Genomic DNA, 192,254 nt, shown 5'->3' with positions numbered 1-192,254 from the left:
GCTCCTTAGCGCCGATGGTAGTCGGACTTACGTTCCGAAAGAGTAGGACGTTGCCAGTCAAATATAAACGGAGGATTAGCTCAGCTGGGAGAGCATCTGCCTTACAAGCAGAGGGTCGGCGGTTCGAACCCGTCATCCTCCACCATTTTAATTTGCCGGCCTAGCTCAACTGGTAGAGCAACTGACTTGTAATCAGTAGGTTGGGGGTTCAAGTCCTCTGGCCGGCACCATCTTTAGAGCCATTAGCTCAGTTGGTAGAGCATCTGACTTTTAATCAGAGGGTCAGAGGTTCGAATCCTCTATGGCTCACCATTAATCAAATAACGCGGGTGTGGCGGAATTGGCAGACGCACTAGACTTAGGATCTAGCGCCTTACGGCGTGGGGGTTCGACTCCCTTCACCCGCATTTGCAGAAGTAGTTCAGCGGTAGAATACGACCTTGCCAAGGTCGGGGTCGCGGGTTCGAATCCCGTCTTCTGCTCCATTATTTTGCCGGGGTGGCGGAACTGGCAGACGCACAGGACTTAAAATCCTGCGATGAGAGATCATCGTACCGGTTCGATTCCGGTCCTCGGCACCATCTTTGAATTAAGCGCCCGTAGCTCAACTGGATAGAGTGCTTGACTACGGATCAAGAGGTTATGGGTTCGACTCCTATCGGGCGCGTAATTTAGATTGCTTCATCCTATGAAAAACGGGAAGTAGCTCAGCTTGGTAGAGCACTTGGTTTGGGACCAAGGGGTCGTAGGTTCGAATCCTGTCTTCCCGATATCTACTAAAATTCATTTAACTAAATGGGGGCTTAGCTCAGCTGGGAGAGCGCCTGCTTTGCACGCAGGAGGTCAGCGGTTCGATCCCGCTAGTCTCCACCATATTTATTGATACAAACTAAATTACAACGGCGGTGTAGCTCAGCTGGCTAGAGCGTACGGTTCATACCCGTGAGGTCGTGGGTTCGATTCCCTCCACCGCCACTATTGTTAGTTGTAAATTATACTCTGGACCTTTAGCTCAGTTGGTCAGAGCTAACGGCTCATAACCGTTCGGTCGCAGGTTCGAATCCTGCAAGGTCCATATAATTTTGGAGGAATACCCAAGTCCGGCTGAAGGGATCGGTCTTGAAAACCGACAGGGGCTTAACGGCCCGCGGGGGTTCGAATCCCTCTTCCTCCGCCATTTTAAAACAATTTAATAGTATAATTATCGCATATTTTTGGAGGAATACCCAAGTCTGGCTGAAGGGATCGGTCTTGAAAACCGACAGGAGCTTAACGGCTCGCGGGGGTTCGAATCCCTCTTCCTCCGCCATTAATATCATTATCGCGGGATGGAGCAGTTCGGTAGCTCGTCGGGCTCATAACCCGAAGGTCGGTGGTTCGAATCCGCCTCCCGCAATTACATAATTTGGTCTCGTAGTGTAGCGGTTAACACGCCTGCCTGTCACGCAGGAGATCGCGGGTTCGATTCCCGTCGAGACCGCCATTATTTTTAACATTATGGTTCAATAGCTCAGTTGGTAGAGCAATGGATTGAAGCTCCATGTGTCGGCAGTTCGACTCTGTCTTGAACCATTTTATACAAGCCGGCCTAGCTCAACTGGTAGAGCAACTGACTTGTAATCAGTAGGTTGGGGGTTCAAGTCCTCTGGCCGGCACCATTTTCATGGAGGGGTAGCGAAGTGGCTAAACGCGGCGGACTGTAAATCCGCTCCTTCGGGTTCGGCAGTTCGAATCTGCCCCCCTCCACCATTCAATTTAATAGGGGCATAGTTCAACGGTAGAATAAAGGTCTCCAAAACCTTCGATGTGGGTTCGATTCCTACTGCCCCTGCCATGGCGGTTGTGGCGAAGTGGTTAACGCATCGGATTGTGGTTCCGACACGCGTGGGTTCGATTCCCATCAACCGCCCTTATTGATTAATGGGCTATAGCCAAGCGGTAAGGCAACGGACTTTGACTCCGTCACGCGCTGGTTCGAATCCAGCTAGCCCAGTTTTATTGGCGGCATAGCCAAGTGGTAAGGCAGAGGTCTGCAAAACCTTTATCACCGGTTCAAATCCGGTTGCCGCCTCCATGAATTATGCGGGAGTAGTTCAATTTCTAGAACACGTTCCTTCCCGGAATGAGATATAGGTGCAAGTCCTATCTTCCGCTCCATTTAATTTAATATTATGCGGGAGTAGTTTAACTCTTAGAACACATTCCTTCCCGGAATGAGATATAGGTGTAAGTCCTATCTTCCGCTCCATTTAATTTATATTATGCGGGAGTAGTTTAACTCTTAGAACACATTCCTTCCCGGAATGAGATATAGGTGTAAGTCCTATCTTCCGCTCCATTATCACTTCCTGGTTGGAAGTTTTTTGTTTATAATATTGAGCCAGCGTGGCGGAATTGGCAGACGCGCGGGACTCAAAATCCCGTTCCTTTTTGGAGTGTCGGTTCGATCCCGACCGCTGGTATAATTAGTGTTTAAATAGAGAGAAAATATCTCAGAAATCCCATATTTATGGGGTTTCTTTTTTTTATGATTTAAAATGTATATGATTTATTTTGAATTCTGGTAGCTAGGTGTATATGCAGAAATTTAATGATTATATCTTAGTTTATAACTTTAAACTTAATATTGTACTTTAGTCGAAAATATAATATTATTAGTCTAATGTTATATTTGGAGGATACAAGAATGGTAAAATCAGGCACAGCTAAAATTACAGGGAAATCATTTTTTGGTAATATTTTACAAGCTGTTGGAGCAGGTGTAGTCATTGCATTAATACCTAATGCATTATTAGGTGAATTATTAAAATTTTTTAAAGAAGGTAACCAATTATTAGAGACTGTTTATCAGTTAGTAGTTTTAATCCAATCATTTATGGCATTTATTATTGGTGTTTTAGCAGCACATCAGTTTAAATTTAATGGGGCTGGTGCCACTATGATAGGTGTTTCCGCTATGATAGGTAGTGGTGCTGTTAAGATGACTGAAGGTGGATTTTTACTCAATGGTACTGGTGATATCATAAATACTATTTTAGTTGTAGTGATAGCTTGTACTTTGTATTTGTTATTACAAAATAAGTTAGGATCACTGGAAATGATTCTATTACCTGTTATTATTCCAGTTTTAAGTGGCGTTATAGGCTTGTTTACATTAGGTTATGTGACAAATGTCACTAAAGGAATCGGTCATATAGTAAACGCCTTTACAGAATTAAATCCATTAATGATGTCAATATTGATTTGTGTTACATATGCGTTGTTAATGGTTACACCAATATCTGTAGTTGCTATAGCAACGGCAATCAGTTTATCAGGTTTAGGTAGTGGTGCAGCTAATATGGGTATTGTAGCAGCTTGTGTGACATTTTTATTTGGTTCAATTAGAGTTAATGGGGCCGGAGTCAATTTAGTATTGATAATTGGTGCTGCTAAGATGATGATACCTGTTTATTTTAAGCATTTAATTATTGCAATACCGTTAATAATTAATGGAGTGATTGGCGGTTTAATCGCTTACTTTATTGGCATTAAAGGTACACCAATGTCTGCTGGTTTTGGTTATACAGGATTAGTTGGGCCGATTAATGCATTTAATCGAATGGATGGAGATCCTAACATGAATATTATTTTATTAGTATTTGGATATTTTATAATACCATTTGTTTCTGCATTCTTTGTGCATGAAATTTGTAAAAAAATGATGCGTAAATATACAGATGATATTTATAAGTTTGAGATCCCTAAACAATAATGAAATAACAAAATTTAATAGATCATAAGTTTTTGGATTTATTTGTTTTTTAGTATCATTATGTATGATTACAACAGGTATTTAACTTTAAACTGATATAAATAGTTGAAATCAAGACAATACTCAAGCACCTTCATTTTAAATGGAGGTGTTTTTTTAATATGCAGTGAATATTACTGTCATCGCACCATATCCCAAATACCATTTTATGTAATCACATTAACTAGAATTTTTAAAATTAAGAAAAATGACACATATCTCACATTGAATATTTTTGCGTTATTATGTATAATAATAAATATTATGGAAAGGGGCTAAATAGATGAAACAAATATTGAAAATAATTACCGTTTTTTCACTCCTTATAAGTACTTTAATTATTTACATAAATCCAGAAGTAAATGCTAATGAAAAAGACCAATGGCAAAAAATTAAAGAACGTGGTGAATTGCGTGTTGGTTTATCAGCTGATTATGCACCTTATGAGTTTGAACATAATGTTAATGGTAAATCAAAGTATGCAGGTATTGATATTGATATCGCAAAAAAGATTGCGAAAGATAATCATTTAAAACTGAAAATTGTAAATATGCAATTTGATAGTTTATTAGGAGCGATTCAAACTGGTAAGATTGATATCATTATCTCAGGAATGACACCGACACCTGAACGTTTAAAAGAAGTAGATTTTTCAAAACCTTATATGACAGTCGACCAAAAAATGATTATTAAAAAGTCAGAAACTGATCGTTTTAAAACAATAGAAGATTTTGCGAATAAAAAAATCGGTGTACAAAAACAAACACAGCAAGAAAAAATAGCACAAACTGAAATAGATAATGCACAAATTCAATCTTTAACGCGTGTACCTGAAGTTATAATGTCGTTAAAAAGCGGAAAAGTTAATGGAATGGTGATTGAAGGTCCTGTTGCAGAAGCATATTTAAAACAAAATAAAGATTTAACTTTTGCTAATGATGTTAAATTCAATGAAGGTAGAAAGGAAACGGCAATTGCCTTACCTAAAAATTCTCCAATACTCATGGAGAAATTAAATACTTCAATCAAAGATGTTAAAAATAAAAATTTGCTAGAAGATTATAAAGCGTCAGCTGCTGATGCAATGCAAAAAGATGACGGTAATTTCTTTACAAAATATGGTAATTTTTTCCTAAAAGGAATTAAAAACACAATTTTAATTTCTATAGTTGGTGTTGTTTTAGGAGCTGTATTTGGTGCATTGATTGCATTATTAAAACTAAGTCAAATTAAAATATTGAGATGGATTTCTTCAGCTTATATCGAATTTTTAAGAGGCACTCCTTTATTAGTACAGGTTTTCTTAGTTTATTTTGGTACTACAGCAGTATTAGGTCTAGATATCTCAGCTTTAATATGTGGTATGATAGCACTTGTTATAAATTGTTCAGCATATATTGCTGAAATAATAAGAGCTGGTATAAATGCAGTTGATAAAGGGCAAACTGAAGCCGCAAGAAGTTTAGGTCTTACTTATGGTCAGACAATGAAATCGGTTATTTTGCCACAAGCTATAAAAAACATATTACCGGCTTTAGGTAATGAATTTGTCACTGTGATAAAAGAATCGTCAATTGTATCTGTCATAGGCGTTAGTGAAATAATGTTTAATGCACAAGTTGTACAGGGAGCATCATTTGATCCATTCACGCCGCTTATTGTAGCAGCAATTTTATACTTTATACTTACATTTACTTTATCGAGAGTGATGTATTTCTTCGAAGGGAGATTGAAAGTTAGTGATTAATATTAAAAATTTATATAAATCGTTTGGAAAAAATGAAGTTTTAAAGGGAATTAATCTAACTGTGGATAAAGGTGATGTTGTTGCTATAATAGGTCCTTCAGGTAGTGGTAAAAGTACGCTTTTACGCTGTATGAACCTGCTCGAAATACCTACAAGTGGGGAAGTAGTATTTAAAGAGCATAGTTTAACAAATGAAAAAACTAAATTAGAAGCATTAAGACAACAGATGGGTATGGTTTTCCAAAATTTTAATTTGTTTCCACATAAAAAAGTTATAGATAATATTATATTGGCGCCGAGTTTATTAAAAAAGGGAAGTCAAAATGAATTGAAAAAAGAAGCAATGGATTTGTTGAAAAAGGTTGGATTGGAAGATAAAGCTAATGCATATCCATCTCAATTATCCGGGGGACAAAAACAAAGAGTTGCGATTGCTAGGGCTTTAGCAATGAATCCAGAAGTACTTCTATTTGATGAACCTACTTCAGCATTAGATCCTGAAGTGGTTGGAGATGTTTTAGAAGTAATGAAAGCTTTAGCAAAAGAGGGTATGACTATGGCAGTTGTAACACACGAAATGAATTTCGCTAAAGATGTGAGTGATAAGGTTGTGTTTATGGCAGATGGTGTTATTGTAGAATCAGGGACACCACAAAATATTTTTGAACAGCCGCAACATGATAGAACTAAAAACTTTTTAGCACGTGTTTTATAGTTACAAAATGGACCAAGATGTTATGAAAATGGATTATAGTTATTCATTCATAGCATCTTGGTTTTTTTATATAAAAATTTGAATTCTCGAATTCTCTTATTAATAATGAATGTGTTAAACTAAAGAATGTATGTTTTTAAGGTGGGGTGTAAAAAATGAATATAAATCAATTGAAACAAGATGTTATAGACTATGCACATTCAATTGGTATTGATAGTATTGGTTTTACTACTGCTGACCCATTTGATGAATTAAAACAAAAATTAGTTGATTATCATGAAAAGGGCTATGCTTCAGGATTTGAAGAACCAGACATTGGATTACGTACTGAACCCAAATTAACATTACCTACTGCAAGATCTATCATTGCCATTGCTGTTGGTTATCCTAATAAATTGAAGGGTGCACCTAGAAGTGTGCGTGGAGATAGAAGAGGTATGTTTGCTAGGGCATCTTGGGGTCAAGATTATCATTCAATCATGAGAAAACGTTTAGATAAATTAGCTGAGTATTTAGAGACTAGAGTACCAGATGTAGAAATTAAATCAATGGTTGATACAGGTGTGTTGTCAGACCGAGCTGTAGCAGAACGTGCAGGATTAGGTTATGTAGGTAGAAATGGATTTGTTATAAATCCAGATCTCGGAACATGGACTTATCTAGGTGAAATGTTAGTAAGTGTTCCTTTTCCTCCTGATGACCCAATCATTGATAGTTGTGGAGATTGTACAATATGTGTTGATCGATGTCCAACAGGGGCCCTAGTAGGAGATGGCCAACTAAATAGTCAAAAATGTATTAGCTTTTTAACACAAACAAAAGGTTATCTACAAGATGAATATCGATATAAAATAGGTAATCGTCTCTATGGCTGTGATACATGTCAACAAGTCTGCCCAAGAAATCGTGGTATCAATACACAGCATGATGATATTGTATTAGAGCCAGAAATATTAAAACCAAGGTTAGTACCACTATTACAAATGAGCAATAAGGAATTTAAAAATACTTATGGTCATTTAGCGGGCGCATGGAGAGGTAAAAAACCAATTCAAAGAAACGCAATTCTAGCATTAGCACATTTTAAAGAAGAAACTGCGATACCTGAATTACAAGAAGTCGCATTGAATGATCCAAGACCGATGATTAGAGCTACTGCTTTTTGGGCAATTGGACAAATTCAAGGAGAGCAAGCAAGATCATTTATTGAATCACACTACGAGAGTGAATTAGAGGAAGTCCAACATGAGATGATAAAAGGACTAAATATGAGGAGAGAATAAAAAGCATGACCAACCACATTGTATTATTTCAACCACAGATACCTGGAAATACTGGCAGTATCGCTAGAACTTGTGCTGGCACTTACACACATTTACATCTTATAAAACCATTAGGATTTAGTACAGATGACAAAATGCTGAAAAGAGCAGGATTAGATTATTGGGATGCAGTAAATATCAATTATTATGAAAATATAGAATCGTTTTTTGAAACTACGGAAGGTAAATATTATTTATTAACTAAGTTTGGAGAAAAAACTTATTCTGATTTTGATTTTACTAATGAAGATGAAAATCATTATTTTATTTTTGGTAGAGAAACGACGGGCTTACCTGATTGGGTAAAGGACAAATATAAAGATACAACTTTAAGAATTCCCATGAATGATAATATAAGATCATTAAATTTATCCAATACTGCTTCTTTACTTATTTATGAAGCATTGAGACAACAAAATTTCCCAAATTTACATTAAAATCTATATTAATCAATGAAAAACGACTTTGACATTTGTATAATATAGTTAAAGCTAAAAGTGAGTATTTGAAAATTTAGTTGATTATTAAAATTAAGTAGTTTATGAAGATAGCTTCAAGGGTATTATTATAAATAATGCTAGAACGCGTCTTAAAAGATTAAGAGGAGTGTAATAACTATGGCAATGAACTTTAAAGTTTTAGAAAACGAAAAAAGTGTAGCAGAATATGCTGCAGATATTTTAAGAAAACAGTTTAACAATAATCCAACTACGATAGCAGGTATCCATTTATCTAATGATAATGCACCAGTATTAGATGAATTAAAGAAAAATGTAGATGATCATGCAGTAGATTTCAGTCAAATTAATATATTAGATTATGATAGCAATAAATCATATTATGAAGCGTTAGGCGTACCAGAAGGCCAAATATATGGTGTTTCATATGGTCAAGATACGGAGTCATTTATAAGTGATAAAATCAAAACTAAAGAAAATAAAGGTAAATTGATTACACAAATACTTTCAATTGATACAAATGGTAGACTTAATGTAAGTATTAATCATGGTCTATTTTCTGCAAGAGAAGTAATTTTAGTGATTACTGGTAGTGAGAAAAAAGATGTTGTGCATAAATTATATGAAGAAAATGGTAAAACTTCTTTTGAACCATCTGATTTAAAAGCACATCGCATGGTGAATGTTATTTTAGATGAGGCTGCTGCTGAGGGTCTTCCTGAAGATGTTCGTCACTATTTCACTGCACGTTTCGCATAAAATTCAAAATGTGAGGTGTAACCAATGGCTAATGACAATGTAAATAAAAAGTCTACCAACCATGATGCAGAACCGCAAAATGAAATGGTTGATGATTTTGAAGATATTGTAGAATTGGGCAAAGAAATGGAACAAATTTCAGAAGAAAATGATGAAGATAAATTAGATAAATCACATGATTCTAACGTACGTTCAGATTTAGATAATTAAGTTAGTGAGTTTATTTAGTAAATGAAAAAATTGAAATAAAGTTTAAATTGTTCGTCAATACGTGTGATTTACAATAAAAATTATTAATTCGTTTATAAATACATGGAAGCGTGTAAGTGATGATCAAATATTAAAATTTGATGTCCTACTCGCTTCTATTTTTTTTAAAATGTAATCATTTTGCCACGTTATTAGCATGTGGTTATATGAATATTAAAAAAACAATGCCAACATAAATTTGATTATGTTATTATTAAGTCATTATTTGAATTTAAGGAGTTATCATTAATATGTTAAGTAACTATTGGAAATATCTCATGATATGTGCGGTAATTGTAAATTTAATTTCTATAAAAGGATTTCCTATGGCCATTGGTGCAATATATTTACCAATCTTGTTTAAAATTATTCAATTACAAATCAACTTGTCACATGGTCTCGTAGATAAAGTCAATGCTTCTACATTTGTAAAAAGTAATCAAACTGGAATCATTATTAGTGTATTGTGTTGTATTGTTATAACAGTATTATTATTTAAACCGCTTGGTGATTTTTATAATAGTTTAACTGGGTTTTTAGGACTTCTTATCACAGTTAGTCCTGTAACAATGATTATTGGTGCAATACTTTTAATTTTAACTGCAATAGGTATAATACAAGCAGCAAAGATGAAATTTAATGATGTAACAATTACAAAATAATAATGAATGATGTTTAAAACCAGAGACTAAAATTAGTTTCTGGTTTTATTAATAGTTAGTAATTAATTGTTTGAATGTACAAATCAAAGTAAATAATCAGATATTTTTCAATGTAATGAAAACGCTATATTAAAGAGATTGCCCAGTTAAATTAATTAATGCTATACTAAAGTTAAATACATATTGAAGGGGAGATTTTTAAATGTCAGTTAGAATTGAACATGATACATTTGGTGAAATTGAAGTACCTGCAGATAAATACTGGGGTGCACAAACAGAAAGAAGTAAACGAAACTTTCCAGTTGGCAAAGAACAAATGCCAATTGAAGTTGTTTATGGATTTGCTCAATTAAAAAGAGGGGCAGCATTAGCCAATCATGAATTAGGAAAACTAAGTGACGCAAAAAAAGATGCTATTGTGCATGCATGTGATCGTATCTTAAACAAAGAATTAGATGAACACTTCCCATTAGTCGTTTGGCAAACTGGAAGCGGTACACAAAGTAATATGAACGTCAATGAAGTAGTGAGTTATGTAGCGAACATGTATCTCAAAGAGCAAGGTAGCGATGAATCAATACATCCAAATGATGATGTGAATAAATCTCAAAGTTCAAATGATACTTTCCCAACTGCGATGCATGTTGCACTATATAATGAAATTGAGGTAAAACTTGAACCGGCATTAAAATCATTACGTGATACTTTTAAAGAAAAAGAAGAAAAGTTTAATGAAATTATTAAAATAGGGCGTACTCATTTACAGGATGCTACACCTATTCGTTTAGGCCAAGAAATAAGTGGATGGCGTTATATGTTAGATAAATGTGAAACATTACTTAGTGAATCAAAAGCCCATATTTTAAATTTAGCAATCGGTGGTACTGCAGTAGGTACCGGTATCAATGCGCACCCAGAATTTGGTGATAAAGTTGCTAAATTTATTTCAAAAAATACAGGGTATCCATTTGTATCATCTGAAAATAAATTTCATGCATTAACTGCACATGATGAAGTCGTTCAATTACATGGTTCACTCAAAGCATTAGCTACTGACTTAATGAAAATTGCAAATGATGTGAGATGGTTAGCGTCTGGACCACGTGCTGGGCTTGCTGAAATTTCTATACCAGAAAACGAACCTGGTTCATCTATCATGCCTGGTAAAGTCAACCCAACACAATGTGAAATGTTGACGATGGTTGCAGTTCAAGTTATGGGAAATGACACAGTGGTTGGCATAGGTAGTTCACAAGGGAATTTTGAATTAAATGTCTATAAACCTGTTATCTTGCATAATACATTGCAGTCTATTTACTTATTGGCAGATGGCATGCAAACATTTAATGATAATTGTGCAGTAGGCATAGAACCAATTGAAGAAAACATTGATAATTATTTAAATCAATCACTAATGTTAGTAACAGCATTAAATCCTCATATTGGTTATGAAAAAGCTGCTAGCATAGCTAAAAAAGCCCACCGTGAAAGTTTAACATTAAAAGAGTCGGCTGTTCAATCTGGATATTTAACTGAGGAACAGTTTAATGAGTGGATTAAACCTGAAGATATGGTTGAACCTAAGTAATTTTAAAAAATAAAGGAATATCAATATCTTTGATTAGCGAAGAAACGTCAATTTCTATTGAAATTGACGTTTCTTCATTTATAAAAGTTTTCAATTACGCTAAACTATTTTTTATATTTATTAGCACCATTATAGAATTACATTTTTTGTTTACTTCTAGGTTAGAGTTAATAATATTAGGGTTTAAGTTATCATTTCCTAAATATAATCAAAAACTGATTAATAGTTTAAAGTTTACCAATTCTGTTTAAGTCTTCAGCTAATATGATATCGGTCTTCTTATTGAAAGAATGCGTAAGTGTCTACATTTATTGTGACTTTTATTAACAACAATGGTGTGTGTACGATAAAATCTATAAAAAGAATTAGAAATGTAACTTTACATATTTAGATTTCATCATCTAAACTAACTGAAATTTTTTCTTGTGTTAAAGGATGAATAAATTCTATTTTGTAACTATTTAATTGAAGTTGTCTTAACGTCGAATCACCATATAATGGGTCACCGATAACTGGATGTCCAATTTCTGCTAAATGTACACGTATTTGGTGTGTTCTACCCGTATCTAATTTCAAATCGACTTCACATACATTTTCTTTAACCATGCGAGAAGTTAAAATATGTGTAATGGCAGATTGACCTGTAGTAGACACTCGGCGCTTATTCGAGTGAAATTTATCTTTACCTATAGGTGCATCGATGGTTTGTGGTTTTATTGGTAATAAGCTATGTACGTTTGCCTTATAGATACGATCAATTTTATTTTCCTCTAACATACGGTCGAGGATTTTTTTCATTAAAGGATTTTTGGCAACTATTAAAAGACCAACTGTCTCTTGATCTAAGCGATGTATTGGTTCTACATAATCGCTTTTAATGGTATATATCACATGATTCATTAATGTATTACTTTCTTTTAAATCATTGGGATGCGTTTTAACCCCTTTAGGCTTCATAACGATGGCTAGATCATTGTCTTCATAATAAATTTGTGCAAATCGATAGCTTGGTAAATAATTACTCTTTTCATCTGGTGTAGGAATATAAACATGGTCGCCGGCATGTACTTGTGACGTAAGTTTTGCATTTTTATCATTGACTTTAATCTCTTTTGACATATTTAAATTGTGTAAATCTTTTTTTGGCAATTGTAATTGCTGGAAAATTTCTCTTAGTGTTAATGCATTATAATTTTCTGGGATTTGAAATTTCATAATATCCTCCTCTTTGACCAATTATTATCATACCATAAACACGCTGTTAAAAATATTAGACCTTGCGATTGATTTAATAATTTTTCATATTATTTAAGTCCATTTAAAAAGGAATTATTTATCTATTTTTAAATGCTTAACAAACTTGTATAATGTATGTAAATAGTGTTGTTAAAGAATGGACTGGTTAAATGGAAAAACCGACTAGATTAGCATTATTAAAAGAAATTGCTGAATTTTTAAATGAAGAAACAGAAACATATAGTATGCTACAAGGCGCATTGAAATCATTAATTGATGGAAGTGAATTTACAACGGGATGGATTTTTTTCATTGATGATGTGGGGCAGCATGAACTCGTATCATATAATGGTTTGCCAGGCGCATTGGAAAATAACCATTGTCAGTATATGCGAAAAGGAACGTGTTGGTGTGTTCAAGCATATCAAAATAAGAAATTAACGAAGGCTTCAAATATTATAAATTGTTCGAGAATTAATTTAGCGAATCGAGCTTATCATGAAGAAACTGATGGTATTACACACCATGCTACAGTTCCATTAAGATCTGGTGAAGAGCAATTTGGATTACTCAATGTTGCAACGCCTTATACGAGGAGATATAGCGCAGAAAACTTAGAGTTGTTAGAATCTGTTGCATTACAAATTGGATCAGCGATTAAAAGGATTTTGTTAACAGATCAAGAAAAAGAAGCTGCGCGTATTAGTGAACGCAATAGATTAGCAAGAGATTTACATGATTCTGTAAACCAAATGCTTTTTTCTGTTAAGTTGACAGCACATGCAGCATTAGGGATGACACAAGAAAATGTTTCTCGTAAAGCGTTTCAAGTGATTGAAGATACGAGTCAACAAGCAGTTAATGAAATGAGAGCTTTGATATGGCAATTAAAACCCGTTGGATTAGAGCAAGGATTGGTTAATGCGTTAAAACAGTATAGTAAGTTACTACAGTTAGAGTTAGTCGTTAAAGTAGATGGTTTGATTAAACTACCAAGTCAAATCGAGGAAAATGTTTATAGAATTGTTCAAGAAGCGATGAATAACACAAAAAAGCATAGTGAAACCACTCAAGTTCGATTAGATTTAGTTCAAGATGATAATTATTTATTAGTTACGATTGCTGATTTTGGAAAAGGTTTTGATAAACATAAATCAAACCTTTATCACTCACATGGTTTAAATAATATGAAACAACGGACTAAACAGATAAGTGGTAATTTGACAATTGAAGGTGAACCAAACAAAGGTACAAAAATTCATATCTCAATACCGTTATAAAGTGTCGAAAGGAAGGTCAAGATGAATCAAATCATTTTGGTAGATGATCACCATATCGTTAGGCAAGGTTTAGAATTTCTATTATCAACAGTTGATGATATAGAGGTTGTTAAAGGTTTTTCAGATGGCAAATCATTTTTAAAATATTTAGAAGCGCATGAATTACCTGATATCGTATTATTAGATTTAGTGATGCCCAATATGAATGGAATAGAAATCACTGAAATTATGAAGCAAAAATATCCAGAAGTTAAAATATTAGTGCTAACCAGTTATGTAGACGATGAACATGTGATTTCGGCAATTGATAAAGGCGCCGATGGTTATGAAATGAAAGATGTTGAACCTGAGAAGTTGATTAAAACAATTAAAAACGTGCTGTCAGGTGAAAAAGTTATCCATCCACAAGCTCAAAGCGTTATGGAGTCAGTAAGTAGTAAACCGCACTATACAAATAAACTATCTAAACGTGAATCTGAAGTCTTGACAGAAATGGCAAAGGGTAAAACAAATAAAGAAATTGCGGAAACTTTATTTGTCTCAGAAAAAACTGTTAAAACCCATGTCAGTCACATATTCGCTAAATTGCAAGTATCTGATCGCACACAAGCGGCGATTTATGCTATGCAGAATAATCTTATATAAATTATTAGATGTTATGTAAATATTATTTTACATAGCATTTTTTTGTCGTGTATATACTTTTGTTTCAAAATGTATAATATTACTATATAATGTAGCTAATAAACATAAAGGGGGATGTTGTTATGAAGACTAAAAATCTTTCATTGAAAATTGTTATAGCGTTAATACTCGGTATAGCAATAGGGTCTATATTTAACATGTTTGCTCAATCAAGTTTTGTGATCAACGTTGATAAATATGTCTTTAACGTGATTGGGCAAATTTTTCTGAATTTAATTTTCATGTTAGTAGTGCCTGTTGTGTTTGTTTCAATTGTATTAGGTGTAGTAGGGGTAGGTGATCCTAAATTATTAGGTGGTATTGGGTTAAAAACGATTAGTTTCTTTTTAACTACTACTGCAATAGCAATTATAATTGGGATTACTTTAGCTTTAGTTTTACAGCCGGGTGAGGGGAAATCAGATTTATTAAAAAGTGAGGATGTATCAAGTTATCAAAAAACATTAGATAAAGAGGATAATTCACAAAGTTCTGCAGCCAATCAATCATTTGATCAAACATTGATTAATCTATTTCCTAAAAACCCGTTACAAGCTATGAGTGAAGAAAATATGTTGCAAATTATTACATTTGCTATTTTCATTGGGATAGGTTTGATTATGGTTGGTTCGAAGGCTGAAGGGGTATACCGGTTATTTGAGCAAACCAATGAAGTTTTAATGTATATTGTAACGATGATCATGAGCGTGTTTGCACCTATTGGTACTTTTGGTCTTGTTGCACATGCGTTTACAGGAGCAGGGTTTGGAGCTATCCAACAACTTGGTATGTATTTCTTTATAGTGTTGCTTGCGCTATTTATCCATTTCTTTGTTATATATGGTTCAGCAGTGAAGTTTATAGCTAAATCAAGTCCACTGAAATTCTTTAAAGATTTTCTTCCGGCAATTACACTTGGTTTCAGTGCTTCGAGTTCTACAGCCACTTTACCAGTGTCGCTTAAATGTACTAAGAATATGGGTGTTAGACCAGAAGTAGCATCTTTTGTACAACCTCTTGGCGCTACAATCAACATGGATGGTACGGCAATCATGCAAGGTGTTGCAACGATATTTATTGCACAAATATCTGGGGTAGAGCTTTCATTTATGCAAATTATAACTGTTGTAGTCATCGCTGTAATAGCATCCATTGGTACTGCAGGTGTCCCTGGGGTTGGACTGATAATGTTAGCGATGGTTTTAAATGCCGTTGGATTGAATCCAGCAGCAATTGGTATTATCTTAGGTATTGATAGATTGTTGGATATGACGAGAACATCTGTCAATATTACAGGTGATGCTGCATGTGCACTAATCATTTCAAAAGCTGAAGATAAAAAATTAGCTGCTAAAAATGAAAGTTAATTAAATAAGAGATATAAATTAAAGATATTTAAAATTTGAGAGTGGCCCTAACATTGAAATATGCTGGCCACTCTTTTTTGTGATACGTGAGAAGTGTGGCAAATGAGTTGTTGATTTATAAAAATTTTTTTCTTAAAAAATAAACCATCACTATGATAGTTTAGTATTAGATTAACCTGATAGATGACTTATTAAGAATGAAGTACATTGTACAATTCTACAAATTTTTTACCATCTTTTCTAGGAACCTGATCAAATAGCCAAGGCTCTCCATCAGACTCCATAATCGTTATTCTAAAAGGAGTTAAAGATAGACCAAATTTAACACTTTGAAGTTCATTAAAAGGGAATAAACTTTTGATTTCATGATTTTCAATTATTCCTTTTGCTTTAAACGTAATTTTATCATTATATAACGTCAATATGCCTGGAATCATTTGCGCATTAATAAATTTCATAGAAGCACTGATAGAAATTAGTTTTGTTAAAGAATGATTATTCAAAGAAACATCCCCTTAAAATTTGTTTTAGTTAATATATCATTTTGCATAGTGTTATTCAAATTCGTGTTCATTAACAAAAAAGAAAAGTAGTGAATGATATCTATATTTCAACTGATATCAATTCACTACTTATTTGATGAACTACATTTTAATAAGCGCGATTATTTTAACGTGTCGTAATAAAGTTAAATAGGGGTGTAACCTTTAAAATTTACATATTGATAGGCCTGTTTTACTTCAGCCTCGGTAGGTGCTGTTATTTGATCTAAAGCATAAGTTAAACCTAGTGATTGCCATTTATGCACACCTAATTGGTGATATGGCAGTATTTCAAAGCGCTCAACGTTGTCGAGTGAATTTATAAATTCGCCTAACCGTATCAAATCTTTTTTATCATCTGTGAGACCTGGCACTAGTACATGTCTTATCCAAACGGGTTGATTTTTAAGAGAAAGTGTTTTAGCAAAGTTTAATATATGTGTATTAGGTTGGCCAGTTAATTTGTTATGTTTCATATTATCAATATGTTTAATGTCTAATAATATTAAGTCTGTAAACTTTAGCAAAGCATCTAATTGTTTTTCAAAAGTATGTGTATTTTTCGCTGTACCAGCTGAAGTGTCAATGCAGGTGTGAATATCATGTGCTTTTAATGATTGAAATAAGGCGGTTAAAAATTTGATTTGTAATAATGGTTCACCGCCACTGACTGTTACGCCCCCACCTGATGCATCGAAATATGGTTTGAAAGGAGTTATTTCATTTACCATTTCCTCAACTGTGACTGCGCGTGTATAATCATTTATTTTCCAAGTATCGGGATTATGACAGTATAAACATCTTAATAAACACCCTTGAGTAAATAATATATATCGTAGTCCTGGACCATCAACGGTACCCAAACTTTCAACAGAATGCAAATGTCCTTTTAGCATATAGCGGCCACCTTAAATTCAAATTACATTTTTTCATGGAAAGTACGTGAAATAACATCTAATTGTTGTTCGCGTGTTAATTTAATAAAGTTAACCGCATAACCAGATACGCGAATCGTTAATTGTGGATATGCTTCAGGATGTTCCATTGCATCTAGTAACGTTTCCCTATTAAACACATTAATGTTTAAGTGGTGTCCGTGTTGCATAGCATAGCCATCCAACATACTTGTGAGATTTTTACATTGATCATTACTTTCCTTACCTAGTGATTTTGGAACGATACTAAATGTATTGGATATGCCGTCTTTACAACAATCATAAGGTATTTTTGCAACTGTACTTAATGATGAAAGTGCACCTTTTTGGTCGCGTCCATGCATTGGGTTTGCACCTGGTGCAAAGGGTTCTCCGGCTTTACGTCCATCTGGTGTATTTCCTGTCTTTTTACCATATACTACATTTGATGTTATCGTTAACACACTCATCGTATGTTCTGAATTACGATAAGTTTTATGACTACGTAATTTTGTCATAAAGCGCTCTACAAGGTCGATTGCTAAATCATCAACACGTGCGTCATTATTACCATATTTTGGGAAATCACCTTCGATTTCAAAATCTGTTACAACGCCATTTTCATCACGAATAGGTTTTACTTTTGCATATTTGATTGCAGATAATGAATCTGCAGCAACAGAAAGGCCAGCTATACCTGTAGCCATTGTTCTAATGATATTTGTATCATGCAGTGCCATCTCAATACGTTCATAACTATATTTATCATGCATATAATGGATGACATTAAGTGAATTAATATATACTCCAGCTAACCAATCCATCATTTTATCAAATTTTTCAAATACCTCATCGAAGTCGAGTACTTCTGATTTTATACTTTCATATGATGGTCCGACTTGTTGACCTGATTTTTCATCTATGCCACCATTGATCGCATATAATAATGTTTTTGCTAAATTAGCACGAGCACCAAAAAATTGCATTTGTTTTCCAATCGTCATAGCAGATACACAGCATGCAATACCATAATCATCACCATAAGATTCTCTCATTAAGTCATCATTTTCATATTGAATTGCGCTTGTTTTTATACTCATTTTTGCACAATATGTTTTAAAATTGTCAGGTAGGCGAACTGACCATAATACTGTGAGGTTTGGTTCAGGTGCTGGACCTAAATTATCTAGTGAATGTAAGAAACGGAACGAGTTTTTAGTTACTAATGCACGTCCATCAATACCTACACCTCCAATTGATTCTGTTACCCAAGTAGGGTCACCAGAAAATAATTCGTTATAATCAGGTGTTCGAGCAAATTTAACGATACGTAATTTCATAATAAAATGGTCAATGATTTCTTGTACTTCACGTTCTGTAATCAATCCATTGTTTAAATCTCTTTCAGCATAGATATCTAAAAATGTTGAAGTACGACCTAAGCTCATAGCTGCACCGTTTTGTTCTTTAATTGCGGCTAAATATGCTAAGTACAACCATTGTACTGCTTCTTTAAAGTTATAGGCTGGGCGACTTAAATCAAATCCATAAATATTACCTAATGTTTTTAATTCATTTAATGCTCGGTATTGTTCAGACAATTCTTCGCGTAATCGGATGACATCTTCTGACATTTCTTTAGACATATTGTTGAAATCTTCCATTTTTTTCTGCATTAGGAAGTCTACACCATATAAAGCGACTCTGCGATAATCTCCAATAATACGTCCACGACCGTAGGCATCTGGAAGTCCTGTAATAATTCCAGCTTTTCTACAATTTAGCATTTCTTTTGAGTATGCATCGAATACACCTTGATTATGTGTTTTACGATAATCAGTAAATATTTTTTCAGTTTCACTATCTAGGTCATAACCATACGCTTCGCAAGCTGCTTTTGCCATACGAATGCCACCAAAAGGTTGCATCGAACGTTTGAATGGTTTATCGGTTTGGACCCCAACAATGCTTTCTAATTCTTTATTTAGATAACCTGCCTCGTGAGAAGTGATGGTAGAAGGAACTTTTGTGTCCATGTCCCACATTCCACCGCGATCACGCTCTTCTTTAGACAATTGCATGACTTGATCCCAAAGCTGAGTTGTTGCCTCTGTAGGACTTGCTAAAAATTGATCATCACCTTCGTACAATGTGTAATTGAGTTGAATAAATTCTCTTACATCTACATGATGTTGCCAGCGACCTTTTTTAAAATCATTCCATGCTGTGGATTGCATATTATTTTCTTTTAACATATCATTACCTCCAAAAGTATGTTATTTTTTTCACAATAATTATATCATTTGTTTTGTTAAAAAAATCACAAAGTTTTTGAATAATTTTAATCTAAAATGTGAAAGCTTTTGGAATCTGTATTAAAAAGTAATACACTTAATATCAATTGTAGTTCTGTTATAGAACAGTTTTTAATGTGTATATAATGATATGTCATATACAAAACAATATATAAAGTAGATTGGCAAAAGTGTTTAGTAAAAAGTGAAAACAACCATAAATTAAAGTTAAGTAGTGTTGATAGGTTGAGGAATTATAATTATTTAATAGCACAACTTAACGAAGACGCGTTGATATACTATTAATTTTTTAAGAAGGGATATTGTAAAAGTTAAAATTAAAGAAAGTAAGTAAGATGCTTAAAAATATCAAAGTTTCTTTTTAAAGTTGTTGAGATTGCGTTACACTTCGAATAAAAAGACCTGAGGCAGATATCGGTCTCAGGTCTTTTAAAGTTTTTAATTAAAAACAATAGTCTTACTACTCGCAGTGACAATTACCTTATGGAGCACATGATATTCGACAGCTTGAGCTAACACACTTGATTCAACATGCCGACCAATTTTACGTAAATCTTGTACATTGTACCGATGATTAATTCTTATAACGTCTTGATCTATGATAGGGCCCTCATCTAAATCAGAAGTAACATAATGACTTGTTGCTCCGACCAATTTGACACCGCGTTCCCATGCTTGTTTATAAGGGTTAGCACCTATAAATGATGGTAGGAATGAGTGATGAATATTGATGATTTGGTTTGGATAGTGACTGACAAAATGGTCGGATAGTATTTGCATGTATTTTGCTAAAACAATGAGTTCAACTTGATGCTCAGAACAAACATCTAGTATTTTTCTTTCCACAATCGCTTTATCTTCGTTGCTCGGTATGTAATAAAAAGGGATATGAAGCGTTTCTGCGAATTGTCTATTGTTTTCGTGATTGCTAACGATACACACAATTTCAGCAGGCAATTCATTTCTATTAACACGTAATAAAATTTCATTGAAAGCATGGTCTTCCTTGGAAACAAAAAGTGCTAATTTTGTATGTTGCTGATCGTCAAATAATTTAAAATCTATTTGATGTGTTTGTAACGTCGCTTCCAAATCCTCTTTCAATGAAGGCACATTTTCAAATTCCAATCGTAAATATAATTGACCTGTATCATTTGATGAATGGTCATATTCTGTAAAATGGTCTAAGTGAAGAATATTAGATTGATATTGAGCGATTTTTTTAGTAATTAATGAAGTAATACCGACTTTATCTGTACAAGTTGCAAGTAATATATATTTCTCTGTCATTTTTTTACACCTCAATTATTAAAGTAACCCTGATTATAATGAAAATTCTGAAAAATGTAAATAAATGATTAATTTCTATTATTTAAGGCAAATGGTATGCCAAAAAGTAAAATTTAAGATATAATAATAAATGGTGTTTTTATATCAAAAGAGTAATAAGTGAAAAATATAATCACATTTCATACTTGTTATACGCTTACAATAAAAGTACTAAAAATGTTTAAGTTAATTATAAGATATAAGATTGATTATTTAGATAATTTCGCAAATAACAAAAAACAACGAAAATATCATTTCGCTCTTTTATTTTATCGCAAATTGTATTAAGATGTAATTTGTGTTTCAAGAAACGTGTATTATTGCAATTTCTTGTGTCCGGATAAAATATTCTTTTATGAAAGGTAGATTAAAGTAATGGATAGACAGAGTTTTACAGATTTAATTCAAACAAAATTTAAAATGGTGCGCATCGAAGCGGGTTATACGCAAGATACGATGGCACAAACAATTGGTCTTTCAAAAAAGACACTAGTACAAATTGAAAAAGAGAGAGTATTGCCAAACTGGACAACATGTGTGTCAATTTGTGCATTATTTAGAGATTCTGATGTTCTAAATAGTACTTTCGGATGCGACCCATTAGAAATGGTACAAACAATTTCACGTAACCATTGTGCGTATCCAAATCATTCGACAACAAGTGATATATATTGGAACACAGTTGATACGCGTAACGGCTATATTTTACAAAGCAACAAAGTAAGTGATATCTACCGTGTACTAAATCAGGAAACACAACCTATTTTTGGTACTTCTAAATTAAGAGAAGCTGAAACATATTTTGGTAGAGTTTCTAAAGAAGAATTAATGCACGTATAAATAAATGTACTGTGTGATAGAAGAATCATTATTTATAACATTAACTAAAAAAGTTATGGCGTATATATTGAATGGTTTAGTCACTATAGTTAATTGAAATCGGTCATGAACTAATGAACTGAACTTAATAAGTAAGTTGATATAGTTTTTGACCCATGATAAAAAGAATACATCATTTTAAGAGCGAACACGGGAAATCAAATGTTGATTGATTTCTAAATCGCTCTTTTTTTAATTCTGTATTTTTACTAATACAAATTGAATGTACTCATAATGATTGCTACCAGCAATTTTATTTTGAAAAATAACAAATAGTATGCACATTTTTATGTTATATGTTATACAATGTAAAAATGACTGATATGATTGTACCTTCAGTTTATAACAAATTTTATTTGAAGGAGAATTAACTATGCACGCTTTTTTAATAATTATAGCGATGATGATTATTGGAGCAATAATAGGTGGCGTCACAAATGTAATTGCTGTAAGAATGTTATTTCATCCGTTTAAAACTTATTATATTTTTAATAGACGAATTCCTTTTACACCCGGGTTAATACCAAAAAGAAGAACAGAAATTGCAGATAAAATTGGACAAGTTATTGAAGAACACTTATTAACTGAAACGTTAATTAAGTCAAAATTAAATGCACCTAAATCAAGAGAAGCAATCGAATCACTAATCTTAAAACAGATCCAAAAATTAAAAGCAGATCATACGACAATTCAATCGTTGACGAAAAGTTTCGATGTTGATGTTGTACAGGTTACTAATGATAAAATGTATTCAGTTATCAATAATAAATTAGAACAATATTATGCTGAACATAAAGAAACCACTATAAAACAAATAATTCCTTCAGATATTGAAGAAAATATTGATGCAAAGGTAGATGGGGTGCCTGAGTTATTATTTGAACGCGCACGTGTTTATCTTAAATCGGAAAAAGGTGCTGCTGATATAGCATCTATGTTAGATACTTTCTTTAATGAGAAAGGTAAAATCGTAGGTTTGCTACAGATGTTTATGACAAGAGAAAGTATTGCAGATCGAATACAACATGAATTGATTAGATTAACAAATCACCCCAAAGCTAAAGCAATTGCAAAACAGATTATTGAAAATGAATACGCTACATTTAAATCAAAAGCGTTAGTAGATGTCATCAATGAAGATCAATTCGACTCGCTTAAGGTAACGGTTACCGAATTACTAATAAACTATGCAAACATAGATAGTATATCGAATCGACCATTGAAAGAATTAATGCCAGAATTTATAACATTCTTAGAAACAAAAATTTCAAAACAACTTACGGAATTAATTATTGATAAAGGATCTAAGCATATTTCTCCAATCATGAAAAAAGTTAACCTAAGACAAATGGTTGAAGAACAAATAAATTCATTTGATTTAGCATATATTGAACGTTTAATCATAGATATCGCAAATAAAGAATTGAAATTAATTATGCTTTTAGGCTTTCTATTAGGTGGCATCATAGGTTTATTACAAGGCATAATTGCAATTTTTGTATAACATATTAAATTATGTTATTGTAATATCGATGTGGTTATAACACATATACAAATAAAGGAGTGAAGCACAGTGGCAGTAAATTTATACGATCATGCAAATCAATTAGAACAAGCTTTAAGAGAAAGTGATGAATATCAAGCAATACAAAAAGCTTATGCTAAAGTAAAAGAAAATGATGAATCAAAAGCACTTTTTGATGAATTCCGCGAAACACAATTAAACTTCCAACAAAAACAAATGCAAGGTGAAGAAATTGGTGAAGAGGAATTACAAAAAGCTCAAGAACAAGCACAAAAAATCGAAAATGATTCTAACATTTCAGAATTAATGGCTGCTGAGCAAAACATGAGCCAAGTATTCCAAGAAATTAATCAAATCATTGTTAAACCTTTAGATGAAATTTATGCTGACTAATTAATTAATCAGAATGATTATTTTAAAAGTAATCTAAAGTTCTTATAAAAATTTAAAAATATTTAATGTGTTGCCATATAATGATTTTCAAAATTAATATATGGCAACAACCATAGTTTGAAGGAATATATGTACTTTTATTCAAGCATATGTATAATAAACTCAATATATTGAGAAATGATATACAAAAGAATTGATGCCAATAAATGAATTCTTTAATTGCTGGATAATTGTTCATGTTTTATTCAATGAACCATGGTTAATATTGAATTTAAAGCTGAGACATTTATTTATGTTTCAGCTTTTTTGTTTTATCGACTGTACAATAGTCGGTGTGGTAAAATAAAGAGATACAAGGTATTAGCATGTACATAGGTACTAGTATAGTTTTATAAGTCTCAAAATAAATGCCTTTTTTTCATGCTTTTTATAAAAACCTTTAAATAAAGGAGAACTATAAATATATGGTTAAATTTATTCATTGTGCAGATTTACATTTAGACAGTCCATTTAAGTCTAGAAGCTACTTAAGTCAATCGATATTTGAAGATATGCAAAAAAGCGCATATGAAAGTTTCAAAAAAATCGTGGATTTAGCGTTAAATGAAGAAGTAGATTTTATGATTATAGCAGGGGATTTATTTGATAGTCATAACAGAACCCTCCGTGCTGAAGTGTTCTTAAAAGAGCAATTTGAAAGACTGGCAAAAGAACAAATATTTGTTTATCTTTGTCATGGTAATCATGATCCATTATCTTCATCTATAGGAACTGAGTGGCCAGATAACGTTTCGGTTTTTTCTGAAAATGTAGAAACATATCAAACAATTACTAAAAACGGTGAAGAAATATATTTACATGGTTTCAGTTATCAAAATGAAGCGAGCTATGAAAATAAACTTGATGCCTATCCGTCAAGTCAAGGTCAAAAAGGTATTCACATAGGTATTTTGCATGGTACATATAGCAAAACGAACACAAAAGACCGATATACTGAATTTAGATTAGAAGATTTAAACAATAAACTTTATCATTATTGGGCACTTGGTCATATACACGAGCGACAACAACTAAGCGATATGCCTCAAATTCATTATCCAGGTAATATTCAAGGTCGTCATTTCAAAGAAACTGGAGAAAAAGGTTGCCTATTAATAGAGGGCGATGATTTACATCTAAATGCTAAATTTGTGCCAACACAGTTTATTCGTTTTGAAAAGGCTGAAATAGATACAAACATGACTTCAAAACAAGGTTTGTTTGACGCAATACAAGATTTTAAATCACAAGTTAGAGCTGAAGGTAAAGCAATTTATCAATTAGTAGTAAATGTCAATTCAGATGAAATTATTTCTGATCAAGATTTAATGCAAGTGCATGAAATGATTAGTGAATATGAAGAAAATGAGCATAATTTTGTGTTTATAGAAGATCTGAATATAAAGAATAAAGATGATGAAAAAACGACCCTTGTCAAAGAATTTTCAGCAGATTTGATAGAAGATAATTCAGTTTATGAGTTAGCTATGAATGATTTATATCTTAATCCAAAAGCTTCCAAATACCTAGAAAATTATGATGATTTTGATCGTCGAGAATTAATTAAACGCGCTGAATTATTATTAAAGTCAGATATGAGGGGGGAGTAAAATGAAGATTAAATCATTAGATATATATGGTTATGGTAGATTCATTCAAAGATCCATTCAGTTTGATGAAAATTTTACAGAAATTTATGGGGAAAATGAGTCAGGTAAGTCTACGATACAGGCATTTATACATTCCATTCTTTTTGGGTTTCCAACTAAGAAAGAAAATGAACCACGACTAGAGCCACGTTTAGGCAATCAATACGGTGGAAAACTTACATTGATTCAAGATGATGGTTCTTTGATAGAAATTGAACGTATCAAAGGTGCAGCAACTGGAGACGTTAAAGTTTATCTACCGAATGGTGCCATTAAAGATGAAAGCTGGTTAAAGAAAGAACTTAATTTTATCTCAAAACGTACATATCAAGGTATATTTTCATTTGATGTCTTAGGCCTACAAAATATTCATAAAAATATGGATGAAAAACAATTACAAAACTATTTACTCCAGGCTGGTGCATTAGGATCAACAGAATTTACTAGCATGCGTGAGATTTTGAATGATAAAAAAGAAGCGCTATATAAGAAAAATGGCAGAAATCCAATTATTAACCAACAGCTTGAAGAGTTGAAGTCATTAGAGCGACAAATTCGAGAAGAAGAAGAAAAATTGTCATCTTACAAACGTTTAGTAGACGATAAAGATAAAGCAGATCGACGTTTAGAAAATTTGAAACAGAATTTAAACCAATTGTCTAAAATGCATGATCGTAAACAAAAGGAATTAGCTTTACATGAGCAAACACAAGAATGGAAAACATTGGAAACCCAATTAAATATAGAACCTGTCACATTTCCTGAACAAGGCATCGATCGCTATGAATCTGCAAAAATTCAAACACAAAATTTAAAAAGAGATATTGGCTTAAGAGAAGAACGATTAACGCATTTAAAAAGTGAAAATGAAAAAATCAATGTACCTAAGCAATCTGATATTGATGCTTTTAACCATATACAACAACAAGAAAATGAAATTAAACAAAAAGAATACGAATTAAAATCAGTTAAAAAAGAAATTCAAGATAAAGAACGTGAAAAATCAGGCTTGAAGTCTAATATCGGATGGCAAGATGTATACCATGAAGCCGACAGTTCAGAGGCAATGAAGAGTCATGTAAGCGATCAAATTAAAAATAAGCAAGAACAGACTGCTTTTATTCAACAATTAGAACGCAATATTGAAGAAAATAAAATTGATAAAGAAACAAATCAAACTGAGATGGATGCATTAGAAAAAGATATTGTGTCTGATGAAAACTATGAAAAGAAAAAACAATATAACAATCGTGTATTCGAACTACAAGAGAAAAATAATTTATATCAAAAAATGAAAGAAGCTTTTGATAAAGAACAACAAGAAAATGAACGTAAACAAAATATTTTTCGATTTGCATTCGTTATATTAGCAGTTGTTGGTGTTGGATTAACTATCTTTTCATTTATTTCAGCTAATTTGGTCTTCGGTATTGTATTTGCATTACTATCTCTTGTATTTATCGTGGGTATCTTCTTAGTTAAATCGAAAGAGATAGGACATAGTGAAACATTTTCTAATGAAATTGAAGATTTGCAACACCAAATTAATGATTTAGAAGCCAATTATAATTTGGACTTTGATTTAGATGATCAAAATAGAATTCGCGAGCAATTCCATAATGCTATTAAAACGAAAGAGGCATTAGATAAAAAAGCAAATTATTTATCTTCCAATTTAGAATCTGCACAACAACAATACTCAAAGTCAGAGAATGAGATCAACCAAATTAAAGATGAATTACATTTATCTGATAAAATTTCAGACGAACTCATTATTGATAGTATTGCGACGATGAATAAAATTAAGGATTATGACAATCATACTGTTGAATTGAACGAGCAAAAAATTGAGTTACAACAGGCATTAGATACATTTTATGAACATGCAAAAGCAGTAACCCAAAATCAATTTACTTCTTTCAACACATTATCTTTATTTCATGACGTAAATCAATGGTTAAAAGAAGAAACAACTAATTTAGATAAATGGAATAGGAATCAAGAACAAATCACATTAATAGAAAGTGAATTATCACAGCTTAAACATCGCTTACATGAGAATAATAATGTGATATCACAGTTATTTAACTTTGTAAGTGCAAATGATGAAGAATCGTATTATCATCAGCATGCTCAATATCAGGCTTATCATCAACAATTAAACCGCTTTAATGATTTAACGAAATATCTAGAAAACCAAAATTATAATTACGAAGCTAGTTCTTTGCTGAGTCAAAAAACATATGCTCAACTATCTGAAGAAGATGAAGTGTTAGAAAGACAAGTTGATCATTATAATGATCAATATTTAGAAATGCAGTCAGAAGTCAGTGATTTAAAAGCTAAAATCACGGATATGGAAACAGACAAAACGTTAGCGGATTTACGTCATAAGTTCCATATTTTGAAAAATAGAGTGAATGATGAAGCAAAAGATTGGGCAAGTCTTAGTTACTTACAATCTTTAGTGGAAGGACATATTAAACAAATTAAAGATAAGCGTTTACCACAAGTGATAAATGAAGCAACAGAAATCTTTGCACATTTAACAAATGGAAATTATGTACAAGTAACTTATGCGAATGAAGATTTAATGGTAAAACAAGTGAATGGTCAAATGTACGAACCAATTGAATTAAGCCAGTCTACTAAAGAAATACTATATATCGCATTGCGTTTAAGTTTAATTAAAACATTAAAACCTTACTATCCATTCCCTGTAATTATTGATGATGCATTTGTACATTTTGATAAACATAGAAAAGAAACGATGATGAATTATCTAAGACAAATGCCCAATGATTATCAAATTTTATACTTTACATGTGTCAAAGATACAAGTGTGCCTTCAAAACAAATTATTACTTTGAATAAACCTGAGGAAGGCGGTAAATAATGAGAAATGTAGAAAAATTAAATCCTGGAGATTCAGTTGATCACTATTTCTTGATTCATAAAGCGACACAAGGCGTAACTGCTCAAGGAAAAGACTATATGACGATATATCTTCAAGATAAAAGTGGGGACATCGAAGCTAAATTATGGACTGCTACTAAGGAAGATATGCGTGTTTTAGAACCAGAAAAAATCGTACACGTTATTGGTGATGTTATTAATTATCGTGGTCGTAAACAGATGAAAATTAATAAAATTAAATTAGCTTCAGATGAAGCAGATTTAAACATACATGATTTCGTAGACGGCGCGCCACTCACACCAGAAGAAATCAAAGAAGAAGTCTCTCATTATATGTTAGAGATTGAAAATGCAAATTTACAACGCATTACAAGACATTTATTGCGTAAATATCAAACAGAATTTTTTACATTTCCTGCAGCAAGTACACATCATCATAATTTTTCAAGTGGGTTAAGTTATCATGTATTAACAATGTTACGGGTCGCAAAATCTATTTGTGATATATATCCACTTTTAAACCGCAGTTTATTATATAGTTCTATTATTTTACATGACCTAGGTAAAGTTAAAGAATTAAGTGGTCCTGTTGCAACAACATATACGGTTGAAGGTAATTTGCTGGGCCACATCTCTATTGCCAGTGATGAAGTAGCAGATGCTGCACGAGAATTAAATATAGAAGGTGAAGAGGTATTATTACTGCGTCACATGATTTTAGCACATCATGGAAAAATGGAATTTGGCTCTCCGAAACTACCACATATGAAAGAGGCAGAAATTTTGTTTTTCATCGATAACATTGATGCAAAAATGAATATGTTTGAAAAAGCATATAAGAAAACGCCAAAAGGTCAATTTACTGAACGTATTTTTGGGCTTGAGGGTAGACAATTTTACAATCCAACATCTTTAGATTAAGCGATACGGAAAATATACGCTTAAAAAAATAAAATTGAAACATTTTGAAAGTAAAGGACTAATCCAAATTTTGATATGCTCCCTTCAAAGTTTACATTTTTAAGTGTCTACTTTGAAGGGAGCAGTTCATTAGCGTGGATTAGTCTTTTTTATATGTAAAATCATTCGTTTCTGACCGTGATTATTTACAATTAATATGTCGTATTAGAAGGTAAGAATTAGGGGGTGAGATAATCGTTTTCTATTCATGAGCATCGTATGATTTGATATAAGTAGATTGAATATGTGTTTATCCTGTGTTATATATCAGCGCAAGAGATAAAATACAATCGTCTCGAAAAATATGTGTACAAGCATAATTAATAAGTAAATATAAGTTAGTTTCATTAATAAAAAACAAGGCAAATGCCCTAGAAATTAGCATTTGCCTTGTTTACTTGTGAATTATGATTCTATTGTCCAGAGGTCATACCAGCTCCACCTTGTTGCATCGCTTGCTGTTGTTGCTGTTGTTGTTGTTGCTGTTTAATTTTATCTGGGTCTAGAATAGAATCTTCAATAGCTTTTTTAATATCTCTATCTTTATAATCTACTTTGTATTCATCTAACAGTTCTTTATAAGCGTCTGTTAGTAATTTAGGACTTTTTTGTACTTTTTGTTGGATTAATTGCGATTTTAGCTTACCTTTTTCTTTATCAAAGTCATTTTCTTTATCTGCTTTAATAATATGGTAACCATAATCTGTTTTAACTACTTTTGAAACGTCGCCTTCTTTAAGTTTGAAGAGCGCCTTTTCAAAATCTTTTTCCATTTGTCCTTTGATAACATATCCTAAGCTACCATCTTTTTTAGCCGAAGATTTATCCATTGATTCTTTTTTGGCAATTTCTCCAAATTTGTCAGGATTTTCTGATACTTGTTTTTGGATTTTTTCTGCTTTTGCTTTTGCATCTTTATCTGATAAACCTTCTTTGTCATCTTTATTCTCTTTAACTTTAATTAAAATATGCGAACCTTTTTTAGTAGATTCTTTAATTTCTTTATCAGAAATATTCACTTTATCGTTCAGTAGAGCCTTTTGATATGATTGTAATTTTTTTTGCTCTTTATAGTCACTAAGTGACATTTTTTGTTGTTTTAACATACTTTCAAATTGATCTTTGCCACCGTATTGTTTTTGTTCTTTTTCAACTTCTTTATCAATATCTTTCGTGTCTATTTTATCTTTATACTTATCTGCTAACAATTTATTTAATAATATAGAAAAAGATGTGTTTGCAACTTGCTCATCACCCATTTTATCCATTACATCTTCAACTTTAACATCGCCAGCTTTTGATGAAATAATTGTATCTTCTTTAGAATCTGTAGCGCTATTACCACAAGCACCTAATAATAATGCACTAGCAGTAACAGGAATTATAACTTTTTTAAATGTTTTCATGATTGGGAACTCCTTTTGTAAGAATAACAACGTAAATATAACATATAAAGTCGTTTTCACCAATTAGAAACCTAATATATACGACTATAGTTGTAACCATTTTATATAAAAAAGAGCGAATAAAAAAAGCAAACATTGCTGTTTGCTTAATCAAGTTCATGATTCGTATAAGGTGATACTTTGTTTAAAATATTAATACCAGTTTGATGTTCTTCAACATAAGTACCTTCATTTGAAAATAATATGATCTTTAAATAAAGAAAATCCATAACCGAATAACCTAAATTCAAAGCAATTAAAAACATTAAATAATGACCATATTGAGGGATGATAGTACTTATAAATGTGCAAACAATCGTTATAAATAAAGCTGGTGTGATTAAATCAAAACAAAAATAATATTTATTAACAGGTGTATTTACATACACATTATAAAAAGGCACAGACTTATGTTTTACTAATTTATATTTTTTAAATGACTTACGATAGGGATAGAAAAACAATAAGTGGATTAATTTATGTAAAGGGTACAAAAGCACTACTAAAATTAAAAATATTAAAAAGTGGTCGTCTGTTAATTTGGTATTTGAAAAGAAGTATAAAAGTTCGTATGCAATTAAAAATGTGATAATTGTAGTAACAAAACTAAGGAAAGCAATTCTAGGTATGCCAAAACGAGCGTTAATATCTATTTGACGTGTACATAAATACATTACGCAATCATACTCCTTTTTAAAATTTATTGAATATACTTTCGTATTATCTAACGTATTCTTACAGTCGTCAAGTTTAACTTTAAGTTAATTTTAGAGTTTGAAAAGTTCTCAAAACACTATAATGTAAGGATATTATAGTTTTTAATCAAAGAAAGATGAGTGTACTATATATTTTTTAATTCAGCATCATTTTAAAGACATAGATGTTTTTATTGTAATAAAGAAAAGAGTTATAACTCAGGTTTTCAAGTGAGTTATAACTCTTAGTTAATTGAGTTAATTATTTGTCTTTTTCAAATGCTTTTGAAATTTCTTCGCCACGATTTTGTAAATTTTCAATATGGGATTGCAAATTTTCAATATTAGGATCGATATCAGATTTAAAATCACCAATCATCGTTTTCACTTCATCACCAATAGTACTGCCAATTTCAGTACTTTCTGATTTGATTTGTGAAATGTAATTTACAATATCATTGACGCTTTGCTTTATAGTGTTGATTTCTTTATCAAATTCAGATTCAGCACCCGTAGGTCTGCGCGCTTCTGTCTCAAATTGGTTTGAATTTTTCTTATCACGATTCATTAATGCAACACCAATTCCAGTTGCAACACCAGCACCAAGACCTAGTAATAATTGAGCTGTTTTCATAAAAATTCTCCTCATTTCTAAAATTTCTGAGTCATTAATATTTTTAATATACCCTTTATCATATCAGGTAAGCATAATTAATTAAATTGTGCTGCAATTTCTTGTGCAATTTTTTTCTTTTGTTCATCACCTATGCTTTCTTCATGTGTTTCCCATTTATAACCAAAACCATCTACTTCATTTTCATATCTTGGTAACAGATGAAAATGTAAATGGAAGACAGATTGATCGGCAAATTCACCATTATTTTGTATAATATTTAGACCATCAGGGTTAAATGCTTTTTTGATTGCGTTTGCTACTTTAGGTAAAGCAACGCCTATATGTTTCATTGTTTCACTATCCGTTTCAAAGATATTTGCAGAAACTTTTTTAGGAACTAATAAAGTATGACCTTTGGTCACTTGAGAGATGTCTAAAAATGCATAAACATATTCATCTTCATATACTTTATAACTAGGAATTTCACCATTAATTATTTTACTAAAGATTGTTTCAGACATAAATTTTCACTCCTTGTCAGATGTTTAGTAACTATTATAGCATTACTGATTAATTTCCGTCATTTTTTGAAGTAACTTTATGAACAATGTTTGATTTTTGATACAATACTATTTGTGGAGGTGCCTTATGACAGTAAAAGTAGAGCATTTAACAGGCGGTTATGGCAAAAGACCTGTGATAAAAGATATAAATTTTGAATTAAAAAAAGGTGAAATTGTTGGACTGATAGGTTTGAATGGTGCTGGGAAGAGTACCACAATTAAACATATGTTAGGCTTATTAACGCCGATGGAAGGGCAGTTAACAATTTCAGATATTGATATCAAACAAGATGTAGAAGCTTATAGACGTAAGTTATCATATATTCCGGAAGCACCAGTCATATATGATGAATTAACGTTACAAGAACATATTAACATGACTGCAATGGCGTATAATATTGATAAAGAAGAAGCTATGAAAAGAGCAAATCCATTATTAAAAACATTTAGGTTAGAAAATGAATTAGATATATTTCCGAGTCATTTTTCTAAAGGTATGAAACAAAAAGTGATGATTATTTGTGCATTCATTGTAGATCCAGAATTATATATCATTGACGAGCCATTTTTAGGATTAGATCCTTTAGGTATACAATCTATGCTTGATTTAATGGTCGAGAAAAAAGAAGAGAACAGAACTGTATTGATGAGTACACATATTTTGGCAACGGCCGAAAAATACTGTGACAGATTTTTAATAATGGACAAAGGTCAAATCGTAGCATTTGGCAATATAGATGAATTGAGGGAACAAACAGGTTTAAGTGGTAAAACCTTAGATGAAATATATATACACGTTACTCAAGGTGGCCAAAATTCATGAAACAAGAAGCTAAACAATTATTTAACCTAAGGAAACAAGCAATCAAAAAAGAGAAAAGTTATTATAATAAGTTTATATTTAATGGTCATTTTTCTGTATTTCTTGTGATTTTATTAGGTGCATTTATTTTAGGTTATGGAGATTGGTTGAAATCAATGCCTAAACATATTAATTATTCGTTAATTGCTAGTATAATCACAGCCATTACTTCCATGTTCCCAATTAGGACTTTATTGAAAGATGCAGATAAATTATTTCTCTTGCCATTTGAAAAACATATGTTTGAATATATGAAAAAAAGTTTGATGTATAGTTATGTTACTAGATTACCTATACAAATATTATTGATTATTATATTTTTTCCATTATTTTATGTGGTTAATAACAAAACGTTTGGATTTTATATTATCTTTGCTGTACTAGCAATTATATTTCCGCTCTTAGGTTTATTATTAAAATGGCAGTGGTATAAATTTCGTCTTGAACGTTGGTCTTTATTTAGCATTTTGTTTGTGATATTTACATCTGGTTATTATGTAGCCTTAGATCCTAAAAATATCTCAAGTATTTTTTCAGTTATTATACTTGTTGCTCTGACTCTGTTAATAAGATATTTAAACAAAGACTATTTGTTCCCATGGGAGCATATGATTAATACAGAACAACAACATCATATGAATTATTATAAATTTGTAAATATGTTTACGGATGTAAAACAATTAGAAGAGAAAGCAGTAAGGAGAAGTTATTTAGATCCGTTATTGTGGAAACCGAAACCTAAAAAATTTAATGAAAACTATATGTATCTTTATTTATTTATTAGAAGTTTTGCTAGAGGTAAAGACGCATTTAATATTATATTACGCTTGATTATTATAGCTTTAGTTATGATGATATGGTTACATCAAGTCATCGTAGTTTTATTAATTGGTAGTCTATTTATGTATATTATATTGTTACAAATGGCTCAATTTTATACACAACAAGCATATGGTCTATGGCCTCAAGTTTGGCCTGTATCTGATAGTAAGGTCATTAAAGGATATGAACAATTTTTAAATAGATTAATGTGTATTATAGGCGTGATTTTTATCGTTACTTTTGCTATTGTTTTTCCACAATATAGTTTCTTTGGATTGATATTCTTTCTTGTAGGATGGTTGACGATTAGAAATATAACTAAAAAATTGAAATATCAAGAAAGTTTGCTAACAGATTAAAAAATCGCTACTCAGGTTTTAGCTTAGAGCTAAATTTGAGTAGCGATTTTTAATTAGTAATCGTCAATTGGGAATAAATATCTTTCGAAGTAACTTGAATGTTGACCACTAGAACCAAAGAATTGACTTAGTGCTAGTTTATCAAAGTTTTCTTGGAAAACGGCAGACGCTTTGAAATCTTCGTAATCTGTACGACTATTAAAGCCAAAATAAATTTTATATGTTAACCCTTGATTTGGTTTTAAAAAGCGATAACTTCTATAACCTGCAAATTGTTTGAAATCAGTTGTGACATTTTCTAATTTCTTTTCTAATTGATATGCATGATCCTCTGATGTTGGTATAAAAATAACAGAATAGAAGTAATTTTCATCTAAATTCCCTTCAGACTTAATGATGTCATAAGCCAGCGGGTGTTTTAAAACCGTTTCACCTTCTGTTTCTTCTATAATAACTGAAGAATCGGAAGCTGAAAATTGTAGTAGATGATGTGTCGGATTATTTAGTCTAATTTGATTTAAATAACCAAATGTACCGTAAGATGCGTAAATTTTCATAAGTTTTCCCCCTTGAATTGTTTAAGAAACATTGCATAACTATTATAATTTACTATATATACTTCTAATATTTCAAATAAATGTAAAATAGACTTTAACAGTATTATAATTGATTTCTGTTAGAAAACAATAGTCAAATAATTAAGAATAACAAAGTGACACACTTTGTCTTTTTTATGACATTTCTATTGATTGAATACGGGAAATTAGTGGATATGGTAATATTAATAAGAATGATTATAATGTAGGAGGATTACAAGGTGCATAATAAAAATAATACAATCCTAGATATGATTAAGGGCAAAGAAGTTAAACACACACCTGTGTGGTTTATGCGTCAAGCTGGTAGATCACAGCCTGAATATAGAAAATTGAAAGAGCAATACTCTTTATTTGAAATAACACACCAGCCAGAATTATGTGCATACGTAACACATTTACCAGTAGATAATTATAATACGGACGCTGCGGTTTTATATAAAGATATCATGACCCCATTGCAACCGATAGGGGTGGACGTAGAAATTAAGTCCGGGATAGGACCAGTAATTCATAATACGATTAAAAATATACAAGATGTTGAAAAATTAGGGAATATTGATCCGAAACGAGATGTTCCATATGTATTAGACACGATTAAATTATTAACTGAAGAAAAATTGAAGGTGCCATTGATTGGTTTTACTGGCGCTCCTTTTACCTTAGCAAGCTATATGATTGAAGGTGGGCCTTCTAAGAATTATAATTTTACAAAGGCAATGATGTATAGTGACGAAGCAACTTGGTTTGCGCTTATGGATCATTTAGTCGATATGTCTATTACTTATACGACAGCTCAAATAGAAGCTGGTGCAGAAATCATACAAGTATTTGATTCTTGGGTTGGTGCATTAAACGTTCAAGATTACAGATATTATATAAAACCAGCAATGAAAAAGTTAATTAATGGAATTAAGGCGAAATACGATGTACCCGTGATTTTATTTGGTGTGGGTGCAAGTCATTTAGTACATGAATGGAATGATTTACCAATAGATGTATTAGGTCTAGATTGGAGACTGTCTATTAAAGAAGCTAATGATTTAAATATTACTAAAACATTACAAGGGAATTTAGATCCATCTTTACTATTAGCACCTTGGGAAGTTATAGAAGCGCGATTAAAACCTATTTTAGATGAGGGCTTAGCACATGGTAAACATATATTTAATTTAGGACATGGTGTTTTTCCACAAGTTAAACCCGAAACTTTAAAAAGAATTACTACGTTTGTTCACGAATATACTCAAAGATAGTTAGACATACAAAAGGTGAACAAGATTTACATTTAATTATGTCATCTACATCTTAAAAATTTAAATAAAAGGATGATTTTAAAATGGCAAAAACAGTAGGCTTACTAGTAATGGCTTATGGTACACCTTATAAAGAAAGTGACATAGAAGCTTATTACACAGATATTAGACATGGGAAAAAACCTACAGAAGCAGAATTGCAAGACTTAAAAGATAGATATAAATTTATTGGCGGTTTATCACCACTTGCGGGAACTACGAATCGACAAGCTGAGGCATTATGTTCAGAGTTGAATAATCAATATACTGATGTTGAGTTCAAGTTGTACATTGGTTTGAAACACATCCATCCGTTTATTGAAGATGCTGTAAAGGCAATGAATAAAGAAGGCATAGATGAAGCTGTTACTGTGGTACTAGCACCACATTATTCAAGCTTTTCAGTGGGTTCCTATAATAAGCGTGCACAAGAAGAAGCGGATAAATATGGTATTACGTTAAACCATGTTGAACATTATTACCAACAACCAAAATTCATCCAATACTGGACTGAAAAGGTAAATGAAACTTTAGAGCAAATACCAAAAGAAGAACATGATGAAACAGTCTTAGTAGTATCAGCACACAGTTTACCTAAAGGACTTATAGAAAAAAATAATGACCCATATCCGAATGAATTGCATGATACTGCTGAATTATTAAAAGCTAAATCAAACATTACTCACGTTGCTGAAGGGTGGCAATCAGAAGGTAATACTGGGACACCTTGGTTAGGCCCTGACGTTCAAGATTTAACTAGAAATTTATTCGAAAAATATAATTATAAAAACTTTATTTATACGCCTGTAGGCTTTGTATGTGAACATTTGGAAGTATTATATGATAATGATTATGAATGCAAAATAATTTGTGATGAGTTAGGCGTTAATTACTTCCGTCCAGCAATGCCTAATACAGATTCACTATTTATTGGTGCAATCGTAGATGAAATTAAAAATGTTTATTAAAGGAAGCGTGAATCACATTGACTAAGAGTATCGCAATTATTGGGGCAGGCATCACAGGCTTATCCAGTGCATATTTTATAAAATCAAAAAGACCTGACATCGATGTCACAATTTATGAATCTTCTAATAGAGCAGGCGGGAAAATACAAACATATCGTAATGAAGGCTATACCATTGAATTAGGTCCAGAATCTTATTTAGGACGAAAACAAATTATGACAGATATAGCCAAAGATATAGGGCTTGAAGATCAACTCATTACTAATAAAACTGGGCAATCGTATATATATGCTAAAAATAAACTCTATCCGATTCCAGGCGGTTCTATTTTAGGAATACCGACCGACATCAAACCATTTCTCAAAACCAAATTAATTTCTCCATTGGGTAAGTTAAGAGCTGGAATGGATTTGTTTAAAAAAACTATAGATATGGATAACGATATGTCGGTTGGTGAATTTTTTAGAACGCGGTTAGGTGACGAAGTGCTAGAAAATCTAATAGAACCATTAATGGGTGGTATTTATGGCACAAATATTGACGAGCTTAGTTTAATGAGTACTTTCCCTGAGTTTAAAGAAAGAGAAGAACAATTTGGTAGCCTTATTAAAGGAATGCGATATGAGAAGGCGCAAAGAATAAAACAACGTGAACTTTATCCAGGTGCACCTAAGGGACAATTTAAACAGTTTAGACATGGATTGAGTTCGTTTATAGAATGTTTAAGAGACGATTTGGTAGCAAAAGGTGTTAATATTAAATATGAAACGGCTGTTAAAGATATTACAGCGTCACAGAAAAAATATGAAATTAAAACAGTCAATGAAAAGCGCATCTATGATAGTGTCTTAGTTACAACGCCACATCAAAATTTCTTACAATGGTTTGGTAATGATCCTGCTTTTGATTATTTTAAAAACATGGATTCTACAACAGTAGCAACAGTCGTACTTGCATTTGACGAGGCAAATATCATCAACAATTATGATGGCACAGGATTCGTTATTGCTCGTACAAGCGATACGAATATCACGGCTTGTACTTGGACAAGTAAGAAATGGCCATTTACAACACCTGAAGGTAAAGTGTTAATTAGAGCTTATGTTGGTAAACCTGGTGATACGGTAGTTGACGATCATACAGATGAAGAACTCGTGAAAATCGTGAAAAATGATTTGAGTAAAATGATGACCTTTAAAGGTTCGCCTGATTTTAGTATTGTAAATCGTTTACCTAAAAGTATGCCTCAATATCAAGTAGGACATATTGAACAAATTAAATTGATACAATCGCATATAAGACATAATTATCCTAGACTACGTATTACTGGTGCGTCATTTGAGGCTGTTGGGTTACCTGATTGCATAAAGCAAGGAAAAGAAGCGGTTGAAGAGATTTTAGATGAAATCTAAATAAATAATAAAAAAGTCATTTTCTACTTTGTTAATTTTTAATTATTGTAGAATTGGCTTTTTTTTACTAAGTTGAATCTTACAATACTGGTGAAATATATGAGATACTTTAAAAGTAATATTTGTAAATGGGGGATTGATTTATGACAGATATAGTAATAGTACATTCAAAATTAGGTGATTCAAAGAATCATTGGTATGAATGGTTAGCAAATAATCTTACATTAGAAGGTTACGTAGTTACACTTTTTAACATTCCGAAAGAACAAAATAGTGATATACGTAAATGGCTCAATGTTATGAATGAACAGATCCATATACGTAAACAGGATACCTATTTTGTAACTCATGGTTTTGGTACAATTGCTTCACTTGAATTTATTCAAAATAAAAACATAAACAATATTGAAGGTTTATTCAGTATCTCAGGTTTCAAAGAGGATGCACAAGAGATTGATGAGTCGTTGAAATTAGATGATAAAATCATTAACTATGATAAAGTTAAAGAAAAAGTGAATAAATTTTATGGTTTGTGTGCAAAAGACGATAAACATGTTTCTTACAAAGAAACAAAGCGTTTAATGGATGAATTGAATGGCAAATGTAAAATTACTGATTTTGGAGGACACTTCATGGAAGATGATGGTTTCACGACATTTACAAATTTACAAAGTAAAATGATGGGTATCATGAGTAAATAGATTGAATAAACCTACGACGGTCTATAATTATACAGCACAATACGGGGAAATAAGTTTTATATTTCAATTATAAAATGAATAGTCTTTATAGCTTGCTTATATTTTAAGTAAATAAATATAAGCAAGCTATAAAAATAAACAAATATGTGTCATTTCTTAACTAAAATTATAATATTATAGTTATATTCCTTTTTTACACAAAATACTTTAATGAAAGCATTGACGAAAGCTACAAAAGTTAATATACTAAATAAGTATTCAGAAATGAGGGGAGCTTAACCACTCATTATGACATTTAATTTTTAATTATAAATTAATTATTTGTAAATTAATTTTAAAATAATGTTGATTTTGTAATGACATTATGGTATATTTAATAGGTAGGCGTCATTAATAATATTAACGCGGGATGGAGCAGTTCGGTAGCTCGTCGGGCTCATAACCCGAAGGTCGGTGGTTCGAATCCGCCTCCCGCAATTACATAGTTTGGTCTCGTAGTGTAGCGGTTAACACGCCTGCCTGTCACGCAGGAGATCGCGGGTTCGATTCCCGTCGAGACCGCCATTATTGATTTACCATTAAGGTTCAGTAGCTCAGTTGGTAGAGCAATGGATTGAAGCTCCATGTGTCGGCAGTTCGACTCTGTCCTGAACCATTTTATTTTTGGCGGTTGTGGCGAAGTGGTTAACGCATCGGATTGTGGTTCCGACATTCGTGGGTTCGATTCCCATCAACCGCCCCATAATCGTTATCAAGCGGGTGTAGTTTAATGGCAAAACCTCAGCCTTCCAAGCTGATGTTGTGGGTTCGATTCCCATCACCCGCTCCATTCAAATTAATCCACAGTAGCTCAGTGGTAGAGCTATCGGCTGTTAACCGATCGGTCGTAGGTTCGAGTCCTACCTGTGGAGCCATGGCCCCGTGGTCAAGCGGTTAAGACACCGCCCTTTCACGGCGGTAACACGGGTTCGAGTCCCGTCGGGGTCATACAAACAGAAGTGAAATATCGCTTCTGTTTTTTTAATTCTATATTGGAGAGTTGTCCGAGTTGGCCGAAGGAGCACGCCTGGAAAGTGTGTAGGCGCCACAAGCGTCTCGAGGGTTCGAATCCCTCACTCTCCGTTAATTCTATAAAACCCGTTATACATCGTTATTTAAAACGTTGATATAACGGGTTTTATATTTATCGATAACTTTGTTGGATACTATAGATGAATTTTGATGTTTTCTAAGTTATTGTAATACAATAACTTAGGGAACAAACTGCGTCTTAATTTCTAATATTTGGTATTGTGATTAAGGGATTATGAGCCATCTTAGGACATCGTTCTATTTATTATAAGTGTAACGATCTTTCGTTATTTGATGATTGCGTTAAACAAATATTATTGTTTGTCAATTTTAATTGCAATATCTTCTAATTTATCTCTTATTTCTTTTAGAGTATGGCTTTCTGAAAAAGTGAAATGGAACGGAGTATTTTTGTTAGTTTTTGCATATATCGTTATGAGGTCGTAGTACAAGCCTTGCTCAATTTCGTATTTAATAAATTTCATTTTATTGTGATCTCCTTCATCATATATATAAACGTTTATCTTTCTTCTTATCTAATATGGTGTAAGTAAACGGAGAGTGAGGGATTCGAACCTCTGATGCCTTAATAATCTATTATGATAATGAAGAGTCCTTCTACAGATCATGTTTTTTTATGTGTTTATAATTAGTTGAAACGAAGTCATTTTTATTATCATATCACCAAAATTCATCGCATACAACTTAAATTTTGACTATTTTACAAAAGAAATGTAAACAAATAGTATAAATATGAATTTATGGTAATAGTAACTAATAAAATGCACCAACACTGTTAAATCAAAGTAAAAACGTTATAATAGTCTTTGAGATGGAGGAATGACAGATTGGAATTTTGGTTGAAAACGCAAGCAAAACAAAATGGAAATAAAGTATTTATTGATGATGGTCTTAATAAAATCACGTTTGCTTCAATGTATTACGAAGCAAGCCGTTTAGCTTATCAAATAAAACAGTTGAAGAAAAAGCGTATAGGAATATATATAGAAAATCATATTGAATCTATTACTTTGATTAATGCGTTGTGGCTAGCAGGTGTTGAAATCGTGATGTTAAACACGCGTTTAACCAAAGAAGAAATACAAAACCAGTTACATTCTATTGAAACTGATACAGTAATTACTACTACCAATTTAACGTTACAAGATATAGTCATAATTGATTTTGATGTATTGAAACGTGAAGTTTCTAATAATACTTATGAAGCTATATTCAATATGGATCAAATTGCTTCTATTATGTTTACTTCTGGAACAACAGGACCACAAAAAGCTGTTCCTCAAACATTTGGCAACCATTATGCAAGTGCACTGGGTTGTAAACAAAGTCTAGGGTTTAATCAAGACACAAAATGGTTATCTGTATTGCCTATTTATCATATTTCTGGATTAAGTGTCATAATAAGAGCGCTGATTCAAGGTTTTACAGTACGTATTGCAGCGAAGTTTAATTCACATAGGATGCTTGAAATAATAGAAAAAGAATTACCAACGCATGTATCATTGGTTCCTCAAACTTTAAAATGGTTAATGGATGAAGGGTTGACTCAACCGTATAATATTCAAAAGATATTATTAGGCGGGGCTAAGCTTTCTAGTACATTGATTGAAAAAGCTTTGAAATTAGGATTGCCGATTTACAATTCATTCGGAATGACTGAAACATGTTCCCAATTTTTAACAGCATCGCCAAGTATGTTAGCTGAGCGCTATGATACCGTCGGAAAACCAAGTGAAAATGTTTTTGTGAAAATAAAAGAACCGAATAACCTAGGACATGGAGAACTACTTATCAAAGGTGACAATGTTATGAATGGATACCTATATCCTGAAGATTTAATAGATACGTTTGAAAATGGTTATTTTAAAACGGGAGATATTGCTGAAATAGATGACGATGGATATGTAATGATTTATGACAGACGTAAAGATTTGATCATTAGCGGTGGCGAAAATATATATCCATATCAATTAGAATCTGTAGCAAAACTACACGAATCAATTACTGATGCAATGTGTATCGGAGAGCATGACAGCACGTGGGGGGAAGTACCTTATTTATATTATGTTTCAAAAACAAAATTATCCAATGAAACATTAATCGAACATTTTAAATCACATATAGCGAAATATAAAATCCCAAAATATTTTAAACAAGTAACAGAATTACCTTATACATCAACTGGTAAACTACAACGAAAACATTTAAAAAATTAGGCGTGAAAATTTATGAAATTGAGCGAAATGAAACTTTATATTTGTAATAATGATTTTAAACATTCAATTATTACTCCTAAGGTAAAATTGGACAAGCGTAAAGCACTTATTATTGAATTTATTACGGATAAGCAGAAACATTATTTTGGAGAGTGTAACGCTTTTGAAACAGACTGGTATGATGATGAAACGATAGAAGTAGTTTATGACCAAACAATAAAGTGGTTTGAATCTTTTAAAAATATTGAGTTTGAATCCTTTTCGGAAGTTCAAAACGCACTTCAATGTTTGGAAAAATATCCAGCTACACGAAGTATGATTGTGATGGCCTGTTATCAAATTTTTTTCCAATTAGAGACGTTTAATGTGCCTTATGGTGCCACGGTTAGCGGCCTAACGGATAAACAAATTAAGGACTTAAAAGTCACACAACCACAACGCATAAAAATAAAATGGTCGGAAACGATTTTAGAAGATGTTAAGCGATTGCAGAGATTGCTATTTAAGCCTCAAATTGTCATTGATGCCAATGAATCTGTTAGAGATAACGAAGTTGAGAAAATCATGTTACTTTCAAGCAGTGAAATTCTTTATTTAGAAGAGCCTTTTAAAGATATAGAAAAAGTAAATCATTTTAAAGATACGGAATTACCACCTATAGCTATTGATGAGAAAGCAGTATCTTTGAAAACAATTTTATATTATATTGAAAATTATAAAATCGATGTTGTCATATTAAAACCATTTAGACTCGGTGGTATTGATAAAGTCATGGAAATCATTGAAATATTAGAACAAAAAGATGTGAAATTTGTCATTGGGGGTATGTATGAATATGGTTTAAGTCGTTATTTTACTGCTTTATTAGCAAGATATACAACTTATCCAAGTGATATTACACCACAAGGTTATTATTTTGAAAATGATATTGTAGCACATTCAGGCATATTAAAAAGAGGTTCAATTTATTTTGAACCTCCTTTAGTAAACAAAGATAATTTAATGCAGATTGATTAATGTTTATGCTTTTTATCTTTTTTTAAAGGTACTGGATCAAATCCACCTTTGTGGAGTGGATGACATTTTGAAATACGTTTAACACCTAACCAAGTACCTTTAAAGGGGCCAAAAACTTCTATTGCTTCTCTAGTATATTCAGAACAAGTTGGGTAAAAGCGACATGTAGCTGGTGTCATAGGAGAAATGAAATGTTGATATATATAGATAAGTCCTAGAAAGATTTTTTTCATAAAATTTTGCCTCCAACAATTTACATCGCATTGATAGTTTAACATATATAAAGGGAGATTGATGTTTGTGAAGTTTAAAGATAAAGAAAATGATGATGTTTTTTTATCGTTTAAAGATGAAAATGATATACCAGATGCAGACCATGTCTTAGTTATTCCAATATATCAAGGACAATTGCTTTTTACCAAACATAAAATAAGAGGTATAGAATTTCCTGGTGGAAAAAGAGAAGCAGGGGAATCAAGTGTACAAGCGTGTGATAGGGAATTGTTTGAAGAAACAGGAGCGCTTATTAATTTTAAAGATAGACATTATATTGCTCAATATTGTGTTAATCGTCAAAATGGCACACCTTTTACAAAAGATGTTTTCATGGTTAAAGTAGATCGATTACAAACGAAAAATGATTATTTAGAAACTGATGGGCCATTAATTTTCAATAGTATCTCAGATATTTCAGAAGCATATAAAAGTTATTTATTGAAAGATGCTGCAATTTTAAAATGTTTAGAGAGAGTGATCGAGCTTGGATTTTATTCACAGAAAAAGAATGCCGATAGAAGTACCTGACCATATTTTTGATGAAGTCACTTATGAAGTGGATGAGATTAATGTTAGAGGTTTATTAATGCAACCACATAAAAGTGTAAAAAGAATAGTTATATATTTGAGAGGTGGTAAAGGACAAGTTGGTAAAGTAAGAGCAGGACGTTTAATGCAATTTTCAGATGCTCAAACACTTGTATTTGGACCTTATTATAGAGGTAACAATGGTAGTGAAGGTAAAGATGAATTTTATGGTAGGGATTTAAATGATGTAACCGTGGCTGTTCGAATATTAAATGCAATGTACCCTGATGCATATATTCATATGATAGGATTTTCCAGAGGTGGATTACAAGGTCTGCTTACATTTCAAGATTTACCAGTTACAAGTTTTATTATTTGGGGTGGTGTGTCTGATATTCACCTCATGTATGAAGAAAGAATAGATTTAAGAGGTATGTTGAGAAGGATGATCGGACATCCAAAGAAACAAGCAACAGCATATAAGCAAAGGGATGCGATTGCTAATATACACGCCGACAGTCCACCTATACTTATTGTACATGGTGGTAAAGATAAACAAGTTGGGATCCACCAAGCCTATTATTTGGAAACACAATTGAAACATATTGGCTCGACTTATCAAACATTTTATCAAATGGATGAAGATCATGTACCAAGGCCATTTGCAATGAAAACAGCGTTATATACAGTTAAACAATGGATGGATAAAGTAGAAAAAAATAAAAAAATTACTAATAAAGCACATGGGCCACAATTATAATGTAGTCCATGTGCTTTATTAAGTATTTATTTAAAGCCACCATTTTGTGCTAAATCTGAAACTTCATCACCAAATTTTTCGAAATTATGTTTAAATCTGTCGATTAAATCTTGAGCTTGTTCTCTATATGCCTCTGGCTTACTCCAAGCATTTATTGGATTTAGTAGTGTTTGAGGTACGTCTTCAACTTCCACTGGTATATTTAGTCCAAACATATCATCTTGAATATATTCTGTATCTCTTAGTTGTCCAGTGATTGCTTGATTAACCATTTGTCTCGTATAACTTAAACTAATACGGCGTCCTGTACCATATTTACCACCAGTCCAACCGGTATTCACTAAATAAACATCCACATCATGTTTATCAATTAAGTCGCCTAGTAAATCTGCATAAACTTTAGCATGTAAAGGTAAGAAAGGAGAGCCGAAACATGTTGAGAAAGATGGTTCTGGTTCAGTGATACCTCTTTCTGTTCCTGCAAGTTTAGCTGTGAATCCACTTAAAAAGTGATACATCGCTTGATCTTTGCTAAGTTTTGAGATAGGAGGTAAAACGCCAAAAGCATCAGCAGTAAGGAAAATAATCGTATTTGGATGTGCTGCTTTGGAAGGTGTAACGATATTTTCTATATGGTTGATTGGATAAGCGGCTCTTGTATTTTCAGTGTAATAGTTGTCATCAAAGTCGACATCGCCTTCTTCATCTACAACAACATTTTCTAAAATTGTACCGTATTTAATTGCTTCATATATTTGAGGTTCCTTTTTGTAAGAAAGGTTGATTGCTTTTGCGTAACATCCACCTTCGATATTAAAGATACCATTTTCATTCCAACCGTGTTCATCATCACCGATTAATTTTCGAGTTGAATCTGCTGAAAGTGTTGTTTTTCCTGTACCAGAAAGTCCAAAGAATAGAGCTACATCACCTTTTTCACCAACGTTTGCGGAGCAGTGCATACTCATTATATTATCTTTAGGCAGTAAGTAGTTCATTACGGAGAAAATACCTTTTTTCATCTCACCAGCGTATTCAGTACCGCCGATTAAAATGACCTTATGTTTAAATGAAGTAATAATAAATGTTTCTGAATTTGTGCCATCTATATTTTGATCAGCTTTAAAATAGGGTGCTGATACAATCGTAAAGTCAGATTTGATTTCTTCTGCTTCTTCTTTTGTTTCAGGACGAATAAACATATTTTGTGCGAAGAGATTATGCCAAGCCAATTCGTTGACAACCGTTAGTTTGAGTTGTGAATCTTTATCGCTACCTGCATAGCCTTTAAATACATATAATTCATCTTTTTCATTTAAATAATTTAATACTTTATCATATAATTTTAAAAATGTATCTTCTTCAATAGGTTGATTGATATTTCCCCAATCAATATCATCTCTGTATGATGGTTCATTAACAATAAACTTATCTTTCGGTGAACGACCAGTATATTTACCCGTTTTAGCGTTAATTGCACCTAGTTCGGTTAGTTCTCCTTCATTATTATTAAGAATTTTCTTATACAACTGTGTTGTAGATTGTTGAAATAATGAAGACTTCTTGTCCAAAATGTTTTGAACTTTTTTTGTGTAAGTGTATGTATCTACCGCCATACTATATCCCTCCAACGCTATTAAATTAATGTAAGCCTTTACAATTACAGAGTATAACACATATGATTGATTAGTCCACACCATTTTTAAAGGAATTTAAATAAATATCAAATTGACATTAGTACTTAGTTTCGGTACTATAGTGATTAACGGATTCTCTTATCCTGAGTGGCGGAGGGACATGGACCCAATGAAGCCCAGCAACCTCTTCTTACAACGAAGAAAGGTGCCAAACCGTTTGCGGACAAATAGCGTCTGAACGATAAGAGCGAATGGACGTATAAGGGCCTTCTCTCTATTCATATAGTGAAGAAGGCTTTTTTTAATGAGCTCAATAAAAGAGAATTTTCGTAATCAAAGACAAAGGAGCAAGTTAATTTATGACTTATAATAGAAGATTATTTACTTCAGAATCGGTTACAGAAGGTCACCCAGATAAAATCGCTGACCAAGTGTCTGATGCAATTTTAGACGAAATATTGAAAGATGATCCTCATGCGCGGGTTGCTTGTGAAACTACCGTGACTACGGGTATGGCATTAATTTCAGGAGAAATTTCTACAGCTACATATGTAGATATCCCTAAAGTTGTAAGAGAAACAATTAAAAACATCGGGTATACACGTGCTAAATATGGTTACGATAGTCAAACGATGGCAATATTAACAGCTATTGACGAGCAATCGCCTGATATTGCACAAGGCGTCGATAATGCATTAGAATATCGTGATAATTTATCAGAAGAAGAAATTGAAGCAACTGGTGCAGGTGACCAAGGTTTGATGTTTGGTTATGCGACAAACGAAACGGATACTTATATGCCGTTACCAATATTTTTATCTCATCAATTAGCTAAACGATTATCAGATGTGCGAAAAGATAGTATTTTAAAATACTTGCGCCCAGATGGAAAAGTTCAAGTAACGGTGGAATATGATGAACAAGATAAACCACATCGTATAGATACAATTGTCGTTTCAGCTCAACATGCGGAAGACATTACTTTAGAACAAATTCAAGCTGACATCAAAGAACATGTCATATACCCAACAGTACCGGAAGGATTAATTGACGATAATACAAGATTTTATATTAATCCAACTGGACGATTTGTAATTGGCGGGCCTCAGGGTGATGTTGGTTTAACGGGTCGTAAAATTATCGTAGATACATACGGTGGTTATGCACGTCATGGAGGAGGTTGCTTTAGCGGTAAAGATCCTACAAAAGTAGATCGTTCAGCTACTTATGCTGCGCGTTATGTAGCCAAAAATATTGTAGCAGCTGATTTAGCGGATAAATGTGAAGTTCAACTCGCATATGCCATTGGAGTGGCTGAACCAGTATCGATTGCAATAGATACTTTTGGAACAGGAAAAGTAAGTGAAACAGAACTAGTAGAAGCAGTTAGAACTCACTTTGATTTAAGACCAGCAGGCATTATTAAAATGTTAGATTTAAAACATCCAATATATAAACAAACGGCAGCGTATGGTCACTTTGGAAGAACAGATATACTGTTACCTTGGGAAAAATTAGATAAAGTAAATTTATTAAAAGATAGCGTAGAAATATAAGCGTGACGTAATTAATTTTTTAAACTTTACTATCGAATGATGAACTCATATCTATTATAATTAAGTTACTGAACACATAAAGGAGCGTTGTTGTTATGAATTCATTTGGCCCGATGGAAATTGGACTAATCGTGGCAATTGTCGTAGCAGTTATTTGTTTGATCTTATTTTTAGTTGCTTTGAAAAGTAAGAAAAAAGCACAGCAGACCATTGAGGAGCAATACAAAACAAGAGAACAAAAACTTAGCGATGAACATGATGAAGAGTTAGAAAAAGAAAGAATTGAAAATAAAAAGCAAGTTACTAAACAAAAAGAGGACTATGAAGCTACAGTAAATGCTAAAGAGCAAGAAATAGATGCATTAAAACTTTTCTCTAAAAATAAAAGTGAGTATGTAACGGATATGAGATTAATTGGTATTCGTGAACGCTTAGTTAATGAAAAACGTATTCGTCCAGAAGATATGCATATCATGGCAAATATTTTCTTGCCGAAAAATAACTTTAGTGATATACGACGTATAAGTCATTTAGTACTCACACGTACTGGACTCTATCTCATAGATTCACAGTTGTTAAAAGGTCATGTATTTAATGGCATTAATGCTAACCAATTCAAAGAACAACCGATGATGGAGCAAGTGTTTGAAACGTTAAACCTTGACAAACAAACGGCACAAACCTTAGTTATGGACCAAAATGATGACAAAGATTCTTTATCATTTGTAAATTATACGAATTATTTAAATGAAATTGAAAAACTAGCTGGTGAATTACAAACAGAATTAAACTTGAAATTCACACCGACATCAATTCTTTATTTTAATCCTAAAGATGAAGGTGCTGTGACAATTTCAAATTATGCACAAAGTACTAATTCTAAAGTGCTAGTTGGACCAGAACAACTTGATGAATACTTTAATAAGTTTGTTTTTCATGGTCGTATCCAGTACAATGTTGAAGATTTACAACGTGTGATGGATGAAATTGAAACATTTAACTAATTAAGTATCAAGAATATAAATCTTGTTATAATAGCTCATAAATGAATTTTTTCAAAAATTTATTTATGGGCTTTTTTACTTGTATTTTATAAGTGTGAACTTACTTTTCTACGAGCAAACTTTAATATAAATTATCTGGTTTGATTTGCCTATCAAAATATATGTATCTAAATTGCTATTTATTAATGTTATTCTAATTCTATATAATACCAATATATGTATAGGTCATTAAACAATAGGATTAAAATAACTTAACAAATGTGTTTTTGGTTTAGGAAAAGAATCGAATTTTTTTATAAGGTTATGACTATAGCTATTTGTTAAAAGTCTATATCTAAGTATATAAGTAATTTATTTAGACAAATTATTTAAAATTTAGGCATTTTAATTTAATTGTTTGATAAATTTGATTATTATTATTATAGATAGTTTAATAGTAAAGGGGAGTTTAAATTTGGAATTTGTAACATTTTATAATGGTAATGAAATGCCAATCATAGGCTTAGGTACTTTCCGAGTTAAAAATAACGATCAATGTAAGGATGCAGTAAAACATGCAATTGAAAATGGGTATAGACATATTGATACTGCAATGATATATGATAATGAGGAAATGGTTGGACAAGGCATTGCAGAAGGATTAGCATCCACAGGATTAGATAGAAGTGATCTTTTTGTTACATCCAAATTATGGCTTGATGATTATGGTCGCAGCAATGTAGCGGAAGCTTATGAAACTAGTTTAAGTAAGCTAGGATTAGACTATTTAGATTTATATTTAATGCATTGGCCAGGCTTAGATGAAGCATTGATGATAGATACTTGGCAAGGTATGGAAGATTTGTATAAAAATGATAAAGTTAAGAATATTGGGGTTAGTAACTTTAATGCAGAACATTTAGAAGCATTACTTGCTCAAGTTTCAATTAAACCTGTAATTAACCAAGTTGAATTTCATCCTTATCTCACACAGTCAGAATTGAGAAGATATCTTGAAGTTCAAAATATACACGTAGAATCCTGGTCACCATTAATGAATGCACAAATTTTGGAAGATGCTACAGTTAAGTCAGTAGCATCAGAAATAAATAAAACACCAGCACAAGTTATAATCAGATGGAATATTGAACATGGAGTTGTAGTGATACCTAAATCTGTCACACCATCTAGAATTGAAGAAAATTTTAATGTATTTGATTTTGAATTAACTAAAGAACACATTGAACGGTTAGACAGTTTAAACGAAGATAAAAGAATTGGTCCTAATCCATCAGAGTATAGTGGACACTAATAGAGTAATTATATTTTGAATAAGACTGTAAATATAGTAGATTATAACTATATTTACGGTCTTTTCTTTTTATGTAAGTTAAATCATAAAATATCCTAATAAACATGAAATGAACGCTACTACATATTGTAAAATTGAATAAATAATAAAATGAAATATCTGTTTGTTTGGTGTTAACATTTGAACTAATTCAGATGATAAAGTTGAAAAAGTAGTTAGTCCACCAAGAATTCCAACAATTAAAAATGTGTTAATCCAAGTAACGTTTAAAGTCAGTCCCATGCATAGACCAATCAAAAAACTACCTAAAATATTTACGACAAGTGTTGCAATCGGGTAAGTACTATTAATTCTATTGTTAAAGAAATTAGTAACAAATGCACGAATAACTGCGCCTATTCCGCCACCTAACATAACTAAAAAAAACTGAGTCATGATAAACGCGCCCCCATTCTAACTCCAATATAACAAACCAATATACCTATGATATAGCTGAGTAAAGCATAGGTTACTAACATTACATATGCTTGTTGTTGTAATAATCCAACAAGTTCGAATTGAAACGTTGAAAAAGTAGTCAGTGCACCAAGTAATCCAGTAGTTATACCTTTTTTGAGTAGTGGATTGTTTCTAAAATACTGTATCGCTAAAGACCCTAATAAGCCCATTAAAAATGCACCTATGATATTCGCAAAAAATGTGCCAGTTGGAAATCCTTCAGTACTATTAAAAACAGATAATAAATAGCGAATGAATGCGCCAATGGCACCGCCAACAAAAATATATAAATATTGCACTATGATATCTTCCTTTCAAAAAAATAAACTACAAAAGTAGTATAACTTTTGTAGTAGGATTTAGAAAATAATACCAAATGTTGAGAGAGAAGCAATAATATGAATTGCTATCACAATTAATATTATATAAGGTAAGATTTTGCTAACTGGACGAATCCAGTCTGAATCTTCATGTAAATTTTTAATAGATTTATCAGAAAAGATAATAGCAAGTATTAAAATAATAGCATTGATAATACTACAAACAAAAATGAGTTTAATCATTGAATTAAAGTGCATATTTAATAGAGGGTTTCTAGTATTAAAATAAAAGCTAATTATAATTAAAATGCATGATAAATAAAAATAAAGTTTTGAACGTGCCATAATAACCTCCTAATGCAATTTATTAAGTTATAATACCATAAATTAACTTAAAGTTAACTAAATTTACAATAAGAAAAGTTTTTAGTTAATAACAATATAGATTACAAAGCTTGTTTTTAGTGATATTAGATCTGTTACTGATACTATTATTTTCAGAAATTAATCATTTATAAGCAGAAAAATAGAATTTATGAAATAAAGGTGGTATAAATAATGTGTATGGTTTAAACCGTTATAAAAATAATTCTTTATAGAATTATTTATTTTAGTCAGGAGGAATTAGTAATGGCAAATTTAAATGTTGAAGTGTTTGCAGATGGTGCAGATATTGAAGAAATGAAAGCAGCTTATAAAAATAAACAAGTAGATGGTTTTACCACAAACCCAAGTTTAATGGCAAAAGCAGGTGTAACAGATTATAAAGCATTTGCCGAAGAAGCTGTGCGCGAAATTCCTGACGCTTCTATTTCATTTGAAGTATTTGCAGATGATTTAGAAACTATGGAAAAAGAAGCGGAAATTTTAAAACAATATGGCGATAATGTTTTTGTTAAGATTCCAATTGTAAACACAAAAGGTGAATCAACTATTTCTCTAATTAAAAAATTATCAGCAAACAATGTTCGTTTAAACATTACTGCTGTTTATACTTTAGATCAAGTTAAAGAAATTACTAATGCTGTAACAGAAGGTGTTCCAACATATGTGTCTGTATTTGCTGGACGCATTGCAGATACAGGAGTAGATCCAATTCCATTGATGAAAGAAGCAGCTGACGTTACACACAGTAAAAAAGGTGTGAAATTATTATGGGCAAGCTGTCGCGAAGTCATCAATGTCATCCAAGCTGATGAAGTTGGCGCGGATATTATTACATGTCCGGCAGATGTAGTTAAAAAAGTGAATAATAATTTAGGACGCGATATAAACGAATTATCTGTTGATACAGTTAAAGGCTTTGCAAAAGATATCCAAAGTTCTGGTCTGTCTATTTTATAGTCGTAAACGCAGTTAGTTCATTTCTGTAGCTACTCCCAAATGATGGAAAAAACACTTTCATTGAATTCATCATAAAATGAATTCTTATGAAAGTGTTTTTATTATCATCTACCTTGCTTATACACACTCAAAGTTAAAGTATAGTTACTGAAATAAAAGTTATTTTATTATTAAGCAATTAACTAAAGTTATAATATTATGAATTAATAATGAATGAAACGAGTAAATAATGAGCGATTATAGAAGCGAAATCATTTACTATTGGGTAAGCGATGGAAAGTTGTATTTCAATACATTATTGGCGTTGATTAAAGTAGGATTGAATAAATTGAATTTATGTGGTTAATTGATTGAAATAAAAAACTATAGAATAGCATGGATAAGCAAAGAAAATATAATTTGATTGCAAAATTTTTTATAATAATATTGAAACCATAAGATAAATAACTTATCCTGTATATTGATAGTATAAGTGTGATACTTTTAAGGAGAAACTTTAATGAAAGCAAATATTTTTAAACAGAAAGTTAAAAAGCATTTATGGTTTTTAAATAAAAAAGAAAAACAACAACTAGATCAAGTGTTATCGAAAGTCTTGGATAAAAACCATGAGGAAGAACTCAATCGACCGATTGCGTTTTCCAATCAATTTTTGAAAAATTATATCTTTGAAGAAAAGGTAGTTTCATCAGCTTATTTCTTCATGTTATTAATTGGTATTTTAATTACATATATTATTTTATTAGGATTATTCTTATTTGCTTTATTGACAAGTTTGTCGTCAGTCCAATTTTTTATTAAACCAGAAGTTGATTTATCTAGTATTATCGTTGTATTGACACTCATAGGTGCGCTACTATTATTGGTGATTAGTCTATACTTAATTAAGGTCGCAACAGGTTATTTTACGAAGAAGCTATTAGAATATAAGCATAATAGAGCGCTATGATGCGTTAAATTAAAAGGTGAGAAAGTGTGATGCTTTCTTGCCATTTTTTATATACAAAAGTGTAGGGTGCATCTACAAAGATGAATGTAGCATTTTCAAAATAAATTGTTGTTTGTTCATTATTTGATTTAATCCCAACAATCGCATTTGCATTGATATAATATTGCAAGGGTGCGCGTCTCGCTTTAAGCGGAAATAAAGTAATATCTGGATTAATAAATATAGGTACCATTTTTCTGATTTTTAAAACTTGTTTAGCTTGTTTTGTTTGATAAGATAGTGATAAACCATAGGTTTCTAGAAGGTAAGTAAGTGTAGGCATGATTGAAGTAGGATAGTGAAATTGATGCGTGGTATATTGCCCGACTGTTATGATTTCATTTCCAACAACGGATTTGAGGTATAATAATTTTGTAAACTTTGTCATTTGCCAACTCCTATTTTTGATTTATTCCGTAATATTTAATGTATTTTATTTGCACCTTTTTCCGATAATTTTTTATTGTAGAAACAGAGCAGTTCAACATTGATGCAATCTCAAATTGTTTATAGCCTAGCAATTTTAAGTTAAGCCAATTTTTTTCATTAGTAGTTAATAGTTGCAAAAACTGTTGGTATATAATTTGATGACTCATTTGATCAAACAGGATATTTTCTCGTTCTTTTAAATCTGGAGAATTTATTGTAATTTCTAATTGTTTCTGACTGCGAAACAAATCAATCAAATAGCAATTCAAACGAAAATATAAAAATTGTTGTAATGAGACAGAATGATGGGGAGAATACTTCTGTGTTAGTTCCCACATTTTGATAGTGAGTAATTGAGTATATTCTTCTCGATTATACTTAATATGGTATTTTTTTAATAACACAAAAATAATAAATTTGAATTGAAAATATGTTTGTTCGAAAGACATGCTGTAACTCCATTGTTATATATATAACTTTTATTTCCGGATGCAATCATTTTATTTTAAAATTTAGTAATTTTCATTTGCTAAATAATGATAATAGGTGTTAAATAGAGTTAATAAGATAGATAAAATTTAAGTTTTATAACATCAACGCGTATTCAACTTAAAGATATAACACTTTAGAGTTTTAGTATTATCTTCGGACAACAAATCAGGAGGTTTATATGGATTACGCACATTTAAATTTAGAACATTTTTTTGCGAGACATGATGATTTAGATATGATTAAAGATAAATCAGACTTTGTTATGATAAATAATCTAACAAAAGAAATGATGTACCGCGATGGTGAAATTGAAGGAACAATTGATTTAAATCGTTATTATTATAAAAACAGATCCCAAGCAGTAAGCTTTGTTATGATGGAATATAATAAAAGTCAAGAGTAATGAAATTAAAATTTCATTACTTTTTTTATGAATATGTAACAACAAACATATTAAATTGTACGTTCAACTATTTAGTGTTAGAATTTAAATTTAGATAGTCTCTTAAAGTATATTTTTATAAAGAGAGGACTTAATATTCTTATTATTACCTATGAGGTGTGGACATGACGAAGCATAAGAAAGGCTCAATACTATCAATTATTGGCTTATTGGTAGTGTTAGTGATAGCTGTTGTCGTTGTTTTTTCAATGATTTCAGATCAAATCTTTTTTAAAAAGGTTAACCAACAAGAAAAAGTAGAACAGCTCAATATTACTTTAGATAAAGCATCAAAAAAACAAATCGATAATTATACTAGCCAACAAATTTCAAATAAAAATAATGATTCATGGAGAGATGCGTCTTCAACTGAGATTAAAGCAGCAATGGATAGTAATAAATTTATTGAAAGTGAAACTCAAAAATATCAATTTTTAGAATTAGATAAATATCAAGGAATTGATGAAAATAGAATAAAAAGAATGTTAATCGATAATCCAGTACTATTAGAACATTCAGACGATTTCATAAAAGCAGCAAAAGAAAAACATGTAAATGAAGTATACTTAATATCACATGCATTGCTTGAAACAGGATCAGCTAAAAGTGAATTATCGAGTGGTGTTGAAATTGATGGCAAGAAATATTATAACTTTTTTGGGGTCGGTGCACTTGATGAAGATCCAGTGAAAACTGGTGCTGAATATGCTAAAAAACACGGTTGGGATACACCAGAAAAAGCAATTACTGGTGGTGCTAATTTTATACATGAACACTTTTTATCAAATAAAGATCAAAACACATTGTATAGCATGCGCTGGAATCCTAAAAACCCTGGTGAACATCAATATGCTACAGATATTAAATGGGCTGAAAGTAACGCAAGCCTAATGTCAAATTTTTATAAAGATATGAAAACAGAAGGCAAATATTATAAATATTTTGTATATAAAGATGATAATAAACATAAAAAAGAATAATCTATGATTTTAAATATAATTAATTATAACAAATGAAAATGATTGAGTTTGTTATACGAACTAAAGAAGGACTAATCCGTAGGAAAAATGGATTAGTCCTTTTTGAATACATAAATGATTGATTTTTGATATTTACATTAGTTAGTAATTTATATTTTATAGACATAGGTAATCGAATTCCGTAAACTGTGAATTAATTATCAAGATGAACGAGAGATGTTAACGTAGTAAATATTATTTAGCTTTATTTTTCTGTCCAAATAATATAAAAAGCATAATCGTTGATATTATCACTTTTATAATGAATTTCATTAAATCACTTCCTTACTATGTAGCTATAGTAACACTAATCGATTAATATCACATAACATTAAATATAGAATTGCACTTGAAATTTAATTTTCATCTTCGAAATAATTGTGTTTTTCTAAAAATCTTTTGGCTACAATTGCTGGTTCTTTACCTTCACCATCTGCTTCATAGTTTAACTTTTGCATTTGTTCAGTACTAATTTTATCATCTAATTTATTAATAGATTTTTTAATTTGTGGATGCTTTTGTAATAATTCATTTGGAGCGACCGCGCTAGCATCATATGGCGGGAAAAAATTTTTATCATCCTTAAGTACAACTAAATCATACGCTGCAATTCTTCCATCTGTTGTATAACCAAGTGCAACATCGAGTTTATTATTTTTTAACGCGTCGTAAACTAGTCCAATTTGCATAGGTTTTAAATCATTGAAACCAAAACCATAATGTGCACGGAATGGTGCATAACCATCGCCACCTCTCTTGATCCATGTCGTATCTGTACCAACTCTTACTTTATCTTTTACTTTTTTTAAATCTGAAACGGTATGTAAATCATATTTTTTTGCGGTTTCTTTAGTAACCATAAAAGCAAACGTATTTTCAAATCCATAAGAGTCGAAAAACGTTTGATCAAATTTTTGATTGAATAATTTTTGAGTTACTGACATTGCTTTTTGAGTATTTGTAATAGGTTGTTGTTCTAAAGCCCCAACCAAATCAGTACCAGTGTAGCGTGTACTTGATATGTCGGCATCTCCGCGAAGTAATGCATTATGCTGTATTGTAGCTGAACCTAAGTTGTTAATAATCGATCCAGTAATCTTTCCTTTTGTATCATGTTCTATTAAATCTTTAAGCATATAAGCCATGATTTGAGATTCACTCGTAGCTAAAGCAGAAATTTTAACTGAGTTTTTAGATTGACCGCCGCCTAAACCAGGTAAGTCACAACTTGCTAATAAAATTGAACTAACAATCAATAAATAAATTATTCTTTTAAAAAATTTCATGTTTTAACTCCTTATATGTTTTAGAAATCTTTTTTGATACAACATTTTTATATTAACATATATATTAATTTTGTATAATGGTGGCATAGTCCATTAATATGTAATATCAATTAAATACTTGATATACTAAGTATAAATTAAATAAAGTAAGGATGAGTGAAATGCGTATAGCTATCATTGGTATGGGTACCGCAGGTGTTAGTTTGTTAAAAGAATTAGTTAAATATAATGAATTCGAACAAATGGAAGTAGACGTTTATGATAACCCTAAAAACATGGGTCAAGGTGTACCTTTTCAAAATGACAGCGACCAATTATTAATCAATTTACCTGCAAAACAAATGTCTTTAAATTTGAATAATGAGCGAGAATTTTACGAATGGTATCAACATCAATCTATATTTAAATTTTCTAATCCAGAGTATCTACCCAGATTTATTTTTGGACACTATATGAAAGATTATTTGGAAACTTATCATAATCAATATAGTAATATTCATATGATTAAAGAAGCAGTATTAGAAGTGTATATAAAATCTAATATTGGTGATACGCAGGTTGAATATGTTGTCTGCACATCTGAAAATTTAGAGAAACGCCGACGTTATGATATTGTATTTTTAACAATTGGCACGATGTCCTATCATGACCCATATCAATTAAAAGGAACACCAGGTTACATAAAAACACCTTATCCAACTTATGACACATTAAATGAAGTTGATAGTACTGATAGAATCGCCATTATTGGCACTGGACTAGCAAGTTTAGATGTCATTCGATTTGTAACGGCACATCATCCTAATTTACCTATTACAGTGACGAGTCGTAAAGGTCATTTACCCAGTGTTAGGGGAAATATGCCAGAAATTCAATTTAAATATCTTACTCCAGAAAAATTTAATGAAATCAAAAAAGAATATTTTGGAAACGTACCTTTGGACGAGGCATTGGCATTATTTAAAAAGGACTGTGAATATTATGATATTCCAATAGAAGCATTAGTACACAGAAGGCAAGGCGACCCGATTTTGGATTTAACCTATGATTTACAACATGCCGAAGCGCTAGGGAAATTTCAAAGTATCTTAGAATTAACAAAAGAAAATTTAAATTGGATTTGGAACAGTTTCAGTAGAGAGGATCAGAAGATATTCTTAGAAAAATACCAATCTATATTAAAAGAAAATTCGAACCCAATGCCTCCTCGTACCGCAAAATTAATTATCGATCATATCGAAAAAGGGCAAATTGAAATCAAAAAAGGGTTGGAAGACGTTAAATATGACGGGCATCAATTTTGTTTTAAATATGAGGATGATTTTAAAGCAATTGATAAATTTGATATTGTCATTAATGCTACTGGTTCAAAATCACATTTATCAGAATTAGACCAAGATGATCAATTGATTCTCAATCTGGAAAATAGGCAAGTAGTCCAAGCACACCCACTAGGTGGTATTCAAATCATTCCAGAAACAAATCAAATTATAAGTCCACGTTATGGTACCTTAAAAAACATGTTTGCTTTAGGTCAAGTTACAAATGGAATTAATCAATCACGTAACGGCGTTATGATGATAGTAAAACAAGCTGTAAGTGTGGTAGAGAATTTGTTGAATGCTAAGCATGATTGATTTTGTAGTGTAGTATACAAACGAATGTTTATCCAATTTAGATGAATCAGTTAAATATGAATTATGTTTCCGAATGAATTTAAATCCGGTTTCATTTTGAGGAAAGCGAAAGAGTAATTTTTGCTAGATGTTCGTTCGTTTTTGGTTTGAATTATAAAAATATTAAATAAGTAAAGCGTTTAATCATTTATGAAAATATTTTAAGATGTAAATTTTTGATGAATGGATTTGTAAACCAACTTATAAGCATTGTAAAGTCAATAATATAAGCAAGTTGTTACTGATATAAAGCCGACTTAGATAATATGAATTGTTTTTTGTCGAAATATATAGTACGATAACGATGTAGCTTTCAAAAGTTACTTTGACTCAATCATCAATTACAATTTCATAAATATTCTTTCGGGGCAGGGTGAAATTCCCAACCGGCAGTAAATTAAGCCTGCGACCTGCATTTGTTTTGGCAAATGTGGCTGATCTAGTGAAATTCTAGAGCCGACAGTAAAGTCTGGATGGGAGAAAGAATGAAGTATAACAAAAAGGCACTTATACAAGTGTTTATTTAACGTACATTTTTCTAAAAATTGGAGAAGTGTATCCAAATTTAAGTAAATTATGTTATATCTAAATACATCCCACACCTGAAATGAGTTTCAGGTGTTTTTTTATTATTAAGAGGTGATTATATGAGTCAATATTTAAATTATGCAATTCAGTTGGCGCAGATGGTAGATGGCCAAACTGGTGTAAATCCTCCTGTGGGTGCAGTTGTGGTAAATCAAGGTAGAATCGTCGGTATTGGTGCACATTTACGAAAAGGTGACAAACATGCCGAAGTACAAGCTTTAGATATGGCAAAAGCAGCAGCAAATGGAGCGACAATTTATATATCTTTAGAACCTTGTTCACATTATGGTTCAACGCCACCATGCGTAAACAAAATTATTGAATTTGGTATTTCAAAAGTTGTTTATGCTGTTAAAGACACAACCTTATCGTCTAAAGGTGATGAAATTTTACAAAATGCTGGAGTGAAAGTCGAGTTTCATCATAAGCCAGATGCTGAAGCATTATACAAAGACTTTTTTATTACTAAGCGACAAGGCGTTCCTGAAGTTACTGTAAAAGTATCTTGCAGTTTAGATGGTAAACAAGCTACTGATAGTGGTGAAAGTAAATGGATTACCAACAAAACTGTTAAACAAGATGTATTTATGCTCAGACATAAACATGATGCAGTAATCACCGGGACTGGTACGTTAAACGCAGATAATCCACAATATACTACTAGGATTGAACAAGGTAAACAACCTATACGTGTGATACTTTCAAAATCTGGACAAGTCGATTTTACTTTAGACATTTTTCAACAACCGACGACGCCAATATGGATTTTCACAGAAAATAAAAATTTAAAAAATCAAAATAAAAATATAGAAATAATGTATTGTTCAAATTGTACGATTGAAAATATTTTAAAGCAGTTATATCAAAACGGGATTGGACGTGTTTTGGTTGAAGCAGGTCCCACGATTACTTCAGAATTTCTCCAATCTAACTTTACAAATGAACTCATCTTATATTACGCCCCGAAAATAATAGGTGGTTCTGGTGACAATCAATTTTTCAAAACAGAAAATGTCTTTAATTTATCAGACGTTCCTCAATTTGAAATTGTAAATTCCAAAATGCTTGAGCAAAATATTAAATTAGAATTGCGAAAGAAGTGAATAATTATGTTTACTGGTATTGTCGAAGAAATAGGAACTATAAAAAAAGTTACAACACAACAAGCGGTTGTTAATTTAACAATTGATTGTAGAACAATTTTATCTGACATGCATATTGGTGATTCTATTAGTGTAAACGGTGTATGTTTAACTGTTATACAATTTGATGAACGGTCATTTTCAGTCCAAGTAATCAAAGGTACTGAGAATAAAACCTATTTGAATCAATTAAATCAATCCGCTGAGGTGAATTTAGAGCGAGCAATGAGCGGTTCAGGAAGATTTGGAGGTCATTTTGTACTTGGCCACACTGATGAAGTAGCTAGAATTACTAGAATACAAAACTCAGATAATTCTAAAATTGTAACTATTAAACCATCTACTTCTGTGATCGATCAAATGGTACAACAAGGTTCAATCACCGTAGATGGCGTTAGTTTGACAGTATTTCAATTACGAGATACAGAATTTGATATTCATCTTATACCAGAAACAAGAAGATCAACTATCTTAAATCAAAAACGTGTTGGTGACCTAGTACATATTGAAACAGACATGTTGTTTAAATATGTAGAAAAAATAGTTGGTAAAAGTGAAAAAGGTTTAAGTTTAGAAAAACTAAGCGCTTTTGGATTCTAGGAGGGGTAAAATGCAATTGGACAGTATAGATTTAGCACTTGAATCACTAAAAAAAGGTAAAAGTATCATTGTAGTAGACGATGAAAATAGAGAAAATGAAGGAGATTTAGTAGCGGTTACTGAATGGATGTATGATAATACTGTTAATTTTATGGCTAAATATGGAAGAGGATTAATTTGTGCACCGATTAGTAAAAAAATAGCTGAAGATTTAGAACTTCATTCAATGGTCAATCATAATTCAGATGTATATGGCACTCAATTTACAGTTAGTATTGATCATATTAACACTACAACTGGTATCAGTGCTGATGAAAGAATGCTCACTGCAAAAGCATTAATCGATAATAGTACAACAGCAGAAGATTTTAATAAACCAGGCCATTTATTTCCATTAGTTGCTCAAGAGAATGGTGTATTGGCTAGACGTGGTCATACTGAAGCCTCTGTAGATTTAGCTAAATTAACTGGCGCAAAACCGGCAGCGCTGATTTGTGAAATTATGAATGACGATGGTTCAATGGCAAAAGGTGATGATTTAGAAGCATTTAAAAATAAGCACAATTTGGTAATGATATCTATCGAAGATTTGGAAAAATATAGAAAGCAATCTGTTTCGTCTGTTGCAGCAAAAGCTAAAATAAAGTTGCCTACTGAATATGGTAATTTCGATATGTATGGTTTTACAACAAATAATGGTGAAGAAATTGTAGCAATCACAAGTGGTAATATTAACGAAACAGAGAATGTACGTATACATTCTGCTTGTTTGACTGGAGATATTTTTCATAGTCAAAGATGTGATTGTGGTGAACAGCTTGCTGCATCTATGAAATACATTGATAAAAATGGAGGCGTTATCCTTTATTTACCTCAAGAAGGTAGAGGAATCGGTTTAATTAATAAATTAAAAGCATATGAATTGATAGAACAAGGATATGATACGGTTACAGCAAATATTGCACTCGGTTTTGATGAAGATTTAAGAGAATACCAATATGCTGCTGAAATTTTAAAATATCTAGGTATCAAACGTGTGAATTTATTAAGTAATAATCCTAAAAAATTTGGAAGTTTGGAGAATTACGGCATTGATATTGCCAAAAGAATTGAATTGGTAATACCATCTAACCAATATAACCAAGCTTATATGAAAACAAAAAAAGAGAAAATGGGTCATTTAATATAGGAGGAATAAACATGAATTTTGAAGGTAAATTAATAGGATCAGATTTAAAGGTAGCGATTGTCGTAAGTAGATTCAACGATTTCATTACGAATCGTTTGCTAGATGGTGCTAAAGACACTTTAGTTAGACACGAAGTGCCTGCAGAAAATATTGATGTTGCATATGTGCCTGGGGCTTTTGAAATCCCATTAGTAGCTAAAAAATTAGCTCAAAAAAGTGATTACGATGCAGTAATTACTTTAGGTTGTGTGATTAGAGGTTCAACGTCACATTATGATTATGTATGTAATGAAGTAGCGAAAGGTGTTTCAAAAGCGAATGATATTTCAGATACACCAGTTATCTTTGGAATTTTAACAACTGAAAATATTGAACAAGCTGTAGAACGTGCAGGTACAAAAGCAGGAAACAAAGGGTCTGAAGCGGCAGTAAGTGCTATAGAAATGGCGAATTTATTGAGAGAAATTTAATGATTCAAGTAATAATTAGTAATGTTATTTAAAAATAAAAATTAGGTCAGAACTCTAGATATCATTTCCTATGCTCAAAACAAGAGTCAGGCATATAAATCCCCAAAAATAGCACTCAGATGATTTAATTCAATTCATCTGAGTGCGTCTTTTTATTCAATACTTCATATTGTTGGCTCGCTTTCTTTGGGGACAGCTTTAGCCTGTAGTCTTCAGCTAGTCCTATCCCTCGAGAGACTTGCTAAAATACGTCATATTTGTCCAAGAACTATATGTTTCAAACAAAATTATTTTGAGAAAGGGGATTTATGTCCCAGTCCCTTTTAGTTTTAAATTTTTGTTTTTGCTCGTCATACTTGGACTATAAATATCGTTTGCATAATCCGTAATCATTCACTTATTCATAAATATGATATTACATTTGATTATTCTAACAATGTTTTGAAAAGGTTTAAATTACATACACTTTAATCATAAAATTTTTATTTTTTAATTTTTTTGTATAGCCATGCACTTAAAGCTCCAATAGTTGACAGAGCTCCAGCGACTACTCCAATTTTTTTCAACACTTCGGGTTTCATAATTTCTAAAAACATTAGATTTAAATTTTGAGGTCGTTCTGCTAATCTTCTCATAAAGTAACTAAACCAATCATCACCGTATGGAACATAGATACAGAAATGATTGCCTTCGCGCGCTAGTGATTCTGCCAATTCTGAGCGGAAACCATACAACATCTGAAATTCATAGTTATCTTTTTCAATATTATTGTCTTTAATAAACTGTTTAATATGTGTGATGATAGCATCATCATGTGTAGCAATAGAAGTGACATTTTTCGCATTTAACAGTCGCTTTTTAATTAAGCGTATGTAATTATCGTCAATTTCTTCTTTAGTTTGATAGGCGATGTTTTCATTTTCTTTATATGCACCTTTGACCATACGTAATCGTAATTCTGGGTATTTATCGACGAGTGCATCTGCTTTATATAAATATCCTTGTATAACAGTTCCTACATTTTTAAATTCGCCTTTTAATCGGTCTAAAACTTGTGTAATATCAAATAAGCTATCATATTTTTCAGTGTCTATATTAATATGCATATTACCAAAATCGTTAGCTTTAAGTAATATTTCACGTAAATTACGATAAGCAAGATCAATGTCAAACTCAGAACCTAATTGGCTGATTTTGATAGACATATGACCATCTAAATTATGATTGTTGATAGCATACATCACTTCTAATATTTGGTCTTTTGCTTGTATTGCCTCACCTTCATTTAAAACAAATTCACCAAGACAATCTACTGTGACAGTAATCCCTTTGTTATTTAAACGTTCAATTGTGTCCACTAATTCTGGAATAGTGTTCCCTGCAACTACTTTCTTGGCACCGAACATAGGACCAATTTCCTTAGCTGCTTTATTTAAAAATGGATTGTTAGATAATCCTATAAAAAAATTTTTCACAATTGGCATATTAATTCCTCCCATTCTGCTTATGGCTGTTCTTTCAATAATAGTGTAGCATGAATCTAATAGTAATGAAATCGTTTACAATAAAATTTATTACACTAAATATTATATACTACACGATAACATTGTCTCACGCTTTAGCTATGAGTTATAATCATAAAGTTATAGGCACACATAACAGTATGATTTATGCGTTAAAAATGGAAAAAGTACATCATATTTTGATACAATGTAGTTATTGAAATTATTGTAGAAGGGGAAGTATGGAATATGTGGAAATGGGAAACAGAAAACGAGGCAAAGGGTGTCATTGTAATCGCCCATAACATGCTCGAACATACAGGTAGATATGCATATGTTATAACAATGCTTCGTAGAAATGGCTACCATGTAATCATGGGTGATTTGCCTGGACAAGGTCAAACTACACGTGCTAATAAAGGACAAATAGCAAACTTCGAAGTATACCATGAACATGTGCTTGAATGGATTAGAATAGCTAATGAGTATAAACTTCCGACTTATTTTTTAGGTGTAGGCCTTGGTGGGCTTATCATTTTAAATTTACTTGAAAAAGTGGAAGTGCCTATTGAGGGGCTAATGTTGATTTCTCCATTATTAGAATTCAAGAAAAATAAAAAAACTAGAAAAGATAAAATTGTGTCGAATGTAGGAAAATTAACTAAAGATACAAGATTTAAAATAGGTATTACAATTGAAGATTTAACACGTAATGAGGAGGTTATTGAAGAGGCAAAAGCGGACCAACTCATGCTTCAGAAAGTTACGTATCATTGGTATAAACAAATCATTGAAATCATGAAAGAAACTGTTACACATTTAAAAGATATTAAACCACTTCCTTTATTATTAATGTATGGACTAGAAGATAAAGTGGCTGATATTTCTACTATGAGTTTAATTAAAGAAAAAATTACTACAGAAGAGTTATATTTTAAAGCTTGGCCTGGGTTGAATCATGAAATACATAATGAACCTGAAAGAGATGACGTAATGCGCTATGTTCTAGCATTTCTTAATAATAGCGCTAGTAATATTGGTTTTATTGTACATGATGAAAATGAACTTTCATAATTTATATAATAAATGATGGAATCGGATCTTGAGTATCATTTTATAAAATGCTTAATAAGTCTAAACAACCATCTAATTGATACAATTATGACTTAACAATCATTGATAAAAAGAGTGAATAAATTTAATCTGTCGTTGATTTTATTGACACTCTTTTATTTATAAAAAATAATGTGAAAAAAATCACAATAAACATTGATTTTTAAAATAATAATTGTTATATTTATATTGTGAAAAAAATCACATTAATCTTTAGTAATATTTACTTTGAATTAAAAGGAGCGACTTAGCATGAAAATTGAAAAAGGGAATAAAGTAGTTTTAATAGGTGATGGAGCAGTTGGATCAAGTTATGCTTTCGCAGTAGTTGCACAAGGTTTAGCTGATGAATTAGTAATAATAGATTTAGATGAAGCAAAAGTTAAAGGCGATGTTGCAGATTTAAATCATAGTGCTCCATACGGTGATTCACCAGTAAAAGTAAAAGCTGGTAGTTATGAAGATTGTAGTAATGCTGACTTAATTGTCATTACTGCAGGAGCTGCACAAAAGCCAGGCGAAACGAGATTAGATTTAGTAGAAAAAAATACAAAAATATTTAAAGATATTGTCACTAAAATTATGAGCACAGGATTTAATGGCATTTTCCTTATAGCAACAAATCCAGTGGATGTATTATCCTATGTAACACAAAAAGTTTCAGGATTACCGAAAGCTCAAGTGATTGGATCAGGTACAATACTAGATACAGCACGATTTAAATTTGAACTAGCACAAGAATTTGGTGTGTCCCCTTGGAGTGTGGATGCACAAATTATTGGTGAACATGGTGATTCTGAATTAGCGATATGGTCACAAGCTAATATTGCTGGTCAACCATTATACAATTTATTAAATGATAACCCTGATAAACAACATAGAATAGATGAAATATTTACCAACACAAGAGATGCTGCTTATGAGATTATCCAATCAAAAGGGGCAACTTATTATGGCATAGCAATGGGATTGGTACGTATTACACAAGCAATTTTAAAAAATCAAAATGTAGTCTTGCCAGTTTCTAGTTATTTAGAAGGTGAATATAAACAAGATGATGTTTATATTGGAGTGCCTACATTAATTAATAGAAATGGTGCAGTTAAAGTATATGAGACGCAATTAAATAGTGAAGAAAGTGAAAAGTTTGAAAATTCTGCCATAATTTTGAAAGATATGCAAAATAAAATCAAACAACTAATTGCATAATTCATAATTTAATTTTAAACTGTATATAAGATTAATTTTATTGAAAATATCAAAATTTATTCCGATATGAATAAATTTTGCATTGAATGAATTTTTGGTAAATTAATTTTACATGTTTAACTTTATATTATGATTGGGGGATATTTCTATGGGGAAGACAATTGCTGATATGGTAGATAGTGTCCTTAGATTGGAATATGTACTTAAAGATATTGAAGAAATTTTTGAAAAAGTACAGAAACAATATAAAATGTCAAAAGAAGAAATTTTAATTCTTTTAACACTTTGGGAAGAAGGATCAATGACGCTTAAAGAAATGGATAATTATGTTAAAATAAAATCTTATAAACGTACAAGAACGTATAATGATTTAGTTGAGAAAGCGTGGATTATTAAAGAAAGACCTGTGAACGATGAACGTACGGTAATTATACATTTCAATGAGGATTTAAAAGGTCAAAGGGAAGAACTTTTAAATTGTTTTAAAGCAGAAATAAGTGAAAAATCATCTACTATACAATCTAGTCTTAAATCTATCTTAAAATTATAGGGAATAATTATAGTTACAAAATGAGAAGTTAGACCCAATATAGTATTAGGTAATCAATATCTATACTAAAGTAAAAATGCATCTCCATTTATGTGGAGATGCATTTTTATTTTTAATATACTTTATCTTTTTTCAATTGCACATAGAAATGGTGCATTATTTTTTTGATTAATAAATTGATATTGTAATATGTGTGCTTTGTTTTGATCAAAATGTTGAAGATAATTTAATAATGCATCACGTTCAATTTTACCCTCATCATGTCCGTGATATATTACTAGTACAATTATGCCTTCTGTTGCCAATATATCAAATATTTCATCTATAGCTGTTAAAGTACTGCTGGGGATTGTCACAATTGATTTGTCGCCTTTAGGTAAATAGCCTAAATTAAAAATGGCTGCATCAATTTGTCCAATTTCATTACTTTGTATATATTGCTTTACTTTAGCATGACTATCTTGAATTAAGTGTACATTTTTAAATGCGTTTGTCTTGTTGCTCGTATTTTGAATTGCAACCTCTTGAATATCAAAAGCATACACTTTACCATTTGGAACTTGTTGTGCTAAAAATTCAGTGTCATGACCATTACCACAAGTGGCATCAATCACAATGCTGTCTTTGTTGATATGTTGTCGTAATAGCGTTTTAGAAAATGGTAAAATCCGTTCTAGTTTCATGATTTAATCGTCGATTCATAGTATTTTCCTTGATAAGAATTTCTGCGTGCTAATTCATCATCAATTTCGTTTAATACTTCCCATTTGTTGACACTCCACATAGGGCCAACCATTAAGTCAATCGGACCATCACCAGTAATTCGATGGACAATCATTTCTTTTGGTAAAATTTCTAGTTGATCACAAACTAAATTTGTATAATCGTCTTGAGACATGAATTCGAGCATGCCTTTTTCGTATTGTTTTACCATTGGTGTACCTTTAAGTAGGTGTAACAAGTGTATTTTAATGCCTTGGACATCCATTTGTGCTACTTCTTTAGCTGTTTCTATCATCATGTCATAGTCTTCTTCAGGAAGACCGTTAATGATATGTGTACACACGTTTATGTTATGTTTACGTAGCTTAGCTACACCTTCGTAATACGTTTTCATATCATGTGCACGATTAATCAAATCTGATGTTTTTTGATGTACTGTCTGTAGACCTAATTCAACCCATAAATAGGTACGTTCGTTCAATTCAGCTAAGTATTCGACAACATCATCCGGTAAGCAGTCAGGGCGTGTTCCAATAGATAATCCTACAACTCCAGGTTCTTTTAATGCAGTTTCGTACTTTTCTCTTAATACTTCAACTGGCGCATGTGTGTTAGTAAATGCTTGGAAATAAGCAATATACTGACCTTCATGCCATTTTTCATGCATTCTATCTTTGATTTGTTGGAATTGCACATCTATCGGGTCTACACGATCTCCTGCAAAATCCCCACTTCCTGCTGCAGAACAAAACGTACAGCCACCATGTGCAACTGTGCCATCTCTATTTGGGCAATCAAATCCTCCGTCAATTGCAACTTTAAAGATTTTTTGGCCAAATTTATTTTTCAAATGGTAATTCCAAGTATGATATCGTTTATTCTCGAATGCGTAAGGGAAGAATTGTCCCATATAACATTTTCCTTTCTAAATTCATTCTAGTTAAAGATTTTAACATATTTTAATGATATAGTGTTTAGAGTAAAAACAGAAATTTAAAATTAGAAAGGAGCTTATGGTTATGAATATGCCAAAATCAGTGTGGTGGTTGGTGATTGGTATGGCATTAAATATCACAGGCTCAAGTTTTTTATGGCCATTAAATACAATATATATGAATGAAGAATTAGACAAAAGTTTAACAATGGCTGGGTTAGTATTAATGATTAATTCATTTGGTATGGTCATTGGCAATTTATTAGGTGGTAATCTATTTGATAAATTGGGTGGTTATCGGACAATTATGATTGGAACTGTGATCTGTTTAAGTAGTACAACATTGTTGAATTTTTTCCACGGATGGCCATGGTATGCAGTATGGTTAGTCTGTCTAGGCTTTGGAGGTGGCATGATTGTCCCAGCAATTTATGCGTTAGCAGGTGCAGTTTGGCCGCAAGGTGGTAGACAAACTTTTAATGCGATATATTTAGCTCAAAATTTAGGAGTGGCGATTGGTGCAGCATCTGGTGGCTTTGTGGCAGAATTAAGTTTTAATTATATATTTATAGCTAATTTATTAATGTATATTGCATTTGCCATAGTCGCAATTAGCCAATTTAATATTAAATTGGACATTAAAGTTAAATCAAATGATGCTATGAGTTTATTAGATAAAGCGTACAGACCACAATTCATTGCATTAACTTTGCTGTGTGTCATGTTTAGCATTTGTTGGATTGCTTATATTCAATGGGAAAGTACGATTGCTTCATTTACTCAAGAGCTAAATATCTCTATGGGCCAATACAGTTTATTGTGGACTGTCAACGGTATTATGATATTAGTTGCACAACCATTAATCATTCCAATAATTAGATTATTAAAAGGAAATTTAAAGCATCAAATGTATGTTGGTATAGGTATTTTTATTATCTCTTTCTTTGTCACAAGTTTTGCTGAACAATTTTCTGTATTTATGGTAGGTATGGTTATATTAACATTGGGTGAAATGTTTGTTTGGCCAGCAGTTCCGACAATTGCAAATCAACTTGCACCAAATGGGAAAGAAGGTTCATTCCAAGGTTACGTTAATTCTGCAGCTACAGTTGGTAAAGCATTTGGTCCTCTTATTGGTGGTGTTGTTGTTGATATGTTTAACATGCAAATCATGTTTTTAAGCATGATTTCATTGTTAGTTTTATCACTTATATTTTTAACATTTTATGATCGCAAATTACCAAAGGATATTTAATATAATATTGAACCCAAAATGTAGATTTCATTTATTTTTGTTACAGAGCAATCATGGTACATGAGATTAAAAATAAGCATTAATGATTCAGCGAGAAATGGTTATTGAATTAATAATATTTTATGTATAGTTTAAATAATTTTATATAAACATAAAGGCGAGTTTTGTAAATCAACTTTATACTTGAAATAAAGGGCTTTTTCAAATATCATAAGAAGAGTATAGGAGTAGTAATTTGAAAGCTTTTCGACAGAGAGCTAGGGTGGGTGGAACCTAGCGTAAAGCCTCAAGTGAACTTACCAGGACTTAAAGTGAATGAATGACATCTCTAACTATTAATTAAAATGAGCGCACATTTAGTGAAACAGGGTGGTACCGCGGTGAAAATCATCGTCCCTATTATATAATAGTTTGAGGTGTCTTTTTATTATTGAACAGGAGGAAATGAAGTGAATTACAATCATAATGAAATTGAAAGAAAATGGCAGAATTATTGGGAAAACTATAAAACGTTCAAAACTGAAGATAATTTAGGCCAGAAAAAATTTTATGCACTTGATATGTTCCCTTATCCATCAGGTGCAGGGCTACATGTAGGCCATCCTGAAGGCTATACAGCTACTGATATTATTTCAAGATACAAACGAATGCAAGGATATAATGTATTACATCCAATGGGTTGGGATGCTTTTGGTTTACCAGCTGAACAATATGCGCTTGATACAGGTAATGATCCTCGTGAATTCACAAAACAAAATATCCAAACTTTTAAACGACAAATTAAGGAATTAGGATTTAGTTATGATTGGGATCGTGAAGTTAATACAACAGACCCAGAATATTATAAATGGACACAATGGATATTCATTCAATTATATAATAAGGGATTTGCTTATGTTGATGAAGTAGCAGTGAACTGGTGTCCTGCGTTAGGTACTGTATTGTCAAATGAAGAAGTAATCGATGGTGTTTCTGAACGTGGCGGACATCCTGTTTATAGAAGACCAATGAAACAATGGGTACTTAGAATTACTGAATATGCAGACAGATTACTTGAAGATTTAGATGATTTAGATTGGCCTGAATCTTTAAAAGACATGCAACGTAATTGGATTGGACGATCAGAAGGCGCATCTGTAAGATTTAATGTAGAAAATTTCAATGATCAAATTGAAGTGTTTACAACACGCCCAGACACTATTTATGGTGCAACATTCTTAGTGTTAAGTCCTGAACATGAACTCGTAAATAAAATTACTACATCAGAACATCAAGAAAGTGTTGAGAAATATCAACAAGAAGCGGCAATGAAATCAGACTTAGAACGTACTGGATTAGCTAAAGAAAAATCTGGTGTGTTTACTGGAGCGTATGCATTTAATCCTTTATCAGGAGAAAAAACGCCGATTTGGATTGCTGATTATGTTTTATCTTCATATGGTACAGGCGCTGTTATGGCAGTTCCTAGCGGAGACCAAAGAGACTATGAATTTGCAAAAGCTTTTGATTTACCAATTAAAGCAATAATTGAAGGTGGAGACCTATCTGAAGCAGCTTATGATGGCGATGGGCCTCATATTAATTCACAAGAATTAAATGGTTTATATAATCATGAAGCGATTGAAAAAGCTATTACACTTTTAGAACAAAACAATGCTGGTACAAGAAAAGTCAATTATAAACTGAGAGATTGGTTATTTAGTCGTCAACGTTATTGGGGCGAACCTATTCCTGTTATACATTGGGAAGATGGTACGATGACAACGGTTCCTGAAGATGAATTACCTTTACTTTTACCTGAGACAGACGAAATTAAACCTTCTGGTACAGGTGAATCGCCATTAGCTAATATAGATGAATTTGTTAATGTTATTGATGAAGAAACTGGGATGAAAGGACGTCGTGAAACAAATACAATGCCACAATGGGCAGGTAGTTGTTGGTATTATTTACGCTTTATTGACCCAGATAATGAACAGATGTTAGCTGATCCTGAAAAGTTAAAACATTGGTTGCCTGTGGATTTATATATTGGTGGAGTTGAACATGCAGTGTTACACTTATTGTACGCTAGATTTTGGCATAAGGTCTTGTATGATTTAGGTGTAGTGCCTACCAAAGAACCATTCCAAAAATTATTTAACCAAGGCATGATTTTAGGTGAAGGTAATGAAAAAATGAGCAAATCTAAAGGTAATGTTATTAATCCAGATGATATAATCAAATCACATGGTGCTGACACGTTACGTCTATATGAAATGTTCATGGGTCCACTAGATGCTGCAATTGCATGGAGTGATAAAGGATTAGACGGTTCAAGACGTTTCTTAGACAGAATTTGGAGACTTTTAATTACAGAAGACGGTTTAATCACAGATAAAGTAGTCAATACTAATAATAAAGCTTTAGATAAAAGTTACCACCAAACTGTGAAAAAAGTTTCGGAAGACTTTGAAACATTAAATTTCAATACGGCAATTAGTCAGCTAATGGTATTTATAAATGATTGCTATAAAGTTGATGAGATTTATAAACCATATATTGAAGGATTTATTAAAATGTTAGCGCCAATCGCACCTCATATAGGTGAAGAATTATGGGCGCGTTTAGGACATGAAGAAACGATTACTTATCAACCATGGCCTTCTTATGATGAAACATTATTAGTCGATGATGAAGTGGAAATTGTCGTTCAAGTAAATGGTAAAGTTCGTGCCAAAATTAAAGTTTCTAAAGATCTTTCAAAAGAAGAAATGGAAACAGTAGCATTAGGTAACGAAAATATCAAAGCTGAAATAGAAGGCAAGGATATTAAAAAAGTGATTGCGGTGCCTCAAAAACTTGTTAATATTGTTGCCAAATAACACAAAAGGGGCGTATATATTATGGAAACAATTACTATAGATGAATTGAAATCAAAAATTTTAAATTCTAATCCTGTTCATGTCGTAGATGTAAGAACTGATGAAGAAACAGCAATGGGTGTCATACCAGATGCAGAAACGATACCTATGGATAAAATTCCTGATAATTTAAGTCACTTTAATTCAGAAGAAACGTATTATATTATTTGTAAAGCTGGTGGCAGAAGTGCACAAGTCGTCCAATATTTAGAACGCAATGGCATTCACGCAGTCAATGTTGAAGGTGGCATGGATGCGTGGGGCGATGAAGGTTTAGAAATTAAAAGTATTTAATCTTTTGATCGAGCAAAATCAAACGATGATTTTGCATTTTATGCAAGTTTAGTGTTATAATATATTTAACAAAGATATCAATACAGATACACCAAACCCCCTCACTACTCGCAATAGTGAGGGGGTTTTTTGGTGTTGGCTAAATGTCGCCTGTATTATTTGTCATTACGATTGCGCAGCCAGTACGCAAATAACGTAACGATACAACCACTGATAACAGCAGTCATGAAATGAACAAAGATATCAATCACAAAATACACCTCCTCTCTACGTCTATTGACGCCTGAGAGTAGGCGACTTAAGTATTATAACATTCGGTGACTCAAGCGCATAGAAAATACAAAACATTAAAAATGAATTTGTTTTAACAGTGCGTAGTTGGTCTAGTAGATCACAAATTGATAGGTTTAATGTTGAAATTTACTTGCATTTGTTCCTGATATATGACCTGTAACTAAAGCGCTAGTAATATTATAGCCACCTGTATAACCATGGATATCGAGCAGTTCACCACACATAAATAATCCTGGCGTTAATTTTGACATCATCGTTTTGGGTTCGATTTCTTTAAGAGAGACCCCTCCGCCAGTTACGAAAGCTTTTTCAATTGATAGTGTTCCATTAACTTTAAAAATAAATCCTTTTAATAAAGTAATCAATGTATTAAATTGTTCATTAGAGATATGATGTGCTGTTAATGTTTCTGAAATATCTGCTAACTCTAACATATATAATAGATAACGTTCTTCAATTAAACCGTGTAAGCTATTTTTTACATATTTATCTGGCGTATCTTTTAATAATTTACGTACTTTGTCTTCTAATTGTGCAAAACTGAGTTCTGGAAAAGCATCTAATTGCATTTCGATATCTTCGCGTTTTTGGTTTTTTTGTTCTTTATATACAAATTGGCTGCATCTTAATGCGGCAGGGCCACTGATTCCGAAATGAGTAAATATCATGTCCATTTGATGTGTGACGCGCTTTTTACCATTTTTCTTCAATACAGATAACGCAACATTTTTTAAACTTAATCCTTTTAATCTTTTGTTTTTAATAAATTGCTCGGATGACGTAATTGGTACTTCAGTTGGGAAAAGTTCTGTAATTGTATGTCCAAAGTGTTCAGCGAATTTATAACCATCACCAGTCGAACCGGTCTTTGGTACACTCGTGCCACCTGTAGCGATAATCAAACTATTCGTTTCAATTGTTTGTTGATTACCTAAAAAGACTTTGAATGTCTGTTGAGGTGTATGTTCAATAGCGTGTACTGACGTTTCCTCTTTTACAGTTACATTATTTTTTTCAATCGTACGAATTAACGCATCTACAACATCCTGTGCTTTATTAGAAACAGGAAACATACGTCCATGATCTTCTTCTTTGAGTGCAACTCCACGTGATTCGAAAAAGTGAATAATAGATTCATTGTCAAATACGGAAAAAGGACTATATAAAAATTTTCCATTTCCTGGTATATTTTTAATTATCTCTTCATACGGTAAACGATTTGTGACGTTACAACGTCCACCTCCTGAGATTTTTAATTTGCGTCCGAGCCCTGTTTTCTTTTCAATGAGAAGGACTTTATCACTATGTTGACTTGCTGCGGCAGCAGCCATTAAACCACTAGGTCCACCGCCAATTATAATTGTTTGGTACATTTGATTGCCTCACTTTACTAAATAGTGTTATTTTATAGTTTATAGTAATATAGTTTTGAAAAAAAGTGTTTATAACGTTATGATTAAAGTTATGATTGTAAAAATTAAATTTGAGATAGGAAGATCTGAATGAGTGAAAGTAAAGAATTAGTTAGGGGTACCTTTTTAATCACCCTTAGTATATTGATTACTAAAGTCTTGGGTGTTTTATATATTATTCCTTTTTATTCCATAATTGGTGGAGAAGAAAAATTGGCGCCTTTTAACTATGCATATACGCCGTATAATATTGCCATTGCAGTTGCAACTGCTGGGGTGCCATTAGCGGCGTCTAAATATGTGTCTAAATATAATGCTTTAGGGGCGTATAAAGTCAGTGAAAAATTATATAAATCAAGCTTTATAGTTATGACTATAACAGGATTTATTGGATTTTTCATTTTATATTTATTAGCACCGAGCATTGCCACAATTACTTTAGCCCATGAATCTGGTGCTAAGGGTGGCTGGTCCGTCGCTGACATCACATGGATTATTAGAATTATCAGTATGGTAGTCATATTTATCCCATTACTGGCTACATGGCGTGGTGTGTTTCAAGGTTATAAATCAATGGGTCCAACTGCTGTATCAGAAGTTATTGAACAAATCGCACGTATTTTATTTATTTTAGTAGGAAGTTATCTAGTTCTGAATGTTTTTGGTGGAAGTGTGTTACAGGCCAATGGTATAGCAACATTTGCTGCTGCAGTAGGTGCGATTGCAGGGATATTCACCTTATGGTATTACTGGAGAAAGAGAAAGCCTAATATTGAAAAAATGGTGGCAACGGATACTTCTGATATTTCTGTATCTTATGGAAAAATGTATAAAGAAATTATTTCTTATAGCATCCCATTTGTAATTGTTAGTTTAAATTTCCCACTATTTAATTTGGTAGATCAGTTTACACATAATGGTGCCTTAGATTTGGCTGGAGTGCCAAGTCGTTTACATGACTATTTCTTTACTATTTTAAACATGACGACAAATAAAATAGTAATGATTCCAACGTCATTATCTGCTGGTTTTGCAGTGAGTTTAATTCCATTTATTACTAAGACGTATGAATCTGGTGAATTAAAAGAAATGCACAGACAGATTCGAACATCATTAGGGGTGTTAATGTATATTACAGTCCCTGCAAGTCTGGGAATTATGGCTTTAGCGCTACCATTGTATACTGTCTTTTATAGTTATAATGTCGATGGTAGTCAATTGTTATTTTATTATGCACCTGTTGCTATTTTAATTGGATTGTTAAGTGTAACAGCTTCTATGCTGCAAGGTATTGATAAACAAAAGTTAACAGTCTTTGTAATTTTAGCGGCAGTAGTATTAAAAGTAATACTAAATACGCCATTGATTATGGTATTCCATACTGCTGGAGCAATTTTAAGTACGGCGATAGCATTACTATTTGCTGTTATCTGTAATTTTTATATACTTAAAAAATATGCGAGTTTTGACTTCTCGGAAACGTGGTTACATTTTGGTAAAATTTTCTTGTACGGCTTGTTAATGATGGTCGTAGTTGAATTATCATCGTTTTTATTACAAATGGTTATTTCTCCGCAAACTAAATTTGGTGCTTTAGCAATTTTAATTATCAGTGTCATAGTAGGTATGATTGTTTACGGTGGTATTACGATGAAGACGAAACTTGCTGACCAATTTTTAGGAGATATTCCAAATAAACTCAGACGTAAATTAGGGATTATAAAATGAGATTAGATAAATTTTTAGCTAATATGGGTGTAGGAACACGTACAGAAGTTAAACAATTATTGAAAAAAGGTATTATTACAGTTAATAATAAAATAGAAAAATCTCCTAAAAAACAAATAAATCCAGAAACTGATGAAGTACAGAAAAACAATGAAACAATTCACTATATTGATAAAGTCTATCTAATGTTAAATAAGCCTAAAGGTTACGTATCTGCAACAGAGGATGAGCAACATCAAACAGTTGTGGACTTAGTTGAACCGTACCGGTTTTTAGATGTGTTTCCAGTTGGTCGCTTAGATAAAGATACTTCTGGTTTGTTATTAATTACGAATGATGGCACTTTTAACCATGAACTAATGAGCCCAACGAAACACGTATCTAAAACCTATGAGGTAATTTCCCAAAAAAATATTACAAATAATGATATAAAATCGTTTAAAATGGGTATTGAATTGAATGAGGGTTTGGCAAAGCCTGCGACTTTAGTGAAAAGTGATGAAGCATATAAATCATTTGTCACAATTTATGAAGGAAGATATCATCAAGTTAAACGCATGTTTCATGCTATAGATAATGAAGTTTTAGAATTGAAACGCATTAGCATTGGTGAATTAAAACTGGATGAATCTTTAGCGCCAGGTGAGTATCGCCATTTAACTCAAATAGATTTTAAACAATTAGGATTAAAATAATAAAGAGGTGTTATTATGTCAAAATTATTAAAAGCAATTTTAGGTGTTGGAGGCGCAGCTGCTGCAGTTGTTCTTTCTAAAAAAGAGAATAGAGATAAATTAAAGGATGAATATAGCAAATATAAATCAAATCCTGAATCTTATAAACAAAACGCCAAAGACATCGCTAGTCAGATTAGTTCAAAAGCAAATGAAACTTATAATGAAGTAAAACAAGATCCTAAAGGTTATGCTTCAAAAGTAAAACAAGATCCTAAAGGTTTTATTAACGAACAAAAAGAACGTTTTAAGGGTGAATCTGAAGACGAAGAGCATGTTGAGGAAGCAAGATTTACAGATGAAGGTGCTGCTGACCCTTCAAATAATCTTCGCGTCGTTACTGAAGACGAGCTCAAAAACAATAAAAATAAATAAGCAATTATACATTTGATTTTTTACCTAGTTCATTGTTTTTGAACTAGGTTTTTTATATATTAATACAGAAATTGAAAGTTAGGTATATGAAAGGTTTTAAACTGTTTTTCATTTAATTATACAGTGAATTTTTTAAAATAATAATCACATCTCGCTGTAGTTTCTGTACTACTTCATGTAAAATATTAATTATATAAGTATTAAAAAGGAAGTTGATGCTAAATGTGGAAAGAAAAAGTGAAAGAATACGAAACAGATATTATAAATGATTTAAAAGGCTTATTATCTATTGAAAGTGTGAGAGATGATAATGAAATTTCTTCAGATAATCCAGTCGGACCTGGACCACGTAAAGCATTAGATTATATGTATGAAATTGCTGAACGTGATGGATTTGATACTCACGATGTTGAACATATTGCAGGGCGTATTGAAGCTGGTGAAGGCGAAGATGTTATGGGGATTTTATGTCATGTTGATGTAGTGCCAGCTGGTGATGGTTGGGATACCAATCCTTTTGATCCGGTTGTAACTGAAGATAAGATTATTGCAAGGGGCACACTAGATGACAAAGGGCCAACAATTGCCGCATATTATGCCGTGAAAATATTGAACGATATGAAAGTTAATTGGAAAAAGCGTATACATATCATTATAGGTACTGATGAAGAGTCAGATTGGAAATGTACAGAGCGTTATTTTAAAACTGAAGAAATGCCAACTTTAGGGTTTGCACCTGATGCTGAATTCCCAGCAATACACGGTGAAAAGGGTATTAGTACTTTTGATGTGGTTCAAAATGAAAAAGCTGAAGATAAAGATGAACCAGAATACGAACTTATTTCTTTTACATCAGGTCAACGTTATAACATGGTACCTGACGAAGCAATTGGTAAACTTGCGGTTAAAGAAAATATGACTGACGTCATTCAAAAATTCGAACAATTTCTATCTGATCATAATATAAATGGTGAAAGTATCGTTGATAGTGGCGTATTAGTGCTTAAAGCATACGGTAAAGCTGTACATGGTATGGATCCATCTATTGGTGTGAATGCTGGATTGTACTTATTACATTTCTTAGCCCAATTAGGTTTAGACAAAACTGCTGAAAATTTCACTCAATTTAGTGAACAGTATTTATTCAACTCTCATTTCGGTGAAAAAATGGGAATGAAATTCCACACAGATGTTATGGGAGATGTAACTACAAATATAGGTATCATTTCATATGATAATCAAAATGGTGGTCAATTCGGTATTAATTTAAGATATCCGCAAGGTTTTGAATTTGAAGAAGCCATGACTCGTTTTAAAGGTGAGATTCAGGAACTTGGTTTTTCTATAGCATTAGGTAAAAATCAAACACCTCACTATGTGGATAAAAATGATCCTTTCGTACAAACTTTAGTGAAAACATATCGTAATCAAACAGGTGACCAAACTGAACCATACACAATTGGTGGTGGAACTTACGCTCGAAATTTAGATAAAGGTGTCGCATTTGGTGCTATGTTTAATGATTCAGAAGATTTAATGCATCAAAAAAATGAGTATATTACGAAAAAACAATTATTCAATGCAACTAGTATTTATTTAGAAGCTTTATATGCTCTATGTGTGGAGGAATGATGATGACAAAAGTACTTATTAATGAACATTTAGTAGACGAAAAAGACGCAAGCGTACCATACAATGATCGTGGTTATGTATTTGGTGACGGTATATATGAATATATTAGAACATACAACAATAATATTTTTACTGCCAAACCACATTTTGAAAGACTTTTGAGAAGTGCTAAAGAAATAGGTTTAGAATTGAAATATAATGTAGAAGAGCTTACAGAATTAATCCAAGAATTATTAGCGGCGAATGGTGTCGTTAATGGTGGCGTATATATACAAGTTACACGTGGAGCAGCCCCTCGTGACCATGCATTTCCTACGCCATCAGTAGAAGCAAATGTGATGGCATTTACTAAAACTTACGATCGTCCTTATAAGTTATTAGAAGAAGGTATTAATGCGATTACAACTGAAGATATTCGTTGGTTAAGATGTGATATTAAAAGTTTGAATTTACTTGGCAATGTGTTGGCTAAAGAGCGTGCAGTTAAATATAACGCTCAAGAGGCTATTCAACATAGAGGTGATATTGTTACTGAAGGATCATCAAGCAACGTTTATGCTATTAAAGCTGGAGAAATCTATACACATCCAGTAAATAATTATATATTGAATGGTATTACACGTATGGTCATAAAAGATATTGCTCAAGAAAAAGGTATACCGTTTAATGAAGGTACATTTACTGTAGATTTTTTAAGAAATGCAGATGAAATTATTGTGTCTAGTACATCTATTGAAGTAATGCCAGTCGTAAAATTAGATGGTGAACAAGTAGGAGACGGAGAAGTTGGACCAATAACGAAATCGTTACAAGAAGGATTTAATAGATACATTGACACAGATAGTTAATATTTTCCATAAAAGGAAATAAAATGTAACTTTTACCAAAGCTAAATTATGTTATAATGCTAACTGAGCCGATTTAAAAATTATAGAAAAATACTGTAGTAAAATGTGACTTTTTGTTTCTCATTATTGGTTGAAATAAATCCTTAAACATTATAAAATCTTCTATGAGACTTGAAATTGAGACATGAAATTTCATTCAAAAAAACTAAAGGAATTTTTCGAAAAAAATACTGTTACGAGATGATATATGATATGATGTTAAAGTTATTATCAATCTCGATACAGTATTTCATATTTAAATATAAAAACTTGATTCTATGGGACAAAATGGTCGTTATCATATAATGACAGTAATATAGAGTTTTAAGTTTAAAAGTGTGTGTATTAGAAAATGATTATATTTGGCTCTCGAAATCTGTTTTCTGGAGCCATTTTCTAATTGAAAGTGAGGTGAACGTGTTGGAGCAGTTTTATCAATTAGGGTGGACACTTGATTCAGCAGGTGGTGCATCTGGAGAAGCATATATGGCTGAACAAGATGGGCAGAAATTGTTTTTAAAACGAAATTCAAACCCATTTATTGCAGCCTTGTCTGCTGAAGGTATTGTACCTAAGCTCGTATGGACGAAACGAATAGAGACTGGGGAAGTCGTGACGGCGCAGCATTGGAAAAATGGCAGAGAGTTAACTTTTGATGAGATGTATGAACAACGAGTAGCTAATTTATTGAAAAAAATACATAGTTCAAAAACACTTTTGAATATGTTGAAGCGTATGGAAATGTATCCTATTACGCCTGATATTTTGTTGAATAAAATAAACGCCTCATTATCTAGAGAAGTGTTAACACACCATGTGGTGCGAAAGGCATTAACTTATTTAGAAGATCATATGCCAAGTCTTGACCCTAGATTTTTTACAGTTGTCCATGGAGATGTCAATCATAATAATTGGTTGTTGTCTGACCACGATGAACTATTTTTAGTGGATTGGGAAGGTGCAATGATTGCAGATCCAGCAATTGATTTAGGCATGCTGCTATACAATTACGTTCCTGAAAATAAATGGCCTCAGTGGTTAAATGATTACGGTACGAAAGATTCTATAGACTTGCAAAAAAGAATGAAATGGTATACTGCTGTACAATCTATTGGTATGGTTCAGTGGTATGAAGAACAAAAACGCTATAAAGATATGAATATGTGGCTGAAGTTCTTAAACGAAGTAATGAATAACAATGCATTTATATAAGGAGTTATCAAGAAAATGAGAATGCGTTACAAGCCATGGGCAGAAGATTATTTAAAATCGCATCCTGATATTGTAGACACAGATGGCAGCCATGCAGGACATATAAGTGAGTGGTTTGACAAAGAACAACCAATTTATATTGAAATTGGTTCCGGCATGGGACAATTTATAACAACACTTGCTGCACAAAGACCTGAAATTAATTTTATATCTATGGAACGTGAAAAAAATGTAATGGTCAAAGTGTTAGATAAAGTGAGAGAGCAAAATCTAACGAATATTAAATTGATATGTAACGATGCGATAGAATTAAATGAATACTTTAAAGATGGTGAAATTTCACGTATTTATTTAAATTTTTCTGATCCTTGGCCGAAAAGAAGACATACTAAGCGTAGATTGACGTATCATACGTTTTTATCTTTGTATAAACAAGTGTTAAAAACAGATGGTGAGATTCATTTTAAAACAGATAATAGAGGATTATTTGCCTATAGCTTAGAAAGTATGTCCCAATTTGGTATGTATTTTACAAAAATAAATTTGAACTTGCATCAAGAAGAAAAAGAAAATAATATTGAAACAGAATATGAGCGCAAGTTTTCAGACAGAGGTTCAAGAATTTATAGAATGGAAGCAAAATTCCATAGTAATTAAATATTTGTAATGACGCAGCCCAAAATCTCACGTTCAAAACAAAGGACTAATCCGCAAAAATGACGGATTAGTCCTTTTTATTATAAGCGTGCTAAGATTTTGCTCGTACATGCTTGCCTGGGAATATGACTCGAGCCTGTAGTCTCTCGTTCATATCATTTCACTAGGCGTCAGTACATAACAAAATCACCATGAAATTTTGTTGTAGCAGAAGACTAACAAATTTCGTTATTTTACGTGTACTGTGTATTATATTACTATATTAATTAATTAGTAATTAAATCAAGAAATGGGGATTGATTATGAAATTAGGAAATTTCAAGATACATTACCTGAACGGTGGCATTACAAATATTGATGGTGGAGCGATGTTTGGTGTGGTTCCGAAAGTTTTATGGGCTAAAAAATATGAGCAAAGTGAGGAAAATCGGATTCCATTACCTACACATCCAATTTTAATACAAACGGAAGAATTTAACTTTATTATTGATACTGGTATTGGTAATCATAAGCTTACCGAAAAAGAGCGTAAAATATTTGGTGTGCATTATGAAAGTAATATAGAAGAAGATTTAAAATTATTTAATTTGACAACGAATGATATTGATTATGTTTTAATGTCACATTTACACTTTGACCATGCGTCAGGATTAACTGATAGTGAAGGGCGTGCAGTTTTTAAAAATGCGATTCATGTTATTCAACAAGATGAATGGCATGAGTTTGTTAGCCCAAATATACGAAGTAAATCAACTTATTGGCAGAAAAATAATGGTGATTTCACCGATAAATTATTGCTGTTTGAAAAAGAAATTGAAATCGTCAAAGGGATTAATATGTATCATACTGGTGGCCATAGTTACGGTCACTCTATTATTACAGTAGAAAATGCAGGAGAAAAAGCAGTACATATGGGAGATATTTTTCCTACAGTCGCACATAAAAATCCACTGTGGGTAACTGCTTACGATGATTATCCAATGCAGTCTATAAGAGAAAAAGAACGCATGATACCTAGATTCATTTTAGAAAATTACTGGTTTTTATATTATCATGATGTAAATTACTTTGCTGTAAAATTTAATCAAAAGGAACCATCTGAAATCGAGCATTACATTACAAGAGAATAAAATAAAAGGTTAAAGTTTTGAACATTTGAAATAGCACTATATCTTAACTAAAAATACAATCAATGTCTTCATAGTTTGAGCAGTAATATAGTTTATTTCTTTCATTGTAATCATCTCAGTGTAGTCGACAAATATTTTCTACATGATACAAGTGTGTTCATAACTTTAACCGTTTATCATTTACATTCAATGATGTTTATCACTTCACCAGTTTTAGCGTCGGCATAAAAATCATAATAAGTGCGTTTGCCATTATGAAGGGTAGTGATACCACCTTGAAAGACTTCTAATTGATCGCCAGCATTTTGATACATTATCGTTTCATTTAGTATGTAAGAACCTACAACATTCATAAAATAAGTTTTTACATCTGTAATAATAGCTTCTGGATTACGATTTTGTAGTTGCTTTTGACGCGTATAAAAATAAATTGATCCAACAATAGTTGTTATTGAAATTAAGCCGATGAAGAACCAACTTTTTTTATTCAACATATTACAATCTACCCCCAATAAATTCATATTTATAGTTTACCATAATGAAGATGATATAATAAATATTAAGGAGTGAATGACATTGAGTATAGACAAAAGTAAAACATTATCAAGAATGAAAATATTAACAGAATTACATGGAGCGCCAGGATTTGAAGATGACGTTAAATCATATTTGAAATCTGAAATGTCACCGTATGTAGATGACTTTGTATACAATCGAATGGGCGGATTTTATGGAGTTAAGAGAGCTAAATCTAAAAATTCAAAGAAAATAATGGTTGCTGCTCATATGGACGAAGTGGGCTTTTTAATAACGCACATCACAGATAATGGGCTCTTACAATTCACGAATTTAGGTGGAGTAGCGACTGATATATGGCAAGGTCAAAGACTAAAAGTTAAAACAAGAAACAATGAAGAAATCATAGGAGTTGTAGCGAATATACCGAAACATTTTAGGACAGGTAACGAAGGTGCACCAAAAATTGAGGACCTATTATTAGATATAGGTTGTGAAAGTGAACAAGATGTTATCAATCGAGGCATTCAAATTGGTGATACTATTGTTCCAGACACACCGTTCACACAGTTATCAGAGCATAGGTTTGCTAGTAAAGCGTGGGACAATCGTTATGGTTGTTTATTAGGTATAGAATTATTAGAATTATTAAAAGACGTAGAGCTAGATTTTGATTTATATGTTGGCGCAAATGTTCAAGAAGAGGTTGGGTTAAGAGGTGCAAAAGCCTCTGCTGAATTAATCGATCCGGATGTAGCTTTTGTAGTAGATTGTTCGCCAGCAAATGATATGAAAGGAAAGCAAAATCTTTCCGGTGAATTGGGTCAAGGGACATTGATTCGTATAAAAGATGGTACGATGATACTAAAACCAACGTTTAGAGATTTTCTATTAGATTTAGCAAATAAATTTCAAATTCCATATCAATATTATATGTCTCCAGGCGGTACAGATGGAGGAGAAATTCACAAAGCAAACATTGGTATTCCAACTGCAGTTATTGGTGTTTGTGCACGCTATATTCACAGTACAAATGCAGTATTTGATTTTCGTGATTATGACGCTGCAAGAAACTTAATATTACAATCAGTTAAAAATTTAGATGACGAAATAATAAATACTTTACAGTATAAATAATGTTTTGGAGTGATTAGATGGAACAATTAGAAAATGAACAACAATTTTTAGAATTTAAAAGAGGGGACACTGTATTTTTATTTACTGCTGATTGGTGTCCAGATTGTAAAGTGATTGAACCAGACTTACCACAACTGGAAGCGAAGTATACAAATTATAAATTTGTATCAGTGGATAGAGATAAATTTATAGATATTTGCATTGAACATGGTATTATGGGCATTCCTAGCTTTTTAGTATTTAGTAATGGACAACAAATTGGAAGTTATATTGGAAAAGAGCGTAAATCCATTGAACAGATAGATAATTTTTTAGCTTCTTTATAAACATAAAGTGAATGAATCTTATTAAGTGCACGATAAAAATATACCCTTAGAACTTACTTTTTTTCTGTTCCTAAGGGTATATTTATTGTAAACTGTATAAAGACACGTAAATAGGAGTGTTAACGATGAATGTCTTTCAAATGAGAGATAAATTAAAAGATAGATTAAAACATTTAGATGTCAAATTTAGTTTTAATCGTGATGAAGAAACGCTACGCGTATCTAGAAATGATAATGGCAAAGGTGTCACTGTCAAACTTTCAACAATTGTAGCGAAATATAAAGAACAAAAAGAAAATATTGTAGATGAAATTGTATATTATGTCGAAGAAGCGATTGAACAAATGAAAGGGGAGGCGTTATCTGAAACAGAGAATATTGAGATAATGCCTGTATTAAGGTCGCCTAGTTTTGATAAAAAAGACAAAGAAGGTAATTCATTTGTTATAGATAAACATACTGCAGAAACTAATATTTATTATGCAGTAGATTTAGGAAAATCTTATCGCTTGATAGATGAGCAAATGTTAGAAAAATTAAATCTTACTAAACAACAAGTGAAAGAAATGGCTTTATTTAATGTTCGAAAACTTGAAAACAAATATAAAACCGATGAAGTTAAGGGTAATATCTTCTATTTTGTAAATTCAAATGATGGTTACGATGCCAGTAGAATTTTAAATTCTACCTTTTTAAATGACATACAAGCGCAATGTGAAGGTGAGATGTTGGTGGCAGTACCGCATCAAGACGTGTTGATTATTGCTGATATTCGAAATAAAACAGGTTACGATGTTATGGCACACTTAACGATGGAATTCTTCACGAAAGGATTAGTTCCAATTACGTCACTTTCATTAGCTTATGATAATGGACATTTTGAGCCAATATTTATTTTGGGCAAAAATAATAAACAAAAAAGAAACCCAAATGTCATCCAAAGATTAGAAGCAACTCGAAAACAATATGAAAATAAAGATAAGGAATAAGGAGTTAAAAAAATGAATTTATTTTACAATAAAGAAGCTGTAGGAGATGTAGCTTTTTTACAAATTGAGCCCGCAACAGGCGAATTTACGTATGAGACGAAGAATGATGTAGTAGCAATTCGTCAAGATAACAAGATTGTAGGTTTTAATATATTCAATGCATCAAAAGTGTCAGATATTGATGGAAATGGACATATAAAATTGGATGAGAAGTTAATTCAGGACTTACAACAAGCAATTAAAAATGCTGGTTTCACGTTTGAACTAAATGCAGATTTATCACCAAAATTTGTTGTTGGTTATGTTGAAACTAAAGAAAATCACCCTGATGCTGATAAATTAAGTGTATTGAATGTAGATGTAGCAACAGAAAAGCTACAAATTGTTTGTGGTGCGCCGAATGTTGAAGCAGGGCAAAAGGTCGTTGTTGCAAAAGTAGGTGCAGTAATGCCTAGTGGAATGGTTATTAAAGATGCAGCCTTACGCGGTGTAGATTCAAGTGGAATGATTTGTTCTATGAAAGAATTAAATTTACCAAATGCACCACAGGAAAAAGGTATTATGGTATTGTCTGATGAATACAAAGTTGGACAGGCATTTTTTGAAGAATAGAAGGAGGTAATGTCCGAATGAGCTGGTTCGACAAATTATTTGGAGAAGAAAATGATCCTAATAAAGACTATCTAAATAAAAGAAACCAACGACGTCAAAAGAGTCAAGAACATCAAGACACATTACTTCCTCAAAATAACGATGTTTATGAGAGACCTAAAGGGAAATTTAGATTTCCAATGCGTGTTTTAGAAGAAAATAGTGAAACTGAGGACGCTATTAATGGAAAATCAGAAAATGAATTTAAAAATTCTGACCATAAATCAACTAGTCACCATACTGAGAATCACAGTCATAGAAGAAGAAGACAAATGGCTAATGAAAATGCTACAGATAAATTTACTCAATCATCTAAAGAATCATATGCAACATCTCGTAGTAAAACAAATGCGTCATTAGATAATGAAGTTCAAAAAGAAAAGAGACAACACAAAGGCAAAAGAACAAGAATTCAAACAGACGTTTTAGGTGGTACTGGACGTGAAAATGGTCATAGTACAAAAAGACATGAGCCCACTACCCCTCAATATCATAAAAGTGAATTTAAAGCTAGCGAGGTTCCGTCAGCTATTTTTGGCACTAAAAAACCACACCCTTTAGAAAATGGTGTGATAAAACCTAATCATCGTTTTAAAGATGATAATGAAAATAAAGTGCAAGAAGAACGCAAATCAAATTCTAATAATGACCATAATGACACTGCTGAAACAACGTTTGATCAACCTTCTCAAGTTGATAGCGAACAACCATCAGCTAAAAAGAGCAATGAACAACTACAAGATAAGTCGATACAACAAGAAAATGTATCACAAGCTACTACTACTCCAAAAAAGAATAATACCATCAATATAGAAAATATCTATGCTTCTCAAATTGTTGAAGAAATTCGTCGCGAACGTGAACGTAAAGTGCTTCAAAAACGTCAATTTAAAAAAGCATTGCAACAGAAGCGTCAAGAAAATCAACAAAATGATGAAGATACAATTCAAAAAGCAATTGATGAAATGTATGCACAGCAAGCAAAACAATATATTGGAGAAAGTTCATTAGATGGTGCACAAAATAAAATTAGTGATACAGACTATTCAACAAAATCGTCTGGTGAAGATGCAACGGATGAACATGATACAACTGACCAAATTGATACGTCACAATACAATTATCAAGAAATTAATTTAGACAATATAAGTAATGTACATAACATTAACGACTCTGACAATGTTTCAAATACAAATGAAAATCAAACAGAAAATGTAGAAACAGCATCAAATCTTACAGAATCATCAACGAATCATGCTAACGATGAAACAAATCTTTCTCAAGATATTGATCATGCAGATATAGACAATCATTTGCACCATCATGACGAAAATTCAAATGGAACTATTGATAATACTGGTATTTCGGAAGCTACCTATAGAGAAATTTCAGATAATCAAAAAGATACGACACAAAATACAGTTGATTTGACTCAACAAACTAATAACAATGAACGAAAAACGTCACAAAGTGAAAATGATGATGTATTAGATCATACATCATTGCATACTAAACATCATTTTGAAAAAGAAGATGAGCAATATGTAGATGAGTCTAATGATATTAATCAGAATGAATCACGGAATGAAGAAGATTCATCAGCTTCAACTGAAGCGAATGAAAATGGTGAAGAAACAGTTGTTAATGACGTGCAAATGTCAGAGAATAACGAAAATGAAGCACAACAAGATCATGTTAAAACAAACGCTAAAGTGAATAGTGATGAACAAAACAATCAACAACATAAAAATACAATCAACTCGAAAGGAAGCAAACCAAAACCTTTCAATGTAGTAATGACACCATCTGACAAAAAAAGAATGCTTGATGCCAAGAAAAATCTTAACGACACACATGCTTTTGTGAACTCAAATGATACTGAATTACAACAATCAGATGAAAAAATAGATAAAACGGCACAAAGTGAAAAAGATGAATCAACTGCTGCATTTAATCAACAAATGCAAACTGAAACTAACCTGGAAGAACATAATTCTAATGCTAATGAGTCAAAAGATACGTTTATAAATATGGAATCTGAAACGTTGACTGAGGATGAAGAAGTAGCATCCAGCATAGATGACAAAAATGAAGTTATAAGTCACAGGTATAATGGACAACCACAAAATGCCGAAACCAATCATGTGGATAAACATTCTGTAGATGCTACCGTTTCTCATAAATCAAATTCTGTGAATCAGCAGAACCAAAGCATGCAAGCATCCCAAGAAAGCAAAACAACTATACGAAAAGGTCCAAATATTAAACTTCCGAGTATTGATTTACTGGATGAACCTAAGGTCCATGAAGTAGATAATCAGTGGATTGAAGAAAAGAAACAAGAATTAAATGAAGCATTTTACTATTTCAATGTACCTGCGGAAGTTCAAACTGTTACAGAAGGGCCAAGCGTGACTCGTTTTGAATTATCTGTAGAAAAAGGTGTAAAAGTATCAAGAATCACTAACTTACAAGATGATATTAAAATGGCGTTAGCAGCAAAAGACATACGTATTGAAGCGCCTATTCCAGGTACAAGTTTAGTAGGTATTGAGGTGCCAAATCAGTCTTCAACACCTGTTAATTTACGTTCTATCATAGAAGATAATACTTTTAAAAATGCTGAATCTAAATTAACAGTTGCTATGGGACTTAGAATTAATAATGAGCCGTTAGTTATGGATATAGCAAAAACGCCTCATGCATTAATTGCTGGTGCTACAGGTTCAGGTAAATCAGTATCTATTAACAGCATTTTAATGTCATTATTGTATAAAAATCATCCCGAGGAGCTAAGATTATTACTTATCGATCCTAAGATGGTTGAGTTGGCACCATATAATGGTTTGCCACATTTGGTATCTCCTGTTATTACAGATGTTAAAGCTGCTACACAAAGTTTAAAATGGGCAGTGGAAGAAATGGAACGTCGTTATAAAGTATTTGCTAAATATCATGTTAGAAATATTACTGCATTTAATAAAAAGGCAAATTATGAAGATAGAATGCCAAAAATTGTTATAGTAATAGATGAATTAGCTGATTTAATGATGATGGCGCCACAAGAGGTTGAACAATCAATTGCACGAATTGCACAAAAAGCACGCGCATGTGGAATTCATATGTTAGTTGCAACACAAAGACCATCTGTAAATGTAATTACAGGGCTAATCAAAGCGAACATACCGACACGTATTGCTTTTATGGTATCTTCAAGCGTAGATTCACGTACAATTTTAGATAGTGGTGGAGCAGAACGCTTATTAGGTTATGGAGATATGCTCTACCTAGGAAGTGGAATGAACAAACCAATACGTGTACAAGGAACTTTCGTTTCTGATGAAGAAATTGATGATGTCGTTGATTTTATAAAACAGCAACGTGAACCTGATTATCTTTTTGAAGAAAAAGAATTGTTGAAAAAAGTAGAAAGTCATCCGCAAGATGACTTATTCGACGATGTATGTCGATTTATGGTACAAGAAGGACATATTTCTACTTCACTGATACAAAGACATTTCCAAATCGGTTATAATCGAGCTGCTAGAATTGTAGACCAATTAGAACAGTTAGGTTATATTTCGGAAGCAAATGGTTCTAAACCCAGAGATGTGTATATCACTGAGTCTGATTTAAATGATAATTAATATAGAGATAAAGGAGTGTTACAATGACACATTACCATTTTGTCGGCATTAAAGGTGCCGGAATGAGTTCATTAGCACAAATCATGCATGATCTTGGAAATGAAGTACAAGGGTCAGATATTAAGAATTATGTTTTTACAGAAGTCGCATTAAAAAATAAAGGTATAAAAATTCTCCCTTTTGATGCAGATAATATTAAGGAAGATATGGTCATTGTTCAAGGTAATGCATTTCCTGATACGCATGAAGAAGTTGTACGCGCGCATGATTTAAATTTAGAAGTGATTCGTTATCACGATTTCTTAGGTCATGTTATTAACCAATATACTTCAGTTGCTGTAACAGGTGCGCATGGTAAAACATCAACAACTGGTTTACTATCACATGTTATGAATGGAGATAAAAAAACATCCTTTTTAATTGGTGACGGTACTGGATTAGGTATTCCAGCTAGTGATTACTTTGCTTTTGAAGCATGCGAATACCGTAGACATTTTTTAAGTTATCATCCGGATTATACAATTATGACAAATATTGATTTTGATCATCCAGATTATTTTAAAGATGTGCATGATGTTTTTAATGCCTTTCAAGAAATGGCGCAAAATGTAAAAAAAGCAATTATCGCATGGGGAGATGATCCATATCTTCGTGATTTAAAAGCAGATGTACCTATTTATTATTATGGATTTTCTGAAAATGACGATATTTATGCGGATAATATTCAAATTAGTGAGAAGGGTACACAATTTGATGTTTATATTAATAATAATTTTTATGATACCTTCTTATCTCCACAATTTGGAGACCATAATATCTTAAATGGACTTGCTGTAATAGCAATCAGTTATTTAGAAGGATTGAACGTTGATAATATTAAAGAAGCGTTAGAAACATTTGGTGGTGTAAAACGTAGATTTAATGAAACTAAGGCAGGTAAACAAGTATTAGTAGATGATTATGCTCACCATCCAAGAGAAATTAGTGCTACAATTGAGACAGCACGAAAAAAATATCCTAATAAAGAAGTTATAGCTGTTTTCCAACCACATACTTTCAGTAGAACACAAGCTTTTTTAGAAGAATTTGCTGAATGTTTAAGTCTTGCGGATAAAACATTTTTATGCGAAATTTTCGGCTCAATAAGAGAAAACAATGGCGAACTAACTATTCAAGACTTGGTTGAAAGGGTAGATGGTTCTACACTTATTGATGAGCAAAGTGTAAATACTTTAGAACAATATGAAGATGCGGTTATCTTATTTATGGGTGCAGGCGATATACAAAAAATCCAGCGCGCATATATGGAAAATATCGGTGTAACTACCTCATTTTAATATGTTTATGTTAAAATGATGTGGGTATTTATATTAAATAACAACATATGTTTTTTTAGGAGGCGTTTTTAATGGAATGGATTTTACCTATAGCTGGAATAATTGCAGCGATTGCTTTTTTAGTGTTATGTATAGGAATCGTTGTTGTATTACTTTCAGTTAAGAAAAATTTAGATCACGTTGCTAAAACTCTTGATGGAGTTGAAGGACAAATTCAAGGGATTACACGTGAGTCTACTGATTTACTTCATAAAGCGAATCGCTTAACTGAAGATATTCAAGATAAATCAGAACGTTTAAACTCTGTCGTTGATGCTGTTAAAGGAATCGGTGATTCAGTTCAAACATTAAATGGTTCTGTTGATCGAGTAACAAACTCAATCACGCACAATATTTCTCAAAATGAAGATAAAATTTCTCAAGTTGTACAATGGTCAAATGTTGCAATGGAAGTTGCTGACAAATGGCAAAACAGAAGAAATCGTAGAGAAAGTGCAAATTATAAAACAAGTAGCGTAGCAAATGATGCAAATCACAGCTATACTACACGTGTTGACCATTAATCATTTATATACTTAAAAAACAAATGCACTTAAATGAGGTATAAACTTATTTAAGTGCATTTGTTATAGGAGGCATTCAAATATGAAGTACTATAATCGAGATGATTACGAAAGAAATTTAGAAAGTTATGAAGTACCAGAATATTTTACATCCGGTGCTAGAAATGTGTTTGTTTATGGATTTATAGTAGGTGCTGTGATAGGTTCGGCTGTAGGATTAGTGTCTATTAGTAAATCACGTCAAAGTGAGAAATCCGTTCCTAAAAGTAATAAAACATTCAAATCAAATGTAGTTAAAGAAGCTGAAAATGACAAACTAGAAGCAGAACGTCAAGTTGCGCATATTAAAGAAAAAGCAATTACAAACAATGAATTAGGTGCGCAAAAAGTTGCAATTCAACAAGAGACGGCTACTCACAACTTATCTGATACGTCACCACAAGCACAAGATACATTAACTGAACAACAATCGAATGAAACATCAGAAGGCTTGAATAATATTGATGAACAAGCACAACCAACTGATAGTGAAAAGAATGCTCAAAAAAATGCAATCAAGAAAGAGTCAGAAACACATCATTTAGCTGATTCTACAGTTGCTTCAACGTCTAACGAATCACAAAAAAATGATACAGTATCGGCTATGAAATTAGCCAATGCTGCTGAAGAAAAAAATAAAGCTTTAACAAATGACCCGACAATTAAGAAAAATACAACTGAACTTGTAACTGAAGAAAGTGTAAAATCTAATTCTAAAAAAGAAGTACCTAATTTAATTACAAAAAATGACAAGACTGAAGCTAAAGATAGCTTAAATTCAGCAACAATTGCAGATGGTATTACTGCTTCGGGATTAGCATTAGCAGCGAGTCAAAAACGTGATGCAATGTCTAAAGACCCAAAAGTAGCTGAAAAAACTGTTAATCTATTAAAACCTGAATCTTTAACAGTCAAAGGTAATCAAGAAGTGCCTAATTTAGTTACAAAGAAATTAGATAATGCAGTTGAAAATAATAATAAAGTAGAAAATTCTGCTGATAAACATGATCAATCTTCAACTAAAAATACACCTCAGGCTGCAGAGCAACGTGTTAAACAAACACATAAAAGTGTGTCGTTTAAAGACGGTATAATTGTACATGATAATGCTGAACAAGGTATTAGTAAGCAATCTTCTAATAATAGTACTGATAGCTCTAATTCTGACAATGAGGTGCCAACATATTCAAAAAATAGATTGCAAAGCAAAAAGACTGAAAAAGCAAAAAGTAAAATAGATAAAAGAACATTTAATGATTAAAACTGTTATGTGATTTTAGAATAAATTCTATAATCAAAAGCAGTCTCGGACATAAATTCTATACTCAAAATAAGAGGGCCAATGCATAATATGGATTGGTCCTCTTTATAGTTAAAATCTTACGTTTTTGACTGTCCATGCTTGGCTAGGATATGGTTCGAGCCTGTAGTCTCTCACTCATAAGATTCTCCCTGGGTGTCAGCACATTACAAAATCAGTATAATTGATATTTTGTTATTCAAAAATAAGGCACTTACTTATAATTTAATAAACATTACTCAACTAAATTAACGAAATGCCTTATATGTGAAATGTATATCTTTACTCAACATACACTGTCAATGAACACTTCAGTACTTATTCCTACAATTATCAGTAAACTAAAAATTAACGAATCAACTACCCGCATTAGATAACATAAGTATAGTTACTTATGTTAAGTGGGGTTTAATATCCTTGCATACGCTGTGATGAGCGTTGGTATAAATTGATTATTTATGGAATAGTGTAAAAATACGGCTAGAAAATAACAGAAAATTCAGTTATCATTAAACGTATTCACTTTAAAAGTGATTTTTTACGTTTGAGACTTGAACTTATATGCAGTTATTGTTAGAATTACGTTTAACAAATATTTTATCGCTTTAAAGCAGAATAAAATATCGCTGTAAAATTTTCATAGAGGTGACTAAAATGACAGACAAATTACAAGAATACAGAGATGAAATTGTTGGAATTAATGAACAAATACTAGACCTTTTATCTAAAAGAGGGAAGATTGCACAAAAAATAGGTGAAGAAAAGCGCAAGCAGGGTACAATGGTTTATGACCCTCAACGTGAAAAAGAAATGATTAACCAACTATTAGATAAAAACGAAGGTCCGTTTAATGATAATGTGATTAAACAACTATTTAAAGAAATATTTAAAGCCTCTACTGACTTGCAAAAATCAGAGAATGAAAAACATTTATATGTATCTAGAAAATTGAAACCAGAAGATACGATTGTTCAGTTTGATAATAAAGGTATTATCGGTGACGGTAATAAATCTTTTGTTTTTGGTCCATGCTCAGTTGAATCACAAGAACAAGTAGATACAGTTGCAGCAGATTTACAAGCCAAAGGTGAAAAGTTCATTAGAGGTGGAGCGTTTAAACCTCGTACATCACCTTATGATTTCCAAGGTTTAGGTGAAGAAGGACTAAAAATACTTAAAAATACAAAAGATAAATATGGTTTAAATGTTGTAAGTGAAATTGTAAATCCAGCAGATTTTGAAATCGCTGATCAATATTTAGACGTTTTCCAAATTGGTGCGCGTAATATGCAAAATTTTGAATTATTAAAAGAAGCAGGACGTTCTAATAAGCCAGTATTATTAAAACGTGGATTAGCCGCTACAATCGAAGAATTTATCTTTGCAGCTGAATATATTGCATCGCAAGGTAATGAAAATATAATTTTATGTGAACGTGGTATACGTACATATGAAAAAGCTACAAGAAATACATTAGATATTTCAGCAGTACCGATTTTAAAACAGGGGACACATTTACCAGTTTTAGTAGATGTTACACATAGTACTGGACGTAAAGATATCATGTTACCAACTGCAAAAGCAGGTTTAGCTGTTGGTGCTGATGGTATTATGGCAGAAGTTCACCCAGATCCTTCTGTTGCATTAAGTGATAGCGGTCAACAAATGGATTTAAATGAATTTGAAAAATTCTACAATGAATTAAAACCATTAGCTGATATGTATAACAATAAACAATTAAAATAATTTATACCATACGATGACTTTATAACCTCTATTTTGCATACTAATTATTTAGGTGCATATAGAGGTTTTTATATTTCTTTTTAATAGCTATTTATACGAATTTATATTAATATTAATTACTGTTTTTGAAAATGATTGAAATAGAAATAAAAACTTATACTTAAATAAGATTTAATAAATTATTATGAAATTGACATTATTATGACATTCAAATCAAAATGATTTTACATTTGCGAAAAATATGGTAAACTTTGAAAATGTTATGAAAACAGAGTATAATAATAAAGAAATCGCTTTCAAGGAGGAAGTTTATGACTGTAACAATTTATGATGTAGCTAGAGAAGCAAGGGTATCTATGGCTACTGTTTCGCGTGTCGTAAATGGTAACCAAAATGTAAAACCGGAAACACGAGACAAAGTGAACGAAGTTATTAAAAAGTTGAGTTATCGTCCCAACGCAGTAGCAAGAGGATTAGCAAGTAAACGTACGACGACTGTTGGGGTAATCATCCCAGATATTTCAAATGTGTATTATTCACAACTCGCACGTGGTTTAGAAGATATTGCTACTATGTATAAATATCACTCAATCATATCGAATTCTGATAATGACCCTGGCAAAGAAAAAGAAATTTTTAATAATTTATTAAGTAAACAAGTAGATGGCATTATCTTTTTAGGTGGAACGATATCAGAAGAAATTAAAGAATTGATTAATAAATCATCTGTTCCAGTAGTCGTGTCAGGTACGAACGGTAAAGATGAAGGAATTTCATCAGTCAATATCGATTTCCAAACAGCTGCAAAAGAAATCACAGCGCACTTAATAGAAAAAGGAGCAAAACGTTTTGCTTTTGTAGGCGGAGACTATTCCAAAAAGGCACAAGAAGATGTGTTAGAAGGATTAAAAGAGGTTTTATCAGAAAATCAATTAACATTAGATGAACAATTAGTTTTCAATGGCAATGAGACCTATAAAGATGGTTTACGTGCATTTGACGCATTAAAATCTAGTAAACCAGATGCTATCTTATCAATTAGTGATGAACAAGCTATTGGTTTAGTTCATGCAGCACAAGATGAAGGTGTAACTGTTCCAGATGATTTACAAATTGTTAGTTTTAATAACACACGTTTAGTTGAAATGGTTAGACCACAATTATCAAGTGTGATTCAGCCGTTGTATGACATTGGTGCAGTGGGAATGAGATTATTAACCAAATATATGAACGAAGAAGAAATTGATGAACCTAATGTGATTTTACCACATAGAATTGAATACAGAGGTACTACAAAATAAAGTTAATAAAACAGCAGAATTTGGACATAAATTTTATGTAACATGATTTCGTTGTGCAAGTTAAGTAAGAATGAACAGGATTTAAGTGTCACCTGAGCTGCAACTTGTGCAATAGCCCCACTAACTCAACGAACTGAGTAGTGGGGCTTTATCATGTCTGTATTTTTATGTAATAAAATAATGAATACCAATGTTATTTAAACCAACTTAATACTTGAGTTGCATGTTTCATATTGATTTCTGTAATTTCTTTACGTCTAGGTATTAATTGATAATCTAGTTTTTGGTCTTTCCAAGTTGTAGGTAATTCACAAGTAGCATAGGGTGTCCACTTAGCGATCCACTTTTCAGGTAATTCGCCTTGCTGTTGTTGTTCACCAATTAATGCTAAAAAAACATGCGTCCATGCCCTAGGTACAACTTTCCAAATATTGTAACCACCGCCACCAAACATAATTACTTTTCCATCAGTATATTTATCTGCTAATGCTTTAATTTTATAGGGAATTTCATATAGTGCATTTAATGTACAACTCATATGTGTGAGTGGGTCTAAATAATGAATATCTACACCGTGCACACTCACAATGATATCAGGTTTGAAAGAGGCAACCACAGGTTCTAATGTTTCATTTAAGACTTCTAGATAAGAATCATCTTCTGTGTAGGGTTCAAGTGGTATATTGACGGTATAACCGAAGCCTTGTTCATTGCCGCGTTCTGTATAGTTTCCCGAACCAGGGAATAAAAATTTGCCTGTTTCATGTATAGAATAAATTAATGCATCGTTGTTAGTGTAAAAGCTCCATTGTGTTCCATCCCCATGATGTGCATCTGTATCTATACACATTACTCGTAAATCATAATGCTTGATGAGATAAGCAATCGTAATTGCCACATCATTGTATATGCAGAAACCATTGGCACGACCTGGCAAACTATGATGTAATCCACCACCTAAATGGCAACCATTGGTGAATGTACCGTCCATAATTTTATCAGCTAAATTAAGGGCACCACCCACAATGCGTGCACTGTGTTTATGCATCATTCTAAACTGTAGTGTATCGCTTCCATCTAAGCCATATTTCTTGGCTTCATTGTCATTTAAAATGCCATGTGATGCACGTCTAATAGATTGTATATAATCATAGCTATGAATCAAATTTAATTCGTCATCTGTAGCGATTCGCGGTTTAACAATGTGTTCAGGTTTTAAATAACCTAAATCACTTAATAGTTCAGTTGTCAGTTTCAATCTCATTTGATTGAAAGGATGTTGATTACTAAAACGGTATTGTAAGATTTCGTTTGAATAAACAAAACCAGTTTTTTGGGTATTGCTCATATTGATTTAACTCCCCTTTAAAAGAAAAAGCGATTCTTGTATCTTAAATCATCGAATGCTTGTAATTGATCAATGGAAATGCGTGCACCTATTCTTGCCATTAAACAATTTGCTGGATGACTAGTGATTTCAGGATCATCTGTAGCAAAAATTTCTAGGCCCCCATAACCCATTAATTTTTGCATTAATTTTTTATAAGCAAAAACATCTAGACCCGAATTTTTTAAATCCCAATGCCAATAATACTCAGTAGTTAAAACGATATAATCTTCATATTCATCAGCCGCCAAACTTAAACGAATGAGTTTACTGCCTAAATGTAAATGTCGATAAGGTAAACTGATTTCTATCGCACCCAGTTCAATTAAATACTCAAGGTTACCATCAGACCAACGTTCTAATGGATCAGGATAGTGATAAGTGACATAACCTACAATATGGTCATGCTTTCTAATCACAAAAATTCTACCTTCTTTTAATTCACTAATTTCTTTTATAGCTATAAATTGATCGTTAGGTTGTCGAAAAGCAGAAAGTCCATCATCAAAAGTCATAAGTTCAAGATTTTCTCTAGAGACAGGGCCTTCTATTATAAATGTACCTTCGTCCAAATGAAATGTTTGAAATTGATACGTTTTTATATGTTCCATTTTTTCACTCCAAACGACTGTAGATGAATGTCATATTCACCCTTTAATACTTTTAGTATAAGTGATTTCGGAGGAAATTAACACGAAAATGTATCCGTTTACACTAATTATTTTGAAAATTGTGAATTTGTTAGTTATAATATGCATTAAGCATTCGATTTCATTAAGAGGGGGATTTAGAATGAAAGTAGAAGTATATAAAGGGGAAGAAGGAAATTTTAACCTTCAAAACTATGAGAAACAATACAACAACTTTGATTGGAAAGAGGTCGAAAAAGCATTTTCATGGTATGACACAGGTAAAGTGAATATGGCGCATGAATGTATCGATCGCCATGTGGATGAAGGTAAAGGAGAAAAAGTTGCACTTCATTATAAAGATGATCAGCGACAAGAAAGTTATACTTTCAGTGAAATGAAATCAAAATCAAATAAAGCTGCAAATGTTTTAAAAGATAAAGCCAACGTTGAAAAAGGTGATCGTGTATTTATTTTTATGCCAAGAACACCTGAACTTTATTTTGCGTTATTTGGTATTTTGAAAATAGGTGCAATTGTAGGCCCATTATTTGAAGCATTTATGGAAAAAGCTGTTGGGGATAGACTAGAAAATAGTGAGGCAAAAGTAATAGTTACTACTAACAGTTTATTGCCAAGAATACCTGTAGATAAGTTACCAAATTTAGAAACAATCATTGTAGTTGATAATGATGTAGATGGTGCATATGTAGATTTCAATAGTGAATTTGAACAAGCGAGTGATCAATTTGAAACGGAATGGTTAGATTTAGATGATGGTTTGATTTTACATTATACATCAGGCTCAACTGGTCAACCTAAAGGTGTATTACATGCGCAAAAAGCGATGTTAGTACATTATATTTCAGGTAAATATGTACTTGATTTTAAAGATGATGATGTGTATTGGTGTACAGCAGATCCAGGATGGGTCACTGGAACATCTTATGGTATATTTAGCCCTTGGTTAAACGGCGTTACGAATTGTATTGCGGGAGGTAGATTTTCTCCTGAAGCATGGTATGGTATGATAGAAGAATTTAAAGTGACTATATGGTATACGGCTCCAACAGCATTAAGAATGTTAATGAGTGCTGGTGATGATATTGTTGAAAAATATGACTTGTCATCATTAAAGAGTATTTTATCTGTCGGAGAACCATTAAACCCTGAAGTCATTAAATGGGCAAAAGATGTATTTGGACTGCGTGTGCTAGATACTTGGTGGATGACTGAAACAGGTGGCCATATGATTGTAAACTATCCTTCGATGGATGTGAAATTAGGTTCAATGGGTAAACCATTACCAGGTATTGAGGCATCAATTGTAGATGATCAAGGTAATGAATTACCTCCTAATCGCATGGGTAATTTGGCAATTAAAAAAGGTTGGCCATCCATGATGATTTCTATTTGGAATAATCCTGAAAAATATGAATCGTATTTCATTGGTGACTGGTATGTATCTGGAGACTCAGCTTATAAAGACGAAGATGGATATTTCTGGTTCCAAGGTCGTGTAGATGATGTAATCATGACTGCTGGTGAACGCGTAGGTCCATTTGAAGTAGAATCGAAATTAGTGGAGCACGAAGCAGTTGCAGAAGCAGGCGTCATTGGTAAACCAGATCCTGTACGCGGTGAAATTATTAAAGCATTTGTTGCGTTACGCCCTGAATTTGAGGAAAGTGATGAGTTGAAAGAAGAAATTCGTAAGTTTGTTAAAGAAGGTTTAGCTGCACATGCTGCACCACGTGAAATAAAATTTAAAGAAAAATTACCGAAAACACGTTCAGGTAAAATTATGCGTCGCGTACTAAAAGCATGGGAACTTGACTTGCCAGAAGGCGACTTAAGTACGATGGAAGATTAATTAAATACAAAGTGTTAAAGTTTTATTTCACATGCAAAACTTGCTAAAAACACTCCTTTATTGATAGGTTTTAACTTTGCTTAAAATTTTGAAATAAAGGAGTTTTTAGTGTAATAAAACAATATGAGTATAAATGTATATCATAATTTTACAAAAGTAGCTTATTATTTTGAAAGCGTTATCTCTATTAATCGACAACACAACATTATTTGGTTATTATGAATATGTAAGGAATTTTGACTCACTGATTGAAATTTGATTTTTAAAAGTGATTAAAATTTATAAAAGAAGGGGCGAATGAATTTGGCACATTTATCAGACTTAGATATTGCTAATCAATCAACATTACAACCTATAGGGGACATAGCTGAAAAAGTAGGTATTCCAGCAGATGCTTTAGAACCATATGGACACTATAAGGCTAAGATAGATATTAACCAAGTTAAACAAAAAGATAACAAAGGGAAAGTCGTATTAGTAACAGCTATGAGCCCAACACCAGCTGGTGAGGGGAAATCAACAGTTACTGTTGGTTTGTCTGATGCATTTAACCAATTAAAGAAAAATGTAATGGTTGCATTACGTGAACCAGCTTTAGGACCAACGTTTGGTATTAAAGGTGGAGCGACAGGTGGCGGATACGCTCAAGTGTTACCGATGGAAGATATTAACTTGCATTTTAATGGTGATTTCCATGCGATTACTACAGCGAATAATGCTTTATCAGCATTTATTGATAACCATATTCATCAAGGCAATGACTTAGGCATTGACCAAAGAAGAATTGAGTGGAAACGCGTTTTAGACATGAATGATCGTGCGCTAAGAAATGTGATTGTAGGATTAGGTGGGCCAACGCAAGGTGTACCACGTGAAGATGGTTTCAATATTACAGTGGCTTCAGAAATTATGGCAATTTTATGTTTAGCTAATGATATTCAAGATTTAAAATCTAAAATCAGCAAAATTACAGTAGGTTATACAAGAGATCGTAAACCTGTCACTGTTGCGGATTTAAAAGTTGAAGGTGCATTAGCAATGATACTTAAAGACGCAATCAAACCAAATTTAGTCCAAACGATTGAAGGTACACCTGCATTAGTACACGGTGGCCCATTTGCAAATATTGCACATGGTTGTAACTCAATTCTTGCTACTCAAACAGCAAGAGAATTAGCTGATATTGTCGTAACAGAAGCAGGCTTTGGCTCAGATTTAGGTGCTGAGAAATTTATTAATATCAAGGCACGTGAAGCAGGATTTGAACCATCAGCAGTCGTAGTAGTAGCTACGATTCGCGCGATTAAAATGCATGGCGGCGTTGCAAAAGACAACCTTAAAGAAGAAAACGTTGATGCATTAAAAGCAGGAATTGTAAACTTAGAACGCCATGTAAATAACGTGAAAAAATATGGGTTAGAACCAGTGATTGCATTAAATGCATTTATTCACGATACAGATGCAGAAACTAAATTTGTTCAAGAATGGGCAAAAGAAAATGGTGTACGACTAGCTTTAACAGAAGTTTGGGAAAAAGGTGGTAAAGGTGGTATCGATTTAGCTAACGAAGTGTTAGAAGTGATCGAACAACCACAAGATTTCAAACATTTATATGAACTAGAGCAACCATTAGAAGATAAAATTGAAACAATCGTAAAAGAAATTTACGGCGGTAGCAAAGTAACATTTAGTAGTAAAGCTCAAAAACAATTAAAACAATTTAAAGAAAATGGTTGGGATCATTATCCTGTATGTATGGCCAAAACACAATATTCATTTTCAGATGATGCAACGTTATTAGGTGCACCTGAAGGTTTTGAAATTACAATCCGTGAATTAGAAGCGAAAACAGGTGCAGGGTTTATTGTCGCACTGACTGGTGCAATAATGACAATGCCTGGTTTACCTAAACAACCTGCCGCATTAAAAATGGATGTTACAGATGATGGACATGCAGTTGGTTTATTCTAAATATTTGTTTAAAAAGTTTAGAAAAAGGCCTAACGATTTCTGACTTTAAAATAGGGGTCAATTTATAACGAAACTGACCTCAATCAGTGAGACTAAATAAAAACACTTTCGTTGGATTCGTTTTAAATGAATCATTCGAAAGTGTTTTTCTATGTGCAATGTTGTTTATCTTAGAGATATAAAAACTAACTCATTTACGTATGGATTAGTCTTTACTTTGGTAAAATATATTAATGAATTATTTTATTTAGTCATTAAATGAGATTTAATATCATAATTTTCTGCACGTCTATAATCATAAAGGGTAATTTCATCTTCTACTAACATACGTTTTAATACATAATGCTGTCTATTTAAACTGACTTGGATTTGATCACTAGGTTTAAGTGAGCCATCTTCATTATAGGGTGTGTAATAGTAGGGACTTTGTAATAACCCAACTAAATAAGCAGATTCAGCAATATTCAAATCCTCAGCAGGTTTGCCAAAAATACTATAAGCAGCTGAACCTATCCCAGAAATATTTGTGCCATTATAATCACGACCAAAAGGAACAATATTTAAATATGTATATAAAATTTCATCTTTAGTCAGTATTTTTTCAGCACGCATTGAGAGTACTAGTTCATTTGCTTTTCGGTTATATGTTTTTTTATTGGTTAAAACTTGATTTTTAACAAGTTGTTGTGTAATTGTACTACCGCCCGTAGCATCCATCGAATTAAATATATCTTGACCAATCGCCCTTAAAACGGCTTTAGGTAAAATACCATTATGTTGAAAGAACAAGCTGTCTTCTGAAGCGGTTAATGCTTTGATCACATTACTATTAACATGTTTTGGACCAACGATAAGTGTATTAATAGAATTGTTATATTCTGATAAAATGTTATCACTTTTATAATCAATATCTTCATTACCAGACACATTTAATAATTTATGTTTTAATTCATTATCTGACATATGCGTTGCTTCTTTTGTTAAATTTTGAAAATAAAGTACAGATATTGCGAGTAAGATAACCAAAGAACAGCTAAATATGAAAAACAAACCTACGAAAAAGTGTTTGATTTTTTTATAAATAAATTCAAACTGTTCCAGTCTAGTAAGTTGTTTATTTTTATGATTGTCTATATCAAACGTCTGTTTTTCCATAGTGGTCCTCCTTAGCTAAACAGTATTATAACATAATACAGAGTGTTGACTTTTAAAATAGAATTAAATATAATTAATATCAATTCGATATCGTTTTTGGATAGAGGAGAAGTAATATATTGTATCATCTTCAGAGAGTTAGTGATTGCTGCGAACTAACGTTGGTCTTTATATGAATACACCTTTATAGCGTAATTATCCAAACGTTTTAGTTAATGAACGTATCATTAATAAAGTTGTTTGACTTAAAGTATGGTGGTACCGTGCATATGCGCCCTTACATAATTATGTAAGGGCGCTTTTTTGCATTTTCTGAGATTATTTTCTTGAATCATAGAAGTGATGCAAATAAAGCCTATTCAAAACTTTATCAATATTTAATTAGGAGGTTGATATCATGACAAATGCATTAATTGAAGAATTAAAATGGAGAGGCTTAATTTATCAACAAACGGATGAAACAGGTATTGAAAATTTATTAAATAAAGAACAAGTTACGTTATACTGTGGTGCCGATCCAACTGCAGATAGTTTACACATTGGTCATTTATTGCCGTTCTTAACTTTACGTCGTTTTCAAGAGCATGGTCATCGACCACTTGTGTTAATTGGTGGCGGTACTGGAATGATAGGTGACCCATCTGGTAAATCAGAAGAAAGAAAGTTACAAACTGAGGAACAAGTTGAAACCAATGTACAAGGTATTAGTAAACAAATGCATAAAATTTTTGAATTTGACACAAATAAAGGTGCAAAACTAGTTAATAATAAAGATTGGCTTGGACAAATATCATTAATTGAATTTTTACGTGATTATGGTAAACATGTCGGTGTAAATTACATGCTAGGCAAAGATTCTATTCAAACGCGTTTAGAACACGGTATTTCATTTACAGAATTTACTTACACAATTTTACAAGCAATTGATTTCGGACATCTTAATCAAACATACAATTGTAAAATTCAAGTGGGCGGTTCAGACCAATGGGGCAATATCACTAGTGGTATTGAACTCATGCGTCGTATGTATGGAGAAAATGAAGCATTTGGTCTAACGATTCCTCTAGTAGTTAAATCTGATGGTAAAAAATTTGGTAAAACAGAAGGTGGAGCAGTATGGTTAGATGCTGACAAAACAAGTCCTTATGAATTCTACCAATTTTGGATTAATTCAACAGATGAAGATGTTATTAAATTTTTAAAATACTTCACATTTTTAAGTAAAGCAGAAATAAATGATTTAGAAAAATCATTGCAAGAAGCACCGCATTTACGAGAAGCACAAAAAGCATTAGCTGAAAATGTAACTAGATTTATTCATGGCCAAGATGCATTAGATGATGCAATTAGAATTTCACAAGCGTTATTTTCAGGTGATTTGAAATCACTTTCAGCTAAAGAATTAAAAGAAGGATTTAAAGATGTACCACAAGTTGACTTAAACCACACGACTTCGAACATTGTTGAAGCCATTGTTGAAACGGGCATATCTTCATCTAAAAGACAAGCACGTGAAGACATAAATAATGGTGCGATTTATATAAACGGTGAAAGACAACAAGATGTAAATTATGAATTGTCAGATGAAGATAAGATCGATAATGCATTTACAATTGTGCGTAGAGGTAAGAAAAAATACTTTATGATTAATTATAAATAAGGACATTTTTAATCGTAAGAGTTGAAAGATAAAAGGTGAGTGAAACTGAAATCTAATTTTATTAAAATGATTTTGTCGTCCCACCACTAGTAGTGAAGACTACATTTGAAAAAATTAGAACTTAAGCTCATGCATAAGTCCCACTACTCAATTTATTGAGTAGTGGGACTTTATCATCTACTGACAATATAAAGGAGTTTGGACATCATTGATGTCCAAACTCCTTTTTTTAAAGATTAAGTTTTGTGTCTTGTTTTCTTAACATATTAATACATTTTATTAATTAAAAGGGACGACTTCTTCTTTAGATGAGTCTGTGCTATTGGACTTTTGTTCTGTTAATTTCACATCTACGCTTTGTGTTTTTCCTTTTCTTTCAATTGTTAGATTAACATTGTCACCTGGTTTTTTATGTTCATATAAATAAGAGCGTAGTTCTGTATCTTCTTGGACTTTTTCATCATCTATTTTTGTAATAATGTCGCCTTCTTTTAGTCCACTATCAGCATATACTTTGGCTACATATATACCTTGTTTTCTATCCGTATTTAATTGTTTTTTATACTCATCTGGTATTTCACTTAAATTTAGTAAACCAATACCAATTGAAGGGCGATCGATTTTTCCATTTTTAACGAGTTCTTTAATTGTAACTTTCACTTCGTTACTAGGTATTGCGAAACCAATACCTTCAACTTGTTCATTTGCTATTTTCATAGAATTTATACCTACTAAATTCCCATTTAAATCTACTAATGCACCACCAGAATTACCAGGGTTAATGGCTGCATCTGTTTGTAGTACATTTACTTTGTTCGCACCTGCTGATGTTTGCGTATCAATTGTACGTTCGCTAGCTGAAATAATACCTGATGTTACAGAATTTGCGAATTCTAAACCTAGTGGGTTACCCATTGCAAATACGCTGTCACCAGTTTTTACTTTAGAAGAATTTGCAAAGTCTATCGCTTTTGTACCTTTGGTATCATCAATTTTTAATACAGCAATATCAGTAAGTGCATCTTTACCTATTAATTTGGCATCTACTTGATTAGAGTTATGTAATTGTACTTTAATTTCACTAGCACCATCGATTACGTGATTATTTGTAACAATATATGCGGATCCATTATTTTTTTGATAAATCACACCAGAACCCACGCCAGCTTCTTCTGATTTAGCAGATTTTCCTTTAAGTAAGTCATCTAAATTTTGAGCTTTTTGCATATTAATGACACCAACAATTGCAGGTGACACATCTGTAATCATTTGATTCACAGAATCATACTTATCACTTTTGCCATCTAATGAATTACCAGCATTATTGTTATTATTCGCTTCTTTAACAGTTGAACCGTTATCTTCCAAAACTGTATTTTCCATTACTTTACCAATACCTAAGACGATGAGTGCACCTATGATACCAGCTATGAGTGCAACAAGTACAGTTTTGAACCATGGAAATTTTGGTTTTGTTCGTTTACTAAATGTTGGTCGGCTGTAATTTGATGTTTGCGCATCAGGTTGTTTATTGTTTGTATTTTGATCATTGTTCAAATCTGACATATTATACCTCCGATTTATTCTTTAACTCCTATTATGAAAGCTTTGTCCAACTTTTTCTAGTATATCACTATACAACTTTAGACTGAAATATAAATTATCTTGTTCATTAATGCACTAAATGATAGAATCAATAAGGTAATATAAGGTGAAAAAAGTAGGTGGAAAAATGTATAGATTTATTAGCAGTATATTAAATTTAATTATACGTAAAATATGTAAATCATTAGAAGTGCAAGGGGAAGAAAATATTCCTCAATTACATAGGTATGTCGTCACTTGTACTCACGAAAGTTACAATGAAGTCATTATGTTAGGTATGGCTATTTATCCAAATCAAATTCATTATATGGCCAAAAAAGAGTTGTTTAATAATAAGTGGTTCGGTGGATTTTTAAGTTCACTTAATGCTTTTCCAGTCGACAGAGAAAATCCTGGTCCAAGCACGTTGAAAAAGCCAATTAAATTATTAAAAGAAAATAAAACAGTTGGTATTTTTCCAACTGGCCATCGTATGAAATATGACGAAGGTTCACCGATGAAACGAGGTGCAGTTACAATTGCTATGATGGCGCAAGCACCCATCTTACCAGCGGCATATATTGGTCCCAAAAAAATTCAGGGCTTAATCACAGGCAAATCAATTATTAAATTTGGTGAACCTATTGACACTAAAAATTTACCAAAAGATATGAAACGAAATGAAAAATTAGAATATTTAACAAAAGAATTGGAAAAAAGAACAATTCAATTACAAAATGAATTAAATGCATCTGTAGCACATAAATAATTCATTTTACTCATTTTGAATCTTATTTTATATACGAATTTTATAAAACTTGTGTTATTATGGAACTGTACAATGACAACAAGTATAACGCTTTCATTCACCACGTGGACATTTTGTACATGTGGTGATTTTTTTGGTAATTTATTGGGAAATGGGGAATGATTATGTATAGTTTCTTTCAACGTTTGGGAAGATCGCTCATGTTGCCAGTTGCAGTGTTACCAGCAGCTGCTATTATCGTTGGTATTGGTAATGCATTAACAGCACTTGGTATACTGCCAACCATAGCTGCGTTCTTTTCTACAGCAGGTTCAACGATACTAGGGCAACTAGGAATATTATTTGCAATTGGGGTCGCTTTAGGTATGGCAAAAAAAAATGACGGAGCAGTGGCGCTTGCTGCAGCTGTTGGTTTCTTCTTAACAACCGTCGTGCTTAGTCCTGAAAAATTAGCACCATTATTGGGTGTAAAAGAAACAGGAGTAAATGAAGCGTTCGAACAAATGAATAATCAAAACGTCTTAATCGGTTTGATTATCGGTTTAGTTGCTGCATATACGTATAACAGATTTAGTAAAACAGAACTGCCAACAGCGTTATCGTTCTTTAGTGGTAAACGTTTGGTACCTATTTTAACTGCATTCTTTAGTATATTTATCGCGGTTATTATGTTGTTTGTTTGGCCAGTTGTGTACTCAGCAATTGTTGCATTTGGAACATGGATATTAGATTTAGGTCCTGGTGGTGCATTTTTATATGGCTTTTTCAACCGTTTGTTAATACCGACAGGATTACACCATGCACTGAATGCAGTATTTTGGTTTGATTTAGCAGGTATTAATGATATCGCTAAATTCCAAACAGGTGATGGTGCCGTTAAAGGTATTACAGGACGCTATATGGCTGGTTTCTTCCCAGTAATGATGTTTGGGATTCCAGCAGCAGCATTAGCGATGTATCATACTGCTGAGACAAAACAGAAAAAAAGAGTTTATGGCTTAATGTTTGGTGGAGCGATTTCAGCATTTTTCGTTGGCGTGACTGAGCCAATCGAATTTTCATTTATGTTTGTAGCACCAATACTATTTGTTATTCATGCACTATTAACTGGTTTATCTCTGTTTATTGCAGCGCTATTCCACTGGACGGCAGGGTTCTCATTTAGTGCGGGGTTAATTGACTTTTTACTATCTCTGATTAATCCAGTAGCAAATCATCCACTGATGTTAATGGTTCAAGGCGTAGTGTTCTTTGTTATTTATTATGTTGTATTTAGATTAGCGATAAAATGGTTGAAACTTAATACACCTGGTCGTGGTGATAACTTACTACCTGACCCGACATCAGAAGAAGCTACAACAGGTGACACTGCAGATTCAGCTGAGTCTGAAGGGGAGTTACAGAAAAATAAGTATTCAAAAACGGCTAGTCAAATCGTAGAAGGTCTTGGTGGCAAAGAAAACATTACTTCTTTAACAAATTGTGCTACTCGTTTACGTATGGAACTCAATGATAATAGTATTATTGATGAAACTAAGATAAAAAGTGCTGGTGCAGTAGGTGTTACAACAAGCGGTAAGCACAACACCCAAGTTATCATTGGGACGCAAGTACAACAAGTAGCAGACGAAATGGAAGCACAACTAGAAGATCATAGTTAGATAGACGTCGTTTGAAAGTTTTATTATAAAGTTGTAGCAATTCATACAATCACGTTTGGAAATTAGCGATAAGTACATGTTATCGTTTCATTTTCAAGCGTGATTTTATTTTCAAATTAATTTCATGAAATTAATAATATATTTCTCTATATATCTTTTGGAAATACATTGCTCTTTTCACATGTAAATAGTACGATATACTAGTATCAGAATTTTCTGATTAAAGGAGAGGAACTAAGATGAAGTCGGTATTATTTGATGTTGATGGTGTGTTTTTAAGTGAAGAAAGGTGCTTTGATGTATCTGCATTAACGGTTTATGAAATGTTAATGAGTAAAGATTATATTGCTATTGACCCGTCTATAGATTTTCATGAACTGGGTGATGAGCAAATTTCTGAAATAAGAGATATTGTCTTCTACCATGATGAGATCTTAACAAAGTTAAAATCTTTAGGGTTGAATTCAAACTGGGATATGTTATTTATTGTTATTGCATTACATTACATTGATTTATGCAAATCACTTACTCAAGAGGAATTGTCTATTGCATTGAATTCAAAAAGCTTTAGTGAACAAACGCTACAATTTCTCGGTGATCATATTTCTGATATTGAGCTTAATTTTGAATTACCACTTTCATTTTTAGATGGTTTAAGTTCTGGTAAAGCAAATATATATCAAGCATTAATTGAACATGCAAAAGTACAGTTAAATACAAAAGATGCTGAATTATTTGAGTTGAAAAGTCCTTTCTGGACGCTAGCACAAGAAATATATCAGGAATGGTATTTAGGTTGCGAATTATATCATGAAGTAGAACAGAAACAACAGCGCACTGACTTTAAAAAAGGCTATATATATCAAGAGGTAGTGCTTAGACCTGTTAGTGAAATCAAGCAATTGTTAGAAGATTTAAAAGAGGCTGGTTACCAAATTGCCATTGCTACAGGCCGACCACGTACTGAGACAATCGTTCCATTTGAAACATTAGGGATTAAATCATTGTTTGACGATTTACATATTGTGACTGCTAGTGATGTATTGATTGCAGAAGAACATTTTCCTGATTTAAAGCCGCTAGGGAAACCCAATCCATTTAGCTATTTAGCAACGCTAGATGGTAATGATTTGCAACATTATAAAAAATATGCAACAAATCAAGAAAATCGTGTAAACCCAGATGAAGTATTTATTGTTGGTGATTCATTAGCTGATTTATTAAGTGCGAAAAAGATAGGCGCAACTTTTATCGGTCCTTTAACAGGTTTGAAAGGCCAAAATGCACGTGAGGAATTAGAAAGCTATGATGCTGAATATATCGTTAATCATGTAGGTGAAATTCGAGATATTTTATTATAATACAAATATTGAAGATTGAAGAATATAAGGGATATTAATATATATTTACACCTTGTTAAAGCTGATTACGATTAATGACTTACAGGGTTTACTTAAACTAAAACGCATATATAAACATTTCGAATGATATGAGTAGCTCCACGATGATGTTGAATGCATCGCATACTTTTTAGGAATTGTTTCAACGATTTTATTTACATGTCGTGATACATTACTTATAGAGATTTTGTAATGTGTTGACGCCAGGGGGAATGATATGAGTGAGAGACTACAGGCTCGAGCCATATCCTCAGGCAAGCATGTACGATTAAAATCGTAGTATTTTAAATATAAAGAGGGGCAATCCATATTAAGGATTGCCCCTCTTATTTTGAGAATGGGGATTTAAGTCCCAGCCTTTATTTTTCTGCTATTTATGTCCAGACGCTTAAATAGTATTTCATATGAATAAGACAGTTAATAATAGTTCAAATTAAATGTATCTTGATAAAAAGTTGACAGGACAATCATTTTGTTGTCCTGTCAGTTTATTATTGTTAAATATTGTAATTTTCATTAGCTGCAACATCTAATTCTACACTTCTTATTAGATTAAATCCTTCAATTTCATACAAAGCATCGATTACATCTTGTGTTACAGGATGATCAATCGATAAAATCATCAACGCATTACCACCTTGGTTTGTGCGCCCTAAATGCATAGAAGCGATATTGATATTGTATTCACCTAATATTTGTCCTGTACGTCCTACAATACCTGGTCTATCGTTATGATTGATAACCAATTGATGTTTTTCAGGTTTGAAATCAACAGGGTATTCATTAATACGTACGATTCTTGGGCCATAGCCATTTAGTACAGTTGCACCAATTTTAATTTGTGTGTCTTTATTAATTAAAGTTAATTCAATATAATTGCTAAATCCACGATGTTTGGTATCTTTTTCTATATTATATGATACACCTTGCTCATTTAGTAATACTAAGGCATTTATTAAGTTGACACGTTCTGCTAAATCTTGGCGTAATACACCTGATACAAGGGTTCTAGTAAGTAAACTTGTATCATCCAGTGCGATATCCCCTTTATATTTAATTTGTAACTCACGAGGGGCTTTTTCCAATAATTGAATACCTACTTCACCAGTTAATTTACTTAATTCAATATATGGCTTTAATTCATCATTAATTTCATTGAAGGACATTTTTGGTGCGTTAATCGCATTAACGACATTACCGTTTTCAAATATGTCTATGATTTCATTGGCAACGGAGACTGCAACTTTTTCTTGTGCTTCAACAGTGGATGCACCCAGGTGTGGTGTGACGATGATTTTATCATGCGCAACAAGTGGTGATTCAGTTGCAGGTTCGCTTTCAAATACATCAATTGCAGCGCCCTGAATTTGATTAGTATCTAATGCTTCGACAAGCGCATCTTCATCAATGATACCTCCGCGCGCAACATTGATAATTTGAAGGGTCGGTTTTGCTTTTTCAAAAAATGCTTTATCTACAATACCTTTTGTTTTTGGAGTCAGCGGTGTATGCACTGTTACAAAATCTGCTTGTTCAGCAATTTCATCAACTGTAGCACGTGTCACATTAAGTTCTTTAGCTTTGTCTTCTGACAGATAAGGATCAAAAGCAAGTATGTTCATACCAAAGCTTTGTGCACGTTTTGCTACACCAATTCCAATTCTCCCAGCACCAATAACACCTAATGTTTTATTATAAAGTTCAGTGCCTCTATAAGCTTTACGATCCCATTTACCATTTTTTAATGATTGGTGGGCTTGAGGGACGTTACGTGCCATGGATAAAATCATTGCCATCGAATGTTCAGTAGCTGAAATTGTATTCCCATCAGGTGCATTAATAACGATAACACCATGTTTAGTAGCAGCTTCTACATCAATATTATCCACACCAACACCTGCACGTGCGATGACTTTTAAGTTTGGTGCAGCAGCAATGATATTAGATGTGACTTGTGTTTGGCTACGTACAATCAGTCCCTCATAGTTAGGAATGATTTCAGCTAATTCTGTTTCATTCAAATCAGTTTGAATGTCGACATTAAAATCGCTATGATCTGTTAGACTTTTTAAACCATCTGGTGAAATTGGATCTGAAACTAAAATTTTATACATATGCTTTTACGACCTCCATATATTGTGTGATAGCTTTACCAACATAAGATTCATTTCTAAATTCTGACAATAGTATTTCTAACGCTGATACAACTTGTAAAATATCAAAAGGCGATATTTGCCCCATATGGCCAATACGTAATATTTGGCCTTTTAAATGACCCTGGCCACCAGCAATTGTAATGGCAAATCTATTTTTTAATTCACTCTTAATATAGTTGAGTTCATCTTTAGATTTTGGAGTGAACGCAGTGACAGTAGGAGACGCATAAACATCTTGAACCAATAATTCCAAATCTAATGCTTTCAATGCTTGTCTTAATCCATCCCTTATCGCATAATGCCTAGCAACAACTTGATCTAAACCTTCTGCATTGATTAGTTCGGCGTATGCGTTTACACCTCTAAATAAAGATACATTGGGTGTGAAAGGTGTTGAATGTTCAGCCAATGATTTTAAATATTTATTTAAATCTAAATAAAATCTAGGCGTTTCTACTGCGTTAAATCGTTCTTTTGCACGATTATTATAAGCTACAAATCCGAGACCGGGTGGAAGCATAATTGCTTTTTGACTACCTGAAACAAGTACATCGATATAATCCCGGTCTAAATCTACATCAACAGCTCCAATACAACTAACACCATCAACCACAAAATATATCGATGAATCAAAGTCGTTTAATGCTTTGCCAAGTTCATGAACAGGATGTAATACAGCCGTAGAAGTCTCGCAATATTGACTAAAGACTGCTGTGATTTCAGTGTTTAAAGATTTTAAAAAGTCGATAAAGTCAGGAACACTGACCGCTTGTCCCCATTCAACTTCAAATATATGTACATTATCGTAATAAGTTTCTGCAATTTGTTTAAATCTATTGCCAAATGCACCAGAAACAATTACAACGATGTCATCATCTGGATTTGCTATATTTAGCATACTCGCTTCAAGTACGCTGGTTCCACTTGAAGTAAGTATCATAACCTCATTTTTAGAACCAAAGATAGGTTTAAGTGATTTAAAAGCTTGTTCTGCGATTGCTTCAAAATCACTTGATCGATGTCCGACCATTGGTAATTGTGTAGCGTGTAATATATGTTCTGGTACAGGTGTTGGTCCTGGTGTAAGTAACAAAGGATGATAATATTTCATGTGTAATTCCCCCAATGCTTATGATTGTCAAGTTTAGCAAATTTTCAGAAAATATAAAAGTGTAAAAATTTAAAATAATTAAATATATTCAAATTTCTAATAATATGTAAGGGCATACATTGTTATTATAATCATATTCCGTCATACATAAAATGATTGCAAAATTATTTTAATATAGGTTCTATTTTGACGTCGACATTGCCTCTTATAGAATTTGAAATCATGCAATTATTTTCTGCAATCTTTAGTAACTTTGGTAGTTTCTTTTTTAATTGTTCTTTCTGTGTTGTATCTACATTTATTTCAGGATAATGTGTAATGGTATCCATTTTAAATTTGGCATTTTCAAATATAGCTAATCCAATAGTTGATTGTTGTATATCAATATTGGTAAAACCTGAGCGTTCTAATACAGCCGCAAGGGAAATGATATAACAAGATGATGCTGCGGATACTAATAACTCATCAGGATTCGTACCAGTTCCATTTCCGCCTAGACCTGCTGGGATAGATATTTGTTCATTCAAAATATCACCAGAAAGTTTACCGACTGATTCTCGTCCATCTTCCCATTTTGTAGTTACTTTAAATTGATGTTGGACCATTGCTTTGACCTCCATTGTTTTTATGATAACTTAAGTTTAGTGGATTCTAGTTTATAATGAAAGGGGAGGGCACTTTTTATGTCATTTGAATACGAAAAACATCATATAATGTTAGTTGCGCATCGTGGCTTGGCAATGGATTATCCAGAAAACACCAGTATTGCTATTCAAGCTGCCCTTCAAAGCAATGCAGATATTTTAGAGATAGATCTACATAAAACGCGGGATGGTCAGTTAGTTGTGATACATGATGACACTATTGACAGAACATCAAATGGTAGGGGGAAGGTTGGAGAACAAACACTTAATGATTTAAGACAATATGATTATGGTATAAATAGTAATCCAAGATATACCAAACAAACATTGCTGACATTTGATGAAGTATTAACATTAATCAAAGCATCGTCTCAGGCATTATTAATAGAAATGAAACAACCTAAAAATTATCCCGGCATTGAAAATGATTTAATAGATAAACTAAAGCAATACGAGCTAGATAAAAATCAAGTGATCATTCAATCTTTTGATCAAAATTTTATAAAACAACTATATCTGAAGCATTATGGCTATCGATTAGGTGTTTTAATAAGCAAAAAACGATATTGGTATAAAATGCCATCTTTTAAAAAAATAGCTGAATATGCTGACTATGTTAATCCGCACTACTCATTAGTAACGAAACCCTTTATGAAAAAAGCACATTATCATGGATTAAAAGTAATGCCTTATACTGTTAATGAAAAAAGCCAAGCGATAAAACTGATCCGTATTGGTATAGATGGTCTTATTTCTGACAAACCACATCGTTTATTTTGTTAATTCAATGATTACCTGAGCTAAAGTACATGCATAAGTCCCACTCACCCAACTAGTTTAGAAGTGGTTTTAAGGATTACCTGAGCTAAAGCTCATGCATAACCCCCACTAACTCAACAAGTTGAGAAGTGGTTTTAAGGATTACCTGAGCTAAAGCTCATGCATAACCCCCACTAACTCAACAAGTTGAGAATTGGTTTTAAGGATTACCTGAGCTAAAGCTCATGCATAAGTCCCACTAACCCAACAAGTTGAGAAGTGGTTTTAAGGATTACCTGAGCTAAAGCTCATGCATAACCCCCACTAACTCAACAAGTTGAGAAGTGGGGGTTACATTTATTTTTGTTGATTAATCCAATCATCTCTTAAAAGACCCATTACATGGCAATCATTATATTTACCTCGTGTATAGAAATGTTCTTGTAAGGTACCTTCAATTTTAAAGTTTTGTTTTTGGTAAATATGTACAGCTTTTTCGTTCGTAACGTCTACAAATAAATATATTTTATGAAGGTTTAACACTAAAAAGGCATAATCTATGGCCATTTTAAATGCTTGAGAGGCATATCCTTTACCACCATATTGTTCATCTACGATAATTTGTATTTCGCAATTACTATGTATAAAATCAATTTCTACCAATTCAACCACGCCGATACGCTCAGAATCATTTTCGATAATAAATCTTCTTTCAGATTCATCTAATAGATGCTTTTTATAGAGTGATTGTAACTCACTTAAAGATTGATATGGTTCTTCAAACCAATAAGACATAATGGAATATTCATTATTTAAATGATGTACAAAGTCCAAATCTGTTTCTTCTAAAGCTCTAATTTTCAATGTTAACACTCCTTTTTACTAAATATAAACAAAGTGAAGAAAAATGTAAAATTGAAGAGAAGTACAGCGGAAGGTCTTTTAATTTCCTTTAGCATTAAGTGGATACAATGGGGGTATCTTGAAACCTTTCAATATGTTAACGTTTATTATTATTTTAGTTTAGAAATGATTGCGTAATGAGTTAATATCTACAAATTTGGATACAAAAAAACACCGACAAAAAAATTTGTCGATGTTTTAATAGAAAACTTATTATCTTGAGTAGTACTCAACGATAAGTTGTTCATTGATTTCAGCTGGTAATTCACTACGTTCAGGAATGCGAATGAATTTACCTTTTAAGTTGTCTGCATCAAACTCTAAGTAATCAGGTACAAAGTTGTTGATTTCAACAGATTCAGCAATGATATCTAATTTAGCAGATTTTTCACGTACTGAAACTTCTTGTCCTGGTTTAAGTGTGTATGATGGGATATCAACACGTTTACCGTCAACTTCGATATGACCATGGTTAACGATTTGACGTGCTTGACGACGTGTACGAGCTAAACCTAATGAATATACAACTGCATCTAAACGTGCAGCAAGTAATTGCATGAAGTTTTCACCATGTACACCATGTTGGTTACCAGCAATTTCGAATGTGTTACGGAATTGTCTTTCAGTCATGCCATATAAATAACGTAATTTTTGTTTCTCACGTAATTGTAAACCATACTCTGACATTTTTTTACGTTGGTTAGGACCATGTTGTCCTGGTGCGTAAGGACGTTTTTCTAATTCTTTACCTGTGCCACTTAAAGAAATACCTAAGCGACGAGATTTTTTCCAGTTTGAACCTCTGAATCGAGCCATAAATAGACTCCTCCTTTTTCTTTTTTGTTGTTATGAAAAAACAAAAAAGAGTGTTGCATGCTTAATTGGATATATTGTTTTATGTGTCCTCGCCTCATAGCTACGGTTACACGGCACGCCCACTTTGGGAACAACATAGCGCCAATTAATATACAACTGCTAATTTCGTTTATTCACACAAAGAACATTGTACCATGATATATTAATCTGTCAATAGACGACCTTGCGTTTGTTTGTAATAGAACAGGATTGGTTTATGATAATTGTTTTTCAATGATTGCTACAATGTTTTCTAAGCCTTGCTTATCTTCATTATTGAAACGGTTTGTGATAGGTGCATCTATATCTAAAACACCTATGACATTGCTATCTTTATGAATAGGTATTACAATTTCAGATTTACTGTTAGCATCGCAAGCAATATGTCCAGGAAATGCATTTACGTCTGCTACTAATTGTGATTCATCTTTGGCAACAGCAGTCCCACACACGCCTTTACCAATAGCGATATGTACACAAGCAGGGTGTCCTTGAAATGGACCAAGAATTAATTCGTTATCTTCTACTAAATAAAACCCTACCCAGTTAATTTGATCTAATGAATCATTTAACAGTGCAGATACGTTACTAAGGATGGCAATCATATTGGACTCATCTTCAATTAAACTTGAAACTTGCTTTTGTAATAAATCATAATTTGTTTCACTAACCTCTAGCATAAAAAAACCTCACTTTTTACTTTTCATTTAGTATAAAGACTGTTTTAATAGTAATCAATCAATTGATTTTAGAAGATATTATAAAATTATCGTTATACATATGATTAGGAAAGAAAGAACTTAATGACTAATTTTAAATAATTGAGATGATTCACTCATTTTCTCTTTAATGGGTAGGTATCTTACGTTATAATGAATAGTGATAAAATAGGAGGAGAAAACATATGGTATTGTATGTCATTTTAGCAATTATTGTCATTATACTGATTATTGTCGGTATATTATTCTATATGCGTTCCAACAAAAGCCAAATAATTGAAAAGGCTGAAACGCGTAAAGTAAAAGTAGAACAATTACCCTATGATGAAAGTCTATCTCAATTGTCTGAGCTAACTTTAACAGGGGAGACAAAAACAACTTATAACAGTTTAAAACAAAATGCACTAGATAGTAAAAATCAATATTTATTACCAGTAGAAGAAAAAATTCATGATGCAGAAGGATTGCTTGATAAATTTAAATTTTCACAAGCTCAAACTGAGATTGATGAAGCACATGAATTGATGGATAAATATGAAGAAAACTACAATGAACTTACTTCAAAAGTTGAAAATATTTTAAATCTACATAAAGAAAGTGACCACCTGTATGAAGCGTGTAAGGTGGACTATCGTGAAATGAAACGTGATGTGTTAGCTAATAGACATCAATTCGGTGAAGCGGCTGCTCCATTGGAACAAGAAATTGAATCATTTGTTCCAGAAATGGAAACATATGAAACATTAAAAGAGGACGGCAATTATAACCAAGCGTACAATCATATCAAAACACTTAATGAAGATATGAATTATCTTAAAAAAGATATGGATGAAATTCCTGAGTTGATTAGAGAAGCACAAAAAGAATTACCAGGACAATTCCAAGATTTAAAATATGGATGTCGCGACTTGAAAGTCGAGGGTTATGATTTAGATCATGTCAAAATTGATAGTTCATTACAGACGCTTAAAACAGAATTGAGTTTCGTTGAACCAATGATCAGTAGATTAGAATTAGACGAAGCAAATGATAAATTAAATAGTATTAATGATCGTCTTGATGAAATGTATGAATTAATCGAACATGAAGTAAAAGCAAAAAATGAAGTAGAAGAAACAAAAGAAGTTATCACTGATAATCTATTTAGAGCTAAAGAAATGAATTATACGTTACAAACTGAAATTGAATATGTGCGCGAAAATTATTATATAAACGAAAGTGATGTTCAAAATGTAAGACAGTTTGAAAATGAAATTCAGAGCATGATTTCAGTATATGATGAAATATTACAAGAAATGGCGAAATCAGCAGTAAGATATAGCGAAGTCCAAGATAACTTGAAATATATCGAAGAACATGTTGATGTCATCAATGAAAAACAAGAAAAACTACAAAATCATTTAATTCAACTTCGAGAAGATGAAGCAGAAGCAGAAGAAAATATCTTGCGTGTTCAAAGTAAAAAAGAGGAAGTTTATAGAAAACTCTTGGCCTCAAATTTACCGAGTGTACCTGAAAGATTCATCATTATGAAAAATGAAATAGATTATGAAGTGCGTGAAGTAAACAAAAAATTTAGTGTGAGACCCATCCATGTAAAACAACTTAAAGATAAAGTCTCTAAAGTGGTTCTACAAATGAATAAATTTGAAGATGAAGCAACAGATGTTCTCGTCAATGCAGTCTATGCTGAAAAATTGATTGAATATGGGAACCGCTATCGTAAAGAAAGTTCAAATATTGATAAAAGTCTTAATGAAGCAGAGCGTTTATTTAAAAATAATCGTTACAAACGCTCAATTGAAATATCTGAACAAGCGCTAGAGAGTGTAGAATCAGGTGTTACAAAACAAATTGAATCACAAGTTATCAACTAAATAATAGTAATGTTTTTGAGGCTGGAACATAAAAATGTTCCAGCCTCAAATAATTTTTTGGCGCTAGATGTTTGTATGAACAAATTATTAATATTTAATGATCATTTAAAAATTCATATAGACAGTGATGAAGAATTTATATTTAAAAAACCATTTTCTGTCTTACTCTCTTTTCTTTTTAATAAAACCGAGTATAATGCTAAAAGGGAAACTTTAAAATAAGAAATGATATGTTGATATAAAAAATAAATATGAAAAATCCTTAAATATAAAATGATATAGAATTGGAGTGAAAACATTGATTTATCTTGATAATGCAGCGACAACGAAACCGCGACAAGACGTATTAGATACCTTTTTAAAAGTAAATGAATCGCTATATTTTAATCCAAACAGCCCACATAAAGCAGGTATACAAGCAGAGCAGTTATTACAACAATCAAAAGATCAAATTAAAGAACTATTTAAATTAGAAAAAGATTTTGATATTGTTTTTACAAGTGGCGCAACTGAATCCAATAATATTGCTATCAAAGGGATTGCCTACAAGAAAAGAGCATTTGCAAATGTCATAATCACTTCAGTTTTAGAACATCCCTCTGTTTTAGAGGTTGTTCGTTCATTAGAAAATGAAGGTTTCGATATAAAATATGTAAACGTGACTAAAGATGGACAAATTGATTTAGAACATTTGAAATCGTTGATGTCAGATAAGGTAGCTCTTGTAACGTGTATGCAAGTCAATAATATCATGGGACAAATTCAACCTATCGAAGCGGTGGCAAAAATTGTTCACCAATACCCTAAAGCACACTTACATGTTGATGCAGTACAAGCAATAGGTAAAATTGCGTTAGATTTTAAATCTGCTGACACAATGAGTTTAAGTGGTCATAAATTTCATGGCTTAAAAGGCCAAGGCCTTTTATTTGTTCGTAATTTACATCAAATTGAGCCAATTGTTCATGGCGGTGGTCAAGAATACGGACTTAGAAGTGGCACAGTCAATCTTCCTATTGATATAGCCATCGTGAAAGCTTTAAAAGTCGCTGTAAAAGAAAGCGCGCAACTATATGAAAAATTAAGTGAGTTCAATCAGGAAATCATCCAATTTTTAAATGAATTTGGTGGTGTAAAGGTTAATTCTCCTAGCGGCGCTTCACCACATATTTTGAATGTTGGTTTTCCCGGCGTGAAAGGTGAAGTATTAGTAAATGCATTTTCAAAATATGATATTATGCTATCTACTACAAGTGCTTGTTCATCCAAAAAGGCATCCTTGAACGAAGTACTTTTAGCAATGGATATCCCTAAAACGCAAATAGAAGGCAGTATCAGAATATCAATGGGTGCCAATACTACTACTGATGATATAGGTGATTTTAAGGAGAAATTTAATCTTGTATATGAAGAAGTGAAGGAGTTGTTAAAATGATTTATGATCACATTTTAGTGAGATATGGAGAGTTAACCTTAAAAGGTGCTAACCGTAAGATGTTTGTTAATAAATTACGTTCAAATGTTAAACGCGCATTAATGCCACTGCAAGGATATAAAGTCAAAGCCAATAGAGATAGAATGTACATTGAATTAGATGAAGGTGCAGATATTGAAGAAATGTGTCGCCGCTTAGAAAAAGTATTTGGTATTTATTCTATCAGTCCCGTATTGAAAATTGATAAAACAATAGAAGCAGTACGTGATATAGCTGTAAAATTTGCTCAAGGTTATGCACATGGAGATACATTTAAGATTGATGTCAAACGCTCAGATAAAAACTTTTCGTTTGATACATATCAATTGCAAAAAGAACTTGGTGAAACCGTATTAAACGCAACTGATGATCTAACAGTAGATGTACACAACCCAAACCATACGATTAAAGTTGAGGTTCGATTAGACGCTATTTATGTTTATGATCAAGTCATTGCAGGATCTGGTGGATTACCAGTTGGTACGGGTGGTAAGACATTACTTATGTTATCCGGAGGTATAGATTCTCCAGTAGCTGGTATTGAAGTTATGAGAAGAGGTGTCACTGTAGAAGCCATTCATTTTCATAGTCCACCATTCACGAGTGAAAAGGCTAAAGATAAAGTAATTGAACTGACAAGAATTATGTCTGCGCATGTTGGTCCTATTAAATTGCATATTGTACCCTTCACTGCTTTACAAAAACAAATTAATAAAGTCGTACATGAGCGCTATACGATGACTTCAACACGTAGAATGATGATGAGGGTAGCGGATAAGCTTGTGCATGATATTGATGGACATGCCATCGTAAATGGTGAAAATTTAGGACAGGTTGCTAGTCAAACCCTTAAAAGTATGTATGCTATCAATCATGTGACATCTACACCAATCTTACGACCACTTTTAACATTAGATAAGGAAGACATCGTGAAGAGAGCCAAAGAAATTGGTACATTTGAGACATCTATTCAGCCATATGAAGATTGTTGTACCATCTTTACACCTAAAAATCCTGCGACGGAGCCAGACATTGAAAAAGTCGAAAAATTTGAAGCGGTATATGATTTTGAACCTCTTGTACAAGAAGCATTTGAACAAATAGAAACTTTAACAATTACGCCAGACTATCAAAGTGAAAAAGATACTGAAACGCAAGCATTGGCAGATCATTTATTTTAATATTTACTTTGAGTATTCAATTCCATACGAACAACATGAGTTAATTAGACATAAGGATAAAACAGATAGGGGATGGAATCATGCTAGATTGGGATATTTCAATCGTACTTATAATTATACTTCTAGGATTTTTAGCGGCGTTTATTGATGCAGTTGTAGGTGGGGGCGGCTTAATTTCTATCCCGGCATTATTAGCTGTTGGTATGCCCCCCGCTATTGCATTGGGTACTAATAAATTAGCAAGTTCATTTGGCTCACTTACAAGTGCATTTCGTTTCTTGAGGTCGGGTAATGTCGATTTGAAGATAGTAGGAAAGTTATTTCCATTTGTATTTATTTTAGCAATATGTGGTGCTAGCGTTGCTACATTTCTACCCGCTGAACTGTTAAAACCATTGGTTATCATTATTTTGACGTTAGTGATGATTTATACGTTAGTTAAAAAAGATTGGGGAAATGTGCGTACATTTACAAAATTGTCGCTTGGTAAAGCAATCTTATTTATGAGTCTTATGTCACTCATAGGATTTTATGATGGTTTTTTAGGTGGTGGTACCGGCTCATTTATGCTTTTTATTTTACTTATGTTCGGTTTTGATTTTTTAAGTGCTGCCGGAAACGCGAAATTATTAAATTTTGCTTCCAATTTAGGCGCTTTAATTTTGTTTATGATATTAGATCAGGTTGACTATTTTTATGGTTTAATTATGGCAGCAAGTATGATTTGTGGATCGTATGTTGGGGCAGCTTTTGCAATTAAAAAAGGTGTCAGTTATGTAAAAACTTTATTTATTGTTGTAACTGCCATATTGATTATTAAAAATGCTTACGATTACATAATGCAATTAATAAATTGATCATTTGGAAAAAGAATTTGCTATATTTCAAAGGTATTCAGATACGTGAACATGGCTGAGACAATTAATTGTCTCAGCTTCTTTTCATTTTAAATAGACACTCATACTAGCCTATTGCTATCTTAATCCTTTTTTATTTTCGTATAATGGTATACATTATTGAATTGATTATGTTTAAATTGTATTTGAAACGATTGAAAAAATATTCTGGGAGTGAATACGTTATGTCGAAAAAGAGAATAATAGCAATAGTACTTGCCGTAATTATCGTGCTTGGTGGTATTGTTATGAGTTCGATATCTACTGTGATTTCTTCGCTTTTTAGTGAAGATAGTATGTCAGAAATAGATCCATTTACTGAAACGGTAGAATCAGAAGGTGATACTTCAAAACGCATTGTACACTTAACTTTAAATGGTGAAATTAGTGAGGGTACTGGTGAAGGAATGTTTGGAAGTTCTGGTTATAATCATGAAGCATTTCTTAAACAGTTGGATAAAGTTAAAAAAGATAGCTCGATTAAAGGTGTTTTATTAACCGTTAACACACCAGGTGGAGGTACATATCCAAGTGATGAAATTTATAAAAAAATTAAAGAAATAAAGAAAAAAGATAAAAAGGTTTATGTACATATGGATGCGATGGCTGCATCTGGTGGATATTATATATCTGCCCCTGCTGATAAAATATATGCTGGTCCACAAACGACTACTGGATCTATTGGCGTTATTATGTCAAACGTTGATTATTCTGGTTTACAAGAAAAATTAGGCGTTAAGGAAAATGTCATTAAATCTGGTGAACATAAAGATATTATGAGTAGTTCTCGAAAAATGACTAATGAAGAGAAAGATATCATGCAATCAGTATTAAATGATAGTTATGAAAGATTTGTTGGTATTGTTGCTAAAGGTAGAGATATGCCAGAGAAAAAGGTTAAAAAGTTAGCTGATGGACGTATATATAGTGCGCAACAAGCCGAAAAAAATGGTTTGATTGATGAAATTGGTTATAACGATAATGCGTTAAAAGCACTTAAGAAAGACATAAAAGCAAAGGATGCTGAAGTGTTTAAATATAGTGAAGACGAAGGTTGGTTTAGTTCTATTTATTCAACTAAAACAACATTACATCAATTCAAAAATGAATTAAGTGAATTGAAATCAATTATAAGCAATGATACAGAAGCTGAACCTATGTATCTATATAAAGGTTAGGTGTATATAATGGAGCAGTATACAAATCAACAAACATTACAGTCAACCCCAGAAAATGATAAATCTGATATAGAAGCAATGTATCATGAACAATTAACAAAGTCTGTATATGCTAGTTTTGGTATAAGGTTTTGGAGTTTTATTATTGATTTACTCATTATATTTGGCATTCAAGGACTATTATTAAAACCGCTATATCATTTTACGCAAATTGATGAACTTAAGTTATGGATTGATTATTTTAGCTTAGGTCACGTTTTAGATGCACTTGTATTTTATTTATATTTTGTATTATTAACTAAATTTTTCAAACAAACGATAGGTAAAATGATTTGTAACATTCGAGTAGAACGGATAGATCGTCAATCTCTTACATGGGCAGATGTGTTGTTTAGAGAATGGATTGGTCGTATTATAAGTGGCGTTTTATTTAACTTACCTTACTTGATTGTTTTGTTTACAAATAAACACAAGGGTATCCATGATATCTTTGCTGATACAGTCGTAATCAGAAATAAATTTGAAAAGTTGTTTTATTTAAAAAAATAAATGTGAATTTTACTGAGCTATGAGTTTATTTTGATACGATAGATAGGTATACTATGGTTGTAAGAACTATTTAATAGGAGGCGTGCAATATGGCACAAATTACATTTAAACAAGAACCAGTAACACTATATGGTTCACAAGTAAAAAAAGGAGAATATGCTCCAAATTTTACTGTCTTAGACAATGATTTAAATGAAGTAACTTTAGAAAGTTATGACGGACATAAGAAATTAATTAGTGTTATTCCGTCTATAGATACAGGTGTTTGTGATCAACAAACACGTAAATTTAATGAAGAAGCTGCTAAGGAAGATGGTGTGGTTTTAACTATTTCTGTAGACTTGCCATTTGCACAAAAAAGATGGTGTGCTTCAAATGGTTTAGATAATGTAATCACTTTAAGTGATCATAGAAACTTATCTTTCGGTAAAACGTACGGCGTTGTTATGGAAGAATTGCGTTTATTAGCACGTTCTGTTTTTGTCTTAGATAAAAACAATAAAGTAGTTTATACTGAAATTGTTTCTGAAGGTACAAATTTCCCAGACTTTGATGCTGCTTTAGAAGCTTATCGTAATCTATAAATAATATAATATTGTCATATGATTAAACTAGTAAAACTCACAAAACAGTATCGTTGACATTATAAATTAAACTGTCCATAATTATTTGGTAATATAAGTTAGGGTACTGACTTAATTTCAATTAAATTATGGACAGTTTTTTTAGAAAGGACTTTTAAATGGCACAAGAAGAGACAGTAATGGAACAATTATTTAAGGCACTTGATGAAAAAACCAAATCTTTAAATGAAGAGAATGGTCAAAGTTTCATAGAAAATTTAGGACTTGCAATGGAAAATATTTATACTAATCAAAGGTCATTGTTGGAACAAGCCACGCTACAAGATAGACGTAAAGCATTTCAATTTGCTTATTTAAATTTAATGCAAAAAGAGGATGTTCAAGCAAATCATCAAATTACACCTGATTCAATTGGAATGATTCTAGGATTCCTTGCCGAACGTTTTTTAAAAAACAAAGATGAATTCCATGTAGCGGATATTGCGAGTGGTGCTGGACATTTGAGCGCTTCTGTACATGAAATACTCACTGAACATACGATTATGCATCACCTGGTTGAAGTGGATCCTGTATTATCACGCGTGAGTGTACATTTGGCAAACTTTTTAGAAATTCCATTTGATGTTTATCCTCAAGACGCTATCATGCCACTACCTTTTGAAGATGCAGATGTTGTTATCGGTGATCTACCGATAGGGTATTATCCAGTAGATGAAAGAAGTAAAGAAATGCAACTAGGGTTTGAAGAAGGGCATAGCTTCTCTCACTATTTATTAATTGAACAAGCAGTAACAGCCTTAAAAACATCAGGATATGCATTTTTAGTAGTACCTAGTAATTTATTTGAAAGTACAAATGTGAAACAGTTACAAAATTTCATTGCAACAGAAACAGAAATGCAAGCTTTTTTAAACTTGCCATCTACACTATTTAAAAATGAAAAAGCGCGTAAATCCATACTTATACTGCAGAAGAAAGAAACGAATGTAACAAAGCCAGTAGAGGTTCTGTTAGCGAATATACCTGATTTCAAAAGCCCTCAACAATTTCAAGCCTTTTTACAAGATTTAAACGCTTGGATGATGGAAAATCATCCTGAAAATTAAACTGTAATATTCTTGAATTCTTACTGTATTAATGATTAAATAGATATGGATATAAAATAATTTAATTTAAATTGGAGGCATTATGCTATGTCAAAATTAATTTTGGCTATTAACGCTGGTAGTTCATCATTGAAATTTCAACTTATTGAAATGCCGGAAGAAAAAATTGTTACTAAAGGACTAATTGAACGTATTGGATTAAAAGATTCTGTATTTACCATTGAAGTGGGTGGAGAAAAACACAAGGAAACTTTAGATATTGCAGACCATGAACAAGCGGTTAATATCATGTTAGAAAGTTTCAAAAAACATGGTGTGATTGATAGCATTTATGACATTGACGGAACAGGTCATCGTGTCGTTCATGGTGGTGAATTATTCCCAAATTCAGTATATGTTACGGATGAAGTTGAAGAACAAATTGAGTCATTAAGTGAATTAGCACCTTTACACAACCCTGCAAACTTAATGGGTATTCGTGCTTTCCGTAAATTGTTACCAGAAATTCCACATGTAGCTATTTTTGATACTTCGTTCCATCAAACTATGCCAGAAAAATCTTATTTATACAGCTTACCATACCAATATTACGAAGATTATGGTATTCGTAAATATGGATTCCACGGAACAAGTCATAAATATGTATCTCAACGCGCAGCTGAGATTTTGGGCAAACCGATTGAAGAATTACGCATGATTTCATGTCACATCGGTAATGGTGCATCAATTGCTGCAATAGATGGCGGTGAATCTGTTGATACTTCAATGGGATTCACACCACTTGCTGGTGTTACTATGGGTACGCGTTCAGGAAATATTGACCCTGCATTAATTCCATTTATTATGGAAAAAACAGGAAAAAATGCAGAAGAAGTTTTGAATACATTAAATAAAGAATCAGGTTTATTAGGTATTTCTGGTACTTCAAGTGATTTAAGAGACATTATTGATGAAGCTAAAGCAGGTAAAGAACGTGCTCAATTAGCATTAGATGTCTTTGCATCAAGAATTCACAAATATATTGGTTCTTATGCGACACGTATGCACGGCGTAGATGTAATCATCTTTACTGCAGGTGTAGGCGAGAACTCTGATCCTGTTAGAGCAAAAGTTTTAGAAGGTTTAGAATTTATGGGAGTTTATTGGGATGCTAAGAAAAATGAAGCGATTCATGGAGAAGAAGGTTTCATTAACTATCCTCACTCACCAGTAAAAGTCATTGTTATTCCTACAAACGAAGAAGTCATGATTGCACGCGATGTAGTTAAATTTGGTAATCTAGAATAAGTTTGAAACAAAACTAGAGATTGTTTAATTTCAAAGTATAGAGACTTGATTCAGTTCAAAATCTTAAAAAGTTTCAAAACAAAATCTTGAATATAAGCATTTTGATTTATAAATAAACGTCAATTTCTATTGCAAGCTTATAGAAATTGACGTTTTCTTTTGTTTTATTATTAATGTTTTAACTACTTATTAAGTTTTAAAAAATATACTTGAATTGAAAAACATAAGCTGATTGTTGTATTTTTAAGGTTTTATTTCGAATGCAGTTAGGTTCGTTTGTTGTTTTTGATTGAAGTTATTATCTGAAATAAAGACCAAGCTATCGTTACCATTAGGTAATTTCGGGCCAAATGACATTCCTTCTATATTGTCGATATGCCCAATGTCTTGCTCATTAAGATTTGCGATCAGTTGTTTTTTTACCGGTGCGACGTGAGATTTTTGGAGAGATTTAATATTTTTAATATCTGTTCCACTGGCTATATCGACTTTATAGACGCGAATATAATTTTTGAAATTACTATTTTTATCTTGAACAGTGGCACGCTCAAGTACAAGTAATTGTTTTTGATTCAAGGTTAAAATTTCAGCAATTCCATTTTCAGCATCTTTATTTTTTCCAGGTTTTTTAGGAATTGGATCTAGAGAATAAGCTTTTTCAGTTATAACATCTCCTTGACGATTATATTTTGTTAAGCGTGTTAAGGCGCCTGATTCTGTGGTTGGTAATTGATCATCTTGAAGTAAAGGTGCTTCCATAGAAGTCCAGATATACTTACCATTTTCAGAAAACGTACTCCCCTCTAGCGCCTGATTATTTCTAAATCCATATTTATTTTGATCATCCTTTTTGATAGGGTTATTGATTTGCAAATCATTGATCAATGTTCCAGTTCTACTAGCTATTCTTATGAAGGGATTGAAACCGAGATTTCGATCACCTTCACTTGTATAAAGTATATGGTTACGATTGAGAGGATCAATTCTAATTGATTCTGGGTCAACTACAACATCTTGTGAATGGGGATTATACGATGCTTTATTTGGGTATTTTGTTCCATTAGCTTGTGTTAAATAGTGCATTCGAGTGAATTTTACTTTATTAAATTTGTGTTTATTATAATGAATTTGAGCTTCATAAAATCTGGCTGGATTTTCTTCTGAACGGTCATCGCTAATCATAAGCCATTTTTTGGATTTGGCATCATAGGAAATGCCAGAAAGACCGCCTACTTTTGTATCATTAAATGATTTATTATAAGGAATTGTTTCCGTATCTATATAATTTAATCGAGTAGCTGTTTTTTTACTTTCTATATCATCAGTTGAAGATGCGTATGTATGTGTTGGTGCAGAAATCAAAAAAGCATTAATGGCAAAACTAAGTATCATCAGTCTCTTAAATTGTTTCATATCATTGACTCCTTTAGGGGTATGTCTTAATGTTATTTTACTTACCTGATATGAAGCGCATTTGAATTTAATATAACAATTGGATAACAAGTAAATTATAGATGTTAAGAAAATTAATAAAAAGAGATAGTTTAACACTATATATCGTGCAAACTATCTCTCTTCTTTTAAATCTGTATGCTTTTATTAAATAGGTCGAATATTAAAGTTAGTGTGCTTGATACTTAGATCTAAATTCATCTGTAGCTACTTGTGGTTGGAAGTCTTCTGGAAGTTCTTCTGTGCGTACCACCAACACGTCACACGGAGAATGTCGTACAATTGCCTCAGACACAGAACCTACGATAAATCTTTCAACTGCATTTAATCCTGACGTACCACACATAATTAAATCTGCTTCTACATCAGCTGCTAACTTTTTAGGTATGATTGCTTTAGGTGAACCAAATTCTAGTCTTGTTTCAACCGCGGTTACACCAGCATTTGTTGCTACTTCTTTATAACCTTTTAACAAATCTTCTGAGAAATTTTTTGATTTTTCAGTAAATTGAGCATCATAAACTTCATAAGAAGAGTAAGTTCTTGAATCAATAACATTGACGATTGTTAGTTTAGAGTCATTACGTTTTGCTACTTCTACAGCTTTATTAAATGCCCATTCAGCTTCATGTGATCCATCGACAGCGATTAAAATATTTTTATACGTTAGCATCACAATTACCTCCTTCATCTTCTTGCTTATATTATACCACTATTTACAGAATATTAACATAATTCCCCTTAATACATGTTGTAAAAATACCCTAAACTATGATTGCGCTTTCATATAATACGCGTTACTATAAATTTGGAGGTGGATAAAATGAGAATAGGTATTCCGAAGGAGATTAAAAACAATGAAAATAGGGTGAGTTTATCACCAAGTGGTGTACATGCATTAGTAGAACAAGGTCACTCAGTCATTGTTGAAAAATCTGCTGGTTTAGGTTCATATTTTGAAGATGATGATTATGTTACGGCTGGGGCGAAAATTGGTGATGGACCAGCTGAAGTATGGAACGTGGATATGGTTATGAAAGTCAAAGAGCCATTAGAAGAAGAGTTCCAATACTTTAAGGAAGGACTCATACTATTTACTTATTTACATTTAGCAAATGAAAAGAAACTCACACAAGCTTTATTAGATAATAAAGTAATAGGTATTGCTTATGAAACGGTTCAATTGCCAGATAAATCATTACCACTATTAACGCCAATGAGTGAAGTAGCAGGGCGTATGTCTGCTCAAATTGGGGCAGAATTTTTACAAAAATATAAAGGTGGCATGGGCATTTTACTTGGCGGTGTGCCTGGCGTCTCTAAAGGCCGCGTAACGATTATCGGTGGAGGTCAAGCTGGCACAAATGCTGCTAAAATAGCATTAGGATTAGGTGCCGATGTAACAATTTTGGATGTTAATCCTAAGCGTTTACAAGAGCTTGAAGATTTATTTGATGGTCGTGTGCACACAATTATGTCTAACCCGTTAAATATTGAACAATGTGTTAAAAACAGCGACTTAGTTATCGGTGCGGTATTAATTCCAGGTGCCAAAGCGCCAAATCTAGTTACTGAAGACATGGTAAAATCCATGAAAGACGGTTCGGTAATCGTGGATATTGCTATAGACCAAGGTGGTATTTTCGAGACAACTGATCGTATTTCAACGCATGATGATCCAACGTATAAAAAACATGGTGTTGTACATTATGCTGTGGCTAATATGCCTGGTGCAGTACCACGTACTTCTACCATTGCATTGAATAATGCAACGTTACCATATGCATTACAAATTGCGGGAAAAGGTTACTTAAAAGCATTACAAGATAACGAACCTCTATCATTTGGTTTAAATACAATTAATGGTGTATTAACAAATAAAGGTGTAGGTGAAGCTTTGAATTTACCTTATTCTAATGTTGAAAGTTCTCTTAAATAATAAAAAATAACAAACAAAAACTGGTAATCTCTTCTATAAAGTAGAGGTTACCAGTTTTTAATTTAGATTTTAAAATAATTTATGAAATTTAATGTGTTTAAATAATGATAATTGTAAAATATAATCTAAATATTGTGACACGAACACAACAATCGTTTAATTTCATAGCATTATAAACTTAATGGTCAACAATATGATGAAATTTGTGTTGCAGTTAAGCATTTGAATGTCATATAAGATTATTTGATACTGCTATACAATTTTTGTACCGTGTACTTCTTGAAAAGGAAATGCAGCAACGAGCGCTTGAACATTAGATTTTGTTAAACCACCACCAGGCATGATTTCAATATTTCCACCAGAATTCACGACCAATTTACCAAGTTGATTTAAATTATCAAAAATATCAGTTTCTGCTGGACCACCATGTGTCAGTAACCTGGTAAAACCTAGTTCAATTAATTTGTGTAATGCTTTTACTTGTCCTTCTAAATGAATTTCGTCGAAAGCCATATGACAAACAACAGGTATTGGTGATGCGAGTTGTTTTAAAGTTTTCATTTGCCATTCGTTCAGTGTATTATCTTCTGTTAAACAACCGAAAACAAAGTAGTCAATATCATATGATTTAATAGCTTTAATATCTCGTTGCATAATTTCAAAGTCGTATAAGCTATATACAAAGTTGCCTCCGCGAGGGCGTATCATGATAGCAATTTCTACGTGATTTGCTTTACAAATTTCAGTAGCAATTTCAATCATTCCAATACTAGGTGTGGTACCTCCGACATGTAAGTTATCACATAATTCAATACGATCTGCACCATTTTCAATTGCGTATTCAACTTGTTGGATTGTTTCGACTACGGCCTCTTTGATCATTTTTCGTAACCTGTTAAGCTTTCGTTTCCATTTTCAGTAACAAGAATATCATCTTCTATACGCACACCAGCTACTCCTGGAACATAGATGCCAGGTTCGACTGTTACAACCATACCCGGTACGAATTCATTTGTATTTGTACTAGAAACATCTTGGTATTCATGCTCTTCTAATCCTAGGCCATGTCCTAATCGATGAGGGAAGTAGTCTCCATAACCAGCATCTGTGATAATATCTCGAGCAATAGCGTCTACATCTTTGATTTGTACACCAGGTTTAATTGCAGCAATCGCCGCTTGTTCAGCTTTTAATACGGTATCGTAAATGTTTTGAGCTTCTGAACTAGGCTTTCCAAATTTAATTGTTCTGGTCATATCACTACAATAATTTTCGTAAATGACGCCTAAATCAAATAACACAAATTCATTATTTTGTAATTGACGGTCGCCAGGTATACCGTGTGGTGATGCTGCGTGATCACCGAAAAGGACCATTGTATCAAAGCTCATTTCATTAACTCCATAAGCTTTGATTTCATATTCAATGTGATTAACAACTTGTCGTTCTGTCACACCTTCTTTTAAGAAATCTGCTCCAATTTCTATACATTTATCTGCTAGTTCACAAGCTTTCCGAATTTTAGCGATTTCAGATTCACTTTTAACATTACGTAGTGACTTTATCGTTTGATCTATGTCACCGAACGATTGTACTTTGAAAGCTTCGATTAATTCACGTTGGCGCTGTACAGTTAAATGAGCCGCTTCTACTAACATTTTATTGAAAGTATGTGGATATTTGTCTAATGCATTTTCTGTATCAAGGTAACCAATGACCTCTCCCTCAAAAGGTGAAGCTTTAACTTCTTCAACTTCAAGTTGTGGGCAAAATAAAACTTGATCACCATTCGCTTTGATTAAAAGAGCTAGTAACCGTTCGTGAGGATCACTTAAATAGCCGGTGAAATAAAAGATGTTTAATGGGGTAGTAATCCATGCTGCATCAGCTTGTTGTGACTTTAATGATTCTATAACTTGTTGTAACTTCATTTTACTGCCTCCTAAATATATGATTATATTAATTTTATGTTAGTTGTGTAAGGAATTCAAAAATAATATGTTGAAATAAAGTATATTGCTAAAATTATAAAAAAATTTATCGTTCATAAACACGTATTTTGGTAAAAGTGTGTTATAACTATTAATCATTGTGGTATATATAAAATAAATAGTTTTATGGGAGGAATTATCGATATGAAATTATCTTTTCATGGACAATCAACAATTTATTTTGAAGCAAATGGCAAAAAAGTAATTGTTGATCCATTTATTACGGGAAACGATTTATCTGATTTAGATGCTGAAACTTTAGAAGTAGATTATATAATTTTAACACATGGTCATGGCGATCATTTTGGTGATACAGTTGAATTAGCAAATAGAAACCATGCAACAGTTATTGGTTCAGCTGAATTAGGTGATTATTTAACGACTACTAAAAATGTTGAAAATGTTAGACCTATGAATATTGGTGGTAAAGCAGAATTTGATTTTGGAACGGTTAAGTTTGTACAAGCGTTTCACAGTTCTAGTTTGACTGATGACAAGGGTATTCCCGTATATTTAGGTATGCCGATGGGGCTAATTTTAGAAATAGAAGGCAAGACGATTTATCATACTGGTGATACAGGATTATTTGGTGACATGAAATTAATTGCTGAGCGTCATCCTGTCGATATATGCTTTATTCCAATTGGTGATAATTTCACAATGGGCATTGATGATGCTAGTTATGCAATCAACCAATTCATTAAACCTAAAATTACAGTACCAATTCACTACAATACATTTGACTTGATTAAACAAAATCCAGAAGATTTCAAGTCAGCTGTTTCAGAAGGTGAAGTACAGATATTAAATCCAGGTGATGCAGTCCAACTTTAAAGTGATTGTGACATAAAAAATCTTGGATAAAACAAAAACGCCAATTTCTACTAGGATTTTAGAGGAATTGGCGTTTTCTTTGGTTTTATAGAATTGGATCGTTTGATGCAATGAGGTGACTATTAGAGTCATATTAAGTGTTATGCTATTTTACAATAAGCACAGGGATGCTTGCTCTTTTAGCAACTTTATGACTCACACTACCTAGCACGAATTTTTTCTTGGCTTCAGCACGACGGTTACTAAGTACAACAATTTCATATTTACCACTATTTGCCTCTTTTACCAATTGTTCTTTAGCATTACCACGAACAATGATTTCATCATATTTAATGCCATATTCATCGAGCGTATTTCGTGTATTTTCTAAACCTTTACTACGTTTTTCAACAAGTTTATCTAAATGAACACCAGATTTAATCGATGCTTGTGCATCTTGTTCACTGATTGCGTTAAGAATTGTTACAACAGTACCTTCACCAGCTAATTTTGAAACTTCTTCTAGTGCTTTTTCATTTTTAAGTGTGGTATCAACACCGAGTAAAATATTTTTAAACATTATTCCATCCCTCCTTAATTCTATTCTAATTAGAGTTTATCACAAATCAAATTAAAAATTATATATTTTCATAGTAACAGAGTAAAAAGTTTTATAAATATTAATATATTACTGAATATATGTCATAATTATAGTTAAAATATATTTTTTAAGTGATTAAATCGCAATTTTAGCTATAAAAAGTTATAATATCATAGAAAATGTCAAAAATGAGGTTATTAAAATGACAAAGCATGAGCAAATTTTATCTTATATCGAATCTTTAGCAGTAGGACAAAAGATTTCTGTTAGAAAAATAGCGAAAGATTTAAATGTCTCTGAGGGGACAGCGTATCGTGCGATTAAAGATGCCGGTAGAATTGGTTTAGTAGCAACAATAGATAGAGTTGGTACTGTCCGAATAGAAAAGAAATCACGTGAACAAATTGAACAACTTACATTTGGAGAAATTGTAAAAATAATTGATGGACAAGTATTAGGAGGAAGAAATGGCCTTATTAAGACATTATCAAAATTTGCAATTGGCGCAATGGAAATTGAAGATGTGGTAAAGTATTTAAGTCCTCACACATTATTGATTGTAGGAAATCGTAAAGATGTCCAATTGGCCGCATTGAAAAGAGGAAGCGCAGTATTGATTACTGGTGGTTTCAGAACGTCTAATGAGATAATCAAATATGCCGATGAACATGATTTACCGATACTGTCATCTAATTATGATACATATTTAGTTGCAAATATTATTAATAGAGCGATGTATAATCAAATGATTCGGAAAGAAATATTGGTCGTTGAAGACATAGTTAAATCAGTGAATGAAGATACTGTGGTTTTTGATAATATGACCTTGCACGATTACAAAGAAAAAGCAAAACGCACAGGACATTCCAGATTCCCGGTTATTGATGAACATTGGCGTTTAGTTGGTATTATCACAAGTAAAGAAATAATTAAAATGGATGACAATGATACTTTAGCACATTTTATGACGAAGTCTCCACTCAATGTACAACTTTCAACTACTGTTGCAAATTGTGCACACATGATGATTTGGGAAGGTATTGAATTATTACCAGTGATTTCACCAAGCAAAAAATTAATAGGTGTAATTACCAGAAAAGATGTATTAACAGCAATGCAATTGCTGAGTCGTCAGCCACAAGTAGGTGAAACCATTAATGACCAAGTAGCTAAACATATTACAATTGCAAACGATGATATTCAAGTACAAACTTCGCCTTTACTTACAAATCAATTTGGCACATTGAGTAAAGCAGTTTTTGTAGCAATTATTGAAGAAACCGTTCGTTATGAAATGCGGAAATTAAAGAAACTTGAAGTAATGATTGAAAGTTTAAATATCATTTACATTAAGACTGTGCAAATTGAATCTGAAATCAATGTACATTATGATATGTTAGATGTAGGTAGAAATTTTGCTAAATTAGAGGTAACGATGACAAGTGATGGTAAACATGTTGCAAAAGCAATGATCATTTGTCAGATGATAGATTAAAGGGTATATATAAAATATAAAAAGGAAGATATAAAATGACGATGGAATTTAATCAAATTATGGATGAAATAAAAGCGGTTCAAACAGTAATTATACATAGACATGTGAGACCAGACCCGGATGCTTATGGATCGCAACTCGGCTTGAAAAATTACTTAAAACTTAAATTTCCAGAAAAGAATATTTTTGCAGTTGGAGAAGGAGAACCGTCGCTTGATTTTATCGGTACTTTTGATGATATTAGTGATGACCAATATAACGAAGCATTGGTTATCGTATGCGACACTGCTAATGCACCGAGAATCAGTGACCATAGATTCAATACTGGCAAACGTCTTGTTAAAATTGATCATCACCCAGCAGTTGACCAATATGGAGATATAAATTATGTCAATGATGAAGCATCATCAACGAGTGAGATTATTTTTGATTTCATAAGTCATTTTAACGATCAATCTCTGATTGATGATTCTGTAGCAAGAGTATTGTATCTAGGTATTGTTGGAGATACTGGGCGTTTTTTATTTAATAATACAACACCACATACGATGGAAGTCGCAAGCCAATTATTAAAATATTCATTTAATCATCAACAAGAATTGAATAAATTGGGTGAAAAAGATCCTAAATTATTGCCATTTCAAGGCTATGTTTTACAAAATTTTGATTTAAATGATAAAGGTTTTTGTAAGGTGAAAATCACAAAAGATGTACTAGAAAAATTTGATATTGTAGCGAATGAAGCTTCGCTATTTGTCAATGCGATTGCTGATATTCAAGGATTGAAAATATGGGTTTTTGCGGTAGATGAAGGAACTGAAATTAGATGTCGCATTCGTTCTAAAGGTATCGTCATTAATGATATTGCTAATGCATTTGGTGGTGGAGGCCATCCGAATGCATCCGGTGTTTCCGTTGCAGATTGGCAACAATTTGAAGAATTAGCACAAGCATTAAATAATAAATTGTAAGATTTGGGAGGTATTTGCTGATGGTTGCGCATTTAAACGTTCATACATCGTATGACTTATTGAATTCAAGTATTAAAATTAAAGATGTCATTGCGAAAGCAACGAAAGAAGGTTACACATCATTAGCAATTACAGATACAAATGTTTTATATGGTTATCCCCAATTCTACGACGCGTGCATAGCAGCAAATATTCATCCAATATTTGGTATGACGATTTATCTCACAGATGGTTTAGCTTCAGTTGAAACCATAGTCCTTGCTAAAAATAATCAAGGTCTAAAAGATTTATTTAAATTATCGTCTGCAATAAAAATGAAAGAAAAGTCTGAAACGCCCTTAGAGTGGCTTAATAAATATATTGATCATTTGATTGTCATATTTAAAGATGTAAATGAAGCACACCAAAGCATATTACAAAATTTTATTGGTAATGAAGATATATTTGTAAATCATAGTAGCCAACAAGGTTTAGATTTTCCGGCCGTGTGGGCACAAAGTACAAACTATTTAAATGAAGAAGATGCGGATACTTTAACGGCATTAGCTGCTATAAAAAATAATGAGAAATTAGATTTAGTTAAAGAAGTGCATGATTACAACGCACATATGTTTAGTAGAGCTGATCTAGATACATTCCATGTTAGTGAGCGTATTTGGCAAAATACAAATTACATCGCATCCATTTGTAATGCCGAACTACAATATCATCAATCATTATTACCTAAATTTAAAACACCAAATAATCAGCCGTCTAAAGATTATCTTTATGAGATGCTTCAACAAAATTTGAAACAGTTAAATCTATCCCAAGCATCACTACAAAGATATGCTAAAAGGCTTAATCATGAATATGAAATTATTACACGCATGGGTTTTGAAGACTATTTTTTAATTGTAAGTGATTTAATACATTTTGCTAAAACGCATGATGTATTAGTTGGTCCAGGTCGTGGTTCATCTGCTGGTTCTTTAGTTAGTTACCTATTAGATATTACGACGATTGATCCCATTAAATATAACTTGTTATTTGAGCGTTTTTTAAATCCTGAGCGTGTTACTATGCCAGATATTGATATTGATTTTGAAGATACACATAGAGAAAAAGTGATTAAATATGTACAAGAAAAATATGGCAATAATCATGTTTCTGGTATAGTGACATTTGGTCATTTATTAGCAAGGGCAGTTTCAAGAGACGTCGGTCGGATTATGGGTTTTGATGAAATAACATTAAATGAAATTTCATCTTTAATCCCTCATAAATTAGGCATTACATTAGATGAGGCATATGAGAAAAAGGAATTTAAACAATTTGTGCATAGAAATCATCGGCATGAACGCTGGTTTGAAATTTGTAAAAAATTAGAAGGTCTACCACGACATACGTCAACACATGCAGCAGGGATCATTATAAACGACCACCCTTTATATGAGTATACACCATTAACTTTAGGTGATACTGGCATACTGACACAGTGGACTATGACCGAAGCGGAACGTATTGGCCTGTTGAAAATTGATTTTCTAGGTTTACGAAATTTATCTATTATTCATCAAATCGTTAAGCAAGTGAAAAGAGATATGAACATTGATATAGATATTGAAGCCATTCCTTTTAATGATTCAAAAGTATTTCAGTTACTCTCACATGGTGATACAACAGGTGTATTCCAATTAGAATCTGATGGTATAAGAAATGTATTGAAAAAATTACAACCAGAACAATTTGAAGATATTGTAGCTGTAACTTCTTTGTATAGACCTGGACCTATGGAAGAAATACCAACGTATATTACTAGGAGACACTTCCCTGAAAAAGTACAATATTTGCATAAAGACTTAGAGCCTATATTAAAAACAACGTATGGTGTTATTATCTATCAGGAACAAATTATGCAAATTGCGAGTAAGTTTGCTAATTTTAGTTATGGTGAAGCAGATATATTAAGACGTGCAATGAGTAAAAAGAATCGTGCAGTATTAGAGAGTGAGCGACAACACTTTGTGGAAGGTGCTTTAAGTAACGGGTATGATGAACGATTAAGCAAACAAATTTTTGATCTGATTTTAAAATTTGCAGATTATGGCTTCGCACGTGCACATGCGGTGAGTTACTCCAAAATAGCTTATATTATGAGTTATTTAAAAGTACATTATGCTAATTATTTTTATGCCAATATCCTAAGTAATTCAATTGGTAGTGAAAAGAAGACAGCACAAATGATCGATGAAGCGAAACATCAGCAATTAAATATATTGGCACCCAATATTAATGAAAGTCATTGGTTTTATAAAGCAAGCAACAAAGGTATCTATCTATCTTTAGGCGCAATTAAAGGCATCGGCTATCAGAGTGTTAAACTTATTGTTGATGAAAGAAAAAGTAATGGTATATATAAAGATTTCTTTGATTTTACACGTCGTATACCTAAAAGAATAAAGAGTAGAAAATTACTTGAAGCATTAATATTAGTCGGGGCTTATGATACATTTGGTAAAAATAGAGCGACGTTATTGCATGCGATTGATCAAGTGTTAGATGACGTATCCAATGTGGAACAAGATGATTTTATTTTTGATGTATTGACCCCAAAAACATCTTATGAAGACAAAGAAGAATTACCAGATCAAGTACTAAGTGATTATGAAAAAGAATATTTAGGGTTTTATGTCTCGACACATCCTGTAGAGAAGGCATTTGAAGAAAAACAATATCTTGGTATTTATAAGCTTAATAATGCTAGAGATAATCAACCTATCTTTATTCAAATCGACCAGTTAAAACGTATTCGTACTAAAAACGGACAAAATATGGCATTTATTACGTTAAATGATGGACTTAATAATTTAGATGGGGTAGTGTTCCCAGACGCATATAAAAAATTCGAAATATACTTAAACAAGACAGATACACTTATTGTGAAAGGTAAATTTGAATATAGAAATAATAAAAAACAACTTATTATTAACCAAATAGAAAGTGTTGCGTCGTTTGAAAGTAATAAACTAGCAAATGCAAAACAAATCATCATTAGAAATATAGAAGATTTATCAGAAATAAAAAAGCAGTTAAATTTACAAGCAACGGCAGATGACATCCCAGTGAAATATTTTCAAGAAAACCAAAATCAATTTAAAATTATAGGTTTTATAACACGTAAAAAAGAAAAAATTGAAACGCTGATAGCCAAGTTTTCACCATGGGATATAAGGATAATTTAACTTTATCAAGTCTATAAACTATGATATAGTAAACTGATGGTTAAGTTGATACTTACCATCAGTTTATATTAAATGATAGTTTAAATACTACATGTAAAATATATGTTTTTATTACAAAAGTTATCATACAACATGTGCTTATGATTTAATGCTAACGATAACATTTGTAATTTTTGTTAGATTGTAATAAAAATATATATGACTGATTAAAATTATTGAATGTAAGGGGTAGGTTTACATGACATTAAGAGACGACGCACTAGAAATGCATAGAATTAATCAAGGTAAATTAGAAGTTACACCAAAAGTTCAAGTGACCAATAAAGAAGAGCTAAGTTTGGCATATTCACCAGGTGTAGCTGAACCATGTAAAGAAATACATGAAGACCCTAGAAAAGTATTTGAATATACAATGAAAGCAAATACAGTCGCGGTTGTTACAGATGGTACAGCTGTACTTGGATTGGGCAACATTGGTGCAGAAGCTAGTATTCCAGTAATGGAAGGGAAAGCAGTTTTGTTTAAAAGTTTTTCAGGCATTGATGGTGTGCCGATTGCACTAAATACTACGGATACAGATGAAATTGTAAATACGGTAAAATTATTAGAACCAAACTATGGTGGCATTAATCTTGAAGATATTTCTGCACCACGTTGTTTTGAAATTGAAGCGCGTTTAAAAAAAGAAACAAAAATACCTGTTTTTCATGATGACCAACATGGTACTGCAATTGTAACAGTTGCAGGTATGATTAATGCACTGCGCATTATAGATAAAGAATTATCTGATATAAAAGTGGTACTTAACGGAGCAGGTGCAGCAGGTATGGCAATTGTTCAATTGCTTTATTCATATGGTGTTAGAGATATGATTATGTGTGATTCCAAAGGTGCTATTTACGAAGGTCGTTCTTATGGTATGAATGATACAAAAGCATTTGTAGCTAAATGGACAAACAGAGATAAAGTAGAAGGCTCGTTAAGTGATGTCATAAAAGATGCTGACGTATTTATTGGCGTTTCTGTAGCCGATTTGTTAACAAAAGAAATGGTTGAATCAATGGCTAAAGATCCAATTATATTTTCTATGGCAAATCCGAATCCTGAAATCAATCCTGATGTAGCAAAAGAAGCAGGTGCTAAAGTAATTGGAACTGGTCGTTCGGATTATCCAAATCAAATCAATAATGTCCTTGCATTTCCTGGTATTTTTAGAGGTGCATTAGATGTAGAAGCTACGCATATAAATGAAGAGATGAAACAAGCTGCAGTAGAAGCAATTGCAAATTTAATTAAACCAGAAGAATTAAATCCAGATTACTGTATTCCTGGTCCATTTGATAAACGTGTGGCACCTTCTGTTGCTAGAGAAGTTGCAAAAGCAGCAATGGAAACAGGGGTAGCAAGAACAGATATGGACCCAGAAGAAATTTATAATAAAACAATGAAATTAACAGATTTAGATAAATAATATTCATGAATACTGATCTCAAAATATTGTGTTTATAATATTGGGAAGACAGTAATGGTTAAGTGGAGGTTTAAAATGTTTAAAGATTTTTTCAATAGAAGTAGTAAAAAGAAAAAGTATGTGACTGTTTCCGATTCAAAACAAAGTGATGTTCCAGCAGGAATTATGACAAAATGCCCGAAATGTAAGAAGATCATGTATACTAAAGAATTAGCTGAAAATTTAAATGTATGTTTCAATTGTGATCATCACATCGCTTTAACAGCGTATAAAAGAATTGAAGCCATTTCTGATGAAGGTACATTCACAGAATTTGATAAAGGAATGACCTCTGCGAATCCATTGGATTTTCCAAGTTATGAAGAAAAAATTCAAAAAGATCAACAAAAAACAGAGTTAAATGAAGCTGTTGTTACTGGTACAGCACATTTAGAAGGTATTGAATTTGGCGTAGCTGTGATGGATGCTAGATTTAGAATGGGTAGCATGGGCTCAGTGGTTGGTGAAAAGATATGTAGAATTATAGAATATTGTACTGAGCATCGTTTACCGTTCATCCTATTTTCTGCTAGTGGTGGCGCTAGAATGCAAGAAGGTATCATATCTTTAATGCAAATGGGTAAAACCAGTGTCACTTTAAAAAGACATATGGATCATGGATTGCTATATATTTCGTATATTACAAACCCAACAACAGGTGGTGTATCGGCAAGCTTTGCTTCAGTTGGTGATATTAATTTAAGTGAACCTAAAGCACTTATTGGTTTTGCTGGTAGACGAGTGATTGAACAAACGATTAATGAAAAGCTACCTGACGACTTCCAAACTGCTGAATTTTTATTAGAGCATGGACAATTAGATAAAGTTGTACATAGAAAAGAAATGAAAGTAACACTATCTAATATTTTAAAAATGCACCAAGAGGTGAAAACGAATGCTTGACTTTGAAAAGCCACTTTTTGAAATAAAAAACAAAATTGAATCGTTAAAAGAATCACAAGAAAAAAATGACGTGGACTTACAGGAAGAAATTGATATGCTTGAGGCTTCATTAGAGCGTGAAACACAAAAGGTATATACTCATTTAAAGCCATGGGATCGAGTACAATTAGCGCGCTTACAAGAAAGACCTACATCTCTAGATTATATACCTCATATTTTTGATTCCTTTATTGAGTTACATGGTGATCGTAATTTCCGAGATGATCCAGCTATGATTGGCGGTATTGGCTATTTAAATGGCCAAGCAGTTACAGTTGTTGGTCAACAACGTGGGAAAGATACTAAAGATAATATTTATCGTAACTTTGGTATGGCGCATCCTGAAGGATATAGAAAAGCCTTACGCTTAATGAAGCAAGCTGAAAAATTTAATAGACCTATTTTTACATTTATCGATACAAAAGGAGCTTATCCAGGGAAAGCAGCAGAAGAACGTGGTCAAAGTGAATCTATTGCTAAAAACCTTATCGAAATGGCAGCACTTAAAGTGCCAGTCATTGCGGTTGTAATTGGTGAAGGTGGAAGCGGTGGCGCTTTAGGTCTTGGCATTTCGAATCGTTTATTAATGCTGGAAAACAGCACATATTCTGTAATTTCACCAGAGGGTGCATCTGCATTATTATGGAAAGATAGTAATTTAGCACAAATAGCTGCGGAAACAATGAAGATTACTGCAGAAGATTTATATGAATTGAAAATTGCCGATGAAGTTTTAAAAGAACCACTTGGTGGCGCTCATCATGATATTGAAAAGCAAGCTCAAAATATAAAAAGTGCATTTTTAAAACATTTGAAAGAATTAAGTGCGTTTAATGAACAACAAATCATAGATGATCGCTATGACAAATTTAGAAATATCGGTTCTTTTAATGAATAATTAAAAAGACACGAAATAATATACTTCTGCAAAGCCATTTTTTATAGTATTCATACTAACCATGTGGATTTTAAAGTCTAAGGTTTTAAAAGAGCATTAAATTGCAATCAGGTATACAGCCCCCTGATTTCATATTAGTGCTCTTTTTTTATTGAGTAAAGTAAGTCAAAAGTGGGAATTTGAGATATCTGTTTAATAAAGTAAAGTTAAAGGTATGATAAAGTATCATTGTTTTGAAAATATAAAATATAAGGAAACGCTTTCGTATTGTAAAATGTTTTTTTACAATAATTAAAAACGTTTACATGAGTTACAATGCCCTATTTTAATGGCACCTTCTATAATTTTATGGTATTTTTAGAATAAGAAATACATGTTAGAAAGGTATGTCGTCATGAAAAAAATTGCAGTGTTGACTAGCGGTGGAGATTCACCAGGCATGAACGCGGCTATTAGAGCTGTTGTTAGAAAAGCGATTTATAATAATATTGAAGTTTACGGTGTTTACCAAGGCTATCAAGGATTATTAAACGATGATATCGAGAAGTTGGAGCTCGGTTCTGTTGGAGATACAATCCAACGTGGCGGAACTTTTCTGTATTCAGCAAGGTGTCCTGAATTTAAAGAAGCAGAAGTTCGACAAAAAGCAATAGAGAACTTGCGCAAAAGAGGTATTGAAGGCCTAGTAGTAATAGGCGGAGATGGTAGCTATAGAGGTGCGCAACGCATTAGCGAAGAATGTAAAGAAATTCAAACGATAGGTGTACCAGGTACGATAGATAATGATATCAACGGTTCAGACTTTACAATTGGATTTGATACTGCATTAAATACCATTATAGATTGTGTTGATAAAATTCGCGATACGGCTTCAAGTCATGCTAGAACATTCATCATAGAAGTTATGGGTCGTGATTGTGGAGATTTAGCACTATGGGCTGGACTTTCAGTAGGAGCTGAAACGATCATTGTCCCAGAAGTGGAAACAGATATTAAAGATGTAGCTGAAAAAATTGACAACGGAATAAGACGTGGAAAAAAACATTCCATTGTTATGGTTGCAGAAGGTTGTATGTCTGGAGAAGATTGTGCAAAAGAACTGACAAAGTATATTAATGTTGATGCACGTGTATCTGTGCTTGGTCATATCCAACGTGGCGGCAGTCCAAGTGGCGCAGATAGAATGCTTGCTTCACGATTAGGTGGACATGCTGTAGACTTATTACTAGAAGGAAAAACAGCAATCGGCGTTGGTATTCGCAACAATGAATTAACAGACACTTCATTTGAAGAAATATTTAGGTCAAATGAACACAAGTTTGATTTTGAAACATTTGCTTTAGCAAATGAATTATCGATATAAAATACTGGGAGGCATTAATAATGAGAAAAACTAAAATTGTTTGTACAATTGGACCTGCATCTGAGTCTGAAGAAATGCTTGAGAAATTAATTAAAGCTGGAATGAATGTTGCGAGATTGAATTTCTCACATGGTGATCATGCAGAACATAAAGCTAGAATTGATAGAATTCGTGAAGTATCTCAAAGATTAGGTAAAACAGTTGCAATATTATTGGATACTAAAGGTCCTGAAATCCGTACTCACAACATGAAAGATGGTGCTATTGAACTTGAAAAAGGTACGGAAGTCATCGTAAGTATGACTGAAGTTGAAGGTACACCTGAAAAATTCTCAGTAACGTACGATAATCTAATAAATGATGTTCAAGAAGGCTCATATATTTTATTAGATGATGGCCTTATTGAATTACAAGTAAAACAAATAGATAAAGCAAACGGTGAAGTTGTATGTGATGTTTTAAACACTGGAGAATTAAAAAATAAAAAAGGCGTAAACTTACCAGGTGTTAAAGTAAGTTTACCAGGTATCACTGATAAAGATGCTGAAGATATTAAATTCGGTATAAGTGAAAATATTGACTTTATCGCTGCAAGTTTTGTGCGTCGTCCGAGTGATGTACTAGACATTCGTAAATTACTTGAAGATGGTAAAAACACAAACATTAGCATTATACCTAAAATCGAAAACCAAGAAGGTATTGACAATATTAAAGAAATACTTGAAGTTTCAGACGGTTTAATGGTTGCTCGTGGTGATATGGGTGTTGAAATACCACCTGAATCCGTACCAATGGTGCAAAAAGACTTAATCAGACAATGTAATAAATTAGGTAAGCCTGTTATCACAGCGACGCAAATGTTAGACTCAATGCAACGTAATCCTCGTGCGACACGTGCTGAAGCAAGTGACGTTGCGAATGCCATTTATGATGGTACAGATGCAGTTATGCTATCAGGCGAAACAGCTGCTGGATTATACCCAGAAGAAGCAGTCAAAACAATGCGTAATATTGCAATTTCAGCTGAAGCTGCACAAGATTATAAACGATTATTATCCGATCGAACTAAATTAGTGCAAACTTCATTAGTTAATGCAATTGGTGTTTCAGTAGCGCATACAGCATTAAATTTAAATGTAAAAGCGATTGTAGCAGCAACTGAAAGTGGTTCTACTGCTAGAACGATTTCTAAATATCGTCCTAAATCAGATATTATTGCGGTTACACCACATGCTGAAACTGCGCGTCAATGTGCATTGGTTTGGGGTATTCACCCTGTCGTTAAAGAAGGACGTAAAACAACAGATGCTATGTTGAACACAGCAGTTGCTACAGCGGTCGAAACTGAAAAAGTTCAAAATGGTGATTTAATCATTATTACAGCAGGTGTACCTACAGGAGAAAAAGGGACAACAAATATGATGAAATTACATCTAGTAGGTGACGAATTAGCTAAAGGTCAAGGTATCGGTAGAAATTCAGTTGTTGGAAATACTTTAGTAGTGAATGATGCGAGTGAACTTGAAGGCAAAGATTTAAGTGAAACGGTCATTGTCACAACTTCTGTAGATGAAACGCTTGTCCCTTACATTGAAAAAGCCAGTGGCTTAATTGCTGAAGAGAGCGGCATCACTTCTCCGAGCGCAATTATAGGTCTAGAAAAAGGCATTCCAACAATTGTAGGTGTTGAAAATGCGACTAAAGAGATACAAAATGATATCTTGATTACGGTAGATGCAAATCAAGGAAAAGTATTTGAAGGATATGCGAACGTACTTTAATCATAGTTATCATATGCTAAATCCTTACTCATAATATAAGCAACATAAGTGATAATACAAATTAAAAATGCACTTCCATTTATAAGTGGAAGTGCATTTTTTCTAGATATAAAACTTTAACATCGTTACTCGATTTATAATCGTCACTTAAAGTAATACATCATACCATAAAAACATTAACAGATTGCGCTTATTTGATTGATATATAACACATGTTAAGCACGTCAATAGTTATCTGTTTAAATGATTTCGATATGATATATACACCGTGTATTGAGATACTCAAATACTATTGTTAAACACTACACATAACGATGTAGCATCAATTCTCTTTTTTATACAGAAATAGCCCAAGACCATTTTATGTCTTAGGCTATTGTATTAGATTATTGATGTGTTGAAGCATTCAACAATAGTTGTTGATAGGATTACTTCATATCTGAAGTAGCGAATTTTTTATATCTTAGATACATAAGACTCAAGATGATAAACCAAAAAGGTGTTAAATAGACTGCTCGTCTTGTTTCTACATTTACGAAAAGTAAGCAAAATACTAAAAAGAAGAAAATCAAAATGATATACCCAATATATTTACCACCAAATAATTTATATGTAGCATTTTTGTGCATTTCTGGGTTTTGGCGATGATAATTAATGTAAGCAACAATAATTAAAGCCCAAACGACTAAAAATAGTACTGTTGAAACAGTTGTAATATATGTGAATACTAAAGTTGCGTTTGGAATAATATAGTTCAATAAGGCTGAAATTAACAATAGAGCACATGAGACTAAGATTGCTATATGAGGCACACCATTTTTGTTTGTTTTTTCAAAAATAGGGGGGGCTTGCTTTTGATTTGAAAGCCCAAATAACATACGGCTGTTTGAAAATATACCACTATTACAAGAAGAAGCAGCAGCTGTTAATACTACAAAGTTGATGATGCCTGCTGCAAATGGAATACCAATTAAAGCAAATAATCTCACAAAGGGACTTTCTTCTGGATTAATATTGTTCCAAGGGATGATTGACATAATTACAGTCAATGCACCAACATAAAATACTAAAATTCTAATCGGAACGCTGTTGATTGCTTTTGGAATCGTTTTAGTTGGATCTTTTGTTTCGCCAGCCGTCACGCCAATCAATTCAATCCCTACAAAGGAAAAGAGTGCCATTTGAAATGACATTAAAAATCCACTAATCCCTTTTGGGAAAATACCATGTTGATATAAATTAGTTAACGAGGTGTGTCCAAATTGTGTATCGTATGCCATGACAATCATTACAATGCCAACGACAATAAGTGCTAAGATTGTAACTACTTTGATGATGGAAAACCAAAACTCTAGTTCTCCAAAAAGTTTAGCGCTTAATAAATTGAGTGACATTAAAATTAATACACAAAATAGAGCACTTATCCAATTGGGGATATGTGGGAACCAGAAACTAACGTATTTAGCAACAGCTGTAACCTCTGCCATACCTGTAATAATCCAACACAACCAATATGTCCATCCGGTAACAAATCCAGCAAATGAACCTATGTATTGATTTGTTACATCAGCAAAAGATTTAAAATTCGTATTTGTTACAAGAATTTCACCTAAGCCTCGCATAAACATAAATAACATAAATCCTATAATGATATATGTAAGTAAAATCGAAGGACCAGTTAATGCTATGGTTTGACCTGCTCCTAAGAAAAGCCCTGTGCCGATTGCACCTCCAATTGCAATTAACTGTATATGCCTATTGCTGAGTTCTCTTTGTAACTGTTGTTTTGCCATAAGTTTTAACTCCTTTATTAAGTTATTTATTATTATGATACGCAATTTAAAATAAAACAACACTTTTTTATAGTTGTATCTTAAAAAAGTCAGTGTAATATTATATTAATAATTTGTTATTAATCATGATAACCAATTAAAAACTTTGATAAATTGAAGAAAGGGTAATTACATATTAGAATGATGATATAACAACGTTCATTAATTATGGCGTGTTTATGGGCATATAAACAAATCATCATTTCTTAATGATTAACTAGGAATTTAAACTGAAATATTCACAAAAACGTAAATATTGGCTATAATAGTTTATGAAAGCCGTTTCATTATGAAATAGAAAAGGGGAATATATATGGCAGAGTTACAAAAAGGTTTAGAAGGGGTAATTGCAGCAGAAACTAAAGTGAGCTCTATCATTGATAGTCAACTTACATATGCTGGCTATGAAATTGATGATTTAGCCGAAAATGCTGAATTTGAAGAAGTAGTCTTTTTATTATGGCATTACCGATTACCTAATAAAGAAGAATTACAATCATTTAAAGAAAAACTCTTTAACTATATGACATTAAATCCTAGAGTTTATAATCATTTTAAAGAGTACGCTACTAGTAATGTACATCCTATGACAGCATTAAGAACATCAGTGTCTTACGTTGCGCACTTTGATGAACATGCTGAGGATGAAAGTGAAGATCAAACGATGGAACGTGCAGTACGTATTCAAGCTAAAATCGCTTCACTTGTTACAGCATATGCTAGAGTTAGAGAAGGTAAAGAACCTGTTAAACCTAGCAGTGATTTAAATTATGCTGGTAATTTCTTATATATGTTACGTGGTGAATTACCAACAGATATCGAAGTTGAAGCATTTAATAAAGCATTGGTATTACATGCAGATCATGAGTTGAATGCTTCTACCTTTACTGCAAGATGTGCAGTGTCTTCATTATCAGACATGTATTCAGGTATTGTAGCAGCCGTCGGTTCTTTAAAAGGTCCATTACACGGTGGGGCAAATGAGCGTGTAATGAGTATGTTATCAGAAGTTAAGTCTATTGATGATGTAGATGAATACATTGATAATAAAATTAAAAATAAAGAGAAAATAATGGGATTCGGTCACCGTGTATATAAAAATGGTGATCCAAGAGCAAAATTCTTAAAAGAGATGAGTAGAAAGATTACATCCGAAACAGGCCAAAGCCAGTTATTTGATATATCTGTAAAAATAGCTGATAAAATGAAAGAAGAAAAAGGCCTTATTGCTAATGTGGATTTCTATAGTGCAACTGTATATCACAGTATGAATATTGAACATGATTTATTCACACCTATTTTTGCAGTTAGTAGAACTTCAGGTTGGATTGCACATATTCTTGAACAATATAGAGATAATAGAATTATGCGTCCAAGAGCACAATATATTGGTGAAACTAATAGAACTTATGAACCAATTGAAGAAAGATAATCACGAATTAACATAAATAAAACAATTCAAATGATGGAGGTATTTTTACATGGCAGGAGAAAAAGTAGTAAAAACAGCAGAAGGGTTAACTGTACCAAATAATCCTATCATTCCTTATATTATCGGTGACGGTATTGGACCAGATATTTGGTCAGCTGCTAGTAGAGTCATTGACGCAGCCGTAGAACAGGCTTATAACGGTGAAAAGAAAATTGAATGGAAAGAAGTACTTGCAGGTCAAAAAGCTTATGATGAAACAGGCGAATGGTTACCACAAGAAACTTTAGATACAATCAATGAATATTTAATTGCAATTAAAGGACCACTTACTACACCAATCGGCGGAGGTATTCGTTCATTAAACGTTGCACTACGTCAAGAACTTGATCTATTTACTTGCTTAAGACCAGTACGTTGGTTCCAAGGCGTACCTTCACCAGTTAAACGTCCGGAAGATACTGATATGGTTATTTTCCGTGAAAACACAGAAGATATCTATGCTGGTATTGAATTTAAAGAAGGAACACCAGAAGTTAAAAAATTAATCGATTTCTTACAAGATGAAATGGGTGCTAAAAATATAAGATTCCCAGAAACATCAGGCATTGGTGTGAAACCAGTTTCAAAAGAAGGTACAGAGCGTTTAGTTCGTGCAGCGATTCAATATGCTCTAGATAATGATCGTAAATCTGTAACTCTAGTTCATAAAGGTAATATTATGAAATTTACTGAGGGTGCTTTCAAACAATGGGGCTATGATTTAGCACATAATGAATTTGGTGATAAAGTCTTTACATGGCAACAATATGATGAAATTGTTGAAAAAGATGGTAAAGAAAAAGCTAATGAAGTTCAAGAACAAGCTGAAAAAGACGGTAAAATTATCATCAAAGATTCCATTGCAGATATTTTCTTACAACAAATATTGACACGTCCTGCAGATCACGATGTAGTAGCTACGATGAATCTTAACGGTGACTATGTGTCAGATGCGTTAGCAGCACAAGTTGGCGGTATTGGTATTGCACCAGGCGCAAATATTAACTATGAAACTGGCCATGCGATATTTGAAGCTACACACGGTACTGCACCAAAATATGCTGGTTTAAATAAAGTAAACCCATCATCTGAAATTTTAAGTGCTTCATTAATGCTTGAGCACCTAGGTTGGCAAGAAGCAGCTGACAAGATTACTGAGTCTATCGAAAAAACAATTGCTTCAAAAGTCGTTACTTATGACTTCGCACGTTTAATGGATGGTGCAAAAGAAGTATCTACATCTGAATTCGCTGATGAATTAATCAAAAATATTAAATAAAATGACAATAAATAACAATAAAGAAGTATTTTTCTAAGGAAAATAAATACTTTAGCTTAAGAGCGAGAATATGAAATCATGATTATTATGATTTCTATCTCGCTCTTTTATTTTGATTAAAATATATTTTACGAGCAAGCAAATCTTAGCAAAATATAATTTAAACGAAAGATTTAATAGTTAGAATATAAAATTAATGTTAAGGTATTATTAAAATCAGGAATAATAAGTATATTCAATACCAGTTATTGATTCATTGAAGAATAGTTTATGTAGACGATACAAATTCTTTGTGCTTTCTTTACAAATAACTAATTATTTTCTATTTATTAAGTTTATGTAAAAATACTTTTAAGTATGTTATTTTTATTAAAATTTACGTTATAATTAATTTGTAATCATAAATTTGGAGGTATACTATGTCACAAAAAGTACTTGTAGTAGATGATGAGCAATCAATTGTAACCTTGTTAAAATATAATTTAGAGCAAGCTGGATATATCGTGGATGTTGCCTATGATGGTGAAGAAGCATTAGAAAAAGTGAATGCTGTAAATCCAGAATTGGTTGTATTAGATGTTATGCTTCCTAAAAAAGATGGAATCGAAGTTTGTAAAACGATCCGATCTGATAAAAATTTAGTGCCAATTTTAATGTTAACTGCTAAAGATGATGAATTTGATCGTGTGTTAGGTCTAGAACTTGGTGCAGACGATTATATGACTAAGCCATTTTCACCGAGAGAAGTGGTAGCTAGAGTTAAAGCCATTTTAAGACGTTCTGCCATGATCAATGAAGCAGTACCAGTTGAAAATGATGAAGATGATATTTTAATTGGTTCTATCAGAATTAGACCAGAATATTTTGAGGTTTACCGTGGTGATGAATTATTAGAACTCACACCTAAGGAATTTGAACTGTTACTATACCTTATTGAAAGACAAGGCAGAGTAATTACACGTGAGCATATGCTAAACTCTGTTTGGAATTACGAATTTGCAGGTGACTCAAGAATTGTGGATGTACATATAAGTCATTTAAGAGATAAATTGGAAGAGAACCCTAAGCAGCCTAAATTGATCAAAACAGTTAGAGGTTTAGGCTATAAATTGGAAAGACCTAAAGTCTAATGTTGAAGTTTCACCAAAGACTCTTATTTTTATTATGTACCATCGTTATCATTAGTTTTATTGCATTAGGTGCAATAATTACACATGTCATATACAATACAGTCATTTCAAGCCAACAAGGTGACTTAGAACACCAAGCACAACATTTAGTCAGTTTATACAATCATGATAAAACAGATGAAATCAAAGATATTGCAAAAAACGAAAATTTTACTTTGATACTTACTGAAGGTAACGATGAAGTATTTTCCACAAAATCAGGGACCCCATTTAATAATGATATTAATAATGAAGCGAATCCTTCCAAAATAATTTACGATAAAATAGGGGATGACCGTAGATATACTTTTAAAACTTCGATTAGAGATAAAGATGTGATTATCAGTGGTGTTAATAATCAAATACTAGAACTACAAATAGGTATATGGAAATATGTAGGTTTAATTGGATTATTTGTATTGGTTATTATTTTCTTTGTCGTGAGAAGCATTAATAGAACTTACATTAGACCGATAAATGAAGTTACATATGCAACAAACCTATTAGCCGAAGGTTATTATCATGTAAGGGTTCCAGAAAGTAATGTTAAAGAAACGAGAGAATTATTCGTCACCACTAATGAGCTAGCCAGAAGATTACAACGATTAAATCATAAACAAAAGTTACAATCTAATCGATTGAAAACAACGATAGAAAATATTCCTAGTTCAATTTTAATGATAGATAAATATGGTGAGATTGTAATTGCAAACAAATCATATTATGATGTGTTTAATCCTGAGAATGTTGTAGAACATAAAAGCTATATCGACTTTATAGATCCAGAGATTCAAAAGTTAATCGCCGAAGCATTTAAAGTTGAAAAATCAACTTATGATCAAATAGAGTTGACAATTGACCAAGTCCACCAAAAATACTTTGACACAGCATGTATTCCAATTTTATCTAAAAGTAAAAAGAATCTTTACGGTATGGTAGTTGTGCTACATGATATTACAAATTTGAAAAAATTAGAAAATTTAAGACGTGAATTCGTAGCTAATGTATCACATGAATTGAAAACACCTATAACTTCTATAAAAGGCTTCGCCGAAACACTTTTAGATGGTGCTAAAAATGATGAACAAACATTAAATGACTTCTTAAATATCATTTCTAAAGAATCGAATCGTATTGAAACATTAGTATATGACTTATTAGATTTGTCTCATGTTGAGCAACAAACACAATTAGAAACAGAACCAACAAGTTTATCTGAAATTGCTGAGTCAACAATGAAGCATATGCAAAATATCGCAGAAAGTAAAAATATAACAATAGTTAATGAGATTGAACCAGATATTATTATTGAGGCAAATAAAGATAAAGTTTCGCAAGTAGCACTTAATTTACTTTCGAACGCAATAAGTTATTCTAAAGTTTCTAGTCAAGTCATTGTGCGTGTTTTCAAAGAAGGTAATAAGCGTGTGCTTGAAGTTCAAGATTTTGGTATTGGTATTAGTAAGCAAGATCAAAAACATATCTTTGAACGCTTTTATCGTGTAGATAAAGCCCGCAGTAGAGATTCAGGAGGCACAGGTTTAGGCTTATCTATTACAAAGCATATTATGGAAGCCCATCAAGGTAGAATTAATGTGTTTAGTGAACCAGAAAAGGGTTCAACTTTTAGAGTCACATTTTTTGATTAAAATAATAACTACGACCGATTTAACCATAACCATCATAGGCCAAGGTTAATCGGTCGTTTTATTTTGTGTTAGTAAAAATAGAGTAAGAAAAACTCAAATTTATTAGAAATCATTGTTTTGTCCTATACAAAGAGAAAAGTGCTTGTGATTGAATAGGTTGGAAAGCTTCCTGTGATAGAGACGATAAACATGTGCATAGTGATGCTTAAACATTAAACTATAATATGTGGATTAGCAGTGACTGACAATAACATGGAGATTAATTGAAATAATTATTTTATCTCAACCTCATCGAATGAATACGGATTGACCTATAATTTATGATAAAATGGAAGGTAAATATGTGTTGGAGGTTAAAATATTGAATAAATTAATTTTAATTGATGGAAACAGTTTGAGCTTTAGAGCTTTTTATGCGTTACCATTATTACAAAATAAAGCTGGTATTCATACGAACGCCGTTTATGGTTTTGCAATGTTGTTGGAAAAAATTATAAAAGAAGAACAACCCACACATTTTTTAGTTGCTTTTGATGCTGGGAAAACAACATTTAGACATGCGCAATATAGTGAATATAAAGGTGGACGACAATCCACTCCTCCAGAACTTAGTGAGCAATTTCCATACGTTAGACAATTATTGGATGCATACCGTATCAAACGTTACGAATTAGAAAACTATGAAGCAGATGACATTATAGGTACTTTAAGCAAACAAGCTAATCATGAAAACTTCCAAACAATAATCATTACTGGTGATCGTGACTTAACACAATTAGCTACTGACGATGTTACAATCTATTACACTAAAAAGGGTGTTACAGATGTCGACCATTATACTCCAGAATTTATAGCTGAAAAATATAATGGTTTATCGCCGAAACAAATTATTGATATGAAAGGTCTAATGGGGGATAGTTCAGATAATATTCCTGGTGTGGCAGGCGTTGGAGAAAAAACAGCTATTAAACTATTAAACCAATTTTCCACAGTAGAAAATGTATACGAACATATAGATGAAGTTTCGGGTAAAAAATTGAAAGAAAAGCTTGAAAATAGTAAAGATGATGCTTTAATGAGTAAAACGTTGGCGACTATCAATTGTGATAGTCCAATTGAAGTATCATTAGAAGATACTAAATTGCCTGATCAATCAGATACTGATGACAAAATTGAACTATTTAAAAAATTAGAATTTAATCAACTCTTAGACCAGATGGATGCTTCAATTAATGACTCTGACGTTCAAGAGATGGATATTGAACTAGAAGATGATTTTACAAAAATTGATTTTAACTCATTAAAAACAGCAATCATCCATTTCGAGTTAGATGGTGCCAATTACTTAAAAGACAATATTTTGAAATTTGGCTTCTTCGATGGTCAACATTATGTCGTAGTTAATGCCGAACAACTTTCACAAAATCAGTCACTGGTTGCTTGGCTTGAAAATGAGAAGACTGAAAAAATCGTCTACGATGCCAAAAAGTCTTATATCGTAGCACATCGACTTGGTATTAATATTAAGCATATTGTGTTTGATGTGATGCTAGCAAGTTACATTATTGATCCTTCACGCACAATAGATGATGTGAATTCTGTGGTAGCAAACTATGGTCAGCATTATGTTCAATCAAGTGTAGCAATATATGGAAAAGGCAAGAAAAAACAAATTCCATCAGTTGACGTATTAAATCCTTATGTGGGAACTATTATCAACGCCATTAACCAAGTTAAACCAAAAATTCAACAACAATTGGATGACTATAATCAAACTGATTTATTACATGATTTAGAATTACCGTTGGCTCGTATTTTAAGTGAAATGGAAGAGACAGGTATTTATACTGAACTTAGTGAACTACAACAAATGGAAGTAGAAATTCAAAGTAAATTAGATGTCTTAATTGACAATATCTATGATGCTGCAGGTGAAAAGTTTAATATTAACTCACCAAAACAATTAGGTGTTGTATTATTTGAAACATTAAAATTACCTGTCATTAAAAAGACAAAGACAGGATACTCTACAGCGGTTGATGTATTAGAACAGTTACAAGGAGAACATCCAATCATAGAATATATTTTAGAATATAGGCAATTAGCTAAATTACAATCAACGTATGTTGAAGGCTTACAAAAAGTGATTGCTGAAGATAATCGTATCCATACTCGATTTAATCAAACATTGGCTCAAACTGGACGTCTATCATCAATCGATCCAAACCTTCAAAATATACCAGTACGTTTAGAAGAAGGTCGAAAAATTAGAAAAGCATTTAAGTCAAGTGATAAAAATAATGTTATCTTTTCAGCCGATTATTCACAAATTGAATTAAGAGTACTGGCACATATTACACAAGATGAAAGTTTGAAACAGGCGTTCATCAATGATGAAGATATTCATACAGCCACAGCAGTGAAAGTTTTTGACGTAGAACCTGAAAATGTTGATAGTTTAATGCGGAGACAAGCAAAAGCTGTGAATTTTGGTATTGTTTATGGTATAAGTGACTATGGATTAAGCCAAAGCTTGGGAATAACTAGAAAACAAGCCAAAAAATTTATAGATGATTATCTGGACAGTTTCCCTGGTGTTAAACAATATATGGAAGACATAGTTAAAGATTGTAAAGCGCAAGGTTATGTAGAGACACTGCTTCATAGAAGACGCTATATTCCAGATATTACAAGTAGAAATTTTAATTTAAGAAGTTTTGCTGAAAGAACAGCAATGAATACACCTATACAAGGAAGCGCAGCAGATATCATCAAACTTGCGATGGTTCATTTTGCTAACGAGGTTAAACATACAGATTTTCATGCTCAACTATTACTACAAGTACACGATGAGTTAATTTTTGAATTGCCAGAAGAAGAAGTAGAAGACTTTGAAAAATTTATTGAAAAGATAATGGATAATGCATTGAAATTAGATGTTCCATTGAAAGTAGAATCTAGTTATGGACAAACATGGTATGACGCGAAATAGAAAGAGGGGAATATGGTGCCTGAACTACCTGAAGTTGAACATGTTACAAGAGGGATAAGGCCTTTTGTAAAAGGGCAAAAAATTGAGGATATTATGTTCTCTGATAAAGTGATAGAAGGAAAAAATAATAATAAAGAAACGATTATTAAAGGGTTATCTTTAGATACATTTAAACATTATACTAAAGGCTACACGATTCATAATATTGAAAGACGTAGCAAATATATTGTTTTTTATATTGAAAATAGTTCGACACAAAGAATAATTATTAGCCATTTAGGTATGGCAGGTGGTTTTTTTGTCGTAGATCATTTAGAAGATATCAGTGCTCCCAATTATCGTAAACATTGGCATGTTATTTTTAAATTAGATAATGACAAACTCTTAGTTTACTCAGATATTCGGAGATTTGGTGAGATTAGAAATGTTGCTTCATTTGAAGGATATCCATCATTTTTAGAAATCGCACCGGAACCTTTTGAGAAAGAAGCATTACCACATTTTATGTCATGGTTTGATAAAAAATTATATCAAAATAAACCAATCAAACAAATGATATTAGACCATAGAGTAGTTTCAGGTTGTGGTAATATCTATGCCTGTGAAGCATTATATAGAGCAGGTATCCATCCAGCACGTATATCTAAAGATTTAAATTATCAAGAAAAAGAAATGTTATTTTATTATGTTCGAGAAGTGTTAGAAGCGGGTATTAAATATGGAGGTACCAGTATTTCAGATTATCTCCATGCAGATGGAAGTACAGGTACGATGCAACAACATTTAAATGTATATAAACAAAAGACATGTAAAGTGTGCGGAAATGATATTGAGACACAAATCATTGCAACACGTAATAGTCATTTCTGTCCTGTATGTCAAAAATGAAGGAAGAGTGAAATTATGCCTAAAGTTATTGGATTAACTGGTGGTATCGCATCAGGAAAATCAACTGTTTCAGAATTGTTAACAGCACATGGTTTTAAAATTGTTGATGCAGATATTGCATCACGAAAAGCTGTTGAAAAAGGTTCTGAAGGACTAGAGCAGGTGCGTTCAACATTTGGAGAAGAAGCAATCGATGAAGATGGTAATATGAACCGAGAATATGTAGGAGATATTATTTTCAACTATCCAGAAAAAAGATTAGAATTAAATGAAATCGTACATCCAATTGTTAGAACCATTATGGAACAAGAAAAAGAAGCATTTCTAAAAGATGGATATAATGTAATAATGGATATCCCATTACTTTATGAAAATGAACTACAAGATACAGTCGATGAAGTATGGCTTGTCTATACTTCTGAAAGTATCCAAATTGATAGATTAATGCAACGTAATGATATTTCTATGGAGGATGCAAAGGCACGTGTTTATAGTCAAATATCCATAGATAAAAAACGCAGAATGGCAGACCATGTTATCGATAATCGAGATTCTAAATTAGATTTAAAACAAAACTTAGAACAATTATTAACTGATGAAGGTTATATCGAAAGTGAAACAGGTCATTCGCAAGAAATTTAAATAACAATGTTTTTAAAATCATACTTATTTGATTCCTTCAAAGTGGACATTTAATAAATGAAAACTTTGGAGGGATTTTTTTGTATATCAATAATAATAAGGATAAAGATTTTTCTAAAATTAATCGTTTAGAAAACTACAATTTTAATTATTTTAAGTTTTTTAAATTTTTCTTTAAGAAAACGCTTTCGCATTTATCGATTTATGTTATACTAATTCCATAAAGTATAACACTAAAACGAGGGGTGCTTCGAATGACGACAAATATTGCAATTAATGGAATGGGTAGAATAGGAAGAATGGTATTAAGAATAGCGCAAAAAAATGAAAATATGAATGTAGTCGCGATTAATGCTAGCTATCCACCAGAAACAATTGCTCACCTAATCAATTATGATACAACACATGGTAATTTCGATTTAAAGGTAGAACCTATTGAGAATGGTATAAAAGTTGATGACCGTGAAATAAAACTTGTTGCTGACAGAAATCCAGAAAATTTACCATGGGGCGAACTTGATGTAGATATTGTAATTGAAGCTACTGGTAAATTTAATCACGGTGATAAAGCAGTCGCTCATATTTCGGCTGGTGCTAAAAAAGTGTTGTTAACAGGACCATCTAAAGGTGGAGATGTACAAATGATTGTTAAAGGTGTGAATAATGATCAATTAGACATTGAAAAATATGATATCTTTAGTAATGCTTCTTGTACAACGAATTGCATTGGGCCTGTGGCAAAAGTACTTAATGACCAATTCGGTATTCAAAATGGTTTAATGACAACAGTGCATGCTATTACTAATGATCAAAATAATATTGATAATCCACATAAAGACTTAAGACGTGCGCGTTCATGTAATGAAAGTATTATTCCTACTTCGACTGGAGCGGCTAAAGCACTTAAAGAAGTTTTACCTGAACTAGAAGGCAAACTACATGGCATGGCTTTAAGAGTGCCGACTAAAAATGTATCATTAGTTGATTTAGTGGTTGATTTAGATACTAACGTCACAGTAGAACAAGTTAATGAAGCTTTCAGAAATAACACATTAGAAGATGTGATTGCGACTGAAGATGCACCGCTTGTATCTATGGACTTTAACACAAATCCACATTCAGCCATTATTGATACACAAAGTACAATGATTATGGGTGAAAATAAAGTGAAAGTTATAGCTTGGTATGATAATGAATGGGGTTATTCAAATAGAGTTGTTGATGTTGCCGAAGAAATTGGTCAATTATTAAAAAATAATGTATCAACTGTTGTTAATTAATAGCCTAATTACTGTAAATATTTAATGTGGTTACTGCTTTGTAATTGCGTATTCAAGAAAATTAATTTATTGTTAACTTATATCTTTACCTCTCTTTAAAGTGAATGTGCATTTTCACTTTAAAGAGAGGTTTTATTTTAAATATGAAGGATTAAATGTATTTATTATAAATAAATAGAGTTATTGTGTAATACGATTCTTTTGTGGCATAACGATTTATAGTATAATGAATGGTAATCAAATTGAGAGGGTGGTAATTCGATGAAATGCCCGAAATGTAGTTCAACGCACTCTCGCGTTGTAGATTCACGACATGCTGATGAAGTTAATGCGATCAGACGTAGAAGAGAATGTGAACAATGTGGCACAAGGTTTACTACGTTTGAACATATTGAAAAAAGACCGTTAATCGTTGTCAAAAAAGATGGCACACGTGAACAATTTTTACCTGAAAAAATACTCAATGGTTTGGTGCGCTCATGTGAAAAAAGACCTGTGCGTTATCAACAATTAGAAGATATTACTAATAATGTAGAATGGAAATTAAGAGATGAAGGACGTGCCGAAATTTCTTCAAGAGAAATAGGGGAACACGTCATGAATTTATTGATGCATGTGGATCAAGTTTCTTATGTGCGATTTGCATCTGTTTATAAAGAATTTAAAGATGTTGATCAACTATTACAATCAATGCAAGGAATTTTAGCAGAAAACAAACGGAGTGATTCTTAAATGGGATTACAGTCCTATGATTATGGTTTAAGACCACAAGATGATTTCCACGTGTTGCGTCATTTTTATTTAAATCATAAACATTTAGAAATACTTAATAGATTATTTACGCCAATGATTGGCTCAAATGCTATTGGTTTGTATCATTATTTGAATCAGTTCGTAGAATTTGAACAAGATGTTGTCTTGACACATTATATTATTATGAATGAATTAAAAATAAACTTACTTGAATTCAGAAAGGAAATGGATTTGTTAGAAGGCATTGGATTATTAAAATCTTTTGCGCATCATTCTAAACAACACTCTTCTTTTGTATACAAGCTTGTACAACCACCATCAGCAGAGCAATTTTTTAATGATCCTATGTTATCTGTATATTTATATAGTCAAGTAAGTAAGCAACGCTACTTGCAACTGAAATCACATTTCGAGGATCAAATGACCATTGACTTAAGTCAGTACAAAGATGTGACGCGCACATTCATTGATGTGTTTAAAGTGCCTAACAAAGTACTGACTGAAGATACACAGATGATTGAAAGTGAAGAAACTTATGGTGGTGCAGATTTATCTAATGTAAATTTTGATTTTGAAGTACTTTATGATTTATTACAAAATCATTTTATTAGCACTAAAATAATTGATAGTGAAGCTAAAGCATTGATCACACAGATTGCGACCTTATATGGTTTAACACCAGAAGCAATGAAACGCATTATTTTAAAATCAATCACTAGTGCACAAGAGCTCTCTTTTGAAGAAATGCGTAAACATGCTAGAACGTATTACCTCATAGAACATGAGCAACAGCTTCCAAAATTAAAGGCTAAAAAATCAAATTATATAGATGGTGTCAGCACGGAAAAAAATAATATAACAGAAGATGATTCAAATCATTGGTTAAAACAATTAGACGAAACTAGCCCCATCGATATGCTTGCTTCGTGGTCAGAATCTGAACCGACGACGCAGCAAAAGTATATGGTCGAAGAATTAGTTGAAAGAGAACAACTACCATTTGGTGTAATTAATATACTTTTACAATTTGTAATGTTAAAAGAAGACATGAAACTTCCTAAAACTTATATCTTTGAGATTGCATCAAATTGGAAAAAAAAGGGTATCAAAACTGCAGAAGAAGCGTATCATTATGCTAAAAAGGTGAACCAACCTACATCCAAACAGTCAAATCAAACTAAAAATGGTAGTTATAAACCTAAACAACTCGTTTCTAGGGAAATGACACCTAAATGGCTAGAAGAACGAGATAGTAAAGAAACGAAAAATCAAAGTTTAGAAGAACTTAATAATCCAGATGAAGATGAAGCGTTAAAAAGAGACCGTGAAGCGTTGTTAAAACGATTGAATAGTAAGCGAGAGGAGGAATAATATATGAAGTCTTTCAATCATATTATGGGTGACTCTAAGGATTTAAGTCAGCGAATTGAAAAGATAAAAAAAGATGTTATCAATGATCCAGATGTCAAAATGTTTTTAGAGACACATCAATCAGAAGTAACTAATACAATGATTGATGAAGATTTGAATATTTTACAAGAATACAAAGATCAAGAAAAACATTATGATGGCCATGCCTTTAAAGATTGTCCGAACTTTGTTAAGGGTCATGTGCCTGAATTATATGTAGAAAATCAGCACATAAAAATTCGTTACCTACCTTGTCCATGTAAAATCAAACATGACGAAGAAAAATTTGATGCCCATTTAATTGCTTCACATCATATGCAACGAGATACATTAAATGCGAAATTAAGCGATATTTATATGGACAAAAGAGATCGTATAGATGTTGCAATGGCAGCAACCGATATTTGTGAAAAAATAGTAGAAAAAGCGCCACAAGTCAAAGGTTTATATATACATGGTCCTTTTGGAACTGGAAAATCATTTATATTAGGTGCGATTGCCAATGAATTAAAAGTTGAAAAAGTACCTTCTACGATTGTATATCTACCAGAATTTATTCGCACTTTAAAAGGTGGATTTAAAGATGGTAGTTTCGAATCAAGGTTAGCGAAAGTACGTGAATCACATGTGTTAATGTTAGATGATATTGGTGCTGAAGAGATTACACCTTGGGCAAGAGATGAAGTAATTGGCCCATTACTTCATTATAGAATGGTTCACGAATTACCAACGTTTTTTAGCTCTAACCTAAGCTTTGAAGAATTAGAATATCATCTTTCTGTTACGCGCAATGGTACTGAAAAAACAAAAGCAGCTAGAATAATGGAAAGAATTAAATCGTTAGCAACACCATATTTTTTGGAAGGCAAAAATTATCGTAACGATTGAATTATTAAAAAAATGTTGTATAATATAATTAAATCTAAATCAAGCGAAATAAAATGAAGACATGATAGATAATTTCATACTTCACAGAGAACCAATGTGTGATGAGAATTTGGTAAGTATCATTATCTGTTACTACTTCATGATAGATGTTCTAATCAACATCCGGCTCAAGACCGTTAACTTATGTAGAGTAAAGTATTTTTATCATTATAAAAATTACTTTAATTAGGGTGGTACCGCGAAGACCTCGTCCCTTTTAGGGATGGGGTCTTTTTGTTTTACGTTTGTAATATGACTATTTCGTGATGATTTAAGGCAAGTATAAATAGGAGGAATTTAAATGGATCAAATAAATATTACTTTTCCAGATGGTAATGCGAAAGCATTTGAAAAAGGAACTACTACAGAAGAGATTGCACACTCAATCAGTCCTGGTTTAAGAAAAAAAGCTGTAGCAGGAAAGTTAAATGGACAAATGATTGATTTAACAAGACCAATCGAAACAGATGGTGAAATTGAAATAGTTACACCTGGTAGTGATGAAGCATTAGAAGTTTTGCGTCACTCTACTGCACATTTAATGGCACAAGCTTTAAAGCGTTTATATGGAGATGTGAAATTTGGTGTGGGTCCAGTCGTTGATGGTGGATTTTATTATGATTTTGATATGTCTGAAAGCGTGTCATCTGATGATTTTGAAAAAATAGAAAAAACAATGAAACAAATCGTCAATGAAAACTATCCTATAGAACGAAAAGTAGTATCGAGAGATAAAGCGAAAACATTTTTTGCTGATGATCCGTATAAACTAGAACTAATAGATGCTATTCCAGAAGATGAAAATGTTACTTTGTATTCGCAGGGTGAATTCACTGATTTATGTCGTGGTGTTCATGTACCATCAACTTCAAAAATTAAAGAGTTTAAACTTTTATCAACTGCAGGCGCATATTGGCGTGGAGATAGTGATAATAAAATGCTTCAGCGTATATATGGTACTGCTTTCTTTGATAAAAAAGACTTAAAGGCACATCTTAAAATGCTAGAAGAACGCAAAGAACGCGATCACCGTAAAATTGGTAAAGAATTAGAACTATTCTCAAACAATCAATTAGTAGGTGCAGGTTTACCATTGTGGTTACCAAACGGTGCAACTATTCGTCGCGAAATTGAACGATATATTGTAGATAAAGAAGTAAGCATGGGTTATGATCACGTGTATACACCAGTGATGGCAAATGTAGATTTATATAAAACATCAGGACACTGGGATCATTATCAAGAGGACATGTTCCCAACTATGAAATTAGATGAAAATGAAGAAATGGTGTTAAGACCTATGAATTGCCCTCACCATATGATGATTTATGCGAATAAACCACATTCATATCGTGAATTACCAATTCGCATTGCGGAATTAGGTACAATGCATCGTTATGAAGCAAGTGGTGCTGTTTCTGGATTACAACGTGTTAGAGGAATGACTTTAAATGATGCACATATTTTTGTAAGACCAGATCAAATAAAAGAAGAATTCAAACGCGTTGTTAATTTAATTGTCGATGTTTATGAAGACTTTGGATTTGAAAATTATAAATTCCGCTTAAGTTACAGAGATCCTGAGGATAAAGAAAAGTACTTTGATGATGATGAAATGTGGAATAAAGCAGAGAGCATGTTGAAAGAAGCGGTTGATGAACTAGGTTTAGCATACGAAGAAGCTATTGGGGAAGCAGCCTTTTATGGTCCTAAGTTAGATGTTCAAGTACAAACAGCTATGGGTAAAGAAGAAACGTTATCTACGGCTCAATTAGACTTCTTACTACCTGAAAAATTTGAATTGTCATATATAGGAAAAGACGGTGAGCAACATAGACCTGTAGTCATCCATCGTGGTGTTGTTTCGACAATGGAGCGCTTTGTTGCATTTTTAACAGAAGAAACTAAAGGAGCTTTCCCTACGTGGTTAGCACCAAAACAAGTTGAAATTATTCCAGTAAACGTTGACTTGCATTATGATTATGCTCGACATTTACAAGACGAACTTAAATCACAAGGTATAAGAGTCGAAATAGATGATCGAAATGAAAAAATGGGTTACAAAATCAGAGAAGCACAAATGCAAAAAATCCCTTATCAACTTGTCGTTGGGGATAAAGAGATGGAAAATAATGAAGTGAATGTTAGAAAATATGGTTCGCAAGATCAAGAAACGGTTGAAAAAGAATCATTTATTTGGGATTTGGTAGATGAAATCAGACTTAAAAAACAAAGATAACCTTGAAAGTAATGTTGAAATCATGTATATTGAATCTTAGTGAAATAAAAAAATAAAAAAATTGAGTTAGAGGTTGCGTTTTTAATCAGTAACAATCTGTAAGCTATTTGGAGCGTATGTAGGATTTGTGAAAGGTAAAAATGCCGAAATCAAAAGTGACCATTTTTCACTATTGGTTGGGTCAGTTTTCGAAAGAGACTGGACTGTCACATATGTGATGTGCTACCTATATAAATGCTATGACTAAAATGGTTGCATATCTAATAGGTATGTAACCATTTTATTTAGGTTTAAGATTATTATTCATACTAAAACGGGAAATTTATAGCAAATTGGTTAAATAACATGTATATTCCGATGTAAAGGTTATTAATAACTATAAAAGTATAATTATAATCGCATAGTAAGTTGGCCTCTAAGTTTAAAGGAAAGGGAGCATCTATGGCAAAAGAAGTAAATCAAAATAATGGAGTTAAAAGAGGGCTAAAAGATCGTCATATATCCATGATAGCTATTGGTGGTTGTATTGGTACTGGTTTATTTATGACTTCTGGTGGTGCAATTCATGATGCAGGTGCCTTGGGTGCATTACTTGCATATGCAATTATTGGAGCAATGGTATTTTTCCTTATGACATCTTTAGGAGAAATGGCTACTTATTTACCTGTTTCTGGTTCATTTAGTACTTATGCTACGCGTTTTGTTGATCCATCACTAGGATTTGCATTGGGATGGAATTATTGGTTCAACTGGGTTATTACAGTTGCTGCAGATGTTACGATTGCTGCACAAGTGATTCAATATTGGACACCTCTTTCAGGTATACCAGCTTGGAGTTGGAGCTGTTTGTTCCTAATTATTATATTTGGACTAAACGCTTTGTCTGTTAGAGTTTATGGTGAAAGTGAATACTGGTTTGCATTAATTAAAGTTGTTACAGTTATCATTTTTATTGCCATCGGTCTACTTACTATACTTGGAATTATGGGTGGAGAATTCGTAGGTTTTGACACATTTTCTAAAGGCGGTGGCCCAATTCTTGGTGACGGCTTAGGTGGTAGTCTACTGACAATTCTTGGTGTATTCTTAGTTGCAGGCTTCTCATTCCAAGGTACTGAATTAATCGGTATTACAGCTGGTGAATCTGAAAATCCAGAACGAGCAGTACCTAAAGCAATTAAACAAGTATTTTGGAGAATATTGATTTTCTATATATTAGCAATTTTTGTAATTGGTATGTTAATACCGTATGATAGTCCTTCTTTAATGGGTGGTGGCGATGATATTGCTACCTCACCATTTACACTTGTATTTAAAAATGCTGGATTAGCATTTGCAGCATCATTTATGAATGCCGTTATCTTAACATCGGTATTATCTGCTGGTAATTCTGGAATGTATGCATCGACTAGAATGCTATACTCCATGAGTAAAGACAAATTAGCATATCCAGTTTTTGGTAAAACAAATAGAAACGGCGTACCGTATGTATCGTTAATTACGACAGCTGTGATTGTCGTGGGCATCTTTGTATTGCAACATTTGAGTGGTGATGCTTACGAATATATTGTTGCTGCAAGTGGTATGACTGGTTTTATCGCTTGGGTAGGTATCGCAGTCAGTCATTATAGATTCAGAAAAGCATTTGACAAGCAAAATTATGATAAATCTAAATTAAAATACAAAGCTAAACTATTCCCATTTGGCCCAATCTTTGCTGGTGTCCTATGTGTGTTAGTCATTATTGGACAAGACGTAGATTTTATCAAAACAGGTGACTTTAACCTGAACCGATTTATTATCACATATATGGGTATTCCAGTATTTCTAGCATTCTTTATTTATCATAAATTACGTTATAAAACGAAAATGGTACCATTAGAGAAAGTGAACTTACGACAAGACATAGATATGGACGAAATTAAACATAATTAAAATAAACTGTTGACTTATTTGAAGATAGTTGCTAAGATAGGTAATGTTGAATACGAAACGAACCAAGTAGAAGCTCCCGCTTCTCACCTGTAGCGACGCTAAATGCAGTTGGCAGGTCTATATATACATGAAAATATCATGTGTAGAGAAGAGCGGGTATATTATATACTCGCTCTTTTTGCTTGGGATAATTTCGTAAAAATCTTGGAGGTGTCAACCATAGCAAAAGATCAGACTCAAGTTAACGAAAAGATTCGCGCAAAAGAATTACGTTTGATAGGGCAAGACGGAGAACAAATTGGTGTTAAATCAAAATCCGAAGCCCTAGAAATGGCTGAAAGAGTAGGTTTAGATGTAGTCTTAATGGCTCCAAACGCTAAACCACCTGTTGCAAGGATTATGGATTACGGTAAATACAAATTCGAACAACAGAAAAAAGAAAAAGAAATGAAGAAGAAACAAAAAACAATCAACCTTAAAGAAATTCGCTTAAGTCCAACAATTGAGGAACATGATTTCCAAACTAAATTGAAAAATGGACGTAAGTTCTTAGAAAAAGGCGATAAATGTAAAGTTTCTATTCGTTTCAGAGGACGTGCGATTACGCATAAAGAAATTGGTCAACGAGTTTTAGAAAAATTCGCTGAAGAATGTAAAGATATCGCAACTATTGGGCAAAGACCTAAAATGGACGGTCGTCAAATGTTCATTATGCTTAACCCAATAAACGAAAAATAATATTAGATAATACAGGAGGAAATGAATCATGCCTAAAATGAAAACCCACCGTGGAGCTGCTAAACGTGTTAAAAGAACTGCTTCAGGTCAATTAAAACGTTCAAGAGCTTTCACTTCACATATGTTTGCAAATAAAACAACTAAACAAAAACGTAAATTACGTAAAGCTTCATTAGTGCACAAATCAGACATGAAACGTGTAAAACAATTATTATCTTATAAAAAATAATTGACGAGATAGCCTGAGAAACAGCGAAAAATTTAAGAATGTACACATTTTAAGGAGGAATTTATTATGCCACGAGTAAAAGGTGGAACAGTAACAAGAGCGCGTCGTAAAAAGACGATTAAATTAGCTAAAGGTTACTTTGGTGCAAAACGCACATTATATAAAGTTGCAAAACAACAAGTTATGAAATCAGGTCAATATGCTTTCCGTGACCGTCGTCAAAGAAAACGTGACTTCCGTAAATTATGGATTACACGTATTAATGCTGCAGCACGTCAACATGACATGAGTTATTCAAGATTAATGAATGGTTTGAAAAAAGCTGATATCGACGTAAACCGTAAAATGCTTTCTGAAATCGCGATTTCAGATGACAAAGCTTTTGGTGAATTAGTAGCAAAAGCTAAAGAAGCTTTAAAATAATTTTCAAATAAAGCCTGGGACACCATATTGTCTCAGGCTTTTATGTGGTATTGGCACTGCGTAAATACTTTATGATAGATATGCTTGTGTTAATACCTTTATAAGGTTAATGATTTAGATTCAAAGGTTGAAATATTAGATGATTAATAATTTACCTGCGAGTAAGCGTTTTGCTATTAGTATTGTTTTGAGATACGTGAATGTTTTGATAAAATGACAAGGAAGTCACATATGAAGGAGAAACTAATGTCTAAATTTGACGAAATGATTACGGTAGTACCAAGAAAAATTTTATTTGATAATGAAAATAATCAGTTTAATGGATTTTTAGATAAAAATTCGAACAAGGGACAAGACATTTTTGAAACACTATCGAATTATGAAATTAAACGACGTGGTGATATGGAAGAAGATCCAAGTTATAAACAACTTATTTCGTATTGCATTTTAGAAAATGAGCACGATGAAATATTAGTTTATGAACGACTCTCAGGTGGCGGAGAAACGCGTTTGCATGGTCAGTCTTCGATCGGTGTTGGCGGCCATATGAATGACGTTAAAGGTGCTGAATCTATTAATGAAGTGCTTAGAGTGAACGCTCAGAGAGAATTAAATGAAGAAGTAGGCCTTTCTGAAAGTAAATCACAAAATTTAGCATACATAGGCTTTATCAATGATGATACAAATGAAGTTGGTGAAGTACATTTAGGTGTTGTATTTAAGATTAATGTTAACAGTAATGATGTAGAAGCAAAAGAGACCGACACTTTAAAAATTAAATGGGTCAACCATAACAAGATAGACAATTATGATGACTTTGAAACATGGAGTGCGCTCATTTTACAGGCAATACAATAGAGGTGTTGATTAATGTCTGATATCATTCCATTTCCGAGATCAAAAGAAAAGTTGATTAGAGAAATTAAACAAGCTTTTAATGAAAATAATTTAGCACAAGCTTATCAGTTGTTTGAGTCATTAGAAGCTCAGTTCGAACTTGATGAACAAATGGCTTTATTAAAATGTGCGATGCTTTTTAAAATGGAACATTATTTAGAGCTACGTGAAGAAGCAATCATTCTATTAAAACAAGGTATATCTAATTATGATGATTTGATGATTTATTATGTTAAAAGTTTAAATGGCTTAGGACAATATTTTGAAGTTGTTGAAATTATTAATCAAATCATAGATGAAGTCAATGATCATAAGACTAGAATGGAATTATTTCCAATCAAGGAATTTGCTTTAAGCCAAATTGATAAACATAATGAACATGCAGCTCAAATGCTACAAAGTTTTGATACATTAACACTTAAAGAACAAGTTAACATTATGTTGACGCTCATAGATCATAGTCAATATCGTTATCAAGATACAGTGATTCATTTGTTGAATGAGCTGAAACTCGCACCGAATGTCGTAACTATTATGTTGGAATACTTGCGTTTTGCAAAAAATGACCAAACGATTTCTATTCATAAATATGGATATGAAATCAATGTGATTCCACAGAATCTTGAAGGGCTAGAACAAACTTTATTTAAAACTGAAGTTATACCTAACGTTCTGAAGCAACTTGAAGATGGTGCAGCACAACAACTTGTAGAAGAAGCGCTTCATATGCTGAATAATCATGCCATTTTACTTTATCCATTAAATGTTGAACTCATTGCAACAAAGGAAACTTGGATAGAAGGTTATACAAATTATTTCAAATCAATGTTAGGTTTAGAAAGTATCGATGAAACGAATCATGTGCTTGCATTCATTGAGTCGTTAGATAAAGAAAAATAAGTAGTTTTATCATTAACTCATATGAAAAATGGGTAATGGAGTTAAGAGGTAATATAAAATTATAATAAATTTCAACTTTTTATTAATTATTCATATAAAATTCATAATTTGTGTCGAGCTTTGACGTGTGCTATAATAATGAAGTTGAAAAAATAAAATAGGATAATCATGGAGGTTTTTATACATGACAGCAACTTGGGAAAAAAAGGAAGGTAACGAAGGTGTTTTATCTGTTACTGTTCCAGCAGAAAAAGTAGACAAAGCAATTGATCAAGCTTTCAAAAAAGTGGTTAAACAAATTAATGTGCCGGGCTTCCGTAAAGGGAAAGTACCTCGCCAAATTTTTGAACAACGCTTTGGTGTAGAAGCATTGTATCAAGATGCAGTTGATATCTTATTACCAGAAGCGTATGGTGAAGCTATTGACGAAACTGGCATTAAACCAGTTGATCAACCAGAAATCAATGTAACATCAATTGAAAAAGGTAAAGACATGACATTTGAAGCAAATGTTGTAGTTGAACCTGAAGTTGAACTTGGTGATTACAAAGGTTTAGAAATTGAAAAACAAAATACTGAATTAACTGAAGAAGAAGTACAAGAATCAATCGATCATCAACTTGGACATCTAGCAGAAATGGTTGTTAAAGAAGATGGTGCAGTTGAAAATGGTGATACGGTAAACATTGATTTTGATGGTTATGTTGATGGTGAACAATTTGAAGGTGGACAAGCTGAAGGCTACGACCTTGAAATTGGTTCAGGTTCATTTATTCCAGGTTTTGAAGAACAATTGGTTGGTGTTAAAACTGGCGAAGAAAAAGATATTAATGTAACATTCCCAGAAGAATACCATGCTGAAGAATTAGCTGGAAAAGAAGCTACTTTCAAAACAAAAGTTAATGAAATCAAATATAAAGACGTTCCAGAATTAAATGATGAAATTGCAAACGAATTAGATGCAGAGGCTAACTCAGTTGATGAGTATAAAGAAAACTTACGTAAACGTTTAGCTGAACAAAAAGCTACAGACGCTGAGAATACTCAAAAAGAAGAAGCTATTAATAAAGCTACGAATAACACAACAATTGATGTTCCAGAAGCGATGATTAAAACTGAGTTAGACCGCATGGTTCAAGAATTTGGACAACGTATGCAACAACAAGGTCTTAATTTAGAAACTTATTTCCAAATTTCTGGACAAGATGAGTCACAATTAAGAGAGCAAATGAAAGATGATGCTGAGGAACGCGTTAAAACAAATTTAACATTAACTGCGATTGCTGATGCAGAAGAAGTAGAAGTATCTGATGCTGACATCGACAAAGAATTAGAAAAAATGAGTGAACAGTTTAATATATCTGTAGAAGATATTAAACAAACACTAGGTAACACTGACATTGTTAAAAATGATGTACGTATTCAAAAGGTTATTGATATGTTAGTAGAAGAAGCGAAATTAGTAGAACCATCTAAAGATGACTCTGAAGCATAACTAAAAATGTCACAAGCATATTGTTTGTAGAAACAAAGTATAGTTGTTTAATATTGTAAACTAGTAGCAGATGCATTCAATTAATGTGTCTGCTACAATGTTTTGTGCAAAAAACTTGAGATTTGTTCAAGTTGCATATTAAAATGCTATCTAGTATAGTCTTTAGGGAATAGGGGTGTAAATAGAATGTTCAAATTCAATGAAGATGAAGAAAATTTAAAATGCTCTTTCTGTGGTAAAGATCAAGACCAAGTTAAAAAATTGGTCGCAGGAAGTGGCGTATATATTTGTAACGAATGTATTGAGCTATGTTCAGAAATAGTTGAAGAAGAGTTAGCTCAATCAGAATCAGAAGGACTAACAGAATTACCAACTCCTAAAGAAATTATGGATCAATTAAATGATTATGTTATTGGCCAAGAAAAAGCTAAAAAATCTCTAGCTGTCGCTGTATATAATCATTATAAACGTGTTCAAAATTTAGGTCCAAATGAAGATGACGTGGAATTACAAAAAAGTAACGTTGCTTTAATTGGTCCAACAGGTAGCGGTAAAACCCTTTTAGCCCAAACTTTAGCTAAAACATTAAATGTGCCTTTTGCAATCGCAGACGCTACGAGTCTCACTGAAGCCGGATATGTTGGCGATGACGTTGAAAATATATTACTTCGCTTAATTCAAGCAGCTGATTTTGATATAGATAAAGCTGAAAAAGGTATCATTTATGTCGATGAAATCGACAAAATCGCTAGAAAATCAGAAAATACTTCTATCACAAGAGATGTTTCAGGTGAAGGTGTACAACAAGCGCTATTGAAAATTCTTGAAGGTACAACTGCAAGCGTGCCACCACAAGGCGGACGTAAACATCCTAACCAAGAATTAATTCAAATAGATACTACAAATATCTTGTTTGTACTTGGTGGTGCATTTGACGGTATTGATGAAGTCATTAAACGTAGACTAGGTGAAAAAGTCATTGGATTTTCTAGTAGTGAAGCATCTAAATATGATGAGGATGCTATCTTAGAACAAATCAGACCTGAAGATTTACAATCATACGGTCTAATTCCAGAGTTTATTGGTCGTGTGCCTATTGTTGCAAATCTAGAAACACTAGATGTTGATGCATTGAAAAATATTTTAACACAACCAAAAAATGCTTTAGTAAAACAATATACAAAAATGTTAGAACTAGATGATGTAGAACTAGAATTTACAGACGAAGCATTGTCTGCAATTAGTAACAAAGCGATTGAGCGTAAAACAGGTGCGCGTGGCTTACGTTCAATTATTGAAGAAGCATTAATCGATATTATGTATGATGTTCCATCTTCTGATGGTGTTGTAAAAGTGGTAATCACTGAAGAAACGATTAATGATGAAAAAGATCCTGAACTATACGATAAAGAAGGAAATCTCGTTAATAAGGAACAAACTTCTGCTTAATAAAATAGTTTGAAAATAAAGGGCTGAATCAAAGCGAATCAATTGATTAGTACTGGTTGCCCTATGAGTTTTGATTAACGTTGTATATATTAGAGTATCAAAGTTTTATATTAGTCAATGTTGAAAATTAAGACTAAAAGGCTGAGACATTTTAAATGTGTCTTAGCCTTTTTCTTTTAAAATGGAATATAAATCATATAAAAATACATATAAATAAGTGAAATTGTGTAATATAATAATGAAGTGACTTTAATAGAAAAGAGGGTCGGTAATGAAAATAAATCCTAATGAAATAGAATTATTAATCAGTGCGGTAAAGCCTGAACAATATCCTGAAACTGGTTTGAGCGAGGTAGGACTCAGTGGTCGTTCCAATGTTGGTAAATCATCTTTTATTAATAGTATGATTGGACGTAAAAATATGGCACGAACTTCACAACAACCAGGTAAAACACAAACGCTCAATTTTTATAATATTGATAATCAACTGGTATTTGTAGATGTGCCAGGTTATGGTTATGCTAAAGTGAGTAAAAAACAACGTGAAGCGTTTGGAAAAATGATTGAAAAATATATTTCTCAGAGAACGTCTTTAAAACTTGTCATTCAGCTTGTTGATTTGAGACATAATCCTACAGAAGATGATATTTTAATGTATAACTATTTGAAGTATTTTGATATTCCGACATTAGTAGTTGCTACAAAAGAAGATAAAATCGCTAAAGGTAAAGTACAGAAACATTTAGCCAATGTCCAGCGAAAACTTGAAATGGAACCTGAAGATGAAATTATCAGTTATTCTTCTATCCAAGCGAATAAGCAACAACAAGTATGGGATATAATTGCAAAATATATATAGAATGTTGAGAAAACGGTTAAAGCCTATAAATTATGACAACTATTTGAATGTAGATTAGAATATTTCTAATTTACGTGTGCAATATGCTTAACTCAAATGATAATTGTGTTATAATTTAGTTATTGTAATATGTATGGAGGGCGTTATAAATGCATTTAATTGCGATAAGCATTAATCATCGTAAAGCAGATGTAGCACTAAGAGAACAAGTTGCTTTTAAAGATGATGCCATACGTTCAGCCAATGTTGATTTATTCGAAACTAAATCTATTTTAGAAAATGTAATATTATCAACTTGTAATCGCACAGAAGTATATGCTGTTGTTGATCAAATTCATACAGGTCGCTATTATATTCAACGTTTTTTAGCGAGAAATTTTGGGTTTGATGTTGAAGAGATTAAAGAAATGACTGAAGTAACTGTGGGGGACGCAGCAGTAAGACATTTATTGCAAGTTACTTCAGGCTTAGATTCTGTAGTGTTAGGAGAAACTCAAATTCTTGGACAAATTAGAGATGCATTCTTTATTGCTCAAGAAGAAGATACAACTGGTACTATATTTAATCATCTGTTTAAACAAGCGATTACTTTTGCGAAAAAAGCGCATAATGAAACGGATATTGCAGATAATGCAGTTAGTGTTTCATATGCAGCAGTTGAACTTAGTAAAAAAGTATTTGGCAAAATTAATAATAAAAGTGCTTTGATTATTGGTGCAGGGGATATGAGTGAGCTATCACTCTTGAATTTGATAGGTTCAGACGTAACTGATGTAACCATTGTTAATAGGACTGTGAGTAAAGCACAGAAATTAGCAACTGCACACAATGTTAAATATGAATCTATAGAGGCACTACCACAACTTTTGGCACATGCGGATATTGTGATTAGTTCAACGAGTTCAGATGAATATATCATTACAAATAGCATGATGGCTACGATTCAATCACAACGGAAAAATGATTCTCTCGTGTTGATAGATATTGCGGTTCCAAGAGATATTGAACCAGGCATAGATACGATTCAAGATGTTTTTAATTATGATGTTGACGATTTGAAAGGTTTAGTAGACGCGAACCTAAAACAACGTCAAAATGCTGCTGATGAAATTTTACAAAGAATTCCAGCAGAAATTGATGCACATAATGAATGGGTTAATATGTTAGGTGTTGTTCCTGTTATTCGCGCGCTTAGAGAAAAAGCGATGGATATTCAAGAAGATACAATGAGTAGTATTGATCGAAAACTCCCTGGATTAACAGAAAGAGAACGTAAAGTGATATCAAAACACACTAAAAGTATCATAAATCAAATGTTAAAAGATCCTATTAAGCAAGCAAAAGAGTTGAGTAGTGACAAAAAAAGTAACGAAAAATTAGAGCTATTTCAAAACATTTTTGACATTGAAGCTGAACAAGCCTATAAACCAAAAGAGAAAAAACGCAATGTAACAACAACAAGTCAAATTTTTAGTTTTGAATAAGTAAATGCAAATGGTGATGATATGCAAGAATTTTCGTTCATTAGATTAAATGAACTTATATTATTAATTTATTTATTTAGCATTGCTTGTTATTTTTATGATTTTTTGAAAAAGCATCATAGAGTTAAAATGATTGGTTTTGTTTCATTGGGGATTGTTTGGATGTTACAAACAATCTCTTTATCTTTATATGTAAATGTAACGAAACAAATTCCATTAGGTAATATATTTGATGTGTTTTTTGCTGTAGCATGGCTTATTATTTCTATTTCCATAGTAATCAATGTGATAAAACAAATAAACTTATCTATATTTTTATTTAATATGATTGGTTTTTTATTTATTGCAATCAATACGTTCCAACCTATGCATTATCAAAGCACTGGTGAAAAACTCAATATTATCAATGAATTGCTTATTGTGCATATAAGTTTGGCGGTAATTAGTTACGCATTTTTTGCCTTTGCGTTTGTAAATTGTATCTTATATTTAATACAATACAATAATTTGAAGCAAAAACGGTTTGACCAGAAATATTTTAGAATAGGTAGTGTAGCTACGCTTGAACAAGTGGTATTTTACAGTAGTTTAATTGGTTTCATATTCATCATATTAAGTATTGTATTAGGTGCACAATGGGGGTTTAATACATTAGGGGTAAATATCATTGTAGATCCTAAAGTTATTATGTCTTCAATCATAACATTACTATATGGAATTTATTTAATTTTTAGAGTTAAAAAAATGCTAACAAAGCACAAATTAATTTATTTTAATATCATATTGTTTTGTCTTAGTATGATTAATTTATTTTTCGCTTCACATATATCTGATTTTCATCAATGGACAGGTATTTATTGAAGTGTGATTTAGTTGAATGAATAGACTTGTTTCTAGGAGGTTGCGCATGATGCGTAAATTAGTAGTAGGTTCACGAAGAAGTAAGTTAGCTTTAACACAAAGTAGACAATTTATTGATAAATTAAAAATGGTAGATCCAAGTTTAGAAGTGGAAATAAAAGAAATCGTAACGAAAGGCGATCGAATTTTAGATAAACAATTATCTAAAGTGGGCGGAAAAGGTCTATTTGTTAAAGAAATTCAAAATGCTCTATTTAATGGAGAAATTGATATGGCAATTCATTCTTTAAAAGATGTTCCAAGCGTAATTCCAGATGGATTGACTTTAGGCTGCATACCTGACAGAGAAAATCCATACGATGCATATATTGCTAAAAATCATGTTCCGCTAGAATCATTGCCAAATCAAAGTATTGTTGGTACCAGTTCGCTAAGACGTGGTGCACAAATACTTGCAAAATATCCACATTTACAAATAAAATGGATTCGCGGTAACATTGACACACGATTGAATAAATTAAATAATGAAGATTATGATGCCATATTATTAGCTGCAGCAGGGCTAAAACGTATGGGTTGGTCAGATGATATCGTAACATCATATTTAGATGAGCATACTTTGATCCCTGCAATCGGTCAAGGTGCATTGGGTATAGAATGTCGTTCTGATGACAAGGAGCTGCTAGAGCTTCTTGCTAAAGTCCACAATGAGGATGTTGCAGAATGTGTAACTGCCGAACGTACATTTTTAGAACGCATGAATGGAAGTTGCCAAGTGCCTATAGGGGGCTATGCTAGTAAAAATAGTGATGGTACAATAGAATTTACAGGACTAATTATGTCACCTGATGGTAAAGAACGTTACGAACATACCGAGCGCGGGAATGATCCTGTTGAATTAGGTGAAAAAGTAACAGAAGTCTTAAATGCACAAGGTGCGTACGAAATAATAAAAGCACTAAACGAAGAACAATAATCGTTCGAGGTGAAAATAATGAGACCAGTTATAGTTATGACACAAACTTCTAAATTTAAACAAGATGATAAGCATATTTTACACAAGCCGTTTATAGATGTAGAACCTTTATCATTTGATATAAATTTATTAGATGTCGACTATGACTGGCTTATTTTTTCGTCTAAGAACGCAGTGAAGTATTTTCAACCATTTCTATCGCAAGTGAACGTAAAAAATTTTGCTGCAATAGGCGCTAAAACTGCAGAATATTGTAAATCATTGGGATTAGATGTATTATTTTATCCTTCAGATTATTCACAAGAAGGTTTTCTTAAATGTTTTCAAACTGCAAAAAACAGTAAAATATTGATTCCTTCAAGTGCTTATGCACGTCCTTTATTGCAGAGAAGTTTATATCAACAAGGGTATCAAGTTTGTAAAATTGATTTATACCGTCCAGTGCCACATACTAAAAATATAGCAGATGTTAAACGTATGATGCGAAATAATGAGCTAGATGTCATTACTTTTGCGAGTTCATCTGCAGTAAAATATTTTTTTGAGCAAAGTGAAACACCGCGATTTAATCATTATTATGTCATAGGACAACAAACCTTAGACACGGTCAAACAATATGGTTATGATGCAACAACATCAAATATTCAAACGTTAGATTCATTAATAAATAAAGTTGAAGAAAGTTGGGAAAATGATGCAATTTGATAGACATAGAAGATTACGTAGTAGTAAATCTATGAGAGAAATGGTTCGTGAAACACATATACACAAAGAAGATTTAATTTATCCTATTTTTGTGGTAGAACGAGACAATGTTAAAGAAGAAATTAAGTCAATGCCAGGTGTGTATCAACTTAGTTTAAATCTGCTTGATGAAGAAATTAAAGAAGCATATGATTTAGGTATCAGAGGCATCATGTTCTTTGGTGTACCTAATGAAAAAGATGCCATCGGTACAGGCGCTTTTGATCATAATGGTATTGTTCAAGAAGCAACAAGAAAAGCCAAAGCAATGTACAGTGATTTACTCGTTGTTGCAGACACTTGTTTATGTGAGTATACTGACCATGGTCATTGTGGTGTTATTGATGAAAAAACAAATGATGTAGACAATGATAAATCTTTACCATTACTAGTGAAAACTGCTATTTCACAAGTAGAAGCGGGTGCTGATATCATTGCACCAAGTAATATGATGGATGGTTTTGTTGCAGAAATTAGAGCAGGTTTAGATGATGCTGGTTATTATAATATACCAATCATGAGTTACGGTATAAAATATGCTTCTAGCTTTTTCGGTCCATTCCGTGATGCTGCTGAGTCTGCACCTCAATTTGGCGATAGAAAAACGTATCAAATGGATCCAGCAAATAGAAGAGAAGCATTGAGAGAGCTAGACAGTGATTTACATGAAGGTGCAGATATGATGATAGTTAAACCGGCATTAAGCTTTTTAGACATTATTAGAGATGTGCGAAATACGACTAATGTACCAGTAATTGCATACAATGTAAGTGGTGAATATAGCATGACAAAAGCTGCTGCACTTAATGGTTGGATTGATGAAAAACAAGTTGTGATGGAACAGATGATTTCAATGAAACGTGCAGGCGCAGACATGATTATCACATATTTCTCTAAAGATATTTGTAGATATATTGATGAACAATAAGGAGGCAATTTTAAATGGGATATAATAATTCTATAGAAGCAATGAAGACAGCTGAAAATCTAATGCCAGGGGGCGTAAATAGTCCAGTTAGAGCATTTAAATCTGTAGATACACCTGCGATTTTTATGGATCATGGAGAAGGTTCAAAAATATACGATATTGATGGCAATGAATATATTGATTATGTTCTAAGTTGGGGACCATTAATCTTAGGTCATAAAAATAAACAAGTTAATGAAAAATTACATGAAGCTGTTGATAATGGAACAAGTTTTGGTGCTTCTACATTAATTGAAAACAAGTTAGCAGAATTAGTTATTGATCGTGTACCTTCCATTGAAAAACTACGTATGGTATCTTCAGGAACAGAAGCAACATTAGATGCATTACGTTTAGCAAGAGGTTATACTGGTAGAAATAAAATAGTGAAATTCACTGGATGTTATCATGGTCATAGCGATTCGCTTTTAATCAAAGCTGGATCTGGCGTTGCAACTTTAGGATTACCAGATTCTCCTGGCGTACCCGAAGGTATTGCTAAAAATACAATATCAGTGCCATATAATGACTTGGCATCATTAAAAGTAGCTTTCGAAGAGTTTGGTGATGACATTGCTGGCGTTATCGTTGAACCAGTAGCAGGCAATATGGGTGTTGTAGCACCAGTTGATGGATTCTTACAAGGTTTAAGAGATATCACAAATGAATATGGCTCATTATTAATATTTGATGAAGTTATGACTGGCTTTAGAGTAGGTTATCATTGTGCACAAGGTTACTTTGATGTGATGCCAGATTTAACTTGTCTCGGTAAGGTTATAGGTGGTGGATTACCTGCAGCAGCATTTGGCGGTAAAAAAGAAATCATGGACCATATAGCACCATCAGGTAATATATATCAAGCAGGAACATTATCAGGAAATCCGCTAGCTATGACAAGCGGTTATGAAACTTTGAAACAATTAACACCAGAGTCATATGATTATTTCAATAGACTGGGAGATATATTAGAAAGTGGATTAAAAGATATTTTTAAAAAACATAATGTACCCATAACTGTGAATCGTGCAGGTTCTATGATAGGGTATTTCCTGAATGAAGGACCGGTAACTAATTTTGAAGAAGCAAACCAAAGTGATTTAGAAATGTTTAGTCAAATGTATAGAGAAATGGCTAAAGAAGGCGTATTTTTACCACCTTCTCAATTCGAGGGGACTTTCCTTTCTACTGCCCATACAGAAGCGGACATAGAAAAAACATTAGCAGCATTTGATACTGCTTTAAGTCGTATTGTTTAATGTTAGTCATTTAAAAATTTAATGTTGGTATTTACTACTTAGCCAAATTAAACAGTATTTTAAAAGCTTCATTAACAAATATTTAATTGTACTTACTTTTTAGAGTTCTTTTTACCTTAATGGGGCGAGGATTCGAAATCAAATTAAGCATTTTGATTTCTAACTCGCTCCATTGTTTTAGTTAGACATGTATATATAACGATACTAAGGAAAGTTGTGAGCATATGAATAAGCATTTTAAAAATAATATAATCGTATTAATATTAGCGCTTATTTTTAGTTTGGCACTAAATGCTGCCCATGTTTTGCTACCATTTATGTTTGGTCCAATTATTGCTAGTATCGTTTGTATACGCTATTTACATTTAGATATAAAGTGGCCGTTTTGGTTGAGCCAAATCGGGTTAGTGCTTTTAGGTGTTCAAATTGGCTCTACGTTTACTAAAAATGTCATATTTGACATTAAAGATGATTGGCTCACGATTGTTTTAATAACAATTATGTTACTTATTTTAGCACTAATCATTGCTTATTTTTTCAAAAAAATTGCCAATGTAAATACTGAAACGGCAATTTTAAGTGTAATTCCTGGCGCTTTAAGTCAAATGTTAATAATGGCAGAAGAAAATAAAAAAGCGAATATCATGGTTGTTAGTTTAACTCAAACATCAAGAATCATTTTCGTAGTTATATTAGTGCCATTTATTTCGTATTTTTTTCAAAGCCCTGGAAATCATTCAACGTCTGGACAATCTACAGAAGTTTTGACACGGGCTTTAACAATTCCCAATATGGCTTTACTCATTATCGCAATAGTCGCTATTTATTTTGTTATGTCAAAAATAAATTTTCCAACCAAGCAATTACTTGCGCCTATCCTCGTACTGATATGTTGGAACTTAGTTACAGGCGTGACTTTCACATTAGATAATTACATCATTGCTGCAGCACAAATCATATATATGATTCGAATAGGGATACAAATAGCAAAATTACTTGACCAAATGAAAGGAAGAATTGCAATAGCAATAGCATTTCAGAATATTTTATTGATATTATTAGCATTTGTCATGGTCTTGTTTATAGCAACGGTATCTCATCATCAAGTAAATGAACTATTCCTTGGTGCTGCGCCTGGGGGTATGAGTCAAATCGTATTAGTTGCTATTGAAACTGGCGCAGATGTTGCGATGATATCTAGTTATCATATCTTTAGAATTTTCTTTATATTATTTTTAATTGCACCGATGTTAAATTATTTTCTTAAATTTAGAGAAAGTCAACGTGAAAGCAATAAAAATGATTAGCGAAATATAACTTTGTAAATCTTTTATTTTTTTACAATAATTTAATATTTAATATATTGAACAACGCATTTCTGTTTGATATTATAGAAGAGAAGTACCTCCAGTACTTCATCCTTTTGACCACTCTTCGGAGTGGTTTTTATAAATTTACATTTTCATGATTTTATGCATATCATTTATATATTTATGACATCGATTCACTTTTGAAAGATTCCTAGTTGTTTAATCTAAAAACATGAACAAAAGCTCATGCCAGACTGACGACAAAGTCTCTAATATGCTCCTCCATGTAGACATTTAAAAATAAAAACTATGAGGGAGCATGTCACTTTTTATACCAAAACTAGTTTGATGTTAATGAAAACCCTCACCGTTGTATATATTAGGATTATAAGGACATGATTGTAAGTGAGCGTTATATAGTCCTGCTGCCTCTAAAAATGAGAAGACAGTTACCGGACCTAAAAAACTAAATCCATATTGTTTTAATTTTTTAGAAAGTTCAGTTGCACGTTGATCGACTGTAATCCGTTCACTTGATTGAATATAACCTAAATCGAGTGGTTTATGATCGACATAAGACCATAAAAATTTACTGAAACTGCCGTAATCTTGCTCAATTTTGAAATAACCTTTAGCTTGATTGACAATAGCCTCTAATTTTTTTCTGTTATGAACAATATTAGGAAATGCCATTAACTTATCAATATCTTCTGAAGTCATTTTTACAATTTTAGCTGGATTGAAATTATAAAATGCTTGTTCATACGCTTCTTTTTTCTTTAAAATGGTTAACCAAGATAGACCAGCATGTTGGGATTCTAACGCCATTAATTTAAACAATTTCAAACTATCATATATAGGATGTCCCCAACTTTCATTGTGATAATTAATATATACAGGATCTGTAGTGCCGAACGCACATTCATTCATAAATTTCACTCCATTTTATTGACTTATTTTCATATCCATTATACTATAATCAAGTAAAGAAATATTGTCTAATGGGAAGAGTAAATAAGCTGAAATTTAACAGAGAGTACATGGTCGCTGAAAATGTACAGTTTAACTTATTGAAGGTAGCCCTCATTGAACTTTAGCTGAAATTTGTCAAAACAAAGATAATAAAGTAGGTTAAGGCGTGTTTGAGCGTTAATCATAATTTTAAGTGCTTGAAATTATTATGTTAATTTCTTGAATTTAGGTGGTACCACGGTAAACCCGTCCTATTTTATAGGATGGGTTTTTATTTATTTAAGGAGGATTTTAAACATGGAAATGAACCCCAAATATAATCCAAACGAAGTTGAAGCTGGGCGTTATGATCAATGGGTCAGTAATGGCTATTTTAAAGCAGCAGAAGATCATTCAAAAGAAACATATACAATTGTTATTCCACCCCCAAACGTAACAGGTAAATTACATTTAGGTCATGCCTGGGATACAACATTACAAGACATTATAACAAGAATGAAACGTATGCAAGGGTATGACACACTATATTTACCAGGTATGGATCATGCTGGCATCGCGACACAAGCTAAAGTAGAAGCGAAACTCAAAGAAGAAGGTTTATCTCGCCATGACTTAGGTAGAGAAAAATTCCTCGAAAAAGCCTGGGACTGGAAAGAAGAGTATGCTGATTTTATCAGACAACAATGGGCAAAATTAGGTTTAGGTTTAGATTATAGTAGAGAACGCTTTACGTTAGATGAAGGACTTAGTAAAGCGGTAAAAAAAGTATTCGTCGATATGTATAATAAAGGACTCATCTATCGAGGTGAATACATTATCAACTGGGACCCAGTTGCACGTACTGCTTTATCTGATATAGAAGTCATTCATGAAGATGTTCAAGGCAAGTTCTATCATTTCAAATATCCTTACGCAGATGGCAATGGGTATATAGAAATAGCAACTACGCGCCCTGAGACAATGTTAGGTGACACTGCAATCGTGGTGAATCCGAATGATGACCGTTATAAAGATGTGATAGGTAAAACTGTAATCTTGCCTATAATTGGAAGAGAATTACCAATTCTAGCAGATGAATATGTGGATATCGATTTTGGTAGTGGGGCGATGAAAGTTACGCCATCACATGATCCAAATGACTTTGAAATTGGTAACCGTCATGATCTAGAGCGCATTACTGTTATGGATGAGTCTGGTCATATGAATGCACATGCTGGTAAATATCAAGGTATGGATAGATTTGAATGTCGTGAAGCATTAGTAAAAGATTTACAAGAACAGGATTTAGTGATTAAAATTGAAGAACATGAACACTCTGTTGGACATTCTGAACGTTCTGGTGCGGTCGTTGAACCTTATCTATCCACACAATGGTTTGTTAAAATGAAACCATTAGCAGAACAAGCGTTAAATAACCAAAAAACGGATAATAGAATTGATTTTGTACCTCAAAGATTTGAAAAAACATTTAATCGTTGGATGGAAGAAATTAGAGATTGGACGATTTCACGACAATTATGGTGGGGGCATCAAATACCTGCATGGTATCATAATGAAACAGGAGAAATTTACGTCGGTGAAACACCTCCACAAAATTCAGAAGAATGGACGCAAGATGAGGATGTATTAGACACTTGGTTCTCAAGTGCGCTTTGGCCATTTTCAACATTAGGTTGGCCTGATACTGAAAACGAAGATTTTCAACGTTATTATCCAACTAATGTACTTGTAACCGGTTATGATATTATTTTCTTTTGGGTTGCCAGAATGATATTCCAAGGACTTGAGTTTACAGGACAACGACCATTTAATGATGTGTTATTACATGGATTAGTACGTGCTGAAGATGGCCGTAAAATGAGTAAATCTTTAGGCAATGGTGTTGATCCTATGGACGTAATCGATGAGTACGGCGCAGATAGTTTAAGATATTTCTTAGCAACTGGGTCATCTCCTGGTCATGATTTACGTTATTCTACGGAAAAAGTTGAATCAATTTGGAATTTTATTAATAAAATTTGGAATGCTGCTAGATTTAGTCTGATGAATATTGGTGACAATTTCAAAGTTGAAGATGTTGACTTAACTCGTAATTTATCATTAGCAGATAAATGGATTTTAACACGCTTAAATGAAACAATAGATACAGTCACTGATTTAAGTGAACGTTATGAATTTGGAGAAGTTGGCAGAGCTTTATATAACTTTATTTGGGATGAATTCTGCGATTGGTATATAGAAATGAGTAAAATACCTATGAACGGAGAAGATGAAGATCAAAAACAAGTTACACGTTCTGTATTAACATATGTATTAGATAATACGATGAGAATGTTGCACCCATTTATGCCATTTGTAACAGAACAAATCTGGCAAAATTTACCACACGAAGGTGAAACGATTGTCAATGCAGCTTGGCCAAAATCCAATAATGAGTTAGTATTTGATGAAAGTAAAGAAACGATGCAACAACTTGTTGAAATAATTAAATCCGTAAGACAATCACGCTTAGAAGTAGATACGCCATTATCTAAAGCAATTCCAATTTTTATTCAAGCAAAAAATGAAAATATAAAAGAGACTTTATTAAATAATTCAAATTATATTGATAGATTTTGTCATCCAAGTGAGTTGATTATTAAAACAACAATAGATATCCCTGAAAAAGCAATGACATCTATTACTTCTGCTGGTGAAGTCGTATTACCATTAGAAGGCTTGATTGACATGGATAAAGAAATTACACGCTTAGAAAATGAACTCAAAAAATGGGAAAAAGAGTTAGACCGTGTTAATAAGAAACTAGCAAATGAAAACTTTGTTAATAAAGCACCTGAAAAAATTATTAATGAAGAACGTGAGAAAAAGCAAACATATCAAGAAAAATATGATGGTGTACAAGAACGCATTAATCAATTAAAAGCATAGGAGTCCTTAACATGAATTACCTAGACAGCTTATATTGGATACATGAACGAACTAAATTTGGCATTAAACCAGGTGTTAAACGCATGGAGTGGATGCTAGATAAATTAAACAATCCACAATTTAATATCAATGGTATTCATGTCGGTGGTACAAATGGTAAAGGATCAACAGTTGCCTATTTAAGGTCAGCGCTTGTTGACAATGGATATGAAATTGGGACCTTTACATCTCCTTTTATAGAAACGTTTAATGAACGTATAAGTTTAAATGGTGTACCAATTAGCGATGATGCCATTGTAGAATTAGTTCAAAAGGTAAAACCAGTAAGTGAAGCATTAGAAGCAGAAACAGAACTTGGAACAGCAACAGAATTTGAAATTATTACAACGATGATGTTTCTATATTTTGGAGAAATTCATCCGGTTGACTTTGTAATAGTAGAAGCAGGCTTGGGTATAAAAAATGATTCTACCAATGTATTTAAACCAATACTTAGCATTTTAACGAGTATTGGTTTAGATCATGTTGATATTTTAGGCGACACATATGTAGATATTGCCAAAGATAAACGTGCAATTGTTAAACCTGAAACACCTGTTATATATGCTGTGAAGAATGAAGATGCACTTAAAGTCATTCGTGATTTTGTAGAACAACAAAATGCAGAAGGTATCGAGTTAGATAGAGATATCAGTGTGATTTCACAAGGTGAGGAATTTACATATCGCTATAAGAATTATGAACTAGAAACGCTTATTTTGGATATGTTTGGTGAACATCAAAAAGAGAATGCAGCATTGGCAATTACAGCATTAATCGAATTAAATGAATCAGGATTAGTGGAATTAGATTTTAACAAGATGATCAATGGGATTGAAGCAGTGCATTGGACAGGAAGAATTGAAAAGGTTAAAGATGATCCATTGATGATTATAGATGGTGCGCATAATTTAGAAAGTATAGAAGCACTCATAAAGACATTAAAAGATTATTATAAAATAGACAATGTGGACGTTTTGTATGCAGCTATTAATGGCAAACCTATCCATGCAATGGTTGATCAATTAAAAACAATTGCTTCTACAATGTATATTACCGATTTTGATTTTCCAAAAGCATGTACAAAAGAAGAAATTTATGATGAAATACGATTCGAGCAAAAAGAAACTGTAGATGATTTTGTTCAATTTATTGAAAACTATGAAGGGCAAGGGTTAGTCATTACAGGTAGTTTGTATTTCATTAGTGAAGTTAAAGCGAAAGTGAATTTCTAAATATTTTTATTTGAATATCATAAAGCTAGTTACTATTTTACAACTTAACCAAAAGTATTTATTGTTTTTGTTAAATAGTTAACTAGCTTTTTCTACAAATATTTACTATTCTTTAAAAAATGATATTTTTGTTAAAAAGCTAGGCTCTTGCAGGTATAATAAGCAAGAGGAGGCGATTCATTGCTGTTATTGTTTGTTGTATGTCCTGTATTATTTAGTTTTCTTTACCAGTTATGTTTTGTAGAAACTTTTAAATTAAAGTATTTGGTAAGTAGATCTAAATGTGATTTCTGTAATAAGCAATTGAGGTACAGAGATATCATACCAATATTCAGTTATATTAGACTTTTTGGAAAGGCGTCGTGCTGTAATCAAACGCTTAGTAGATGTTATATCTTAGGTGAAATATTGTCAGTAGTACCAGCACTTTATACACTATTTCATCCAAGCGTACAAGCGTTAAGTACTTTCATATGTTTATATTTATTTCTGCTTGTTTTTGCTCTCTTTGATATACAAACACTTTCTATCCCATTACATATATTTTTAATATTTGCTTTTGTTAGTGCAATAATTTTTGAGGGTCATCTTAATTATTTTGTCATTGTTACATTCTTGCTACACATATTTTATTTCTTGTTCAAACATGCTATTGGATATGGCGATATATTAATTTGTTCACTTTTATCTTACTTAATACCTTATTCCATCTTTATTAACATACTCTTTCTTACTTTCTTACTAGGCAGTGTAATTTCAACGATATTAGTGCTTCAAACAAAAAAACGAAAAATTAAAATACCACTTATCCCATTTATATATCTTGCTTTTTGTATAGAGACAGTTTTATTACATTTAAGAATTTTCGAAGTAGGATTTAGATATTTATGATTAATTCAGGCAACTATAGCGATTAAAAATGCTTAAAAGAGGGTAAAATATAAAAGTAATGATTTAAAATCAATTTAAGGTTGATTTGTAACAAAACTCACCTAATATTGAAAGGAAGTTATAAATTGAGTTTAAATAAAAAGTTTCTATTAAATGATGGTACCACATTACCTCATATAGCATTAGGTACAGTTAATATTCAAGGTGGTAAAGGTGTTAAAGAATTAGAAAATGCATTAAATCTAGGTTATAGCGTCATTGATACTTCTACTAACTACAATAATGAAGGGATGGTAGGTGAAGCTATTCGTCGTTCTAGTATTCCAAGAGAAGAAATTTATGTCAGTGCCAAATTACCAGGTTCGGCTCATGAATATGATAAGGCAATTAACTTGATACAAGAATCTCTTTATAGAACAGGTTTAGATTATTTTGATAAATATCTAGTTCATTGGCCTAATCCTAAACAAGGTAAATATGTAGAAGCTTGGCAAGCATTAGTTGATGCTCAAAAATATGGATTAATAAAATCAATAGGTGTATCTAATTTTATGCCTGATCATTTAGATGACATCATTGAGGCAACAGGAGTTACTCCGGTAACTAACCAAATAGAAATTCACCCATACTTTAATAATAGTGAATTAATTGAAGAAAATGATAAGCGTGGTATTTTATCAGAAGCGTGGAGTCCATTGGGTCGTGAGATTAATGATGTGCTAATGAATGATACAATTAAAGAAATTGCTGAAAAATATCATCGTTCTACAGCACAAGTCATTATTAATTGGGTAAACCAAAAACATGTTTTTCCTGTAGTTAAAGCATCACAATATAACCATCAACGTGATAACTTTAACTATCTAGACTTTGAACTATCAGATCAAGATATTGCTAAAATTGATGCATTAGACAAAGGTGAAAATGGTCGTGTTGAAGGACAAAATCCTTATGAATACGAAGAGTTTGTATAATAGAATTTAAAGTTACATTTAAGTACTAAAATCTTTAGAAGCTTAGTATTTTAAAAATCTGTGTTTGTTAACTCCTAGAAGCGGGAAATAGAATTGATTAATTTTAGTCGATTTTATTCTCGCTTTTTAATATATTTAAATAACATAAGTATAAATCTGCTAATAGTATAGCATATGCTATTTTAATATTTAAAAATATGATAATATCAAGAAAAGGGAGGGGAACTCATAAAATGGCAGAAAAGAAATTCCCAAAAGATGCAATGCGCGTTTTAAAAGAGACAAGCCGTACGTTTTATATTCCAATTACTTTTTTAGAAAAAGAACTAAAACATTCTGTAGCTTGTGCATATTTAGTTATGCGTGCAATTGATGAAATTGAAGATCATGAAGAAATTAGTAATGATTTAAAGTATCATATGTTAATGCAAATTAGCGATTTACTTAAAACACCTTTTGATTCAGAAAAATATTTAGAAATCATAAATCCAGTCAAAGATAAATTACCAGAGGTTACAGTAAGATTGGAAGATTGGTTGGATGCTTGCCCTGAACACACACGGCCAATCGTTAGAGAATCTTCTAGTGAAATGGCGTATGGTATGGCAAAATGGGCAAAAGCTAATTGGAGAATTAAATCTCGCGATGATTTAGATGATTATACATATTATGTGGCTGGGCTTGTAGGTGTAATGCTATCTAAACTCTGGGATGTTTGTGCAAACGTTAAAACAGATAGAGATTTAGCAATAGGCTACGGTAGAGGACTCCAGGCTGTCAACATCCTTCGTAACGAGGAAGAAGATCTTGAAGAACGTGACGTAAGCTTTGTTCCAGATGGTTGGACTCGCGCAGATTTATTTGCATATGCTGAAGAAAATTTAGCAAAAGCTGATGAATACATGAAGGCTATCAATAAAAGAACGATATTGTTGTTCTGTCGTTTACCATTAGCGTTCGCACATAAAACATTAAAAGCAATGAAAAATGGACGTGAAAAAATGACACGTGAAGAAGTTGAAAAAACAGTAGAAGAAGTTAAAAAAGAAGAGTAGTTTGATTAAAAGCATAGTTATTTTAATATGTAAGATTTACATGTTGAAATTTACTATGCTTTTTAATTATATATAATGTGTGATTTTATTTGTCGAATTTTAACGCACTATTATGAGATATCTTTGAACAGACATTAATTTAAGGATGGATTCAGTTATGAATAGAACGACACTATTAAGTTTATTAAATTTTGTATTTTTAATAATATTTGCTTTAGCATTTTTAACTAATATATTTGGGAAACTCACAATATATTTCATCATCATACTTCCTTTAATCATACTTGGATTAGGCATTTTCATTTTAATAGATAGTTTTAGAAAATATCAGCATGATAGTAATCATTTTGATAATCATAAATTTTAATGATGCAACTGTTTCATATTGAATTAAAAATTTTTAGCTAGAAATTAACAATTATTAGATTAATGAGAAAAAAGTCTACATGAGATATCATTCGTAGTAGAATAAATACATCTCACTTTTGAAATCTTCTAAAGAATCTTATTCCAATGACATTACAAATGATTAAGTTTACCAATATTGTAATACATCTAGATTATTTCATAGGAGTTGTTATTTATTGAAAATAAATGAACTTGCAGATCATCAAAAACCAAGAGAACGTATGTTGAGTCAGGGTGCTAGGTATTTATCACATGCTGAATTATTAGCTATTCTAATTAATACAGGTAGAAAAGGTAGTTCAAGTTTAGACATAGCTAATGAATTATTAAAATCAGTAGGTAATTTAAAAGAGTTAAAAGCATTATCCATTAACGATTTAAACAAAATAAAAGGTGTGGGACTGTATAAAGCACTTATATTGAAAGCAGCATTTGAATTAGGAGAGCGCATACATTCTGGAAGCGTCGATGATAAAATTCAAATCACTAGCCCTAAAGATGTGGCGGACTTTATGATGGGTCAGATGGAACACTTAAAACAAGAAAAATTTATTGTACTTTTCTTAAATTCCAAAAATATCGTTATAAAAAAGAAAACAATATTTATAGGTACGTTAAATGCTTCAATCGTACATCCAAGAGAAATATTTAGTGAAGCGATTAAATGTGCCAGTAATGCGATTATCGTTTTACATAACCATCCATCTGGTGATACATTAAACATAGTATCCTAAAC

The 192,254-nt window shown here is 32.3% G+C and carries 165 protein-coding genes, 34 tRNA genes, 3 pseudogenes, 3 riboswitches and 2 other annotated features; of the genes and pseudogenes, 160 read left to right on the top strand and 42 right to left on the bottom strand.

Annotated elements, in window-relative coordinates:
• Positions 1-69: 69 nt before the first annotated feature.
• The 35 genes from KA814_RS07915 (at position 70) to fumC (ending at position 11,293) form a co-directional block, all read left to right on the top strand.
• Positions 70-145: transfer RNA gene (locus KA814_RS07915), tRNA-Val, on the top strand.
• Positions 146-154: 9 nt separating this feature from the next.
• Positions 155-230 (top strand) — tRNA-Thr (locus KA814_RS07910).
• A 6-nt stretch (positions 231-236) separates the two neighbouring features.
• Positions 237-312: transfer RNA gene (locus KA814_RS07905), tRNA-Lys, on the top strand.
• A 13-nt stretch (positions 313-325) separates the two neighbouring features.
• Positions 326-407, top strand: a tRNA-Leu gene (locus KA814_RS07900).
• 3 nt (positions 408-410) lie between these two features.
• A tRNA-Gly gene (locus tag KA814_RS07895) sits at positions 411-485 on the top strand.
• Positions 486-492: 7 nt separating this feature from the next.
• Positions 493-581, top strand: a tRNA-Leu gene (locus KA814_RS07890).
• 12 nt (positions 582-593) lie between these two features.
• Positions 594-667: transfer RNA gene (locus KA814_RS07885), tRNA-Arg, on the top strand.
• Positions 668-696: 29 nt separating this feature from the next.
• A tRNA-Pro gene (locus KA814_RS07880) sits at positions 697-770 on the top strand.
• Between the two features lie 27 nt (positions 771-797).
• Positions 798-873, top strand: a tRNA-Ala gene (locus KA814_RS07875).
• A 28-nt stretch (positions 874-901) separates the two neighbouring features.
• A tRNA-Met gene (locus KA814_RS07870) sits at positions 902-975 on the top strand.
• A gap of 26 nt (positions 976-1,001) precedes the next feature.
• Positions 1,002-1,075: transfer RNA gene (locus KA814_RS07865), tRNA-Ile, on the top strand.
• A 9-nt stretch (positions 1,076-1,084) separates the two neighbouring features.
• A tRNA-Ser gene (locus KA814_RS07860) sits at positions 1,085-1,177 on the top strand.
• A 39-nt stretch (positions 1,178-1,216) separates the two neighbouring features.
• Positions 1,217-1,309 (top strand) — tRNA-Ser (locus tag KA814_RS07855).
• A 13-nt stretch (positions 1,310-1,322) separates the two neighbouring features.
• Positions 1,323-1,396 (top strand) — tRNA-Met (locus KA814_RS07850).
• A gap of 11 nt (positions 1,397-1,407) precedes the next feature.
• Positions 1,408-1,483, top strand: a tRNA-Asp gene (locus KA814_RS07845).
• Between the two features lie 16 nt (positions 1,484-1,499).
• A tRNA-Phe gene (locus tag KA814_RS07840) sits at positions 1,500-1,572 on the top strand.
• A 10-nt stretch (positions 1,573-1,582) separates the two neighbouring features.
• Positions 1,583-1,658 (top strand) — tRNA-Thr (locus KA814_RS07835).
• Positions 1,659-1,665: 7 nt separating this feature from the next.
• Positions 1,666-1,749 (top strand) — tRNA-Tyr (locus KA814_RS07830).
• Between the two features lie 11 nt (positions 1,750-1,760).
• A tRNA-Trp gene (locus KA814_RS07825) sits at positions 1,761-1,834 on the top strand.
• A 2-nt stretch (positions 1,835-1,836) separates the two neighbouring features.
• Positions 1,837-1,909 (top strand) — tRNA-His (locus KA814_RS07820).
• A 12-nt stretch (positions 1,910-1,921) separates the two neighbouring features.
• Positions 1,922-1,993 (top strand) — tRNA-Gln (locus tag KA814_RS07815).
• Positions 1,994-2,000: 7 nt separating this feature from the next.
• Positions 2,001-2,074, top strand: a tRNA-Cys gene (locus KA814_RS07810).
• Positions 2,075-2,082: 8 nt separating this feature from the next.
• Positions 2,083-2,157, top strand: a tRNA-Gly gene (locus KA814_RS07805).
• A 16-nt stretch (positions 2,158-2,173) separates the two neighbouring features.
• A tRNA-Gly gene (locus KA814_RS07800) sits at positions 2,174-2,248 on the top strand.
• Between the two features lie 15 nt (positions 2,249-2,263).
• Positions 2,264-2,338 (top strand) — tRNA-Gly (locus tag KA814_RS07795).
• A 41-nt stretch (positions 2,339-2,379) separates the two neighbouring features.
• A tRNA-Leu gene (locus KA814_RS07790) sits at positions 2,380-2,462 on the top strand.
• Positions 2,463-2,686: 224 nt separating this feature from the next.
• A complete protein-coding gene (locus KA814_RS07785) occupies positions 2,687-3,754 on the top strand; it encodes a PTS sugar transporter subunit IIC (RefSeq protein WP_046207642.1) in 1,068 nt (355 codons plus the stop codon).
• Between the two features lie 322 nt (positions 3,755-4,076).
• Positions 4,077-5,540 carry an ABC transporter substrate-binding protein/permease gene (locus KA814_RS07780; protein ID WP_064208783.1) on the top strand — a complete coding sequence of 488 codons (1,464 nt, stop codon included), beginning with the start codon at positions 4,077-4,079 and terminating at the stop codon, positions 5,538-5,540.
• Positions 5,533-6,255 (top strand): amino acid ABC transporter ATP-binding protein, encoded by a 723-nt coding sequence (locus tag KA814_RS07775; protein ID WP_064208784.1) that lies wholly within the window; start codon positions 5,533-5,535, stop codon positions 6,253-6,255. The genes KA814_RS07780 and KA814_RS07775 overlap by 8 nt, the downstream gene beginning before the upstream one ends.
• 155 nt (positions 6,256-6,410) lie before the next feature.
• Positions 6,411-7,538, top strand: a complete 1,128-nt coding sequence (queG, locus tag KA814_RS07770) for a tRNA epoxyqueuosine(34) reductase QueG (RefSeq protein WP_046207639.1) — start codon at positions 6,411-6,413, stop codon at positions 7,536-7,538.
• A 5-nt stretch (positions 7,539-7,543) separates the two neighbouring features.
• Positions 7,544-8,014 (top strand): tRNA (uridine(34)/cytosine(34)/5-carboxymethylaminomethyluridine(34)-2'-O)-methyltransferase TrmL, encoded by a 471-nt coding sequence (gene trmL / locus KA814_RS07765; protein WP_210122714.1) that lies wholly within the window; start codon positions 7,544-7,546, stop codon positions 8,012-8,014.
• Positions 8,015-8,194: 180 nt separating this feature from the next.
• On the top strand, positions 8,195-8,794 hold the full coding sequence (locus KA814_RS07760) for a sugar phosphate isomerase family (RefSeq protein WP_046207637.1): 600 nt from the start codon (positions 8,195-8,197) through the stop codon (positions 8,792-8,794).
• A gap of 24 nt (positions 8,795-8,818) precedes the next feature.
• Positions 8,819-9,004: an SAS053 family DNA gyrase inhibitor gene (locus KA814_RS07755; RefSeq protein WP_064208785.1), complete on the top strand. Its 186-nt coding sequence runs from the start codon at positions 8,819-8,821 to the stop codon at positions 9,002-9,004.
• Between the two features lie 290 nt (positions 9,005-9,294).
• Positions 9,295-9,705: a hypothetical protein gene (locus KA814_RS07750; protein WP_046207635.1), complete on the top strand. Its 411-nt coding sequence runs from the start codon at positions 9,295-9,297 to the stop codon at positions 9,703-9,705.
• Positions 9,706-9,907: 202 nt separating this feature from the next.
• Entirely contained in the window at positions 9,908-11,293 is a 1,386-nt protein-coding gene (gene fumC / locus KA814_RS07745) for a class II fumarate hydratase (RefSeq protein WP_064208786.1), read from the top strand.
• A 387-nt stretch (positions 11,294-11,680) separates the two neighbouring features.
• On the opposite strand, the gene KA814_RS07740 is transcribed toward fumC, so the two are convergent.
• A complete protein-coding gene (locus tag KA814_RS07740) occupies positions 11,681-12,508 on the bottom strand; it encodes an RluA family pseudouridine synthase (RefSeq protein ID WP_064208787.1) in 828 nt (275 codons plus the stop codon).
• Between the two features lie 191 nt (positions 12,509-12,699).
• Here KA814_RS07740 and KA814_RS07735 point away from each other — a divergent pair, with 191 nt between their 5' ends.
• The 3 genes from KA814_RS07735 to KA814_RS07725 all read left to right on the top strand — a co-directional run bounded on the left by KA814_RS07735 (position 12,700) and on the right by KA814_RS07725 (position 15,860).
• Positions 12,700-13,809, top strand: a complete 1,110-nt coding sequence (locus KA814_RS07735) for a GAF domain-containing sensor histidine kinase (protein WP_046207632.1) — start codon at positions 12,700-12,702, stop codon at positions 13,807-13,809.
• A 21-nt stretch (positions 13,810-13,830) separates the two neighbouring features.
• On the top strand, positions 13,831-14,454 hold the full coding sequence (locus KA814_RS07730; RefSeq protein ID WP_046207631.1) for a response regulator: 624 nt from the start codon (positions 13,831-13,833) through the stop codon (positions 14,452-14,454).
• A gap of 122 nt (positions 14,455-14,576) precedes the next feature.
• Positions 14,577-15,860, top strand: coding sequence for a dicarboxylate/amino acid:cation symporter (locus KA814_RS07725; RefSeq protein ID WP_046207630.1), 1,284 nt, complete (start codon positions 14,577-14,579; stop codon positions 15,858-15,860).
• A gap of 191 nt (positions 15,861-16,051) precedes the next feature.
• Here the strand turns inward: KA814_RS07725 and KA814_RS07720 are convergent, their stop codons facing one another.
• The 4 genes from KA814_RS07720 to purU all read right to left on the bottom strand — a co-directional run bounded on the left by KA814_RS07720 (position 16,052) and on the right by purU (position 20,921).
• Positions 16,052-16,363 (bottom strand): hypothetical protein, encoded by a 312-nt coding sequence (locus KA814_RS07720; protein WP_245335667.1) that lies wholly within the window; start codon positions 16,361-16,363, stop codon positions 16,052-16,054.
• Between the two features lie 185 nt (positions 16,364-16,548).
• Positions 16,549-17,298 carry a pyruvate formate-lyase-activating protein gene (gene pflA / locus KA814_RS07715; protein ID WP_046207629.1) on the bottom strand — a complete coding sequence of 250 codons (750 nt, stop codon included), beginning with the start codon at positions 17,296-17,298 and terminating at the stop codon, positions 16,549-16,551.
• Between the two features lie 23 nt (positions 17,299-17,321).
• Positions 17,322-19,571, bottom strand: coding sequence for a formate C-acetyltransferase (gene pflB / locus KA814_RS07710; protein WP_064208789.1), 2,250 nt, complete (start codon positions 19,569-19,571; stop codon positions 17,322-17,324).
• A 498-nt stretch (positions 19,572-20,069) separates the two neighbouring features.
• Positions 20,070-20,921 (bottom strand): formyltetrahydrofolate deformylase, encoded by an 852-nt coding sequence (gene purU / locus KA814_RS07705; protein ID WP_064208790.1) that lies wholly within the window; start codon positions 20,919-20,921, stop codon positions 20,070-20,072.
• Positions 20,922-21,335: 414 nt separating this feature from the next.
• On the opposite strand from purU, the gene xdrA reads away from it, so the two are divergent.
• The 6 genes from xdrA (at position 21,336) to yhaM (ending at position 29,282) form a co-directional block, all read left to right on the top strand.
• Positions 21,336-21,800, top strand: a complete 465-nt coding sequence (xdrA, locus tag KA814_RS07700) for an XRE family transcriptional regulator XdrA (protein ID WP_019468125.1) — start codon at positions 21,336-21,338, stop codon at positions 21,798-21,800.
• 412 nt (positions 21,801-22,212) lie between these two features.
• The gene (locus KA814_RS07695; RefSeq protein WP_064208791.1) at positions 22,213-23,343 is read left to right on the top strand and encodes a DUF445 domain-containing protein; all 1,131 of its coding nucleotides are present in this window, start codon (positions 22,213-22,215) and stop codon (positions 23,341-23,343) included.
• A 69-nt stretch (positions 23,344-23,412) separates the two neighbouring features.
• Positions 23,413-23,757, top strand: coding sequence for a YlbF/YmcA family competence regulator (locus KA814_RS07690; RefSeq protein ID WP_019468127.1), 345 nt, complete (start codon positions 23,413-23,415; stop codon positions 23,755-23,757).
• A gap of 464 nt (positions 23,758-24,221) precedes the next feature.
• The gene (locus KA814_RS07685) at positions 24,222-25,406 is read left to right on the top strand and encodes a metallophosphoesterase family protein (RefSeq protein ID WP_046207625.1); all 1,185 of its coding nucleotides are present in this window, start codon (positions 24,222-24,224) and stop codon (positions 25,404-25,406) included.
• A gap of 1 nt (position 25,407) precedes the next feature.
• Entirely contained in the window at positions 25,408-28,341 is a 2,934-nt protein-coding gene (locus tag KA814_RS07680; protein ID WP_107528250.1) for an ATP-binding protein, read from the top strand.
• Positions 28,341-29,282 carry a 3'-5' exoribonuclease YhaM gene (yhaM, locus tag KA814_RS07675; protein WP_046207623.1) on the top strand — a complete coding sequence of 314 codons (942 nt, stop codon included), beginning with the start codon at positions 28,341-28,343 and terminating at the stop codon, positions 29,280-29,282. Before KA814_RS07680 ends, yhaM begins: the two co-directional genes overlap by 1 nt.
• 452 nt (positions 29,283-29,734) lie before the next feature.
• On the opposite strand, the gene prsA is transcribed toward yhaM, so the two are convergent.
• From prsA to KA814_RS07655, 4 genes are all read right to left on the bottom strand, one after another.
• Positions 29,735-30,727 carry a peptidylprolyl isomerase PrsA gene (gene prsA / locus KA814_RS07670; RefSeq protein WP_046207622.1) on the bottom strand — a complete coding sequence of 331 codons (993 nt, stop codon included), beginning with the start codon at positions 30,725-30,727 and terminating at the stop codon, positions 29,735-29,737.
• Positions 30,728-30,873: 146 nt separating this feature from the next.
• Positions 30,874-31,440 carry a DUF3267 domain-containing protein gene (locus KA814_RS07665; protein ID WP_046207621.1) on the bottom strand — a complete coding sequence of 189 codons (567 nt, stop codon included), beginning with the start codon at positions 31,438-31,440 and terminating at the stop codon, positions 30,874-30,876.
• A 283-nt stretch (positions 31,441-31,723) separates the two neighbouring features.
• The gene (locus KA814_RS07660; RefSeq protein WP_064208794.1) at positions 31,724-32,095 is read right to left on the bottom strand and encodes a YtxH domain-containing protein; all 372 of its coding nucleotides are present in this window, start codon (positions 32,093-32,095) and stop codon (positions 31,724-31,726) included.
• Between the two features lie 77 nt (positions 32,096-32,172).
• Positions 32,173-32,598: an HIT family protein gene (locus KA814_RS07655; protein WP_046207619.1), complete on the bottom strand. Its 426-nt coding sequence runs from the start codon at positions 32,596-32,598 to the stop codon at positions 32,173-32,175.
• A gap of 127 nt (positions 32,599-32,725) precedes the next feature.
• On the opposite strand from KA814_RS07655, the gene ecsA reads away from it, so the two are divergent.
• Entirely contained in the window at positions 32,726-33,463 is a 738-nt protein-coding gene (ecsA, locus tag KA814_RS07650) for an ABC transporter ATP-binding protein EcsA (protein ID WP_064208795.1), read from the top strand.
• A complete protein-coding gene (gene ecsB, locus KA814_RS07645; RefSeq protein ID WP_064208796.1) occupies positions 33,460-34,683 on the top strand; it encodes an ABC transporter permease EcsB in 1,224 nt (407 codons plus the stop codon). The genes ecsA and ecsB overlap by 4 nt, the downstream gene beginning before the upstream one ends.
• 53 nt (positions 34,684-34,736) lie before the next feature.
• Here the strand turns inward: ecsB and KA814_RS07640 are convergent, their stop codons facing one another.
• Positions 34,737-35,240 carry a hypothetical protein gene (locus tag KA814_RS07640; RefSeq protein WP_046207616.1) on the bottom strand — a complete coding sequence of 168 codons (504 nt, stop codon included), beginning with the start codon at positions 35,238-35,240 and terminating at the stop codon, positions 34,737-34,739.
• Between the two features lie 260 nt (positions 35,241-35,500).
• Between KA814_RS07640 and hemE the strand changes: the two genes are divergently transcribed.
• The 12 genes from hemE to KA814_RS07580 all read left to right on the top strand — a co-directional run bounded on the left by hemE (position 35,501) and on the right by KA814_RS07580 (position 40,777).
• Complete coding sequence (hemE, locus tag KA814_RS07635; protein ID WP_046207615.1) at positions 35,501-36,535, top strand: uroporphyrinogen decarboxylase; 1,035 nt, start codon at positions 35,501-35,503, stop codon at positions 36,533-36,535.
• An 83-nt stretch (positions 36,536-36,618) separates the two neighbouring features.
• Complete coding sequence (gene hemH, locus KA814_RS07630) at positions 36,619-37,542, top strand: ferrochelatase (protein ID WP_046207614.1); 924 nt, start codon at positions 36,619-36,621, stop codon at positions 37,540-37,542.
• Positions 37,543-37,559: 17 nt separating this feature from the next.
• Positions 37,560-38,954 carry a protoporphyrinogen oxidase gene (hemY, locus tag KA814_RS07625; protein WP_064208797.1) on the top strand — a complete coding sequence of 465 codons (1,395 nt, stop codon included), beginning with the start codon at positions 37,560-37,562 and terminating at the stop codon, positions 38,952-38,954.
• 143 nt (positions 38,955-39,097) lie between these two features.
• Complete coding sequence (locus KA814_RS07620; protein WP_064208798.1) at positions 39,098-39,655, top strand: alpha/beta hydrolase; 558 nt, start codon at positions 39,098-39,100, stop codon at positions 39,653-39,655.
• Positions 39,656-40,058: 403 nt separating this feature from the next.
• Positions 40,059-40,132, top strand: a tRNA-Met gene (locus KA814_RS07615).
• A gap of 11 nt (positions 40,133-40,143) precedes the next feature.
• Positions 40,144-40,219: transfer RNA gene (locus KA814_RS07610), tRNA-Asp, on the top strand.
• A gap of 18 nt (positions 40,220-40,237) precedes the next feature.
• Positions 40,238-40,310 (top strand) — tRNA-Phe (locus KA814_RS07605).
• Between the two features lie 11 nt (positions 40,311-40,321).
• Positions 40,322-40,397, top strand: a tRNA-His gene (locus tag KA814_RS07600).
• A gap of 13 nt (positions 40,398-40,410) precedes the next feature.
• Positions 40,411-40,484: transfer RNA gene (locus KA814_RS07595), tRNA-Gly, on the top strand.
• Positions 40,485-40,494: 10 nt separating this feature from the next.
• Positions 40,495-40,569: transfer RNA gene (locus tag KA814_RS07590), tRNA-Asn, on the top strand.
• 1 nt (position 40,570) lies between these two features.
• Positions 40,571-40,642, top strand: a tRNA-Glu gene (locus KA814_RS07585).
• Between the two features lie 46 nt (positions 40,643-40,688).
• A tRNA-Ser gene (locus tag KA814_RS07580) sits at positions 40,689-40,777 on the top strand.
• Between the two features lie 263 nt (positions 40,778-41,040).
• Here KA814_RS07580 and KA814_RS07575 read toward each other — a convergent pair.
• Positions 41,041-41,211, bottom strand: coding sequence for a hypothetical protein (locus KA814_RS07575; RefSeq protein WP_164987238.1), 171 nt, complete (start codon positions 41,209-41,211; stop codon positions 41,041-41,043).
• A 363-nt stretch (positions 41,212-41,574) separates the two neighbouring features.
• Between KA814_RS07575 and menE the strand changes: the two genes are divergently transcribed.
• Together menE and menC are read left to right on the top strand one after the other, a co-directional pair.
• On the top strand, positions 41,575-42,963 hold the full coding sequence (gene menE / locus KA814_RS07570) for an o-succinylbenzoate--CoA ligase (RefSeq protein WP_064208799.1): 1,389 nt from the start codon (positions 41,575-41,577) through the stop codon (positions 42,961-42,963).
• A gap of 12 nt (positions 42,964-42,975) precedes the next feature.
• Positions 42,976-43,980, top strand: a complete 1,005-nt coding sequence (menC, locus tag KA814_RS07565) for an o-succinylbenzoate synthase (protein ID WP_046207610.1) — start codon at positions 42,976-42,978, stop codon at positions 43,978-43,980.
• Here the strand turns inward: menC and yidD are convergent.
• Positions 43,977-44,213 (bottom strand): membrane protein insertion efficiency factor YidD, encoded by a 237-nt coding sequence (gene yidD, locus KA814_RS07560; protein ID WP_064208800.1) that lies wholly within the window; start codon positions 44,211-44,213, stop codon positions 43,977-43,979. The genes menC and yidD overlap by 4 nt on opposite strands.
• Before the next feature lie 61 nt (positions 44,214-44,274).
• On the opposite strand from yidD, the gene ytkD reads away from it, so the two are divergent.
• Both ytkD and KA814_RS07550 read left to right on the top strand, forming a co-directional pair.
• Positions 44,275-44,784, top strand: a complete 510-nt coding sequence (gene ytkD / locus KA814_RS07555; RefSeq protein ID WP_064208801.1) for an RNA deprotection pyrophosphohydrolase — start codon at positions 44,275-44,277, stop codon at positions 44,782-44,784.
• Positions 44,741-45,544 carry an alpha/beta hydrolase family protein gene (locus tag KA814_RS07550; RefSeq protein WP_182478100.1) on the top strand — a complete coding sequence of 268 codons (804 nt, stop codon included), beginning with the start codon at positions 44,741-44,743 and terminating at the stop codon, positions 45,542-45,544. Before ytkD ends, KA814_RS07550 begins: the two co-directional genes overlap by 44 nt.
• A 26-nt stretch (positions 45,545-45,570) precedes the next feature.
• Here KA814_RS07550 and pckA read toward each other — a convergent pair whose 3' ends face one another.
• Positions 45,571-47,160: a phosphoenolpyruvate carboxykinase (ATP) gene (gene pckA, locus KA814_RS07545; RefSeq protein ID WP_064208802.1), complete on the bottom strand. Its 1,590-nt coding sequence runs from the start codon at positions 47,158-47,160 to the stop codon at positions 45,571-45,573.
• Positions 47,161-47,316: 156 nt separating this feature from the next.
• Positions 47,317-47,429, top strand: a riboswitch (SAM riboswitch).
• Positions 47,430-47,540: 111 nt separating this feature from the next.
• On the opposite strand from pckA, the gene metK reads away from it, so the two are divergent.
• From metK to KA814_RS07530, 3 genes are all read left to right on the top strand, one after another.
• The gene (metK, locus tag KA814_RS07540; protein WP_064208803.1) at positions 47,541-48,737 is read left to right on the top strand and encodes a methionine adenosyltransferase; all 1,197 of its coding nucleotides are present in this window, start codon (positions 47,541-47,543) and stop codon (positions 48,735-48,737) included.
• Positions 48,738-48,832: 95 nt separating this feature from the next.
• Positions 48,833-49,741 carry a nuclease-related domain-containing protein gene (locus KA814_RS07535; RefSeq protein WP_046207605.1) on the top strand — a complete coding sequence of 303 codons (909 nt, stop codon included), beginning with the start codon at positions 48,833-48,835 and terminating at the stop codon, positions 49,739-49,741.
• Positions 49,742-50,195: 454 nt separating this feature from the next.
• Positions 50,196-51,032: an aldo/keto reductase gene (locus KA814_RS07530; RefSeq protein WP_064208804.1), complete on the top strand. Its 837-nt coding sequence runs from the start codon at positions 50,196-50,198 to the stop codon at positions 51,030-51,032.
• A 78-nt stretch (positions 51,033-51,110) separates the two neighbouring features.
• On the opposite strand, the gene KA814_RS07525 is transcribed toward KA814_RS07530, so the two are convergent.
• From KA814_RS07525 to KA814_RS07515, 3 genes are read right to left on the bottom strand one after another with little or no spacing between them, the layout of a single operon-like run.
• On the bottom strand, positions 51,111-51,467 hold the full coding sequence (locus KA814_RS07525; RefSeq protein ID WP_046207603.1) for a fluoride efflux transporter FluC: 357 nt from the start codon (positions 51,465-51,467) through the stop codon (positions 51,111-51,113).
• Entirely contained in the window at positions 51,464-51,829 is a 366-nt protein-coding gene (gene crcB / locus KA814_RS07520; RefSeq protein WP_046207602.1) for a fluoride efflux transporter CrcB, read from the bottom strand. The genes KA814_RS07525 and crcB overlap by 4 nt, the downstream gene beginning before the upstream one ends.
• Positions 51,830-51,889: 60 nt before the next feature.
• On the bottom strand, positions 51,890-52,195 hold the full coding sequence (locus tag KA814_RS07515) for a hypothetical protein (RefSeq protein WP_064208805.1): 306 nt from the start codon (positions 52,193-52,195) through the stop codon (positions 51,890-51,892).
• A gap of 285 nt (positions 52,196-52,480) precedes the next feature.
• On the opposite strand from KA814_RS07515, the gene KA814_RS07510 reads away from it, so the two are divergent.
• Positions 52,481-53,194: a transaldolase gene (locus KA814_RS07510; protein ID WP_046207600.1), complete on the top strand. Its 714-nt coding sequence runs from the start codon at positions 52,481-52,483 to the stop codon at positions 53,192-53,194.
• Between the two features lie 499 nt (positions 53,195-53,693).
• Complete coding sequence (locus KA814_RS07505) at positions 53,694-54,143, top strand: hypothetical protein (RefSeq protein WP_046207599.1); 450 nt, start codon at positions 53,694-53,696, stop codon at positions 54,141-54,143.
• A gap of 4 nt (positions 54,144-54,147) precedes the next feature.
• On the opposite strand, the gene KA814_RS07500 is transcribed toward KA814_RS07505, so the two are convergent.
• Both KA814_RS07500 and KA814_RS07495 read right to left on the bottom strand, forming a co-directional pair.
• The gene (locus KA814_RS07500) at positions 54,148-54,570 is read right to left on the bottom strand and encodes a competence protein ComK (protein ID WP_064208806.1); all 423 of its coding nucleotides are present in this window, start codon (positions 54,568-54,570) and stop codon (positions 54,148-54,150) included.
• A gap of 10 nt (positions 54,571-54,580) precedes the next feature.
• Positions 54,581-55,060, bottom strand: coding sequence for a sigma-70 RNA polymerase sigma factor region 4 domain-containing protein (locus tag KA814_RS07495; protein ID WP_064208807.1), 480 nt, complete (start codon positions 55,058-55,060; stop codon positions 54,581-54,583).
• Positions 55,061-55,281: 221 nt separating this feature from the next.
• On the opposite strand from KA814_RS07495, the gene KA814_RS07490 reads away from it, so the two are divergent.
• Complete coding sequence (locus KA814_RS07490; protein WP_019468074.1) at positions 55,282-55,506, top strand: hypothetical protein; 225 nt, start codon at positions 55,282-55,284, stop codon at positions 55,504-55,506.
• A gap of 164 nt (positions 55,507-55,670) precedes the next feature.
• Positions 55,671-56,525, top strand: a complete 855-nt coding sequence (gene sagB / locus KA814_RS07485) for a peptidoglycan release complex glucosaminidase SagB (RefSeq protein ID WP_046207596.1) — start codon at positions 55,671-55,673, stop codon at positions 56,523-56,525.
• Between the two features lie 395 nt (positions 56,526-56,920).
• On the opposite strand, the gene KA814_RS07480 is transcribed toward sagB, so the two are convergent.
• Positions 56,921-57,850: an osmoprotectant ABC transporter substrate-binding protein gene (locus KA814_RS07480; protein WP_046208326.1), complete on the bottom strand. Its 930-nt coding sequence runs from the start codon at positions 57,848-57,850 to the stop codon at positions 56,921-56,923.
• A gap of 161 nt (positions 57,851-58,011) precedes the next feature.
• Between KA814_RS07480 and KA814_RS07475 the strand changes: the two genes are divergently transcribed.
• The 5 genes from KA814_RS07475 to ribH all read left to right on the top strand — a co-directional run bounded on the left by KA814_RS07475 (position 58,012) and on the right by ribH (position 63,515).
• Positions 58,012-59,487: an FAD/NAD(P)-binding protein gene (locus tag KA814_RS07475; protein WP_064208808.1), complete on the top strand. Its 1,476-nt coding sequence runs from the start codon at positions 58,012-58,014 to the stop codon at positions 59,485-59,487.
• Between the two features lie 394 nt (positions 59,488-59,881).
• Positions 59,882-60,015, top strand: a riboswitch (FMN riboswitch).
• 158 nt (positions 60,016-60,173) lie between these two features.
• Positions 60,174-61,217: a bifunctional diaminohydroxyphosphoribosylaminopyrimidine deaminase/5-amino-6-(5-phosphoribosylamino)uracil reductase RibD gene (ribD, locus tag KA814_RS07470; RefSeq protein WP_046208328.1), complete on the top strand. Its 1,044-nt coding sequence runs from the start codon at positions 60,174-60,176 to the stop codon at positions 61,215-61,217.
• Between the two features lie 6 nt (positions 61,218-61,223).
• The gene (gene ribE / locus KA814_RS07465) at positions 61,224-61,856 is read left to right on the top strand and encodes a riboflavin synthase (protein WP_046208329.1); all 633 of its coding nucleotides are present in this window, start codon (positions 61,224-61,226) and stop codon (positions 61,854-61,856) included.
• A gap of 10 nt (positions 61,857-61,866) precedes the next feature.
• Positions 61,867-63,045 (top strand): bifunctional 3,4-dihydroxy-2-butanone-4-phosphate synthase/GTP cyclohydrolase II, encoded by a 1,179-nt coding sequence (locus KA814_RS07460; protein WP_064208810.1) that lies wholly within the window; start codon positions 61,867-61,869, stop codon positions 63,043-63,045.
• 11 nt (positions 63,046-63,056) lie between these two features.
• Positions 63,057-63,515 (top strand): 6,7-dimethyl-8-ribityllumazine synthase, encoded by a 459-nt coding sequence (gene ribH, locus KA814_RS07455; protein ID WP_064208811.1) that lies wholly within the window; start codon positions 63,057-63,059, stop codon positions 63,513-63,515.
• Positions 63,516-63,997: 482 nt separating this feature from the next.
• On the opposite strand, the gene KA814_RS07450 is transcribed toward ribH, so the two are convergent.
• The gene (locus KA814_RS07450; RefSeq protein WP_064208812.1) at positions 63,998-64,999 is read right to left on the bottom strand and encodes a proline dehydrogenase family protein; all 1,002 of its coding nucleotides are present in this window, start codon (positions 64,997-64,999) and stop codon (positions 63,998-64,000) included.
• Positions 65,000-65,266: 267 nt separating this feature from the next.
• On the opposite strand from KA814_RS07450, the gene KA814_RS07445 reads away from it, so the two are divergent.
• The 3 genes from KA814_RS07445 (at position 65,267) to KA814_RS07435 (ending at position 67,889) form a co-directional block, all read left to right on the top strand.
• Complete coding sequence (locus tag KA814_RS07445) at positions 65,267-66,091, top strand: alpha/beta fold hydrolase (RefSeq protein WP_064208813.1); 825 nt, start codon at positions 65,267-65,269, stop codon at positions 66,089-66,091.
• Between the two features lie 291 nt (positions 66,092-66,382).
• Positions 66,383-67,339 (top strand): L-lactate dehydrogenase, encoded by a 957-nt coding sequence (locus KA814_RS07440; protein ID WP_064208814.1) that lies wholly within the window; start codon positions 66,383-66,385, stop codon positions 67,337-67,339.
• Between the two features lie 148 nt (positions 67,340-67,487).
• Positions 67,488-67,889, top strand: coding sequence for a transcriptional regulator, SarA/Rot family (locus tag KA814_RS07435; RefSeq protein WP_064208815.1), 402 nt, complete (start codon positions 67,488-67,490; stop codon positions 67,887-67,889).
• Positions 67,890-68,011: 122 nt separating this feature from the next.
• On the opposite strand, the gene mnmM is transcribed toward KA814_RS07435, so the two are convergent.
• Both mnmM and mnmL read right to left on the bottom strand, forming a co-directional pair.
• Complete coding sequence (gene mnmM / locus KA814_RS07430; protein ID WP_046208336.1) at positions 68,012-68,572, bottom strand: tRNA 5-(aminomethyl)-2-thiouridylate-methyltransferase MnmM; 561 nt, start codon at positions 68,570-68,572, stop codon at positions 68,012-68,014.
• Complete coding sequence (gene mnmL / locus KA814_RS07425) at positions 68,569-69,522, bottom strand: tRNA modification radical SAM protein MnmL/YtqA (protein WP_064208816.1); 954 nt, start codon at positions 69,520-69,522, stop codon at positions 68,569-68,571. Before mnmL ends, mnmM begins: the two co-directional genes overlap by 4 nt.
• Positions 69,523-69,631: 109 nt before the next feature.
• Here mnmL and KA814_RS07420 point away from each other — a divergent pair, with 109 nt between their 5' ends.
• The 3 genes from KA814_RS07420 (at position 69,632) to KA814_RS07410 (ending at position 73,998) form a co-directional block, all read left to right on the top strand.
• The gene (locus tag KA814_RS07420; RefSeq protein ID WP_046208338.1) at positions 69,632-70,801 is read left to right on the top strand and encodes an MDR family MFS transporter; all 1,170 of its coding nucleotides are present in this window, start codon (positions 69,632-69,634) and stop codon (positions 70,799-70,801) included.
• A gap of 449 nt (positions 70,802-71,250) precedes the next feature.
• Positions 71,251-73,665 (top strand): leucine--tRNA ligase, encoded by a 2,415-nt coding sequence (gene leuS, locus KA814_RS07415; protein ID WP_064208817.1) that lies wholly within the window; start codon positions 71,251-71,253, stop codon positions 73,663-73,665.
• A 21-nt stretch (positions 73,666-73,686) separates the two neighbouring features.
• Complete coding sequence (locus KA814_RS07410; protein ID WP_046208340.1) at positions 73,687-73,998, top strand: rhodanese-like domain-containing protein; 312 nt, start codon at positions 73,687-73,689, stop codon at positions 73,996-73,998.
• A 155-nt stretch (positions 73,999-74,153) separates the two neighbouring features.
• Here KA814_RS07410 and KA814_RS07405 read toward each other — a convergent pair whose 3' ends face one another.
• Positions 74,154-74,249, bottom strand: coding sequence for a type I toxin-antitoxin system Fst family toxin (locus KA814_RS07405; protein ID WP_107360307.1), 96 nt, complete (start codon positions 74,247-74,249; stop codon positions 74,154-74,156).
• 156 nt (positions 74,250-74,405) lie between these two features.
• On the bottom strand, positions 74,406-75,665 hold the full coding sequence (locus KA814_RS07400; protein WP_064208818.1) for a BaiN/RdsA family NAD(P)/FAD-dependent oxidoreductase: 1,260 nt from the start codon (positions 75,663-75,665) through the stop codon (positions 74,406-74,408).
• A gap of 129 nt (positions 75,666-75,794) precedes the next feature.
• Here KA814_RS07400 and KA814_RS07395 point away from each other — a divergent pair, with 129 nt between their 5' ends.
• From KA814_RS07395 to KA814_RS07360, 8 genes are all read left to right on the top strand, one after another.
• Positions 75,795-77,432: a putative polysaccharide biosynthesis protein gene (locus tag KA814_RS07395; RefSeq protein ID WP_064208819.1), complete on the top strand. Its 1,638-nt coding sequence runs from the start codon at positions 75,795-75,797 to the stop codon at positions 77,430-77,432.
• Positions 77,429-78,127: a pseudouridine synthase gene (locus KA814_RS07390; protein ID WP_064208820.1), complete on the top strand. Its 699-nt coding sequence runs from the start codon at positions 77,429-77,431 to the stop codon at positions 78,125-78,127. The genes KA814_RS07395 and KA814_RS07390 overlap by 4 nt, the downstream gene beginning before the upstream one ends.
• Positions 78,128-78,142: 15 nt before the next feature.
• A complete protein-coding gene (locus tag KA814_RS07385) occupies positions 78,143-78,541 on the top strand; it encodes a YtxH domain-containing protein (protein ID WP_046208344.1) in 399 nt (132 codons plus the stop codon).
• A 222-nt stretch (positions 78,542-78,763) separates the two neighbouring features.
• Positions 78,764-80,173, top strand: coding sequence for a dipeptidase PepV (gene pepV, locus KA814_RS07380; protein ID WP_064208821.1), 1,410 nt, complete (start codon positions 78,764-78,766; stop codon positions 80,171-80,173).
• Positions 80,174-80,175: 2 nt separating this feature from the next.
• Complete coding sequence (dat, locus tag KA814_RS07375) at positions 80,176-81,021, top strand: D-amino-acid transaminase (RefSeq protein WP_064208822.1); 846 nt, start codon at positions 80,176-80,178, stop codon at positions 81,019-81,021.
• A gap of 459 nt (positions 81,022-81,480) precedes the next feature.
• Positions 81,481-82,272: a phosphotransferase family protein gene (locus tag KA814_RS07370; protein WP_064208823.1), complete on the top strand. Its 792-nt coding sequence runs from the start codon at positions 81,481-81,483 to the stop codon at positions 82,270-82,272.
• 15 nt (positions 82,273-82,287) lie between these two features.
• Complete coding sequence (gene trmB, locus KA814_RS07365) at positions 82,288-82,929, top strand: tRNA (guanosine(46)-N7)-methyltransferase TrmB (protein ID WP_064208824.1); 642 nt, start codon at positions 82,288-82,290, stop codon at positions 82,927-82,929.
• Between the two features lie 302 nt (positions 82,930-83,231).
• Positions 83,232-84,059, top strand: a complete 828-nt coding sequence (locus tag KA814_RS07360) for a YtnP family quorum-quenching lactonase (RefSeq protein ID WP_046206821.1) — start codon at positions 83,232-83,234, stop codon at positions 84,057-84,059.
• A gap of 176 nt (positions 84,060-84,235) precedes the next feature.
• On the opposite strand, the gene KA814_RS07355 is transcribed toward KA814_RS07360, so the two are convergent.
• On the bottom strand, positions 84,236-84,553 hold the full coding sequence (locus KA814_RS07355) for a hypothetical protein (RefSeq protein ID WP_046206822.1): 318 nt from the start codon (positions 84,551-84,553) through the stop codon (positions 84,236-84,238).
• Positions 84,554-84,635: 82 nt separating this feature from the next.
• Between KA814_RS07355 and KA814_RS07350 the strand changes: the two genes are divergently transcribed.
• The 10 genes from KA814_RS07350 (at position 84,636) to ccpA (ending at position 97,611) form a co-directional block, all read left to right on the top strand.
• Positions 84,636-85,712, top strand: a complete 1,077-nt coding sequence (locus KA814_RS07350; protein ID WP_064208825.1) for a M42 family metallopeptidase — start codon at positions 84,636-84,638, stop codon at positions 85,710-85,712.
• A gap of 17 nt (positions 85,713-85,729) precedes the next feature.
• Complete coding sequence (locus tag KA814_RS07345; protein ID WP_046206824.1) at positions 85,730-86,038, top strand: thioredoxin family protein; 309 nt, start codon at positions 85,730-85,732, stop codon at positions 86,036-86,038.
• A 125-nt stretch (positions 86,039-86,163) separates the two neighbouring features.
• The gene (locus KA814_RS07340) at positions 86,164-87,027 is read left to right on the top strand and encodes a DUF1444 domain-containing protein (protein WP_046206825.1); all 864 of its coding nucleotides are present in this window, start codon (positions 86,164-86,166) and stop codon (positions 87,025-87,027) included.
• Positions 87,028-87,039: 12 nt separating this feature from the next.
• Positions 87,040-87,639 carry a YtpR family tRNA-binding protein gene (ytpR, locus tag KA814_RS07335; RefSeq protein ID WP_064208826.1) on the top strand — a complete coding sequence of 200 codons (600 nt, stop codon included), beginning with the start codon at positions 87,040-87,042 and terminating at the stop codon, positions 87,637-87,639.
• Between the two features lie 17 nt (positions 87,640-87,656).
• A complete protein-coding gene (locus KA814_RS07330) occupies positions 87,657-91,325 on the top strand; it encodes a DNA translocase FtsK (RefSeq protein ID WP_210122713.1) in 3,669 nt (1,222 codons plus the stop codon).
• A gap of 23 nt (positions 91,326-91,348) precedes the next feature.
• On the top strand, positions 91,349-92,662 hold the full coding sequence (gene murC / locus KA814_RS07325; protein ID WP_046206828.1) for a UDP-N-acetylmuramate--L-alanine ligase: 1,314 nt from the start codon (positions 91,349-91,351) through the stop codon (positions 92,660-92,662).
• A 71-nt stretch (positions 92,663-92,733) separates the two neighbouring features.
• A complete protein-coding gene (locus KA814_RS07320; protein WP_046206829.1) occupies positions 92,734-93,225 on the top strand; it encodes a DUF948 domain-containing protein in 492 nt (163 codons plus the stop codon).
• Positions 93,226-93,307: 82 nt separating this feature from the next.
• A complete protein-coding gene (locus KA814_RS07315; RefSeq protein ID WP_064208828.1) occupies positions 93,308-94,525 on the top strand; it encodes a hypothetical protein in 1,218 nt (405 codons plus the stop codon).
• A gap of 693 nt (positions 94,526-95,218) precedes the next feature.
• On the top strand, positions 95,219-96,310 hold the full coding sequence (locus KA814_RS07310) for a bifunctional 3-deoxy-7-phosphoheptulonate synthase/chorismate mutase (protein WP_046206831.1): 1,092 nt from the start codon (positions 95,219-95,221) through the stop codon (positions 96,308-96,310).
• 311 nt (positions 96,311-96,621) lie between these two features.
• Entirely contained in the window at positions 96,622-97,611 is a 990-nt protein-coding gene (gene ccpA / locus KA814_RS07305) for a catabolite control protein A (RefSeq protein ID WP_064208829.1), read from the top strand.
• A gap of 193 nt (positions 97,612-97,804) precedes the next feature.
• Here ccpA and KA814_RS07300 read toward each other — a convergent pair whose 3' ends face one another.
• A complete protein-coding gene (locus tag KA814_RS07300) occupies positions 97,805-98,959 on the bottom strand; it encodes an acetoin utilization protein AcuC (RefSeq protein WP_064208830.1) in 1,155 nt (384 codons plus the stop codon).
• A 17-nt stretch (positions 98,960-98,976) separates the two neighbouring features.
• Complete coding sequence (locus KA814_RS07295; protein ID WP_046206833.1) at positions 98,977-99,609, bottom strand: hypothetical protein; 633 nt, start codon at positions 99,607-99,609, stop codon at positions 98,977-98,979.
• Positions 99,610-99,790: 181 nt separating this feature from the next.
• Here KA814_RS07295 and acsA point away from each other — a divergent pair, with 181 nt between their 5' ends.
• Both acsA and KA814_RS07285 read left to right on the top strand, forming a co-directional pair.
• On the top strand, positions 99,791-101,500 hold the full coding sequence (gene acsA / locus KA814_RS07290) for an acetate--CoA ligase (RefSeq protein ID WP_210122712.1): 1,710 nt from the start codon (positions 99,791-99,793) through the stop codon (positions 101,498-101,500).
• A 303-nt stretch (positions 101,501-101,803) separates the two neighbouring features.
• Entirely contained in the window at positions 101,804-103,471 is a 1,668-nt protein-coding gene (locus KA814_RS07285; protein ID WP_046206835.1) for a formate--tetrahydrofolate ligase, read from the top strand.
• A gap of 243 nt (positions 103,472-103,714) precedes the next feature.
• Here KA814_RS07285 and KA814_RS07280 read toward each other — a convergent pair whose 3' ends face one another.
• Positions 103,715-104,626, bottom strand: coding sequence for a biosynthetic peptidoglycan transglycosylase (locus tag KA814_RS07280; RefSeq protein WP_064208831.1), 912 nt, complete (start codon positions 104,624-104,626; stop codon positions 103,715-103,717).
• Positions 104,627-105,023: 397 nt separating this feature from the next.
• Here KA814_RS07280 and tyrS point away from each other — a divergent pair, with 397 nt between their 5' ends.
• Positions 105,024-106,286, top strand: a complete 1,263-nt coding sequence (tyrS, locus tag KA814_RS07275; protein WP_064208832.1) for a tyrosine--tRNA ligase — start codon at positions 105,024-105,026, stop codon at positions 106,284-106,286.
• Between the two features lie 279 nt (positions 106,287-106,565).
• Here the strand turns inward: tyrS and KA814_RS07270 are convergent, their stop codons facing one another.
• Entirely contained in the window at positions 106,566-107,852 is a 1,287-nt protein-coding gene (locus KA814_RS07270; protein WP_064208833.1) for a S1C family serine protease, read from the bottom strand.
• A 166-nt stretch (positions 107,853-108,018) separates the two neighbouring features.
• Here KA814_RS07270 and KA814_RS07265 point away from each other — a divergent pair, with 166 nt between their 5' ends.
• The 3 genes from KA814_RS07265 to KA814_RS07255 all read left to right on the top strand — a co-directional run bounded on the left by KA814_RS07265 (position 108,019) and on the right by KA814_RS07255 (position 111,661).
• Positions 108,019-108,639, top strand: coding sequence for a lysophospholipid acyltransferase family protein (locus KA814_RS07265; RefSeq protein ID WP_046206839.1), 621 nt, complete (start codon positions 108,019-108,021; stop codon positions 108,637-108,639).
• A gap of 164 nt (positions 108,640-108,803) precedes the next feature.
• Positions 108,804-110,300: an N-acetylglucosamine-specific PTS transporter subunit IIBC gene (nagE, locus tag KA814_RS07260; protein WP_064208834.1), complete on the top strand. Its 1,497-nt coding sequence runs from the start codon at positions 108,804-108,806 to the stop codon at positions 110,298-110,300.
• A gap of 239 nt (positions 110,301-110,539) precedes the next feature.
• Positions 110,540-111,661 carry an HAD family hydrolase gene (locus KA814_RS07255; RefSeq protein WP_064208835.1) on the top strand — a complete coding sequence of 374 codons (1,122 nt, stop codon included), beginning with the start codon at positions 110,540-110,542 and terminating at the stop codon, positions 111,659-111,661.
• 536 nt (positions 111,662-112,197) lie between these two features.
• On the opposite strand, the gene serA is transcribed toward KA814_RS07255, so the two are convergent.
• From serA to KA814_RS07240, 3 genes are all read right to left on the bottom strand, one after another.
• Positions 112,198-113,814, bottom strand: a complete 1,617-nt coding sequence (gene serA / locus KA814_RS07250; protein ID WP_064208836.1) for a phosphoglycerate dehydrogenase — start codon at positions 113,812-113,814, stop codon at positions 112,198-112,200.
• Positions 113,807-114,967, bottom strand: coding sequence for a pyridoxal-phosphate-dependent aminotransferase family protein (locus KA814_RS07245; RefSeq protein WP_064208837.1), 1,161 nt, complete (start codon positions 114,965-114,967; stop codon positions 113,807-113,809). The genes serA and KA814_RS07245 overlap by 8 nt, the downstream gene beginning before the upstream one ends.
• A gap of 164 nt (positions 114,968-115,131) precedes the next feature.
• Entirely contained in the window at positions 115,132-115,572 is a 441-nt protein-coding gene (locus KA814_RS07240; RefSeq protein ID WP_210122711.1) for an SACOL1771 family peroxiredoxin, read from the bottom strand.
• Positions 115,573-115,650: 78 nt separating this feature from the next.
• Here KA814_RS07240 and KA814_RS07235 point away from each other — a divergent pair, with 78 nt between their 5' ends.
• Positions 115,651-116,394 (top strand): glycerophosphodiester phosphodiesterase, encoded by a 744-nt coding sequence (locus KA814_RS07235; RefSeq protein ID WP_064208838.1) that lies wholly within the window; start codon positions 115,651-115,653, stop codon positions 116,392-116,394.
• 333 nt (positions 116,395-116,727) lie between these two features.
• On the opposite strand, the gene KA814_RS07230 is transcribed toward KA814_RS07235, so the two are convergent.
• The 3 genes from KA814_RS07230 to KA814_RS07220 all read right to left on the bottom strand — a co-directional run bounded on the left by KA814_RS07230 (position 116,728) and on the right by KA814_RS07220 (position 118,808).
• Positions 116,728-117,234, bottom strand: a complete 507-nt coding sequence (locus KA814_RS07230) for a GNAT family N-acetyltransferase (protein WP_046206846.1) — start codon at positions 117,232-117,234, stop codon at positions 116,728-116,730.
• A 252-nt stretch (positions 117,235-117,486) separates the two neighbouring features.
• Positions 117,487-118,089 carry a 30S ribosomal protein S4 gene (rpsD, locus tag KA814_RS07225; protein WP_019468598.1) on the bottom strand — a complete coding sequence of 201 codons (603 nt, stop codon included), beginning with the start codon at positions 118,087-118,089 and terminating at the stop codon, positions 117,487-117,489.
• A 254-nt stretch (positions 118,090-118,343) separates the two neighbouring features.
• On the bottom strand, positions 118,344-118,808 hold the full coding sequence (locus tag KA814_RS07220; protein WP_064208839.1) for a GAF domain-containing protein: 465 nt from the start codon (positions 118,806-118,808) through the stop codon (positions 118,344-118,346).
• 224 nt (positions 118,809-119,032) lie between these two features.
• Here KA814_RS07220 and ezrA point away from each other — a divergent pair, with 224 nt between their 5' ends.
• The 9 genes from ezrA to KA814_RS07175 all read left to right on the top strand — a co-directional run bounded on the left by ezrA (position 119,033) and on the right by KA814_RS07175 (position 128,979).
• Complete coding sequence (ezrA, locus tag KA814_RS07215; protein WP_210122710.1) at positions 119,033-120,724, top strand: septation ring formation regulator EzrA; 1,692 nt, start codon at positions 119,033-119,035, stop codon at positions 120,722-120,724.
• A 298-nt stretch (positions 120,725-121,022) separates the two neighbouring features.
• Complete coding sequence (locus tag KA814_RS07210) at positions 121,023-122,159, top strand: cysteine desulfurase family protein (RefSeq protein WP_064208840.1); 1,137 nt, start codon at positions 121,023-121,025, stop codon at positions 122,157-122,159.
• Entirely contained in the window at positions 122,156-123,379 is a 1,224-nt protein-coding gene (gene thiI, locus KA814_RS07205; protein ID WP_064208841.1) for a tRNA uracil 4-sulfurtransferase ThiI, read from the top strand. The genes KA814_RS07210 and thiI overlap by 4 nt, the downstream gene beginning before the upstream one ends.
• 80 nt (positions 123,380-123,459) lie before the next feature.
• Positions 123,460-124,236, top strand: a complete 777-nt coding sequence (locus KA814_RS07200) for a sulfite exporter TauE/SafE family protein (RefSeq protein WP_064208842.1) — start codon at positions 123,460-123,462, stop codon at positions 124,234-124,236.
• Between the two features lie 224 nt (positions 124,237-124,460).
• Positions 124,461-125,453, top strand: a complete 993-nt coding sequence (gene sppA, locus KA814_RS07195) for a signal peptide peptidase SppA (protein WP_046206853.1) — start codon at positions 124,461-124,463, stop codon at positions 125,451-125,453.
• Positions 125,454-125,462: 9 nt separating this feature from the next.
• Positions 125,463-126,002 (top strand): RDD family protein, encoded by a 540-nt coding sequence (locus KA814_RS07190; RefSeq protein WP_064208843.1) that lies wholly within the window; start codon positions 125,463-125,465, stop codon positions 126,000-126,002.
• 89 nt (positions 126,003-126,091) lie between these two features.
• Entirely contained in the window at positions 126,092-126,586 is a 495-nt protein-coding gene (tpx, locus tag KA814_RS07185; protein ID WP_046206855.1) for a thiol peroxidase, read from the top strand.
• Between the two features lie 158 nt (positions 126,587-126,744).
• The gene (locus KA814_RS07180; RefSeq protein WP_064208844.1) at positions 126,745-127,692 is read left to right on the top strand and encodes a class I SAM-dependent methyltransferase; all 948 of its coding nucleotides are present in this window, start codon (positions 126,745-126,747) and stop codon (positions 127,690-127,692) included.
• Positions 127,693-127,779: 87 nt separating this feature from the next.
• Complete coding sequence (locus KA814_RS07175) at positions 127,780-128,979, top strand: acetate kinase (RefSeq protein ID WP_046206857.1); 1,200 nt, start codon at positions 127,780-127,782, stop codon at positions 128,977-128,979.
• A 243-nt stretch (positions 128,980-129,222) separates the two neighbouring features.
• On the opposite strand, the gene KA814_RS07170 is transcribed toward KA814_RS07175, so the two are convergent.
• Both KA814_RS07170 and KA814_RS07165 read right to left on the bottom strand, forming a co-directional pair.
• Entirely contained in the window at positions 129,223-130,392 is a 1,170-nt protein-coding gene (locus KA814_RS07170) for an esterase-like activity of phytase family protein (protein ID WP_064208845.1), read from the bottom strand.
• Between the two features lie 208 nt (positions 130,393-130,600).
• Complete coding sequence (locus tag KA814_RS07165) at positions 130,601-131,104, bottom strand: universal stress protein (protein ID WP_046206859.1); 504 nt, start codon at positions 131,102-131,104, stop codon at positions 130,601-130,603.
• 150 nt (positions 131,105-131,254) lie between these two features.
• On the opposite strand from KA814_RS07165, the gene ald reads away from it, so the two are divergent.
• Positions 131,255-132,370: an alanine dehydrogenase gene (gene ald / locus KA814_RS07160; RefSeq protein ID WP_046206860.1), complete on the top strand. Its 1,116-nt coding sequence runs from the start codon at positions 131,255-131,257 to the stop codon at positions 132,368-132,370.
• A gap of 252 nt (positions 132,371-132,622) precedes the next feature.
• Here the strand turns inward: ald and KA814_RS07155 are convergent, their stop codons facing one another.
• Positions 132,623-133,252, bottom strand: coding sequence for a copper homeostasis protein CutC (locus KA814_RS07155; RefSeq protein WP_046206861.1), 630 nt, complete (start codon positions 133,250-133,252; stop codon positions 132,623-132,625).
• The gene (locus tag KA814_RS07150) at positions 133,249-134,301 is read right to left on the bottom strand and encodes a M24 family metallopeptidase (RefSeq protein ID WP_046206862.1); all 1,053 of its coding nucleotides are present in this window, start codon (positions 134,299-134,301) and stop codon (positions 133,249-133,251) included. The genes KA814_RS07155 and KA814_RS07150 overlap by 4 nt, the downstream gene beginning before the upstream one ends.
• A 204-nt stretch (positions 134,302-134,505) precedes the next feature.
• On the opposite strand from KA814_RS07150, the gene KA814_RS07145 reads away from it, so the two are divergent.
• The gene (locus KA814_RS07145; protein ID WP_064208846.1) at positions 134,506-135,195 is read left to right on the top strand and encodes a metal-dependent hydrolase; all 690 of its coding nucleotides are present in this window, start codon (positions 134,506-134,508) and stop codon (positions 135,193-135,195) included.
• 145 nt (positions 135,196-135,340) lie between these two features.
• Here KA814_RS07145 and KA814_RS07140 read toward each other — a convergent pair whose 3' ends face one another.
• A complete protein-coding gene (locus tag KA814_RS07140) occupies positions 135,341-135,754 on the bottom strand; it encodes a universal stress protein (RefSeq protein ID WP_046206864.1) in 414 nt (137 codons plus the stop codon).
• Positions 135,755-135,977: 223 nt separating this feature from the next.
• Between KA814_RS07140 and KA814_RS07135 the strand changes: the two genes are divergently transcribed.
• The 9 genes and pseudogenes from KA814_RS07135 to pyk all read left to right on the top strand — a co-directional run bounded on the left by KA814_RS07135 (position 135,978) and on the right by pyk (position 147,959).
• Positions 135,978-137,270: a DRTGG domain-containing protein gene (locus KA814_RS07135; protein WP_046206865.1), complete on the top strand. Its 1,293-nt coding sequence runs from the start codon at positions 135,978-135,980 to the stop codon at positions 137,268-137,270.
• 35 nt (positions 137,271-137,305) lie between these two features.
• The gene (locus tag KA814_RS07130) at positions 137,306-138,241 is read left to right on the top strand and encodes a DHH family phosphoesterase (RefSeq protein ID WP_046206866.1); all 936 of its coding nucleotides are present in this window, start codon (positions 137,306-137,308) and stop codon (positions 138,239-138,241) included.
• A 20-nt stretch (positions 138,242-138,261) separates the two neighbouring features.
• Positions 138,262-138,631 (top strand): annotated as a pseudogene (locus KA814_RS13835) (PHP domain-containing protein); the annotation flags it as partial.
• Positions 138,632-138,744: 113 nt separating this feature from the next.
• Positions 138,745-141,294 (top strand): annotated as a pseudogene (locus tag KA814_RS07125) (DNA polymerase III subunit alpha); the annotation flags it as partial.
• A 409-nt stretch (positions 141,295-141,703) separates the two neighbouring features.
• On the top strand, positions 141,704-142,936 hold the full coding sequence (ystJ, locus tag KA814_RS07120) for an NADP-dependent malic enzyme (RefSeq protein ID WP_210122708.1): 1,233 nt from the start codon (positions 141,704-141,706) through the stop codon (positions 142,934-142,936).
• Positions 142,937-143,011: 75 nt separating this feature from the next.
• Positions 143,012-143,878, top strand: a complete 867-nt coding sequence (gene accD / locus KA814_RS07115; protein ID WP_046206869.1) for an acetyl-CoA carboxylase, carboxyltransferase subunit beta — start codon at positions 143,012-143,014, stop codon at positions 143,876-143,878.
• Positions 143,871-144,815, top strand: a complete 945-nt coding sequence (locus KA814_RS07110; RefSeq protein WP_064208849.1) for an acetyl-CoA carboxylase carboxyltransferase subunit alpha — start codon at positions 143,871-143,873, stop codon at positions 144,813-144,815. The genes accD and KA814_RS07110 overlap by 8 nt, the downstream gene beginning before the upstream one ends.
• Positions 144,816-145,209: 394 nt before the next feature.
• Complete coding sequence (pfkA, locus tag KA814_RS07105) at positions 145,210-146,178, top strand: 6-phosphofructokinase (RefSeq protein WP_046206871.1); 969 nt, start codon at positions 145,210-145,212, stop codon at positions 146,176-146,178.
• A 20-nt stretch (positions 146,179-146,198) separates the two neighbouring features.
• Complete coding sequence (pyk, locus tag KA814_RS07100) at positions 146,199-147,959, top strand: pyruvate kinase (RefSeq protein ID WP_046206872.1); 1,761 nt, start codon at positions 146,199-146,201, stop codon at positions 147,957-147,959.
• Positions 147,960-148,387: 428 nt separating this feature from the next.
• Here the strand turns inward: pyk and KA814_RS07095 are convergent, their stop codons facing one another.
• Positions 148,388-149,752 carry an amino acid permease gene (locus tag KA814_RS07095; RefSeq protein ID WP_064208850.1) on the bottom strand — a complete coding sequence of 455 codons (1,365 nt, stop codon included), beginning with the start codon at positions 149,750-149,752 and terminating at the stop codon, positions 148,388-148,390.
• 352 nt (positions 149,753-150,104) lie between these two features.
• Here KA814_RS07095 and KA814_RS07090 point away from each other — a divergent pair, with 352 nt between their 5' ends.
• The 28 genes from KA814_RS07090 (at position 150,105) to KA814_RS06955 (ending at position 183,013) form a co-directional block, all read left to right on the top strand.
• On the top strand, positions 150,105-151,223 hold the full coding sequence (locus KA814_RS07090; RefSeq protein WP_064208851.1) for a citrate synthase: 1,119 nt from the start codon (positions 150,105-150,107) through the stop codon (positions 151,221-151,223).
• A gap of 49 nt (positions 151,224-151,272) precedes the next feature.
• Positions 151,273-152,541, top strand: coding sequence for an NADP-dependent isocitrate dehydrogenase (icd, locus tag KA814_RS07085; protein ID WP_064208852.1), 1,269 nt, complete (start codon positions 151,273-151,275; stop codon positions 152,539-152,541).
• A gap of 419 nt (positions 152,542-152,960) precedes the next feature.
• Positions 152,961-153,671, top strand: coding sequence for a response regulator transcription factor (locus tag KA814_RS07080; protein ID WP_046206876.1), 711 nt, complete (start codon positions 152,961-152,963; stop codon positions 153,669-153,671).
• Positions 153,671-155,359 carry a two-component system histidine kinase PnpS gene (gene pnpS / locus KA814_RS07075; protein WP_064208853.1) on the top strand — a complete coding sequence of 563 codons (1,689 nt, stop codon included), beginning with the start codon at positions 153,671-153,673 and terminating at the stop codon, positions 155,357-155,359. Before KA814_RS07080 ends, pnpS begins: the two co-directional genes overlap by 1 nt.
• 361 nt (positions 155,360-155,720) lie before the next feature.
• Entirely contained in the window at positions 155,721-158,351 is a 2,631-nt protein-coding gene (polA, locus tag KA814_RS07070) for a DNA polymerase I (protein WP_064208854.1), read from the top strand.
• A 15-nt stretch (positions 158,352-158,366) separates the two neighbouring features.
• Positions 158,367-159,239 carry a bifunctional DNA-formamidopyrimidine glycosylase/DNA-(apurinic or apyrimidinic site) lyase gene (mutM, locus tag KA814_RS07065; RefSeq protein WP_064209119.1) on the top strand — a complete coding sequence of 291 codons (873 nt, stop codon included), beginning with the start codon at positions 158,367-158,369 and terminating at the stop codon, positions 159,237-159,239.
• A 15-nt stretch (positions 159,240-159,254) separates the two neighbouring features.
• Positions 159,255-159,881, top strand: a complete 627-nt coding sequence (coaE, locus tag KA814_RS07060; protein WP_046206879.1) for a dephospho-CoA kinase — start codon at positions 159,255-159,257, stop codon at positions 159,879-159,881.
• A gap of 254 nt (positions 159,882-160,135) precedes the next feature.
• Positions 160,136-161,161, top strand: a complete 1,026-nt coding sequence (gene gap / locus KA814_RS07055; protein WP_210122707.1) for a type I glyceraldehyde-3-phosphate dehydrogenase — start codon at positions 160,136-160,138, stop codon at positions 161,159-161,161.
• A gap of 261 nt (positions 161,162-161,422) precedes the next feature.
• The gene (nrdR, locus tag KA814_RS07050) at positions 161,423-161,893 is read left to right on the top strand and encodes a transcriptional regulator NrdR (RefSeq protein WP_046207668.1); all 471 of its coding nucleotides are present in this window, start codon (positions 161,423-161,425) and stop codon (positions 161,891-161,893) included.
• Entirely contained in the window at positions 161,894-163,285 is a 1,392-nt protein-coding gene (locus tag KA814_RS07045; RefSeq protein WP_064208855.1) for a replicative helicase loading/DNA remodeling protein DnaB, read from the top strand.
• A gap of 3 nt (positions 163,286-163,288) precedes the next feature.
• The gene (gene dnaI / locus KA814_RS07040) at positions 163,289-164,212 is read left to right on the top strand and encodes a primosomal protein DnaI (RefSeq protein ID WP_064208856.1); all 924 of its coding nucleotides are present in this window, start codon (positions 163,289-163,291) and stop codon (positions 164,210-164,212) included.
• A gap of 340 nt (positions 164,213-164,552) precedes the next feature.
• Positions 164,553-166,490, top strand: a complete 1,938-nt coding sequence (thrS, locus tag KA814_RS07035; protein ID WP_210122706.1) for a threonine--tRNA ligase — start codon at positions 164,553-164,555, stop codon at positions 166,488-166,490.
• A gap of 59 nt (positions 166,491-166,549) precedes the next feature.
• Positions 166,550-166,723: riboswitch (Lysine riboswitch) on the top strand.
• Between the two features lie 208 nt (positions 166,724-166,931).
• The gene (locus tag KA814_RS07030) at positions 166,932-168,425 is read left to right on the top strand and encodes an amino acid permease (RefSeq protein WP_046207664.1); all 1,494 of its coding nucleotides are present in this window, start codon (positions 166,932-166,934) and stop codon (positions 168,423-168,425) included.
• A 58-nt stretch (positions 168,426-168,483) separates the two neighbouring features.
• Positions 168,484-168,612, top strand: a sequence feature (ribosomal protein L20 leader region).
• Positions 168,613-168,635: 23 nt separating this feature from the next.
• Complete coding sequence (gene infC, locus KA814_RS07025; protein ID WP_037539866.1) at positions 168,636-169,163, top strand: translation initiation factor IF-3; 528 nt, start codon at positions 168,636-168,638, stop codon at positions 169,161-169,163.
• A 28-nt stretch (positions 169,164-169,191) separates the two neighbouring features.
• Complete coding sequence (gene rpmI, locus KA814_RS07020; protein WP_019468477.1) at positions 169,192-169,392, top strand: 50S ribosomal protein L35; 201 nt, start codon at positions 169,192-169,194, stop codon at positions 169,390-169,392.
• Between the two features lie 66 nt (positions 169,393-169,458).
• Entirely contained in the window at positions 169,459-169,815 is a 357-nt protein-coding gene (gene rplT, locus KA814_RS07015; RefSeq protein ID WP_019468478.1) for a 50S ribosomal protein L20, read from the top strand.
• 246 nt (positions 169,816-170,061) lie between these two features.
• Positions 170,062-170,673 (top strand): NUDIX domain-containing protein, encoded by a 612-nt coding sequence (locus tag KA814_RS07010; RefSeq protein WP_064208858.1) that lies wholly within the window; start codon positions 170,062-170,064, stop codon positions 170,671-170,673.
• Between the two features lie 12 nt (positions 170,674-170,685).
• A complete protein-coding gene (locus KA814_RS07005; protein ID WP_046207662.1) occupies positions 170,686-171,612 on the top strand; it encodes a hypothetical protein in 927 nt (308 codons plus the stop codon).
• Positions 171,613-171,796: 184 nt separating this feature from the next.
• A complete protein-coding gene (gene tig, locus KA814_RS07000; RefSeq protein ID WP_064208859.1) occupies positions 171,797-173,107 on the top strand; it encodes a trigger factor in 1,311 nt (436 codons plus the stop codon).
• A gap of 186 nt (positions 173,108-173,293) precedes the next feature.
• A complete protein-coding gene (gene clpX, locus KA814_RS06995; RefSeq protein WP_046207660.1) occupies positions 173,294-174,556 on the top strand; it encodes an ATP-dependent Clp protease ATP-binding subunit ClpX in 1,263 nt (420 codons plus the stop codon).
• Positions 174,557-174,827: 271 nt separating this feature from the next.
• The gene (gene yihA / locus KA814_RS06990) at positions 174,828-175,415 is read left to right on the top strand and encodes a ribosome biogenesis GTP-binding protein YihA/YsxC (RefSeq protein ID WP_046207659.1); all 588 of its coding nucleotides are present in this window, start codon (positions 174,828-174,830) and stop codon (positions 175,413-175,415) included.
• A gap of 149 nt (positions 175,416-175,564) precedes the next feature.
• The gene (gene hemA / locus KA814_RS06985; RefSeq protein ID WP_210122705.1) at positions 175,565-176,899 is read left to right on the top strand and encodes a glutamyl-tRNA reductase; all 1,335 of its coding nucleotides are present in this window, start codon (positions 175,565-175,567) and stop codon (positions 176,897-176,899) included.
• Positions 176,900-176,920: 21 nt separating this feature from the next.
• The gene (locus KA814_RS06980) at positions 176,921-177,760 is read left to right on the top strand and encodes a cytochrome C assembly family protein (RefSeq protein ID WP_210122704.1); all 840 of its coding nucleotides are present in this window, start codon (positions 176,921-176,923) and stop codon (positions 177,758-177,760) included.
• Positions 177,761-177,809: 49 nt separating this feature from the next.
• A complete protein-coding gene (gene hemC / locus KA814_RS06975) occupies positions 177,810-178,736 on the top strand; it encodes a hydroxymethylbilane synthase (protein WP_064208861.1) in 927 nt (308 codons plus the stop codon).
• An 18-nt stretch (positions 178,737-178,754) separates the two neighbouring features.
• Positions 178,755-179,441: a uroporphyrinogen-III synthase gene (locus KA814_RS06970; RefSeq protein ID WP_046207656.1), complete on the top strand. Its 687-nt coding sequence runs from the start codon at positions 178,755-178,757 to the stop codon at positions 179,439-179,441.
• Positions 179,431-180,408 (top strand): porphobilinogen synthase, encoded by a 978-nt coding sequence (gene hemB, locus KA814_RS06965; protein WP_046207655.1) that lies wholly within the window; start codon positions 179,431-179,433, stop codon positions 180,406-180,408. Before KA814_RS06970 ends, hemB begins: the two co-directional genes overlap by 11 nt.
• A 14-nt stretch (positions 180,409-180,422) precedes the next feature.
• On the top strand, positions 180,423-181,706 hold the full coding sequence (gene hemL, locus KA814_RS06960; protein ID WP_064208862.1) for a glutamate-1-semialdehyde 2,1-aminomutase: 1,284 nt from the start codon (positions 180,423-180,425) through the stop codon (positions 181,704-181,706).
• Positions 181,707-181,930: 224 nt separating this feature from the next.
• Positions 181,931-183,013, top strand: coding sequence for an AbrB family transcriptional regulator (locus KA814_RS06955; protein WP_064208863.1), 1,083 nt, complete (start codon positions 181,931-181,933; stop codon positions 183,011-183,013).
• 354 nt (positions 183,014-183,367) lie between these two features.
• On the opposite strand, the gene KA814_RS06950 is transcribed toward KA814_RS06955, so the two are convergent.
• Positions 183,368-183,946, bottom strand: a complete 579-nt coding sequence (locus KA814_RS06950) for a DNA-3-methyladenine glycosylase I (protein WP_046207652.1) — start codon at positions 183,944-183,946, stop codon at positions 183,368-183,370.
• Between the two features lie 58 nt (positions 183,947-184,004).
• Positions 184,005-184,245 (top strand) — a binding site (T-box leader).
• 40 nt (positions 184,246-184,285) lie between these two features.
• On the opposite strand from KA814_RS06950, the gene KA814_RS06945 reads away from it, so the two are divergent.
• From KA814_RS06945 to radC, 7 genes and pseudogenes are all read left to right on the top strand, one after another.
• A complete protein-coding gene (locus KA814_RS06945; RefSeq protein WP_064208864.1) occupies positions 184,286-186,916 on the top strand; it encodes a valine--tRNA ligase in 2,631 nt (876 codons plus the stop codon).
• A gap of 11 nt (positions 186,917-186,927) precedes the next feature.
• Positions 186,928-188,190 carry a bifunctional folylpolyglutamate synthase/dihydrofolate synthase gene (locus tag KA814_RS06940; RefSeq protein WP_210122703.1) on the top strand — a complete coding sequence of 421 codons (1,263 nt, stop codon included), beginning with the start codon at positions 186,928-186,930 and terminating at the stop codon, positions 188,188-188,190.
• Positions 188,191-188,370: 180 nt separating this feature from the next.
• Positions 188,371-189,081 (top strand): prepilin peptidase, encoded by a 711-nt coding sequence (locus tag KA814_RS13830; RefSeq protein WP_064208866.1) that lies wholly within the window; start codon positions 188,371-188,373, stop codon positions 189,079-189,081.
• 125 nt (positions 189,082-189,206) lie between these two features.
• A complete protein-coding gene (locus tag KA814_RS06930; RefSeq protein ID WP_046207648.1) occupies positions 189,207-190,055 on the top strand; it encodes an aldo/keto reductase in 849 nt (282 codons plus the stop codon).
• Between the two features lie 233 nt (positions 190,056-190,288).
• Positions 190,289-191,110, top strand: coding sequence for a squalene/phytoene synthase family protein (locus KA814_RS06925; RefSeq protein ID WP_064208867.1), 822 nt, complete (start codon positions 190,289-190,291; stop codon positions 191,108-191,110).
• A 157-nt stretch (positions 191,111-191,267) separates the two neighbouring features.
• A complete protein-coding gene (locus KA814_RS06920) occupies positions 191,268-191,477 on the top strand; it encodes a hypothetical protein (RefSeq protein ID WP_075100080.1) in 210 nt (69 codons plus the stop codon).
• Between the two features lie 217 nt (positions 191,478-191,694).
• A pseudogene (gene radC / locus KA814_RS06915) lies at positions 191,695-192,231 on the top strand (RadC family protein); the annotation flags it as partial.
• Positions 192,232-192,254: the final 23 nt, after the last annotated feature.

Source organism: Staphylococcus sp. GDY8P196P (genome assembly GCF_017891705.1).
GTDB lineage: Bacteria > Bacillota > Bacilli > Staphylococcales > Staphylococcaceae > Staphylococcus > Staphylococcus ureilyticus.
The sequence above is the reverse complement of the archived record's forward strand: the minus strand, read 5'-3'. Positions and strand labels throughout refer to the sequence as shown.

Bases quoted from the DNA above. Each gene is read 5' to 3' on its own strand.
- KA814_RS07785 (WP_046207642.1), top strand. From the start codon at position 2,687: ATGGTAAAATCAGGCACAGCTAAAATTACAGGGAAATCATTTTTTGGT.
- KA814_RS07780 (WP_064208783.1), top strand. From the start codon at position 4,077: ATGAAACAAATATTGAAAATAATTACCGTTTTTTCACTCCTTATAAGT.
- queG (WP_046207639.1), top strand. From the start codon at position 6,411: ATGAATATAAATCAATTGAAACAAGATGTTATAGACTATGCACATTCA.
- trmL (WP_210122714.1), top strand. From the start codon at position 7,544: ATGACCAACCACATTGTATTATTTCAACCACAGATACCTGGAAATACT.
- KA814_RS07760 (WP_046207637.1), top strand. From the start codon at position 8,195: ATGGCAATGAACTTTAAAGTTTTAGAAAACGAAAAAAGTGTAGCAGAA.
- KA814_RS07755 (WP_064208785.1), top strand. From the start codon at position 8,819: ATGGCTAATGACAATGTAAATAAAAAGTCTACCAACCATGATGCAGAA.
- KA814_RS07750 (WP_046207635.1), top strand. From the start codon at position 9,295: ATGTTAAGTAACTATTGGAAATATCTCATGATATGTGCGGTAATTGTA.
- fumC (WP_064208786.1), top strand. From the start codon at position 9,908: ATGTCAGTTAGAATTGAACATGATACATTTGGTGAAATTGAAGTACCT.
- KA814_RS07740 (WP_064208787.1), bottom strand. From the start codon at position 12,508: ATGAAATTTCAAATCCCAGAAAATTATAATGCATTAACACTAAGAGAA.
- KA814_RS07735 (WP_046207632.1), top strand. From the start codon at position 12,700: ATGGAAAAACCGACTAGATTAGCATTATTAAAAGAAATTGCTGAATTT.
- KA814_RS07730 (WP_046207631.1), top strand. From the start codon at position 13,831: ATGAATCAAATCATTTTGGTAGATGATCACCATATCGTTAGGCAAGGT.
- KA814_RS07725 (WP_046207630.1), top strand. From the start codon at position 14,577: ATGAAGACTAAAAATCTTTCATTGAAAATTGTTATAGCGTTAATACTC.
- pflA (WP_046207629.1), bottom strand. From the start codon at position 17,298: ATGCTAAAAGGACATTTGCATTCTGTTGAAAGTTTGGGTACCGTTGAT.
- pflB (WP_064208789.1), bottom strand. From the start codon at position 19,571: ATGTTAAAAGAAAATAATATGCAATCCACAGCATGGAATGATTTTAAA.
- purU (WP_064208790.1), bottom strand. From the start codon at position 20,921: ATGACAGAGAAATATATATTACTTGCAACTTGTACAGATAAAGTCGGT.
- xdrA (WP_019468125.1), top strand. From the start codon at position 21,336: ATGGATAGACAGAGTTTTACAGATTTAATTCAAACAAAATTTAAAATG.
- KA814_RS07695 (WP_064208791.1), top strand. From the start codon at position 22,213: ATGCACGCTTTTTTAATAATTATAGCGATGATGATTATTGGAGCAATA.
- KA814_RS07685 (WP_046207625.1), top strand. From the start codon at position 24,222: ATGGTTAAATTTATTCATTGTGCAGATTTACATTTAGACAGTCCATTT.
- KA814_RS07680 (WP_107528250.1), top strand. From the start codon at position 25,408: ATGAAGATTAAATCATTAGATATATATGGTTATGGTAGATTCATTCAA.
- yhaM (WP_046207623.1), top strand. From the start codon at position 28,341: ATGAGAAATGTAGAAAAATTAAATCCTGGAGATTCAGTTGATCACTAT.
- prsA (WP_046207622.1), bottom strand. From the start codon at position 30,727: ATGAAAACATTTAAAAAAGTTATAATTCCTGTTACTGCTAGTGCATTA.
- KA814_RS07665 (WP_046207621.1), bottom strand. From the start codon at position 31,440: ATGTATTTATGTACACGTCAAATAGATATTAACGCTCGTTTTGGCATA.
- KA814_RS07660 (WP_064208794.1), bottom strand. From the start codon at position 32,095: ATGAAAACAGCTCAATTATTACTAGGTCTTGGTGCTGGTGTTGCAACT.
- KA814_RS07655 (WP_046207619.1), bottom strand. From the start codon at position 32,598: ATGTCTGAAACAATCTTTAGTAAAATAATTAATGGTGAAATTCCTAGT.
- ecsA (WP_064208795.1), top strand. From the start codon at position 32,726: ATGACAGTAAAAGTAGAGCATTTAACAGGCGGTTATGGCAAAAGACCT.
- ecsB (WP_064208796.1), top strand. From the start codon at position 33,460: ATGAAACAAGAAGCTAAACAATTATTTAACCTAAGGAAACAAGCAATC.
- KA814_RS07640 (WP_046207616.1), bottom strand. From the start codon at position 35,240: ATGAAAATTTACGCATCTTACGGTACATTTGGTTATTTAAATCAAATT.
- hemH (WP_046207614.1), top strand. From the start codon at position 36,619: ATGGCAAAAACAGTAGGCTTACTAGTAATGGCTTATGGTACACCTTAT.
- KA814_RS07620 (WP_064208798.1), top strand. From the start codon at position 39,098: ATGACAGATATAGTAATAGTACATTCAAAATTAGGTGATTCAAAGAAT.
- KA814_RS07575 (WP_164987238.1), bottom strand. From the start codon at position 41,211: ATGAAATTTATTAAATACGAAATTGAGCAAGGCTTGTACTACGACCTC.
- menC (WP_046207610.1), top strand. From the start codon at position 42,976: ATGAAATTGAGCGAAATGAAACTTTATATTTGTAATAATGATTTTAAA.
- yidD (WP_064208800.1), bottom strand. From the start codon at position 44,213: ATGAAAAAAATCTTTCTAGGACTTATCTATATATATCAACATTTCATT.
- ytkD (WP_064208801.1), top strand. From the start codon at position 44,275: ATGTTTGTGAAGTTTAAAGATAAAGAAAATGATGATGTTTTTTTATCG.
- pckA (WP_064208802.1), bottom strand. From the start codon at position 47,160: ATGGCGGTAGATACATACACTTACACAAAAAAAGTTCAAAACATTTTG.
- metK (WP_064208803.1), top strand. From the start codon at position 47,541: ATGACTTATAATAGAAGATTATTTACTTCAGAATCGGTTACAGAAGGT.
- KA814_RS07535 (WP_046207605.1), top strand. From the start codon at position 48,833: ATGAATTCATTTGGCCCGATGGAAATTGGACTAATCGTGGCAATTGTC.
- KA814_RS07525 (WP_046207603.1), bottom strand. From the start codon at position 51,467: ATGACTCAGTTTTTTTTAGTTATGTTAGGTGGCGGAATAGGCGCAGTT.
- KA814_RS07515 (WP_064208805.1), bottom strand. From the start codon at position 52,195: ATGGCACGTTCAAAACTTTATTTTTATTTATCATGCATTTTAATTATA.
- KA814_RS07510 (WP_046207600.1), top strand. From the start codon at position 52,481: ATGGCAAATTTAAATGTTGAAGTGTTTGCAGATGGTGCAGATATTGAA.
- KA814_RS07505 (WP_046207599.1), top strand. From the start codon at position 53,694: ATGAAAGCAAATATTTTTAAACAGAAAGTTAAAAAGCATTTATGGTTT.
- KA814_RS07500 (WP_064208806.1), bottom strand. From the start codon at position 54,570: ATGACAAAGTTTACAAAATTATTATACCTCAAATCCGTTGTTGGAAAT.
- KA814_RS07495 (WP_064208807.1), bottom strand. From the start codon at position 55,060: ATGTCTTTCGAACAAACATATTTTCAATTCAAATTTATTATTTTTGTG.
- KA814_RS07490 (WP_019468074.1), top strand. From the start codon at position 55,282: ATGGATTACGCACATTTAAATTTAGAACATTTTTTTGCGAGACATGAT.
- sagB (WP_046207596.1), top strand. From the start codon at position 55,671: ATGACGAAGCATAAGAAAGGCTCAATACTATCAATTATTGGCTTATTG.
- KA814_RS07480 (WP_046208326.1), bottom strand. From the start codon at position 57,850: ATGAAATTTTTTAAAAGAATAATTTATTTATTGATTGTTAGTTCAATT.
- KA814_RS07475 (WP_064208808.1), top strand. From the start codon at position 58,012: ATGCGTATAGCTATCATTGGTATGGGTACCGCAGGTGTTAGTTTGTTA.
- ribD (WP_046208328.1), top strand. From the start codon at position 60,174: ATGAGTCAATATTTAAATTATGCAATTCAGTTGGCGCAGATGGTAGAT.
- ribE (WP_046208329.1), top strand. From the start codon at position 61,224: ATGTTTACTGGTATTGTCGAAGAAATAGGAACTATAAAAAAAGTTACA.
- KA814_RS07460 (WP_064208810.1), top strand. From the start codon at position 61,867: ATGCAATTGGACAGTATAGATTTAGCACTTGAATCACTAAAAAAAGGT.
- ribH (WP_064208811.1), top strand. From the start codon at position 63,057: ATGAATTTTGAAGGTAAATTAATAGGATCAGATTTAAAGGTAGCGATT.
- KA814_RS07450 (WP_064208812.1), bottom strand. From the start codon at position 64,999: ATGCCAATTGTGAAAAATTTTTTTATAGGATTATCTAACAATCCATTT.
- KA814_RS07445 (WP_064208813.1), top strand. From the start codon at position 65,267: ATGTGGAAATGGGAAACAGAAAACGAGGCAAAGGGTGTCATTGTAATC.
- KA814_RS07440 (WP_064208814.1), top strand. From the start codon at position 66,383: ATGAAAATTGAAAAAGGGAATAAAGTAGTTTTAATAGGTGATGGAGCA.
- KA814_RS07435 (WP_064208815.1), top strand. From the start codon at position 67,488: ATGGGGAAGACAATTGCTGATATGGTAGATAGTGTCCTTAGATTGGAA.
- mnmM (WP_046208336.1), bottom strand. From the start codon at position 68,572: ATGAAACTAGAACGGATTTTACCATTTTCTAAAACGCTATTACGACAA.
- mnmL (WP_064208816.1), bottom strand. From the start codon at position 69,522: ATGGGACAATTCTTCCCTTACGCATTCGAGAATAAACGATATCATACT.
- KA814_RS07420 (WP_046208338.1), top strand. From the start codon at position 69,632: ATGAATATGCCAAAATCAGTGTGGTGGTTGGTGATTGGTATGGCATTA.
- KA814_RS07410 (WP_046208340.1), top strand. From the start codon at position 73,687: ATGGAAACAATTACTATAGATGAATTGAAATCAAAAATTTTAAATTCT.
- KA814_RS07400 (WP_064208818.1), bottom strand. From the start codon at position 75,665: ATGTACCAAACAATTATAATTGGCGGTGGACCTAGTGGTTTAATGGCT.
- KA814_RS07395 (WP_064208819.1), top strand. From the start codon at position 75,795: ATGAGTGAAAGTAAAGAATTAGTTAGGGGTACCTTTTTAATCACCCTT.
- KA814_RS07390 (WP_064208820.1), top strand. From the start codon at position 77,429: ATGAGATTAGATAAATTTTTAGCTAATATGGGTGTAGGAACACGTACA.
- KA814_RS07385 (WP_046208344.1), top strand. From the start codon at position 78,143: ATGTCAAAATTATTAAAAGCAATTTTAGGTGTTGGAGGCGCAGCTGCT.
- pepV (WP_064208821.1), top strand. From the start codon at position 78,764: ATGTGGAAAGAAAAAGTGAAAGAATACGAAACAGATATTATAAATGAT.
- dat (WP_064208822.1), top strand. From the start codon at position 80,176: ATGACAAAAGTACTTATTAATGAACATTTAGTAGACGAAAAAGACGCA.
- trmB (WP_064208824.1), top strand. From the start codon at position 82,288: ATGAGAATGCGTTACAAGCCATGGGCAGAAGATTATTTAAAATCGCAT.
- KA814_RS07360 (WP_046206821.1), top strand. From the start codon at position 83,232: ATGAAATTAGGAAATTTCAAGATACATTACCTGAACGGTGGCATTACA.
- KA814_RS07355 (WP_046206822.1), bottom strand. From the start codon at position 84,553: ATGTTGAATAAAAAAAGTTGGTTCTTCATCGGCTTAATTTCAATAACA.
- KA814_RS07345 (WP_046206824.1), top strand. From the start codon at position 85,730: ATGGAACAATTAGAAAATGAACAACAATTTTTAGAATTTAAAAGAGGG.
- KA814_RS07340 (WP_046206825.1), top strand. From the start codon at position 86,164: ATGAATGTCTTTCAAATGAGAGATAAATTAAAAGATAGATTAAAACAT.
- ytpR (WP_064208826.1), top strand. From the start codon at position 87,040: ATGAATTTATTTTACAATAAAGAAGCTGTAGGAGATGTAGCTTTTTTA.
- KA814_RS07330 (WP_210122713.1), top strand. From the start codon at position 87,657: ATGAGCTGGTTCGACAAATTATTTGGAGAAGAAAATGATCCTAATAAA.
- murC (WP_046206828.1), top strand. From the start codon at position 91,349: ATGACACATTACCATTTTGTCGGCATTAAAGGTGCCGGAATGAGTTCA.
- KA814_RS07320 (WP_046206829.1), top strand. From the start codon at position 92,734: ATGGAATGGATTTTACCTATAGCTGGAATAATTGCAGCGATTGCTTTT.
- KA814_RS07315 (WP_064208828.1), top strand. From the start codon at position 93,308: ATGAAGTACTATAATCGAGATGATTACGAAAGAAATTTAGAAAGTTAT.
- KA814_RS07310 (WP_046206831.1), top strand. From the start codon at position 95,219: ATGACAGACAAATTACAAGAATACAGAGATGAAATTGTTGGAATTAAT.
- ccpA (WP_064208829.1), top strand. From the start codon at position 96,622: ATGACTGTAACAATTTATGATGTAGCTAGAGAAGCAAGGGTATCTATG.
- KA814_RS07300 (WP_064208830.1), bottom strand. From the start codon at position 98,959: ATGAGCAATACCCAAAAAACTGGTTTTGTTTATTCAAACGAAATCTTA.
- KA814_RS07295 (WP_046206833.1), bottom strand. From the start codon at position 99,609: ATGGAACATATAAAAACGTATCAATTTCAAACATTTCATTTGGACGAA.
- acsA (WP_210122712.1), top strand. From the start codon at position 99,791: ATGAAAGTAGAAGTATATAAAGGGGAAGAAGGAAATTTTAACCTTCAA.
- KA814_RS07280 (WP_064208831.1), bottom strand. From the start codon at position 104,626: ATGGAAAAACAGACGTTTGATATAGACAATCATAAAAATAAACAACTT.
- tyrS (WP_064208832.1), top strand. From the start codon at position 105,024: ATGACAAATGCATTAATTGAAGAATTAAAATGGAGAGGCTTAATTTAT.
- KA814_RS07270 (WP_064208833.1), bottom strand. From the start codon at position 107,852: ATGTCAGATTTGAACAATGATCAAAATACAAACAATAAACAACCTGAT.
- KA814_RS07265 (WP_046206839.1), top strand. From the start codon at position 108,019: ATGTATAGATTTATTAGCAGTATATTAAATTTAATTATACGTAAAATA.
- nagE (WP_064208834.1), top strand. From the start codon at position 108,804: ATGTATAGTTTCTTTCAACGTTTGGGAAGATCGCTCATGTTGCCAGTT.
- KA814_RS07255 (WP_064208835.1), top strand. From the start codon at position 110,540: ATGAAGTCGGTATTATTTGATGTTGATGGTGTGTTTTTAAGTGAAGAA.
- serA (WP_064208836.1), bottom strand. From the start codon at position 113,814: ATGTATAAAATTTTAGTTTCAGATCCAATTTCACCAGATGGTTTAAAA.
- KA814_RS07245 (WP_064208837.1), bottom strand. From the start codon at position 114,967: ATGAAATATTATCATCCTTTGTTACTTACACCAGGACCAACACCTGTA.
- KA814_RS07240 (WP_210122711.1), bottom strand. From the start codon at position 115,572: ATGGTCCAACATCAATTTAAAGTAACTACAAAATGGGAAGATGGACGA.
- KA814_RS07235 (WP_064208838.1), top strand. From the start codon at position 115,651: ATGTCATTTGAATACGAAAAACATCATATAATGTTAGTTGCGCATCGT.
- rpsD (WP_019468598.1), bottom strand. From the start codon at position 118,089: ATGGCTCGATTCAGAGGTTCAAACTGGAAAAAATCTCGTCGCTTAGGT.
- KA814_RS07220 (WP_064208839.1), bottom strand. From the start codon at position 118,808: ATGCTAGAGGTTAGTGAAACAAATTATGATTTATTACAAAAGCAAGTT.
- ezrA (WP_210122710.1), top strand. From the start codon at position 119,033: ATGGTATTGTATGTCATTTTAGCAATTATTGTCATTATACTGATTATT.
- thiI (WP_064208841.1), top strand. From the start codon at position 122,156: ATGATTTATGATCACATTTTAGTGAGATATGGAGAGTTAACCTTAAAA.
- KA814_RS07200 (WP_064208842.1), top strand. From the start codon at position 123,460: ATGCTAGATTGGGATATTTCAATCGTACTTATAATTATACTTCTAGGA.
- sppA (WP_046206853.1), top strand. From the start codon at position 124,461: ATGTCGAAAAAGAGAATAATAGCAATAGTACTTGCCGTAATTATCGTG.
- KA814_RS07190 (WP_064208843.1), top strand. From the start codon at position 125,463: ATGGAGCAGTATACAAATCAACAAACATTACAGTCAACCCCAGAAAAT.
- tpx (WP_046206855.1), top strand. From the start codon at position 126,092: ATGGCACAAATTACATTTAAACAAGAACCAGTAACACTATATGGTTCA.
- KA814_RS07180 (WP_064208844.1), top strand. From the start codon at position 126,745: ATGGCACAAGAAGAGACAGTAATGGAACAATTATTTAAGGCACTTGAT.
- KA814_RS07175 (WP_046206857.1), top strand. From the start codon at position 127,780: ATGTCAAAATTAATTTTGGCTATTAACGCTGGTAGTTCATCATTGAAA.
- KA814_RS07170 (WP_064208845.1), bottom strand. From the start codon at position 130,392: ATGAAACAATTTAAGAGACTGATGATACTTAGTTTTGCCATTAATGCT.
- KA814_RS07165 (WP_046206859.1), bottom strand. From the start codon at position 131,104: ATGCTAACGTATAAAAATATTTTAATCGCTGTCGATGGATCACATGAA.
- ald (WP_046206860.1), top strand. From the start codon at position 131,255: ATGAGAATAGGTATTCCGAAGGAGATTAAAAACAATGAAAATAGGGTG.
- KA814_RS07155 (WP_046206861.1), bottom strand. From the start codon at position 133,252: ATGATCAAAGAGGCCGTAGTCGAAACAATCCAACAAGTTGAATACGCA.
- KA814_RS07150 (WP_046206862.1), bottom strand. From the start codon at position 134,301: ATGAAGTTACAACAAGTTATAGAATCATTAAAGTCACAACAAGCTGAT.
- KA814_RS07145 (WP_064208846.1), top strand. From the start codon at position 134,506: ATGAAATTATCTTTTCATGGACAATCAACAATTTATTTTGAAGCAAAT.
- KA814_RS07140 (WP_046206864.1), bottom strand. From the start codon at position 135,754: ATGTTTAAAAATATTTTACTCGGTGTTGATACCACACTTAAAAATGAA.
- KA814_RS07135 (WP_046206865.1), top strand. From the start codon at position 135,978: ATGACAAAGCATGAGCAAATTTTATCTTATATCGAATCTTTAGCAGTA.
- KA814_RS07130 (WP_046206866.1), top strand. From the start codon at position 137,306: ATGACGATGGAATTTAATCAAATTATGGATGAAATAAAAGCGGTTCAA.
- ystJ (WP_210122708.1), top strand. From the start codon at position 141,704: ATGACATTAAGAGACGACGCACTAGAAATGCATAGAATTAATCAAGGT.
- accD (WP_046206869.1), top strand. From the start codon at position 143,012: ATGTTTAAAGATTTTTTCAATAGAAGTAGTAAAAAGAAAAAGTATGTG.
- KA814_RS07110 (WP_064208849.1), top strand. From the start codon at position 143,871: ATGCTTGACTTTGAAAAGCCACTTTTTGAAATAAAAAACAAAATTGAA.
- pfkA (WP_046206871.1), top strand. From the start codon at position 145,210: ATGAAAAAAATTGCAGTGTTGACTAGCGGTGGAGATTCACCAGGCATG.
- pyk (WP_046206872.1), top strand. From the start codon at position 146,199: ATGAGAAAAACTAAAATTGTTTGTACAATTGGACCTGCATCTGAGTCT.
- KA814_RS07095 (WP_064208850.1), bottom strand. From the start codon at position 149,752: ATGGCAAAACAACAGTTACAAAGAGAACTCAGCAATAGGCATATACAG.
- KA814_RS07090 (WP_064208851.1), top strand. From the start codon at position 150,105: ATGGCAGAGTTACAAAAAGGTTTAGAAGGGGTAATTGCAGCAGAAACT.
- icd (WP_064208852.1), top strand. From the start codon at position 151,273: ATGGCAGGAGAAAAAGTAGTAAAAACAGCAGAAGGGTTAACTGTACCA.
- KA814_RS07080 (WP_046206876.1), top strand. From the start codon at position 152,961: ATGTCACAAAAAGTACTTGTAGTAGATGATGAGCAATCAATTGTAACC.
- pnpS (WP_064208853.1), top strand. From the start codon at position 153,671: ATGTTGAAGTTTCACCAAAGACTCTTATTTTTATTATGTACCATCGTT.
- coaE (WP_046206879.1), top strand. From the start codon at position 159,255: ATGCCTAAAGTTATTGGATTAACTGGTGGTATCGCATCAGGAAAATCA.
- gap (WP_210122707.1), top strand. From the start codon at position 160,136: ATGACGACAAATATTGCAATTAATGGAATGGGTAGAATAGGAAGAATG.
- nrdR (WP_046207668.1), top strand. From the start codon at position 161,423: ATGAAATGCCCGAAATGTAGTTCAACGCACTCTCGCGTTGTAGATTCA.
- KA814_RS07045 (WP_064208855.1), top strand. From the start codon at position 161,894: ATGGGATTACAGTCCTATGATTATGGTTTAAGACCACAAGATGATTTC.
- dnaI (WP_064208856.1), top strand. From the start codon at position 163,289: ATGAAGTCTTTCAATCATATTATGGGTGACTCTAAGGATTTAAGTCAG.
- thrS (WP_210122706.1), top strand. From the start codon at position 164,553: ATGGATCAAATAAATATTACTTTTCCAGATGGTAATGCGAAAGCATTT.
- KA814_RS07030 (WP_046207664.1), top strand. From the start codon at position 166,932: ATGGCAAAAGAAGTAAATCAAAATAATGGAGTTAAAAGAGGGCTAAAA.
- rpmI (WP_019468477.1), top strand. From the start codon at position 169,192: ATGCCTAAAATGAAAACCCACCGTGGAGCTGCTAAACGTGTTAAAAGA.
- rplT (WP_019468478.1), top strand. From the start codon at position 169,459: ATGCCACGAGTAAAAGGTGGAACAGTAACAAGAGCGCGTCGTAAAAAG.
- KA814_RS07010 (WP_064208858.1), top strand. From the start codon at position 170,062: ATGTCTAAATTTGACGAAATGATTACGGTAGTACCAAGAAAAATTTTA.
- KA814_RS07005 (WP_046207662.1), top strand. From the start codon at position 170,686: ATGTCTGATATCATTCCATTTCCGAGATCAAAAGAAAAGTTGATTAGA.
- tig (WP_064208859.1), top strand. From the start codon at position 171,797: ATGACAGCAACTTGGGAAAAAAAGGAAGGTAACGAAGGTGTTTTATCT.
- clpX (WP_046207660.1), top strand. From the start codon at position 173,294: ATGTTCAAATTCAATGAAGATGAAGAAAATTTAAAATGCTCTTTCTGT.
- yihA (WP_046207659.1), top strand. From the start codon at position 174,828: ATGAAAATAAATCCTAATGAAATAGAATTATTAATCAGTGCGGTAAAG.
- hemA (WP_210122705.1), top strand. From the start codon at position 175,565: ATGCATTTAATTGCGATAAGCATTAATCATCGTAAAGCAGATGTAGCA.
- KA814_RS06980 (WP_210122704.1), top strand. From the start codon at position 176,921: ATGCAAGAATTTTCGTTCATTAGATTAAATGAACTTATATTATTAATT.
- hemC (WP_064208861.1), top strand. From the start codon at position 177,810: ATGCGTAAATTAGTAGTAGGTTCACGAAGAAGTAAGTTAGCTTTAACA.
- KA814_RS06970 (WP_046207656.1), top strand. From the start codon at position 178,755: ATGAGACCAGTTATAGTTATGACACAAACTTCTAAATTTAAACAAGAT.
- hemB (WP_046207655.1), top strand. From the start codon at position 179,431: ATGCAATTTGATAGACATAGAAGATTACGTAGTAGTAAATCTATGAGA.
- hemL (WP_064208862.1), top strand. From the start codon at position 180,423: ATGGGATATAATAATTCTATAGAAGCAATGAAGACAGCTGAAAATCTA.
- KA814_RS06955 (WP_064208863.1), top strand. From the start codon at position 181,931: ATGAATAAGCATTTTAAAAATAATATAATCGTATTAATATTAGCGCTT.
- KA814_RS06950 (WP_046207652.1), bottom strand. From the start codon at position 183,946: ATGAATGAATGTGCGTTCGGCACTACAGATCCTGTATATATTAATTAT.
- KA814_RS06945 (WP_064208864.1), top strand. From the start codon at position 184,286: ATGGAAATGAACCCCAAATATAATCCAAACGAAGTTGAAGCTGGGCGT.
- KA814_RS06940 (WP_210122703.1), top strand. From the start codon at position 186,928: ATGAATTACCTAGACAGCTTATATTGGATACATGAACGAACTAAATTT.
- KA814_RS06925 (WP_064208867.1), top strand. From the start codon at position 190,289: ATGGCAGAAAAGAAATTCCCAAAAGATGCAATGCGCGTTTTAAAAGAG.
- KA814_RS06920 (WP_075100080.1), top strand. From the start codon at position 191,268: ATGAATAGAACGACACTATTAAGTTTATTAAATTTTGTATTTTTAATA.